Origin of the sequence: Shinella sp. WSC3-e, from assembly GCF_945994535.1 — a bacterium.
Classification (GTDB): Bacteria; Pseudomonadota; Alphaproteobacteria; order Rhizobiales; family Rhizobiaceae; genus Shinella; species Shinella yambaruensis.
This window is the reverse complement of record NZ_OZ000530.1, coordinates 4,437,796-4,660,189: the sequence shown is the minus strand read 5'-3', so window position 1 is coordinate 4,660,189 and position 222,394 is coordinate 4,437,796. Positions and strand designations below refer to the sequence as shown.

The following is a 222,394-nucleotide window of genomic DNA, read 5'->3' as shown; positions in this document are numbered from 1 at the left end:
GGCCGCGGACTTGCCGCCGACGAAATCGACCATGCCGGTCCAGAACGCGCCCGCGCCGATCTTGCCCGGCATCAGGTCAGAGCCGTCGAAGCGGAAGGTCGTCGAATCGAGCAGAATCTCGCCCTGCTTCTTCATCGGCGCATTGGCATAGGCTTCCTTGTTGGCGCTCTTATAGGGCGTCAGGAAGCTGGTCTGCGCCATCCAAACCTCATGGGCGATCGGCGTCTTCAGGAACTCGATGAAGGCGCGCGCGGCCGGCGTGTCCCGGGTGATCATGGCGAGCGTGCCGGCGCCGAGCACGGGATTGCCGAGCTCCGGCTTGCTGGCATAGGGCGGCATGTAGAAGAAGTCCGCGTCCTCGCCGACCACCGTGCCTTCCGGGAAGAAGGACGGGATGAACGAGGCCTGGTGATGCAGGTAGCACTTCGGCGGCGAGGCGAAGAGGCCCTTGGGGCTGTCGCGGAAGTCGGTGGAGGCGACCGCCGCCGCGCCGCCGTCGACGAACTTGTCGTTCTTGGCGAACCAGCCGAATTCATCGAGCGCACCGACCACCGAGGCATCGGTAAAGGGAATCTCGTTCGTCACCCACTTGTCGTAGGTTTCGGGCGAAGCCGTGCGCAGCATCAGGTCTTCCACCCAGTCGGTCGCCGGCCAGCCGGTGGCGCCGCCCGAGCCGAGGCCGATGCACCAGGGCGTGCCGCCGTCGGCGACGATCTGCTCGGTCAGCGCCTTCAGGTCCTCCATGGTCTTCGGCACTTCGTAGTCGGCATCCTCGAAGTTCTCCGGCACGTACCAGACGAGGGACTTCACGTCGATCTTGTAGGGGAAGGCGAAAAGCGCGGCATTGCCGTCCTTGTCCTTGTAGGTCGAAAGGTCGACCCAGGACTGGCCGGCGGCATAGTTGTCGAGCAGCCACTGCTTGGTCTCGTCGCCGAGCGGGGTCAGGTAGCCCTTGGAGGCAAGGTCGGCGATCAGGCCAGGCTGCGGCAGGATGGCGACGTCAGGCGGGCTGCCGGCCTGGGTGTCGATGACGATCTGCTGCTCGTAGTTCTCGGAGGAGGAATATTTGATTTCGACGCCCGTCGCCTCTGTGAAATAGGCATAGACGACCTTGAACAGCGCCTCGTCCTCACCGCGCCAGGGACCGAAGATGGTCAGCGTCTGGCCCTTGAGGTCGTGGCCCTTCTTGAAATCCTCGAAGCTCTGCCAGTTGAACTTGGAATCCTCGCCCGGCTTGAATTTCAAGTCGGCCGCAGCAGCGCCGCCCGCCATCAAAAGAGCGAGCGCGGCCGTCATCAGCAATGTCTTTTTCACGAGATTTGCCTCCCATAGCAAACCCGCCCTCTCCCGGGGCAGGCATCCTCTAAAATACCCCAAAATTCAAAGCGCTTTGGATTTCCTTTCATCCCATTTCCCCCCGAGCCTCGTCAAGTACCCTCCTGGGCTTGCAGACAAAATCGCTGTGTTTAACGCAGTGCAGCGTAGTTTTGCGGCGCAAAAAGGCCAAATCCGCTTTTCCTAAATGATTTGCTGATGTTAGATGCCAAAACGCTTTGGGACGGATCCGGGGAACGAAGAGAAGGGACATCCAAAGCGCTTCGAATGTTTCAAGAAAGCCAAGCATGTGAATCTCAAGCAATTATCGCAGTTGCTGGGCCTCTCCCAGACAACCGTGAGCAGAGCGCTGAACGGCTATCCGGAGGTCAATGCCGAGACGCGCCAGCGCGTGCTCGATGCCGTCCGGGAGACCGGATACCGGCCGAACCGGGCGGCGCAGCGGCTGGCGACGGGCCGGGCGGGCTCGATCGGCCTTGTCATGCCGACGGCCGACGGCATCGAATCCGACGTGCATTTCGGCGAATTCCTCGCGGGCCTCGGCGACGAGGCGGTCAAGCACGACTTTCATTTCGTCATCAATCCGAGCCATCCGGAAGAGGAGGTCGCGACCTGCCGGCGGCTGGTGGCGAGCGGCAATGTGGATGCGCTGTTCCTCGCCTATATGCGCGAGAAGGATCCGCGCATCGCCATGCTGAAGACGCTGAAGACGCCCTTCGTCGTGCACGGCCGGTCGATCGGCGTGCCGACGGACTATCCCTATCTCGACATCGACAATACCGGCGCCTTCTACGATGCCGCGCGGCTGCTCGCGCAGCTCGGCCACCGGCATTTCGCGCTGATCAACGGGCCGGACTACCTCGCCTTCTCGATCCGCCGCAAGAAGGGCACGGTGCGGGCGCTGGCCGAACACGGCCTCACACTGCGCGAGGAGTGCGTGCAGCATTCGCAGATGACGGACGAACACGGGTTTCGCGCCATGGAGCGCTTCCTCCAGCTCGAAACGCCGCCGACCGCGGTCCTGTGCTCCAGCACGGTCCTGGCGCTCGGCGCCGTCCGGGCGATCAACCAGGCAGGGCTGAAACTCGGCACGGACATCTCGCTCATCGCCCATGACGACGTGCTGCCCATGCTGAAGCCGGAGAATTTCATGGTGCCGCTGACGACGACCCGCTCGTCGCTGCGCGCCGCCGGCCAGCGCATCGCCCGCCGCCTCATCGCCGACATCCTGACGCTCGAGACCCTGCCGCAGCAGGAGCTCTGGAAGACGGACCTCATCGTGCGCGCCTCGACCGGACCGGCGCCGGCGGGGAAATAGGCTTGCTCGGGAACGGCATCGCGCCGGGGGGTTGCCCCTCACCCTAACCCTCTCCCCGCAGGCGGGGAGAGGGGACGTGCCCCACGAATGGCTGTTGTTTGAGGAAGACGGCACGGCATATCCCTTCTCCCCGCCTGCGGGGAGAAGGTGGCCGGCAGGCCGGATGAGGGGCCGCCCCCTAAACTGACGACGCTTCCCCTCAGAATTTCGGCGGCACGCGCCCGGCCTTGCGATAGGCGGCGATCACCGTGTTGGCCATCAGCATGGCGATGGTCATCGGGCCGACGCCGCCGGGAACCGGGGTGATGACGCCGGCTACCTTGGCCGCCTCGTCGAAGGCGACGTCGCCGACGAGGCGGGACTTGCCCTCGCCCTTTTCCGGCGCGGCGATGCGGTTGATGCCGACGTCGATGACGGTCGCGCCCGGCTTCACCCAGTCGGCCTTCACCATTTCCGGGCGGCCGACGGCAGCGACGAGGATATCGGCATTGCGGCACACGCCGGCGAGGTCCTTGGTACGCGAATGGGCGGTCGTCACCGTCGCGTTCGCGGCCAGCAGCAGGGCGGACATCGGCTTGCCGAAAAGGTTCGAGCGGCCGATCACCACCGCGTTGAGGCCGGAAAGGTCGTCGCCATGCGTGCGGCGCACGAAGACCATGGCGCCGGCCGGCGTGCAGGAGACGAGGCCGCCGTCGAGGTCGCCCGTCGCCACCTTGCCGGCATTGACGACGTGCAGGCCGTCGACGTCCTTTTCCGGCTTGATCGACTGGATGATCGGTTCGGACTTCAGGTGCTTGGGGAGCGGAAGCTGGACGAGGATGCCATGGATGGTCTCGTCGGCATTCAGCGTCTCAACGAGGCGGGCCAGCTCCTCCTGCGTGGTTTCCTCCGGCAGCGTGTGCTGGATCGAGGTGAAGCCACATTCCTTGGCCATGCGGCTCTTGGAAGAGACATAGGCGTGGCTCGCCGGATCGTCGCCGACGATGATGACAGCCAGGCCGGGCCTTACGCCGGCATCCTTCTCCAGGGCGGCAGTGGCGGACTTCACGGTGTCAATCACGGAAGCGGCAACCTGCTTCCCATCGATAATGGTGGTCACATTTCTCTCCCTGAATGAAGTGCGCCCACTCTAGTGGGACGCTCGCGCGGCGGGATGGCCTCTTAACGCCCTATGCTGTCCAAAACGCATAATTTCAAGCGCATCCTGCGGGAAAGCGCAGGTCCAGCCCGGGAATATGCCTTTCCTGTCAGCGGTGAAAGACACGATGGCGGCAAGACGGCGTCGCTCATCACCCGGCAAGAAGTCCTTTTTTGACGCAGGCTGCGGGATTGTCCTGGCCCGGGAGGCTCGGAAAATTGACAGCAAGCTATTGTTTTTCAAAATTTTTCCCGAAAGGACGGCGCCATGGTTAGCGAGCTGTAAACAGGGTCCGCCGCCTTTTCGGGAAATCCTTAAACGGCCTTTCAGAGGAACTTGCTAAACCGGCAGGCAGCAATAGCAGCCTTGCGGGAGCAGCATGACGCCCTTTCCCCCGGATCCTGTCGAACACGCCACCCGAAAGGCCATGAGGGCCTTTAGGGCCGGCCATTGCCCGCTTTCGGGCGCTTCGAAAGGACCCCTGCCATGAACCTCGTGTCCGGCAACATCACCGCTTCGCAGCGGGACATACTGGGCCTGCCGGTCTGCGATCTCGGCTGGGCGGACGCCTTTGCCTTCGCCGAAGAGGTGGCAACCATGCCGTTCGGCCAGAGCGTCATCGCCTTCATCAATGCCGGCAATGCCAACCTGATGATGCGCGATCCCGAATACCGCGCCGTGCTGGAACGCCAGGTCGTTCTGCCCGATGGCGACGGCGTCGATCTCGCCTCGATGGTGTTCCACGGCCGCAGGTTTCCCGCGAACCTCACGAGCATCGCCTTCGTTCCGGCCCTCCTGACCTATATCGCAAAGCCGATGCGCGTCGCGCTGATCGGCGCCCGGACGGCGACGCTGATGCGGGCCGCCGACACGCTTCGCCGGCATACGCCCTGGCACGCGTTCCTGCCGATTTCCGACGGCCATTTCGATCAGGACCAGTCGGACGCGATCATGGAGCGGGTGCGCGCGGCGGATGCCGACATCCTGCTCGTTTCGATGGGCAGCCCGGCCCAGGAAAAGTGGATCGACAGGCATGTCGGGCCCGGCCATGCCCGGCTGGTGCTCAGCCTCGGCCCGCTGTTCGACACACTCGCCGGCAACACGCCGCCGATGCCCGAAGCCGTTCGCCGGCTCCGGCTCGGCTGGCTCTACCGGCTGATGGCGGAGCCGTCACGGCTACCCCAGCGCAAGGCCCAGATCGCCTTCGCCTACCATGTGCTGCGCTACAAGCTATCCGGCCCGATGATGCCGCGGGGCAGCGGCAACACGGCAAAAGCCGGCTCGCTCTGAGTCGGCCAGCCCGTTGCCACCGGGCATTTTCACGGGGCAAGCCCAGAGCATTTCCAGCCGAAGCAAGACCGCTTCGGCGTCGGACAATGCGGTAAAAGCGAGACTCCAGCGCATTTCCGGTTCCGGAAATGCGCTAGTGACCGCCGCTCTTCTCCGCCGGCTTGACGGCCGGAACCTCGCCCTTGACGAGGGTCTGGCCGCGCTTGGGCGCGGGGTCCTGCACCGATGCGGTGGTGATGTAGTCGATCTGCTCGACATAGACCTCGGCGATGACCTCTGCCCCGAAGCGGCGGTTCAGCCCTTCCTTGACGATGTCGCGGAAGGCATCGACATCGAAACTGCCGACCGTCGCCACGTCGATCATCTTCTTGCCGACCAGCAGCGTATAGAGCTCGTCGGTGATCATCTGCGGCAGGGGAACGATCTGTTTGGCCGCCAGATCCTTGTTCGCCTTGTAGGCGAGCCTGGTGAGCAGGTAGCCGTTGACGCCGCCCTCCCCGATGACGGGCACCGTCGTCGTGTATCCGCTGACGAATTCCAGCGCCGCCTCGCGCTCGGCGGCGGCGGTATCGACCTCGGGCGCCGAGGCCATCGTCAGCGAGACATAGACCGAGGCAAGCGTGATGGCGAGGATCCAGACGCCGGTGCCGATGAGCTTGATCATGTGCCGTAACCCAGGCGGAACTGCTCCTGCGAATAGGTGCCATCGGCCTCGAGGTCCTGGACGGCATTCTTCAGGATGGTGACGACTTCACGCACGGCCTCCAGATGGGCGGAGACGCGCTGGGCGTTGGTGGCGAGCTTCTCGCGCACGCGGCCGAGCTGGCTGGAGAAGGTCTGCGGCATCTCGTCCGGGCGCACGTCGCGCGTCAGCATCGCCAGTTCATAGAGGCAGCGGCTCTTGTGGGCGTTCGAGGTCGGCAGATCGAAATCGGGGTCATGGCCGATATTGTCGTTCTCGTTGTCGATGATCGTTTCGAGCCGGCCGAGGACGGTGCGGATCCGCAATTCGTTGGTCGCCTGTTCCATTTTGTTGTTCTCCGCTTAGATCTTCGTCTCGTGTTCCTTGATGCCCGGCGTCAGGTCGGCAAAGGCTTGCCGCTGCAGGGCGTGCACCATGCCGGTTGCGACACGGTCGGTGTTCTTGTCCTTCTCCGGCGAGGCCGCGCCGATGCCGCTGCTCTTGGCGAGGCTCTCGGCAAGGCCGATGCCGCCGCCCTTGGCGAGCGCTTCGCCGAGCTGGTCGGCCATCATGCCGCGCCACATCTCGCCGGCCGTGCCCTTGCCGTAGATCTCTTCGCTCTCGGTCGGCATCATCGACTTCACGAAGTTCTGCAGCACCATCGATTCGAACTTGCGCAGATGTTCCGGCACGGCCTTGCCGCCGGCGGCGGAAACGCCCTGCGCCGCATGGGCTCCGGCCGAATCGCGGTTGAGAATGCTGCCGACGGTGGCCTGGAAACCGGCGCCGGCCTCGGCAAGGCTCGTCGCCTCGAAGGCGGCCCTGTTCGATTTCAGCCTGGCCTGCGCTTCCTGAACCTGGGCCGGGTCGGCGGCGCGCACGACATCGAGCACCAGGTCGCTGGGGGGAGAAATTGCCACGTCCTTGAGCCTTTCAGGTGATCCTCGTGGCCGAACCCGTCCTCATGGCGGTTCGCCGGCCTCTGACCTTTCAGGACATCGGATCCATCCGCGCCGCGCTTGCGGCTGCTTCGACAAACCTCGTCATCGTCCTGACGCGACTATCGCTGCTCAACCTTACGGGAGGCTGGTGGCGGATGACGAGGGCGCGAGGCGGGCGCATAGGCACTCCACTTTGACGCAAGCTTGATAAGGCCGCGGTAAATCGCCTTTCGTTACAGCGGCTTATTCCATCAGCGCCTATTCTTCAGTGCCCTTGTAGGCAATGTGCTGGTCGATGAGGTCGTAGATCGAATTGTCGGCCGCCTCGCGCTCCTCGGCACTGCGGGCTTCCTTGCGGTGCTCCTCCATGCGGTCGCCCTTGGTGCGCTCGCGCACCACGCGCATCTCGTGCATCTGCTGCACGTTGGCCAGCATCTGGTCCTGCTGCTGCAACTTGCTGTACTGGCCGGAATAGTGCCGCGAAAAACTGCGGTGGATCGGATCGAGCGAGTTGATCGCGCCGGCGACGACCTCCATCGTCTCGGCGATCTCCTCCCGCTGGCGCGTGGTGTTGGCAAGGTCGAGCTCCGCCATCTTCTCCAGATGGCGCTGCACGCTGACGAGGCGCTTCAGCTTGTCGGAACGGTTTTGCGCCATCGCTACTCCCCCCGGAAGACCGGAGTGAAGCCGGCCGCAAAGATCTCAAGCAGCGAGGAGACGCCGAAATAGAGCAGGAGCAGCCCGCCCATGATGATGAAAGGCAGCGAGACGAAGTAGATGGGGATCTGCGGCGCCAGCTTGTTGATGAGGCCGACGGAGACGTTGAAGACCAGGCCGTAGAGGATGAAGGGGCTCGCGAGCCTCAGCATGATCATGAAGGTCTGGCTCAGCGTGTCGGTGAGCGTGATCAGGGCACCCTGCGGGTTGAAGCCCGCGCCGATCGGCATGACATTGTAGGATTCGACCAGCGCCCGCATCACGACATGGTGGAAATCCAGCATGAAGAGCACCAGCAGGCCGGCGAAGGAGAGAAGGTTCGTCAGCTGGTTCTCCGCCGTGTCTTCCAGCACGTCGGGCGTCGGCGGCGCGTTGAAGCCCATCATCATCGTCAGCACCGTGCCGGCGAATTGCAGGCCGAGCACGTAGTAGCGGGCGATGAGGCCGATGACGGCGCCGGTCAGCGTCTCGAAGACGATGAGCGTGAGATAGCTGTCGAGCGTGCCGGAGGTGCGCGGATAGATCGTATCCCACAGGATCGGCAGCACCGCCATGGAGATCGCCACCGCCAGGAACAGACGGATCTGGATCGTCAGGCGCGCGGACGAAAAGCCCGGCAGCAACATGAAGCACCCGCCGACACGGCAGAAGGCGGCGAACAACGCCAGCACCGTGCCCTGCGGGTCCGCGATCATGAAATGGAGCCGAGGATCTTGATCTCGATGCCCTTGGCGAGCTCGACATGCGAGAGAACCGGCAATGTGGCGAAGAGGCGCTCGATGATCATGCGCACATAAGAGCGGGATTCGGGCGAGGTGACCAGCACAAAGGGCGTGCCGCGATCGAGAAACTCGCGGATAACCCGGGTCGCCTGTTCGGAAAACTCCTCGAGCTGGCGCGGATCGATGTCGAATTCGACGATTTCGCCCTTGCTGTCGCGCTTGAGCGCCTGGTGGAAGACCATGTCCCACTTGTTGCCGAGGCGCAGCACCGGCAGCACGCCGTTCTCCGCCAGGTCGCCGCAGATCTGCTGCGACATGCGGATGCGCACATGCTCGACGATCTGCTCGGTCTTGCGCACATGCGGGGCGAGTTCGGCGACCGCTTCGAGGATGAGGTGCAGGTTGCGGATGGAGACGCGCTCGGCAAGCAGCAGCTTCAGCACGGCCTGGAGGCCGGAATAGGACATGTGCGAGGAGCAGATCTCGTCGGCCAGCTTGCGGTATTCCGGATCAAGCCGCTCGATGAGCGCCTTCACGTCCTTGTAGGACAGAAGCTGCGGCAGGTTGTTGCGGATGACCTCGGACAGGTGCGTGAGAACCACCGAGACGTTGTCGATCGGGTGGAAACCCTCGCGGCGCAGGTCGTCCGCAAAGGTTTCGAGGATCGAGACCGCCGGCATGCCGAAGGCCGGTTCGCGGATGTCGTCGCCCGGCACGCTCGGCTTGCGCCCGCCGCCGGTGACGACCAGAACCTCGCCGACACGCACGATGTTGGAGGCGATCGTCGTGCCGTGGATGCGGATCTGGTAGGACTTGTCCGGAATGGAGATGTCGTCCGAAACCTTGATTTCCGGCACGACGAAACCGTATTGCCCGGCGAACTTCTTGCGCATCTTACCGACACGGAAGGCAAGCTCCTGATGCGCGCCGAGAAGGCGGGTGGAGACCTGCTTGCCGAGGAGAAGCTCAATCTCTGCGGTCTTGAGTACCGACTTGACCGAATCCTTCTCCTGGTCGCGGCTCTGCTGGACCTGCTGGGCCTCCAGCTCGCGCTTGACGCGGTTTTCCTCCGCGATGCGCCGCGGGATGATCCAGGCGCTGAAGGCCATGACGCTGCCGAGCACCATGAACGGAAGGAAGGGCAGGCCCGGCATGATGGCGAGCAGGATCATCAGGCCGGCGGCGACGAAGAGCGCACGCGGATAGCCGGAGAGCTGGTTGATGACCGCCTGGTCGGTGGAACCGGCGGTTCCGCCGCGCGAGACGATGAGGCCGGCGGCGAGCGAGACGATGAGGGCCGGGATCTGCGAGACGAGACCGTCGCCGACCGACAGTTTCACGAAGACGTCGGCGGCTTCGCCCAGTTCCATGCCGTGACGGAAGTAGCCGATGATGATGCCGCCGAAGACATTGATGGCGGTGATGATGAGACCCGCAATGGCGTCGCCGCGCACGAATTTCGAGGCACCGTCCATCGAACCGAAGAACGAGCTCTCCTCCTCCAGCTCGCGGCGGCGCAGCTGCGCCTGCTTCTCGTCGATGAGGCCGGCGGAAAGGTCGGCGTCGATCGACATCTGCTTGCCGGGAATGGCATCGAGGGTGAAGCGCGCGCCGACTTCGGCGATACGCGTCGCACCCTTGGTGATGACGATGAAGTTCACCACGATGAGGATCATGAAGACGATGATACCGATGACGAAGTCGCCGGACATGACGAGGCTGGCAAAGCCGGCGATCACGCCGCCCGCCGCGTCGTGCCCCTCATTGCCGTGCGAGAGGATGACGCGCGTCGTCGCGATGTTGAGCGCGAGGCGCACCATGGTCGCGATGAGGAGGACCGTCGGGAAGGACGAGAAGTCGAGCGGGCGCTGGATCCACAGCGCCACCATCAGGATCAGCACCGAGAAGGCGATAGAGAACGCCAGCCCGATGTCGATCATGAAGGCCGGGATCGGCAGGAAGAGGATCGACAGGATCGTCAGGATGCCCACGGCGAATGCGATATCGCGGCCGCTGGGGCTGACCTTCGGAAGGTTTATTGCCGGTACTTGCGCCATCTGGATGCGTCCCATCTCTTCATGAGAGGCGGCGGCGCGTCACACGCGTCGCCCATTTCACCCCATGACCTACCCGGCGAAGCTTGCGCGAGGGTGGCAGCGGGCTCCGGCGGCTTCGGGCGCTTGGGAACTGTGGATCCTCGGGACGAGCCCGAGGATGACGGGGAGGAGAGGCTCCGCACCACGAAATGGTGCGGCATGCGGGACGGCGCCAACGACCGAACCACATCCCTTCTGTCGTCATCCTCGGGCTCGTCCCGAGGAACCACGCCCCAGACGCCGGCCTTAGAAGCCGCTCTCTATTCGGGAGAAGACGATATTGGTGAAGATGGAGATCTGCGCGCCGATGAAGGGGGCCGATATAGCGATCGTCACGAAGATCGCGAGGATTTTCGGCACGAAGGTGAGGGTCATTTCCTGCACCTGGGTCAGCGCCTGCACGAAGGCAATGGCGACGCCGACGATCATTGCGGCAAGCACGGCCGGGCCGGAGGCCACCACCACTGTCCAGATGGCGGCCTGCGCGATGTCGAGGGCGTCTGCCTCATTCACGTTTCGGTTTCACTCGCCTTGGTTTCGCTGACCTTCACGCCGGGGCCGATGACGAGCGTCTTGCCCGAATCAAGCGTCGCGACGATACCGTCATTATATAGCGTGACGTCCGTGACGACGCCAGAAATCTTGCCGTCCTCACTGGTGACGGTGCGGCCGATGACGGAGTTGGCTTCCTGCAGCGAGGTGCGCTGCAACAGGCTTTCCAGGTTCTTGTTCGTCTTGATGGTCTGCTCGACCTGGGAGAAGGTCGCAAGCTGCGCCATCTGCTGGGTCGCGTCCATCGGCTCGGTCGGATCCTGGTTCTTCATCTGCGCCACGAGCAGCTTCAGGAAGCTCTCGTAGTTGATCGTCGCCGACTTCTCGTCGGTGGTGGATTCGGCGCCGGTGACGGTCGGCACATAGGACTGGGAGGCGCCCGCGGCGCCGACGGGCGTTACCATGGGGCGATCTCCCTGCGGATCTGTTCGACCGTGGCCGGTGCCATTTCCTGGTTGTTGAGGATGCGATCCTCGATCGGATAGAGCGCGCGGATCGCCTTCAGCGCTTCGAAGGCACGGCCCTGGGTGACGAGGGCGTCGACGCGCTTCAGCTCGGCGAGCACCTCCTCGTTCTTGAAGCAGGAGAGCAGCATGATGACCGACTTGCGGAACATGGCGACCGACTGCTCGGCGCCCTCCGGATTGATCAGCGACATCTGCGCGATGAAATAGAGCTGGCGAAGCGGCGTCGTGGCCTGTTCGGGCTGCAGGACGTGGTTTTCCAGAAGGAACGTGACATCGTTCAGGAACTCGATCGCAACCTTGCGGTCGACCCTCAGGACTGCGCCGTTGACGAAGATGCGCTCACCGGACTTCAGCGATATACGCAGTGTACTTTTCATTTGATGCCATCCTTGATGATGGTGGTGATGTCGATGATGCCCTGGAAATTCGAGGATTCGCGTTTGCGGATCTTCTCGATTTCCTTGAGAATCCAAATGGCGATCGAGATGAGGTTGGCCCGAAGCTCGGCCTCGAGCTGGTTTTCCGGATCTCCGAGATCTTCGATGAAGCGGATCCAGACGCGGCGGGTGAAGTAGATCGCCTCCACCGCCTCCCGGCTCTGGTTGCCGCCGTCGCTGGCCATTGCCGCTTTCAGGAGCGCAATCGACCGATCGAGGACCTGCCGTTCCCGATCCTTCGAGACGGCGACGCCTTCCTCCATGATCTCGGCATATGAAAACTGGTACATTCAGACATCCTTCATGTGTGTCCGTACCCTCTGGTTCATCAGAGGTAGTTCAATAGGCTCAGGTTCTGGATCCTCGACGTGAGCGTGTAGGCGAGCGAAAGCTGCGATTCGAGCGTGGTGACGCGGGTCGCCGCCTCGTAGGTATCGATGCTTTCCATGTCCTTGATGCTGGTGCTCAGGATGGCGACCTGGGCATTGAGCGAGGTGTTCGCCTGGCTGACGCGGGCCTCGGAAATGCCGAGCTTGGAACGTTCGCCGTCGATGCCGGAGATCGCCCGGCCCATATAGTCGATCGCTGCGTCGCTGACCGTCTTGCGGGTCTGCTCGCTGATGCCGAGAGCCATCAGCTCCTGCCCCAGGACGAGACCAAGCGCCATGTAGCGCATGCCGTCCACATTGGTGTTGGTCGAGCTCTGGACGGTCTCCGCGGCGCTGATGCGGCTCTGCATGTTCTCGTCCGACGCATTCGACCAGTTCGTCTGCCAGCTCGAGGTCGGGCCGACAAATTCAGCTTCGAGCTTCTCGACGAAGGCCTGCATGTCCGACGCCGTGATGTCGGAGACCGCGGCGTCCGTCTTCTGAAAACCGAAATGCGCAAAGAACGTATCGTCGAACACGTCCTTCGGATTCTGTTCAGGCGGCGGCAGGTCCTGGGAATATTCCTTGAGCGGCATTACGTCCGTGTTGATGCCGGCAAAGAGGTATTCGCCGCTGAACGAGGTGTTGGCGGCCGAGGTGAAGGCCGAGAACGCGTTGCCGAGATTTTCCTTCGCGAGGTCCAGCTGGTCCTGCGAGGTGATGCCGGAAAGCGCGATCAGCACGCCCATCGCATCGTTCGCCGCCGTCGACATCTGGCCGAGCGCCTCCTGCGAGGCGGCGAGGCGCTGCGTCGTCAGCGCGTTTGTGCTCTTCAGCGATTCCATGCGCTGGAGATCGCGGTGCAGGTTCAGCGTGCGCGCCGTCTTGGCGCCGAGCACGGCGCCGACATCCGCATGGCGGCCGGTGACCGTTTCCTCCTGAAGCTGCAACATCTCCTTCTGCGCGCTGGCCACGGTGAGCCGCATCGCATTTTGAAGGGACATGTTGGAAACGAAAGAAGTCTTCATAACTTACCCCGCCGCCTGAAGGAGGGCCGCGATCATTTCATCGACCGCCGCCACGAGCTTGGCCGACGCCTTGTAGGACTGCTCGAGGTCGAGCAGCAGGGCGAGTTCCTCGTCAAGGCTGACGGCCGTCACGTTGAGAAGGGCCTCCTGGGTACGCCCGAGCAGGGCGGCCTTGTCGTCGCCCGCCGTCGTCGCGGCCCTGCGGATCTCCTCCAGCCAGCCGACCGAGCTGGTCGAGAAGGAAAGGAGCGTCGTCGTCGTTTCGATGGATGCGTCCGGGTCGAAGGACATCGGCGCCTCGAAGGCGGACGTATAGCCGTTCAGAAGATCCGAGAAGCTGGCATTGTTGCCCGTGTTGTAGACGGCGTTGATCCCGTCCCGCAGCTTCGTCGGGCTGCCGCCTTCGCTCGATATGACGTCGGGGTTGACCCTGATGACCGCGGCAAGGCCCGGATCCGTGACGGCGGGCAGGCCGTTGCTGATAAAGAGGCCTTCGACCCCGCCTTCGGAGAACACCTCGATGACGCCGCGGGCGACCTCGTCGAGCTGCTTCTGGAAGGTCGGCGCGACGTAGTCGCGGATCTGCAGGAGGGCCGCGATCGTGCCTTGCGCGCTGGTGTTGCCGCCGGCCCCTGCCTGGACGGGCACGCCGTCGATGAGCACCTGGTTGCCGTCGACGGCAGCGGTGAAGGTGGTCGTGGGCTGGAAGCTGACGGTGCGCGGCACGGTCTCGAACAGCACCGTGCCGTCGCTGGTGTAGAGCGCCAGGTCGTTGTGTGTGCGGTTGACCGCGGTGACGCCGACGATCCCCGAAATCTCGGTCAGCAGCTTGTCGCGCTGGTCGAGCGCGTCGTTGACGTCGGTTCCGGCGGCCGTGCCCAGGCGGACCTTGTCGTTGTAGGTCTTGAATTCGCTGAGCAGGCGGTTGAGTTCCGTCACCGCCGTGTCGATGTCGGCGTCCGCCTCGGCCCTCAGCTTCTGCAGGGCATTCGACGTGCTGTTCAGCGAATTGGCGACGTCGATCGCGTCCGACACCACCGTTTCGGCGAGCGAGATCTCGCTCGGCTTGTCGGCGAAAGTCTGGAGATTGTCGCGCAGCTTCGCCAGATAGGTGGAGGGGGCGATCTCATAGTCCTCGCCGCCCATCATCATCTTCATCTGCGTCAGGCCGGCCAGGAGCGTGTCCTGGCCGCTCGACTTGGAGATCGAGAGCAGGTTCTGCTTCAGCAGGGCCTCGTTCTGGGCACGCTGCGTTTCCACCACCGTGGCACCGGAGGTAGCCGTCGCGAGGATCGCGGCGCGGCGCGCGTAGTTCGGGTTGCTTGCATTGGCAATGTTCTTCGACGTGACGGCCGATTGAAGGCCGACGTTGGAGAAACTGGACTGAGCAGTCTTCATTGCTGCTGAAAGCGACATCGGATCTACCTAATTCTCGAATGCACGCGCGGCGTCATGCCGGCTTATCTCTTCAGATTGACGAGGACTTCCATCAGCTCGGAACCGGTCTGAAAGACCTTCGAGTTGGCCGTGTAGTTGCGCTGCGACTCGATCATGCTCGTCAGTTCTTCCGCGATGTCGACGTTGGAGTCCTCCAGCGCGCCGGAAACGATCGCTCCATAACCGTTGGTGCCGGCGTAGCCCATGACGACGACGCCCGAGTCGTTGCTCTGCGCATAGATGTTGCCCGGCAGCGGCTTCAGGTTGTCCGGGCTCTGCACGGACGCCATCGCGATCCGGAATTTCGGCGTCAGCTGCCCGTTGTCATATTTCAGCGAAACGACACCATCCTCGCTGATCTCGTAGCCGGTGACCTTGCTGGCGCCATTGCCGTTGATCTTGCCGTTGGACACGTCAAACGGGGAGGCGAGCTGGCTGGAACCGCCGATGCTGATCTCAAGCGCGCTGAGTTCGGCGCCGTTGATGGGCTGGGCCGCCGTGGTAATGCTTGCCGGCGAGGGCGTGAGCAGCTTGCCTTCCGCATCGAATGTCATGGGCTCTGGGCCGGCGATTGTGGTGCCTTCGTAGGTCGCCTCGACCGTCCAGGCATTGTCGCCCGTCTTCACGTAATTGAATTCGATCAGCCGGGTGTTGCCCTGGCTGTCATAGGCGACGAGAGAGGTCGACTTCGAATAGCCCGCCACTTCGTTGGACGGCAGGTTGACGTCGAGCGCACCTGCCGTCGAGCCGGTCGCATTGAGCGCGCCGGAGGCAAGGTTGATCTCCTGGAGACCATCGAAGCCGTTGACGACGATCGTCGGGTCCTCGGTGGAGGAATATTCGTATCCCATCAGCTTGAAGCCGGAGGAATTCTGCAACGAGCCGTCGTCCATGACGGTGAAGGCGCCGGCGCGGGTCATGTATTCCTGGCCGTCCGTGCCCGAGACGATGAAGAAACCCTTGCCGTTGATGGCAAGGTCCGTCGCCGATGTCGTGTAGGTGAAGGTGCCCTGTGCGGAGATGGAATAGCGCACATCCGTGTTCACGCCGCCGGAATTGTAGGAACCGCCGGTGGTGGGCAGGATCAGCGAGGAGAACTGGGTGGAGGCCTTCTTGTAGCCCGTCGTGTTCGCGTTGGCGATGTTGTCGGCAACGGTGCTCAGGCGATTCGCCTGCGCATTCATGCCGGAAACACCCGTTCTCATCGTACCGTAGAGGCTCATGTCATTTCCCCGTTCGTCTCATACTCAGGACCCTATGGGACGGGCCTTGCGTGAAGCTGGCTGCCGAGCCGCCTGGCAGGGTCCGCCTCCCCGCCAGCCGGCACCATCGGCTCAGCCCTGCCAGTCGATGCAGTAGCCAAGGAAGCGCTTGGAATCGATCGGGTCGAAACCGAGCTTCTTGCGCAGCTTCTTGCGCAGCTTGCTGATGTGGCTTTCGACGACGTTCTCCTCGACGTCCTCGTCGAAGATGCCGTAGATCGCGTTGAAGATCTGGGTCTTGGAAAGCCGGCGGCCGCGGTTGGCGACCAAATATTCGAGAATGCGGCGCTCGCGGCGCGGCAGGGGGAAGACGTCACCGGCGATTTCCGGGTCGCGACCATCGGAGAAGACACGGATCGGGCCGATATCGGTGTAGTTGGACAGCGCCTTCAGGCGGCGCCGGATGGCCGCCGCACGGGCCAGGATCTCACGGGGATGCACCGGCTTGCGCACGACGTCGTCGACGCCGCTGTCGAAGAGGGCGAGGGTGGTTTCCAGGGAGGGCGTGTCGCTGACCGCGATCACGGGGGCCTGCGAGCGATCACGGATCGCCCGTGGCAGCTCCATGGAGAGCTGGCCCTGGCCGATCAGGAAAGCCTCGACCGCATCGATGTCCGAATCGGCCGCGGTGTTCACCCACTCGCCGAATTCACGGGGATCGAACCCCGTCGAGGGCACGCCCTCGCGACCAAAAAGAGAAGTATAGCCGTCTTTAACGAGCTCGCGCTCATCAACCACTACGATCATTCGTCCGCCTCCGAATCAGTGTGGTGCCTCGTTCAGGCAGTGGTACGAATCGGGCGAATCACCGGCAACTAGAGAAAGTGACTGGGTGGAATTAACAGTTGATTAAGAATTGCGTGCCGATTTGATCTACATATAGTGGCTTTCGGCGAATTTCGCCACAATTTTACGGTGGAAAAGTTAACAAAGGTTAACGTCATGCCTTGCCGTCCCAAAACTGGGCGTATTCCTGCCACATTGCGGCACAGGCCGCCATCGGGTCGATGTTTAAACTTTTAGTTGAATTACCGGCAGAACTGTTTCGCGTTCGCCGTCCAGCTTCCATAGCCCGTCGCGACCAGGTTCGCGATCACCCGGCATACGTAGCGCTTCTGCGCCGGGTCGTTGTTGGGGCCGGCGTGATAACGTGCGACGGCCATCGTCCAGGTCTCGTGCCGGGCGTGCAGGCGCGCCAGGAAGGATGCCGCATATTCGACATTCTTGCGCGGGTCGAACATTTCCGCGGGCGAGGCGAACTGGTCGCCGTGGAAGTGATGATTGATCTGCATGCAGCCGAGGTCGATCAGCTTGGCGCCCTGGGCCCTCGCCGTCTCGAATGCCCGCAGGGCGTCCTTCCTGTCACGGCCGAAGAAGGCCTTGCCCTCGATGTTCATGGCATAGGGCTGGAGCGATCCCTTCCGGCCGGTCTCGGTGAGACCGACGGAATAGAGGATGCCCGCCGGGATGTCGTATTTCGCAGCGGCGGCGAGGATTTCCCGCTCGCAGGCGCCAACGGAGGCTCCGGCGTCAGAGATAGACGCCGCCAGAGCGCTGAGGCTGGCCGCCAGCAAAGCCAGGAGCGGTGTCCGACGTGTTGCCCTCATGAGAGGCTCCCTCGCGTATAAAATTGCCCGTGCCCTCTCCGCCGCCCTGACGGCCATTGCCGCCCTCGCGGGCCTGCGGCTGGTTCGAGAACTGCTGCTGTTGCTGCTGGCTCTGGCTGTCGCCCTGCTGCGCATTCGCGCTCCTGTCGGCCGGCGCGAGCTGGACGCTGACCTGGTCGACGGCAAAGCCCTGACCGCGCAGCGCGCGCACGATCGCGTCCTGATCATCGGTGAGCTGGCGATAGGCCTCGCCCGTCTCCACCTGCAGCGAGACGACGAGGTCGTCGCCGTGCAGGCGCAGCGTCGCCGTCACGAGACCGAGCTCGATCGGGTGCATCTGGATCTTCAGCGTGTTGACGACCTTGCCGGTGGCCGCGGCTTCCGAATGGCTGAGCCCGCCGGTGGCGCTGAGCGAGGCCGCCCATTGCGGATCCTGCGTGATCGCCGTCGTCACGGCCCCCGCATTGCCGGCCTGCGCAAGGCCGATGTAGCGGCGTGCATCGACCACGGTCACCGTCTCGCCCTTCGGCCCGGTCGGGTTGGCATCGCGGAACGTCGCCCGCTCGCCCTTGTCCGAAAGGCTCATGTCGAGATCCCGCCCCTTGCCGTCGGCGCGGATCAGCCGGAAGAGCTGGTCGGCATCCGACTGGGGCACGTCGCCGGCATCCGCGGTGTCGGCCATATGGGTTCCATCGGCCCTGGCCGCGGCATCGGCGCGCGCATCGACCTTGGTCGATGCCTTGGCTCCGACCTGCGGCTTTGCGTCGGGCACGCCGGCCTTCGCAGCCGCATCGAGCGGCACGGCATTCGGCGTCGCCAGCATCTCAAGGAGATTGCCGACATCCGTCCCCGCTTTCGGCGCGGCTTCCTGCGTTCTGTCCGCCGCCGTGGCGCCGTCGTCCGCGGCCGCCTCGTCGGCATCACGCGCGACGGTCCTGCCCTCGTGCGTCTCGCCCTGTGTCTTGCGGCCTTGGCGGCCTGCGGCCTCCAGCAGGGCCGCCGCCTTTTCGTCAAAGGGCCGGTTGTCCCCTTCGGGCGTAGCGACGCCGGCCTTGCCGGCGGCACCGGCCAGCGCCGCGGCCTCGCGGCGCGCAAGCTTCACCCGCCCCTCTTCAGCCTCGCCGCCTTCCCGCTGGCCGCGGCCGGCCGTCCCGGAGACGGACAGCCGTCCGCCCTTGCGCCCGCCATCGCCCTCCCGTCCGGAAAGGCTGGCAATCGCATTGGCAAAACCGCCCTCTTCCGAAGCGCCTGCGGCATGGCCGTGGCCGGCCTTGCCCTTGCCCGGCGCCTGCCCCTGCACGATGCCCAAAACCCCGCTACCGATGGTGCTCAACTGCCTTCTCCCTTCAACAGCGCGTCGATTTCGTCGAGCTTGGACCTGCCGCTCGAAACGAATGTATCGAAGGCCGGATCGATGTCCGCCTTTTCTGGCTGCTCTTTCTTTTCCTGTTCCGGCTCGATTGCGGCGACCGGCGTCTCCTCGCCGCCCGCCCGCGGATCCATCGCCCGGTCGGCCAGCCCGGCTTCGCTCAACCCTTCGCGGGCAGCGTCCTCGGCCTCTATGGGCGTGGCGACGTCCGCCTCCGCCTTCGCCGCCGGTTCGCGCAGCACCTCCTCGGCCACGGCGCGGGCCGCGGCCTTCAGCGCGCGATCCTTCGCCGAGAGCTTGTCATCGGGGATGGCGATGATCGATTCCATTGCCGCCGCCACATCGCCGGAGGGAACGGAGGCGAGGCCCGAATAAAGGTCCGCCAATACCTTCGGCACGCTCTCCCCGTCGCCGGACAGCACCTGGGCGCGCTCGGCGGCGAGCGAGGCGAGCTTGTTCTTTCCAGAGATCGCGGCCAGGCGCGCCATGCGCAGATAGACCTCGCGCCGGCGCGGCACATCCATGAAGGAGAGGAGTTCAAGGATATCATCTTCCTTGATGGCCCCGTAGTGGTCGACCGCCAGCTTGACGAAGAGATCGGCGAACTGGCTGGCATAGGGCGAGCGCAGGTAGCGGCGCGCATAGCGGTTGGCATAGACCATGCTCTTGTCGATCCAGCCCGCCTCGCTGGCGATGTAGATCGAGCGGCGCAGCGCGGCCTCCTCGACGATCGTGCCGGGGGCGACGAGCCGCGCCCAGTCGAAATAGGTGAGCGCCAGCGCCGGGTCCTTGCGCATGACCGAGTTGGCCGAGACGAGGGCCAGATAGGGGCCGACACGCGAGTGCTTGTATTCCGGGAAGATCTCCGCGAGCGACTTGACGCTCTGCGTGCCGCGACCGCTGAGGTAACTGCGCAGAGCGTCGGTCAGGCGGGAATCGAAATGCCCGTCGACATCCTTCCTGATGAGCACTTCCAGCGTCTCGGGATTGCCGCCGCTCATCGCATAGACGAGCGCAGCATCCACATTGCGCGGGTCGTCGAAGAGCGCGGCTTCTCCCGTGCGCAGCCGCTCGTCGATGGTGCTCAGCAGGAAGCGCTGCATCTCCATCGCCGAATGGTCGCCGAGCGCCACCGTGTCCTGCACATATTGCAGCGAGCGGATCATCTTGTAGGGCGCAAGGTCGTCGAGGTTCTCGCCACGCGCGGGCGCCACGGCAGAAAGCGCCGTGCACAAGACCGTGCCTGTCAGGAAAACGCGCCGCAAGAAGCCCATGGCGTCAGCTGCCCTCGGCCTGGATGAGGATTTCGATGCGGCGGTTGGCATCGGCCATCGGATCGGCCGGGACCTTCAGGCGGCGATCGGCAAAGCCGGTCACCTGGCTCACGCGCTTCTCCTCCAGGCCGCCGCGCACCAGCATGTAGTAGGCGCTCTGCGCGCGGTCCATGGAAAGGCGCCAGTTGTCGTTCTTGCCGCCGGCGAAGGGACGGGCGTCGGTATGGCCGCGGATGGCGATGGCGCCCGGGCGGCCTTCCAACACCTTGCCGATCTTCTCCATCGCCAGAACCATCTCGCGCTTGGGCACCGCCGAGCCGATGTTGAACATCGGCGTGTCAAGCTGGTCGGTGAGGCTGACGAGCAGGCCCCCCTCGGCGGGCGTCACGCTGAGACCCTCGGCCAGCTTGCCGAGCTTGCCGATCTCGGCGGTCAGCTGCTTCTTCAATTCGTCCGCCTTCTTCTCCTCGGCGGATTTCTTCTCGTCTTCCCTGGCCTTGGCGGCCTCCGCGGCGGCCTTTTCCGCCTCGGCCTTCGCGGCCGTGGCCTTCTCCGCCTCTTCCTTGGCGAGCGCCTGCTTCACGGTGTCGTCGCTGGCAGCCGCCATCTGCTGGCCCGGCGTGCCCTCGCTGCCGGCATCCGTCGCCTCGGAGATCTGCACCTGCTGCGTCCAGAAATCAGGATCGAACGGGTCACGGTAGGCTTCGCCGCCATTGGCGCCGGTCGCCGGCCCCGAAGTGGCGGCACCGCCCTCGCCCTTGGCGCTGACATTCGCCTGCTGGCCGACTTCCTGCGCGATCTCCGAGAGCACGGAATAGGGATTCTCGAAGAAATTGGCCTCGGAATACTGCACTTCCTCGCCGGCCGTCGTCTTCTCGTCCTTGCCGCTTTCCGCGCCGTTGCCACTCGCCTGCTGCTGACCCTGTTCCTTGGATTTGTCCTGCGTCGCCTCACCTTCGGCGCTGTTGGCCGGCTTCTTCACCGATCTGTCGGCCGGCTTGTCGTCGGTCAGCTTGATCGGATTGAAATAGGAGGCGACCGAGGCCTGGGTCTTCTCGTTGGCGGCATTGACCAGCCACATCACGAGGAAGAAGGCCATCATCGCGGTCATGAAGTCGGCATAGGCGATCTTCCAGGCAGCCGAATGATGGTCGCCCTCGTGATCGCCATGACGCTTGACGATGATGATCTCGTTCTTGCCGTGGTGGTGATTTTCGCCTTCGCTCATGCAAGCACCTTGCGTACGGTGTCAGCCCAGGCCGCCATCCGCGTTACGAGGACGGTGTCGCCGAACTCCACCGTCAAATCGACATCCTGCATCTCGACATGCCGGAAGACCGGCGCGGGTTCGTCGAAATGCGATTCCAGTTGCTGGAAGAGGTTTGCCGGCCCCTTCACCGTTATCGCCATGCCTTCATCACCCTGCAGGCCCTCGGCGATCATGCGGGCAAGGTCGGCGATCGCGCCCCTCGCCAGCACGTCGTTCATCACCGGCGCCAATACCTCGGCGGTATCGGCGGCGACGCGCTCGGCCACCTCGCCCGTGAGCGTGGAAAACCGCTCGGCGAGGTCACGGGCGTAGTCCTTCTCGTAGCGCGCCTTCAGGTTGTCGAGCTCGGCCTGGTGCGCCTCCTTCAGGGCCGCGATCTCGGCCTCGTGCTTGGCACGAAGCTCCGTCTCGGCTTCCGCCCTGCCATCCGCGAAGGCCTCGGCACGCTCGGCGGCAAGATCCACCGGCGGCTCGGCCGATGGCATGACGAAGGCCTGGGCCGCAGAGCCACCCCCGTCATCGCCGAAGGACGGCGGCTGGAAGGCGGGGGCCCTAGGGCGCGGCGGAGCGCCGAAATCCTTGAGGTAGCGGGCAAGCTGCACGCTCATCGCGCGCCCTCCTGCCCTGCCGCGTGCCGGACGAACGCGAGAAAGGCCCGACGGGAACCCCGCGGACCGCTTCGACGCTCGCTCTCGAAAACACTGGAACCTGACACCACCGCTGACCTGTCTCCTTAGACACCGCGCCTTCCGCGAGGCGAAAGGCACACAATCTTCCTGATCGTGCCATCGAGCCTAGGGTTTCAAACTTGTGCGAGGATGAAGATAAAAGGTGTTGGGCCGCGCCAGGGCAAATAACGCGGCCCAACCGCCCGCCTCGGCCGATGACCAACGGCCGGGGCGGAAGAGAACCTGCCGCCCTTACTGGCGGAAGAGCTGCAGGATGTTCTCGGCGCTCGAATTGGCGATCGACAGCGACTGGATGCCGAGCTGCTGCTGGGTCTGAAGCGCCTTCAGGCGGGTCGATTCCTCGTTCATGTCCGCATCGACCAGGCGGCCGATGCCCTTGTCGATCACGTCGTTGAGGCTGGCCACGAAACTCTCCTGCATCTCGATGCGGGTCGAAATCGCCCCGAGGTCGGCCGCAGCGCTGGTCATCGCCTCCAAGGCCGTATCCACCATCTTCAGCAGGCCATCGATCTGGCCGGTCGTCGTCGAATTGTCGATGACCATCGTGTCGACCGAGGATGTCGTCGCGGCCACGACATTCGCCGTATCGACGGCCCAGAGGCGGCCGAGCGAGTCCTGGTAGGCAGCCTCCTGGTTGGGGACGGTGGTCTGGTTCACGGCGATCACCCAGGTGTCGTCGGCGACCTTCACGTAGTTGTTCACGCCGTCGGTGGCATAGCGGCCGTCGAAGGTGGAGGAACCGGCGCCGGCGGCGATGACCTCGTCCGTGGTAAATGCCTCGACGGTATGTTGGGTAACTGTGCCGCCCACATTGATATTGAGCGCAACGGCCGGTCCTTCGATCACGGCCGCCTTGTCGAGAATGCCGAGATTGCCGCCTTCGTCGAAGAGGACGGTTCTGTCATCGAGCATGTAATCGACCGTCTTGACGGAGACGGCGCCCGTCGCATTGCGGACGAAGGAGGCGACGACGCTCTTTTTCACGGAACCGCCGGCCGTCGTCAGGTCGGCCTGCAGCCAGTTCTCGCCGGAGAAGGAGGCGCCTTCCGCGATGCTGACGAGCTGTGCCTGAAGCTGGGTGATCTCTTCCTGGATCTTCGCCTTGTCGACACCCTCTTCCGTCGCGGCGACAAGCTTCGCGCGGATTTCCGTCACGACCTCGATGGCCGATTCCAGACCGGCATAGGCCGTATCGACCTTGGCGGCGCCGAGGCCGAGGGCATCCTGGACCGTGGCGAGGGCGCGGTTGTCGGAGCGCATGGTGGTCGCGATCGACCAGTAGGCGGCGTTGTCGGCGGCGGTTTCGACGCGCATGCCGGAGGAGACGCGGCTCTGCGCGGTTTCAAGCCCGTTGTCGATGGAACGGAGGGTCTGCAGCGCCGCCATGGCGGCGGAGTTGGTCAATATGCTGGTCATTGGCATTTGCCCTGGGAAAGGAATTGTCGGGGAGCATGCCGGAGTGAGGCGGGACCGGTAACGACGAAGGGGCTTCATGCATCCGGCGCCGCTCGTTTGCCCTGGGCGCCGGTTCATCGCTCTTAAGAAAGGGTTAACAGCGAGTGGTTAACAAATGGTTAACGGCCTGGCGCACGATCAAAGAAAGATGAAGATTGCGTTTATCGTCCGGAGCCAGATTTCACGGTTCGCGGCAAAGGCGACGAAAGGCGACATCTGCTTCATGGGCGCCGCCGGCGCCGCCCGGCATTCTGGCCTGTCCTGGCACAACCTGCGCACCTCTGCGGCGAGGCCGCGCTTGCCGGGAGACAGCGCGGGACAGGATACAACCGGAGCTGCGCGCCTGTTAACCCAAAATTAAACGCTACCGATTTAGAACTTAGCATGGTCGAAAAGGGCCGCTGGGGCAATTTTGCTGCCTTGTTCAGTCGGCCCCGGAACAGCATAGCCAATGCACGGCGTTTGCGACCAAATGGCGTAGGGATCGGAGCTGGTGTCAGTTCCGCGCATGATGCCCTTCCGATGCGCTGGCTCGTTCGAGCCATGTTTCAAGTGACATTGTTTTCGTCCAACCGGACGTCCGGACCGTTAGCGCCGTGGATGGCGCTCGACCGAGCGGTACACGGCGGGTGCCTTGCGCGCCTGGGACCCGAGGAGAAGATCGAATCTCTTCCCGCACGGTCGGTGGAACGAAAACGACGTTTGTCATCCGCTAACACAAGGGCGCGCGTCCATGACTTCAATCATTACCAATCTGACTCCCAGCCAGATCCGGAACCTTTCCACGAGTGCGATCCAGCTTCTCAACAGCGCGGACGTCGCGGCACTGACCTCGGAAAAGGTCGCGGCGCTCAGCGCCGCCCAGCTCAACGCCTTCACGTCGAGCAGCCTGCTCTCCTTCACCTCGGAGCAGATCGGCTCGATCGCCGTCAAGTCCATCGCCGGCCTCAGCGCCAGCCAGATCTCGTCGCTCACCTCCGGCCACATCGCGGGCCTCAAGGCCACCCAGGCAGCGGCCCTGACCAGCGCCCAGGTCGCCACCTTCACCACGGATGAAATCGCCGTGCTGAACTCCGCGCAGATCGCGGCCCTCGGCTACCAGGTCCTCACCACCATCGATTCCGCCGAACTTGCGCTGTTCACCACCGACGAGCTCGGCGCCATCAACGCCAAGGCCATCGCCGGCATCAGCACGGCAGCCCTCGCCGGCATCGCAACCGCCAGCATCGCCGCCCTCGGCACCGGCCAGATCGCCGCCCTCTCCAGCGCCCAGCTCAACGCGCTTTCCACCGGCCAGCTCGGCGCCCTCGGCACCGGCCAGCTCGCCGGTCTGACGGCAAAGCAGGTCGGCACGCTCAGCTCCACGCAGGTCGCCGCCCTCAGCACCGCCCAGATCGCGTCGCTGTCCAGCGCGCAGATCGGCGCACTCACCAGCGGCCAGGCTGCAGCCCTGTCCACGGACCAGATCGCGGCCCTCACCTCCACGCAGGTCGCCGGCCTCAGCGCTGCCGCCCTCAAGACCATCGATTCGGCGGAACTTGCCCTGTTCAGCACGGGCGAACTGGCTGCCATCAACGCCAAGGCCTTCGCCAGCCTCGATGCGGCCGCCCTCGCCGGCATCGCATCGGCCAGCATCGCCAGCCTCAACAGCGCCCATATCGCGGCCCTGACCAGCGGCCAGGCTGCTGCCCTGTCGACGGATCAGATCGCGGCGCTCACCAGCTCGCAGGTCGCAGCCCTCAGCGCCGCGGCCCTCAAGACCATCGATTCGGCGGAACTCGCCCTCTTCAGCACCGACGAACTGGCCGCCATCAACGCCAAGGCCATCGCCGGCCTCAGCACCGGAGCCCTTGCCGGCATCACGACGGCGGCCATCGGCGCCCTCGGCACCGGCCAGATCGCCGCTCTCTCCAGCACCCAGCTCAATGCCCTGTCCACCGGCCAGGTCGCAGCGCTCGGCACCGGCCAGCTTGCCGGCCTGAGCGCCAAGCAGGTTACAACGCTCAGCTCGACCCAGGTTGGCGCTCTCGGCACCGGCCAGATCGCCGGCCTGTCGAGCGCCCAGATCGGTGCCCTGACCAGCGGCCAGGCAGCGGCCCTGTCGACGGCGCAGGTCGCCGCCCTGACGAGCTCGCAGGTCGCAGCGCTCAGCGCCGCCGCCCTGAAGACCATCGATTCGGCGGAACTGGCCCTCTTCAGCACCGACGAACTGGCTGCCATCAACGCCAAGGCCCTCGCCGGTCTCAGCACCGGGGCTCTTGCCGGCATCACGACGGCGGCCATCGGCGCCCTCGGCACCGGCCAGATCGCCGCCCTCTCCAGCGGCCAGCTCAACGCCCTGTCCACCGACCAGCTCGCAGCCCTCACGACCGGCCAGATCGCCGGCCTGAGCGCCAAGCAGGTCGCCACGATTAGCTCGACCCAGATCGCAGCTCTCAGCACCGGCCAGATCGCCTCGCTGGGCAGCGCCCAGATCGGTGCGCTGACCAGCGGCCAGGCAGCGGCCCTGTCGACGGCGCAGATTGCCGCGCTCACCAGCTCGCAGGCCGCAGCGCTCAGCGCCGCCGCCCTCAAGACCATCGATTCGGCGGAACTCGCCCTCTTCAGCACGGATGAGCTCGCGGCCATCAACGTCAAGGCCCTTGCCGGTCTCGAAGCCTCGGCACTCGCCGGCATCACGACGGCAGCCATCGGCGCCCTCGACAGCAAGCAGATCGGTGCCCTCACCAGCGCCCAGTTCAATGCCCTGTCCACCGGCCAGCTCGCGGCCCTCAGCACCGGTCAGCTTGCCGGCCTGAGCGCCAAGCAGGTCGCAACGATCAGCTCGACCCAGATCGCAGCCCTCAGCACCAGCCAGATCGCCTCGCTGGGCAGCGCCCAGATCGGCGCCCTGACCAGCAGCCAGGCAGCAGCCCTGTCGACGGCACAGGTCGCAGCCCTGACGAGCTCGCAGGTCGCGGCCCTCAGCGCCGCCGCCCTCAAGACGGTCGATTCGGCGGAACTGGCCCTCTTCAGCACGGATGAACTGGCGGCCATCAACGTCAAGGCCCTCGCCGGCCTCGAGGCCTCGGCGCTTGCCGGCATCACGACGGCGGCCATCGCCGCCCTCGGCAGCAAGCAGGTCGGTGCCCTCACCAGCATCCAGCTGAATGCCCTGTCGACCGACCAGCTCGCGGCCCTCACGACCGGCCAGATCGCCGGCCTGAGTGCAAAGCAGGTCGCCACGATCGGCTCGACGCAGATCGCAGCCCTCAGCACCGGCCAGATCGCCGGCCTGTCGAGCGCCCAGGTCGGCGCCCTGACCAGCAGTCAGGCGGCAGCCCTGTCGACGGCGCAGGTCGCCGCCCTGACGAGCTCGCAGGTCGCTGCCCTCAGCGCGGCAACGCTCAAGACCATCGATGCCGCGGAGCTCGGCCTGTTCAGCACGGATGAGCTGGCGGCCATCAACGTCAAGGCCCTTGCCGGTCTCGAAGCCTCGGCACTCGCCGGCATCACGACGGCGGCCATCGGCGCCCTTGGCAGCAAGCAGGTCGGTGCCCTCACCAGCACCCAGCTGAATGCCCTGTCCACCGACCAGCTCGCGGCCCTCGCGACCGGCCAGATCGCCGGCCTGAGCGCCAAGCAGATCGCTTCGATCAACAGCACGCAGATCGCAGCCCTCAGCACCGGCCAGATTGCCGGCCTGTCGAGCGCCCAGGTCGGTGCCCTGACCAGCGGCCAGGCAGCAGCCCTGTCGACGGCGCAGGTCGCCGCCCTGACGAGCTCGCAGGTCGCAGCCCTCAGCGCCGCCGCCCTGAAGACTATCGACTCGGCGGAACTGGCTCTCTTCAGCACGGATGAACTGGCGGCCATCAACGTCAAGGCGCTGGCCGGCCTCGAAACCGCGGCGCTCGCCGGCATCACGACGGCGGCCATCGCGGCCCTCGACAGCAAGCAGATCGGTGCCCTCTCGAGCGCCCAGTTCAATGCCCTGTCCACCGGCCAGCTCGCGGCCCTCACGACCGGCCAGCTCGGCGGCCTGAGCGCCAAGCAGATCGCTTCGGTCAGCAGCACGCAGATCGCGGCCCTCAGCACCGGCCAGATCACAGCTCTCGACTCCAAGCAGATCGCGGCCCTGACGAGCAGCCAGGCAGCAGCCCTGTCGACGGCACAGGTCGCCGCCCTGACGAGCTCGCAGGTCGCAGCCCTCAGCGCCGCCGCCCTGAAGACCATCGACTCGGCGGAACTGGCCCTGTTCAGCACGGATGAGCTCGCGGCCATCAACGTCAAGGCGCTGGCCGGCCTTGAAACCGCGGCGCTCGCCGGCATCACGACGGCGGCCATCGCGGCCCTCGACAGCAAACAGGTCGGTGCCCTCACCAGCACCCAGCTGAATGCCCTGTCCACCGGCCAGCTTGCAGCCCTCAGCACCGGCCAGATCGCCGGCCTGAGCGCCAAGCAGATCGCTTCGGTCAACAGCACGCAGATCGCGGCCCTCAGCACCGGCCAGATCGCAGCTCTCGACACCAAGCAGATCGCAGCCCTGACCAGCGGCCAGATCGAGGCCCTGTCGACGACGCAGGTTGCCGCCCTCACCAGCACGCAGATCGCCGGCCTCAGCGCCGCCGCCCTGCAGGCGATGAGCTCGGACGACATCAAGACGTTCACGACCGAAGAGATCGCTGCAATCGGCCTGAAGGCCCTGCAGGGTCTGGCCACCGAGGACATCGCAGCCCTCGACTCCGCCCAGATCATGGCCCTCAAGGCCGAGCAGATCGCCGCCATGAACTCGGCGCAGGTCGAAGCCGTGATCCAGGCTTACGCCGCGATCTAATATTGACATCCGGCGGCGCGGCCGAAACCGCGCCGCCGCCATCTTCCGCCCGCCCGGCGCTGCAATCCGCGGGACATGGCGGCCTTCCCTTCGCGCAAAACGACCAGCCCGACGCAAGTCAACTCCGATAGCAAGGCAGACGAGCTCCTTCCGAGCCGTTCAACAGCCCGGCCAGCAGGCCCCCTTGCCGCAGGATGTCATGACCGTCAGCACTCCCATTCTTGCCGATCCCGCCACGGCGTTCCTCAATCTGCTCGGGCGGGCCCGCAACCAGCAGCTCTCGCTGGCCGACCTGTTCCAGACGACGGAAAGCCTGACGGCGGCCGGAGCGACGGCACAGGCAGGCGAACTCTACAAGATCTGGATCGCCTTCAACGACAATAACCCGCTGCTGCATCTTGCCTATTTCAACTATGCGGTCTCGCTGTCGAAGGCCGGCGATGCTGCCGGCGCGCTGCACGCCCTTCGCGCCGCCGTGCGCATCAACCCGCAGTTCGGCCAGGCCCATATCAATCTCGGCAGGACGCTGGAGGATTGCGGCCTGACAGGCCAGGCCGTCCAGCAATGGCGCGTCTATGCCGATGCGACCGCCGACGTCACGCCGGACAGGATCAGCAACCGCCTGCTCAGCCTCCAGCATATCGGCCGCGTGCTGGAAGGCACCGGGCACCTGGAGGAGGCCGAAGCCGCCCTCTGGCAGGCCATGGAGCTGCAGCCGTCGCGCACCGAGGCGGCGCAGCACTGGATCTCGCTGCGCATGCGCCAGTGCAAATGGCCGGTCTTCACACCCTCCCTTCACGTCACGCCGCGCCATTTCATGGACGCGACCTCGTCCATGACGATCGCCTGCTATGCGGACGATCCCCTGTTCCACCTGGCCAAGGCCCATCGCTACTGCCGCACGAATGTCGGCCGACCGGCCGATCTTCAGGACTTCACGCGCAGTCCGGTGCGGCAGAAATCGGGGACCGGGCAGCGGCTGCGCGTCGGTTACGTCTCCTCGGACCTGCGCCAGCACGCCGTGGGCTTCGCGCTCAGCGAAGTGCTCGAACTGCATGACAAGACGAGCGTCGAGATCTTCGCCTATTATTGCGGCGATCCCGCACCGCTCGACCAGACGCAGGCCCGCATCAAGCTGGCGGTCGACCATTGGCGCGACATCGCCGCGCTCAGCGACATCGACGCCGCCCGCCAGATCGCCGCCGACGAGATCGACGTGCTCGTCGACGTCAACGGCTACACCAAGCATGCCCGCACCAAGATCTTCGCCTACCGGCCGGCGCCCGTGATCGTGAACTTCTGCGGCTATCCGGGCACCATGGCGAGCCCTTACCACCAGTACATGATCGCCGACGAACACATCGTGCCGGCGGAAAACGAGATCTACTACACCGAGAAGGTCCTGCGCATCGCCTGCAACCAGCCGGTGGACCGCAAGCGCGCGGTCTCGCCGCGCCCGACGCGCGCCAGCGTCGGCCTGCCGGAAAACGCCTTCGTCTTCGCAAGCTTCAACGGCATGCAGAAGATCACCGCCGCCTGCTTCGGCCGCTGGATGGCGATCCTGCTAGCAACGCCCGGCAGCGTGCTGTGGCTGCTCGCCGGCGACGACAGCGTCAACGAGCGCCTGAAGCAGATCGCGGAGCAGAACGGCGTTGCGCCGGAGCGCATCATCTTCGCCGGGAAGACGCAGAACCCCGACCATCTCGCCCGCATCGGCCTTGCCGATCTCTTCCTCGACACCTTCCCCTACGGCGCCCATTCCACCGCGGCCGATGCCATCACGCAGGGCCTGCCGGTATTGACCATCGCGGGCAAGAGCTTCGCCTCGCGCTTCTGCGCCAGCATCGTCGCGGCGGCCGGCATTCCCGAGATGATCTGCTCGGGCCCGGACGACTACGTGCAGAAGGCCGTCGCCTTCGCCCGGAACCCGGCAAGCCTTGCGGCGGTAAAGGATTCGCTCCAGCACCAGCGCGAGACCTGTGCACTGCGCGACATGCCCGGCCTCGCCCGCCGCCTTGAGGAGCTCTACTGGCAGATGCAGGGCGATGCCGAACGCGGCGAAACGCCTGTGCCCGACCTGCGCAACCTCGACGTCTATTACGAAATCGGCGCCGAGCTTGCCGCTACCGGCATCGAATTCGAGGAGGAAGAGGCCTACCGGCAGCGCTATCGCGCGGCGCTTGCCAGCCTCGACGAACACGCCCCGCTCTCGCCCGACGCCCGCCTCTGGCCGGCGCCGGCCGCCTGACCGCCCAGCTCGACCCGCAACCCGAAGTTCTGAATGACGAGGACAGCATGACCCCCGTAATCCTGGTGACCTTTGCCGGACGGCAGAAGCGGATGGAAATCCTCACCCAATATGTCCGCCGGGCGATGGACCTCGGGATCATCGACGAGTGGCACATCTGGGACTTCACCCGCTCGGCCGAGGACCACGCCTGGGTGAGCCGGGAGTTCGGCCCGGTGCGCTACATGGGTGCGAAGGTGCCCTACCAGCCGGTCGGCAGCGTCTCGCGCCAGGCCTCGTTCCGTACCAGCGCCCGCATAAGGCACGACCTGCACATCACCCTCACCCCGCGCGACCGCCCGAACGAGCACTATGAATTCGTGGTCGGCGGCTGGAAGAACACCCATTCGGCGATGCGCAAGATCCCGCGCGAAAAGCTGCACAACCCCGAGCGCGGCGACGACACCAACCTGTGGAGCGCGCCGACGCCCGGCGTGCTCTCGCCCGGCCGAGCGAACGATGTCGTGCTGTCGCTCGACGCGGCCGGCGCGCCGACGCTGCGCGTCAACAACGTCACCATCGGCAGTTGGCCGGAACTCGACTTTTCCGCCGGCGCAAGCGTGCAGATGCGCGGCGGCTGGGGCGCGGATCTCGAGCTTTGCGACGCCGGTGCGGCCACGCGGCGCTATATCGGCAATCCGAACGAGCAGATGCCCTACTGGCAGGCCTACGACTACTACGCCACGCAGCTCGCGGCCTTTTCCGACGCGGTGTTCCTGAAATGCGACGACGACATCGTCTATCTCGACATCGACGAGCTGGACGGCTTCATCCGGTTCCGCCGGAACAATCCGCATTACTTCGTCGTCTCGGCCAATGTGGTGAACAACGGCGTCTGCGCCTATTTCCAGCAGGCGGCCGGTTCCATCCCGCCGGGCGTCGGCCATTTCGAGCTGCCGCCGGGCGGTTTCGGCGGCAGCCTCTGGGAGAGCGCCGAGCGGGCCGTGAAGCTGCACGACTTCTTCCTCGGCCAGGGCGGCAGGACCCTCGCCCTTCCCGCCAGGGTCGTCGACTGGACGGAGCGGCAGTCGATCAACTTCATCGCCTGGCTCGGCCGCGACCTCGTGCACATGGCCCTGCCCCAGGGCGACGACGAACACGCGCTGACCATCGGCGTTCCGACGCTCCTGCAACGGCCGACGGCGATCTATTCGGACTTCACCGTCAGCCACCTGAGCTTCGGCCCGCAGGAGCGCGGCTGGGATCCGAGCCCGCTTGTCGCCGCCTATGAGGCGCTCATGCGCGAGCGTCTCTTCCCGGCCGACGAGAAGCCGCAGCTCGCCCTGCGCGCAGCAGGCTGAGGACCGGTCTTCATGCGGGCAAAGGAAAAAATCCTCATCGTCGGCGCCGGCCTTTCCGGCGCTGTCATCGGCCGTGCGCTTGCCGAGGCGGGCCATGCGATCGAGATCGTCGACACGCGGAACCATATCGGCGGCAACTGCCATACGGAGCGGGACGAGGCGACCGGCGTGATGGTGCATGTCTACGGGCCGCATATCTTCCACACCGACGACAAGGAAGTGTGGGACTATGTGAACGGCTTCATGACCTTCATGCCCTACAAGAACCGCGTGAAGGCGACCAGCGGCGGGCAGGTCTATTCGCTGCCGATCAACCTGCACACGATCAACCAGTTCTTCGGCAAGAGCTTTCGCCCGGACGAGGCGCGCGCCTTCCTGGACGCGCAGGCGGACAAGACGATCACCGATCCGCAGACCTTCGAGGAACAGGCGCTGCGCTTCGTCGGTCGCGACCTCTACGAGGCCTTCTTCAAGGGCTATACGCAAAAGCAATGGGGCTGCTCGCCGACCGAGCTGCCGGCCTCGATCCTGAAGCGCCTGCCAGTGCGCTTCAACTACGAGGACAATTACTTCTTCCACAAATACCAGGGCATGCCGGAGACCGGCTATACCGAGATGATCGCGCGCATCCTCGATCATCCGAACATCACGGTCCGACTGGAAACCAGCTTCCGGCGCGGCGAGAAGGCGGGCTACAGCCATCTCTTCTATTCCGGCCCGCTCGACGGCTATTTCGATTACGAACTCGGCCGGCTCGGCTACCGCACGCTCGATTTCGAGCGCTTCACCTATGAGGGCGACTATCAGGGCTGCGCGGTGATGAACTACGGCGACGTCGCCGTCCCCTATACCCGCATCACCGAGCACAAGCATTTTTCGCCCTGGGAGGAGCCCGCGGGCTCGGTCTGCTACCGCGAATTCTCGCGCGCCTGCGGGCCGGACGACATCCCCTACTACCCGATCCGCCTCGTGGAGGAAAAGGCACAGCTCGCCGACTATGTCTCCCGCGCGGAGCAGGAAGCCGGCGTCACCTTCGTCGGCCGGCTCGGCACCTACCGCTACCTCGACATGGACGTGACGATCCGCGAGGCGCTCGACACCGCCCGGCTCTACCTTTCCCGCCGGGCAGAGAATGCGGCGATGGCCACCTTCCTGCACCCGCCGCTCTGAGGCGCCCGGACGAAACGAAAGAAGGCCCCGGTAAACCGGGGCCTTCCGAGAACCTTGAAAGATCCGGCCGTCTTCCGATCAACGGAAGAGCGTGAGGATGCTTTCCGAAGCCGAGTTGGCGATCGACAGCGACTGGATGGCGAGCTGCTGCTGGGTCTGCAATGCCTTCAGGCGGGTCGATTCTTCGTTCATGTCGGCATCGACCAGGCGGCCGACGCCCTTGTCGATGGATTCCGTCAGCTTCTTGACGAAGTCTCCCTGCAGGTCGATGCGCATGGTGATCGAACCAAGGTCGGCAGCCGCGCTGGTCATCATCGTCAAGGCATCGTCGACCATCTGGATGAGATTGCCGAGCTGTTCGGCCGTCGTGATTGCCGTGATGTCGAGATTGTCGACAGACTGTTCGACCGCAGTCGCCGCCAGAGCGGCCTGACCGCCGGGGATGTCGACCGCCCACAGGCCGGCGCTCGAGTCCGTGTAGACAACTTCCTGATCGGGGACCGTCGACTGGTCGACCGCCAGAACCCAGGTATTGTCCGCAACCTTGACGTAGTTGTCCGTACCGTCGTTGGCATAGCTGCCATCGAAGGTGGATGCGCCGAGACCCGACGCGATGATGTCATCGGTCGTGAACGACTTGACGGTTACCGGAGAGGTGACACCGCCAACATTGATGTTCAAGGTGGCGGAAGGACCGCTGATGTCCCTGACCTGATCGAGGATGCCCGTATCGCCGCCGGTGTCGAACAGAACCGTGGAGGTGCTGAGCTCGTAGTCGACCTTCTTGACCGAAACGTTGCCCGCTTCGTCGCGCACGAAGGAACCCACGATGCTCTTCATTTCGGAACCGGAAGCGGCCGTCAGGTCTGTCTGAAGCCAGTTTTCGCCCGAGAAGGAAGCCGCCTGGGAAATGCTGACAAGCTGGTCCTGGAGCTGGTCGATTTCTTCCTGGATCTTCGCCTTGTCGACGCCGTCTTCAGTCGCGGCAACGAGCTTGGCCTTGATTTCCTTGACGACTTCGATGGCGGACTCCATGCCGGCATAGGCGGTGTCGACCTTGGCGGCGCCGAGGCCGAGGGCGTCCTGAACGGCGGAAAGCGCCATGTTGTCGGAGCGCATCGTGGTGGCGATCGACCAGTAGGCAGCGTTGTCAGAGGCAGTGCCGACGCGCATGCCGGAGGAGACGCGTCCCTGCGTTTCTTCCATATTGGAGCCGATGGAGCGCAGGGTCTGGAGCGCGGACATGGCCGCGACGTTGGTGAGAATGCTCGTCATTAATTGGGTGCCCCTTGATTGGCTGAAAGAGAAGGGACATTCCGGTCACACCGGGGAAACAACGGTCGGCGTCATGCCTGCCAAGCTCCATCTTCCCCAGGAAGTCAGCCCGCCGCTTCGATGGCTTTAGCTAACGTGATCATGGTTAACGAACTGCTAAGCGGCGGAAAAATCGCTGCACCGGCCGCGCAATATCACAACCCTCGCGCGTGCGCGCGTAACACAGCAAGGTTAAGAAAAAACTAAAGCCGCGCCCCTTTCGGAAGCGCGGCTCAGTTGGGTCAGGCGTGCGGTCAGCCACCGCCCGCCCTTGTTCCCGGGATCGCGTATTAGCGGAACAGCGACAGGACGTTCTGCGAAGCCGAGTTGGCGATCGACAGCGACTGGATGGCGAGCTGCTGCTGGGTCTGCAGTGCCTTCAGGCGGGTCGATTCCTCGTTCATGTCCGCATCGACCAGGCGACCGACGCCCTTGTCGATCGATTCGGTGAGCTTGGAGACGAACTCGGACTGCAGGTCGATGCGCGAAGAGATCGAACCGAGCGAGGCGGCAGCACTGGTCATGGTCGTCAGTGCATCGTCGACCATCTGGATGAGATTGCTGAGCTGTGCATCCGTCGTGATCGTCGTGATGTCGAGATTGTCGACCGACTGCTGGACCGCGGTGGCCGCCAGAGCGGCAGCGCCGCCAGCGATATCGACCGCCCAAAGGGCGCTGCTCGAGTCCGTGTAGGCAACTTCCTGATCGGGAACCGTCGACTGGTCGACGGCCAGAACCCAGGTGTTGTCCGCGACCTTAACATAGCTCGCTGCACCGTCGTTGGCATAGTTGCCATCGAAGGCGGAGGCGCCAGCACCCGACGTGATGATGTCATCCGTCGTGAACGCCTTTACGGTTTCCGCGGTGGTGACGCCGCCAACGTTGATGTTCAGCGTGACGGAGGGGCCGCTGATGTCCCGGGTCTGATCGAGAATGCCCGTGTCGCCGCCGGTGTCGAACAGAACCGTGTTGGTGTCGAGGGTGTAGTCGATCTTCTTGACAGAGACATTGCCGCTGTCGTCGCGCACGAAGGAGCCGACGACGTTCTTGACCTGGGCGGTGGTGATGTCGGCCTTCAGCCAGTTTTCACCCGAGAAGGAGGCCGCGTCGCCGATCCCTCTCAGCTGATCCTGAAGCTGCTTGATTTCTTCCTGGACCTTCGCCTTGTCGACGCCGTCTTCGGTTGCGGTGACCAGCTTGGCCTTGATCTCCTTGACGACTTCGATGGCGGAGTCCATGCCGGAATAGGCCGTGTCGACCTTGGCGGCGCCGAGGCCGAGAGCGTCCTGGACGGCGGAGAGCGCCATGTTGTCGGAACGCATCGTGGTCGCGATCGACCAGTAGGCGGCGTTGTCAGACGCGTTGCCGACGCGCAGACCCGAGGAAACGCGCGCCTGCGTATCTTCCATGCCGTTGTTGATGGAGCGCAGCGTCTGGAGAGCAGACATGGCGGCTGCGTTGGTGAGAATGCTCGTCATTATCGTTGTCCCTTTGAACATAATACTGGTGGGGGACATACCGGACTGGGAACTTACCGGTTACGGCGGTTCGGCATCATGCCAACTCGGTTTCTCCAGGGATCTGAAGGGATACCAAACCCGTCGTGTCTGAGCAAAACTCGCAGCCAATCCTTGCCAACTCCTTAAATGGGCAAAGTGCCTTCGAGCGATCGCGAAGTATGGTTAACCGCCGGTAAAATTTCACGGTTGAGAAAATCCGGAGCTCTTGAGCAATGCCGGAATGGCCGCGTCGCGCTGCTGCCGCAATACCCGGAGCGTTTCCGCTTTTCCTCAATCGCGAAAACGCTCCAGGTATTTGTTTTTACGCAATTCCGGACGCAAGACCGCTGCGCACTTTTGCTGGAATTGCTCTAGCTGAACGAGCGCACCAGGCTGCCGACGAGCAGGTTCCAGCCGTCGATGAGCACGAAGAACAGGATCTTGAAGGGCAGCGAGATCGAGGTCGGCGGCAGCATCATCATGCCCATGGCCATGGTGATGGTGGCGACGATCATGTCGATGACGAGGAAGGGAAGGACGACGAGGAAGCCAATCTCGAAGCCGCGGCGGATTTCCGAGATCATGAAGGCCGGGATGACGACGCGCAGGTCCGCGACGTTGTTCTGCACGACCGTCTGGCCGCGCTCTTCCGCCAGCGAGATGAAGAGTTCGAGGTCCTTGTCGCGCGTATTGGCCACCATGAACTCGCGGAACGGCTCGGCGATGCGCCTGGCCGCTTCCGTCTCGTCGATCTGGTTGGCGATCAGCGGCTCGACGCCGTTCTGCCAGGCCCGGTCGAAGGTGGGCGCCATGACGTAGAAGGTCATGAAGAGGGCGAGCGAGACGAGGATCATGTTCGACGGCGTCGTGGCGAGGCCCATGCCGGAACGAAGGATCGAGAAGGCGATGACGAAGCGCGGAAAGCTCGTCACCATGATGAGGATGCCGGGCGCCACCGACAGCACGGTGAGCAGCCCGAAGGTGCGGATGATCCAGGAGGCGACCGACCCGTCGACCTGCGCATTGAGCAAATCCCCCGGCAGCTGCAACTGCTGCTGGGCATAGGCCATGCCGGTCATCGCCATCATGGCGATGAAGGTCAGAAAGGCTCGAATCATTCGATCACAAAGGTCCGGAACATGACGTTGGTTACGCGCCCTTCGGACCTGAGGTCAACCCGCTCCTGCAGGTCTTCCCGGAGATATTGGAACCCGCGCGGGCCTTGCACCTGCTGGAGCGAGACCGTGCGCATATAGGCGAGGATGTCCTGGTGGATCTCCTCGGCGAGCTTGACGTCCGGCACGCCCTTGAACATCAGCGCGACTTCGAGACGGACACGGTTGTCCGAAGGATAGGCAAGGTTGCTGGTGATCGGATCGAGCAGCACGACGCCGTTCGCCTCGGTGGAGATATGCGGCACGACCTCGGTCGCCTCGCCTTCCGCGCCGCCCTCCGCCTTCACCACCTCTTCCGCCGGCTTTTCGGCGGGCGGCGGGGCGAGCATGTTGCCCAGGAACCAGCCGCCGCCGGCCGCCAGCAGCGTCAGCCCGGCAATGGCCGCGATGGTGATGACCAGCGTGGGCTTCTTCTTCTCGACGACCTCTTCTTCGTCCGCCATGTTCGTCTTCCCGTATTGTCAGGGCTGCGTCAGATCGGCGAGAGCAGGTCCACCGCCTGCTGGCCCCATGGCGGCTGCTGCACCTCGGTCAGGCGGCCGCGGCCGCCATAGGAGATGCGCGCCTCCGCGATCCGCTCGTAGGCGATCTGGTTGTCGGCGTCGACATCCTGAGGGCGCACGATGCCGGCGACGTTGAGGATGCGAAGCTCGTGGTTGACGCGCACTTCCTGCGAACCGCTGATCAGGAGGTTGCCGTTCTCGATGACGCCCGTCACCACGGCGGCGACGAGCAGGTTCAGCCGCTCGGAACGCTCCGTCGAGCCATCGCCCTTGGTGCTGGTCGAGGAGCCGTAGTTGAGGTCGGCTTCCGTATCGACCTTGAAGTTGTTGCCCGAGCCGCCGAAGCCGAAATTCATGCCGCTCTTGTTGGTGCGCGAGCGGTCGGTCTTGTTGTCGAAACTCGCCCGGTCGTTGACGCGGATGTTGACGGTCAGGATATCGCCGACCTTGAAGGCGCGCGAATCCTTGAAGAGCGCCGACTGCTGGTCGCTCCAGATCGAATAGCCGGCAACCGCCGTGCGCGGCTGCTTGGGATACATCGCCATCTGCGGCGTTTCCGCATAGTTGAGGCCGCTGCCGATCGGGCTCATCGCAGGCGCGCGGCCGATCTCGTTGATGGCCTGGCTCGTGCAGCCCGAAAGCGCCAGCGCGACGGCGAGTGCGGAGGCGGTCTTCTTCATGACGGGTCCTTTGACTTTGACGTATTCGGATCGCCCACGATGGCGATGAGCCGCGTGAGCAGCGCGGCCTTGTCGGCCGGCATTTCCGCCAGGATCGTGCTCGACTGGCGCGGCGGCAGCTTCATGACGATCGCCGAGGCGATCTCCGGGTTGATCTCGGCAAGCTGCGCGGCCGCCGCATCGGGCTTCATCTTGCGATAGATCTCGACGAGCCCCGCCTCGGCCGTCTTGAGGAAGTTGTTGCGGCGGTTGAGCCAGTCCTCGTATTCGGCGCGGCGGGTCTCCAGCGTCTTGATGCGTGCGTCGATATCCTTCTGGAGGCTTTCCAGTTCCTGTTTCTGGAGGAGATAGCGCTGGTCGCGTGCCGCGTCCGCGATATTGGTGCAGAATTCGCGGATCTCGTCGGCGGTCGCCTTGGTCGTCATGATGACCGGGCGTTCCTCGGCGAAGGCACCGGGAATGGCCATCAGCACGAAGCCGGCGATCGGCAGCGCGAGCTTGCGCGCCAGCGTCCTGACGGCGATGAGGGTCGTAACTGTCGTCATTGCAGCACCAGTTCTGCCTGGAGGGCGCCTGCGGTCTTGATGCTCTGCAGGATGGAGATGATGCCATCCGGCTTGACGCCGATGCTGTTGAGACCGGTGACCAGCGAGCGCAGGCTCGATCCATCGAGCAGGGCGACCGTGCCGCCATCCTGCTGGACGAGGATGTCCGTGTTCGGCTCGACCGCCGTCACGCCCTTGGAGAACGGTTCGGGCTGTATGACCTTGGGCATTTCGTTGATCTGCACGGTGAGCGTTCCGTAGCTGACGGCGACGGGCGAGATGCGCACGTCCTGGCCGATGACGATCGTCCCCGTGCGCTCGTTGACGACGACGCGCGCGGGCGCATCGGTCTCGATGACGAGGTTCTCGATATCGGCCATCAGGCGGGCGAGGTCGGCCGTCTTCGGCTTGGCGATGTAGACCGACTGCGAATCGCGCGATTCGGCGATCGCCCCGCCGTACTGCGCGGACGCGTAGCGGTTGATCGCGTCCGCCATGCCGACGGAGGTGGAAAAGTCGGGATTGCGCAGTTGCAGCACCAGGTCGGAGGAATCCTTGAAGCGCGAGGGCAATTCCCGCTCGATGATGGCGCCGTTCGGCACACGGCCGGCAGTGGTGATGCCCTGCTGCACGGTCGCCGCCTCGCCGCCGGCGCTGACGCCGGTGACGACGATCGAGCCCTGCGCGACCGCGTAGATCTGGCCGTCGGCGCCCGAGAGCGAGGTCATGACGAGCGTGCCGCCGCGCAGCGACGAGGCATCGCCGAGCGAACCGACGGTCACGTCGATGCGGCTGCCGGGGCTGGCGAAGGGCGGCAGGTTGGCGGTGACGAGCACGGCCGCGATGTTCTTGGCGCGCGTCTGCGTGCCCACCATGGAGATGCCGAGATTCTGCAGCATCGCCCGCATGGACTGCTCGGTGAAGGGCGAGGAACGCATGCTGTCGCCCGTGCCCTGGAGGCCGACGACGAGGCCGTAGCCGATCAGCTGGTTGTCGCGGCCGGCCTGCAGCGAGGCGACGTCCTTGATGCGGGCCGCCGGCAGCGCCGGTCCGGCCGCCAGCACGAGGCAGGCGAGAACGGCAAGGGCGCGGGAGAGGAAATCACGCATCATTTCGCCACCACATGCACGGTTCCGTCGGCCATGACCGTGCCGGAGACGATCACGCCCGTGTCCTTGTTGCGGATCCGGATGAGTTCGCCGACGGCGGCATCCTGCAGAGGCGTGCCGCTGGCGCGGATGACGAGCGAACCGTTGTCGAAGACCATCTGCACGGTGGAACCGCGGTTCACGAGGAAGGGCTCGCGCAGGGCCGAGACGAGGATGACGCGGCCGGGCAGCAGGGTGCGCTTGGTGACGAGCCCGCTGACGTCGGAAATGCTTTCGGCAAATCCCTTGACGATGTTCGGGTTGGTCACCTCGACCACTTCGAGCTGCCCCGCCTGGATCTCCTCGCCGGGATAGATGATGCGCTTGGGCACGACGGCGGTGCGCATATCGGCCAGAGCCGCGTCGGCCACGAGAAGACCGGCAAGCGCGGCAGGCGCGACGAGGGCCGCGCGCCACCGGGCTGACAGGGTCTTTCCATTCCGAAGTGCTGCTTTCAGGCGAAACATCATGTTCCCCGCATGTTGGTTTCTATCTCAGGTTCTTGCTGACCACGGCCGCCATTTCGTCCGCCGCCTGGATGATCTTGGAGTTCATCTCATAGGCGCGCTGGGCGGAGATCAGGTCGGTGATTTCCTTGACCGGATCGACGTTCGACGCCTCGAGGTAGTTCTGCTGGATATAGGCGAAGCCCGCCTCGTCCGGCGCGCCGACATTGGCCGGGCCCGAGGCCGCGGTCTCGCGGAAGAGGTTTTCGCCGAGCGGCTCCAGGCCGGCCTCGTTGACGAAGTTCGCCAGCGTGATCTGGCCGAGCTCCTGCTGCTGGCCGCCGACGGTCGCATAGACCTGGCCGGACTTGCTGACCGTGATCTCCGTCGCATCCTGCGGCACGTTGATGCCCGGCACGACGGTGTAGCCGTCGAGGGTCACAAGCTGGCCTTCGGCATTCGTGTTGAAGGCGCCGGCTCGGGTGTAGAGCGTGGAGCCGTCCGCCGCCTCGATCTGGAACCAGCCGCGGCCGATGAGCGCGAGGTCGAAGGAGTTGCCGGTGCTCGTCAGGCCGCCCTGGAGATGCAGGTTGCGGATGGCGGCCGTCTTCACGCCGAGGCCGATGATGGCCCCCTCCGGCACGACCGCCTGGTTGGCGCGGTTCGGCACGCCGGCGGCGCGCTCGGTCTGGTAGAGCAGGTCCGAGAATTCGGCGCGGGCGCGCTTGAAGCCGGTCGTGTTGATGTTCGCGATGTTGTTCGCGATGACTTCAAGGTTGGTCTGCTGCGCGTTCATGCCGGTGGCGGCGATGGCAAGGGCTTTCATGTCCGGTCCTCAGATCTGCATTCTTGCGACTTCGAGATAGGCGGTGACGATCTTGTCGCGGATGGCGATGGCGGTCTGCAGCGTCTGCTCGGCGCTCATGACGGCGTCGACCACTTCGCGGGTCGTCGCCTTGCCCTGGATGGCTTCGAAGGATTTGGTCTCGCTGAGCTTCAGCCTGTCCACCATGTCCGTCGCCACGTCGCCCATCACCTGGGCAAAGCTCATCTGGGTTCCCGTGCCCTGCACGGCCGCAGCGGAGGCGGAAACCGAATTGGACGTCTCGGTGGTGACGCCCGAGAGGGCGTTGGTGGAGAAGAGCGAATTGACGCCCTTTACGCTTTCGATCATTGCGAGGCCCTCAGGAGATCGATGGTCGCGCTGATCAGGTCGCGCGACTGCTTGATGCTCTGCAGGTTGGCTTCATAGGAGCGGTTGGCTTCCCGCATGTCGGCCATTTCCACCAGCATGTTGACGTTCGGCATCTTGACGATGCCTTCGGCATTCGCCGCCGGGTTGCCGGGGTCGTATTCCGTCGCGAACTCGCCTTCGTCGAAGCCGAGGCGCTCGACCTCGACGAGCGACGCGCCGCTCACCCGGTCAAGCTCGGCCGCGAAGGTCACGGTCTTGCGGCGAAAAGGATCGGCGCCGGGGGTGTCGCCTGTCGAGCGGGCGTTCGCCAGGTTTTCCGAAACGATGCGGATACGGGTGGACTGTGCTTCCAGACCCGAAGCCGCGACTTTCATTGAAGCAATGAGCGGATCCATTTCTTACCTTCTGACTGTCATCAGCATCATGCGATGAAAGGCCTTGACGAGGCCGGCATTCAACTCGAACTCACGCTTGACCTGGCCCTCCTTCATGAGTTCCTCGGCAAGGCCGACCGTGTTGCCGGACTCCTGCACGCCGATCCCGTCGGTGGGTTTGGTCTCGACGACGCGGCTCGCCATTTCGCCGCCATCGGTGAGATGGCCCGGCTGCGTCGTCGCCATGCGGATGCCCGTCGTTTCGAGCACCGCCTGAAAGGGGGTGACGTCCTTCGCCCTGAATCCGGGGGTGTTTGCGTTTGCGATGTTGCCTGCAACCACACTCTGGCGGACGGATAGCCATTCGGCTTGTTTCGAGGCCAGTTCAAACAGTTGTATCGGTTGCATGACAAGCTCCATCCTTGTTCACGGCGAACCTACGGAGCCAATCTTGCGTCAGACTTGCTGCGCGGCGGTTTGTTTGCAACCGGCTGGATTTGCAGGGGAATAAGTGTCAGCGTCTTTGGCAGGGCGCGGGGACTGGCCCCTCATCCGGCCTGTCGGCCACCTTCTCTCCGCAAGCGGGGAGAAGGGATATGCCGCGCCGGCTGCCCCGGCCAATACGGTTTCGTGAGGCAGGTCCCCTCTCCCCGCCTGCGGGGAGAGGGTTAGGGTGAGGGGCCTGCCACAAGCGAACGCCATGCCCTTGGGGTCTTGCCCGATCAGTTGCGCTTGATGATATCGCCGTTCGAGGTGACGATGACCCAGGCGCCGTCGCGCTGCTCGAGGGTCGCAAGGCGGCTGTTGTCCGGCAGGATCGAGCCGACGCGCACGATATACATGCCGGTGGCGTCCTCGATCAGCGCCCGGCCGTTGGCCACATGCATCAGCCGGAAGCCGGACGAGGCCGGCAGCGGCTGGTCGAGGCCGGTTTCGACCGGCGCGCCGAGCGACTTCTCCTTCTCGCCGACGCTGGGCGCGGTGGCGGTCGAAACGGGGTCGAGGCTTTCAAGCCCCGGATCGTTGTCGTCGTCCACCATCGCGGCGGGCGAAACGCTCATCACGTCCTTGGCCGCCGTTTCCGGCAGGTCGCGGGTCGTGCCTTCCCACAGCGCCGGCACGGAGAACTTTTCCGGGTTCAGGAAGACATACCACGGGAAGAAGGCGGCCATGGCGGCGAGCAGCACGCCCGTGCCCACCAGCAGCTTGTCGCCCGTCGAATAACGCCCGCTGTTCGAGCGCTTCATCGGCTGAATGGCCTGGTCCGCATCGAAATCCGTCACTGTCATCCCCTTCTCGTTGCCGGCGCACCGCCCTGCCCGGCCGCGTTCTTCAGCGCCATGGCAAGATCGGAGAATGCATCGCCGGCGGGCGGTTCGCCCGGCGTCTGTTTCAGAACCTCATAGATGATCGGCACCTGCTTGATCGCCATGTCGAGGTCGGGATCGGCACCCGGGCGATAGCCGCCGATGAGGCGCAGGTCCCGTGTTTCCTCGAAGCGGTGGATGAGGGCCTTCAGCCGCGCCACCAGCCGCTCCTGATCCGGCGTCCAGGCCTTGCGGGCAAGGCGCGAGATGGAGGCAAGCGGGTTGATCGGCGGATACCGCCCCTCTTCGGCGAGGCTGCGCTCCAGCACGATATGACCGTCGAGGATGCCGCGGGTCGAGTCGGCGATCGGGTCGTTGTGGTTGTCGCCGTCGACGAGGATCGAGATGATCGCCGTGATCGTGCCTGCCCCTTCGGCGCCCGGCCCCGCGCGCTCCAGAAGGCGTGGCAGCTCGGTGAAGACGGAGGCCGGATAGCCGCGGGCGATCGGCGGCTCGCCGGAGGCGGTCGCCACCTCGCGGATGGCATGGGCAAAACGCGTCACGCTGTCGATGATCAGCAGCACGTTGTCGCCCTGGTCGCGGTAGTGCTCGGCGATCGTCACCGCGGTCAGCGGCGCCATCTTGCGCAGCATCGGGCTTTCGTCGCTGGTCGCGACGACGGCGACCGACTTTACGAGGTTGTCGCCGAGCGTATCCTCGATGAATTCACGCACTTCACGGCCGCGCTCGCCGACGAGTGCGATCACCACCTTGTCGAACGCATCGGCCCGCGCCAGCATGGAAAGCAGCGTCGACTTGCCGACGCCCGAACCGGCGAAGATGCCGAGGCGCTGGCCAAGGCAGAGCGGCGCGAAGATATCGACCGCGCGCACGCCGGTGGAAAAGCCCGTCTCGACACGCTTGCGCGTCATCGAGGGCGGGGCGGAATTGGAGATCGAGCGGCGCACGCCGCCCTGCACGAGCGGGCCGCGCCCGTCGATCGGTTCGCCGAGCGCGTTGATCGTGCGGCCGCACCAGGCCGATGTCGGCGCCACGCGGAAGGCGCCCTTGCGGATGACCACGTCGTGGATGCCGATCGGCTCGCCCGGCTCGATCGGGCAGACGACGACGGTGTCCGGCTCGACGCGGACGACCTCGCCGAGGTGGATGCCGGTCGGGCTGCGGTGCGCGACGAACTCGCCGAGCCGCACATGGCGCGACAGGCCGCTCACCGTATAGTTCCCGGCCGCGATGGTCTGGACATGGCCGCCATGCGCCACGGAGAACTCCGGCGAGGAATAGCGTTTGACGAGGCCTGCCATCGCGCGCAGCTTGCCGCCGGCCCTGCCCGTTTCGTTGCCCATGCCGCCCTGTGCCGAGGTCATGGGCGCTTACCGGTTTCCGCCGAAGGTGCGGATGGCTTCCTTCAGCGACTCCTCGCTGTCGCGCATCAGCGAAGCGACGCTCTCGAAGGCGCGCGTGACCTGGATCAGCTGCGTCATCTCGCTGATGGCGTTGACGTTGGATTCCTCGATGTAGCCCTGCACCACGCCCGCATCGACGCGGTCGACGACCGGCTCCGGCGGGACATTGGTGATGATGCCGCTGTTGCCGGCGCGCATGAAGCCGCCGGACAGATCGGCCTGGAACAGGCCGAGCGCGGCGACGGGCTGGCCGTTCTGGTTGAGCTGGCCGTCGGCGCTGAGCAGGATCGGACCGTTGGCGAGATCGAGCTGGATCGGCCCGCCGCCGGCGTCGAGCACGGGATAGCCGTTGAGGGAGACCAGCTCGCCGGCATCGGTCACCGTGAAGCGGCCGTCACGCGTCAGCGTCGGGCCGGACGGCGTCTCCACCTGGAACCAGGCGTCGCCCTTGATGGCGAAATCGAGCGTGCCGCCGGTCTCGGTCATGCCGCCGCTACGGGTGGACAGGAACTCGTTGCCCGGCGACACGAAGGCGACGTCGGCGACCTTCTGGTCGCTGACCACCTGGTTGAACTTCACCTCCGCGGCGCGGAAGCCGACGGTCGTCGAATTCGCGACGTTGTCGGCCAGCGTCGTCAGGCGGCGGTCGAGCGCAAGCTGGGACGAAAGCGATACATAAAGCCCGGTCTGCATGTCAGCGACCTCCGAGTTTCAGATTGTTGATGGAAATGAGCAGGTCCGTCGAAATGCCGGTGAGGCTCGACGGCTGGAAGACGGTCATCGGATCGTAGCTGCCGGACGGGTTCTCCAGCTCCCACATGGCGGTGAAGCGCTCGAGGAACTTGCCGACCTTCGAGGTATCCTTGAAGTCGTCGAGGTTGAGCACGTCCGCGTAGAATTCCGCCTGCCGGTCGATATCGGTGGCGGCAAATTCCGCGGGAAGCTGCAGCGCGGTGCGCACGACCTGCGCCAGCGCATCGTCGGCAATGATCGAATAGCCCGAGGTGATGGAGGGCGCCATGCGCTCGAAATAGAGCGCGAGGCGCACGCCGGTATTGTCCTCGCCGGCACTGACCTCCAGCGTCTGGCGGGTATATTTGTCGACGACGCCCTTCTGGGCGCGCTCGAAGGTGGTGGCGACCTCGCCGTGCCTGGCGAAGTTCAGCGATTCCGCCAGCTCCTTGTAGCGCGTATCGGAAAGCTGGTTGGCGAAGGCCGCCTTGTCATCCACGCCCTCGGTCAGCACCTTGCGCATGAAGGCCTTGGCATAGGCCATGTCCTCCAGGCCGTGCGCCTTCATCGCGTAGTTGTAGAGCCTGCTGTCGGCGAAGAAGTCGTCGATCGATTTCACGCTGCCGATCCTGGCGAGGTAGTATTCCGTCTCGCGCTTGACGTCCGGCTGCTCCGAAACGCGCTTCAGCGACGTCTGGAGGTCCGCGGTAATCAGCTTGTAGCTCGTATAGGTGGTCGTCACGATGGGCCGCCGATCAAGATTCGGGAGGGCATGAATGCCCGTTTTGAACCATAATCCTCGCGGCTTTTGCTTGCGCGAACCTGATCGATGAACCTGCCGTTAGGTACAGCTTCACGCAAGGCTGGAACCGTATTCCCGGAGCGGTCAGAATTGTGTCGGGACACCTGCGCTCATGAACATCGTTATCGGTCTAATCGTTACCTTCGGCTGCGTCCTTGGCGGCTACATGGCCATGGGCGGGCATCTGGAGGTGCTGAACCAGCCCTTCGAGCTGCTGATCATCGGCGGCGCCGGCATCGGCGGCTTCATCGTCGCCAACACGATGAAGGTGATCAAGGAGACCGGCAAGGCGCTGGGCGAGGCCTTCAAGCACAAGGTTCCGAAGGAGCGCCACTATCTCGATACGCTGGGCGTGCTCTACAGCCTGATGCGGGACCTGCGCACGAAATCGCGCAACGAGATCGAAGCGCATATCGACAATCCGGCCGAATCCGCGATCTTCCAGTCCGCCCCGACGGTGCTCGCCAACAAGGAGCTGACCGCCTTCATCTGCGACTATGTCCGTCTCATCATCATCGGCAATGCCCGCAGCCACGAGATCGAGGCGCTGATGGACGAGGAGATCCAGACGATCACGCGCGACAAGATGAAGCCCTACAACGCGCTCAACACCATGGGCGACGCCTTCCCGGCCATCGGCATCGTCGCGGCCGTTCTCGGGGTTATCAAGGCCATGGGCGCGATCAACGAGAGCCCGGAAATCCTCGGCGGCAAGATCGCCGCCGCCCTCGTCGGCACGCTCCTCGGCGTGTTCCTGTCCTATTCGATCGTCACGCCCATCACCACCAACATCAAGGTCGTGCGCGAGAAGCAGAACCGCCTCTACATCATCGTCAAGCAGACGCTGCTCGCCTACATGAACGGCTCCGTGCCGCAGGTGGCGCTGGAATACGGCCGCAAGACCATCTCCTCCTACGAACGCCCCTCCATCGACGCGGTGGAGCAGGAGATGATGAATCCCGGCGGCGGTTCGAAGGCGGCCTAAGAGATGAAGGAAGCCCGCGTGACCGAAGCCCCTTCCGCCATGGACCCGATCGTGCTCGCCCGCCTCACCGGCCGGCTCGGCGACCAGGCGACGATCTCCAGGCTCTGTGCCAGCCTTGGCGACGTCTTCGCCGAATTCCTGCCGGACATGCTGGAAAGCGAACTCGGCTTCGAGGTCGCGGTCTCCTATGCAGGCTTCTCGACCGGCAGATACGGCCCGCTGGTCGAAGGCCTCGGCGGCGCCATGGCCTGCTGCGATGCGTCGCTGCGCGACTGGTGCGACCGCTTCACGCTGATCTGCGACAGCCCGATGATCATCACGCTCGTCGAGAACATGCTCGGCGCCGTCAGCGATGCGATCGACGATCCGGAACCGCGCCCGCTCTCCAAGATCGAGCTCGACCTTGCCGCCATGATGTTCGACCGGATTTCCGGCGTGCTGAAGACCGCCGTCATGGGCGCCAACGGCTTCGAGCCGCTGCTTGGCCCGGCGCACAATGCGGAAACCCGCAAGGCGACCGAGGACGGCTCGGACGAGACCTTCGTCGCCATGGTCAACATGGCCGTCGGCATAGGCCCGGTGCTCTCCACTTTCCACGTCATCGTGCCGCAGGCCGTTCTCCTGAAATCGACCATCACCACGCCGAAACCCGCCAACGCGCCGAAGACCCGCGTCGAGTGGAGCGAGCAGCTCGGCGAGCAGGTCCGCCGCTCCAAGGTCTCCCTCGAGGCGCGCATCCGCCTGGAGGCGCAGACGCTCGACACGATCAGCCGCCTGCAGGCCGGCGACATCATTCCCTTCAACGAAGCGGGGGACGTGCGCGTGGAGGTGAACGCGAACGGCCGCAACCTCTATGTCTGCGAGTTCGGCCGCTCGGGTGCCCGCTACACGGTTCGCGTCAAGGATACGTACGGTTCGGAGGAGGACATCCTCCAGCACCTCATAGGATAGTTTAGGCATGATGCCTGCCTGGCGGCACGCCTCGGGCAAGTTTCGAATGGAATAGTGGTCTTATGGCACCGAAGAAAACACCCATCGCTGACGACATGACGTCTTCCCTCAATGCGGGCGACCAGGAACTGGAGCAGGCGATCGATGACCTGCGCGGCGTTCTTCAGAAGGATTCCTCCGGCAGCTTCGGCGCCGACCTGCCGGCGACCGTCGACAATGACCCGCTTGCCGCCTTCGGCGGCTCGGATTTCGGCGGCGGCGCGGCCACGACGGATTTCGGCGCCGGCGCCGGCTTCGGCGGGTCCGATTTCGGCGGCGGCGACTTCAGCGGCGGCAGCGACTTCAGCGCCGAACTCGGCGAAGCCCCGCGGCCCGGCAGCGCGCTCCAGTCCAACCTCGACCTCATCATGGACATCCCGATCGATCTGCAGATCGTCCTGGGCTCCTCGCAGATGCAGGTCTCCAGCCTCATGAACCTTTCCGAGGGCGCAACGATCGCGCTCGACCGCCGCATCGGCGAGCCCGTCGAGGTCATGGTCAACGGCCGCGTCATCGGCCGCGGCGAAATCACCGTCCTTGAAAACGACGACACCCGCTTCGGGGTCAAGCTCATCGAAGTGAAGAGTACACGCAAAGTCTGATACCGGTTGAGGTCTCAGGGGGATGATCCATGATGGATTTCGAAAATTTCGGTACCTCCACGGCGGTCGGCGCGCCGCTGACGCAGGTCGAGAAGGCGGCAGCCGTGCTCCTTGCCATGGGCAAGGGCGTTGCCGGCAAGCTCTTGAAGTATTTCACCCAGAGCGAGCTCCAGGCGATCATCGCCGCCGCGCAGAACCTCCGCGCCATCCCGCCGCATGAACTGATCGAGCTCGTCAACGAGTTCGAGGACCTCTTCACCGAGGGCGCGGGCCTGATGGACAACGCCAAGATGATGGAAGGCATTCTCGAAGAGGGCCTGACGCCGGACGAGGTGGACGGCCTGCTCGGCCGCCGCGCCGCCTTCCAGGCCTACGAGACGACGATCTGGGACCGTCTGCAGGACGCCGACCCGGTCTTCGTGGCAAGGTTCCTGCTCAACGAGCACCCGCAGACCATCGCCTATATCCTCTCCATGATGCCGTCGGCCTTCGGCGCCAAGGTGCTGCTGGAGATCCCGGACGACCACCGCGCCGACATCATCAACCGTACCGTCAACCTGAAGGATGCGAGCCCGAAGGCGACCGCGATCGTCGAGGCACGCGTCATCGAGATGATCAACGCGCTGGATGCCGAGCGCAATTCGCTCGGCTCCAACAAGGTCGCCGACCTCATGAACGAACTGGAGAAGTCGCAGGTCGACGAGATGCTCGCCTCGCTCGAAACGGTCTCCACCGAATCGGCCAAGAAGGTCCGCCCGAAGATCTTCCTCTTCGAGGACGTGCTCTACATGCCGCAGAGAAGCCGCGTGTCGCTGTTCAACGATGTCTCGGGCGACATCATCACGGCGGCGCTGCGCGGCGCCTCGATGGAGCTGCGCGAATCGGTTCTCTCGTCGATCGGCGCACGCCAGCGCCGCATGATCGAATCCGACCTTGCGGCCGGTGACCAGGGCGTCAATCCGCGCGAAGTGGCGATCGCCCGCCGCTCGATCACGCAGGAGGCCATCCGCCTGGCCGCGGCCGGGCAAATCCAGTTGAAGGAGAAGGCCGAGGAACGCGCGGCGGCCTGATCCAGCTTGACACGGTAACGCCACAGGCGGAGCGTATCTGCGGCCCGAATCTCCGGAATGGGGGTTCGGGCCGTTTGTTTTTGGCTGGCGCTGGCCGCCGGGGAGCGCGACGTGTCGGACGACGACAAGGACAGCAAGACAGAACTTCCGACCGAGAAGAAGATCCACGATGCGATGGAGAAGGGCAACACCCCCTTCTCGCGCGAAATCACCATCTTCGCCTCGACGCTCGCGATCTATCTCTTCCTCGTCTTCTTCATGCCGGGGGGCGTTTCCCGCATGAACGAGACGCTGCGCGATTTCTTCGAGCAGCCGGAGGCCTGGAACCTCAAGTCCGGCACCGACGTCATCGCCATCTTCCGCCATCTCGGCTGGGAGGCCGGCGCGCTGCTCCTGCCGATCCTCGCCATGATGATGCTCTTCGGCGTCGCCTCCTCGGTCCTGCAGAACCTGCCGAGCCCGGTGATGGAGCGGGTGCGCCCGCAGATCTCCCGCCTCAACCCGATGAAGGGCCTCGGGCGCCTCTTCGGCAAGCAGGGCCTCGTCGAGTTCGGCAAGTCGCTGATCAAGATCCTCATCGTGTCGCTGGTCGTGGCATTCGCCATGCGCGGCGACTACTTCGCCTCGCTCGACACGATGTTCTCCGAGCCGGCGGCGCTCATCTACATGATGAGCTCGGACGTCAACAAGGTCCTCCTGATCATCCTCTTCGCCACGGCGCTGATCGCCGGCATCGACTTTGCCTGGACGCGACATCACTGGTTCTCCGAGCTGATGATGACGAAGCAGGAGGTGAAGGAGGAGATGAAGCAGGCGCAGGGCGACCCGATCGTGAAGGCCCGCATGCGCTCGATCCAGCGCGACCGCGCCCGCCGCCGCATGATGACGGCCGTTCCGCGCGCAACGCTGGTCATCGCCAACCCGACCCACTTCGCCGTCGCGCTGCGCTATGTGCGCGAGGAGGGCGATGCGCCGGTCGTCGTCGCCAAGGGGCAGGACCTCGTCGCGCTGAAAATCCGCGAGATCGCCGAGGACAATGGCATACCCGTTTTCGAGGACCCGCCGCTCGCCCGCTCAATGTTTGCGCAAGTCTCGGTGGATAGTGTCATCCCGCCGGTGTTCTACAAAGCCGTGGCGGAGCTGATTCACCGGGTTTACGCAGCCTCGCCCCAGACCAGACGGGTAAACTAGATCCGATGAGAAAATGCACCTACTCCGCCGAGCGCGAGAAGATTGTTGCAGAAGCAATCTGCCCGGTCGCCACTGAGCTTCGTCTGCTCGATGCCGCCGATCTCGTCTCGTTGTTGCGTTTCGAGTGCTACGGCAACCTCGCCGACCTGGTCTCCTCGGCGGCCGAACTCTACTTCCTGCCCGGCACGGTCAATTTCGGCGCCGGCGGCGACTACCGTCTCGACTGGGACACGGAACCGGAAGTGACGCTCGACATGGAGTTGCGCCCGCAGGGCGTGACGGTCTATGCGAAGCTCCTGCTGCAGAAGGACAAGGCGGGTGTCGAAGTCACGCACGTCGCCTTCAACAATCCGTCCGCCGATCCCGACGACAACACGGATTTCCTGCGCAGGAGCCTTGCGGAAGCGAAGTATGTGAAGTCCGGACCGGAATCGCAGCACGCGCATTGAGCGTTCAGAATATTTCCGCTTTTCCTCGAATTGCGAAAACGCGCTTACCCCACCTTCTGCGTCATCCTCGGCCTTGAGCCGAGGATGACGCAGAAGGTGGGGTGAGTGGAAATTCATTGGCGGCTCCGGCCGCCTCATCTTACGCCCTTGTCAGGTAATATACCCGAGCCGGATGGCCTTGGCGATCGCCTGGATGCGGTTGACAGCGTCGAGCTTCGTCGTGGCCGTGCCGAGATAGGCGTTCACGGTGTGGACGGAAAGCCCCATCTGCTCGGCGATCACCTCGGAGATGCAACCGTCGCCGGCCATCTGGAGGCAGGCGATCTCACGCTCGCTGAGCGCTTCGGAGGGCGCCAGCTTGCGTTCCTCGCCGGCCAGCATGTCGATGAGCACCTGGCAGCCCTTCATGTGCATGTCGACGATGAGATCACTGGACGGGGCGATGAAGCTGCCGGTGAAGACGACATACCCATTGCCGTGCGCGCCGAGGCGGATGGGAAAGGCGATGCCCGACCAGGGCAGCAGCCGCGCGGGAAGGCGCATCGTGAAGGGTTCGGCCCCCGATTCGGCGAACTGGTTGTCACCCGCCCCCTCCCAGATCAGCGGCAGCATGGACGCCTCGAGGTGGGCCAGCATGGCGGCGCCGTAGGCTTCGAGCAGGGCGCGGGCATTGCCGTCGACGTCCTGCGCCCAGTTGTGCAGCGAAAGCGTCAGCTTGCGGGCTGCCGGCAGGCCGTGCCCGCTGAGGCGCAGCACCGCGAAATGCTCGGCGCCGATGACCGTCTGCATCACCTGCAGGCGGGACACGAAATCGGACGCCCGTGCTGCTTTCGGCGGCCGCGCGAGCCGGATTTCCGTCTCCAGGGCGGCAGGGGCTGAGAGCTGGATGTCCATGGCAGTTCTCCTGTCTGTTCGTCTTGCGCCGTTCCGGACGCTCGACCGCTCAAGCACTTTGCTGCAATTGCTCCGGCATGGTGTTTCTGCCGCATTGTCCGATGCCGAAGCAGCGCCGCTTCGACGGGCAATGCTCTATCTGTTTGTTTTTACGCAAAACCGCTCCGCACCTTTACTGGGATTGCTCTAGACGAGGCTGTTGCGCACGGCCCAGGCGATCGCCTCCGACCGCGTCTTCGTCGCGGTCTTGCGCATCACGCTGGTGATGTAGTTGTTGATCGTGTTGCGCGAGATGCCGAGGATGACGGCGATCTCGTCGCTCGTCTTTCCTTCGGCGATCCAGTAGAGGCACTCGATCTCGCGCTCTGTCAGGTCCATTTCCCGGTCCTGCCGCAGGATCGCGCCCTGGCAGCAGACGCTGGCGAAATAGCCGGTCATGACGCCCACGTCCCGCAGCTTGCTCTGCGAGAGGATGAAGTGCTCCGGAAAGAGCAACAGCAGCGACATGCGCACCCGGCCGACATGGAAGGCAATGACGCAATATTCGCGGCTGACGCCCTTCGGCATGGGGATGCCGTCATCGAGATGATTGAAGCAGGGCTTCAGCAGGCCAAGGCACTTGTCGATCTCGCTCATCCGGGACTGGCTGGCAACGACGGCGCCGGCGATGCTGCGCACCATGTCGAAGGGCCAGTCCGAGGCGACGACGGTTTCCATCCCCGCTTCGGGCGAGACGTCGTGGCGGACGAGGAGATAATGGGAGGCGCTGACATAATCGGTCAGCGCCCTCAGGCCGCTGGAGAGGCCGGCGCGATCCGCACAGCGTCCCAGGTGTTGAACCAGAAGTTCACGCGCACTCTTACGCTCACCCGCCTCGGCGGAGAATCCATAGGATTCCCAGGCCGCGACATCCGACCGGATCGTTTCCATGATAGCCCCCTGTTCCGATTCCGAACGGCGGTCCATGCCTCCTTCCCGCCAAGCGTTCGGAACCGTCCGAACCCTTCCCGGTCAGGCCGCATCGGCAAGAATCACCAAGCGAATCAGTAACTAAAGTGTACATCGGCTATCGCTAAAAACCACCGCCATCTTCTCGGGATTTACTTTTGCCGGCTTCTGTGAGTCGGCCTGTGCAGGGTGATTTGCTTGCCGGCCGCCGACGCGAAACGACAGGTTAAGTCATTGTTAACCATGAGTTATTGCCGCCTTGGGGTCGGTGCGGCCGCAAAAGACACTGCTAATTCGTGGAAAAATTGTGAACCTTGGCCGCCTCACTCAACCGCAGCGGCGATAAAATTTTTTCACCGATCACGGGCCCGTGAACGCGCGCACCGGCAGCCGGGATGCGAATACGACGAAATTGCTTCAAACGGGCCGAACGAGCGTTGCCGAAAAGCGACAGGCAGAAGTCAAAAACGGACATCGCATTTTTTCCGCGCAAACGAAAACGCGGCCGGTTCCGGCCGCGTCGCTGACTTTCTTCGGGTGTTGCGCGGTCAGGCGGCTTCCTTTTCGGCCGACCATTTGCGCAGGATCTTCGCAGCGCGTTCCTCGCTGATCTCGACCATGCGGCCAAGGCGACGTTCCGGGCCTTCCTTGACGCGGCGGTTGAAGCCACCCTCGCCATCGTCGCCCGCATTGAGCAGGTCGTCCGTGCTGTCGAAGCCGAAATCCGCGCCGAAGCCGTCCATGAGGGTGGCACCGGGGCCGCCGACGCCGGCGGCAGGCGAGAAGTCGGGCAGTTCGAGACCTGCCATGTCGCTTTCGAGTGCGTTGGCGGAGGCTCCGCCGCCGGTGACCGAGCGAACCGCCGGGCGAAGGCCGAACCAGACCACCACGAAGGCGACGCCGAGGAAGGCGAGGGCATTGATGATGCCGCCGAGATTGCGCGTCAGCACCTCCATCACGCCCGGACCTGCCACCGCCTCGTCGAGAAGCTGGTGGTCGAGGAATTCCATCGCGGTGATGGTGGCGACGTCGCCACGCTCGCTGTTGAGGCCGGCGGCGGACGAGACGATCTTCTGCATCTCGGCGATATAGGCGTCGACCTTTGCCTGGTCCGCCGGTTCGCCGACCATGGCCGCCACACGGGCGCGGTTGACCACGACGGCGACCGACAGCTTCTCCACCGTGTAGCTGTTGCGCATGGTGGCGACGGTCTTGCTGTTGATCTCGTAGTTGGTCTGCTCTTCCTTCTTGTCGGCCTCGTCGCTCGACTGCGGCCCGTTGGCCTGGCCTTCCGGGCCGCCCTGCGGAATGTTCTGCTCGACGGTCGCCGCCTTGTTGTCGGCCTGCTGCTGCGACTTCTGGCTTTCACGCGTCACGCGGATCGAGCGCTCGACGCGCGATTCCGGATCGTAGACCGTCTCCTGGATCTGCTGGGTATCCATGTTGAGCGCGGCGGTGACACTGGCGCGGAAATTCTCCATGCCGAGAAAGGGCGCGAGCGCCTTTTCGATATTGCGCTCCACTTCGCCCTGGACGGTCTGCACCGCCGTCAGCGAGCGGTTGATCGCGCCGTTCTCGGCATCATCGCCGGAAGCAAGCAGCTGGCCGGCGGAATCGAGGATCGTGACGCCATCGACCTCGAGGCCGGGAACGGAGGCGGCGACGAGGTGGCGGATCGCGGCGGCCGATTCACGGCCGGCCTGCGCGCTCGCGCGAATCATGACGGAAGCGGTCGGCACCTGTTCGGCTTTGCGGAAATTGCCGCGTTCCGGCATGACGATATGCACGCGGGCGGCAGCGATGCCGCTGATCTGCTGGATGGTGCGGGCGATCTCGCCCTCGAGCGCCCGGACGCGCGTCACCTCCTGCATGAAGGAGGTAAGGCCGAGCGAGCCGACCTTGTCGAAAAGTTCGTAGCCCGAATTCGCACTGCTCGGCAGGCCGCGCTCGGCGAGATAGAGCCGCGCCTTGCCGGTCTGGCCGACCGGGACCTCGATGCTCGATCCGTCCGTGCCGGTGTTGAAATCGATGCTGGCCTCGGCCAGCGCCAGGCTGATCTGGTTCACGTCGGTCTTCTCCAGACCGACATAGAGCGTCTCGTAAGCGGGTTTGTTGACCATGATCCCTGCGGCAAGCACGAGACCGATCGAAACGACGGCGGCGCCGGCCAGCATCGCGAGTTTCGCCTGCCCCAGCGAAGCCAGGTTCTTGTAGACTTTCGTCAACTGTTCCAACAGATTCATTCTGTTCCCGTACGGACTAGTCGCCTGGACTCCGGCCTACCATGCCGGCGCGATCAGACGCATTTTCAATCTCGTGGAACGGGACCGGCACATTTCCGCACGCGCCGACCTGCCCCATGGAATACGCGGATCTGACTGATCCGGGCTGGAGACTAGACCGTGAAACTTGCGCGAGCATTTCGTTGCCGCGCGCGCGGCAAAAGCGGCAACGAAAGACGGCGCCGGGAAGGCGCCGCCGAACAGGTTGATTACACTTGGAATTTCCTAAAAGGCCTCGAAATCGCCGGCTGCCTTGCCGAGCGGCTGGGAGTGGCCATGGCGCATCCCGTTGCCCAGCGCCTTCTGCATGTCCGCGAGTTTCACCAGATTGAGCGCCGTCGTGACATCGACGATCCAGTTGTCGGGAATGCTTGCGGTGATGGTGTCGATGAACTCGGCGAGCCCTCGCGTCTTCTGCACGGCAAGATCGATGCCCTGGAGCACCATCATGCGTTCGGCGGCATCCAGCACGGCATCGCCGTGAACGCCGGCAAGCTGCGGTTCGATGCGCTCGATCAGATAGGCGACATCGTGCAGTTCGGACACGATCCGCATCAGGACATCCGGAAGGGCTTCCTCCATGGCAGTGGCTGCACTCAGATACTCGGCTTGCATGGGTTACCCTCTTCCCCGTACGGGGCCGGCGGACCCGATGTCGCAACCGGCAACGTACATACGCTTTTACTTCTGCTTCCTTGCGGCGCAACGCCCGCTCAGAAGAATTCGATCGAGCTTTCGACGGGCTTGGCGGCGGGTGCGGGCCGCTGTTCCAGCGCCACCGTCTTCTGCGTCTCGACGCCCGTCAGCGCATATTGCCGGGCCCGCCCGCTCGACGGCCAGTATTCCAGCTTGCGGCCATGCTCGCCGCCGGTGCTCTCGCCGACGACCTTGATGCCTTCGTCCATCAGGAACTGCCGCGCGAAGCGCGCGTTCTGCTCGCCGACATTGGAGAAGCGCGCGATCGTCCTGGCACCGCCGAAGATCTTCGCCTCCAGCCGGTCGCGCCGCGCGCCCTGCTTCAGGAGGCCGTTGATCAGAAGCTCCATCAGATGCACGCCGTAGCGCGTGGCGTCGCCGCCCGAGGCCATGGCCTCGGCCGAGCCCGGCAGCAGGAAGTGGTTCATGCCGCCGACGCCAATGACCGGGTCGCGCATGCAGGCGGCCACGCACGAGCCGAGAATGGTGGTGAGCACCACGCTCGGATCGTTGAAGACCTTGTATTCGCCCTGAATGACATGGACGCGGCGCGCCCCGGCGTCTGAGATCATTTCAATGCCCCGAACACGGCTTCGATGGCCGCCTTCATCTTCTCGATGGTGAACGGCTTGGCGAGAACGTTGTTCGCGCCCAGCGCCGCCGCCTTCTGCACCAGCGCGCGGTCGCCCTGCGCCGTCAGGATGATGAAGGCCGCCTTCTTGGTGGTGGGGTTGGACCGCACCGCCTGGAGGAACTCGATGCCGTCCATCTTCGGCATGTTGAAGTCGGAGATGACGAGGTGGTGCGGCTGCTGGGACATGATGGCCATGCCCTGCGCGCCGTCGCCGGCCGCCGTGATCTGCTTGAAGCCGAGCTGCTGCAGGGCATCGCCCAGCAAGAGGCGGCTCGTCACCTGATCGTCGACGATGAGGACTTTGATTTTTTCAGCGATAGACATTATTCGCTCCCTTCTCTACGGGCCGCAGTGATTTTCAAGATTTCCTCCCCGATGGAGGAGAGCGGAAACTGGTGTTCTACGGCGCCAAGCTCGAAAGCCACTCTCGGCATTCCATATACGACGCAGGTTTTCTCGTTCTGACCGATGGTCCGCGCCCCTGCGTGACGCATTTTCAACAGGCCGCTCGCCCCGTCCCGCCCCATGCCGGTGAGGATGACGCCGACGGCGTTCCGGCCGGCAAGCTCGGCCACCGAATCGAACAGCACATCCACCGACGGGCGATGGCCGTTGACCGGATCCCGCTCGACCAGCCGGCAGCAGGGTGCATGCGGGTTGGATATCTGAAGATGGCGTTCGCCGCCGGGGGCCAGGTAGATCTTGCCGATCTCGAGCCGCGCGCCGTCCGTCGCCTCCTGCACCACAGGGGCGCAGAGCCGGTTCAGCCGGTCGGCGAAGCTCTTGGTGAAGGTTGGCGGCATGTGCTGCGTGATGACCGTCGGCGGGCAGTTGACCGGGAATTTCTGCAGGACCGCGATCAGCGCCTCCACGCCCCCCGTCGAGGCGCCGATGGCGATAACCCGGCGGCCGGGCCTGTAGGTGGCGGCCGGGTTGACGTTGGCCGCGGTCGGCGCCAGCGGCGGCACGTCCGTGCGGACCTGGCGGCGCTGCGATCTGGCGGCGGCCTTCACTTTTTCCGCGAGGTCGCCAAACGGGCGGGCGTCGCCCGGCTGCGGTTTTCCGACGCAATCGAAGGCGCCGATCTCCAGCGCCATCAGCGAGGCTTCCGCGCCGCGATGCGTCAGCGTCGAGACCATGATGACCGGCATCGGCCTCAGCTTCATGATCTTGTCGAGGAATTCGAGCCCGTTCATGTTCGGCATCTCGATATCCAGCGTCACGACGTCGGGATTGAGCTGCTTGATCGCATTGCGGGCTTCCATGGCGTCGCCGGCCTGCCCGATGACATTGACGTCCGGGTCGGCGTTGAGCACGGCCGTGATCAGGCCGCGCATGGTCGGCGAATCATCGACGACGAGTACGCGCGCGGGTGCCATCATGCGCTCCTCCTGTGCTTGCCGGTGTAGCGGTAGGTTGTGATGCCGATATTGTCGAACTGGTTCTTCGCCTCGCCCGAGACGCGCTCGGAATGGCCGATATAGAGGTGGCCGTTGTCGCCCAGCATGCCGGCGAAGCGCGACCAGATCTTCATCTGCGTCGGCTCGTCGAAATAGATGACGACGTTGCGGCAGAAGATGACGTCGAACGGCCCCTTGAACGGCCATTGCGCCATCAGGTTCAGTTCGTTGAAGGTGATGAGCCGTTTCACCCGGTCGTCGATCTGCCATTTCTGCCGCCCGCCCGCATCCGTCTCCCGGAAGAACTGCTTGCGCATGGCGGGGCTGACCGTTTCGAGCGCATTGGCGTCGTAGGCGCCGGCGCGGGCGACGGCGAGGATCTTCGGGTCGATGTCGGTCGCGAGAATCCGGAAGTCGTAGTCGGCGACGTTCGGCATCAGCGAGAGCACGGTAAGCGCGATCGAATAGGGCTCCTGGCCATCCGAACAGGCGGCCGACCAGATGCGCACGCGGCCGCCGTTGCGGGCGCGGGCGAGAAGCTCCGGCAGGACCTCGTTCTTCAGGTGCTCGAAATGATGGTTCTCGCGGAAGAAACGCGTGAAGTTCGTCGTCAGGTGCGACAGCATTTCCTTGCGCGCCGACGCGCCGGCCGGCGAGGAGACCAGCGCGCAATATTCCTTGAAGCCCTTCAGGCCGAGCTGGCGAATGTGCTTCGACAGGCGCGAATAGACCAGCGAGGCCTTGGTCTCGTTGAGGTAGATGCCGGCATCCGCATAGATCATCGCCGCAATCTCGGAGAGATCCTTGCGCGTCAGCGGATATTCGCCGCTCGCCAGGCACTCGTCGGGCGGCTGCCGCGTGTCGATGGCCGAAGAATAGGTCATGCGGCTTCGCTTTCGGTATGCGGGAACAGGGAATCGAGCTCGATGAGGCAGATCATGCGCCCCTCGATGGCGAGGATGCCGCGGGCATAGGCTTTCTCGGTCTCGTTGGCGATGTCCGGGGTCGGCTGGATGTTTTCATTCGTCACGGTCAGGATGTCGGAGACCGCATCCACCAGCAGGCCCACCACCTTCGGCCCGACCTGGGCGACGATGATGACATGGCGCACGGTCGGTTCGGCCGGTTTCATGCCGAGGCGCAGCGACAGGTCGACGATCGGCAGCACGGCGCCGCGCAGGTTGATGACGCCAAGCACATAGGGCGGCGCGTGCGGCATCGACGTCGCCGGGGTCCATCCACGGATCTCCCGGACCGACATGATGTTCACACAGAACTCCTGCTCGCCGATCCTGAAGGCGATCAGTTCGCGTCCGTGCGTGAGATTCTTTACCGCATACGTCGTCATGGCTTCTCAACCGGTGGCAGCAAGCGAGATGTCTTGTTTCAGGGACTGGCCGCGCGAAGCGGCGACCACCGCATCGACGTCCAGGATGAGGGCGACGCGGCCATCGCCGAGAATGGTCGCGGCGGCGATGCCGGGCACGTGGGTATAGTTCGCTTCCAGGCTCTTGATGACGACCTGGCGCTGGCCCTGGATGGCATCGACCATGAGGGCGCGCTGGCCGCCGCCTTCCGATTCGACGAGCAGCGCGACGCCCTCGATCGGATTGGCCTGGGTGGCGCGGAAGTTGAGGATCCGGCCGACATCCACCAGCGGGCAGAAGGAGTTGCGGATCGAGATGAGCCGCTGCGAGGCGCCGAAGGAATGGATGGCCGAGGCTTCCGGCTGCAGCGTCTCGACGATGGCCGTCAGCGGCACGACGAGCGTCTGGCCGGCGACCGTGACCACCATGCCATCGAGCACGGCTAGTGTGAGCGGCAGGCTCATGGTGAAGACGGAGCCCTGCCCCGGCTTCGAGGAGATCGAGATGCGGCCGCCGAGCGCCTGGATGGAGCGCTTGACGACGTCCATGCCGACGCCGCGGCCGGACAGGTCCGACACCTTGTCGGCGGTGGAGAAGCCGGCGTGGAAGATCAGGTTGTCGATTTCCTCGTCCGACAGGTTCGCGTCCGCCGCGATGAGGTCGTTGTCGATCGCCTTCTGGCGCACCTTCTCGCGGTTGATGCCGGCGCCGTCGTCGGCCAGCTCGATGACGATGCGGCCCGAGCGGTGCTTCGCCGTGAGGCGGACCGTGCCTTCCGGGTTCTTGCCGAGGGCTTCGCGCTTCTCCGGCATTTCCAGGCCGTGGTCGACCGCGTTGCGGATCATGTGCGTCAGCGGCTCGGCGAGCTTGTCGATGACGGTCTTGTCGACTTCGGTGTTCTCGCCTTCCGTGATGAGGCGGACCGACTTGCCGGTGATGTCGGCGATTTCGCGGACGGTGCGGGCCATGCGCTGGAAGACCGGCTTCACCGGCTGCGCACGGATCGCCATCACCGAATCCTGGATCTCGCGGGTGAGCTGCTGCAACTCCTCCAGGCCCATATTGATGGAGGACGTGCCGTTATTGTCGTTCTCGACGACGCTCTGCGAAAGCATCGCCTGGTTGATGACGAGCTCGCCGACGAGGTTGATCAGGCGATCGACGCGATCGAGATCGACGCGGATCGTCTGGCCGGCGGCGGCGGCCTGGTTGGCCTGGGCGGCATTGGCGGCGGCCTTGGCGTTCTCGGCGGCGCGGCTGGCGACTTGGGAAACCTTGGCGGCGGTTTCGGCGGCAGCGACGGCAGCGGCGGCATCGCTTTCAACGACTGCCGGCTCGTCTTCCCCACCGGCGGCGGAACCGCTTTCGTCGAGCATCGACAGGTCGAACGGCACGGGCTGCATCGGCAGTTCCTCGTCGTCCGTCACTTCGCCGACGACGTCCTCCTCGATGGTGCGGATGTCGAGATCGCAATCCCACTCGGCGAATTCGAAGACGGAGCGTACGCCGTCCTCGCCCTTGTCGGTGGTGACCGAGATCTTCCAGGAGAAATATGCTTCCTCCGGGTCCATCTTGTCCAGCGGCGGCAGGCTGTCCATGTCGCAATAGACGCTCATCTCGCCGAGACGCGAGACGTCGCGCAGGAGGAGCACCGCCTCGTTGCCCTTGGCGTAGAGATCCTTCTTCGGCTTGAAGTCGACCTGGACGGTAGGCACGTAGTGGCCGGCCGGCTCCTCGTCGAAATCGCCGAAGGAGAAGGGGATCGGCTGGAAGCCTTCATCGTTGACCGGCGGCTTTTCGATCACCGGCGCCGGCGCGGCCGCCTTGGGGGCGGGCTTTGGCGCGGGCGCCTCGGCGGCGGCCGGCACCTCGCCGTGGGCGAGTGCTTCCAGCTCGCGGATGAGGGTGCGGCTGCGGGCCTCGTCGACGCTGCCGCCGTCGCGCGCCGCATTGGTCAGGTCCGCCAGAACGTCAGCGGATTTCAGCATGACCTTGAGGACGTCCTGGGTGGGCTCCAGCTTGTTGGATCGAACGCAATCCAGTGTCGTCTCGAACACATGGGCGAAGGAGACGAGATCGTCGAGGCCGAAGGCACCGGCACCGCCCTTGATCGAGTGCACGGCGCGGAACACGGCATTGACCGTTTCCGGGTCGCGATCACCGTCGTTCAGCTTCAAGAGACCGGATTCCAGTTCGGCGAGCTGCTCCTCGCACTCCTGGAAGAAGATCTCCTTGATTTCGTTCATATCCATCGGGAGTAATCCTGGACTAGTGATTTTAGGCGGTTACGCGCTCGATTGCATCGATCAGCTTGGTCGGATCGAAAGGCTTGACGATCCAGCCCGTCGCGCCGGCCTGGCGGGCGCGGTTCTTCTTCTCCGCGTCGCTTTCGGTCGTCAGCACGAGGATCGGGATCGCCCGGTACTTCTCGTTGCGGCGCACGCCCTCGATGAAGCCGAAACCGTCGAGGCGCGGCATGTTGATGTCGGTGACGATGACGTCCGGGTTGGCGTTTTCGAGGACTTCCAGCCCTTCCACGCCGTCTTCGGCCTGGATGGTCTCGAAACCCGCATTGTTGAGCGTGACCAGAAGCATGTTCCGGATGGTCCGGGAATCATCCACGGTCAGGACCTTTTTCTTCATTGCCTAGCCTCCTGTGCCAGCAAGTGATCAATATTCACACCGATAAGTTGCATTGTCTTCATGAAAGGATCGGAAACCTTGCCGAAGGTGAAGGGCTGCTTGTCCTCTTCCCAGCTCCTGGCACCGGCCATCAGCACCTGGGCGCAGAGCGCGCCGACCCGTTCGACCGCCGAGGCGTCGATGACAAGCGGGTTGCCCTTGAGACCCATGAGCTGCTTGTGCAGGACCGTCGCCTCGTTGAGATCGAGAACGGGGGCAAGGCTTAAATTTTTCTGAGCGGCTTTCTTGCTCGCCATTACCGTGTTCCTTGTTTGAAACCGTGTCTGCGTCTGTCCAAAATCGCCGTCCCGCCCGTCGGAGCGGCAGGCGGATGGCTTCCTTCCGAAAGCCGGCTGCGGGCCGTCGAAAACCAGTGCCGTGGCCGTCTTGCCGCCATCTCAGCCTCCAAAGCCGGCGGCGCGGGCCGTCAGGAAATCGAGGGGAGAAGCCTGGGGTTCGGTGCGTTCGGGGGCCGCACGTGCTTCCGCCGGCGCGGGCCGTGCCGGGCGGCGCAGGTCGCGCTGCGCGGAAACATGGAATTCCCGGATCGTGCGGCCGAGTTCGAGGATGACGGTATGGAGGTCGCCGCCCGCCTCGCCGACACGAGCGGCATCCGCCGCGTCCGCTTCGAGCGCACGGCCGGTGCGGCCGATATCGGCCGTCACGCCGTCGAGCCCTTCCGCGTCGACCGCGCTTTCATGCGCAATGCCGGTGATCGCCTCGTTGATGCCCTCGACCTGGCGCACGATGTTGCCGATCGCGTCCTGGGTGCGGTGGACGTGCTCGACACCGGCCTCGACCTGCGCCTTGGTGCTCGTCACGAGCTGCTTGATCTCACGTGCCGCATCCGCCGAACGCTGGGCGAGCGCGCGCACTTCCTGCGCGACGACCGCAAAGCCGCGGCCGCTGTCGCCGGCGCGGGCGGCCTCGATGCCGGCGTTGAGGGCCAGCAGATTGGTCTGGAAGGCGATCTCGTCGATCACTCCGATGATCTGGCCGATCTTTTCCGCCGAAGCCTCGATATCCGCCATGGCCGACATCGCTTCGCCGACGATGTTGCCCGAGAGCGCGACCGAGGCCTGCGTGGAGGCGGCGGCGGACTGCGCCTTGCGCGTCTCGCCGAGCGTCTGGCGTACGCGCTCGACGATCGCGCCGAGCGCATTGGCCGTCTCGATCAGGTTCGCCGACTGCTCGGCCGAGCGGGCCGACAGCGCGCCGGCGCCGGAGGCGAGCGTGCCGACGAGGCGGTCGCCTTCGCGCGCGCGGTCCGCGGCCGCGGTGAGGCGGGACTGGATCTCGTCGAGCGCGCTGTTCAGCGTCTCGGCCATGTCACGCCAGGCCTCCGGCATCTCGCCGGAAACGCGGGCAGAGAAATCGAGCTGTGCCAGGCTGCGGATCGTCTCGCCGAAGACGCGGTCGAGCTCGGCGCGGTCTTCCCGCCGCTGCTCGCCGAGCGCCCGGTGGTGGGCGTGGCGCAATTCGTTGAAGCGCAGCGAAACGCCGATCTCGGCGTCCACCATCGCCGTGCGCAGGAAGGCGGAGATGAGGTCGGTCAGTTCCTGCCGGCGAGCCTTGCCCGCGCCGGGCAGGAGGGATTTCGGCCAATATTCCTCGATGAGGCCGCTGACGACCGTCTCGACGACGACCGAATGGCCGGCGATGCGCCAGCGCGGGTCGAGGCCCATCTGGCTTTCGCTGTCGGCGAGCACCTTCACCCGCTCCGCATAGAGCCCGTCGAACCGCGCGTCGGTCAGGACGCTCCAATGGGAGCTCTGGAGGTCGTGCAGGCGGTCGATCTGGCGCTCGCTCTGGAAATGGCGGGCGGCATCCGGAAAGGTCTGGAAACGCTGGAAAAGATCGCGCAGCGCCGTCTCGACATGCCGTTCGAGCGTCTGGCGGTGGCGGCGGAGCACCTCGCCCTGGGCAGCGTCCATGCCGGCAAAGCGCAAACGGTCGCGCAGGCTGGCCGCCTGTCCCGTTCGAGCCTGTTCTGCCGGCATTTCCTGCACCCGTATGCTCCCAAACCATGATGCCCGGCCGCCTTTCGGGCGGCCGCCGAATTCTCGCATGGAGAGAAGCTGGCGGCCCAAGCCGCGCTCGCGAGGCGGCGCGCGGCGCCACCCGTCGATCCATGATCAAATTCTGTGAAACTCGAATACCGGCTCGGATCCGGTACGGCGGTTCGGCATCATGCCTGGGTGAGAAACGGCGAATTTCCCATTCCGACGTGTAGTCCAATGTTTATGGTTAATTCCTTGCCTGAAGGTTAATGGTTCACGGCTTGCTTGTGGTATCGCTAAAATTAAAGCGATCCGACGTGGCGTCAGCCTCGCGCAAGCTCGCGCGCGCAGGATGCGACCGTTGACTGACAATGATGTCAGGAGGAACAGGCAATGATTGTTCTGGCACTGGGCGCGACGATGATCGCAGCAGCGACGCTCGCCGCCATCTACCTACTTCTCGACATCGATGCGGAGCGCACCCCGGCCAAGGCCCGGGTGTTCTGAGCGACCTTCAGCCATCGGCCGCAAGCCTTCGCCAGCGCGCCGCGTAATCCGCCGCGCCCTCGGGAAGGTCGCCGTCCACCGAAACCAGCGCCGGCTCCGGTGCCCTTCCGGCAGCAAGGCAGGCGGCGCCGATGCTCGTGCCGGTCGCGCTGCCGCCGGCGAGCACCGCACGTCCCGTCGCGACCTTAAGCATCATCAGGAAGGCCCGGTTGGCGGCGAACGGGCCCTCGACGATGACGGGTCCGTCCGCGCCGATCAGGTCGAGGCAGGTCGCCGTCATCAGGGCGAGGTGGAAGGCGATGACGGCCTGCGCCGCCTCTTCGCTCAGTTCCTCGCGCGGCACGGTCCAGGTCGCCCTGCGGCCGGGGAACGGACCGGACTCCTGCGGCAGCGACGGCAACAGCATGGCGCCGCGCCGAAACACTTCCCCGACGGCAGAGGCCGGCAGGTCGCCGGACCGGCCGCCGAGCGTGGAAAAGGCACGGCCGCCCATGAAGCGTGCAGACGGCACCGGCTCGCCGAGCGCGTTGACGTTGACCAGCGTGTCCCGTGCCTCGTCCAGCAGGATGGGCCGTGCGCCCATCGCCATCACCACGACCCAGGTGCCGGTAGACACGACGGCATAGGGCGCGGCGCGCGTCAACACATAGGGGAGCAGCGACGCGTTGGAATCGTGAATGCCGCAATGGACCGGCACATCCGGCCGCAGGCCCGTCGCCGCCGCGATGTCCGGCCGGACCGGGCCGAGCACGTCGCCGGCCTTGCGCACCGGAGGCATCAGCCTCGTCCAGCCCTCTTTTTCGACCAGGCTGGAGAAGCGGCCGTTGCGCGGTTCCCAGAGATCGGCATGACAGCCGAGCGACGTCACCTCGCTGGCGGCGACGCCGGTGAGGCGGAAGGACCAGTATTGCGCGTACATCAGCAGCCAGCGAACCTTGCCGAACGCATCCGGAAACGTCTTCGACTGCCAGTAGACTTGCAGGCCCGCATTGAGCCCGACGGGCAGGACGGGCGTGCCGCTGCCTTCGAAACGCGGCCGGATGGTCCCGTACGCCTCCGCCAGCGCCTGCGGGCCGTCATGCTCATAGTCGAGCACCGGCAGGACGAGATCGCCGTCTTCGCCGACCAGGGCAGCCGTGGCCCCGTGCGTGGTGACGGAGATGGCGTCGACCGGGCGCTCCCGGCTGAGCGCGGCGAGGCTTTCCAGAATGAAGGACCAGAGTTTCTCCGTGTCGAAATGCGGATAGGGCGCGGCGTTCGCCACGCCGTTCGGCATGGTGCGGGCGGCGACCTCGCGAAAATCCCCGCCATCGACGAGCACGACCTTGGCGTTCGTCTTGCCGATATCGATGACGGCGATGGTTTTCATCGGCTCATTCCATATGGAAGACGGTGAGGAGCGGCACGGCAACGGGCTCGTTGTCCGGCTTCGTCTCCATGATATCGGCCATATGGGCCCACCAGCGCTGCATGACGGGATGGTTCGGCAGGTCCGCCATCGTGTGGTCCTCCCGCCGCCGGAGCACGCCGAAGAGCAGGTTCGTCTCCTCGTCGAGGTGGATGGAATAGTCCGAGACGCCGGCCTCCCTCAGAAGCGCCGAGAGTTCCGGCCAGATCGCATCGTGCCGCGCCTCGTATTCGGCCGCCATGCCGGGGTTCAGCCGCATGCGGAAGGCGTATTTCTCCATGGCTCAACGGCTCCCGCGGAAGCGCCGGTAGAGGATCGGCAGGGCGATGACGCAGATCAAGAGCAGGCCGATGAAGATCGACATGACGATGCCAGGCACGTTCAGGAGGCCGAAGCCGAAGGTGACCATGCCCATGATGAGCGCGGCGAGCACCACGCCGGGGATGGTGCCCGAGCCGCCGAGGATGTTGACGCCGCCGAGCACGACCATCGTCACCACCTCCAGCTCCCAGCCGAGCGCGATGGAGGGGCGTGTCGAGCCGAGGCGTGCGGTGAGGCAGATCGAGGCGACCGCCGCCATCAGGCCGGTCAGGAGGAAGAGCACGAACTTCACCCGGCCGACGCGGACACCGGAGAAGAGCGCGGCGGTCTGGTTGTTGCCGATGGCATAGACGGCGCGGCCGAAATTCGTCTTGTGGAGGACGACGCCGTAGATGATGGCCAACGCCAGGAACAGGCAGAATTCAAAGGAGAACACCCACCAGACATAGCCCTGCCCGAACCAGGAGAAACTGGCCGGATAGCCGGTAAACGCCTGGTCGCCGAGGATGACGAAGGAGAGGCCGCGGAAAAGGCTCATCGTGCCGATGGTGACGACGATGGACGGCAGGCCGAGGCCGGTGACGAGCAGGCCGTTGAAGGCGCCGCAGAGAAGGCCCGTCGCAAGGCCGATCGCCACAAGCGCTGGCGTATCGAGGCCGAGTTGCACCGCATAGCCCATCACCGTGGAGGTGAGCGCGATGACCGAGGCGACGGAAAGGTCGATCTCGCCGGAGATGATGACCAGCGCCATGGCGAAGGCGATCATCGCCTTTTCGGTGAAATTGAAGGTGGCGTCGGACAGGTTCCACGGATCGAGGAAATAGGGCGAGGCGAAGGAATTGACGAGGAAGATCGCCAGCGCCACGGCGACGAGCAGCGTCTCCCAGCTCTTCACCAAGCGCGCGCCGCGCCCTTCCAGCCGGTCGGGAATATGGCGCGCAACCATCTGGGTCTCAGCCATGGGCCGCCTCCGCTTTCCTGAGGATCACCCGGCCCTTGCGCTTTTCGGCTCTGGCATTCACGGCGACGGCGATGATGATGACCGTGCCGGAAATCGCCATCTGGGCGAAGGGCGAGATGTTGACGACCGGCAGCGCATTCTTGATGACGCCCAGGAACAGCGCGCCGAGCACTGCCCCGCCGACCGAGCCGATGCCGCCGGCGATCGACACGCCGCCGATGACGCAGGCCGCGATGATGTCGAGCTCGAAGCCGGCCGCGATATCGACATAGGCGACCGCATAGCGCGAGACCCAGAGATAGCCGGAAAGGCCGGCGAGCGTGCCGGACAGGCAATAGGCGAGGAAACGCGTGCGGCCGACATCGATGCCCGTATAGACGGCGGCGTGCGGATTGCCGCCGACAGCGAAGAAGGCGCGGCCGGGCGGCGTCAGGCGCATCACCACCACCATCAGTGCGATGATGACCAGCGACAGCCAGGAGAGCAGCGGGAAGCCGAGGAACGCGGTGCGCGGCAGCGCCTTGAAAGCATCGCTCATCTGGTGCGCATTGATCCACGCGCCGCCGGAGAGAAGGAAGATCAGGCCGCGATAGATAGTGAGCGTGCCGAGCGTGACGACGATCGGCGGGATGTCGAGCTTCCAGACGAGGAGGCCGTTGATCGAGCCGAGCACGGCTCCGAGCGTCATCGCGACGAGGATGATCAGCGGGATCGGCAGGCCGGGCATGGCGGCGTTCAGCATAGCCGCGACCATGCCGGAAAGCGCGAGGTTCGCGGCCATGGAGAGGTCGATGCAGCGCGTCAGGATGACGGCCATCTGGCCGAGCGCCAGGATGATCAGGATCGACGTGTCATTATAGACATTGGCGAGGTTGCGCGGCGTCACGAAAGGCGGGAAGCGCAGGGCGATCAGTGCCACCAGCAGGGCGATCGCCACGACCAGCAGCATTTCGCGGTTCTTCAGCAGGACCTTCATCAGGCAGCCTCCTCGATGCCGGCGGCGGCGCGCACCAGCTTTTCCGCCGTCAGCTCCGCCCGCTCGAAACGGCCGGCGATGCGGCCTTCGCGCATGACGATGACCCGATCGGCCATGCCCATGATCTCGGGGATTTCCGAAGACACCATGATGACGCTGAGGCCCGAGGCGGCAAGCTCGCTCATGAAGGCGTGCACCGCGGCCTTGGAGCCGATGTCGATACCCTTGGTCGGCTCGTCGAGGATGATGACCTTCGGCCGTGTGGCCAGCCACTTGGCGATCACCACCTTCTGCTGGTTACCGCCCGAAAGCGTGCCGACATCCTGGTCGAGCGAGGCGGCGCGCAGATCGAGGCGCGACGTATAGTCCCGCGCAAGCGCGAATTCCTCCGCCATGCGCAGGAAACCGGCGCGCGAGGTGCGCGAGAGCGAGGGCAGCGTGACGTTCTGGAAGATCGGCAGGCCGATGATCGCGCCCTGCCTACCGCGCTCCTCCGGCACATAGACGATGCCGGCCGTAATCGCCTCGGCCGGCGAGCGGATGACCTTGATCTCGCCATGCAGCTTTATCGCGCCGGCCGATGGTTTCGTGATGCCGATCAGCGATTGCATGAATTCCGAGCGCCCCGCGCCGACGAGGCCGTAGAAGCCGAGAATCTCGCCGCGGCGTAGCTCGAAATGGATGTCCTCGAATTCCGTCGGGTGGCGATAGCCGGAGACGGTGAGAACAGGCTCGCCGATGGCGACATCCTGCTTCGGGAAAACCTGGCCGACATCGCGGCCGACCATGAGGCGCACGAGATCGTCCTGCGTCGTCTCAGAAATCAGCCCCTCGCCTACCATGCGCCCGTCGCGGAAGACGGTGTAGCGGTCGGCGATGCGGAAAATCTCGTCGAACTTGTGGGAGATGAAGAGGATCGCCTTGCCGTCCGCCTTCAGCCGGTCGACCAGCTCGTAAAGCTCGTGGATTTCCTTGTGCGACAAAGCCGCCGTCGGCTCGTCCATGATGACGACGCGGGCGTCGATGGAAAGGGCGCGGGCGATGGCGACGAGGTGCTTGCTGGCGATGCCGAGGTCGCGCAGGCGGATCGACGGGTCGAGATCGGCCCCGACGCGGGCGAGCAGCGCTCGGGCGTCGGCGTTCATTCGTCGCCAGTCGATGAGGCCGAGACGGGTGCGCGGGGCGTGGCCGAGAAAGATGTTCTCGGCAACGGACAGTTCGTCGAAGAGCACGGTTTCCTGATGGATCGCGGTGACGCCGGCTTTCGCCGCCGCGTTGGCGGTGGGGAAATGGGTCTCCGCACCGTCGACGCGGATGCTGCCCTCGTCCGGCTGGTAGATGCCGGTGAGGATCTTCACCAGCGTCGACTTGCCGGCCCCGTTCTCGCCGACCAGCGCCGTCACAGAGCCCGGATAGAGCGCGAGCGAAACCTCGCTGAGCGCGCGCACGCCGGGGAAGGTTTTCGAGATCCCTTCGAGTGCGATGGCGGGCTTCATCCGCGATGTGGTCGTGTCCTGCAGCAAGTCGTCGTCCACCGGTTGGGTTTCATGCTCGATAGCGGGCAATGCGGGCGGAGCTGCCCCTCACCCTGGCCCTCTCCCCGCAAGCGGGGAGAGGGGATAGAGGCGCCGCAGCACGTTTCCTTCTCCCCGCTTGCGGGGAGAAGGTGGCCGGCGGGCCGGATGAGGGGCTTCGTTCCGCTCAGCAACGCCAGATCAGAAGATCTTGGCGAATTCCTCGACGTTCGAGGCATCGTAGACGAACGGGTCGGCCATCGCGCCCTCATTGTTGTCGTCGAGCTTGACCGTGCCCATGCGGCCCATCTTCAGCTCCGCGCCGGGCTTGGCTTCCGCACCGCCGATCAGGTCATAGGCGATCATCGTCGCCGAATAGCCAAGATCGATCGGGTTCCAGATCGCGAAGGATTTGGACGCGCCCGACTTCACATGGCCGGCCATCTCCGAGGGAAGGCCGAGGCCCGTCACATTGATCTGGCCGATCTTGCCGGCATCGGTGACGGCCTGCGCGGCGGCGACGATGCCGACGGAGGTCGGCGCGATGATCGCCTTCAGGTTCGGATGCGACTGGATGAGGCCCTGCGTCTCGCGATAGGACTTGTCGGCAAGGTCGTCGCCATAGACGGTAGCGACCACGTTGATGCCCTTGTAGTTGGGCAGCACCTTGTTCATCTCCGCGATCCAGGTGTTCTGGTTCGTCGAGGTGGCGGTCGCCGAGAGCACGGCGACGTCCCCGCCTTCGGGCAGGTTATCGGCGGCGAGCTTGATGATCATGTTGCCGATCAGCGGGTTCGACGACGGGTTGAGATGCATCGAACGGCCCTCGGGCGCGACGCCCGAATCCCACGAGATCACCTTGATGCCGCGGTCCATCGCCTTCTTCAGGGCCGGCACCAGTGCATTGGTGTCGTTCGCCGAGACGGCGATGGCATCGACCTTCTGGGCGATCAGCGAGTTGATCACCTCGATCTGGCCTTCGGCGGTCGTCGTCGTCGGGCCGGTATAGATGACCTCGACGTCGCCGAGTTCCTTGGCGGCCTCCTGCGCGCCCTTGTTGGCGGCCTCGAAGAAGCCGATGCCGAGCGCCTTGACGACGAGGGCGATCTTCTTGGTTTCCGCCTGCGCGGTGTTGGCGATCAGCGCGACCGAAACGGCCGCCGTCACAAGCAATGTCTTCAGGATTTTCACGACGTCTCCTCCCAGTGAAATCCATCGGCCTCACGCCGATGAGGGTGCATTCCCAGTCTTGGCGTCCGCCTGAACGTTCGCGACGATCAGGTTGACGCCGGCCTCCTCCAGCATCGCGGCGTCCCTGTCCTCGATGCCCGAATCCGTGATGATGGTGGCGATGCGCTTCAGCCCGCACAGGATGAGGCTGGAGCGCTTCTTGAATTTCGTGGAATCGACCAGCACGACGAGTTCGTCCGCCTGGTCGATCAGCTTCTGCTCGGCCTGGATCAGCAGCGGATCGGCCTCCATCAGGCCGAGCGGCCCGAGGCCCTGCGCGCCCATGAACATGCGGCGCGCATAGAAATTGCGCGTCACGTCATTGTCGAAGGGGCTGAGCACGATGTTTTGCTCACGGTAGATCGTGCCGCCGGAGAGCATGATCGTGTTCTTCGAGTGCTTCAGCAGGTGCTCGGCGATGTTGAACGAGTTGGTGAAGACCTGCATGCGGCGGTTGGTCAGGAAGTGCACCATCTGGAACGTGGTGGTACCGCCGTTGATGATGATCGGGTCGCCATCCTCGCAGAGCGCGACCGCCTCCTTGGCGATCGCCTGCTTCTGGCGGGTGTTGAGGGTTTCGTTGACCGTGAAGGGCCGGCCGGCGAGGCCCACGAATTGCGGCGGATGCAGTGCCTCCGCCCCGCCGCGCACCCGGCGCAGCTTCTTCTGCACATGCAGCGCCGCGATGTCGCGCCGGATCGTCGCTTCCGAACTGTCGGTCAGGTCCACCAGCTCGGGCACGGTGACGACCGGCTTTTCCTGAACCGCGGACAGAATGATCCGATGTCTTTCCTTCTCGTGCATGGCTCCTCCAGTGCTGGCAATGCTTCCATCAGGAACGCGCAATGTCAATCACGATCAATCATATTTTTTCATTGTGCGGCGCAATATGATTGTTTTTGATCGTTTATGATTGACATCGGCGATGCTCTCATGTGATCTGAAAGCATGCCTTCAAGCGCGGCGATAGCCATGCGCACGAGAAACACCGGGAGGAAATGCCGATGCTGGAGACGAACCGGGGCGCACGCCTTGCCAACCTGTGGGACGACGCCAAGGCGTCGACCATGCGCGAATCCGAGCGGCTGCTCTATCGCTCCAACCTGCTCGGTTCCGACAAGCGCATCACCAATTACGGCGGCGGCAACACGTCCGCGAAGGTGATGGAGACGGACCCGCTCGGCGCGGGCGAGGTCGAGGTGCTCTGGGTCAAGGGGTCGGGCGGCGATGTCGGCACCATCAGGATGGATGGATTCGCCACGCTCTACATGGACAAGCTCAATGCGCTGAAGGGGCTTTACCGCGGCATCGCGCATGAGGACGAGATGGTGGGCTACTTGCCGCACTGCACCTTCAACCTCAACCCGCGCGCCGCCTCCATCGATACGCCGCTGCACGCCTATGTGCCGAAGAAGCATGTCGACCACATGCACCCCGACGCGATCATCGCCATCGCCGCGGCGAAGAACTCCCGGGAGCTGACGCAGAGGATTTTCGGCGACGACATCGGCTGGCTGCCCTGGAAGCGGCCGGGCTATGAACTTGGCCTGTGGCTGGAAAAGTTCTGCCTGGAAAATCCCGGCGCGCGCGGCGTGGTGCTGGAAAGCCATGGCCTCTTCACCTGGGGCGATACGGCCAGGGAATGCTACGAGACGACGATCGAGATCATCAACAAGGCGATTGCCTGGTTCGAAGAGAACAATACCGCACCTGCCTTCGGCGGCGCGGTGAAGCCGGTGCTTTCCGCCAATGAACGCCGGGCCATCGCGGAAAAGCTGATGCCGGTCATCCGCGGCATGATCGGCCGGGATGAGAAGAAGATCGGCCATTTCGACGACGGGGAAGCGGTGCTCGATTTCGTGACCTCGAAGAACCTTGCGCCGCTTGCCGCGCTCGGCACGAGTTGCCCGGACCATTTCCTGCGCACGAAGATCCGGCCGCTGGTCGTCGATTTCGATCCGGCCGCGCCGGATATCGAAAAGACGCTGGCCGGCCTTTCCGACGCCATCACCGCCTACCGCGCCGACTACGCGGTCTATTACGAGCGCTGCAAGCGGGACAACAGCCCGGCCATGCGCGATCCGAACGCGGTCGTCTATCTCGTGCCCGGCGTCGGCATGATCACCTTCGCCAAGGACAAGGCGACGGCGCGTATTTCGGGCGAATTCTATGTCAACGCCATCAACGTCATGCGCGGCGCCTCCGGCGTCTCCGACTATGTCGGCCTGCCGGAGCAGGAAGCCTTCGACATCGAATACTGGCTGCTGGAGGAGGCGAAGCTCCAGCGCATGCCGAAGCCCAAGAGCCTCGCGGGCCGCATCGCGCTCGTCACGGGCGGGGCCGGCGGCATCGGCAAGGCAACGGCGGACCGGCTGATGGCGGAGGGCGCCTGCGTGGTGCTCGCCGACATCGACGAGGCGGCGCTCGCCGCGGCGGAAAACGAGCTCGCCGGCCGCTACGGCAGGGATGTCGTGCGCTCCGTCTCCATGAACGTCACCGACGAGCCGCTGGTGGCGAGGAGCTTTGCCGATACGCTGGTGGAATTCGGCGGCCTCGACATCCTCGTCTCCAATGCCGGCCTCGCCTCCTCGGCTGTGATCGAGGAGACGACGCTGGACCTGTGGAACAAGAATATCGGCATTCTCGCGACCGGCTATTTCCTCGTCTCGCGCGAAGCCTTCCGCATCTTCCGCAAGCAGAAGGCGGGCGGGAACGTGGTCTTCGTCGCCTCCAAGAACGGCCTTGCCGCCTCCCCCGGCGCTTCGGCCTATTGCACGGCGAAGGCCGCCGAAATCCATCTCGCCCGGTGCCTGGCGCTAGAGGGCGCCTCGGAACAGATCCGCGTCAACGTGGTGAACCCGGACGCCGTGCTGCGCGGCTCGAAGATCTGGACCGGCGAATGGAAGGAGCAGCGCGCCGCGACCTACAAGACGGACGATCTGGAGGCGCATTACCGCGAGCGCTCCATGCTGAAGCTGTCCGTCTTCCCGGAGGATATCGCGGAAGCCATCTACTTCCTCGCCTCCGACATGTCGGCGAAATCGACCGGCAACATCATCAATGTCGACGCGGGCAATGCCCAGTCCTTCACGCGCTGAGGAAATCCCGATGACGATGATTTCCGAAGACTTGGTCGCGCGCGAGAACCAGAAACGTCTCGCCGACCTCAAAAGCGACTACGACCATCTCGGCGCGCAGCTTTCCCGCCGCGGCGTCGATATCGATGCGGTGAAGCGGAAGGTCGCGGCCTATGCGGTGGCCGTGCCCTCCTGGGGCGTCGGCACCGGCGGCACGCGCTTTGCCCGCTTTCCCGGCGAGGGCGAGCCGCGCAACATCTTCGACAAGCTGGAGGACTGCGCGGTCATCCAGGAGCTGACGCGCGCCACGCCGACCGTTTCCCTGCATATTCCCTGGGACAAAGTGACGGACCTGAAGGAACTGAAGGAAAGGGGCAACGCGCTCGGCCTCGGCTTCGACGCGATGAATTCCAACACCTTCTCCGATGCGCCGCAGCAGGAACATTCCTACAAATACGGCTCGCTCTCCCATGCGAATGCCGCAACGCGCCAGCAGGCTGTCGAGCACAATCTCGAATGCATCGCCATCGGCAATGCGCTCGGCTCCAAGGCGCTGACGGTGTGGATCGGCGACGGCACGAATTTTCCGGGGCAGGCGAATTTCACCAAGAGCTTCGAGCGGTATCTCGACGCGATGAAGGCCATCTACAAGGCGTTGCCCGAGGACTGGCGACTCTTCACCGAGCACAAGATGTACGAGCCGGCCTTCTATTCCACCGTCGTGCAGGACTGGGGCACCAACTACCTGATCGCGCAGGAACTCGGCCCGAAAGCCTGGTGCCTCGTCGATCTCGGCCACCATGCGCCGAACGTCAATATCGAGATGATCGTCGCCCGGCTCATCCAGTTCAGGAAACTCGGCGGCTTCCATTTCAACGATTCGAAATATGGCGACGACGACCTCGATACCGGCTCGATCGATCCCTACCGGCTCTTCCTCGTCTTCAACGAACTGGTGGATGCGGAGATGCGCAAGGCCGAAGGTTTTGCGCCGGCGCATATGCTCGACCAGAGCCACAATGTCACCGATCCGATCGAGAGCCTGATGCGCAGCGCCATGGAGGTGTGCCGGGCCTATGCGCAGGGGCTGATCGTCGACCGCGCGGCGCTTGCCGGCTACCAGGAGACGAATGACGCGCTGATGGCATCCGAGACGCTGAAGGCCGGCTTCCGCACGGATGTCGAGCCGATCCTCGCCATGGCGCGGCTGGAGACGGGCGGGGCGATCGATCCGGTCGCGACCTACCGCGCGGCGGGCTACCGGGCAAAGGTGGCGGGGGAACGGCCGGCGGTGGCGAGCGGAGGCGGCGGCATCGTCTGACGCCGCCGAAGAGAAGTTCTCAGACCCTCTTGCTTTCCGGCAAACGGCTGCCAGATTGGACAGGGACAGAACAAGACTGTCTAAGGGAGCATCGTATGGGCATTGAAAGCATTCTCGTTTTCCTCATCGTCGGCGCCATTGCGGGCTGGCTGGCCGGCCTGATCGTTTCGGGCTTCGGCTTCGGCCTGATCGGCAATATCGTCGTCGGCATCGTCGGCGCCTTCATCGCCGGTTTCCTCTTTCCGGCCATCGGCATCAGCCTCGGCAGCGGCATCATCGCCGCGATCATCCATTCCACGATCGGCGCGGTGATCCTGCTCGTGCTCATCAAGGTCATCAAGCGCGCCTGAACGCGCTTTCCGAAAACCGAAAGGCCGTGGCGATCCCTCGCCACGGCCTTTCGTTTCAGTTGACGCTCACCGGTTTCGAGCGCATGCGCGAGACCGTCTCGCGCTCGGCCCGCTTGCAGCGCATCGGCGGCAGGCCGCGATCCATCAGCGCCATGTCCTCCAGCACCATGTCGCCCATCTTCTTGAAGGCGCTGTCCAGCGCGCCGGCACGGTGGGCCGAGCGGATGAAGCCCTTCAGCCCGCGCACCGGATGGTCTGCCGGCAGCGGCTCCTCCGGATAGACATCGCTCGCCGCGACGATATGGCCGGAAGCGACCGCAGCCATCAGCGCCGGGAAATCGACGACGTCCGCCCGGCTGAGCAGGATGAAGGCCGCGCCCTTGCGCATGGAGGCGAAGGCCTCGGCCCCGAGGAACCCCCTGTTCTCGCTCGTCACCGAGGCGACGACGAAGACGAAGTCGCTCATGGCCAGCACCTCGGAGAGCGAGGCCGGCTCGACACCTGCTTCACGCAGCATCGATGGCGGCAGCCAGGGGTCGAAGACGCGGATTTTCGCGCGGAAGCCCGAGAGGACGCGGTTCAGTGCCCGGCCGAGATCGCCGAAGCCGACGATGCCGACCTCGGAACCGGAGAGGAGGCGCGCGGACCGGTTGCCCTCCCCGCCCCACAATTCCATGCCTTCGCGGAAGGCGACATCGGCATCGATCACGCCGCGGGCAAGGTTCAGCGCCATGGCGAGGCCGAGTTCGGCCACCGGCTCGGCAAAGACCTGGCCGGTCGTCACGACATGGATTCCGCGTTCGAACAGGACCTCATAGGGCATGTTGTTGAGGAGGTTGCTCTCGACATTGAGGATCGCGCGCAGGTTCGGCATGCGCGCCAGCGTTTCGGCGGAGAGCGGCGGCTGGCCGATGATGTAGCGCGCTTCTGCAAGCACCGCGTCGCCGAGCCCGGCAATGACTTCCGGATCGGCCTCGACGATGCGATAGGTTCGGCGCAGCTCGGCTTCCGCCGCGGGGGTGAAGATGAGGTCCAGCGTGCGCGGTTCGGGCGCGCTGATCACCAGCGGCAGGCTTTCGTCGGTCATGGCTCCTCCGGATGAATGGCTCCGGCCGGACCGGCCGGGAATGAAAGGGCAGCTACCAGTCGTAGCCGCGCAGGCTCCGCTCGCGCGACAGCGGCAGGTAGCTGCCGCTCGACGTGACGCCGCCGCGCGTACAATTATAGACGGTGCGGCCCCAGTGGCGCTTCGTGCTGTTTTCCGGCGCGGGAATGTATTGCGGCTCGCAGAAGACCTGGTCCTCGGCTTCGTGCTCCTCGGTCGTCACGACGCCGGGCAGGTCATGAAACACCTGTGCGCCGGCAACAGGGGCGAAGAGCAGCGCGGTGAGGGCGGCAAGGATCAATCGTTTCGTCATATCGTCTTTCGGCCGCAGGCCGGTCCTTCGCAATCCATAAAGAAGTACCGCAGGCCGGAAACATGCGCTATAGGCCTGCGGACACAGAGACAGCTTAGATGGGGTTTTTCATGGCAAGTGCAATCCGGTATCACGAAGGTGACATCTCGGCGGCGGATGCCGCCCGCTATACCGGCGCGATCGCCATCGACACCGAAACGCTGGGACTCATCCCGCGCCGCGACCGGCTGTGCGTCGTGCAGCTTTCGCCCGGTGACGGCACGGCGGACGTCATCCGCATCGCCGCCGGCCAGAAGGAAGCGCCGAACCTCACCGCCATGCTGGAAGATCCGGCCCGCCAGAAGATCTTCCACTACGGCCGCTTCGACATCGCCGTGCTGTTCCACACCTTCGGCGTCACCACGGCGCCGGTCTTCTGCACCAAGATCGCCTCGCGCCTGACGCGCACCTATACGGACCGGCACGGCCTGAAGGACAATCTGAAGGAAATGCTCGAAGTCGACATTTCCAAGCAGCAGCAGTCCTCCGACTGGGCGGCCGAGACGCTGTCGCCCGCGCAGCTCGAATATGCCGCCTCCGACGTGCTGCATCTCCATGCCCTGCGCGACAAATTGATGGCGCGCCTCGTGCGCGACGGCCGGCTGGCGCATGCGGAAGCCTGCTTCGCCTTCCTGCCGACCCGCGCCAAGCTCGATCTGCTCGGCTGGGAAGAGACCGACATCTTCGCCCACAGCTGAGCCCGCCGTGCAGAACGGATGGCAGCACCAGACCGGGCCGACGCTGGAGCCGCTGCGCCGGCTGATCCGCGGCCGGCTCGAAACGCTCCCGCCCGGCCTTGCCGAGTTCATCCTGTTCGGGCTGAAGCAGGCCTGGGCCTGCCTCTTCGGCGGGCTCATGCTGGGGCTGATCATCGCCACGAAACTCGTCTGGCAGCCGGGCTGGCCGATCCACCGGTATGACGCGCTGTTCCTGATGGCGCTCGCCATCCAGGTGACGTTCCTCAAGCTGAAGATGGAGACCTTCGAGGAAGCGAAGGTCATCCTCATCTATCACCTCGTCGGCACGGCCATGGAGATCTTCAAGGTCCATATGGGCTCCTGGGTCTATCCGGAGGAGGCCGTGATCCGCATCGGCGGCGTACCGCTTTTTTCCGGCTTCATGTATGCCTCGGTCGGCAGCTACATGGCGCGCGCCATCCGCATCTTCGATATGCGCTTCACCCATTATCCGCCCTTCTGGACGACGGCGGTGCTGGCGATCGCCATCTACGCCAACTTCTACCTGCACCACTTTTTCGTCGATATCCGCCTGGTGCTCTTCGCCGCGACGGTGCTCCTCTTTTGGCGCGTGCGCATCTATTACACGGTGGAGGAGAAGCCGCGCTGGATGCCGCTCGTCGTCGCCGCCTTCCTCACCTCCATCTTCCTCTGGATCGCCGAGAACATCGGCACGGCGACGGGCGTGTGGCTCTATCCGGGCCAGACGACCTGGCACATGGTGCCCCTCACCAAGCTCGGCTCGTGGTATCTCCTGCTCTATGTCAGCTTCGTGCTCGTGACGATCGTCTGCCGGCCGCAGCCGCCCGATCCCCCTGAAAACCCGCGGGCGCAGGCTTAACGCACGGTTAATCCACTCCGACCTATTCTTCCGGCGAGACCGGAGGTTGCCATGTTGACACCCCTGCAGAGCGCGCAGTCCACCGCCGCCGTCTCGGCGATGCAGTCGATCGTCGAAACGCTCGAGGAGCGCCGCCGCGAGGAGGCCGAGAAGGCCAGCGGACGGCCGAAGGACGACGCGCAGAAACAGGCACCGCTGCGCTCCGACGACACGGCGCGGCAGGCCAATGCCCGCATCAACGAACATTTCTTCGGCAGCAATGCCCGCGGCGGGGAAACGCTCGCCAAGCTGATATCCCGCTTCAGCGACACGCTCGGTATCACCCAGCAGGATGGCGAGGGCGCCCGTGCCTTTGCCCAGCGCCTTGCCGACCGGCTGGCGCTCGTCGACCAGGTCTCGCTTCCCGCCAAGGGCAGCACGCTCGACGTCACGCTCCGCGGCCTCGGCACCACGCTCACTGCCGTCAGGCAGGCCATGGCGGGCCCGTCGGACGATGCAGCGGCCAATCTCGTCGCCCGCCTTGCGCTGACCGCCGGCGTGACGCAGGGCGAGGGCGAGGCGGATGCCGATTTCGAGCAGCGCCTTTCCGGCATGCTGACGCGCCTCCGCGGCGAACTGCCGGAAGACGTGGCGACGCTCGAGAAGAAATCCGGCCTCACCGATCTCGGCCTCAAGGCGACCGATCTCATCGCGGCGATCCGCAATCCCTATGGCACGGAAGCCGGGCGGGTGAAGGATGCGCTTGCGCAGAAGGCCGAGGACGAGAAGGCGCTGACGCCCGAAATGCGCAAGGTGCTCGCGCGCCTGGAGGACGCGGCGAACCCGAAGACCATCGAGGAGCTGAAGCTCGACCGGACCCGGCGCGACCCGACCCGCATCGAGGATGCGGAAACGCGCAAGGAACGCGAGGAGACGATCCGCTCGCTGGAAGCCGGCGAGAAGCTGGAGGACGTGCAGGACCTCCAGGACGCGGTGGGCCGCGCCCATGCCGATGTGGCCAAGGGCGTGCGAGAGGACAAGCGGCGGGACGATCCGGCCGCCGCGCTCGACACGATCCAGCTGCTCGCCGCCGGTGCCGAGACGACCCAGCTTGCCGACAAGGTCCCCGCCAAGACGGAAAAAGCCGGCGACGGCGAGGATATCCCGGCGGAAACGACGGGCGAGGCCGTTCGCAAGCTCGACGCAGCCGGCGTGCAGGAACAGGAAGAGCGCGAAGCGGCGCGCAAGGAAATCTTCGCACTGCGCGTCGACGACAACGGCATCTACGATCTCATCACGCGCCAGATCGTCGCCCTGTAGTTTCAGGCCTTGCGCCGCACGATGCCGAGCCGGGCGATGACCTCCGGCGGAATGGCGTAGCGGCGGATCGCGTCCTTCTGGCTGCGCAGGCCGCATATTTCCCGCTGGATGAAGAAGGCCCAGACCTTGTCGGCCGCGTCGTTGAGAAGGTCTTCCCGCTCCGCCTCGCCGCAACCCGCAGCAAGGCGCCCGGCCAGCAGTTCCAGCGCCTTCTCCACCTTCAGCCCGTGCCGGCCGAGCGCGTCCGCCCGCTCCGACATCAGTTCGTATTCGAGGATATTCAGCCCCGTGTCCTTGCTGAAGGAGGGGGCGAGCGCCTGCGGCGGGCGAACCGTCATCTTTCGTCTCCAGTCATCGGACTCAAAGATGGCGCTCCGGGAGCCCTGCCGCAAGGCCCTTAGGCGGCGCGGGCGCGCACGGCGTCGAAGGTCCAGTCGACAAGGAGCCTGCCGTCGCGCCAGACGGGCTGCAGAAGGTTCTCGCGGCCGGCGAGCTGGTCGATGCGCGCGGCCTCAAGCCCGCCGACGCCCATCACTACGGCCTGGCGCCCGGCCTTGGAGGCCTTGAGGTTCATCGTCGCAGGACGCTTGTAGACGTCGTGCCAGGTGCCGTCGGTGTCCTGCCTGGCATTGGCCTTCATGGCGAAGGAATAGATGTCGCGGTTGACCTTCTGCAGGAGCCCTGCCCCCATGCCGAAGGCGATGTTTTCCGCCGAGAAGCCGAAGGCTTCCAGCCGGCCGAGGATGAGGCCGATATCGGCGGGCGAGATGCCGTCGCCCTGGATGACGCGCACGCTGTTGTCCAGCACCTTGTAGCCCTTGGCGTTGAGATGCGTGCCGAAGGCATAGGCGAGCTGGCGCACGACCTGAACCGGCGTTTCCACCGGATCGCCGCTGTCTGGCCGCACGACGAGCGTGCCGCCGGCGGCCTTCACCCGGTCCTTCAACTGCTTGCCCCAGATCTCCGTGACGGCATTGTTGATGTCGTAGCTGTCGGACACGACCGCATAGAGGCCCTTCTCGCCGAACCGGTCGATCATGTTGCCATAGGCCTCCGCCTCGCGCTCCTGGCCCCACGACGTCATGGTCGAATGCTCGGAGGCGGGGATGGAGAAGCCGGCCATCTCGGCACCGTAATAACGGCGCGCGAACAGCACGCCGCTTACCGTATCCGTGCCCATGAAGTTGACGAGATGCGCCGCCCCGCCGATGCCCGCCTGCTCGAAACTCGTCGTGCCACGCGCGCCAAAATCGTGCAGGCGGAAGGGGAGCACGGCGGCCGGGTCCTCGCAGGTCTTTTCCAGGATCGGCCGGATGATCTCTCTCACCTTGCGCGAATTGGAGGCGACGGTGCTCGGATACCAGATGGCGCGCAGCAGCGCCGTCTCGACATAGGAGGTCAGCCAGTAGCATTCGGGATCGGTGTTCACCACCTGCGCGACCGGCACGCCGCGGCGCACCAGCGTGCCCTCCGGCAGCGCCTCGATGAGCAGCGGCAGGAAACCGCCGTGTTTCGCGACGATATGCGTCCAGCCCGCGCGGTTGAACGGCAGGCCATGCGCCGTGACGATCCCCTCGGCCTCGTCCACGTCCGCCATCGTCACCGGTTTCGACAGGTATTCCTTGAGGAACATCTGGAGGCCGAAGAACAGCACTTCCGCCTGCTCGGAATGGCCGCGCGCCTCGACATAGGAGGAGATGGCGCGGGTTTCCGGAGGGTATTGCAGGTAGTGGCTGAACTTGTAGCTGTCGGTGTTGAGGATGAGGTTGGTGAGGTTCATCGAGGGTCTCCGCCGCATCCGCGGCCGGCGAACGAGCGGCGGCGCAACAGTGCCGCGAAGATTTACGCGAGCCGAGCATAAGGGGCAAGAGCCGCCGCGCGGGACAATTCGAGGCGGCAATGCTGCATATGCGAAGCGCCGGCCGCCGCATTAGCAATTCGTTAACCATAAAATGTCAATTGTAACCTATGGAAAGTTGTTCGGAGTTCCGGGTTCGCCCGTCCGGCACAATCGAGTGGCTCCGTGCCTGCCGGGTTGCCCGCCGCCTCCCTCGTACCTGCCCGGTTCGCCCGGGCTGAAAGCTCACCAGCTCGCAGCGTCGCGCATGATGCGCCATCCGACGACCGATGGACCATTGGCAGGCCTTGTGATGCGGACGGCATCGGCAGGGAGAACAGGAGGCAGGCATGCTGCCGCGTTTGGCAATGACGACCGATACCATGCAGCCTTCCCTCGCCGTTCCGGCGGGCGCATCGGTCGAGGCCGCCGCCAGGCCGCAGCTTTCCCCCGCCGCCCTTGCAAACCTGAGGGCCGAGGTACTGCTGCGCCTCATCGAGACCATGCTGAAGCACATGCCGCGCGCCGGGGAGACCAATCCGGGCCGCGACCTGATGGAAACGTTGCTCGCCGTGCTGAAGACCCTGCCCGGCCGCGAGGGCGGCGGCGGCCGCAAGCTCGCCGACCTTCTTGCCAGGCTGCCGCCGGAGCTTCGCCCGAGTGTCGAAAAGCTGATCGGCACGGTCCTCTCCTCCATGCCGACGCGCAGCCTCGTCGAGGTGGTGCGTCATCCGAACGGGCCGCAGGCGCGCAAACTCGCCGCCTTTCTTTCCGCAAGCCTCAAGGCCGATACGCCCGCCACCCTGCGCGCGGAAGACAAGCCACGGCCGCTCGGGCTGAATGCCCAGCAGCTTGCCGCGGTCGGCCGCCACAATCCGCAGCAGGCAGGCCAGCCGGCGCAGCTTCTCGGCGATGTTCGTGCCCTGCAGACGATGCTGAAGCGCATCTTCGATTTCGACGGCGGCGGCAAATCGCGCCCGGCAACCACGCGGACGCTGGAAACGACCGTCAACCGGCCGGAGCTTGCCACGCCCAACCGGCTACCGGCCGGGGAAAACGCCGCGCAGCGCAGCGGGCAGCCCGTATCGACGCCCACGACCAGGGCCGACAATCCGCTGCCGGTCGAGATCGCGGAACCGGCGATCCGCCACGATGGAGGCGGCGAGAAGACCGAAACCACAACGCCGGTCGTGAGGCGGGACGACATGCCGGCCAGGACCCAGGTCGCCAATGCGGCAGGACAGGCACTTGCCCGCAGCGTGCTGCAGGCCGTCACCCGCGACATGGCGCCGGCCCTGCTAATGCCGGCCGTCGCCCAGCTTCTGGAAAACCTGTCGCTGGAAGAGGCAAATTTCATCCGTTCCCTGCTGGAGCGCCCGATCGAGCCGATGAGCGAGGCAGAACTCGCCCTCTTCGCGACCGAGGGCAGCGAACAGGCCGAGATGGCACCGGAGAGCGGCAAGGTCCGCACCGTGACGGCACAGGCGACGCCCGCCCTGCAGGAGGCGCACGCCGAGGCGGACGAGCCGCTGCCGCTGCCGACACCGACGCTGCAGGCCCGCGAGGCGCTCCAGGCGGCCCTTGCGGATGCGACGCCGGAAAGGCTGCTTGCGGTAGCCATCCTGCGCGAGGGCATACCGCTCGCCTTCGTGCCCTATCTGCCGGCCGAAGAAGACCTCGACTGGTCCGAGGGCCGCGAAAGCGGCGAGGAAGACGAGACCGCGAACGAGGAGCATGGCGACGACGCGGAAGCCGGCAACGAGGCGAGCGAGGACACCGCCTTCGAAGCCTCCGGCGAGGAGCCCGAGGCGGACGACATGGCAAAACGCCGCGAAAAGATTGCCGACATGGTCGGCGTCATCGAACCCGGCCTGGTCTTCTACCAGAAGCTCGGCGACTACTGGACCTGACCGGACCCCAAAGAAAAACCCGCGGAGATCGCTCTCCGCGGGTCCTTCATGTCGAGATAAGCGAACGCTTATTCAGCGTTGTTGCGGTTCTTCAGAGCCGCGCCGAGGATGTCGCCGAGCGAGGCGCCCGAGTCGGACGAACCGAACTGTGCGACGGCTTCCTTCTCTTCGGCGATTTCCAGCGCCTTGATCGAAAGCTGGATCTTGCGATCCTTCTTCGAGAAGTTCAGGACGCGGGCGTCGACGGTCTGGCCGACCGAGAAACGCTCCGGACGCTGTTCGTCGCGGTCGCGCGACAGATCGCCGCGGCGGATGAACGACGTGATGTCCTCGTGGTTGACGAGCTTCACTTCGATGCCGCCATCGTTGATCGCGATGACTTCGGCCGAAACGACGGCGTTCTTGCGCAGGTCGCCGGAAGCCGCAGCTTCGCCGACCGAATCACGGCCGAGCTGCTTGATGCCGAGCGAGATGCGCTCCTTGTCGACGTCCACATCCAGAACGACAGCCTTGACGACGTCGCCCTTGTTGTATTCCTCGATGACCTGCTCGCCCGGACGGTTCCAGTCGAGGTCGGACAGGTGCACCATGCCGTCCACGTCGCCGTCGAGGCCGATGAACAGGCCGAATTCGGTCTTGTTCTTGACTTCGCCTTCGACTTCCGTGCCGGCCGGGTGGCTGTGCGCGAAGGCCTGCCACGGGTTCTCGAGGGTCTGCTTGAGACCCAGCGAGATGCGGCGCTTCGTCGGGTCGACTTCGAGGACGACCACGTCGACTTCCTGGCTGGTGGACAGGATCTTGCCGGGGTGAACGTTCTTCTTCGTCCAGGACATTTCGGAGATGTGGATCAGGCCCTCGATGCCCGGCTCCAGCTCGACGAACGCACCGTAGTCGGTGATGTTCGTGACCGTACCGGAGATCTTCTTGCCGGTCGGGTACTTGGTGCCGATGCCATCCCACGGATCGGACTCGAGCTGCTTCATGCCGAGCGAGATGCGGTGGGTTTCCTGGTTGATGCGGATGATCTGGACCTTGACCTGCTGGCCGATGGACAGGATCTCCGACGGATGGTTGACGCGGCGCCAGGCCATGTCGGTGACGTGCAGCAGGCCGTCGATGCCGCCGAGGTCGACGAACGCACCGTAATCGGTGATGTTCTTGACGACGCCGTCGACAACCTGGCCTTCTTCGAGGTTCTGGACGATTTCAGAACGCTGCTCGGCGCGCGACTCTTCGAGGACCGTGCGGCGCGAGACGACGATGTTGCCGCGACGCTTGTCCATCTTGAGGATTTCGAAGGGCTGCGGGTTGTGCATGAGCGGGGTGACGTCGCGGATCGGACGGATGTCGACCTGCGAACGCGGCAGGAAGGCGACGGCGCCGTCGAGATCGACGGTGAAACCACCCTTGACCTGGTTGAAGATGACGCCTTCGACGCGCTCGCCGGCTTCGAACTTGACTTCGAGCTTGGCCCAGCTCTCTTCGCGGCGAGCCTTTTCGCGCGAAAGGACAGCTTCGCCGAGCGCGTTCTCGATACGCTCGACATAGACTTCGACTTCGTCGCCGACCTTCAGCGTGCCGTCCTTCGACTTCGCGCCGAATTCCTTCAGCGGGACGCGGCCTTCAACCTTGAGGCCGACGTCGACGATGGCGACGTCCTTTTCGATCGCGGTAACGATGCCCTTGGCGACATAGCCTTCGGCGAGATCGTTAGCGGCGAAGGATTCCTGCAGAAGGGCTGCGAAATCTTCGCGCGTGGGGTTTGCTTGAGACATTGAAACTCCTGGTGTGCCAAAAGGCACGGGCGCCGGGGGTTAGCGTTGATGAGGAACGAGGCTGTGTCCGCTGCTCTTGGGCAGCAAATCCGGCGCGGGGACAGGCCTTGTTCTATGCTGGCGCAATTCCGGATGGAAAAGCTAGTGCTTCAATGCGGCGTCGATGATCGACTTGGCCGCCGAAAACGCCGCCTCTATACCCATTTCCGAGGTATCAAGCAAGTGCGCATCGTCGGCCGGTTTCAGCGGGCTGTCCGCCCGGCCCATGTCGCGCTCGTCGCGCCGGCGAATGTCGTCGAGGACCGTCTCGAAATCGGCCACGCCGCCATTGCCGACGATTTCGTCGTAACGCCGCCTGGCGCGCACCTCCGGCGAGGCCGTCACATAGAGCTTTACCGCCGCATCCGGGCAGACGACCGTGCCGATATCGCGCCCATCGAGCACCGTGCCCGGCTCGCGCGCCGCAAAGCCGCGCTGCGCCTCGACCAGCGCGCGGCGCACGGACGGCATGACGGCGATCTTCGAGGCCGCCTCCCCGATATCATGGGCGGACAGCACCGCGCGGTCGAGCCCGCCAAGATCGAGCGTGCGCGCCACCTCGGCCGCGACGGCCTCGTCATCAAGCGGCAGGCCACGGTCAATGAGCGCCTTCGCCGTCGCCCGGTAGGTCAGGCCCGTATCGAGATGATGAAAGCCATAATCCTCCGCAATGCGGCGCGACAGCGTTCCCTTGCCCGCAGCCGCGGGGCCATCGATGGCGATTGTGAAAGTCATTCCGTCACCTGAAAATGGATGTGATCGTCATGGCGTGCAGCCCGGCATCCCTGGAACCGCACGTTCGGATGGACAACACCGAGGCGCTGGGCCAGATGCGGCTCAATGAAAATCCGTTCCACACCGAATTCCGGTCCCTCCAAGGCAAGCCAGCGCAAGGCTGCACCCGTTCTCGCTTCGTCCAGCATCCACGCAGGAAAAAACCCTTGCAGAAACCCCATGTTCCACCGAAGTGTCAAGAGATCGTCACGTTCGGCGCAGGGCAACTGTGTGCCGGGCGCAGGCTCTTCGAAAGCGAAGTAGCCGATTGGTGAGCGTACGGCCCTGTTCAGCGGCGTCCCCTTCTCGTCGCGATAGTAAAACGCGATGTCGAGCTTCCGTCCGTCGTCGTGTGATAGATGGGGCAGAAGCGGGAAGCCGTCCAGGAACGGAAAATTGGCATCGAGAACAAGCGTGATAGTCCCGGGGAATTCCAGGTCTATGGCCACCGAGAGCGCTTCTGCAGCGCGTTTGGCTTCCGTGGTGACGAAGTTCCGATTCAGGGCGCAATAAAGCGGAGACTGAATCTGCAAACTGCCGTCGCCAAAACAGGACAACGGCACACGCCCGAAAAGCGGTGCTGTAAACGACGCCGCGATCGTAGCCGAAGCATACAACAGCAGGAAAACCGCAAGACGGGTCGAGCGCCGGGTGATCTCGCCCCGATGGGCCAGCCAGCGCCCGGCGAGGTATGACACTCCGCCAATCTGCGTGAGCGCGGTCAAAAGAGAAAAGACAAGCGCGATGCGCAATGCCCTCGCGCCTGTTCTTCTCAAGCCCGAAGCCCCTTTATTCGATATGCGCACCCAATCCGGTCATGAGGTTCATGAACTCCGGAAAGCTCGTGGCGATCATCGTCGCGTCGTCCACCGTGACCGGGTTTTCCGAGACGAGGCCCATGACGAGGAAGCTCATGGCGATGCGGTGGTCGAGATGGGTGGCGACGGCGGCGCCAGAGGCATTGCCGAGGCCCTTGCCGTCCGGGCGGCCGCGCACGACGAGCGATGCTTCGCCCTCGTCGCAATCGACGCCGTTGAGCTTCAGGCCGACCGCGACGGCCGAGAGGCGGTCGCTTTCCTTGACGCGCAGCTCTTCCAGGCCGTTCATGACGGTCGTGCCCTCCGCGAAGGCCGCCGCGACGGCGAGAACCGGATATTCGTCGATCATCGACGGCGCGCGGTCTTCCGGCACCGTGACGCCCTTCAGCACCGAGGAGCGCACGCGAAGATCCGCCACGTCCTCGCCGCCGGCAAGGCGCGGGTTCAGCACCTCGATATTGGCGCCCATTTCCTGCAGCGTCAGGATGAGGCCCGTGCGGGTCGGGTTCATCAGCACGTTGAGGATCGTCACATCCGAATCCGGCACGAGCAGCGCCGCGACCAGCGGGAAGGCCGTCGAGGACGGGTCGCCCGGCACGTCGATCACCTGGCCGGTGAGCTTTCCCTGGCCTTCGAGGCGGATCGTGCGCACGCCGTCCGCATCCGTCTCGACGGTAAGGTTGGCACCGAAACCCTGCAGCATCTTTTCGGTATGGTCACGTGTCATGACCGGCTCTATGACGGTGGTGATGCCGGGCGTGTTGAGGCCGGCGAGCAGCACAGCGGACTTCACCTGCGCGGAGGCCATCGGCACGCGATAGGTGATCGGCGTCGGCGTCTTCGGCCCGCGCAGCGTGACCGGCAGGCGGTCGCCATCGGCGGACGTCACCTGCACGCCCATTTCGCGCAGCGGATTGAGGACGCGGCCCATCGGGCGCTTGGTGAGCGAGGCGTCGCCGATGAACGTCGAATCGAAATCATAGACGCCGACGAGGCCCATGGTGAGGCGGCAGCCGGTGCCGGCATTGCCGAAATCGAGCGGCGCTTCGGGCGCGAGCAGCGCGCCGTTGCCGAGGCCATTGATGATCCAGGTGTCGCCGTCCTTGCGGATCTTCGCGCCCATGGCCTGCATGGCCTTGCCCGTATTGATCACGTCCTCGCCTTCGAGCAGGCCCGTGATGCGCGTCTCGCCGCTGGCAAGGCCGCCGAACATGAAGGAGCGGTGGGAAATCGACTTGTCGCCGGGGATGCGGACGGTCCCGGACAGGCCGGAGGATTTGCGGGCGGTTGCGGGCCGTGCACTGGCGCCATGCGACATGGTCGTCTTCCTTATATACATCCACGGCTCCCCGGAGGGGATCACCCGGGGAGAACGCGGGCTTGCTACCACAAACGATTTAAAGCGTCATCATCCCGTCTGAGAAACTATCATCATGAGGTCTGCACGGCGCCTGCCCCAAGTTAGGCTTTGACAGGATTGCCCAAGACGATTATGGGGACCGGCTAATCATTTTACCGTTCAACGCGCCGGCCTCCCCCGGCCCCGCCGGAAACATACGGCACAGAGAAGGCTTTGACTGTGGCAAAAGCGGAACTCGGAACCAAACGCATCGATCCGGAAACCGGCAGGAAATTCTACGACCTGAACCGCGACCCGATCGTTTCCCCCTACACGGGCAAGTCCTATCCGCTCTCCTTCTTCGAGGAAACGTCGGCGGCGGCTGTCCTCGAAAAGGATGAGGACGAGGACGTCAACGAAGTCGATACGGAGAACACGGAAGTCGAGCTCGTTTCGCTCGAGGACGCCGACGAGGATGCAGCAGGCGGCGACGACCTGCCGGATCTCGGCGACGACGACGTTGAGATCGACGGCGACGAGGACGACACGTTCCTCGAGCAGGACGAAGACGACGACGATGAGGACATGACCGGTCTCATCGGCGTGACCGGCGACGAAGACGAAGCTTAAGATTTTGATTTTCCGGCCGGTTTCAAAAAAATCGGCCGGATTTCATTTTTCGGCTTGCCATCTCCGGAGACCGGAAGTAATAAGCCGCCACACCGAACGGCAACGCCGCTTCGGTTCCCGGAAACCGGCTTCGCCGGACCCGTTATGGGGCTATAGCTCAGCTGGGAGAGCGCTTGCATGGCATGCAAGAGGTCAGCGGTTCGATCCCGCTTAGCTCCACCAAACACCACCGGTATTTTTTTATATCATTTTGAGCGACGCCTACCTGCTTGAAGCGCGGGCGAACGCTTATTCCGCAGAACCGGTACCGTGGCGGGTCATGTCCATGAGCCGGCGCAGGAACGTCTTCCGGTCTTCCGGCGCGAACTGGGGCAGGCCGATGGCCTCGTTGAAATAGAGGCCGTCCACGGCGAGGCGGATCACTTCGGCATAAAAGTAGTCGAGGCCATCATCCTTCAGGCGGTCGGCCCACTTCGTGTTCTCCACGGCATAGTCGGCCAGAAGGTCGCGATCGGTCGCGATCCCGGCGATCATGGCGGCAGCGATATCGTCGGCGCCCTCGGCGGGAAAGCTCGTCGTGATATAGGCCCGCAGATAGGAGCCCGGCGCGGGATCGGCCGCCACCATCGCCATGGTCTTCTCCTCGAAGGAATCGAGGCCGGCGGTGATCATGGCGCGGATCAGCGCATCCTTCGAAGAAAAATAATGCAGCAGGCCGCCCTTGCTGATCCCCGCCGCGGTGGCGACGTCGGCCAGCGTCATGCGGGTGACGCCCCGTTCCATCACGATGCGGGTCGCGGCGTTGACGATCGCGGCCCTGATCTCGTCCCCGGTCTTGCGGGTCTTTCGTGCCGGTTTTCCGTCCTTCATCGCCTGCTCACGCTCCATCATCCGCACCCTCTACACGAGACATAACAAAAAGCCCGGGCAGGAAAAGCCCATAAGGGAAAAATTCCGACCGGCTGGACGGATTTTTTTATAGACCGGCTGGACGGTTTGAAATATGGTCCGCCCCGGAGTGAGACATCAAAGGGAGAAATGACGTGCTCGAAGCTCGATCCATCCTGCTGGCGGCGGCCGCGGGTTTTGCATCTCTTGTCCTGGGTCCTGCGGCCAGCACGGCTGCCCCGCTCGGCGATGCCGAGGCCCCGATCCGCATCGCGCTCAACGAATGGACGGGCCAGAACATCACCGCGCATGTCGCCGGCCAGCTGCTGGAGAAGCTCGGCTACAAGGTGCAATACGTCACCGCCGGCAGCTTTCCGCAATGGATCGGCATGCAGGACGGTTCGATCGACATGACACCCGAGCTGTGGACCAACAATCTCGGCGACATCTATCCGAAAATGCTGGAGGCCAAGCAGGTCGAGCCCATCGGTGACCTCGGCCTCAATGCCCGCGACGGCTGGGCCTATACGGATGCGACGCTTGCGATCTGCCCCGGCTTGCCGGACTGGAAGGCCCTGCTGGAGCCGTCCTGCGCGGCGGGGCTCGCCACCGCCGAGACGCTGCCGAACGGGCGCCTCGTCGACTATCCGGCCGACTGGGGCACGGCGTCGGCAAACGAAATCGAGGATTTCAAGCTGCCGCTGACCGCCGTGCCCGCCGGCTCGGAAGGCGCGCTCGTCGCCGAGTTGCAGGCGGCGGCCGCAGCCGACAAGCCGCTGCTGATGCGGTTCTGGGCACCGCACTGGCTGCTGACGCAGGTCAAGCTGAACTGGCTCGACATGCCGCCCTGCGATCCCAATGACGGCGCGCGCTGCATCCTTCCCTCGCCCGTCATCAAGGTGGTGCGCGCCGGCTTCGGCGAGAAATGGCCAGCCGCCCATGCCTTCATGAAACAGTATCAGCTCGGCGCGGAAGACCAGCAGCAGATGATGTTGGAGATCGACCAGAACAAGAAGGAGATCGGCGCGGTCGTCGGTGCCTGGGTCGAAGCCAATTCCGCCCGCTGGTCGCCCTGGATCGACGAAGCCAAGAAGTAAGCGCCAGCATCCGCGGAGAACGGCCATGACATCCCTGTCCCTGCATCCGGGCGAGAGGCGCATCAAACTCGCCTGCCGGGATCTCTGGAAAATCTACGGCGTGCCGCCGCGGGAGGCGGCACAGATCGCCCGCACGGGCGACAGGGCGGCCCTTCAGCGCGAAAGGGACGGGCGAAAGCCGCTCGCCGCCGTTGCCGGCGCGAGCTTCGACATCCACGAGGCGGAAATCTTCGTGCTGATGGGGCTTTCCGGCTCGGGCAAGTCCACCTTGCTGCGGTGCCTTACCCGGCTCATCGATCCCTCCGGCGGCAGCGTCACCCTGGACGGCGAGGACCTGCTGGCAGCGGACCGCCGGCGCATGACCGAGCTGCGCCGCAAGGCGATGGGCATGGTCTTCCAGAATTTCGGCCTGCTGCCGCACCTGACCGTCCTCGACAACGTCGCCTTTCCGTTGCGCGTGCAGGGCATCGACCGGCCCACCCGCGAGGCGCGGGCGCGCGACATGACCGGGCTCGTCGGCCTCCGGGGGCGCGAGGACCAGTTCCCCGCCCAGCTCTCCGGCGGCCAGCAGCAGCGCGTCGGCATTGCCCGCTCGCTTGCCGCAGAGCCGGAGATCTGGTTCCTCGACGAGCCGTTCTCCGCTCTGGACCCGCTGATCCGGCGGCAGATGCAGGACGAATTCATCCGCCTGCAAAAAATGCTGCGCAAGACCATCGTCTTCGTGACCCATGACGTGCAGGAGGCTTTTCGACTGGCCGACCGCATTGCCATCATGCGCGACGGCGCGATCGTGCAGATCGGCACGCCCGCCGAGATCGCCCTGGCTCCGGCCAACGACTATATCGCCGAATTCCTGCGTGACGTGCCGCTGCTGCGGGTGATCCGCGCGGCGGACGTGATGCGTCCGGCAACGGACGGGAGGCCGGCCCTGCCGCGGTTTTCCACCGAAGACGTCCTGGAAGACATCCTGCCTGTCCTTCTTGGCGGCGCGGCCGCCGTCGGCATCTGCGACGCCGCCGGAACGCTTGTCGGCGAGATCGCCGCGGCGAACATATCCGGCCTTTTCGGCACCCAGCGGGCGATGCCAGCATGAAGCCTGCAAGCCTGTCCTTCTCGGCGTCCGCCATCCTGGGAATGGTGGCGATGCCCGCCCTCATGCTGGCGTGCCTTGCCGCCGCCAGGGTCGTGCCCGCCATCGCCGCCTTTCCCGCCGGCTGGGTCATCCCGGTGCCGGCGGCGATCAACACGGTCCTTGGCTGGCTCGTGCCGGCTTTGCAGCCCGTAACGGGTCTTGCCAGCAAGGTTTTTGGCACACTCCTGGACGCGCTCATCGTCACACTGCAGTTCCTGCCCTGGCCAGCGGTTGTCCTTGCGGTCGCGCTTGTCGGTTTCAAGGCGGGCGGCGCCAGGCTCGCCGCTCTCGTCCTTGCCGCGGGCGCCTATATCGTGCTCGCCGGCTTCTGGCGGCAGAGCATGGTGACCCTCTCGCTGGTCCTCCTGTCCGTTCCGCCTTCGGCCCTGCTTGGTTTCCTGCTCGGGCTCGGCGCGTTTTTCCTGCCGCGCCTGCGCCGCGGGCTGGAGCTGGTCTTCGATTTCATGCAGACTTTTCCGGCCTTCGCCTATCTGCTGCCGCTCCTCCTGCTTTTCGGCTTCGGTCCGATCGCCGGGCTCGTGGCCACCGCGATCTACGCGATACCGCCCATGGCGCGCTGCACGCTCAGCGGCCTCGTCGAGGTCCCGCGCGAACGCATCGAGGTTGCCGAAATGAGCGGATGCTCGACCTGGCAACGGCTGGTCTGGGTCGAGCTTCCCTCTGCCCGCCCGATGCTGGCGCTCGGCCTCAACCAGACGACGATGGCCGCTCTCAGCATGGTCATCACCGCCTCGATCGTCGGCGGCGTCGACGATATCGGCTGGGCGGTCCTCAGCGGCCTGCGCCAGGCGGATCTCGGCAAGAGCCTGCTGGCCGGGCTCGTCATTGTGCTCGTCTCCGTCGTGATCGACCGCATCACCGCCGGCCTCTTCCGGCCCCGCTCCGCGGTCGGCACGGGAAAAAACAGGCCCCGCTGGCGACCGATCCTCCTTGCGGCGGCGGCCGTGATCTCGCTCGGGCTCGCCGCGCGCCTTGCCGCTCCCGACCTCCTGCAGGGCTGGAACGAGACACGCGGCATCGTCGATCTCGGCATGCTCAACAGGGCGCTGCTCGGTTTCGTGGCGCGCTACAGCGACCTGCTGGATGCGATCAAGAATGCGGTTCTCTTCTATCTCGTGCTGCCGCTGCGCGTCGGCCTTGCCGGGGCGGTGCTGCCGATGACCTGGGGGTTCTCCATGACGCCGGCCGTTACCGCCGTCTATGCCGCATTGGCCCTGCTTCTCGCGCTCCGGCAGATGGCGAAGGGCCGGCCGTCGGGCGCCGCGGCAATCCTCTGCCTCGCCGCGCTCCTTCATACCGGGTTCGTCGCCTTTCCCTGGCCTGCGGCGCTCGCGCTTGCCGTCTGGGCGGCATGGCGGGCAGCCGGGCCACGGCTTGCGCTCTTCACCGGCCTCAGCCTTGCCTTCGTTCTGATGACGGGCCTGTGGATCCCCTTCGTGAAGTCGCTCTATCTGGTGATCGTCGCCGTGGCGCTCTGCGCGCTGCTCGGCGGGTTCTTCGGGGTGCTTGCCGCGCGCAGCGATCGCTTCTCGGCCGTGCTGCGGCCGATCAACGACGCCCTGCAGACCATGCCGCAATTTGTCTTCCTCATTCCCGCCCTGATGTTCTTCAAGGTCGGCGAGTTCGCCGGGCTGATCGCCATCGCGCTCTATGCCGTCGTGCCGGCGATCCGCTATACCGAAACGGGCTTGCGCAATGTGCCGCCGACGCTGCTGGAGACGGCCCGGCAACTGGGCTGCACCCCTGTCCAGAGCACGCTTCTGGTTCAGGTGCCGACGGCCCGCCCGGCCCTGCTTCTCGGCCTCAACCAGGTGGTGATGGCGGCCATCACCATGCTGCCGATCGCCGCCACCGTCGGCACGTCCGAGCTCGGCCAGCAGATCTACATCGCGCTCGGCAAGGCCGATGCGGGCCTCGGCATCACCGCCGGCCTCGTCTTCTGCCTCCTTGCCATCAATCTCGATCGCATCCTGCGCGGCGTCGCCGGACGCCTGCACAGCGCGCAGTAACACAAAGGAAATCCCGATGCCCCTGTCCGAAAGCCATCGACTGGCTATGCTTGCACCGACGGCCGGCAAGCGCCGCATCGTCATCGATACGGACACCTTCAACGAGATCGACGACCAGTTCGCCATCGTCCATGCGCTGCTGTCGCCCGAGAGCGTCACCGTGGAGGCGATCTATGCCGCCCCCTTCATCAACGAGACGACGGGCGATCCGGGCCATGGCATGGAGCTCAGCTACCAGGAGATCCTGGCGCTGCTCGAGCGCCTCTCCATTCCCCATGAGGGCCTCGTGCATCGCGGCGTCACCCGTTATGTCGGCCCGCAGAAGAAACCCGTGGACGCGCCCGCCGTCGACGACCTGATCGCCCGCGCAAGACGCTCGTCGCCCGACGATCCGCTGCACGTCGTGGCGATCGGCGCGATCAGCAATGTCGCGTCCGCCCTGCTTGCTGCACCCGACATCATCGACCGGATCGTCGTCGTCTGGCTGGGCGGCCATGCCATCGACTGGCAGCACCAGGCCGAGTTCAATCTCGAGCAGGATGTCGGCGGCGTGCAGGTCCTGTTCGATTCCGGCGTGCCGCTCGTCCTCGTCCCCTGCGAGGGCGTGACGTCGATCCTGCACAGCACCGTGCCGGAAATCGAGCGCTATGTCGAACCGCAAGGGGAGATCGGCCGCTTCCTCGCCATGCGCTTCAAGAGCTACAGCGACGATCATGTCGGATGGGCCAAGGAAATCTGGGATATGGGCGCGACCGCCTGGGCGCTCGATCCCGCCTGGGCTCCAAGCGTCCTCATGCCCACCCCGGTGCTGACCGACGACATGCACTATGCCCTCGATCGCTCGCGCCATCTGATGCGCTACGTCTATACCGTGAACCGCAACCCGATCATGCAGGACTTCATCGGAAAACTCGCCGCGTCCACGGCGGGATAAGGCGGATCGATGCAACCAGCCGAATAGTCGGGGACCTGACCCAGCGATGCCCGGCACCACCCCTGGCAGGCCACGCCCTTAGGGCCGGAGCCTGCCGGTGAAGTGCGCCCCGGATCGATGGCGCACCCCTGCACCCGCCGTCAGATCAGGCATTTCAGGTCGAAGCCGGCATCCGCCACCTGCTCGGGCAGCGGCGAGCGGCCAGCCTCGATCAGGCGCTTGCCGACCATATAGCTGCGCGGCTCGCTCATGGCATCGACGGCAAGCAGCGCACCTTCCCGGAAATACCAGTGGGAACGTGTCTTCTCGCTGGCTCCCGGACGGACAACGACCCGGTCGAACTCACTGTTCAGCCCCGCGATCTGCAGCTTGACATCGTACTGGTCGGACCAGAACCACGGCTTCGGCACGTAGTCCGCCTCCGCGCCCAGCATGTTGGCGGCGACGGCCTCTGCCTGGTCGATGGCATTCTGCACGCTTTCGAGCCGGATCATCTGGCCGCGGTACGGCAGGCGCGCGCAATCGCCGGCCGCCCATATCGCCGGATCGCTGGTCCTTCCCCGCGCATCGACGAGGATACCCCCGTCGCAGGCAAGGTCCGCCGCCGCTGCCAGCCCGTCATTGGCCGTCACGCCGATGCCGACGATGACGAAATCCACCTCCCGGCGCGATCCGTCCGACAGCGCCACCGAGATCGCCCCCTCGCGCTCCAGCCCGGCAAGGCCCGCCCCTTCGAGGATTTCGACGCCGTTGCCGGCATGGAGGTTGCGGAAATAATCCGAGGTCTCCGGCGCGGCGACGCGCTGGAGGATCCGCTCGGCGGCCTCGATCAGCGTCACCTTGAGGCCGAGCTTGGCCGCGACCGCCGCCGCCTCCAGCCCGATATAGCCGCCGCCGACGACCAGCACCCGCCGTCCCTCGCGGAATTCCGGGGCCATGCGGTCGACATCGGCAAGGTTGCGCACGACATAGACGCCGGGCAGGCCACCGCCGAGCGCCGCCGGCAGCGGGCGCGGCGTCGCGCCCATCGTCAGCGCCAGCTGGTCGTAGGAAAGCACGTCCTCGCCGCAGCGGATCTGCCGTGCGGCGCGGTCGATGGCATCGACCTTCCGGCCGAGATGCAGGGCAATGTCGTTGTCGGCATAGAAACGTTCGGGCCGCAGGTGCAACTGCTCCAGCGTCATTTCCTTCATCAGGTATTTCTTGGAAAGCGGCGGGCGCTGGTAGGGGAGCGTGTTCTCCTCGCCGATGAGCGTGATCCGACCGCCAAAGCCGAGGCTCCGCAGCTTGGCCGCCAGCGACGAGCCGGCCTGCCCGGCTCCCAGGATCGCAACATGGTTCATGCCTTCTCCCTCCCGTTGGAACGTTTGCGCAAAACCGCTTCGCACTTTTGCTGGAATTGCTCTAGGCGACCCTGTCCTGCGGCACCTCACCGCGGAAAAAGGCCTCCAGATTGTCGAGCGCCGTCATGCCCATCGCCTCGCGGGCCGCGCGCGTCGCCGAGCCGAGATGCGGCAGCAGCACGACGTCGTCGCGCTCACGCAGCGCCGCCGGCACGGCGGGTTCGAATTCATAGACATCGAGCGCCGCCCCGGCGATCCGCCGGTCGCCGAGCGCCCGGACCAGCGCGGCCTCGTCCACCACCTCGCCGCGCGAGACATTGATGAGATGCGTTTCAGGCCGCATCAGCGCGAAGGCGCGCTCGTCGATCAGATGGCGCGTTTCGCTGCCGCCCGGCACCGTCAGCACCACGAAATCCGCGCGTTTCAACAATTCGCCGAGCGGCACCTGCGTCACCTCCACGCCCGGCACCGTCTTCGGCGAGCGATTGTGGAACAGCACGCGCATGCCGAAGCCGGCAGCAGACCGGCGGGCCACCTCCTGCCCGATGCGGCCCATGCCGACGATGCCGATCGTGCTGCCGGACACGTCGTGGCCGAGAAGCTGCACGGGATGCCAGCCCTGCCAATCCCCCGAGCGCACCAGCCGCTCGCCCTCGCCCGCGCGGCGGGCGCTCATGAGCAGCAGCAGCATGGCGAGATCGGCGGTCGGCCCCGTGACGGCGCCTGGCGTATTGGTGACGGCGATGCCGGCGCACGCGGCAGCCGCAAGGTCGATATGGCTCACTCCGGCCCCGAAATTGGCAAGGATGCGGCAGCGCGGTTCGGCAGTAGCCGCAAAGACCTCCCGCGAGAACGCATCGCCCAGCGACGGCAGAATCGCATCATATTCCGCAAGCGCGGCGGAAAGGTCCGCACCCTGGGTCGGGCCGGCATCCTTGCGGATCGTCAGGTCGAAGAGCACGCCTGCCCGCTCATGCACGCGGGCCGGCAGCGGCCGGGCGATCAGCAGGCGCGGTCGTTTCATGAGCTCCTCCAAGACCTGTTCAGGCCGCCCTCCCGGCAGCGTCGGCGTAGCGAATAAACATGATTAAAATCAAAAGTTTACCGCAACTCTCGAAAAGAACATACCAAATAGTTTGACCATTTGCTATGAGTTTGTTTATCTAAACCCGGAGGAAGAGGAGGAGCAAGATGGCGTTTCTGTCACCAACGGGCATCCCTGACGGCATGGAGGCTTTTCGATGAAACGCTTCTGGGCCGACTATTCCAGCCGCGATTTCGCCGCGCTCGACCGTGGGCGCCTCATCGCCGTCCTGCCCATCGGCGCCATCGAGCAGCACGGGCCGCACCTGCCCATGTCCGTCGACAGCTGTACCGTCGACGGGGTGGCACGCCGCCTCGCAAAAGCCCTGCCGGAGGACAGCCCGGTGCTGTTCCTGCCCACCCAGGCCGTCTGCAAGAGCGACGAGCACATCGACTATCCCGGCACGCTCACCCTTTCGGCCGAAACGCTGATCCGCGTGCTGACCGAGATCGGCGCCAGCGTGGCGCGCTCGGGCGTGCGCAAGTTCGTCCTCCTCAACGGCCATGGCGGCAACATCCCGGTCATGGACATCGTGACCCGCCAGCTGCGCATCGCGCACGACATGCTGGCCTTCTCCGTCAACTGGTTCGGCTTCGGCATGCCCGAGGGCATCTATTCCGATGTCGAGCGCACCCACGGCATCCATGCCGGCGACATGGAGACCTCGGTCATGCTGGCGCTCGACCCCGGCAACGTGACCATGGCAGCCGCCCGCGACTTCCGCTCGCGCGGCCAGGACCTCTTCGAGAATTTCCGCCATCTCGGCCTCGGCCGCGGCGCGAAGCCCGGCTGGAAGACGCAGGATTTCAGCACTGCAGGGGCCTGCGGCGAGGCGCATCTCGCCACCACCGCAAAGGGCGAGGCGACTCTCGACCACGCCGTCGCGCGCCTCGTCGAGGCGATGGCGGACATCGACAGCCTGCCGGCCGACTGGCTGGACAGAAAACCGGAGTGGTAGGATGAACGCGGCAAGCCCCCTCTCCAACGCCGCCGGCCTGACCGACGCCCCCGTCCTCATCGACATGAAGGACGTCTCCAAGCGCTTCGCCAACGGCACCGTGGCGCTGCGCGGCATGTCGCTACAGATCCGCAACGGCGAGTTCGTCTCCTTCCTCGGCCCCTCCGGCTGCGGCAAGAGCACGGCGCTGAAGATGATCTCGGGCCTCCTGTCCTTCTCGTCGGGCTCGATCACCGTCAACGGCCATCCGGCCGGCGAAAGCCCCCATGGCAGCGATATCGGCTATGTCTTCCAGGAGGCAACGCTGATGCCCTGGGCGAGCGTCTTCGACAACGTCTTCCTTCCGCTGAAATTGCAGGGGCTCGGCAAGGGCGAGGCGAAGGCCCGCGTGGAAGAGGCCCTTTCCATGGTGGGCCTCGCCAATTTCGCCCGTTCCTATCCGCGCGAGCTCTCGGGCGGCATGAAGATGCGCGTCTCCATCGCCCGCGCCATGGTGACGAAGCCGAAGCTGCTTTTGATGGACGAGCCCTTCGCGGCGCTCGACGAGATGACGCGCTCCAAGCTCAACGACGAGGTGCTGGGCCTCTGGCGCTCGCACGGGCTGACGGTGATCTTCGTGACCCATTCGGTCTTCGAGTCCGTCTATCTCTCCAGCCGCGTCGTGGTCATGGCCGCGCGCCCCGGCCGCGTGGTGCACGACATCGCGCTGCCCGGCGCCGATACGCGCACGAGCGCCTACCGCATGACACCCGAATATACCGAGAATTGCCGTCTGGTCAGCAACGCGCTCGAAGGGACCATGGACCATGTCGATCTCAACCATTGATCCGGCCGTTGCCGAAGGCGAAATCGTCGATCCGCGCATCCTCCTGGAGCAGCGGGAACGCCGCCTGCGCGTCATCATGCCCGTCGTCTCGATCCTTGCGGTGCTGGGCCTGTGGGAATTCCTCGTCCGGTACAACGAGGTGCCGCATTACCTGATCCCCGCGCCGAGCCTGATCGCGAAAACGCTGGTGCAGGACTGGTCGTCGCTGATGCAGAGCGCGGCGTTCACGGTCAAGCTGACGCTGCTCTCGCTCAGCCTCGCCATCGTCGGCGGCGTGTTGCTCGGCATGCTCTTCGCCCTGTCGCGCACGGTGGAGATGTGCCTCTTCCCCTTCGCCGTCATATTGCAGGTGACGCCGATCATCGCCATTGCACCGCTGATCCTCATCTATGTCAGCAACACTTTCTTCGCGCTGCTCATCTGCGCCTGGATCGTCGCCTTCTTCCCGATCCTGTCGAACACGGCGATCGGCCTGCGCAGCGCCGACCATAACCTGCGCGACCTGTTCCGGCTCTACCAGGCGACGCCCTGGCAGCGTCTGCGCCACCTCCTGATCCCCTCGGCGCTGCCCTATTTCATGGCGGCGCTGAAGATCGCCGGCGGCCTGTCGCTGATCGGCGCCGTCGTCGCCGAGTTCGTCGCGGGCACGGCGGGGCAGAACACCGGCCTTGCCTCGCGCATCCTCGAATCGAGCTTCCGCAACGAGATCCCGCGCATGTTCGCCGCGCTGTTCCTCGTCTCGGTGCTGGGCGTCGGGATCTTCCTCGTCACGTCCTGGCTGTCGAACCTCGTGCTCGGCCATTGGCACGAAAGCGAAATCAAGCGCGAGACGTGAATCCCATGCGGACCATCGAGAACACCAGCCCCGCCGATGCCGGCGCCGGCGGCCAGCGCCTTGCGGGCGTCAGCCTCGCCGGCCGGGAGGGGCACTGGGACCTCGCCGTCAGCGGCGGCCGCATCGCGGCCATCGCCCCCTCGGCCGGCTGGGGCGGCGGCCTCGTCCTGCCGCTGATGGCCGATATCCACACCCATCTCGACAAGACCTTCACTGCGCCCCGCATGCCGGCCCGCGCCACCTCGCTGTTCCACGCCATCGAGATGATGCAGGCCGACGCCGCGCTCTGGGATCATGCCGATCTCCGGCAGCGGGCGAGCCGAGCCCTCGACCGCGCCTATCGCCACGGCACGGCGCTGATGCGCAGCCATGTCGACTGGTACGGCGCGACGCCGCCGCCGGCATGGGCCGTGCTTCGTGAGCTTTCCGGCGAATGGCAGGGCCGCATCCACCTGGAGCTTGCCTCGCTGACCCCGCTCGACCTCTTCGCCGAGCTTGGCGAGGCCATCGCCCGCGAGGTCAAGGCGGCCGGCGGGGTGCTCGGGGCCTTCGTCTATCGCAACGACAATCTCGACGCCCGGCTTGCGCAGGTCTTCGACCTCGCTGAAAAGCACGGCCTTCTCCTCGATTTCCACGTGGACGAAGGGCTGGAGGTCGAGGCGCGCGGCATCGACGCCATCGTGGCGGAGACCGAACGGCGCGGCCTTGCCGGCCGGGTGCTGTGCGGGCATGGCTGCGCGCTTTCGGTGCGCGATCCCGCCGAGGTCGCGGACGTTCTCGCCCGCGCCGGCGCGGCGGGCGTCGGGCTGACGGTGCTGCCCGGCTGCAACGCCTACCTGCAGGATGCGAAGGCCGGCCGCACGCCGCGCCTGCGCGGCCTTGCGCCCGTGCACGAGGCGCGCGCCGCGGGCCTGAAGGTGATGATCGGCTCCGACAATGTGCGCGACGCCTTCTTCCCCTTCGGCGACTACGATCTCTTCGACGCTTTTCGCGGCGCGGCCCTGCTCGGCCACCTCCAGCCCGAGGACTGGCTGGACACGGTGAGCGAGACGCCTGCCCGCTGGATGGGCCGGAGCCTTGCGCTTGCCGAGGGCGGCCCCGCCGATTTCATCCGGCTCGACGCCGAGGACCTTATCGATGCCCTGAGTCGACCGCGTGCCGACCGCACGGTCTGGCGCAATGGCCGCATCCTGACCGACCACCAAGGAGAACAGACATGACCGGACACCGCGACTGGACGTCGATCAAGGCGGCGCTGAATGGGATCCGTGCCCATGACGACGAGAATTACATCGCCGCACGCTCGCGCGACTATTTCTGGTATAGCCCGATCCTCAACGAGCAGCTCAAGGACAAGCTCGGCGAGCTGGTCGTCGTGCCGCAGACCGTCGAGGAGGTTATGCATGTCGCCTCCGTCGTCGCCCGCCACAAGGTTCCCCTCACGCTGCGCGGCGGCGGCACCGGCAATTACGGCCAGTGCGTGCCGCTGGACGGCGGCATCGTCATGGACCTCACCCGCCTCGACAGGGTGATCGAGATCACCGACGGCCATGTGCGCGTGGAGGCGGGCGCCCGCATCTCGCGGCTCGACGACGCCGCGCACGAGACCGGGCAGGAACTGATGATGTATCCCTCGACGCGCCAGATGGCGACCATCGGCGGCTTCGTCGCCGGCGGCTCGGGCGGCATCGGCTCGCTGCGCCACGGCATGCTGCGCGATCCCGGCAACCTCACCTATGCCAAGGTCGTCACCGTCGAGCCGGAGCCGCAGGTCATCGAGCTTTTCGGCGAGGACGTGCAGAAGGTGCAGCACGCCTACGGCACCAACGGCATCGTGGTGGAGCTCGGCGTCGGCCTTACCCGCGCGACAGACTGGATCCACACCGCAGCCCTCTTCGATGGCTACGACGCGGCGCTGCGCTTCGCCTCTCTGGCACAGGAAAAGGGCCTCGACTGCTACCTGCTGACCACCGTCGAGCGCCGCTTCGCCCCCTTCTACAACAAGCTCGGCGATCTCTTTCCGGCCGACCGCGACGCCGTCTTCGCCATGGTTGCGCCGGATGAAATGGCGCGCTTCACCGCCGAGGCCGAGGCGCATGGCGGGCGCATTTCCTTCGCCATGAGCAAGCCGGAGATCCGCGCCGCCGGCCTGCAGCCGGCCTATGAATGCGGCTGGAACCACACCACGCTTCAGGCCCTCAAGGTGGACAAGAGCTGGACCTACCTGCAGGTCGCCTATCCGCGGCCCTTCGATCCCGACCTCGTGCTGCGCCAGATGGCCCGTTACGGCGAGGAGATCTACTGGCACCATGAGATGGCGCGCATGCACGGCGAGATTCAGATCTTCGCCCTGCCGCTGGTGCGCTACCGCGGCGAGGAGGCCATGTACCAGCTCATCGCCGAGCTGGAGGAAAAGGACGGCTGCACGATCTTCGACCCCCATGTCGTGACCATCGAGGACGGCGGCATGAAGGAAATCGACGGAGCGCAGATCGAATTCAAGAAACGCGCCGACCCGTACGGCCTGATGAACCCCGGCAAGACCCGGGGCTGGACCGACGGCATGGCCCGCACCGACACCTGAGACAACCAAAGGGGAAACGCGCATGAAACGCATGACAAGTCTTTTCGCCGCCGTGGGCCTGCTGCTCGCCGCCGGCTCCTCCTGGGCGGCCGACAAGGTCGTCTTCGGCACCAACTGGCTGGCGCAGGGCGGCCATGGCGGCTTCTACCAGGCCGTGGTGGACGGCACCTATGCCAAATACGGCCTGGACGTCGAGATCAAGATGGGCGGCCCGCAGGTCAACACAAGGCCGATGCTGCCGGCCGGCCGGCTCGACTTCCTGATGGGCGGCAACCTGCTGCTCGCCTTCGACAACGTGCGCAACGGCATTCCCACCACCGTCGTCGCGGCGATCTTCCAGAAAGACCCGCAGGCCTTCATGGCGCACAAGGGCCAATATGCCGATTTCGCGGCGCTCACCAAGGCGCCCTCCGTCCTCGTTTCCAAGGACGGCCAGTTCAGCTTCTGGCAGTGGATGGTCACCCGCCTCGGCTTCAAGGACGAGCAGTTGCGTCCCTACGGCTTCAACCTCGCGCAGTTCCTGAGCGACAAGACGATGGTGCAGCAGGCCTATGGCACCGCCGAGCCGCTCTACGCGGCGAAGGAAGGCGCCGAGGTCGACGTCTTCCTGCTCGCCGACCAGGGCTGGAGCACCTACGGCTCGATCATCGAGACGCGCAGCGAGCTGGTCGAGAACAATCCCGACCTCGTGCAGCGCTTCCTCGACGCCTCGATCGAGGGGTGGAACAACTACCTCTACGGCGACCGCGCAGCCGCCTATGCGGCGATCATCGCCGCCAACCCGGAAATGACGGTCGAAAAGCTCGACGCCGAGATGGCGCAGTTCGACAAGCTTGAGATCATCGATTCCGGCGAGGCGGTGGAAAAGGGCATCGGCGCGATGAGCCCCGAGCGCATCGAGGCCTTCCATGACCTTGCCGTCGAAAGCAAGATCATCGAGGCTGGCGCCGTCGATCTCTCGAAGGTCGCCGACACACGCTTCGTCAACAAGGGCAAGGGTCTCGACATCAAGGCCAAGCTGACGGCCAAGTAAGACCGAGCCGCAGGCCGGCGCTCCGGCGCCGGCCCGCTTCCACCGTATCGCCACCCGCATGGAACGCCCATGAGCACTCTTCAGAAAAAGCGGAAGGAAATCCACGCCGCGATCCGCAGCGCCGCCATCCAGGAGTTCGCGCGCAACGGTTTGTCGGGGACCTCCACCCAGGCGATCGCGCAGACGGCCGGCATCACCAAGGCCCAGCTGCACTATTACATCTCCTCCAAGGAGGAACTGTACCAGCAGGTGCTCAGCGATATCGTCGGAGAGTACAAGGATATCTTCTTCCTCTCCGCCTCGCGCGACGACCCGGCGCTGGCGATCACCCAGTATATCGAGCGCAAGGTGCGCCATACGCTGGAATTCCCCGACCTCTCGCGTTTCTTCGCGAACGAGATCGCCCGCGGAGCACCGGAAATGGCGCCGCACTGGGCCGCGCTCAAGGCCGCGGTCGAGGAGGCGAACGCCGTCATCCGGCAATGGATCGACAGCGGCAAGATCGCCCCGGTCGATCCGCTGCTCTTCCAGATGAACATCTGGGCCGTGACCCAGCACTATGCCGAATACGAGGCGCAGGCCCGCGTGCTGATGGACAAGCCCGAGAACGAGCCACTCGACGCCGAACGCATCATCGCCGAAGCGACCCGGCTCTTCCTGTATCGCTGCGGGCTTTCCGGCAAGAAGGCCGAAACACCATGAAGGCGCTTCAACCTGCCGCCCTGCCCGCGCCCTTCGGCCGTTATTCCCACGGCATCGCCTCGGGCAGGCTCGTCGTGACCTCCGGCCAGCTCGGCCTTGCCGCCAACGGCACGGTCCCGGAGGGCGTCACCGCGCAGGCGGAACTGTGCTTTGCCAATATCCGCGCGATCCTTGCCGAGGCCGGGGCGGACTTTTCCCATGTCCTGCGCTTCAACGCTTTCGTGACGGCGCGCGCGCACATGGCCGAATACATGGCCGTGCGCGACCGCCTCGTCGCCGACCTTCCGGTCAAGCCCGCCTCCACCCTGATGATCGTCTCCGGCTTCACCCGGCCGGAATTCCTGGTCGAGGTCGAGGCAACGGCCCTCCTGCCATAGACGACAAGGAAAGACGACGATGGTTCAGATCACCTTCGTGCAGCACGACGGAAGCCGGCATGTCGTGGAAGCCTCCGCCGGCATGACGCTGATGGAGGCCGCGCGCGACGATGACGTGCGCGGCATCCTCGCCGAATGCGGCGGGGCCTGTTCCTGTTCCACCTGCCATGTCTATGTCGCGCCCGAATGGGTAGACCGGCTGCCGCCGATCTCGGCGCTGGAACAGGACATGCTCGACTTTGCCCACGACCCCGACCCGGCGCGCTCGCGCCTCTCCTGCCAGATCAAGGTGACGGACGCCCTCGACGGGCTGCTCGTAGACCTGCCGGAGCGGCAGGGTTAATTATCGGCGGCCCTACGGCTGCTCGCGCATGCCGGGCGTCGCCTCGCGCTGGTCGGCATCCTCCAGGTCGGTCTTCACCAGGAAGGCGTCCGTGTGCTCGCGGACGGCCTCGCGGATCGCGGCGAGGTTCGGCTCGTCGTCACCCTCGATTTCTCCGTCGCCCTGGTCGATTTCCCGTTCGGCCTGGTACCAGTGGTCATCCGGCTTGCCGTCCGGCCGGCCTTCCTGCTGCCAGAGCTCGTGGGCGCGCTTGCGGATTTTCTCTTCGCGATCGTCGGTCATGGACAGGCTCCCTTCCGTTTCTGCGATAACGGCAGAGGGGAGGAGATGTTCCGGCATCCCGCCCCCGCCTTTCGAGCCATTATGTCCCTGCTTGCGCAGTTCAGGAAGCGCGAATAAGCATGTCCTGCCGCGCGTCTCAGGCATGACGCACGCCGTGTCGGGGGACGATCATGAGCTTTACGGAAACGACGACCACGTCCTGGTTCGCCAGGCTGAAGGGGGCGCTGATCAAGATCGTGGTCGGCTTCATCCTTCTCATCGCCTGCATCTGGCTGCTGTTCTGGAACGAAGGCCGGTCGGTGAAGACCTACCGGGCGCTCGTCGAGGGCGCGGGCCTCGTCGTTTCCGTCGACAACGGCAGCGTGGATCCGGCAAACGACGGCAAGCTGGTGCACATTTCAGGACCGGTGAAGCCGGTCGGCGTGCCGCAGGACGACGTGCTCGGCATTTCGGCCGAAGGGGCGGCCGGGCTCGAACGCATCGTCGAGATGTACCAGTGGGTCGAGACCGCGAAGTCGGAGACGCGCAAGCAGCTCGGCGGCAGCGAGGAGACCGTCACCACCTATTCCTACAACAAGCAATGGAAGCGCGACGAGGTCAATTCCGGCAGCTTCCGCCAGCCGGGCCACGACAACCCGCAAAAGCCGATCGACGACGCGAGCTTCCCGGTGAAGTCCGCGACGATCGGCGCGTTCAGCGTCGATGGCCGCGCGGTCGCGCGCCTCGGCGACGAACGGCCGGTGCCGCTCACGGCCATCGAGGCCAATCGCATGGCGGAAATGGTGACGCTCGGCAAACCGGCCTCGGTCATTGCCGGCCAGGTGATCTTCTCCTTCAACCCGGAAGATCCGCAGGTCGGCGACATCCGCATCCGTTTCGAGCGCTCCGACATTGCCGAGGCGAGCTTCGTCGGCGCCCAGCGCGGCAGCGGCCTGACACCCTACAAGACGACGAACGGGCGCGACCTCTTCCTCAGCGATGCCGGCCTCATCGACGCGGCCGCCATGTTCGATGCGGCGCAGAGCGAGAACACGATCATCACCTGGCTCGTGCGGGTCGGCGGGCTGATCGGCGTCTTCGTCGGCTTCGCCTTCATCCTGTCGATCCTCGGCGTCATCGCCGATGTCGTGCCCTTCGTCGGCTCCATCGTGCGCTTCGGCACGACGGCCATCGCGCTCATCCTGACCCTGCTGATCGGGCCGGCCGTCATCGCCATCGCCTGGATCGCCTATCGCCCGCTGATCGCCATCGCGGTTCTCGCGGCAGGTGTTGCGCTGGCGGCGGGCATCCTCTATCTGCGGCGCGGCAAGGCGGCGGCACCGGCTTTCGGACGAGCCTGAGACCGACGCGGAAACGAACACGAACAGCGGGTAACGCGTGACCTACTACGCCTCGAAGATCTTCTGGCTGGCCGCCCAGCCCCTGTCGCTCGCGCTGCTGCTGCTCGTTCTCGGCCTCCTGGCCGGGCTCTTGAAATGGAACCGCCTGCGGACGGCGGCGAGCGGGCTTGCCGCCGCCGTGCTTTTCGTGACGCTGTTCACCACGACGGGCTCCGTCCTCCTGCAGGCGCTGGAGGACCGCATCGCGCGGGCGGAGCTGCCCGCCGGCGGCCCCGGCTGCATCATCATGCTCGGCGGCGGCGTGGAGGCGGAGGTGATCGCGGCGCGCGGCGGCTTCGAGATGAACCAGGCAGGCGACCGCTTCACCGAGACGCTGCGGCTGGCGCGGGAGTTCCCTGCCGCGCGCATCCTCGTCTCGGGCGGCGACGGCTCGTTCAGCGGCAGCTACGAGGGCGATGCGGCCGTCGCGGCGCACTTCTTCGAGGCCTTCGGCGTGTCCGCCGACCGGCTGATCCGCGAGACGGAATCACGCACCACCTTCGAGAATGTCGAAAACACCAAGACGCTTCTTGCCGAAAACGGCCTGGAGCGCTGCCTGCTGGTGACCTCGGCCTTCCACATGCCGCGCTCGGTCGGCCTCTTCCGCAAGCTCGGCCTCGACGTCCTGCCCTGGCCGACGGATTTCCGCACGACGGGCCGCGCCGGCCTCGCGCTCGATTTCACCCAGCCCTCGACCAACAGCCAGCTGACGACGACGGCGCTCAGGGAATGGACGGGGCTGCTGCTCTACTATGTCGCCGGCCGCACCCACGCGCTCTTTCCGCAATAGGATCTATTTCTTCGAGATCGTATCGAACTGGGCGCCGCGCACGCGAATGGTCATGATGCAATAGTCCGGATCGTCACGCCCGCAGCTTGCGGCATTGGCCTTCAGTTCCAGCACCATGTTGCCGTAGCGCTTCTTCATCTCGTAGCCGTAGAGATCGGCATTGGCGGCCAGGAAATACCCGCCCTCGACGACCTGGATGTAGAATTCATGCGGGCAGCCGACATTGCCGCACAGGCCGCCCGGCGTGCCGTCGCAATTGACGGCGCCGAGATTGAAGATCGCGTCGACGATGCCGTCATTGTTGAAATCGACATTGTCGGCAAAATCCTCGCCATAGGTCGGCGCCTTGCAGCGCTTGGCGACCTCGGCCTCAACTGCCGCACGCGCATCCGGCACGATCTCCGCCGCGCGGACCGGCAGGGCGGTCGAAACGAGCGCGGCGGCGGCGAGTGCGAGGGTTCTGATGCGGGTGGCCATCTCTCAAACCTTTCCATGGCGGGCATTTCGGTCAATATGCGGACGGGCCGGCGTCTTGCCTGATTCTGCCCGGGCGTACGGGCGCGCACTCTAGCGCGGGAAAGCTGTCGCGAGGCTTGGGCGGCGAAGGAGGAATGCGTGTCGATCCTGGAACTGCTCGACTATACGGGCGTCGCCGTCTTTGCCGCCACCGGCGCGCTCTCGGCCTCGCGCAAGCAGCTCGACATCATCGGTTTCCTCTTCCTTGCCGCCGCGACGGGCATCGGCGGCGGCACGTTCCGCGACGTCATCCTTGGCGCGACGCCCGTCTTCTGGGTGGTGAACCCGACCTATCTCATCGTCTGCGTCGCGGTTGCGCTCGTCGTCTTCGTGCTCGCCCACCGGATCGAGTCACGCTATCGCCTGCTGCTCTGGCTCGATGCGATGGGCGTCTCGGCCTATTGCGTGATGGGCGCGGCAAAGGGGCTTGCCGCCACCGGCTCGCCGACGGTGGCGATCACGACCGGCGTCCTCACCGCAAGCTTCGGCGGCATCCTGCGCGATCTCCTGGCGGGAGAGCCCTCCGTGCTGCTGCGGCCGGAAATCTACATCACCGCGGCGCTCATCGGCGCGGCCGGCTTCACCGCGGCCAGCGTGGCGGACGCGCCGCTCTGGCTCGCCTCCGCCATCGGCATCGGCGCAGCCTTCATCGTGCGCGGCGGGGCGTTGCGATTCGGCTGGTGCTTTCCGGTCTACAAGCCGCGGCCGGGACGGCATCCGGACGACGTGATGTGAAAAGCGATCCCGCGATCAACCCTTCTTCGGGCGCAGGCGGATGATCACATCAACGTGAGCGATCTCCATGCCCTCGGGCGGCTCCGGCAGGTTGCCGATGGCGATGTTGCTCACGGGAATGTCGAGCACGTGGTTCTCGCCCTCGACGAAGAAATGGTGGTGGTCAGACACATTGGTGTCGAAATAGGTCTTCGAGCTCTCCACCGCCAGGACCCGGATGAGGCCGGCCTCGGTGAACTGGTGCAGCGTGTTGTAGACGGTCGCCAGCGAGACCGGGACGCCGGCGGCGACGGCTTCCTCGTGCAGTTCCTCCACCGTCAGATGGCGGTCGCCCTTGGCGAAGAGCAGGTCCCCGAGTGCCACGCGCTGGCGCGTCGGACGCAGGCCGCAATGGCGCAGGCGCTCTTCGATGGGCATCTCGTGTGCATGCGTCATGGGCAACGGATCCGCTTGTCTGGCCTTGAACAACAATCTTGAACTTTCGATATAACTTTACGAGCGCCGGGATTCAATAGGATTGCGGCGGATGAAAGACGCGCAACATGCGGAAAACCGGGGCCTTTGCCCGCACCGTGCCACTTTGCACTGGCTGTCACCGCAAGCATCATGTATGCGGACAGCTGAATGAACGTCTCGCCCGGCGCGGGCGAGGCGACAAGGAGGGAACGGTCCGGGTGCTTCAATTCGCACCACACCTTCTCTAAATCTAACGCAAAGCAAGCGTTGTTCAGACCGGGGATGAGACATTCGATGACGACCAGGCAATCCAGCTACAACTATGAGGAAATCCTGCGCTGCGGCCGCGGCGAGCTGTTCGGCCCCGGCAATGCCCAGCTTCCTCTGCCGCCCATGCTGATGGTCCACCGCATCACCGACATCTCCGAGACCGGCGGCGCCTTCGACAAGGGCTACATCCGCGCCGAATACGACGTGAAGCCGGACGACTGGTATTTCCCCTGTCACTTCCAGGGCAATCCGATCATGCCGGGTTGCCTCGGCCTCGACGGCATGTGGCAGCTCACGGGCTTCTTCCTCGGCTGGCTCGGCGAGCCCGGCCGCGGCATGGCGCTTTCGACCGGCGAAGTGAAGTTCAAGGGCATGGTCCGCCCGCACACGAAGCTCCTCGAATACGGCATCGACTTCAAGCGCGTCATGCGCGGCCGCCTCGTGCTCGGCACGGCGGACGGCTGGCTGAAGGCCGACGGCGAGACCATCTACCAGGCGTCCGACCTGCGCGTCGGCCTGTCGAAGGACAAGGAAGCTTAAAGGCCGCGGAGCCACCGGAAGCCTGAAGGCGGCGCCGAGCCGCCTTCACAACGAGACGTTCTAGAAAAGGTCAGGAATATGAGACGGGTAGTTGTCACGGGTCTGGGGATCGTATCCTCCATCGGGAACAACGCGGACGAAGTGACGGCGTCGCTGCGCGATGCACGCTCGGGCATCAGCTTCTCGCAGGATTTCGCCGACCACGGCTTCAAATGCCAGGTCTGGGGCGCGCCGAACATCGACACGAGCGAACTCGTCGATCGCCGCGCCGCCCGCTTCCTCTCGCAGGGCGGCTCCTGGAACCACGTCGCCATGAAACAGGCGATCGCCGATGCCGGCCTGGAAGAGACAGACTACGCCGCCAACGAGCGCGTCGGCATCATCATGGGCTCGGGCGGCCCCTCCACCCGCACGCTGATCGAGGCCGCCGAGATCACGCTAAAGAACAATTCGCCCAAGCGCATCGGCCCGTTCGCCGTGCCGAAGGCCATGTCTTCGACGGCATCCGCGACGCTCGCCACCTGGTTCAAGATCCACGGCGTCAACTACTCGATCTCGTCTGCCTGCTCGACCTCGGCGCACTGCATCGGCAATGCCGCCGAAATGATCCAGTGGGGCAAGCAGGATCTCATGTTCGCCGGCGGCCACGAAGATCTCGACTGGACCATGTCGAACCTCTTCGACGCCATGGGCGCCATGTCTTCAAAGTACAACGACACGCCCGCGACGGCCTCGCGCGCCTATGACGTCAGCCGCGACGGCTTCGTCATCGCCGGCGGCGCCGGCGTGCTGGTTCTGGAAGAGCTGGAACGCGCCAAGGCCCGCGGCGCGAAGATCTATGCGGAGATCGTCGGCTACGGCGCGACCTCGGACGGCTACGACATGGTGGCCCCGTCGGGCGAAGGCGCGGTGCGCTGCATGCGCCAGGCGCTCTCCACCGTGAAGGGCGACGTCGACTACATCAATACGCACGGCACCTCGACGCCCGTCGGGGATTCCAAGGAGATCGGCGCGATCCGCGAAGTCTTCGGCGACAAGATCCCGCACATCCAGTCGACCAAGTCGCTGACCGGCCACTCGCTCGGCGCTGCCGGCGTGCAGGAATCGATCTACAGCCTGCTGATGATGCAGGCCGGCTTCATCGGCGAAAGCGCGCATATCACCGAGCTCGACCCGGAATTCGACGGTGTCCCGATCGTACGCAAGCGCATCGACGGTGCGAAGATCGATATCGCCCTTTCCAACTCCTTCGGCTTCGGCGGCACGAACGCCACGCTGGTCTTCCAGCGCCACAACGGATGACAATCATGACGGGGATCATGAACGGCAAGCGCGGCCTCATCATGGGGGTCGCGAACAACCATTCCATCGCGTGGGGGATCGCGCAGAAGCTGGCCGGCCAGGGCGCGGAGCTCGCCTTCACCTACCAGGGCGAGGCGCTCGGCAAGCGCGTCAAGCCGCTCGCCGCCGAACTCGGCTCGGACTTCGTCATACCCTGCGACGTCGAGGACATCGCCTCGGTCGACGCGGCGATCGCGGCGATCAAGGACAAGTGGGGCAAGCTCGACTTCGTCGTGCACGCCATCGGCTTCTCCGACAAGAACGAGCTGAAGGGCCTCTACGCCGACACCTCGCGCGAGAACTTCTCGCGCACCATGGTGATCTCCTGCTTCTCCTTCACGGAGATTGCCAAGCGGGCCGCCGAGCTGATGAGCGAGGGCGGTTCCATGCTGACGCTGACCTATGGCGGCTCGATGCGCATCATGCCGAACTACAACGTCATGGGCGTCGCCAAGGCCGCGCTGGAGGCCTCTGTGCGTTACCTCGCCGGCGACTACGGCCCGCGCGGCATCCGCGTCAACGCGATCTCGGCCGGACCGATCCGGACCCTCGCCGGCGCCGGCATTTCCGATGCCCGTGCCATGCTCTCCTGGCAGCAGAAGAACGCGCCGCTCCGCCGCACCGTCACCATCGAGGACGTCGGCAACTCGGCGCTGTACCTGCTCTCGGATCTGTCGAGCGGCGTCACCGGCGAAATCCACTATGTGGACGCCGGCTACAACATCACCTCCATGCCGACGCTGGAGCGCCTGGCGAAGGCCGACAGCGAATAAGCAACCCGCCTCTCCCCCTGCCGGGACCTTCTCCGAACGGCGGAGAGAGGCGTATCATGCTGGTTCTCCTTACCGCCGATCGTGCGCGGGGGAACGGCAGGGCCAACTCTCCTCGCCCGTTTGCGGGGGAGGAAAGCCGTCAGGCTGGCGAGAGCCCTTCCGTCTCAAAGCAGCGCCAGCAGGAGCAGCAGCAGAGCCACGGCCGCGGCAACGGCGATGAAGAGCGTGCGCACGCGGCTGTTCATTTCCAGCGGCTTGCCGTCCGCGCCGCGCCGCAGAAAGGCGAGCGGCACCTCGGAGGTCGGCGTATGCCCCTCCCCTTCCTTCACATCCTTGGCGATGACTTCCGCCACATCTTCCATCATGGGCGGCCTTGCAGGTCCAAAAGCCATTGCGGGTCTCCTGAACGAAAGCGATCCGGGAATGGTGGACCTCTTTCGGCAAAATGGCAATCGGCCTGAACGGACTGCTGATTGATCCTACTCCAGCACGACAGGCACGAGCGAAAGCACGAGCAGCAGCGCCATTGCCCGGTTGAAGACCCTGAGGCTGCGTTCGCGCGCGAGGAAGCGGGCCGCGCCGACGCCGATCCCCGTCCAGGCCACCGTGCTGACCAGTGTCGCGCCGCCGAAGATGACGGCGAAGACCGCGGGCACGGTCAGGTCTCCCGCCGCGCCCTTGCCATAGGTGACGACCGCGCCGGCCACCATCACCCAGAGCTTCGGATTGACGAGTTGCAGCAGGGCGCCTTCGAAGAAACCGAACGGACGCTGCGCGCTGCCATCCGGCACCGCTCGCGCGGGCACGGCATTGGCGATGCGCCAGGCGAGCCAGAGCAGATAGGCAATGCCCAGCCATTTCAGCGCCAGATGCACGCGCGGCTCGGCGATGACCGAGCCGCCCACAGCCGCGACGACGAAGATGATGACAGCGACGCCGGCCCCCATGCCGATCGCCACCGGCAGCGTCCGGCGAAAGCCGTAGTTCGCTCCTGAAGCCGTCACCATCGTGTTGTTCGGCCCCGGCGTGCCCGCCATGGCGAATGCGAAGCCCGAAGCTGCCAGAAACCAGGCCCAGTCCATCTTGCTCTCCTCATCGAAACGACGGCAGCCTAGCGGTCCTCGAGCGCAATCGGGTTGCCAAGATGCCAGACTTGGGGGAGATTTTGGCATTGCCTGCCGCAAACCGGCTTGAACGTTCGTGAGGATTCCAGTGCCGCTCGATGAAACGGATCGCGCATTCTTCGCACGCTGCAGCAGGACGGGCGTCTGCAGAATGTCGAACTCGCCAGGCGCGTCGGCCTCTCGCCCTCGCCCTGCCTTCGCCGGGTCAGGTTGCTGGAGGACGCGGGCATCATCAGCCGCTACGTGGCTGTCGTCGATCAGGCGAAGGTGGGGTTGCAGCTTTCCATGTTCGCGCGCGTCTCGCTGACGGCGCAGGATGCGGAGACGATCGACCATTTCATCGCGGCGATGAAGCGGCTGCCGGAGGTGGTGGAATGCTACATCATGCTCGGCGAAAGCGACGCGCTGCTGCGCGTCGTCGTCTCGGATCTTGCAGACTACCGTCGCTTCCAGTCGACGCACCTCACCCGTAAGAACGGCATCCAGACCGTCAAGACGGACGTGCCGAGCGAGACGATCAAGCAGACCTTCGCGCTGCCCCTGTAGGGCTCAGCGCCTGCCCCAGAGCACCTTGAAACGGGCGTTGCGGCAGAGTTCGCCGCTTTCCTTGAACGCTTCCTTCAGCGCCGGCTCGTAGGGCAGGCCGCGGTTGGCGACCATCAGCAGGCGGCCGCCGGCCTTCAGCGATTTCGCCGCCATGCGGATCATTCCCGCGCCGAGCGAATGGTCGGCGGCATGGCCTTCGTGGAAGGGCGGGTTCATGACGATCAGGTCGTAGTGATCGCGCGGCGCCTCGGCCGTCAGGTCGAACCAGAAATAGCGGGCGGGAATGTTCGGGCAGTTCTCCGCCATGTTCTCCTTGGCCGCTTCCAGCGCCTCGTAATGCGCCTCGAAAAGGTCGATGCCCTTTGCCTGCGGCGCGCGGCCGCCGAGCATGACGGAGAGATAGCCCCAGCCCGCGCCGAAATCGGCGGCGTGGCCGTGGAAGTCTTCCGGGATGCGGGTGGCAAGCAGCTCGGAGCCCTCGTCGATGCGGTCATGCGAGAACATGCCCGGCGCGGCCGTGAAGCGGCCGGCGATGCGCACCGGCTTCGCCGCCAGCTTGGAGACGGCCTCGGACGGGTCTTCGGGGCGGGCGAACCAGATGGCGAGGCCGTGATATTTCGGCATGGAATCGCCCGTGAGGCCAAGCTGGTCGAGGCGCTTGCGCATGGACTGCACGCCGTCTTCCTTGCCTCCGGCGACGACGATGAGGCCGCCGGTGCGCACGCGGCGCAGCGCCTCGGCGATACGGTTCTCGTTCTCGCCCTTGTGCTTGGTCATCAGGATGAGCGCGCCATCGAAATCCTCGCCCTCGACGACCGGCTTCACCGGCGCGCGCACCGCTTCCAGCCCACGATAAAGCGAGCGCAGCGGCTGTACGGCGTCCAGCGCCGCGTCAAAACCTTCCGGCGGGCGCTGGCCGGCTTCCGCGCCGAGGAAGAGGTAGCGTTCGCCCTCTCCGGGCAGGCCGAGCGTGCCGGAGGCGAAGGGGTGGAACAGGGTCTTGAGGGCGTCGCGGGTCATGGTGGGCTTTCGGCGGAGATACGGGTCTATAAAAAAGGGGCGCGGAACGTGCCGCTCCGCGCCCCCTTGATCGATAAAAATCCGATTACTCGGCGGCGGCTTCGCCGTCGCCCTTCTTGTCGGCGGTGATTTCCTTGCCGGTCGCCTGGTCGACGACCTTCATGGACAGGCGAACCTTGCCGCGCTCGTCGAAGCCCATCAGCTTGACCCAGACCTTGTCGCCTTCCTTGACGACGTCGGAGGTCTTGGCGACGCGTTCCTGCGCCAGCTGCGAGATGTGCACGAGGCCGTCACGCGGGCCGAAGAAGTTGACGAAGGCGCCGAAATCGGCGGTCTTGACGACCGTGCCCTCGTAGATCTGGCCGACTTCCGGTTCCGCGACGATGGAGTGGATCCACTTGCGGGCGGCTTCGATCTCCTTGGCGGACGAGGAGGCGATCTTGATCGTGCCGTCGTCCTCGATGTTGATCTTGGCGCCGGTCTTCTCGACGATCTCGCGGATGACCTTGCCGCCCGTGCCGATGACTTCACGGATCTTGTCGACCGGGATGTTCATGACTTCGATGCGCGGGGCGAACTCGCCGAGCTGGCTGCGGCCTTCGGAGATTGCATTGGCCATTTCGCCGAGGATGTGCTTGCGGCCGCCCTGCGCCTGGCTGAGCGCGACCTTCATGATCTCTTCGGTGATGCCGGCGATCTTGATGTCCATCTGCAGCGAGGTGATGCCGTCCGCCGTGCCGGCGACCTTGAAGTCCATGTCGCCGAGGTGGTCCTCGTCACCGAGGATGTCGGAGAGGACCGCAAAACGGTCGCCTTCGAGGATCAGGCCCATGGCGATGCCGGCAACCGGCTTTGCCAGCGGAACGCCGGCGTCCATGAGGGCGAGCGAGGTACCGCAGACCGTTGCCATCGAAGACGAGCCGTTCGACTCGGTGATCTCGGAAACGACGCGCAACGTGTAGGGGAACTGTTCCGCCGTCGGCAGCATCGGGCGGATGGCGCGCCAGGCGAGCTTGCCGTGGCCGATTTCGCGGCGGCCCGGGGAGCCCATGCGGCCCGTTTCACCGACCGAATAGGGCGGGAAGTTGTAGTGCAGCAGGAAGCGTTCCTTGTACATGCCGGTCAGGCTGTCGACATACTGCTCGTCTTCGCCGGTGCCGAGGGTCGCAACGACGACCGCCTGAGTTTCGCCGCGGGTGAAGAGAGCCGAGCCGTGCGTGCGCGGCAGGATGCCGACTTCCGAGACGATGGTGCGAACGGTTTCAAGATCGCGGCCGTCGATGCGGCTCTTGGTGTCGAGGATGTTCCAGCGGACAATCTTGGCCTGGAGGTGCTTGAAGACGGCGCCGATGACTTCCGCGCTGTATTTCGGCTCGACGCCTTCGGGCAGGAAGTGCGCCTTCACCTTCGCCTTGACGGCGTCGACGGCGGCGTAGCGATCAGCCTTCTGGGTGATCTTGTAGGCGTCGCGAAGTTCGGCTTCGGCAAGGCCGAGCATTTCGGCTTCAAGCGCGGAATGATCTTCCGGGATGAAATCGCGCGGCTCCTTGGCAGCGACTTCAGCGAGCTTGATGATCGCATCGATGACCGGCTGGAAGCCCTTGTGGCCGAACATGACGGCGCCGAGCATGACGTCTTCGGCAAGTTCCTTGGCTTCGGACTCGACCATGAGGACGGCGTCCTGCGTGCCGGCGACGACGAGGTCGAGAACGGACTCGTCCATCTCGTCGAGATGCGGGTTCAGGACATACTCGCCATTGATGTAGCCGACGCGGGCGGCGCCGACCGGGCCCATGAAGGGAACGCCGGAAATCGTGAGCGCCGCGGAAGCGGCAACCATCGACAGGACGTCCGGATCGTTTTCGAGGTCATGCTGGACGACCGTGACGACGACCTGCGTGTCGTTCTTGTAGCCTTCCGGGAACAGCGGGCGGATCGGACGGTCGATCAGGCGGGAAACCAGCGTTTCCTTTTCCGACGGGCGGCCTTCGCGCTTGAAGTAGCCGCCGGGGATCTTGCCGGCGGCGTAGGTCTTTTCCTGGTAGTTGACGGTGAGCGGGAAGAAATCCTGGCCGGGCTTCGGCGCCTTGGCGGAAACGACGGTGGCGAGAACGACGGTTTCGCCGTAGGTCGCGAGAACCGCGCCGTCAGCCTGGCGGGCGATCTTGCCGGTTTCCAGCTTGAGCGGACGGCCCGCCCATTCGATTTCAACCGTATGGGTATCGAACATGTCTTGTCCTTCTTGACGGATACGCGCACCGCCGCCCAAAGGCGCAGGTGGTCTATCCGCGTTCGTGACGCATCATGGGCAAGACAACGGGAGGCTTCCGGAACATGGCCCGCGAACTCTTCGCCTGAAGGCTTTTCGGCCTGGCCGACGACAGGCGCGCGCCTGAAGCATCCTGCAATCCTGCCCCATGACAGGTCATCGGTTGGTTCCGCAGGACCGGCCCATCCGGCCTGCTGGAAAATCCCCTTTCGCGAGGCGGCCTCAACCGGCACAGGCGAAACGGTCTTGTCTGTCTTGCGCAATCCCAAACGCAAAGGCGCGGCGCGCCTCTGCCGGAACTGCTCTAGCGAAACGTCCGTTCCGCAAAAGAAAGCGGCGGGCGCTCGCAAGGAACGCCCGCCGAAATTGCTTAGCGGCGAATACCGAGGGCAGCAATCAGCTTGCTGTAACGGGATTCGTCCTTCTTCTTGAGGTAGTCAAGAAGCGAGCGGCGGCTGGAAACCAGCGTCAGAAGGCCACGACGGGAGTGGTTGTCCTTCTTGTGGTCCTTGAAGTGGCCGGTCAGGTTGTTGATACGCTCGGTCAGGATCGCGACCTGAACTTCCGGAGAACCGGTGTCGCCTTCCTTGGTGGCGTATTCCTTGATCAGCGCAGCCTTGCGCTCAGCAGTGATCGACATCGTATGTCCTTTCATGAATGGAGAACCAGGGTCGCCAAAAGCCGGGATGCCGTCCAGCGATGGCCGTGAAGGCAAGTGGGGAAAGCCCCGCATTGCTGGCGGTGCCTATAAACCATTCCCTCATGAAAGAAAAGAGCCGTCGTCAACGCCGCTCGGCCGGCTGGCTGGGCGCGGCTTCGCGCGCATCGCCGGGCTGCTTGCACACGACATAGGCGCCGAACACCCAGCCGAGCTGCACGCCCTGCCGCGCGACGAAAAGCCAGTGTTTCGTGCCGACCTTCCTCTCCTCGACGATCTCGACCTGCGTTCCGTTCGCAAGGGTCGTCAGGATCGGGCCGTTCGGCGCCGCGCGCACATTGAGCGGCGTGCCGGTCGGATCGTCGACAGAGCACTGGCCATAGGCGGCAAGGATTTGGGACGCTGAAAGGACAAGGCACGCCGAGACGGCGGCCCCACGCAGGAATGACGTCATGAAACACACCCATGGCCGATGCATCGGAAAAGGAGCGGTTTCCTCATTGCGCCGCTCCCTGCTCGTGGCCGTCCTCGTCGCGCAACCGGGCGAGCGGGATCGTCACGCGCCATTCGATGCCGTCGTCGTGAACGATGAAGTCCAGCTTGGCATCGAGCGCCATGCCGAGCATGCGCTCCAGCACGACGCTGCCGAAGCCCTTGCGGCTGGCGGCGATGGCCTGCCTGTCGATCGTCGCCCGGCTCTCGCGCCAGATGAGGTTCAGATTCGCGCCGGACGTCACCCAGCTGAGGGAGATGATGCCGGTCTCGTTGGCGAGCGCACCGTATTTCGTGGCGTTCGTCGACAGTTCGTGCAGCGCCATGCCGAGCGTCTGCGACGCCTGCGGATCGAGGAGAACGGATGGGCCGGCGATGCGCACGCGCCCCGCATCGTCGGGCGTGAACGGTTTGAGCTGGTTCTTGGCAAGCTCCATGAGGTTCACGCCCTGGGTGGCATTGGCGATCATCAGGTCCGTCGACCGGGCAAGGCCGGCGACGCGCCTGCGAAACGTCTCGGCGAAGTCGCTGGCATTTTCCGCCGCCGCGGCCGACTGGTTCAGCATGGCCTGGATGACGGTGAGCTGGTTCTTCGAGCGGTGCGCCACCTCGCGCATCAGGAAACGCACCTCGTTTTCCGATTTGACGCGGGCATCGGCGGCTTCGGCGAGCGCGCGCGACACCGTTTCCAGCTCGGAAATGGCGTAGGGGCGCGGCGACACCCGTTCGCCAAGGCCAAGACGGCGCGCATCGTGCGCCAGCAGCCGGACATCACGGGAAAGGACACGGGCGATGCCGACGGCGCTGATGGCGGCGAGTGCGGCAAAGACCGCGCCGCCGATCGTCAGCCACAGGAAGGAGGAAACCGCCGGCGCCTGCACGTCCGACGCCTTCGCCCAGGCGATCATGCGCCAGCCGGCAAGCGAGGAGAATTCCGTGACGACCTGATAGTCGACGCCATCCCGCCGCATGGCGCTGACGCCGAGCCGCAACGACGGCACGACGCGCAGGAAGAAGGGCTGGCCGGTTTTCTGCTTCTCGTCGGTCGAGGCAATGACCGTGCCGGCGGAATCGAGCACGGCCGCGTTCCAGCCGGGCGAGAGAATGTCCGGATTGACCGCGCGCCGCAACGCCTCGGCATTCTTCGTCAATGTCAGAAGGACGGGTTCGCCATTGGCAAGCCGCACCGGCATGTAGACATTGAACACCCAATGCTGCGCCGTGCGGCCGAAGAAGAGGTCGGAGACCATGCGTTCGCCGCGCGACAGCGCCAGACGCGCCGAAACCTGCTCGGACGCCGTGTTGAGCGGCGTGCCGAAGGGGACGCGCGTGTTGAGGCGTTGCCTCATCGCCTGATCGATGACGAGAAAATAGGTGTCCGTGCCCTGGAGCGTCTTCGTCGCCTGGGCATGCAGGGTCGCGTAGTCGCCCCTCGGCAGGCTTTCCGACGTCGACAGGAAGTTGAGCGTCGAGAACATGGCCGTGATTTCGCGCTCGACCGCGCGATTGACGGCGCTGGTCGAGGTGCGCAGCAGCGATTCGAAGATGCGCTCCTGCGCCTCGTTGGTGCGCTTCAGCACGACGATGGAGAACAGGAAGGCGGGAATGACGACGACGAGGATGAGGCAGACGAGGTAGAAGGCAACGGGATGATGCATGCGCCGGCGGTTTTCGACAGGGCCAGCACCCTCCTCCGCATCTTCGGCGGATACCGTTCTGTCAGTCGGCGCAATCGTCAACGGCCAGCCCTTTCACCCCTCGCCCGCCGGCGGCCGTGACGGCAATGCACCGCCCGGCCCGCCCTCGAACGAACCTCGCCGGCCCATAAAGCCCATAGCTTGTGGTGAAATCAAGTCGGCAACGATTGGTTCCGCAGCCCTTCTTCAACCGCCGAAGACGCGCTTCGGCCGGAACTCGCCGCCGGCGATCTCGCCGATCGCGACCAGCTTGCCACGGGCCGTCGCATAGGCTTCGTCCGCGGAAACCGGTGCATCCCGACCGCGCAGGATGATCGGATTGCCCATGCGCAGGCGGTGCGCCTGGTCATCGTTGATGACGATCTGCGGCAGGCTGGAAAGGGCTTCGCCGGTATCGATCAGGAACGCGTCGAGGGCGGCCAGCCGCTCGGCCTCGTCCGCGATCTCCTCAAGCGCCGTCAGATCGGCGAGCGGCACCATGTCGTCCTCGCCGAAGGGAGCGACGAAGGTGCGGCGCAGTGCCGAGATATGGCCGAAACAGCCGAGCTGGCGGCCGAAATCGCGGGCGAGCGCACGCACATAGGTGCCCTTGCCGCATTCGACCTCGAATGCCGCGGTGTTCTCGTCCGGACAGCCGATCAGGGTCAGGCGATGGATTTCCACCTCGCGCGAGGGGATCTCGACGGCTTCGCCTTCACGGGCGAGGTCATAGGCGCGTTCGCCGGCGATCTTGATGGCGGAGAACTGCGGCGGGATCTGCTGGATGACGCCGGTATACTCGCCGAGGATCGCCTGGATGGCATCCGCGGCAGGCCGCTTTTCCGAACTCCGCGTCACCTCGCCCTCGAGGTCGTCCGTCGTGCGTTCCTCGCCCCAGGTCACCGTGAATTCGTAGATCTTGCGGCCATCCATGACATAGGGCACGGTCTTGGTGGCATCGCCGAGCGCGATCGGCAGCATGCCGGAGGCGAGCGGATCGAGGGTGCCGGCATGGCCGGCCTTCTGCGCCTTGAACAGCCACTTGATCTTGGCGACGGCTTCGGTGGAGCCGAAATCGAACGGCTTGTCGAGGATCAGCCAGCCGGTAACCGGCCGGCCCTTGGGTTTGCGGGGTCTGGACATCTTATTCCTGGATTACTTGTCGTCGTCGCCGTCTTCGGCGGAAAGATCGCGGGCGACTTCCGGTGAACGCAGGAGATCGTCGATCTTCTTGTAGTTGTCGAAGCTGGTATCGTCGCGGAAGCGCACGTCTGGCATGTACTTCATCTGGCGCAACTGCGGGCCGAGGCGGCCGCGGATGAACTTCGAATTGCGGTTCAGCGCCTCGATCACCGCGTCATGATCCTTCACGCCGAGCGGGGTGACATAGGCCGTCGCGTGCTTGAGATCGGGCGACATGCGCACTTCCGAGATGGAAATCACGGTCTTCTCGAGAAGAGGGTCGCGCACTTCGCCGCGCTGGAGAACCTGGGTGATCGCCGCGCGCACCTGCTCGCCCACGCGCAGCATGCGTTGCGACGGCGCCGAGGATGTTGCTCTGGTCATGGTCGTCACTTTCAAAAAAATGCGAGCGCCGAAAAGGTCCGGCGCTCGCACGATGGTCTATCCGCCGGACGCTTACAGCGTACGGGTGATATGCTCCACGCGGAAGCACTCGATCTGGTCGCCGGCGCGGATGTCTTCGTAGTTCTCGAAGGCCATGCCGCATTCCTGGCCGACATTGACTTCCGAGACCTCGTCCTTGAAGCGCTTGAGCGTCTTGAGCTTGCCTTCGTGGATGACGACGTTGTCGCGAACCAGGCGCACGCCCACGCCGCGCTCGACCTTGCCTTCGGTGACGCGGCAACCCGCGACCTTGCCGACCTTCGTGATGTTGAACACCTCGAGGATCTCGGCGTAACCGAGGAAGGTCTCGCGGCGCTCCGGCGAGAGCAGGCCGGACATGGCCGCCTTCACGTCGTCCACCAGGTCGTAGATGATGTTGTAGTAGCGGATCTCGATGCCCTGGCGCTCGGCGAGCGAGCGGGCCTGTGCGTTCGCACGGACGTTGAAGCCGATGATCGCGGCGTTGGACGCTTCGGCGAGCGAAATGTCCGATTCCGTGATGGCGCCGGCACCGGAATGCACGATGCGCACCCGCACTTCGTCCGTCCCTAGCTTTTCCAGCGCGCCGGCAATGGCTTCGATTGAGCCCTGCACGTCGCCCTTGATGAGCAGCGGGAATTCCTTGAGGCCGGAGCTCTGCAGCTGGCTCATCATCTGCTCGAGCGAGCCGCGCGAACCGGACTGGCGGGCAACGGCCTTCTCGCGGGCGAGACGCTGGCGGTATTCCGAGATCTCGCGGGCACGGCTTTCGTTCTCGACCACGGCGAACTTGTCGCCGGCGGCCGGCGTGCCGGAGAGGCCGAGCACTTCGACCGGCATCGAGGGGCCGGCTTCCTTGACGTGCTCGCCCTTGTCGTTGACGAGGGCACGCACGCGGCCCCACTGGTCGCCGGCGACGACGATCTGGCCCGGCCGCAGCGTACCCGTCTGCACGAGAACGGTGGCGACGGCGCCGCGACCGCGATCGAGCTGGGCTTCGACGACGACACCTTCCGCGGTGCGGTTCGGGTTGGCCTTGAGGTCGAGGATTTCGGCCTGCAGCAGGATCGCTTCCAGGAGCTTGTCGAGGTTCGTGCCGTTCTTGGCCGAGACTTCCACGTCGAGCGTTTCACCGCCCATGGATTCGACGAAGACCTCGTGCTGGAGCAGCTGCGTGCGGACACGCTGGACGTCTGCGGTCGGCTTGTCGATCTTGTTGATCGCCACGATGATCGGGACGCCTGCCGCCTTGGCGTGGTTGATGGACTCGATCGTCTGCGGCATCACGCTGTCGTCGGCCGCGACCACCAGGATCGCGATATCCGTCGCCTGTGCGCCGCGGGCACGCATCGCGGTGAACGCTGCGTGGCCGGGGGTGTCGATGAAGGTGATCTTGTGGCCGTTCTGCTCGACCTGGTAGGCGCCGATATGCTGTGTGATGCCGCCGGCTTCGCCAGCGACAACGTTGGCATGCCGGATGGCGTCGAGCAGCGAGGTCTTGCCGTGGTCGACGTGGCCCATGATGGTCACGATCGGCGGACGCGATTCCAGATCGCCCTCGTCGTCGGCAACGTTGAAGATACCTTCCTCGACGTCGGATTCGGAGACGCGCTTGACGGTATGGCCGAATTCGCCGGCGATGAGTTCGGCCAGGTCGGCGTCGATCAGATCGCCGGGCTTCATCATCTGGCCTTCCTTCATCAGGTACTTGATGACGTCGACGGCGCGTTCGGACATGCGCTGCGACAGTTCCTGAATGGTGATGGTCTCCGGCAGCACGACCTCGCGCGAAATCTTCTCGCGCGTCTCCTGCATCATGGAGCGCTTGAACTTCTCCTGGCGACGGCGCATGGCCGAGAGCGAGCGGCCGCGCTGTGCGCCGTCCTCGTCGGTCGCGGCGGTCGTCAGCGTCAGCTTGCCCTGGCGGCGGCCGTCGTCGGTCTTCGGGCGGGCCGGCACCTTGGCGGGCTCCGGACGGGTGACCTTGCCGCGGTTGACGGGCGCACCGCCGCGCGGGCGCTTGTCGCCGTCGTCATCGGCTTCGTGGCGGCCACGGCCGGCAACCGGCGCTACCGCCGGCGTACGGGTCGGCTGCGGGCGGGTTTCGGCAGCGGGGGCGGCAACGGCCGGCTTTGCCACCGGCTGCGCGACGGCCTCTTCCACGGCGGGAGCGGGCGCGGCGGCCTCGGCGGCGCGGCGCTCGGCCTCTTCCTTCTCGCGGACGAGGCGTGCCTCTTCCTCGGCCTTGCGGCGGGCTTCCTCTTCCACCTTGCGGCGGGCCTCGTCCTCGGCGCGCTGGCGCGCTTCGGCGGCGTCGCGGATCTGTGCTTCGGCAAGCGCGCGGCGACGGGCCTCGACCTCATCGGGGGAAAGCTGGTTCAGCACCACGCCGACACGCGGGCGGCTCTGCTCATGCTGCTGCGGCGCCGGGCGCGAGTGTTGCTGCACGGGGCGCGTCTGCTGCGGTTCGGGCTGGCGCTGCTGCACGGGCGTGACGGGCGTCACCGGCCGCTCGTCTTCCGGGCGGTTGATGCGGCGCTTGCGGGTCTCGACCACGACGGCCTTCGTCCGGCCACGACCCATGTCCTGGCGCACGGTTCCCTGCTGAACCCCCGAGGGCTTCAGGCTCAGGGTCTTCTTGCCAGCCACGCTGATCGTCTTGTCGTCTTTGTTGTCGGTCATTCCGTTCCGTTCCTAAGATCAGGGCCGGATGCGTATCACCAGACCCCGTCGTTCAATTGTGTTCCAATGCGATTTCGGCCGGCGGAATGCCGGTGACCGCGTCATTGGTTTGTCTGGCCAGCGCCACCTTTTGCCATCATTTGGCTGTCGCCCCGGTATTTCTCGAGCATGATTGCGCGCTTCACTACACCCTCACCCGCCTGCCCTGCAAGCGCCGCGGCATGGATAAAAGCATTCTGGCCCAAAAGGCCCTCCAATTCGCCCTCCGAAAAGAGCCTGAAGGAGGGTATTTCCGTTTCGTCTTCGGTGAGGAAGCTTGCCGCCCGCCTCGCCTGGTCGATCTTTCTCACGCCGTCCTCGGCCGCGTCCGTCGCGTGGAACACGGCAAGAGCGGCCAAAGACCGCACCGCCTGGTCCACCTTGGTGGAGCCGGTGATGAACTGGCCGGCCTTACGCGCCATGTTCATCATGCCCCCGAGCTGGGCCGCCAGAAGCCGGTCCACCTCGGCCCCGAGCTCCGGGCCGGCCTTCGCCTCCGCCTTCAGCGCCCGCGGGAAGAGCTTCCTGGCGATCGCCTTGTCGACGATCGCCCGTTCGGCCTTCACCCAGCATCCACGTCCGGGAAGCTGACGCTTCAGGTCCGGCACGACGCTGCCGTCCGGACCGGCGACGAAGCGGATCAGATCGTCCGCCTCGCCCCTTTCGCGCGTCACGATGCACATGCGGTCGTTCACGCCGTCGTCCTTCTTACCCATACCACGGCGTCTCCAGCCGCGGGACGCCGTCAGGCGTCCTGCTCGGCCCCGTCGACAGCCGGCTCTTCAGCCGCGATGTCCTCTTCCGTGATCCAGCCGGCCGCAAGGCGCGCCTGGACGATCATGGCTTCGGCTTCGGCGCGCGAGACCTCGAACTTCGAGAACAGGCCCTCGAACTTCTTCGTCTCGCCGTCCTTGCGCTCCGACCAGCCGACGAGGTCGTCGGCGGCGCAGCCGGCGAAATCTTCCATCGTCTTGATGCCGTCCTCGCCGAGCGCGACGAGCATCTGGCCCGTCATGCCGTCGATCTGGCGCAGGTCGTCGGAAACCCCGAGCTCCTTGCGCTTGGCATCCATCTCGGCCTCGATGCGGTCGAGATATTCGCGGGCGCGGGTCTGGATTTCCTGGGCCGTGTCCTCGTCGAAGCCGTCGATCGAGGCGATTTCGTCGAGATCGACATAGGCCAGTTCCTCGACGGCGGCGAAGCCTTCGGAAGCAAGCACCTGGCCGACCATCTCGTCGACGTCGAGCGAATCCATGAACAGGTTGGTGCGCTCGTTGAATTCCTTCTGGCGGCGCTCGGACTCCTCGGCTTCCGTCAGGATGTCGATGTCCCAGCCGGTCAGCTGCGAGGCGAGGCGCACGTTCTGGCCGCGGCGGCCGATGGCGAGCGAGAGCTGCTCGTCCGGAACGACCACTTCGATGCGCTCGGCATCCTCATCAAGAACCACCTTGGCGACTTCCGCCGGCTGCAGGGCGTTGACGATGAAGGAGGCCGGATCCTGCGACCACGGAATGATGTCGATCTTCTCGCCCTGCAGTTCGCCGACGACGGCCTGGACGCGGGAGCCGCGCATACCGACGCATGCGCCGACCGGATCGATCGACGAATCGTTCGAGATGACGGCGATCTTGGCGCGCGAGCCGGGATCGCGGGCGACCGACTTGATCTGGATGACGCCGTCGTAGATTTCCGGCACTTCCATGGTGAACAGCTTCACCATGAACTGCGGATGGGTGCGCGACAGGAAGATCTGCGGGCCACGCTGCTCGCGGCGCACGTCGTAGACGAAGGCGCGGACGCGGTCGCCGTAGCGCATGTTCTCGCGCGGGATCATCTCGTCGCGGCGGATGATGCCTTCGCCGCGGCCGAGGTCGACGATGACGTTGCCGTATTCGACGCGCTTGACCGTGCCGTTGACGATCTCGCCGATACGATCCTTGTATTCATCGTACTGACGGTCACGCTCGGCCTCGCGCACCTTCTGCACGATGACCTGCTTGGCCGACTGGGCGGCGATGCGGCCGAAATCCATCGGCGGCAGCGGATCGGCGATGAAATCGCCGAGCTTGGCGTCCGGGTTGCGGTCGCGCGCCAGTTCCAGCGGGATCTGGGTCGAATAGTCCTCGGCGTGCTCGACGACTTCCAGCAGGCGCTGGAGGCGGATTTCGCCGGTCTTGGAATTGATGTCGGCGCGGATGTTCGATTCCGTGCCGTAACGCGAGCGGGCCGCCTTCTGGATGGCGTCGGCCATCGCGGCAAGCACGATCTCGCGGTCGATGACCTTTTCACGGGCCACGGCATCCGCGATCTGCAGAAGCTCAAGCCGGTTCGCACTGACTGCCATTGTCTCAGGTCTCCATGGTCAGGCCGGGGCCTTGGCCTCCGGCATCGGGGAGCGGCGCGCCGCTCCGGTTCCGTCCTCTCCGCCCCGCCCGCAAAAGGGGCAAACGCCCCCGGGACGGAACGCACTCACAAACTTATTCGTCGCCGTCTTCGTCGTTCTGGTTCGCGGCCTGCGCAGCCTTGGCCTTCTTGTCGGCGGCCAGCGCATCGCGGATCAGGTCGTCGGTCAGGATCAGCCGGCCCTCGGCAAGCGCCGTGAAGGGGATGACGACCGTCGGCTCGTCGCCGGCGGCGGGCTGGTCCCGCTCCAGGGTGAAGCCGTTTTCGTCCGCCGCCGTGATCGTGCCGCGGAAGCGCTTGCGCCCATCGACGAGGATCGACGTCTCGCATTTCAGCAGATGGCCGAGCCAACGCGAGAAGTCCGACTTGCGGACCATCGGCCGGTCGATGCCGGGCGACGAGACCTCGAGATGATACGCCTTGTCGATCGGATCCTCAACGTCGAGCACCGGCGAGACGGCCATCGAGACCTGCTCGCAGTCCTCGACCGTCATCGTGCCGTCCGGCCGCTCGCACATGATCTGCAGCGTCGCGCCGTTCTGCGCCGAGAGGCGCACGCGCACCAGCTGGTAACCGATCTGCTCGATGGTCGGCTCGATGATGTCGGCCACGCGCCGGTCGAGGCCGGTCTCGACGATCAGCCGCGGCTCGATCGCCGCATTTCCTGTTTCACTCGTGTCGGACATGACATGCCCTCCCGGGATAGTCGTTATCATGCACTCGATCGGGCCAATAAAAAAGAGCGGGTCCTCGCGGGCCCACTCTTCATCTGACGATCAAGAATTTGCGGCTGATATAGACCGTGTCTGTCACAATTGCAAGGTCGGCCCTCCTGCTCACCTGTGGGCGGCGGGATCGCACAGCTTTTGCCGCCACCGGCTTGCCCCTTTCGTCCTATGGACTAGATTGTCGACAACGCTGCGTCGAGAATGAGTGCCTGCCTGTGCCAGACCGGACATCCCCCCTCGCCCCTTTCAGGAACGAAACCTTTCGGGTGATCTGGGCGGCGAGCCTGATCTCCAATTTCGGCGGGCTCATCCAGTCCGTCGGCGCGGCCTGGATGATGGCCTCGATCACCTCCTCGGCCAACATGGTGGCGCTGGTGCAGGCCTCGACCTCGCTGCCGATCATGCTGTTCTCCGTCGCCGCCGGTGCGCTCGCCGACAATTTCGACCGGCGCAAGCTGATGCTGACGGCGCAGTGTTTCATGCTGGCCGTCGCGATCGGCCTGACGCTCTGTACGTGGTACGGCGTCATCACGCCCTGGCTGCTTTTGACCTTCACCTTCCTGCTCGGCTGCGGCACGGCGCTCAACAATCCGGCCTGGCAGGCCTCCGTCGGCGACATGGTGCCGCGCGAGGACCTTCCCGCCGCCGTCTCGCTCAACAGCATGGGCTTCAACCTCACCCGCAGCGTCGGCCCGGCCATCGGCGGCGCGATCGTCGCCGCGGCGGGGGCCGCCGCCGCCTTCGCCGCCAATGCGCTCAGCTATTTCGCCCTCCTCTATGCGCTTTTCCGCTGGAAGCCGAACATCTCGCCGAGCGGCCTGCCGCGCGAGGATTTCGGTCGTGCCATATCGGCGGGCCTGCGTTACGTCTCCATGTCGCCGAACCTCGGCAAGGTGCTCCTGCGCGGCTTCGCCTTCGGCCTTGCGACGAGCTCCATCCTCTCGCTCCTGCCGCTGATCGCCCGCGACCTCGTTTCGGGCGGGCCGCTGACCTACGGCATCCTGCTCGGCTGTTTCGGGCTCGGGGCGATCGGCGGCGCGCTGATGAATGCGCGGGTGCGCGAGCGCTTCGCGACGGAGACCATTGCCCGTCTCGCCTTCACCGGCTTTGCCGTCAGCGCCGGGGTTTCGGCGGTCAGCGCCTCGGCGCTGCTGACCGGGGCCGTGCTGCTGATCGCCGGCGCCTCCTGGGTCATGGCGCTCTCGCTGTTCAACACGACAGTGCAGCTTTCGACGCCGCGCTGGGTCGTCGCCCGCGCGCTCTCGCTCTACCAGACGACCACCTTCGGCGGCATTGCCGCGGGCAGCTGGCTCTGGGGCACCACGGCCGACACGCACGGCGCCGAAGCCGCGCTCCTCGCCTCGGCCGTCGTGATGATCGCCGGTGCGGCGCTCGGCCTGCGCTTCAAGCTTCCCGAGCTGCAGAGCCTCAATGTCGATCCGCTCAACCGCTTCAGCGAGCCGGACCTGCCGCTCGACCTGAAGCCGCGCAGCGGCCCGATCGTCGTTCTGATCGACTACGAGATCGCCGAAGGCGACATACCGGAATTCCTGGAGGCGATGACCGAACGGCGGCGCATCCGCATCCGCGACGGCGCCGGCCAGTGGGCGCTGATGCGCGACCTCGAGAACCCGACGGTCTGGACCGAGACCTACCATGTGCCGACCTGGGTGGAATATGTGCGCCACAACCAGCGCCGCACCCATGCCGATGCCGCCAACGGCGAGAAGCTGCGCCTGCTGCACAGCGGCGCCGAACCACCGCGCGTCCACCGCATGATCGAGCGGCAGACGATCGTGCCGCACGAATACGAGCGCTTTAAGCGGCAGATCGACATCCATTGAGGCGCCGAGGCCCGTCCCGTTCCTGCCAGCCGGATGGGCGGGAACCCTACCGAAGCTTCGCCTTGAGCGAGGCATCCGGATAGCAGGTCGGCGTCAGGCCGCTCTTGGCCTGCCAGTCGCCGAGCGAGCGGCGGGTCTTGTAGCCCGGCAGGCCGTCGACCTTGCCGACATCGTAGCCCTTGGCGACGAGCGCCTTCTGCATGGCGAGCACATCCGAGCGCAGCATCTTGCCGACATCGCCCCATGCGCCGCGGAACGGGCCGCTGCCGTAGGCGATGCGATCGGCAAGGTTGCCGATGAAGAGGGCATAGAGGTCGGAATTGTTGTATTCCTTGAGCACGTAGAAATTCGGCGTGACGATGAATTCCGGCCCGTGCGTGCCGGCCGGGACAAGCATCATGCCGGACGCCTTCGCCTCGCCGGAGGGAAAACCCTTGCCGGAAATGCGCGTGATGCCGCTCGACGCCCATGCGGAGATGGGCTTTGCCAGATCCGGCCCTTCCTGCGCGCAGGAGACGCCCGCCGGGATCGATACCTCGTAGCCCCAACCGCGGCCCGCCTGCCAGCCCTTCTTGGCGAGGTAGTTGGCGATCGAGGCGAGGCTGTCCGGCACCGAACCCCAGATGTCGCGCACGCCGTCACCGTCGAAATCGACGGCATATTGCAGGAAGCTGGTGGGCATGAACTGCGGCTGGCCGAGTGCGCCGGCCCACGAACCCTTCAACTCAGCCACCGTCCGGTCGCCGCCGTCGACGATATGCAGCGCCGCGATCAGCTCCTTGCGGAACATGTCCTTGCGCGTCGACATAAAGGCCTTGGTGGCGAGCACCTCCACGGCCGAATAAGGGATCTTCGCGCTGCCGAAGCCGGATTCCCGGCCCCAGACGGCGACGATGATCTCGCCCGGCACGCCGAAGCGCTGCTCGATCCTGCGCAAGGTCGCGGCGTGGGTCTTGGCGAGCCGGCTTCCCGTTCCCGCCAGCCCCTGCAGGCGCTTCTCAGAGAAATAGGCGCCGGGTGAGGAGAACTCCGCCTGGCTCTGCGCCTGCTCCGTCTTCGGCCTTGAGCCGGGCGGCACGAGGTCGGGCAGGTCCCAGTTGAGCACCACGCCCTGCATCGCCGCGCGAAATGTCTTTTCGCTGACGCCGGTCTTCTGCGCGGCCGGCCAGAGGTCGTTGTCGATCCAGGCGCGGAACATTTTTTCCACCTCGGCCTTGGAGGCGGCCTGGGCGGGAAGGGCCATCGCGATGACTGCAAGCGTGAGGAGCGATGCGAGGCGGGTGGCCATACCCCCCTCTGCCCTGCCGGGCATCTCCCCCACAGGGGGGGAGATCGAATCGTGGCATGGCCTCGCCCCAAGCTGATCTCCCCCCTTGAGGGGGAGATGCCCGGCAGGGCAGAGGGGGGTGAGCCGTAAAAGCCAGCCTAGCATGAACAGATCTCCCTCAAATCGCCGTGCGGGCGCGCAAGGCGGCCGTCAAGGTTCCTTCGTCGAGATAGTCCAGCTCTCCGCCGACCGGCACGCCATGGGCGAGCCGGGTGATCTTCACCTCGAGGCCGGAGAGCTGGTCGGTGATGTAGTGCGCCGTCGTCTGCCCCTCTACGGTGGCGTTGACGGCGATGATCAGTTCGCGCACGCCGCCCTTGACAACGCGATCGACGAGGCCGCGGATGTTGAGATCGTCGGGTCCCACGCCGTCGAGCGGCGAGAGCGTGCCGCCGAGCACATGGTAGGCCGCGTTCATCGCGCCGGCGCGCTCCAGCGCCCAGAGGTCAGACACGTCCTCGACGACGATGATGACCGCATGGTCGCGCCGCACGTCCGTGCAGACGGTGCAGGGATCGCTCGTATCGACATTGCCGCAGCACGAGCAGATGCGCACCTTGCGATGCGCCTCGCCCATCGCATCGGCGAGCGGGCCGAGCAGCTGGTCCTTCTTCTTGACGAGATGCAGCGCGGCGCGGCGCGCCGAGCGCGGGCCGAGGCCCGGCACCTTCGCCAGGAGCTGGATGAGTTTTTCGATTTCGGGGCCGGTGACTCGTTTTGCCATTGCCGGTATCTAGCCCATATCCAAGGGAAACGGAATCCATCTTGCTGGAGGCAGCGCTTGATCAGAATTCTCGCCGTTTGCACGGGCCTTACCCGTCCGCTTCCCGGCAAAAGCTACAAGACGGGCATTTTCAAGACGCCGACCGATGCGGCCGTGGTCGTCGACCGCGAGGGCCTGCTGGGCGACGCGATCTGCAACCGGAAACACCATGGCGGGCCGGAGCAGGCGGTCTACGGCCTCGGCGCGATCGACCTTGCCTGGTGGTCGAAGGAACTCGGCCGTACGCTGGAGCCGGGAACCTTCGGCGAGAACCTCGTCATCGAGGGCCTCGACAGCCGCAGCGTCTCGGTCGGAGACCGGATCGAGACGGAGAGCGTGCTGCTCGAAGTGACCTCGACGCGCATTCCCTGCAACACGCTGACCGCCCGCATGGGCGACCCGGCCTTTGCGAAACGCTTCATGCAGGCGGGCCGGCCGGGTTTTTACTGCCGCGTGCTGCGGGACGGGGTGATCCAGGCCGGTGACCCGGCAACCTATACGCCCTTCGACGGCGCGCCGGTGACCATGCCGGAGCTGCTGCGCACCTATGGCAAGAACGTTTCGGAGGAAGACCGGCTGCGCTATCTCGCCGCCCCGATCAACGACAAGCTGCGCGCGGCCCTCACCGGCTGATCAGCGGGTGGCGATGGCCGCCGCGGCACCGGCCATGGTGCCGGCGCTGAGGCGGTTGGCGATGCGCACGGCGCGCGGGCTTTTCAGGAACAGCCGGGCGCGCGAGGCGAGGAAGACCCAGGCAAGGTCGATCGCGACCAGCACGACGAACATGGTCGCGACCAGTTCGGCCCAGCCGACGAGGGTAACGGCGCCGAGATCGATGATCGCCGGCAGGAGCGCGACGTAGAACATCATGATCTTCGGATTGCCGAGCGTCACCGTCAGGCCGGCGAAGAACAGCTTTGCGCCCGAGCGCGCCTCCGGCAGGGCGCCGTCGCCGGTCTCCACCGGCGCGAACCACATCTTCCAGGCGAGATAGAGCAGGTAGGCGACGCCCAGCCACTTGATGGCGACGAAGGCGGCATGGAAGGTCTCGGCGATGGCCGCAAGGCCGAGCACGGCGCAGGTGAGCCAGATGCCCTCGCCGATCCACATGGCGGCGAGGAAGGGCAGCACGTCCCTTGCCCCGCGCGACAGCACGCGGGCGACAAGCGCCGCGATGCTCGGGCCGGGCGAGCCGGCCGCCATCATCAGCGCGCCGGCAAAGACAACGAGGGTCATCAGGCTCATCGAAGGTCCTCCGCGGAAAGCGTGACCCTACAGGATCAGAACGGCAGTTTGAAGCCGGGCGGGATCGGCAGGCCGGCGGTCAGCGCCTTGGTCTTCTCGGCGGCCTCGGCCTCGGCCTTGTCCTTGGCGTCCTTGTGAGCCGCGACGATCAGGTCCTCGAGGATTTCCACGTCGTCTTCCTTGAAGAGCGAGGGGTCGATCTTCAGGCCCTTGAGATTGCCCTTGCCGTCGAGCGTGACCGAGACGAGGCCGCCGCCGGAGGTGCCGTTCACCTGAAGGGCGGCGATCTCCTCCTGCATCTTCTCCATCTTGGCCTGCATTTCCTTGACCTTGCCCATCATGCCCATGATGTCGCGCATCGGCCTCTCCTCTTTCTGACTGGATGTTAGAGCATTTGTTTTCGTGCAATTCCGCCATGCACCTCGGCTGGAACTGCTAGTGTTCGATATCGTCGCCGGGCAGGATGTCGCCCTCGGCGGATTCCGCGACGGCCGCGACCTCGACGGTCTCGGGCTCGTCTTCCGTTTCCTGGACCTTGATGCGCACGTCCATGATCTTGGCGCCCGGGAAGCGCTGCAGGATGGCGGCCACGTCGGGATCCTGGCGCGCATCGGCAACGCGCGCTTCCTGCGCCATCGTCTCGGCCTCGGCCAGCGTCGGCCCGCCCGGTTCGCGCGACAGGATCACCATCCAGCGGATGCCGGTCCATTCCTGCAGCCGGTTCGACAGGTCGTTGACGAGCGACTTCGGCGCATCGTTGGCAAGGCTGATCTCGAGGCGCCCCGCCTCCACGCTGACCGGCCGCACGAAGGCGCGCACGAGGGCGCGCAGGCGGATGTCGCGGTTCTTCGTGCAGAGGTCGGCAATGTCGGCGACCGACTTAACCGGTACCTTCGGCTCGGCGGCCGGCTGCTCGGCCGGGGCGGTCTCGATACGGCCGAGCGGCTGGGATGCGGGCTCGGCCTGCGGCACGGGACGCAGCATGGTCACCGCCGCGCCGCCCGACTGGGCGCGCTGGGCCGGTGCCTCCGGCGAACGGGAAACGGCGGCGACCGAGGCCTGCGCCGTCGGCTGGCCGCCATTGCCGCCATAGCCGCCGGATTGGAGGGCGCGCGCGCCATTGCCGCCGCCCTCGCCGCCCGAGAGCTCGGCGAGGCGACGGGCCGCCTCTTCCGGCGACGGCAGGTTGGCGGCGTGCGCGAGGCGGATGATGACCATCTCGGCAGCGCCCGCCGGGCGGCTGGAAGCCTCCGTCTCCGGAATGCCCTTCAGCAGCATCTGCCACATGCGCGACAGCGCGGTGACGGCGATGGAATTGGCGAACTCGACGCCGCGCACACGCTCGATCTCGCTCAGAGACTGGTCGCCGCTCGCATCGGGCACATATTTCATGCGCGTGACGAGATGGGTGAAGTCTGCAAGGTCCGTCAGCACGACGGGCGGGCTGGCGCCGGCCTCGTATTGCGCGGAAAACTCGGCGAGCGCGGCGGCGGCATCGCCCTTCACGACATGTTCGAAGAGATCGACGATGCGCGCGCGGTCGGCAAGGCCGAGCATGCCGCGCACGGCGTTCACCTCGACGCGGCCGCCGCCATGGGCGATCGCCTGGTCGAGCAGCGACAGGCCGTCGCGGGCCGAGCCCTCGGCGGCGCGGGCGATCATGGCGAGCGCATCCGGCTCGAACTCCACGCCTTCCTTGCCCAGGATGGTGGTGAAGAGGCCGACAAGGTCGGAGGCGCCGATGCGCCGCAGGTCGAAGCGCTGGCAGCGCGACAGGACGGTGATCGGGACCTTGCGGATCTCGGTCGTCGCGAAGATGAACTTGACGTGTTCCGGCGGCTCCTCGAGCGTCTTCAAGAGGCCGTTGAAGGCCTGCGTCGAGAGCATGTGCACTTCGTCGATGATATAGACCTTGTAGCGCGCCGAGACCGGACGGTAGCGCACCTGCTCGATGATCTCGCGGATGTCGTCGATGCCGGTATGGGAGGCGGCGTCCATCTCGATGACGTCGACATGCCGGCCTTCCATGATGGCCTGACAATGCTCGCCGGGCACGCGAAGGTCGATCGTCGGGCGGTCGATCTCGGATGTCTTGTAATTGAGCGCGCGCGCGAGGATGCGGGCGGTCGTCGTCTTGCCGACGCCGCGAACGCCGGTCAGCATATAGGCCTGCGCGATGCGCCCGGTCTCGAACGCATTGGTCAGCGTGCGGACCATCGGCTCCTGGCCGACCATCAGGTCGGAGAAATCCTTGGGGCGGTATTTTCGCGCGAGAACCCGGTAGGCGGCGGGTTTTTCGCTGGACGGATTGGGGGTTACGTCGCTCATAGACCCTGCCGCTAATCGAACTTTCAGTCCCGACAGGACGGCCAGGATCAGGACGGTAAGGTGGGAGGCTGGCACGATGACCCGTGCCGGGGCTCGTTAGGGCTGCTTCCTTCCGGACCTGACCCGGTTGGCGAGTGGCTCGTCCACCACCAACCTCCCGTCCCCCATATCGGCAATATTCCATCCGAATGCAAGCGCGGCCGATAAAAAACTGTTGGAGCGAATTTGGATGCCGTGGCATGACTCTAGAAAACAGGCATGCCGGGAGACCCCCTTGAGCGACTTTCACCTTGACGAACGGATCGTGCGCGACAGCGACCTTCTGACGAAGATCGGCCTTTGCGAGCTGCGCCTGATGAAGGACGGCCGCTGGCCCTGGCTGATGCTGGTGCCGCAGCGGCCGGATGTCAGCGAGATCTTCGACCTGACGCCGCTCGACCAGACCATGCTGACCTTCGAGACGACCCTGGTCGCCGAAGCGCTGAAGAAGGTGACCGGGGCGGAGAAGATCAACGTCGCCGCGCTCGGCAACATCGTCCGCCAGCTGCACGTCCATGTCATCGCGCGCAGCGAGGGCGACCCGAACTGGCCCGGCCCCGTCTGGGGTTTCGGCACCGCCGAGCCGCGCTCGGCCGACGAAACCAAGGCCCTCGCGGCCAAGATCCTGGACGCGCTCACGCCATGAAGCCATCGCTCTTCGACCTCTACCGCCCGCACCCCGAACCCAGCACCATGGTGGCCTTCGCGGAGAACAGCCTCGACCGCCAGTCGGAGCACCGCGCGCCGGACTGCCTGGAACAGGCCTTCAAGGCCGAGACCGTGCATGCCTTCGCGATCGCCGGAGGAAAGCTCGTCGTCAAGCATGACGAGAAGATCATTGACCCGCTGTTTGCGCCCTATGAGCTGGCCGAGCTCGGTCCAGTGCCGGAGGAGGCCATCCTGCTCGGCTACCTGAAGAACGGCGAGCCGCGGCTGGCGATCCCCGTCAGGGCCGATCCCGAGACCCTGCAGGAGCCGCTGAGGGCGGCGGACGGGCGCACGCTCTACCGCCAGCAGATGCTCGACGACGACCTGCTCGGCCAGTTCGCCCAGGCCTCCAGCCTGATGACCTGGAACGGCAACAACCGCTTCTGCGGCAAGTGCGGCGCGCCGACGCGCTCGGAGATCGGCGGCTACCGCCGCGTCTGCGAGGCGTGCAGCCACACGATCTTCCCGCGCACCGATCCGGTCGCCATCATGCTGATCATCGACATCGAGCGGGACCTCTGCCTGCTCGGCCGCTCGCCGCATTTCCCGGAGGGCATGTATTCCTGCCTCGCCGGCTTCCTGGAGCCGGGCGAGACGATCGAGCATACGGTGCGCCGCGAGACGCTGGAGGAATCCGGCATCAAGGTCGGGCGCGTGCGCTACCATGCCTCGCAGCCCTGGCCGATGCCGCATTCGCTGATGATCGGCTGCTACGGCGAGGCGATCTCCTTCGACATCCGCCGTGACGAGCAGGAACTGGAGGATTGCCGCTGGTTCACCCGCGAGGAGACGGCGGCGATGATCGCGCGCAGCGCCATGTCCGGCGTTGCGCCCGGCGCCACGACCCCGCCGCCGAAGGGCGCCATCGCGCATCGCCTGATGCGCGACTGGCTGGACTGGGCGGTCTGAGCCGCTCAGCGCCAGCCGAGATGCGGCCGGTCGCCCGGATGCTCGCGCAGCCGGAGGCGCGGCGCCAGAAGCCGGGCGATGACGGGGCTTATGAGGAAGGTGACGACGATCCAGGCCGGCAGCAGGTATTTGGCCTGCGCGTTGAGCGCCGGCACGGCGAGGATGGCGATGGTGCCGACGCCGAAGACGACGGCGTTGACCATCAGCGAGACGAGGATCGTTATGTGGGTGATCGTGCGCATGGGCATCTCCTTTCCCGGAAGGGGCCGCCGTCTGCGGCCCGCTTCCTTTGGAAATGCCCCTGCGGCGGGCCGGTTCCGGCCCGCCTGACGATCGTCAAGTTTCAGAAGGCGCTGCGCATCGGATGGGCGCGATAGGTGCCGAGGATGCGGACCTTTTCGGAGAAGAAGCGCAGCTCCTCCAGCGCGCGGCGCACCGGCAGGTCATCCGGATGGCCCTCGATATCGGCATAGAACTGCGTGGCGTAGAACTTGCCGCCGATCTGGTAGCTTTCCAGCTTCGTCATGTTGATGCCGTTCGTCGCAAAGCCGCCGAGCGCCTTGTAGAGAGCCGCCGGAATGTTGCGCACGTTGAAGACGAAGGTGGTGACGATGATCTCGTCCCCGTCGCGTTCCGCCGGCGCCGCATCGCGCGACAGCACGACAAAGCGGGTGACGTTGCTTTCCGTGTCCTCGACATTCTCCGCGACGATGGAGAGGCCGTAGAGATCGGCCGCAAGCCGCGGGGCGAGCGCCGCCATGGTGCGGTCGCCGGTCTCCGCGACGAGCTTGGCCGCCCCTGCCGTATCGCCCGCTATCACCGGCTTCCAGCCGTTGAGGCGGACGATCTTGCGGCACTGGCCGAGCGCATGGATATGGCTGTGCACGGTGCGGATCTCGTCCTTCGCCACGCCCGGCAGCACCATGAGCTGGAAGCGGATCGGCATGAAATATTCGCCGACGATATGCAGCCGCGATTCCGGCAGCAGATGATGGATGTCGGCGACGCGGCCGGCGATCGTGTTCTCGATCGGGATCATGCCGAGGTCGGCATCACCATTCTCGACGGCCAGGAACGCATCCTCGAAGGTCTGGCAGGGCAGCGGCTCCATGCTCGGGAACATGTCGCGGCTGGCCATGTCGGAATTGGCGCCAAACTCGCCCTGGAAGGCGATCCTGTTGGTCTTCATGATCATGGCGGGGTCCGTGTCAGATGGGGTTGGCCGCGAGCATCGCGCGGGCCTTTTCGAGGTCGGCCGGAGTATCGACACCCAGCGGAACGGTGTCAACGATCTCCGCATCGATGCGCATGCCCGCCTCGAGGGCGCGCAGCTGCTCCAGCGATTCCCGCTTTTCGAGCGTCGAGGGCTTCAGCGCGACAAAGGCTTCCAGCGCCTTTCGGCGGTAGGCATAGAGGCCGATATGGTGATAGAGCGGGCCCTTGCCGTGCGGCGCCGTCGCGCGCGTGAAATAAAGGGCGCGCAGGCGGTTCTCGCCAAGCGGCGAGCCGACGACCTTCACGACGTTCGGGTTGGTCTTCTCCTCCTCGTCGCGGATCTCGGTGGTCAGCGTGGCGATGTCGGTCGCGGCGTTCTCCAGCGGGCGAAGGGCGGCGCGGATCGTTTCCGGGTCGATCGTCGGCAGGTCGCCCTGCACGTTGATGATGATCTCGGCCCGGCCCTCGGGGTCGCTTCTGGTCAGCGCCTCATGGATGCGGTCGGAACCGGACTGGTGGTCGACGCGGGTCATCACCGCCTCGAAGCCGGCGGCCACCACCGCGTCGAAGATATCCTGGTGATCGACGGCGACGACGATCCGCCCGACATCGGCCTCGGCCGCGCGGCGCGCAACCTGCACGATCATCGGCAGGCCCGCAATATCGGCGAGCGGCTTGCCCGGAAGCCGGGTCGAGGCCATGCGCGCGGGAATGAGGACGAGGGTCCTGTCAAAATTGGCGGAATTCATCTGCAGCCCTTCAAAACCCCCGGGAAAAGTGTCAAAAAGTCTCAGTGCGGGGGCTACAATCACTGTTGCAACGAAGCAGCAAAAGACATAGGTTCCGCGCGATTTCAAGACTGGCCGGCGCCACGTCCGCCGGTTCCTAGGGGAGCGTTTGGATGAACTCTTATGTGAACATGGGCGTGGGTGCCCTGCTCGGCACCGTTTTCGTACTTATGTCCGTGTCGATCGCTTCTGAAGGCATTTTCCATTCGGGCGCCCCCGAGAAGGAAGGCTTCGCGATCGTGGCCGAGGAAACCGGCGGCGAGGCAGCCGGCGGCGGCGAAGCCGCTGCAACCGTTCCGATCGCCACGCTGCTCGCCACCGCCGATGCGGCCGCCGGCGAAACGGCCTTCAAGAAATGTGCGAGCTGTCACACCTCGGAGAAGGGCGGACCGAACAAGGTCGGACCCGGTCTCTGGGACATCGTGAACCGCCCGGTCGCCTCGCATGAGGGCTTCAGCTACTCCGCCGGCATGACCACGTTCTCCGAAGGCCACAAGGTCCTCTGGGACTACGATCACCTCAGCTACTTCCTGGAAGCGCCGAAGAAGCACGTTCCCGGTACCGCCATGGGCTTCGCCGGCCTGAAGAAGAACGACGAGCGCGCCAACCTGATCGCCTATCTGCGCACGCTTTCCGACAATCCGGCGCCGCTGCCGACCGTCTCCAACGAAGGCGCGGATGCAGGCTCCGCCGCGCCGGCCGACGGCGCGACCGCCACCGAGGGCGCGGCTCCCGCTGACGGCGCCGCCACGACGACGGAAGGTGCTGCGCCCGCCGATGGCGCCGCAACGACGACGCAAGATGCCGCACCCGCAGAAGGCGGCGCAACGACGACCGAGGGCGCGGCCCCGGCCGAAGGCGGCACCGCCACCGAGGGCACCACGACGGAGCAGCCGGCTCAGTAAGACGCCAGCGCTTTAGAGACGAAAAAAACCCGGCCATCGCGCCGGGTTTTTTATTGCCGCCGCGGAGAAACAGCTTCACCCCAGAAGCCAGGCCCAGAAAGAGACGGTGAAGACGCCGAGCGCCGTCGTCATGGTGATCGTCGAGGAGGCGAGCGCATGGCCGACGCCGAAATGGTTGGCGAGCAGCCAGGCATTGATGCCCGTCGGCACCGAGGAGCACAGCACCATGGCGGCCGTCCATTCCGGGCTGAGGCCGAGCAGCCGGCAGGCGACGTAGACGGAGCCCGGCAGCAGCACGAGCTTGAGGCTGGTCATCGCAAGCGCGATGCCGGCATTGCCGCCGACCTTGTACTTGTTGAGCGCCATGCCGATCGAGATGAGCGCCGCCGGCGCTGCCGCCCCCGCGAGTTGGTCGACCACCACCTTCACGGGGCCGGCGAGCGGCACGCCACCCGTATGGAACAGCGCCCCGGCGACGAGGCCGATCACCAGCGGATTGCGCACCAGGCTCCTGCCGATGCCGAGGAGGAGCGTGCCGATACGCTGCGGCTCGCGCGTGCCGTCCTTGCGTTCCGCCCGCTCCATCAGGATCGTGCCGGCGATCATCATGACGGGCAGGTGTACGGAGAGCAGCACCGAGATCGCCACCAGCCCTTCCTCGCCGACGATGCGCGAGACCAGCGGCAGGCCGATGAAGACGGTGTTGGCGAAGGCGGAAGAGACGCCGGCAAGCACGCCGATCCGCCGGTCGCGCCTGAAACCGAGCGTGGCGACGAGGTGCGCCACCGTCCAGGTGAAGGCGACGCCGGCGAAATAGCCGACCCAGATGCGCAGCGGCGATTCCCCGGCGAAATCCGCCTCCGCGATGGTGCGGAAGAGCAGGACGGGAACGGCGACCCGGAAGACGAACTCTCCCAGCCCCTCGCCCAGCGCCTCCCGCAGGTAACCGGTGCGTACGAGCAGCCAGCCGATGAAGATCAGCGCGAAGATGGGCAACACATTGAGGGCGACATCGGACATGAAACCGTCCCGGAAAGCAGGGAGAAACCGGCAGGACGGCCGTCCTGCGGGCTTCATGGGTAGGGCAATCCTTCTGGAGGGTCCAGCGCGAAAGGGCGGCGCGCAAATGAAAAAAGCGAGGGTTATCCCCCCGCTTCCTCATCCCGGCCTGGCCGGGGAAGTGTTCCGCGCGGGTGCCAGTACATCCGTGGTCACCGCGCTTGCGAAACACGACTTTCGTGTCTGACGAAGTTTCTACCGGCCCGCTGTTACAGCGATATGACAGAGAACGTTCGCCCGTGATCCGAAGTCTGCGCCGATATGGTTAACAAAAGGTTAACGCGACGCCGCGCCAAAAATTTTTCGGTCCCGGCGATTGAACGGCAAACCTGAAACGTCTTCCCCCTGGTTCCATGCGCCACCCCTTCCGGCCCTCCCGACGCGCTCCGTCTTTCGATTGACAAGCCGCATCCGGGTCTGGACAGTGGCGGCGGCAACGAGATGGGCAGCGTTAGGAGGACTTCATGTCTATGCGCGCATTCTTCGGTTTCTCGGCACTTCTTCTGGCTGCCGTCGCCTCCCCTCCCCTTCCCGCAGGCGCACAGGAAACGCGCACCGTGGTCACCTCTGAAAACAGCGACTATTTCGGTTTCGACCTGCGCACCGTGCAGGACGTGACGCTCGACCAGTGCAAGACCGACTGCATCGACGACCTGTCCTGCCGCGCCTTCACCTATAATCCCAAGGTGAAGTGGTGCTTCCTGAAGAGCGACTTCAACCAGCTCAATCATTTCCAGGGCGCCGTTGCCGGCAAGATCGTGCGCGCGGACGTCGCCGCCGATATCGGCGCGCCGCCGGCCTTGGCCTTCATCAGCGACTACATGATGAACGATGCCCGCTCCTTCCGCGATAACCTGTCGCTTGCCACCCAGCACACCGGCCAGGGCGCCGAAAGCCTCGCCTCGCTCGGCCGCATCGAGACGGCCTCCAGCCGCTTCGACCAGGCGCTGATCGCCTTCAGGGGCGCGCTCAAGCTCGCGCCGGACGACTACTATCTCTGGATCGAGACCGCCGAATCCATGGGCCGCGCCGTCAACAACAGCTATCTTGCCAGCCAGGGCGCGCTTGCAGCGATCAACGCCTACCAGCTTTCGCGCACGACGGAGACCCGCGCCCGCGCACTCGCCGTGCTCGCCGACACGCTCGACAAATCGAGCAACTACCGCGCCGGCATCAACGCCTACAAGGCGAGCCTCGCGCTGAAGGAGGACGTCGCGGTGCGCTCGGCCTATCTCGGCCTTCGCGCCCGGCAGGGCTTCCGCGTCGTCAATCACACAATCGATTCCGACAGCGCGAGCCCACGTGCCTGCGTCGAGTTCTCCGAACCGCTTGTCAAGTCCGGCGCGGACTATGCTTCCTTCGTCACGCTCGACGGCGCGGCGCCGAAGGCCGTGGAGGCCAAGGACCGGCAGATCTGCGTCGAGGGCCTCACCCACGGCCAGCGCTACAAGATCGCGTTCCGCCCCGGCCTGCCCTCCGCCGTGGACGAGCCGCTGGCTTCCGCCGTCGACCTCGACGTCTATGTGCAGGACCGCGCCGCCATGGTGCGCTTCACGGGCGACGGCTTCGTGCTGCCGGGAAGCGTGCGCCGCGGCATCCCGATCGTTTCCGTCAACACCGACAGCGCCGACCTGAAGCTCTACCGCGTCGGTGACCGCGCGATCACCTCGCTGCTCTCCGAAAGCCGCTTCCTCACCCAGCTCGACGGCTATTCCGCCAGCCGCATCGAAAACGAGAACGGCGAACTGGTCTGGGAAGGCAAGATCGACATCTCGCCCGAGCTCAACAAGGACGTCGTCACCAGCTTCCCGGTCGACGAGGCGCTGCCGGAACGCAAGCCCGGCGTCTACGTCCTGACCGCCGCCGCCTCGAACGGCCGCTCGAACGAATGGGATGCCAAGGCGACGCAATGGTTCGTCGTCTCGGATGTCGGCCTCACCACCTATGCCGGCACGGACGGCCTCAACGTCTTCGCCCGCTCGCTCGACAGCGCCGGCCCGCTCGACGGCGTCGAGCTCCAGCTGATCGCCAAGAACAACGAGGTGCTCGGCACCGCGACGACCGATGCGGATGGCCGCGCGACCTTCACCGCCGGCCTGATGCGCGGCACCGCCGCCAACACGCCCGCCGTGATCCTCGCGAAGAAGGGCACGTCGGACTTCGTCTTCCTCGACATGACGCGCGCCGGCTTCGATCTTTCCGACCGCGGCGTCACCGGCCGCCCGGCACCGGGCGCCATCGACGTGCTCGCCTGGACCGAGCGCGGCATCTACCGCGCCGGCGAGACGGTGCACGCGACGGCGCTCGCCCGCGACATCGAAGCCAATGCCGTGGAAAAACTGCCGCTCACCTTCGTCTTCAACCGCCCGGACGGCGTGGAGGACCGCCGCATCGTCAGCGACGGCGCCGCGCTCGGCGGCCATGCCGTCGACCTGCCGCTGCAGGAAAACAGCATGCGCGGCACCTGGACCATGCAGATCTTCACCGATCCCAAGGGCACGGCGATCGGCGAAAAGCAGTTCCTCGTCGATGATTTCGTGCCCGACCGCATCGAATTCGACATGAAGAGCGAAGCGAAGGCCATCGAGGCCGGCGTTCCCGCCGAAGTCTCCGTCGAGGGTCGCTATCTCTATGGCGCACCGGGCGCCGGCCTTGAAATCGAGGGCGACGTCGCGCTGAAGCCGACGCGCCAGGACGCCGCCTTCCCCGGCTACGTCTTCGGCCTTGCCGACGAGGAGGCGCTCGAGGAGAGCACCACCTCGCTCGAAGACCTCGACGTACTCGACGACGACGGCAGGGCGACCTTCGAGGTGAACGTCGCCGACCTTCCCTCGACCACCCAGCGCCTCGAGGCGCTGGTCACGCTGCGCATGATGGAGGAAGGCGGCCGCGCCGTCGAACGCAACCTCACCCTGCCGGTCAGGGCAGCCGGCGCGATGATCGGCGTGAAGCCGGAATTTACCGGCGAGCTTCCGGAGAACAGCGTCGCCAACTTCCATGTCGTCGCCGTGGCGCCGGATGGCTCCAGGCAGGCGATGCAGGGCATGCCCTGGAAGCTGCTCGCCGTCGAGCGGAACTACCAATGGTATCGCGAGGGCAGCTCTTGGCGCTACGAGCCGGTGCTTGCGACCAGGCAGATCGCCAATGGCACGGTCGATGCCGGCGCGGATGGCGGGCGCATCTCGGTGCCGGTCACCTGGGGCCGCTATCGCCTCGAAGTGGAAAGCGCCGAGCCGGACGGCCCGGCGACCAGCATCGAGTTCGACGCCGGCTGGTACGTCGCCGCGACATCGACGGAAACGCCGGACGCGCTGGAAATCTCGCTCGACAAGGAAAACTATGCGGTCGGCGACACGGCCAGGCTGAAGATCTCGCCGCGCCATGCCGGCCAGGTGCTGATCACCGTCGGCGCCGAAAGCCTGATCGCCACGAAGACCGCCGCCATCGGCGCCGAGGGCGGCGAGGTGGAAATCCCGGTCACCAGGGAATGGGGCCCCGGCTCCTATGTCACCGCGACGCTCTTCCGTCCGGGCACCGACCAGGAAAGCCGCATGCCGATGCGCGCCATCGGCATCACCTGGCTGAAGGTCGATCCCGCCGACCGCAAGCTGAACGTCGCGCTCGACGTGCCGGAAAAGACGCTGCCGCGCCAGCCGCTCGACATCGCGCTTGCGATCGACGGTGCGGGCGCGGACGAGGAGGCCTATGTCACGGTCGCCGCCGTCGATGTCGGCATCCTCAACCTCACCCGCTACGAAGCGCCCGATCCGGCCGGCTGGTACTTCGGCCAGCGCCGGCTCGGCATGGAGATCCGCGACCTCTATGGCCGGCTGATCGACGGTTCGCTCGGCACCACGGGGCGGCTGCGCACCGGCGGTGATGGCGGCGAAGGGGCACTGTCGGGCAATCCGCCGACCGAAAAGCTCGTCGCCTTCTTCGCCGGTCCCGTGAAGCTCGATGCCGAAGGCAAGGCCAGGGTCAGCTTCGACATCCCGCAGTTCAACGGCACGGCCCGCATCATGACCGTCGCCTGGACGAAGACCGGCGTCGGCAGCGCGTCGAAGGACGTCGTCATCCGCGATCCGGTCGTCGTGACCGCGAGCCTGCCGAAATTCCTCGCCCCCGGAGACCGCGCCGACCTGAGGCTCGACATCGCCAATACCGATGCCCCGGCCGGCGACTACACGGTCGAGGTCACCCACAACGCCTCCGTGATGGTCGAGCAGACCGGCGCCGGCCGGACGCTGCGGCTCGAGCCCGGCGGCAAGTCGGCGCTCACCCTGCCGCTGATCGGCGGCGAGGCCGGCGACGGCGTCGTGACGGTCAAGCTCTCGAACGGCGACGGCCTGTCGCTGGAACAGGCGCTCAACGTGCCGGTGCGCCCGGCCGCCATGCCGATCACCACGCGCCGGCCGATCGAGATCGCCGCCAATGGCAGCCTGACGATCGACGACCAGCTTCTGGCCGACAGCCAGCTTGCCGGCGCCTCCGTCAGCCTCAGCGTGTCGCGCGCCGCGGCCTTCGACATCCCGGCGCTCCTGATGGCGCTCGACCGCTATCCCTATGGCTGCACGGAGCAGACGACCAGCCGCGCGCTGCCGCTGCTCTATCTCAGCGAGCTTTCCAAGCAGTCCGGCCTTGCCGAGGACACGGAAACGCAAAAGCGCGTGCAGGATGCGATCTACCGGGTGCTCGCCAACCAGTCCTCCTCCGGCAGCTTCGGCCTCTGGGGGCCGAGCTACGGCGACCTGTGGCTCGATGCCTTCGTCACGGACTTCCTGACACGGGCCCGCGAGCAGAAGTTCGACGTGCCGGAACAGGCCATGCTGCAGGCGCTTTCCAACCTGCAGAACGCGCTCTCCTACGACGTCAACGTCTCCAGCCAGGGCAACGAGATCGCCTATGCGCTCTACGTGCTCGCCCGCAACCGCAAGGCCGCCATCAGCGACCTGCGCTACTATGCCGACACAAAGCTCTCGGAGTTCTCCTCGCCGCTCTCCCGCGCGCATCTTGCCGCTGCGCTCGGGCTCTACGGCGATGCCCAGCGCTCGATGACGATCTTCTCCAACGCGCTCGGCCTGTCGCGCGACAGCGTGATGAACGCCAGCCTCTCGCGCACCGACTACGGTTCGTCGCTGCGCGACGGCGCCGCCATCCTGGCGCTGGCCGCCGAGGCCCGTCCGGTTCCGACCATCATCCCGGACCTGACGAAGCTGGTCGCCAAGCAGTGGGAGGACAAGCGCTGGACCAGCACGCAGGAACAGACCTGGATGCTGCTCGCCGCCCGGTCCGTGAAGGATGCCGACAAGGGCCTGGCACTCGAGATCAACGGCACCGCGCATTCCGGCGGCTATGCCGCGCAGATGACGGGCAAGGCGCTGATGGACAACCCGCTGACGGTTGCCAACCGCTCCGGCGAGCCCATCTCGGCCATGCTGACGACGGTCGCGGCGCCGGCCGATCCGCTGCCGGCCGGCGGCGACGGCTTTGCCATCGAGCGCAGCTACTACACGCTCGACGGCGAGGAGGCGAACGTCTCCGAGGCGACGCAGAACGAGCGCTACGTCGTGGTGCTGAAGGTGACGGAGCACAATGACTGGCCGTCGCGCATCATCATCACCGATCTCCTGCCCGCCGGTTTCGAGATCGACAATCCGAGCCTCGTCGACAGCGCGAAGCTGGCGAATTTCGACTGGATCGGCGAGATCGAGCCGGCCCATACGGAGTTCCGCTACGACCGCTTCGTCGCGGCCTTCAACCGCAGCGCGGGCGACAACCGCGAGGTGACGCTCGCCTATGTCGTGCGCGCCGTGACCCCGGGCACCTACGACCACCCGGCCGCGCAGGTGGAGGACATGTACCGTCCGCAATATTCCGCCCGCACGGCGACCGGCCGCATGCAGGTCGTCAAGGCCGAGTAGGGAGCCCGGCCGATGGCGCTCTGGCGCAAGCTCCTGATCGGCTCCCTCGGCGGGGCGGCGTTCATCGCCGCCCTTGCCGCCGGGCTCGACCATGCCGATCGCGCCTATCCGCCGCCGGTCGACGTGGCGGATATCGTCTCGAAGGAAGTGCTCGACCGGGACGGCCGCCTGTTGCGCGCCTTCGCGACGCCGGACGGGCTCTGGCGGCTGAAGACCACGGCCGCCGATGTCGATCCGCAGTTCCTGCGCATGCTCGTCGCCTATGAGGACCGGCGGTTCCACGAGCATGCGGGCGTCGATCCGCTGGCGCTGCTGCGCGCGGCCGGGCAGTTCGTCACGAATGGCCGCATCGTCTCCGGCGCCTCCACGCTCTCCATGCAGGTTGCCCGGCTGATCGAGCCGCGCGAGAACCGCTCGATGCTGGCCAAGCTGCGCCAGATGGCGCGCGCCATCCAGCTCGAACGGCGCCTCTCCAAGGCCGAGATCCTCGATCTCTACCTGACGCTCGCCCCCTATGGCGGCAACCTGGAGGGCGTGCGCGCCGCGAGCCTCGCCTGGTTCGGCAAGGAGCCGAAGCGTCTTTCCGTCGCCGAAGCCGCCCTTCTCGTCGCCCTGCCGCAGCTTCCCGAAAAGCGCCGGCCGGACCGCCACCGTGCCGTCGCGGAAAAGGCGCGCGAGCGCGTGCTCACCCGCATGGCCGTTTCCGAGATCATCGGCGAAGGCGAGGCGGAGCGCGCGAGCGCCGAGGCGGTGCCCGACCGCCGCCGCCAGCTTCCCGCCTATGCGGCGCACCTTTCGGAGCTTGCGCTGCGCAAGGACGCCAGGGCGAGCGAACACAAGACGACGCTCGACCGCACCGTGCAGGACGGGCTGGAGACGGTGGCGCGCGAGGCGGCCGAGCGGCTCGGCCCGAAGGTCTCGATCGCGATGGTGATGGCCGATGCCCGCACCGGCGAAATCCTCGGCGAGGTCGGCTCGGCGGACTATTTCGACGGCAGCCGCGCCGGCTGGATCGACATGACGCGCATCCGCCGCTCGCCCGGATCGGCGCTGAAGCCCTTCATCTATGGCCTCGCCTTCGAGGAAGGCCTCGTCGCGCAGGAGACCATCGTCGAGGACCGGCCGGCCGATTTTTCCGGCTACCGGCCGCGCAATTTCGACATGACCTACCAGGGCGACGTCAGCGTGCGCAAGGCGCTGCAGCTGTCGCTGAACGTGCCCGCCGTGCGCCTCCTGGAGGCGGTCGGCCCGACGCGGCTGATGGTGCGCTTCCGCCGCGCCGAGGTGCACCCCGAATTGCCGCCGGGCGAAACGCCCGGCCTTGCCATCGGCCTTGGCGGCGTCGGCATCACGCTACGCGATCTCACCCAGCTCTACGCGGCGCTTGCCAATCGCGGAATGCCGGTGCGTCTCGGCGACGGCATCGTGCGCGACGCGGCGGTGATGACGGGCGACCCGCTGCTCGATCCCGTCGCCGTCTGGCATGTCTCGGATGCGCTCTCCGGCGTCACGCCGCCGACCGGCAGCCGCCGCCTCGGCATCGCCTACAAGACCGGCACGAGCTACGGTTATCGCGATGCGTGGTCCGTCGGCTATGACGGCCGCCATGTGCTGGGCGTCTGGGTCGGCCGGGCCGACAACGGGGCCGTGCCGGGCCTGACCGGCTATGGCGCCGCCGCGCCCATCCTGTTCGAAGCCTTCGCCCGGTCCGGCCTCGCCATCACCGCGCTGCCGCGAGCACCGGCCGGCGCGGTGCGCATTGCACAATCAGAGCTGCCGGCGAGCCTTCGCCGTTTCTCGACCACCGCAAGCGGCCTCGTCGCCACGACGGCGCGCGAACCGGCGCCAGAGATCGTCTATCCGCCGGAAGGCGCCCATGTGGAGCTCGGCGCGACGACGGGCGCGGCCATCTCACCGCTCGTGCTCAAGCTCCAGGGCGGCCGCGCACCCTTCCGCTGGCTTGCCAACGGCAAGGTCCTGCCCGATGCCTCGCGCCGGCGCACGACGCAGTGGATGCCGGAGGGCGCTGGTTTCTCGACGCTGACCGTCATCGACGCCGCCGGGCGGGCGGCGAGCGTCAGGGTGTTCATCGAGTAGCGGGGCGCTGCCCTCATCCGCCTGCCGGCACCTTCTCCCCGCAAGCGGGGCGAAGGGGATGTGCCGCGCCGGTTTCCTCAAGCAATAACGGCTCGTGGGGCACGTCCCCTCTCCCCGCTTGCGGGGAGAGGGTTAGGGTGAGGGGCCAAGCCAGAGCCGCAACGTCACCGGAACATTACCTCGCCGTATCCGCCAGCACCCACCCCGCCTTGCGCTTCTCCAGAAACGCCGCGATCCCTTCCGCCGCTTCCGGCGTTTCCCAGGTATCGGCCAGCCGCGTCAGCGTCATCTCGATGACCTTCTCGTCGATCGGCGAAGCGAGCGCATGCGCAAGGGCCTTCGTCGCGGCAACCGCCTCGGGAGACGCCGCGAAATAGGGGGCGATCTCCGCCTCAACCGCCTCGTCCAGCGAGTCGGGCGCCACGACGCGGCTCAAGAGCCCGATGCCCCGCGCCATCGCCGCATCGAACAGGCGGGCGGACGTCGCAAGGCGAAGGAAGGCGGCGGGGCCGATGCGGGCGGCGACATAGGGGCTGATCGTCGCCGGGATGAGGCCGAGGCGGGTTTCCGTCAGGCCGAAGCGCGCGCCCTCCACGGCGATCGCCGCATCGCAGACGCTGACGAGGCCGACACCGCCGCCATAGGCCTGGCCATTGACCCGAGCGACGAGCGGCTTCGGCAGGTCGCGCAGCGCCTTCAGCATCAAGGCGAGCCGTCTCGCCTCGACGATGCGCTCCTCGCGCGTGGCGGCGATCTGCTCCTTCATCCAGTTGAGATCGCCGCCGGCGCAGAAGCTTTCCCCTTCTCCCGTCAGCACGACGAGGCGCACTGCGCGGTCCTCGCCGAGAAGACCCGCAACGGCCGTCAGTTCGCGGATCATCAGGCCGGACAGCGCATTGTGCTGCGCATGGCGGCGCAGCGTCAGCGCGGCCACGCCGCGCCGGTCGACGGATACGGAAATCGTCTCGAAATTCATGACGGCATCTCCTCCTGGCTGAACACCGAACATCCGGACTGGAACGGCTCCAGATTCTTGTTTCCACCGCATTAGCCGGCGCCGAAGCGGTGCCACTTCGGCCGGAAATGCTCTCTTTGTCTTAACGCAATTCCGGACGCAAACCGTTGCGCCCTTTTGCTGGAATTGCTCTAGGCCCGCGCGCCGGGGGCCTCCTTGCCGGCGATGCGGCGGGCGAAGGCGGCGGCGGCGAGGAGCCGCGTGCGATCCAGCCCCGTCTCATAGCCTTGCCCTGCCAGCATGTCGGCCACGGCCAGCGTATCCACATTGCCGCGCGCGCCCGGCGCATAGGGGCAGCCGCCGAGCCCGCCGACCGAGGCATCGAAGACGGCGAGCCCATGATCGAGCGCCACGCGGATATTGTCGAGCGCCAGCCCGCCCGTATCGTGGAAATGGCCGGCGAGCTTCTCCGGCGCGGCGGCGGCAGTTACGACGGCCAGCATGGCCGCGACCTCTTCCGGGCGGGCGCGGCCGATCGTGTCGCCGAGGCTCACCTCATGGCAGCCGAGATCCAGCAACTGCCCGGTCACCCGCGCCACGGCGGCGGGCTCCACCGGGCCGTCATAGGGGCACTGCACGACGCAGCTGACATAGCCGCGCAGCGGAATGCCGTCCGCCCTCGCTGCGTCGGCGACGGGCCGGGCACGCTCGATGCTTTCGGCGATCGAGCAGTTGAGGTTGGCCCGCGAAAAGCCTTCGGAGGCGGAGAGGAAGACGGCAACCTCGTCGACACCGGCAGCCTTTGCCGCCTCGTAGCCCTTCATGTTGGGCACCAGCGCCGCATAGGAAACCCCGGGCCGACGCGCGATGCCGGCCATCACCTCGGCCCCGTCGGCAAGCTGCGGCACCCATTTCGGGCTGACGAAGCTCGTCGCCTCGATGCGCCGGAAGCCGCAATCCGACAGGCGATCGATCAGCGCGATCTTGTCGGCGGCGGGGATGATCGCCTTCTCGTTCTGCAGGCCGTCGCGGGCGGCCATCTCGACGATTTCGACGCGCCGGCTCATGCGGCCTCCTCCGGCTCCAGCGCCAGGAGCAGCGCGCCTTCGGCCACCTGGTCGCCAACGGCGACGGGCACCGCAGCCACGACGCCTTCGCGCGGGGCCGCCAGCACCAGCTCCATCTTCATCGCCTCCATGGTCACCAGCGCATCGCCGCGGGCGACGCGCGCGCCCGGCGCGACGGAGACGATGCGCACCAGCCCCGGCATGGGGGCCAGGAGCCGGTCGCCGCCTGCCGCCGCCTCGCCCTGATGTCCGGCCTCCTGCGTGACCGCGAAGGCATGGCCGTGGCCGGCGAAGAAGACGGCGATATCGGCGCCTTCCCGGTGGATCGTCGCGGGCAGGAGATGCCCGTCGAAATCCGCCTGGACGGCACGGCCATCCGCCGATTGCACGCGGATATCCGTTGCCATGCCGTCATGGTCGATGCGGAAGTGATCCTTGCCAAGCGTGGTGACACGCAAGGCATGTTCCGCGCCGCCATGATCGAGAAAGACGGTCTGGGCCGCATTCCCCCACAGGCGGAAACCGCGGACATGACCCCACGGATCCGGATCGGCCGGCGCGTCGAGAAAGCCGAGCGCCGAGAGAGCGGCGAGCGCAAAGACCTCCTCGGAGGCATCCGGATCGGCCAGCAGTCCCTCGCCGGCCCGGCCGATGAGGCCCGTATCGACATCGCCCGCGGCGAAGGCCGGCAGGCGGCAGAGACGAGCGAGAAAACCGGCATTGGTCGTCAGTCCGCCGACGCGGCAGGCGGCGAGTGCCGCTTCGAGCCGCGCCAGCGCCTCCTTGCGGTTGCGGCCATGGGTGATCACCTTGGCGATCATCGGGTCGTAATAGGGGGTGATGATGTCGCCCGCGCGCACACCCGAATCGATGCGGGCTTCGCCCGGCAGATCGAAGACGGTGAGGCGGCCGGTCGCCGGCAGAAAGTCGCGAGCCGGGTTTTCCGCATAGAGCCGGGCCTCGAAGGCCCAGCCGTCGATGACAAGGTCCTCCTGCCGCTTCGGCAGGGGCTCGCCGGCGGCGACACGCAGCTGCCATTCCACGAGATCGAGGCCGGTAATGGCCTCCGTCACCGGATGCTCGACCTGCAGGCGCGTGTTCATCTCCATGAAGTAGAAGCGGTCCTGCCGCAGGCCTTCGGAGACGTCGGCGATGAATTCGACGGTGCCGGCGCCGCTATAGCCGATGGCCGCCGCCGCGCGCACCGCGGCCGCACCCATCACGGCCCGCATCTCCGCCGTCATGCCGGGCGCGGGCGCTTCCTCGATGACCTTCTGGTGCCGGCGCTGGAGCGAGCAGTCGCGTTCGAAGAGATGCACGACATTGCCGTGCCCGTCGCCGAAGACCTGGACTTCGATATGGCGGGGTTTTGCCATGTATTTCTCGACCAGCACGCGGCCGTCGCCGAAAGCGCTTTCCGCCTCGCGCCGGGCGCTTTCGAGAGCGGCGATAAATTCGGCAGGCCGCTCCACCCGCCGCATCCCCTTGCCGCCGCCGCCGGCGCGGGCCTTGATCAGCACCGGATAGCCGATCGCCTCCGCCTCGCCGGCGAGGAAATCGGCCTCCTGCCGTTCGCCGTGATAGCCCGGCACGACCGGCACGCCGGCCTTTTCCATCAGCGCCTTGGCGGCGTCCTTCAGCCCCATGGCACGGATGGCGTTTGCCGAGGGGCCGATGAAGACGAGGCCGGCCGCCTCCACCGCCTCGACGAAATCGGGGTTCTCCGAGAGGAAGCCGTAGCCGGGATGCACCGCCTCCGCGCCGCTCGCCTTGGCAGCCGCGATGATGGCGGGGATGTCCAGATAGCTTTTCGCCGCCTCCGCCGGGCCGATGCGGATCGCCTCGTCGGCCATGGCGACATGCAGGGCCTGCCGGTCGGCGTCGGAATAGACGGCGACCGTCGCAACGCCCATGCGGCGGGCGGTGCGGATGACGCGGCAGGCGATTTCGCCGCGGTTGGCGATGAGGATCTTTCTGAACATCCTGCCTCCGGCAAAACGGATAGGGAAACGCGGGACGGGTCCCACGCGTTACTGTGCCGCGATGGCCTCGACCTCGAGCATCCACTTCTCATCGAAGATCGCGCAGATGACGACGCTCATCGCCGGGGCGATGGCGCCGAGATATTCGCTGCGGATCTCGCGATTGGCGGTCGCGTGGTGCCGGTCGGAGAGAAACGTCGTCACCTTGACGAGATCGGCCTTGGACATGCCCGCCGCCTTCAGCTGCGCATCGATGTTGCGCCAGACGAGCCGAGCCTGTTCCTCGAACGTTTCCGGCACCTTGTCATCGTCCGAAACGGGAATCTGGCCGCTGATGAAAAGCAGCTTCTTGAAATCCTCGATCTTGACGGCCTGCGAATAACCGCCGCGCGGGGTGGGGGCGTTCTTGGCATTGATGGTTTCGCGGTTCATGGCATTCCCTCCTCTACATCCTGAAGACGCCGAAACGAGTGGGCTCGACCGGCGCATTGAGCGCCGCCGAGAGCGAAAGCGCCAGCACGTCGCGCGTCTTGCGCGGATCGACGATGCCGTCGTCCCAGAGCCGTGCCGAGGCATAGAGCGGGTGGCTCTGCCGGGCGAACATGTCGATGGTCGGCTGCTTGAAGGCGGCCTCCTCCTCGGCGCTCCAGCTGCCGCCGGCGCGCTCGATGCCCTCGCGCCTGACGGTCGCCAGCACCCCCGCTGCCTGCTCGCCGCCCATGACGGCGATGCGGCTGTTCGGCCAGGTCCAGAGGAAGCGCGGCGAATAGGCCCGGCCGCACATGCCGTAGTTGCCGGCGCCGTAGGAGCCGCCGATCAGGACGGTGATCTTCGGCACCTTCGCCGTCGCGACGGCGGTAACGAGCTTCGCGCCATGCTTGGCGATGCCCTCGGCCTCGTATTTGCGGCCGACCATGAAACCGGTGATGTTCTGCAGGAAGAGAAGCGGGATACCGCGCTGGGCGCAGAGCTCGATGAAATGCGCGCCCTTGAGGGCGGCCTCGGAGAAGAGCACGCCATTGTTGGCGATGATGCCGACGGGAAGACCGTGCAGCGCGGCAAAGCCGCAGACGAGCATGGTGCCGAAGCGCGCCTTGAACTCGTCGAAGCGCGAGCCATCCACCACGCGGGCGATCACCTCGCGCACGTCGTAGGGCGTGCGGGTATCGGCCGGCACGATGCCGAGCAAATCTTCCGGGTCGTAAAGCGGTGCATCGCCGTCGCCGACCTTCGTAAACTCCGGCTTATGCGTATTGAGATTGGCCGCGATCTGGCGGGCAATCGCGAGCGCATGGCGGTCGTCGCGCGCGAGATGGTCCGCGACGCCGGAAAGGCGGGTATGCACGTCGCCGCCGCCGAGATCCTCGGCCGTCACCACCTCGCCCGTTGCCGCCTTCACCAGCGGCGGGCCGGCAAGGAAGATCGTGCCCTGGTTCTCGACGATGACGGTCTCGTCGCTCATGGCCGGCACATAGGCGCCGCCGGCCGTGCAGCTGCCCATGACGACGGCGACCTGCGGAATGCCGGCGGCGGACATCTGCGCCTGGTTGTAGAAGATTCGGCCGAAATGATCGCGGTCGGGGAAGACCTCGTCCTGGTTCGGCAGGTTGGCGCCGCCGGAATCGACGAGATAGATGCAGGGCAGCCGGTTCTCCGCGGCGATCTCCTGCGCGCGAAGATGTTTCTTCACGGTGATGGGATAATAGGTGCCGCCCTTCACCGTCGCATCGTTGCAGACGATCATGCATTCGCGGCCGGAGACGCGGCCGATGCCGGCGATCATGCCGCCGGAGGGCGAGGCGCCGTCATAGAGGCCGTGGCCGGCGGTGAGGCCGATTTCGAGGAAGGCGGAGCCGGGATCGAGCAATTGCGCGACGCGGTCGCGCGGCAGGAGCTTGCCCCGGGAAACGTGGCGCTCGCGCGCCTTCGCCCCGCCGCCATCCATGGCAAGGCCCGCCGCCGCCTCCACCAGGGCGAGTGCCTCCAGCATGGCCTTGCGGTTCGCCGCAAAGGTCTCGCTGCGGATGTTCACGGCCGAGGGGATGACCGGCATCACAGCGTCTCCTGGAAGATTTCGCGGCCGATGAGCATGCGGCGGATCTCCGAGGTGCCGGCGCCGATCTCGTAGAGTTTCGCATCGCGCAGCAGGCGGCCCGTCGGATAGTCGTTGATATAGCCGTTGCCGCCGAGGGCCTGGATGGCCTCGAGGGCTAGCTTCGTTGCGCTTTCGGCGGAGAGCAGGATGCAGCCGGCGGCGTCCTTGCGCGTGGTCTCGCCCCTGTCGCAGGCGGCGGCCACGGCATAGACATAGGCGCGCGCGGCGTTGAGGGCGACATACATGTCGGCCACCTTGCCCTGCATCAGCTGGAACTCGCCGATCGGCCGGTCGAACTGCTTGCGCTCGTGCAGATAGGGGATGACCACGTCGAGGCAGGCGGCCATGATGCCGAGCGGGCCGCCCGAGAGCACGACGCGCTCATAATCGAGGCCGGACATCAGCACGTTGACGCCGCGCCCGACGGTGCCCATCACGTTTTCCTCCGGCACCTCGCAATCGGCGAAGACGAGTTCGCAGGTATTGGAGCCGCGCATACCGAGCTTGTCCAGCTTCTGCGCCGTCGAGAACCCCTTGAACCCCTTTTCGATGAGGAAGGCGGTGATGCCGCGCGGGCCGGCTTCCGGATCCGTCTTGGCATAGACGACAAGCACATCCGCATCCGGCCCGTTGGTGATCCACATCTTGTTGCCGTTCAGCACATAGCGGTCGCCGCACTTTTCGGCGCGCAGCTTCATCGAGACGACGTCGGAGCCCGCGCCCGGCTCCGACATGGCGAGCGCGCCGACATGCTCGCCGGAGATCAGCTTCGGCAGGTACTTTTCCCGCTGAGCGACGCTGGCATTGCGCACGATCTGGTTGACGCAGAGGTTGGAGTGGGCGCCATAGCTGAGGCCCACCGAGGCGGAGGCGCGGCTGATCTCCTCCATCGCCACGCAATGGGCGAGATAGCCCATGCCGGACCCGCCATGGCTTTCCGGCGCGGTGATGCCGAGCAGGCCGAGATCGCCCAGCTCGCGCCAGAGCGGCATGGGAAAGGTGTTGCTGCGGTCGATTTCCGCCGCCTGCGGGGCGATGCGGTCGCTCGCAAAACGCCGGACGCTCTCCCTGAGCGCGTCGATTTCCTCACCAAGCCCGAAGCTCATTGCAGCATCGTACATGTCCGTCCTCCCCGGTCGGATGCCCCGGCATCCGCCTGCTTCCTCAAATTGCGGAGCCGGATGACCGGCACCATCGCGACCTCAGGCGGCCGCCTTGTGTTGTCCTGCCGTGTCGAAGGCCAGGCGCATTTGCGCCTCGCGCGCCCGCACCCGCTTCACCGCCGCCTCCTTCACCGGGCCGTAACCACGAATTTCGCCGTAAAGCGACAGCAGCGCAACGGCGGCGTCGAGGTTCTCGCGACAGAGGTTTTCGAGCACATGCTCGGTGAGTGCCACGTAGTCGGCGATGAGCTGGCGCTCCATGCGGCGCTCCCCCGTGCGGCCGAACGGGTCGAAGGCGGTGCCGCGCAGGCCCTTCAGGCGGGCGAGCAGGCCGAAGGCCGGCAGCATCCAGCGGCCGAAGCGGCGTTTTCGCGGACGGCCGTTCGCATCCTCGCCCTTCAGGAAGGGCGGTGCGAGGTTGAAGGCGATGCTGTACTTGCCCTCGAACTGCTCGGCCAGCCCCTGCTTGAAGGCCGGATCGGTGAAGAGCCGCGCCACCTCGTATTCGTCCTTGTAGGCAAGGAGCTGGGCATAGACATGCGCGACGGCGCGGATCAGCCGGTCGTCCGGCCCGAGCGCCCGTTCCGCCTGGCGCACGCGCTCGACCAGCGCCTTGTAGCGATCGGCCAGGGCGGCGTTCTGATAGGCCGTCAGGTGTTTCATGCGATGGGCGACCAGCGCGTCCGGCGCCATGGTCTCCAGCGTCGCGGCGGGCTTTCCGGGGGTGAGCAGGCATTCGGCGCGGGCCGGGTCGGCGGCGATCAGGCGGCCCCAGCCGAAGGCGGAGAGCGTGGCGTCGACGGCGACGCCGTTCAGCACGATCGCCTGTTCGATCGACTGGCGCGTCAGCGGGATCAGCCCCTTCTGCCAGGCAAAACCCGTCATCAGGATGTTCGTCGCCATGGCATTGCCGGCCACCTTCTCGGCGATCGTCGTGAAATCGAGAAGATGGGAGGGGTCGCGCAGCGCCGCGCGCACCGTGCCCTCGACATCGCGGCGGCGGAAATCGAAGTCCCGCTTGCGCACGAAATCGGCGACCGGCGTCAGCTTCGTGTTGACGACGCCCGTCGTGCGGTGGTGGTCGCAGAGCGTGACGGCATCCTTCGAGGCGGCCACCACGTCATCGGCGGCCAGGAGGAGATCCGCACCGCCCGTGACGATGCGCGGCGAGGAGACATCCTCATCGCAAAGACCGATGCGCAGGTGGCTCATGACGGCGCCGCCCTTCTGGGCAAGGCCCGCCATGTCGAGGATCATCGGCGCCTTGCCGTCGAGATGGGCGGCCATGCCGAGGATGGCGCTGATCGTCAGGATGCCGGTGCCGCCGATGCCGGCAATCGCGATGTTATAGGCGCGGTCGCCGATCCGCACGATGTCGGGCTCGGCAATGCCGGTCATGTCCGGGTTGGAGCGCGCTGCCTTGCGCAGCCGGCCGCCCTCGACCGTCACGAAGGACGGGCAGAAGCCCTTGAGGCAGGAATAGTCCTTGTTGCAGGTCGACTGGTTGATCTTGCGCTTACGGCCGAATTCCGTGTCGAGCGGTTCGACGGAGACGCAGTTCGACTGGGTGGAACAGTCGCCGCAGCCTTCGCAGACCGCCGGATTGATCACCAGGCGGACCGGCGGGTCCGCCATCAGGCCGCGCGAGCGGCGGCGGCGCTTTTCCGCCGCGCAGGTCTGCACGTAGACGATGGCGGAACAGCCGGGTGCCTCGCGGATATCGCGCATCACCCGGTCCATCTCGTCGCGATGGCGCACGATGACGCCGGGCGCGAGCATCGCCGGCGGATAGGCGTCCGGGTGGTCGGAAACGAGGTAGATCGGCGCCACGCCCTCGTCATGCAGCTGCCGCGTCATCACCTCGGGACTGAGCGGGCCATCGACAGGCTGGCCGCCGGTCATGGCGACCGCGTCGTTGTAGAGCAGCTTGTAAGTGATGTTGACGCCGGCGGCGACGGACTGGCGGATCGCCAGGATGCCGGAATGATAATAGGTGCCGTCGCCGAGATTGACGAAGATGTGCTTCTCGTCGCTGAAGGGCGCGATGCCCGACCACGGCACGCCCTCGGCGCCCATATGGGTGAAGGTCTTGGTGTCACGGTCCATCCACTGCACCATGTAGTGGCAGCCGATGCCGGCCGTGGCGCGGCTTCCCTCGGGCACCTTCGTCGAGGTGTTGTGCGGGCAGCCGGAGCAGAAATAGGGCACGCGCTCGACCGGCGCCGTGTGCGCCTTGCGGATCTTCTCGCGTTGCAGCAGATAGGCGAGCTCGTCGGAAATGACCGTCTTCAGGCCGGCATCGAAATCGAACTGCAGGAGACGGGCGGCGATCGCCCGCGCCACCATGCCGACGGACAAAGCCTCCGACAGCGGCAGGAACGGCTTGTCCTGATGGTCAAACTTGCCGACGATGCGCGGCCGCTCGCCGTGATGCCAGTTGAAGAGCTGCTGCTTGATCTGGTTCTCGATGATCTCGCGGCGTTCCTCGACGACCAGCACCTCCTCCAGCCCCTGCGAGAAGTCGCGAACCCCATCCGGCTCCAGCGGCCAGGGCATGCGGACCTTGTAGATGCGCATGCCGATCTCGGCCATCTCGGCCGGGCCGAGGGAAAGCTCCTTCAGCGCCTGCAGCACATCCTCATAGGCCTTGCCCGAGGCGATGATGCCGAAGCGGGCGCGCGGCACGTCGTACGTCACCTCGTCCACCCGGTTGGCGCGGGCAAAGGCGATGGCCGCATAGCCCTTGTAGGTCTGGAGGCGTTCGTCCTGCGGCAACGGCGGGTCGGGCCAGCGCAGGCTGAGGCCGTCCCGCGGCAGCTCGAAATCCTGCGGAATGACGAACTGCCGGCGCTCGCCCGCAAGATCGACGGAGGCCGTCGTCTCGACCGTGTCGGCGATGAACTTCATGCCGACCCAGCAGCCGGAATAACGCGACATGGCCGTGCCGAGCAGGCCGTATTCGACGAATTCGTGGATCGAGGAGGGATAAAGCACCGGGATCAGCGCCGACATGAAGGCATGGTCGGACTGGTGCGGAATGGAGGACGACTTTGCCGAATGGTCGTCGCCGGCGAAACAGAGCACACCGCCATGTTTCGCGGTGCCGGCGGCGTTGGCATGCTTCAGCACGTCGCCGCAACGGTCGACGCCCGGCCCCTTGCCGTACCAGTAGCCGGCAACGCCGTCATAACGCGCGCCCGGCGAGAGGTGGAGCTGCTGCGTGCCCCAGACGGCGGTGGCCGCCAGGTCCTCGTTGACGCCCGGCCGGAACACGATGTCGTGCGCCGCCAGATGCTTCTTCGCCTTTGCAAGCTGCTGGTCGTAGCCGCCGAGCGGCGATCCGCGATAACCCGAGATGAAAGCGGCGGTGTTCAGCCCCGCGGCCCGGTCGCGCCGCATCTGGACGATGGGCAGGCGCACGAGTGCCTGGGTGCCGGAAAGGAAGATCCTCCCCTCCTCGGCCATATACTTGTCCTCGAGAGAAAAGCTCTGCTTGAGCATGACCTCCTCCTCGATGGCCCTCCTCCGTGAAAGCCATCCTCCATATGTAGGAGCTTACCCATGGAATGGGAGGAGCGGGTCCCTATTTTCGCGACGGCGAATCACAGTTTCGGGATGGCATCCGCAAAAGCGGCCGCTGGGCGCAAAGCCATCCTCATTTCGCGTCAGATCGGAACGCGGTGCGTGTTCTTCAGCTCGTCGAGCGCGAAGCTGGAATTGACGAAGCCGACGCCCGGCAGGCGCAGCAGCGCCTTCTTCAGAATCTCTTCGTACTGGCGCACGCTGCTTGTCAGGACGCGCAGCACATAGTCATGGTCGCCGGTCATGGAATAGCACTGCACGACCTCCGGCATGTGCTTCACCGCCTTCTCGAATTCCAGCAGCGTCGCCTCGTCGTGCTGCTTCAGCCGCACGAAGCAGAAGACCGACACCTCGAAGCCGACGCGCTTCGGATCGACGGCGACGATGCGGCCGCGGATGATGCCCTGCCGCTCCATCTCCTTGATGCGCCGCCAGCAGGGCGTGTGGCTGAGGCCGACGCGCTCGCCGATCTCGGCGACCGTCAGCTCCGGTTCGCTCTGCAGCAGCCGCAGGATCTTGCGGCTCGTCTCATCCATGCCGCCTTCACCCATCTAGAGGAGCCCGCGGGAGGAGAGGTTGCGCATCAGCGCGGTGATGCCGAAGGTCCAGGGCGGGCATTCGGTGGAAAGGCGCACGGTGTTTGTGAGGGCGCCCAGCTCGGCATTGGAGATCGTCACCCGGTCGCCGGCCTTGTGGGTAAAGCCCTGGCCGGGGGTGTCGCGGTCCTCGACGGGCGCGAAGAGCGTGCCCATGAACAGCAGGAAGCCGTCAGGATATTGATGGTGCTTGCCGATCGTCTGGGCGACGAGGTCGAGCGGATCGCGGCTGATCTCGCGCATCGTGCTGCGGCCCTTCAGGACGAAACCGTCCTCGCCCTCGATCAGGAGGTCGAGATCGGCCTTGCGCACGTCGTCGATCGCATAGGTCTCGTCGAAGAGGCGGATGAAGGGACCGATGGCCGCCGAGGCATTGTTGTCCTTGGCCTTGCCGAGCAGCAGCGCCGAGCGGCCCTCGACATCGCGCAGGTTCACGTCGTTGCCAAGCGTCGCGCCCTTGACGCGGCCCTGGCTGTCGACCGCCAGCACGATTTCCGGCTCCGGATTGTTCCACCTGGAGATCGGGTGCAGCCCCACCGAGGCGCCCCAGCCGACGGCGGCCAGCACCGGCGCCTTGGTGAAGACCTCGGCATCCGGCCCGATGCCGACTTCCAGATATTGCGACCAGACGCCTTCCTCGATCAGCGCCGCCTTGACCTTGGCCGCGGCTTCCGAGCCCGCCTTCAGGTCGCGCAGGCTGTCGCCGATGATGGCGGTGACGCGGCCGCGCACCTTGTCCGCCAGCGCCGGATTGCCCGCCGCCTTCTCCTCGATCACGCGCTCGATCATCGAGCGGGCGAAGGTGACGCCGCAGGCCTTGACGGCCTGGAGGTCGCACGGCGCGAGCAGGTGCAGGCGGGAAAAATTGCCGGCGCCCTCGACGGAGGCCTCCAGCACCGTATCGAGCGTGCCGAGCGGATCGCAGGGCGCCGCGCGGGCGACAGCCGCCGGATCGTCCGTTTCCAGAAGGTCCCGCATCGTCGGGATGGCCCGGGACGTGATGTCGCATAGCTTGCCGTCGCGCAGCATCACCACTGCCGGCCCCTGCACATCCGGCCGCCAGACGCGCCCGACAAAAGTTCCCTGCGAAAAATCGCCTGCCGTCATCGTCACGCGCCGCTCCTCCAAGAATCCTCGACTGGAGTTCTAGACCGAAAAGCATGACGGGGAACAGGGTGAAGACAGGCGCACGCAAACGAAATAGCGGGATGGCGGACGGTAACGCCGCCATCCTATGCGATCAGGCCGGCCGGGTGCGCACCGCCGAGACGATGGTGAGCGCGGCCAGCAGCAGCACGGCGCCGCTGGCGACGAAGACGCTCGTCACGCCGCTCGCATCGAACAGGGCCCCGCCGGCGGCGGCACCGGTGGCGATGGCGAAGTTGATGGCGGCGACGAAGAGGCCGCCGGCGCTTTCTGCCTCGTCCGGCACGGCGCGGGTGATCCAGGTCGACCAGGCGACCGGCACCGCGCCGAAGGCGAGGCCCCAGAGCGCGACCATGGCCGCATCGCCGGCAAGGCTGCCGCCGAAGAGGGAGAGCGAGAGGGCGAGCGCGCCCATCACCACCGGCATGATCGTCAGCGTGAAGCGCATGGAGCGCTCCAGCAGCACGGCGCCGAGATAATTGCCGAAGAAGGTGGCGATACCGAAGCCCAGCAAGACGGCCGAGAAGCCCTCGACACCGAGACCCGTCACCGTTTCAAGGAACGGCCGTATATAGGTGAAGAAGGCGAAATGGCCGGTGAAGACGAGCAGGATCGCGAACATCGCGAAACCCACGCCGGGCCGCGTCAGCACCTCGAAGAGCGTGCCGAAGCGCGAATGGCCGCGCGGCGGAAGCGAGGGCAGCGTCGCAAGCTGCACGACGAGCGCCAGCGCACCGAGCACGGCGGCGCCCAGAAAGACGTTCCGCCAGCCGACGATATCGCCGACATAGCTACCGACGGGCGCGGCGAAGACCGTGGCCGCCGACACGCCGAGGAACATGACCGACAGGGCCTTCGGCACATAGGCCTCCGGCACCAGCCGCATCATGGTCGCTGCCGAGAGCGTCCAGAAGCCGCCGAGCGCCATGCCGAGCAGCACGCGCCCAGCCAGAAGCATGGCGAGGTTCGACGCCATCGCCACCAGGAGGTTCGAGAAGATCAGAAGGACCGAAAGGCCGAGCAGCACGAGCCGCCGGTCGATCCTGCGGGTCACCACCGTGACCAGCAGGCTCGTCGCCAGCGCGACCGCCGCCGTCGCCGTCACCGCCTGGCCGGCCATGCCCTCGGAGATCCGAAGGTCCGCCGCCATCGGCGTCAGCAGGCTTGCGGGGAGGAATTCCGCGCCCACCAGCCCGAACACACCGAACGTCATCGATATCACGGCCCCCCAGGCCGGCCGCGCATCCGCTTCGCTCTGCGGCGCCGCGATTGTTGCATCCGTCATCTGCCATCCCTTTCCTGTTGCAGTGCGTGCTCCAAGAGGTGGGTTGAAATGCAAGACGCACAATGTCATTTTATCCGCAATGTTTGATCGATCGTCCGACTCCGCAAAAAACCTGCACGACCCCGTCAGCGAACTGCTGATGGGCATGCGCCTGCGCGGCGCGAGCTACGGCCGGCTCCAGCTCAGCCCGCCCTTCGGCATCCGCTTTCCGGCGGGGCCGGAAGCCCGCTTCCATTTCGTCGCCCGCGGCAAGGTCCTGCTGCGCGCGCCGGGCGAGGCCGGGCGCGAACTTTGCTGCGGCGATGCCGTGCTGCTGCCGCGCGGCGAGGTGCACGAGATCGTCACCGGACCGCATGTCCAGATCCGCGACTACGAGAGCTATACGCGAAAGCCGCTCTGCGCCGATGTGGCGGCGGTGGAGGCCTGCATCAAGACGGCGGACCCGGAAAACGACACGCTGATCTTCACCGGTCGCATGGAGTTCGAGCTCGACACGCTGCATCCGCTCGTCGGCCTCATGCCGCAGATCATGTCGGTCGGCGCGCTGATCGGACGCCAGCCCGAGCTGATGCCGCTGCTCGACGCGATGGAGCGGGAGATGGGAGAGGAGCGCGTCGGCTCGGCCGGCATCCTCGCACGCCTTGCCGACGTGGTCGCCGCCTCCATCGTGCGCGGCTGGGTGGAATGCGGCTGCGGCGATGCGACCGGCTGGATCGAGGCGCTGCGCGACCCGCGCCTCGGCCGCGTCATCGCCGCCCTCCACCGCGAGCCCGGCCGCAACTGGACGCTCGCCGACATGGCTGAGGAAATGGGCAGCTCCCGCTCGGTCTTCGCAAAACGCTTCGTCGAGGTGACGGGCGTGACGCCGCAGCGCTACGTGCTTGCCCTGCGCATGCGCCTTGCCGAACAATGGTTCCGCCGCGACAAGCTGTCGATCGACACCGCCGCCCGCCGCCTCGGCTTCGGCTCCCAGGCCGCCTTCGCCCGCGCCTTCAAACGCGTCGTCGGCGAACCGCCCGGCCAGACGCGCAGGAAGGCGGCGACGGGTGCGGAAAATGGAAAGAAAACGAGGAAGAATGGTGCTGCTAGAGAGATTTGAACTCTCGGCCTCTCCCTTACCAAGACTATTGTCGGTTTTCTGTAGGTTATTGTCCGGCAATATTTTTCTTGGTTTCTCAGGATCTCAACTCGCCTTCTGTCGGTCGATGTAGGTCACTTGTAGGTCGATTTCGATGCCCAATTTGGGCACTTGTGCTCAATGAGCGCGCAAGGACCAGTCCCTTTCGATTACGATGCGGCCCATGGAAATTGCTCTCTGGATCGCCAATTGACTATCTCGACGCGACATGCCGTTACGAACTGCTCGATCGCAGAGGGATGTCGCGGAAGTGTGGCCGCCCATAGCTTTTAGATGCGACACTACTTTCTCTATATCAGTGCGCAACCAGAACCTCCTTGTCACGGGCAAAGGTTTCGTCAAAGACTGAGAGGAGCGTCTGCGGCGGGACGTTTTCTGCGATAGTGCCTTGGTCGGGCGTGAACGCGCGGAGCCGCTCGTAGAAGAGTGCGTTTGCCGTGTGGCCGGCTGCGGTTCGCCTTTCCCTGTCACTGAAACGATCTAGGTCAAGACCGCTGCATTCGCCAAGCGGACGACCGTCGCACAGCCAGCGAGAAAGAATACCAGCCGCTCGCTTATTCGCCTCGTTGTCGATGGCAGCGTTAATATCCGCTTGCTGTTTCTCAAACTTTTCGGCCTGTTCCCGCCACTGCGCGCGCTGAACGTGAATTTCATATTCGCTGCGCGGTATGGAATGCTGTTTGCAGTATGCCGTTTTAACGTGTTCGTCGTATTCGCTGAGTGGTATCGAGTACTTATTGCAATACTCCTTTCGCTCTTTGTCCGCCCTCATCCACTCTCTCGCATACCTGTTTTTCTCGCGTTTCTGCTCAGCGTCGTATTTTTTAATTTTGCGAGCTTTTTCGGCTTTGTACTTAGCGCTGGCCTCGATCTTCAGAAGGCTCCGTTCTCTTCCGCGTGCGGCATTTATTAACGCAACCATGCCTGCGCGCATCAAATACCACTTCAGCTTTTCCGCGTGCTTTTCTTTGGCGACGTCAGCGAGGAAAAATCGCAAATACGTTTCGTACTGCTCCTCGCCTAGAATTGACGAGGGTGTGATTGACACAATATCCAGTATCTTTGCGTCGAACGTTTCTTTGATGCTCATAGCCATGTCTGGTTCCGTCCGTATTGTCGCCCTTTAAAACATACACAATTTTCACCGCAGACTATTTTGCGTGAAACGTTTTCGTGCTCTTGAGGGTCAGCGTTGGTGCCGCGGCGAGCAGCGCCGCGATCTCTGTTTTTCGGATCAGCGTGCGCCCGCCGACCTTGATAGCCGTAAGTTTGCCACGACGAATGAGGTTGTAGACGTGGCCGCGCGAAGAGCGCAGATACTCGGCTGTTTCTTTTATGCTCATGACCGGCGAGAGATCCACGGTCAATTCCTCGGCTCGGGTCGATTGGCTTGGATCCACACGCGAACATCTTCGACACGATAGCGTGGCCGCCCCTCTACCGTTGTAATTTTGGGGCCACGCCCCAGCTTAGCCCACTTCCTGAATGCCATCAGCGAAAAGCCAGAAAGCGCGACGAGTTGGTTTCGTGTCAACAACGCGTCGGGAGGCAATATCCGCAGATCCGGCACGGCGTTTTCACGTCGTATCCACCGACGATAGTCAGCTTCATCCGCATCGACTTTCTTCATTTTGGCACCTCATCGTAGCTGGTTGAGATCGAGTTCACGGCGGCCCGCAGGCGACCAGGGCAGTGTTTCGCGTAGACCTTCTCGACCATCGCCAGCGTGTTTCCGAGGATGCCGGCGATATGATAGAGCGGCACGCCTCGGCGCGCCATGTGGGTCGCTGCGGTGTGCCGGAAGGTGTGCGGCGAGATGCCGGTCCCTTTGATCGTCTCGCCGGTCGCCCGCGGCTGGCGCGGTGCCAGCCCGGCCTTCACGACGATCGCCTGGATGGCCTTCCATACCTGACTGTCGTGATCGAGTACGCGGTCGTTGATCCGTTCCTCGTGCATTCGCTTCAACTGCGGCAGCAGCGCGTCCGAGATCGGAACAGACGGCCGTCTCTTCTTCGTCTGCTTGCGGCTCGGATCCGTGAAATGGATGACGCGGGTTTCGAAGTCGACGCGGTCCCATGTCAGGTCGATGATCGCCTGCTTGCGCGCGCCGGTTTCGAGGGCGATCCACAGGAACCGCTCGCCGCGGTGCATGCGCTTTTCGCCCGGCCGGATCTGGCGCGCGGCGTCGAACAGCTTCTTGATCTCTTCCGTCGTCAGCCAGCGCTCGCGCGGGCCGCTCTCCTCGGGCAAGGCGAAGACCGGCAGGTCTTTCACGTCCAGCAGCCGGGAGCGGCCACGCTCGGCGCTGGCGTGCCAGTTGAGGCAGGCGCGCAGCGCGACGAGCTCCTTGCGCACCGTGGACGCCGAGGACGGCCGTCCGATGTCGCCTTCGACGCGCTTCTCTTCGTAGTCCTCGACGGTTGTCTGATCGATTTCGGATGGCGTCAGAGAGCCGAAATGCTGCTTCAGGTTCTTCCAGCAATAGCCGATCGTCTCGGGCGCGGCGGCGTTCTTCTGGACGTGCTTCTTGTCGTAGATCGTCCAGTATTCGTCGATCGTCAGTTCGGTGACCGATCCGTCTTCTTTCCGCTCCGGCCCATACCTTTCTTTGAGCCACATGCCAAGGCGATAGCGCGCTTCCTCTTCTTCGCGAGTAGCCAAGCTTTCGCGCCGGCTACGTCGACCCTCGCTGAAGTGGACGTAGTAGCGGCCGTTTGCGTGTTTTTTGATTTTCGGTTCTGCCATACGTATGCCTCCAAATCCGACATTTCAATCAAAACTGGCCGGCCGCGCACATAGGGCAGTTCACCGCCCATCCTCAGCCGTTTGATCTTTGAGCGACTGCAACGCAGGATCACGGCCGCCTCTTCTTCGGTCAGGAGCTTCACGGCACGTCCTTTTTCAACGGTCGATCTGCTTCCAGCAACTGCGCCACTTCGAGCGCCGTGCGCAACGTCACTAACCGGTTGACACGCAACCAGGCAGTATCGGGCGACCCCGGACTGACGCGAATATCAAGCTCGGGATGATCAGCATCGATCGCGCTCTCGGTGTGGTTCGGCAGCAACTCTTGCGGGGAGACGCCGACGGCGTCGGCCAAAGCCTGAAGACTTTTCGGCGTGGGCATGGACTGTCCCCGTATATACATCGAAATGCTATCGCGGGGCAGGCCGGCACGTCGGCCAAGCTCACTCTGGTTCCATCCGCGATCGAGCATCAGCCTCTGCAAGCGTCGGCCAAACTGCTGTTTCGTGAGATGTTTGGGCGTCAGACGTGAAGGCGTCGCGGCGTCATCTGGGAGGTGCGTTCGGACATCTCTGGGCATAAGCGGGCCTTCATTAGAACTAGGGATAGGCATGTTGTATGTCGCTAGCTAACGGGTGTCAAGGACAAAATGTCCATATTTTGTAGGTTGACACCGGACAAAATATCCGACATTTTAATCAAAACTGACCTACACCAGCAGGCAACCATGATCACCGCAACATTCGACGCAGGCACTTTTCTCGTTGATCACTTTCGGACGCCGACCGCGGTTCTGGCGGCCGCAAAACAGCGGAATGTGCGCGTTCCCGAGTACGACACCGTTCGGAAATGGTTCAATCGCGCCGCTATTCCGTCGGAATGGCTTCCCGTCCTTCTGATGTTCCGCGAGATGGAAACCGGTGATCCCGTTCGGATTTCGACATACATGCAAGTGGAGGGGCGCGAAATTGACATCTTTTCCTGACAAACATTCACGACATATGACCAATAGCCTTCACATGTATTGGAGGCTGTCGTTCGCAGCACGCCGACAGGTACTCACAGATTGCGAGCGCGAGGAGATTTATGACGAGGCCGAAGTCCTTGCGGACTATAGCGACTGGCCGCGCCTGAAGGCCGTCATCGCGAACAACTCCGCGCTGGTCAAAGCCGCCCCGATCTGTCTGGCCCCGATCGCATGATCGAGATCGTTTTGTTGGGCGCTCCACGCGGAAAGGAGCGCCCGCGCCTGACGAAGTCGGGTGTGGTCTACACGCCGGAAAAGACCCGCGACTACGAGGCCGCGCTGAAATATGCGGCCAAGGAAGCCATGGGAGATCGGCCCCCGCTGGAAGGGCCGTTGGAAATGAGCATGAAGGTCGTCGTGCCGATCGCCACCTCGTGGCCGAAGAAGCGCCAGGCCGCCGCCCTCGCCGGCACGGAATTGCCGACGAAGAAACCGGACCTCGACAACTTCATGAAGACCATCGACGCCTGCAATCTGATCGTGTGGGTGGATGACAGCCAGATCGTCAAGACCGTGATCGAAAAGCGGTACGGCGACAAGCCGGGCATGTGGATCAGCGTTCGGCCTTATTTCGACAAACCGACAGAAGGAATTTTCGGGTGACGCAAGAACAAGATCGCTTCATCGACATCAGTGAGGTGTGCCGACTGGTCGGCCTCCAGCGCAGCAAACTTTATCAGATGATCCGAGCCGACGCGCTGCCGAAGCCTATCAAGCTCGGCGGGGCGTCTCGGTGGTCGCTCATCGAAATCAACGCATGGATGTCCGCGAGGAGAGAAAGCAAATGACAAAACGCCCTACGCCCACCCCCGCGCCGGAACTGCGATCGGCGGCCGTGCCCGACATCAAGGCGACAATCCTTGGCGAGGCCGGCAAGATCGTGAACGGCGCTCGGCGCGGAGCCTACGGCACGCCCGAAAACAATTTCGAGCGGATCGCCCGGTTCTGGAACGCCTATCTGGTGAATGTCGGCATCCTGCCGCCGGACGTTCTCGGCGACCCGGAAGCCAAGAACGGCATCACCGCGGCAGACGTATCGCCCATGATGCGCCTCATGAAAGAGGCTCGCCTGTGCGAGACACCCGATCACTACGACAGCTTCGTCGACATCGTCGGCTACACACTGACCGGCGCGGAAGTGAACGGCGTGAAATCGGCCTGACGGCCCTTGACTTTTCGTCCGGCGTGTATGGAATAACGAACGACACGCCGGACATCACTACCAAACTGACATCGCTTTCATCGCTAACAGGATCGACCCATGCCAGACGACCGGCAAGAACTCTACGACCGCGCCATGGTGCAGATGCACGTCGATGGCATGAAGATCGTAGATGAAATCCCGAAAGGATACGCAAAACTCGACAGCTTCGTCGCTGTGACCGAGAAAGGCGTTAAGGCGAATTGGCGCGGGCGAGAAGTGTGGCTGCCGAAGCGCAGTGTCGCTCAGATACGCAACAGGCGTGAATTCTACGCGCCTTATCCGCTCCTCGCGGCTGTCATGCGAGAGCAGCGTTGATGCGCTATTCTCCGTTCCCTCATCAGATAGAAGGCGCGACGTTCCTCTCTGGAAAAGAGCGTGCTTTGCTCGCGTCAGAGCCAAGAGTTGGAAAAACGGGCAGCGCCATCATGGCGGCCGACTTCAATCTCGAAGGCTCGATCCTCGTCATCACCACCGCATCGGGCCGGCCCGTGTGGCGGCGTGCCTTCGGTGATTGGTCGCCCTTCGGCCGCTCCGTGCAGGTTATCGCCAAGGACAGCGACAAGCTGAAGGCCGACGTGGCGATCGTCGGGTGGGGCAGCATCACGAACCCGAAAATCCGGTCCATGCTGCTATCCCGCAAATGGGACCGGATCATCTCCGACGAAGATCATTTCGCGAAGACATTCGAGGCCGCCAGGACGCGCGCCCTCTACGGCGAGCCGCACGAAGGCGGGTTGATGCTCAACACGAGCACCGCCCTGTCGCACGCCGCGAACGGCCGTGTGTGGTGCCTTTCCGGCACGCCGCAGCCCCATAATCCCGGCGACTGGTATCCGCGCCTGCGGGCGCTGAAGCCGGGCTGCTTGCGGGCGCACGACGGCATGCCCGACGTCACGGCCTACGAAGACTTCATGAAGCGCTACACGATCCGGCGTCCGAAGAAGATCAGCCAGTGGCGCAAGATCATGGTCGTCATGGGCGGGCAGAACCTCGCCGAGCTCCGCCACCGGATCGGCGATTTCATGCTCCGCCGCACGCAGCAGGACGTCGGCATCCGCGCGCCAATCTACGAGACCTTGCCGCTGGCGGTCTCCCCGTCGATGCGCCGGGAAGTCGAGGGCAACCTTGAAGCTGCCGCGGTGCTCGCCGCCGCAGAGGCCGGCGACACCCGTGCGCTCGAAATGCACCTCGGCCCGCTGCGCCGCCTGACGGGCGAGATCAAGGCAAGGGCCGTCGTTCAGGCCGTCAAAGACGAGTTTGACTGCGGGCTCGACAAGATCGTGCTGGCCTACTGGCACCGGGACGTCGGGCAGATCCTGAAAGACGGCCTTTCGACGTATGGCGTTGTCGGCGTTGACGGCTCGACGTCAGCCAGCAAACGCGAAGAACATGTCGCCCGGTTCAGCGCGCCCGACGGGCCGCGCGTCTTCCTGGCGCAGATCGAAGCGGCCGGCGAGGCCATCGATCTCAGCACGTCCGCGAACCTCTGGTTCGTCGAGACGGCCTTTTCACCGAAGTCGATGAAGCAAATGTCGCTTCGGATCACGAACCACATGCAGGCGCGCCAAGCCTTCGTCCGCGTCGCTGTGTTGGAAGGAAGTATCGACGAAGCACTTCAGCAGATCCTCATGAGACTGTGGACTGCCATCCGAGAGGTAATAGCATGACCGTGAAAATCGAAATCTTCGGCGAGAATGCCAGTCAGACGCTTGAGGAGCTTCGCGACCTGTCGCGCGGTCTCGTTTCGAGCGAGACGCCTCCCGCCGAAATCAAACGCGGCGATTTCGTCGAGGCGAACGTGAACCTTTCGACCGGCGACGTTCAGGTCGAAAAGACGACGCCGCAGGCGGTCGAGGCCAAGCGTGAGCGCGGCAAGCCTGCGCCGGGCCGTGCCCGCCGCACCAAGGAGGAGATCGCCGAGGACGAAGCCGCAGACAAGGCCGACGCGGCGGGCTCCAGCGCATTCGGCATCCAGTCCGGCGGCGAGCGCGTCAATCCGGAAGAGGCCGCGCAGGACGCCGCCGACGAAGCGGCCGAGGACGCCGCAAACCGCGACGCCGCGAAGCCGCTCACGCTCGACGACGTGAAGAACGCCGTCGGTCTCTATGTCGAGAAATTCGGCAAGGGCGACTTCGAGAAGGGCCGCCAGATCGCCTCCGAAGACGGTCCCGGTCTCTTCGTCGACGTGCTCGGCCCGCCGCCGGCCGGCGAACCGTTCTGGAAGTTCTCGATCCTGCCGTCCGATCAGGACAAGATCGCCGCCATGGTCAAGGCGTGGACCGACGCCGCGAACTCCGGCACGCGCTACCAGCGCAAGGGGGCGTGATGGCGCACACGACCCGCAAAACCGAAGAGTTCCTGACCGACGAGGAAAACTTCCGCATCGACGTCGAGGGCAATCTGACGACCGAGGATAAAATTCTCGTGTTCAAGGAAGACATGCCGGACTTCCTCGCGTGGGTGTCGCGGGAGTTCCAGAATGCGATGGCTGTAGATGGTTGAGCACTCAGCCCGCGATCACGCCCAATGGTCGGCCAGCGCAACGGAGCGGAACTGGAACTGCCCCGGCGCGCTGGCCCTGACCGACGGCCTGCCCGAGACGACGAACGAGGCCGCCGATTGGGGCACCGCCGCGCACCAGATTGCCGAGAAGTGCCTGCGCCAGGGCGTGCAGGCAGACAGCTTCATCGGCGAGACGGAGAAGGGGAAGAAGCACTCCTTCGAGGTCGACGAGGAGATGGCCGACACTGCGCAGCAGTACGTCAGCTACGTCCGTGAAGTCGTTGTTGCTGCCGCCCCGCCGAAGACGAACCCGGCTGATCTGCTGCATATCGAGCAGAAGTTCAGCCTGGCTTCCCTGAACCCGCCTTTCGAGGCGGGCGGCACAGCCGACGCCGTGATCTACAAGCCCCTGACCGAAGAACTGGAGGTCGTCGACCTCAAGGGCGGGCGCGGGCATGTCGTCGAGGCGATCGGCAACCCGCAGCTTCGCACCTACGCCCTCGGCGCGATGCTGGCGAACAAGGGGCTCAAGGTGAAGACGATCAAGGTCACGATCGTTCAGCCGCGCGCCCCGCACAAGGACGGCCGTATCCGCTCCGAGAGCTTCCATGTGGTCGATCTCATGGAGTGGACGACGGACCTGCTGGCGGCCATGCTCCGTACCGCGGATGCAATGTCCGACTTCGAGAACGTCGACCACCCAGGCTTCGGCCTTTCGCGGGCTCGGTGGAACGCGGAGTACCTGTCAGCTGGTCCACACTGCAAATTCTGCCGTGCCGCCGGGTTCTGCCCGGCACTGGAGCAGAAGGCGCTCGACGCGGCCGGTGTCTGGTTTGACGACCTCGACCAGCCTCGCATCTCCAACGCGCCGGACAGCATGGATCCGGCGGAGTTGGCGAAGCGGCTCGACATGCTGGACATGATCGGGGAGTGGATCAACGCCGTTCGGGCCTATGCGCATGCGCAGGCCGAGATCGGCGTCGAGATCCCCGGCTACCAGCTTGTCGAGAAGATCGGCCACCGCAAATGGAAGGCCGACGTCGATATCCAGAACGTCATCGACGTGCTGGAAAACGCCGGAAAAGACCGCGATCTCGCCTACGCGCCGGCAAAACCCGCTTCGCCCGCGCAGGTCGAAAAGGCACTCGGCGCGAAGCACAAGGCCGACATCGCCGACCTGATCGAGCGGTCCGTCACCGGCACGAACCTCGTCGCCGCAAACAAGACGTCGCGTCCGGCAGCAACGCCGGCCGTGAACAAGCACTTCGACATTCTCGATTAACGCCATCGAAAGGAAAACATCATGGCACGCAGTGAAGACCTGAAGACCCCGGAATGCACGATCGCCTTCGCGCACAACCTGTTCGAACCGCAGGAGCGCGACAACGGCAAGAAGCAGTTCGGCTGCTCCCTGCTGTTCAAGAAGGGCACCGACATCTCCGCCCTCCAGAAGCTCGCGCTGGACGCGGCGGTCGCCGAATGGGGCGACAAGGCCATCCAGTGGATCAAGGACGAGGTCATCAAAAACCCCTTCCTCGACGGCGACGGCAAGCAGGCCGTTTCCAAGAAGACCGGCGAGCGCCACGCCGGGTTTGCCGGCCACACCTTCATCCGCTGCATCTCCGGCGAGGACTACAAGCCGAAGGTGTTCGATCGCAAGCGCAACCCCGTCATGGATAAGTCCGACGTCCCGTCCGGCTCGAAGGGCTTCGCCGTGATCAACGCCTTCACCTGGGAGAACAAGGAAAACGGCAAGGGTATCTCGTTCGGCATCTCCATGGTGCAGATCACGAAGAAGGCTGAAGGCGAGGAGGTGCTCGGCGGTGCCGGCGGTCCGGACCCGGACAAGTTCTTCGAGAAGATCGAAGACGAGGGCGATGCGCCCGCCAGCACGAAGAGCGGCGACGGCGCGGCCGGCCTTTTTGGCTAGGAAACTGTCTGATTTGACGACTGACATGGCCGGACATTCCGGCCATGTCAGAGGGGAGATTTGCTATGGAAGTTTGGAAGACAATACCGGGTTTTGAGCGATACCAAGCCAGTTCACTCGGGCGTGTTCGCAACGGCGAAACCTACCACATTCTGAAGCAGAAGAACTTGAAAGACGGTTATCTCGGCCTTTGTCTTCGCCCGATGCCTGGAATGAAGGTGAGCAAGAAAGTTCACCAGTTGGTAGCATTGGCTTTCTTCGGAAAAGCTCCGTTTCTCGGCGCTATTGTTGCGCACAAAGACGGAAGCCGAACGCTTAATGTACCGGACAATCTCTATTGGACGACGCAAAAGCAAAACCACGCCGACAGAGAGTTTCACGGCAGAACGGCTCGGGGATCAAAGAACGGCGCTACTGAACTGACCGAAACGCATGTCGCGGCTATTAAGCGAATGCTTCGCCGCGGTGCCACGCAAAAGGATATCGCTCGGGTATTTTCAGTGTGCCCGGCAACGATATCGAACATCAACACCGGCAAATATTGGAGACATGTAAATGGCTAATACATCCGACGGCAAAGAGCGCCCGAACGACACGACGCACAAAGTCGCCGCAGACCAGCTGCGCGCCTTCATCGAGCGCATCGAGCGCTTGGAGGAAGAAAAGAAGACCATCGCCGACGACATCAAGGATGTCTACGGCGAGGCCAAGGGAACCGGCTTCGATACGGCCATCCTCCGCAAGGTCATCCAGATCCGCAAGCAGGACCGGGATGCCCGTAAAGAGCAGATGGCGATCCTCGACACCTATCTCGACGCGCTCGGGATGGGCGGGATCTTCGGGTGAAACCATGGAGCGGTTCCACCTGATCGACGAAGCGGCGGCCATTCTGGTCAGCAAGGGCGTCTACCGCCAGGCCAAGGTCTATCAGCGCGGCGGCGCGCTCTATGCGGGCTACGGCTCGGGTTTCATCCGGTTATACCGGAACGGCACCAGCATGCCGAACGTCCGTTGCGAAGACGTGGACACGCCCGGCTGGCATCAGTCGTTCGACGTCCACGGCAAACTGAGCGTGCATCAATGACCCCGCTCGACGACGCGATACTGGAGGCCGCCCGCAGCGGCCTCCAAGGCTTCACGCTCTTTTCGACACAGGACGGCCGATGGCAGGCCAGCACGACGCGAGATCGCCAGTCGTGGTCGGTCCATATCGCCGCCGATCCCGTGTCCGCGATGCGAGCGGCGCTCGGCACGTCGGCCGCGGCTGAAAAGACGACCGACAAAGGAGACATTTTCGCATGAGACTTGTGATTTTAGAAAGTCCCTACGCTGGCGATGTTGAAGCTAACGTCGCCTACGCCCGACGCTGCGTTCGCGACAGTTTAATGCGCGGCGAAGCACCCATTGCTTCTCACCTACTGTACACGCAACCAGGAATTTTGGACGACAGCGTAACTCAAGAGCGCCAACAGGGCATCGATGCTGGTCTTGCCTGGCGGCACGTCGCAGAAGCAAGCGTCGTCTATACCGACAGAGGCGTCAGTCGCGGTATGGAGTATGGCATTGCTGTCGCGGAAGCTGCTGGCCTGCCTGTCGAATACAGGAGCCTCGCAGATGATTGACGTCCGGCTAGGCGACTGTATCAATATTTTACGTACCCTCCCCGCACGGAGCGTCGACCTCATCCTGTGCGATTTACCTTACGGGACGACAGCGTGCGCGTGGGACGCCATCATCCCTTTTGACCAACTGTGGCGAGAATACTGGCGCGTCATAAAGCCCAACGCCCCGGTTGTACTGACGGCAGCGCAACCATTTACCACGGCGTTGATAGCGTCCCAATTGGAGTTCTTCAAATACTGCTGGATCTGGAAGAAATCTCGCCCAAGCGGCTTCGCGCAGGCGCGCAACATGCCTCTAAAAGACTACGAAGACGTGTGCGTCTTCAGTCAAGGAGTGACAGTTCACGCCTCGCAGTCGTCGCGCCGAATGCCATACAATCCGCAAGGTCTCGTGCAGTTCGATCAGCCAAAAGTGTACGAAAAGAAAAGCTACAGCGATAGTTCATTCGCTAAACGCCCTTCACATGGCAGGTAAGAACAGAAGGAAGGTAACTTCCCGCGTCAAGTCCTGGAGTTCGCTTCGGAAAGTGGGACGGTCCACCCTACGCAAAAACCAGTAGGGCTTATGGAGTATATGATCCGCACCTACACGGATGAAGGCGACGTGGTGCTAGATAACACTATGGGATCAGGAACAACAGGCGTCGCGTGCATTAATACAGGCCGTTCTTTCATCGGCATTGAAAGGGACGAGAAGTATTTCGAGATCGCCAAACGCCGCCTTGGCCTGTCTGAAATGACGGCTGACAAAGGAGGGATTTTCGGATGAAGGTATCGGCCGACTTCGAGACCCGCAGCCCCGTCGATCTGAAGAAGCACGGAGCCTATGTCTACTTCGAGCACCCGCAGACCGAAGTGCTCATGTGTGCCTACCGGATCGACGACGGGCCGCTGCAACTGTGGACCTACGACCAGCCCGCGCCGGCCGATCTGTGCCGCGCGATAGAGGCGGGCGCGGCGATCCATGCATGGAACGCCAACTTCGAGGCCCTTGGCTTCGACCTGCTGGCCGACCGTCACGGCTGGCCGCGCCCCAAGATCGAGCAGTACGTAGACACGATGGCCGCAGCTGCGGCCATGTCGCTGCCGCGGGCGCTCGGCGACGCCGCGCAGGCGCTCGGGCTGGAAATCCAGAAGGACAAGGAGGGCACCCGCCTCATTCGCAAGTTCTCCGTCCCGAAGCGCGACGGCACCTTCAACGACCCGAAGGATCACCCGGAGGACTGGCAGAAGTTCTGCGACTACTGCCGGCGCGACGTCGAGGTCGAAGAGGCCATCGCTCGCCGTATCGTGCCGCTCTCCGACGCGGAACAGCGGCTCTGGACGCTGAACCTGAAGATCAACCGGCGCGGTATCCGCATCGACCGTCAGTCCGCACAGTCGGCCCTCGCCATCGCCGAGAAGGCCAAGAAGCTGCTGGACCGCGAAATGCGGGTCGTCACGGGCGGCTATGTGCCGGCGTGCTCGCAGCCCGGCAAGCTCGTCGAGTGGGTTCAGGCGCAGGGCGTTGACCTGTCGTCGGCAGGCAAGGCCGACATCGTCGACCTGCTGGCCTTCGATGACGTGCCGCAACAGGTCCGCAAGGCGCTCGAAATCCGCCAGGAGGCCGCCAAGACGAGCGTTTCCAAGCTGAACGCCATGTTGGCTATGGCGAACGACGATGGCCGTGTGCGCGGGACGTCGAGCTACCACGCCGCCGGCACGGGCCGCTTCCAAAGCCAGGGCGTTAACTTCAACAACATGCCGCGCCCCCGCCGGGAGTTCGAAGAGGCCCATCCGCGCCTGTCCGTCCTATTCGATGCTTTCCGCCGCGAGGATCCGGACTGGCTGAAATTCCTGTATGGCGACCAGCTTGGCCGCCCCCTGCATCTGATATCCGACGCCATCCGTGGCTTCGTGTGGGCAGGGCCGGGCAAGGAATTCATCCAGGCCGACTATTCCGGCATCGAAGGCGCGGTCATCGCCTGGCTCTCCGGCGAGGACTGGAAGCTGAAGGCGATGTTCGACATCATCAACGATCCGTCCATTCCGGACCTCTACCGGCAGACGGCCGCCTCGATCCTGAACCTGCCGCTCGAAGTCGTCACGAAGAAGCATTGGGCGCGCCAGAGCGTCGGCAAGGTCTCGGAACTGGCCTGCGGTTTCCAAGGATCTGTGGCGGCCTTCCTCGCGATGGCGAGGAATTACAACGTCAACCTTGACGCGCTCTACCCGGCCATTTGGGAGAACGCCGACGAGGAAATGCGCGGAAAGGCAGTCAAGCGCTACGAGGCTAGCCTGAAGCGCAAGGAGCAAACGGCATTGATGTTGTCCCGCGAAGCGTGGCTGGCCTGTTGGGTCATCGTTCAGGGCTGGCGCGCTGCCAATCCGAAGATCCGTCAATCTTGGTACGATCTGGAGGACGCCATCCGCTCGGCCATCCAGAACCCCGGCACGGTCGCGCAGGCCGCCCGGACGAAATACCTCGTCGCCAAGGGTTTCCTGTGGGCGCAACTGCCGTCCGGCCGCTGCCTCGCCTATGGCTCGCCGCGCCTGAAGGATCAGGTGTGGGCGAAGCGCAAGATCGACGGGGAATGGGCCGACGCCGAGGTCATGGAGCGCGAAGTTGCCGAGGCGCTGGAGCGCAAGGGCGAATGCCAGATACAGGGCGCCACGAAGCAGAAGGTGACGGCGCTCGGCGTCAATTCGGTGACGAAGAAATGGGAGCGCTTCGCCCTCTATGGCGGCCTTGCGCAGGAGAACAACACGCAGGGCACGGCGCGCGATCTGCTCGTGAACGGTATGTGGAAGGCAGAAGGAGCGGGCTATTCGGTCGTGGCGACCGTCTACGACGAGATCCTGGCCGAGGTCGATCGAGGCTTCGGCGACGTCAGGGAATTCGAGCGACTGATCTGCGAACTGCCGGCATGGGCCGACGGCCTGCCGCTGACGGCCGGCGGCTGGCGCGGGAAGCGCTACCGGAAAGAGTGATAGCTGCGATAAAAAGCGCCGCCTAAGCGGCTAGGTGCCGTCGCGCACGGAGGCGACGGGAGGGAGATGGAGTTTTCGGACGACGCACGGTAAAAGGAGCGGCCGGGCCGGTCGTATCGCTCAAGACTGTCGAACCAGCGAATTGCAGGCGGAAAGGGCGATAGTCGGCTTCTTTTTCGGGTGGATATAGACTCCCAATTAAACAGGCAGCAAGATCACAACCTCAACGGAGGGTTTGTCATGCTGGCATTCAACAAGAAGTTCAAAGACACGACCATCAACTTGGACGGTGGAACGTTCGAAAGCTGTACCTTCGAGAACTGCCTTTTACTTTTTTCCGGGCTCATGCCACCGACACTGAAAAACAATTCCTTCGCCGGCTGCCAATGGGAATTTGCCGGACCGGCAGAGAATACCCTGAGGTTCCTGACCGCACTCCACTCCGGCGGAGGACGAGAGCTTGTTGAAAAAACGCTTGAGAATATCAAGAGCGGAGCGATTGGGCGCCGCCGCGATGATCCGGTTATCCTGAATTAACATTGAAACTCCGATGATCTGATTGAGTTATGAGGTCGTCAAACCGACAGGCGGCCGAGAGACCCGGTTGAGCGATAGGGCGCTCGGCCGGGTCTTTTGGTGCCCTCCTCCAACTAGACGCGAGCGCGGGCGGGAGAGCCTATACAGTTTTAGCCTTTTACCACGTTGCAATGGCTACGCGCTTCCACGCATTTGTGCTGGTAGCTATATATAAATAGCTATCGTTATAAGCTATTTCCCCTCGAATTCCCGCCGCCGTCGCTGACGCCGGAGTAGTCTTGCGTGGGGGTTGGAAGACTTCCGTCAAGCCGCCCACTATAGTATGCGGCGTAGTGACAGCTAGAAATAGGTTAGGTCCATAAAGATTATAGCCTGATCCTGTTCCTTCCTGTATCCCAAAGGCAGCGTTTTTTATGTTGTTTCCGAAGACCTGATTGTATTCAGAGTTGTAGGTCGATCCAGCGTAGATGAACTGCTGTACACGCACTGCCGCCGCGCTCGCGTGCGATGCCGTTGATCGCTGGATCACATTGCCAAAGACCTGACAGTGCTTTGAACCCCGCAGCACGATTGCTCCGGCATTGACTGGTGAACCGGCGATGTCGCCCCACTCCTCGATCCTGTTGCCGTAGATCAAAGTGTAGTCGGATATGCGCGCCTCAATAGGATAGGTGACACGCGTGTAGCGGTTGCCAGAAATTCTGCCGCGCTTGCCAGGAAGCAGGGTGAGATCAGCCTCCCCGCCGATAATCGTTCCATAAAGGCAATCGATAAAATCGTTCCCATCGCATGTCGTGTGCTTGAACTCACGTTTGGCGATGACGCCGACGTTAGCGTACTGGAACCGGCAGCGGGTTACATGCAGGTTTTCCCCGACGCCTGTGAGCGGGTCTCCAGAGACGTAGATCGATGCGTCAACAGCGCCGAAAAAATCGCAGTCGTCAATGTAAATGTTCTTAGCGCCATACGCGATCACGCCGCTATCGCCGGCCGCCCCACCTTCGTCGTTGTTCCGGAAGACCCCGCGTTTTATAATGACGTGTTCCCAGGGGCCGTGAATGCGGAGAAGATCAGGCGCGAAACCGGGAACCAGACCAGGCATCAATCTGCCGTCGATCTCGCCACCACTCCAACTCAGCCTTAGACCCTCATCCATCGCATTGATACGCAACACCATCTCACCAGCGGGGAATTCGGCAGTCGGCGCGATTATGGTGCCGCTAAAATCGACATCGACGATCTCGCCGTCGTAGTGATAGGTCTTTACGGGCGTAACGACCGGTAGAAGGGCGGACTTGGCTCGCAGCTTCGCCTTACCATTTGCCGCAGCAGTGATTGCGGTCGCAAGCAGGTCGCCGTTATCCATAACGGTAACATTGCCGAAGTGTTCAACATACAGTTCTCCAGCGGGAAGCCAACCCGGCATGTCGGGAATGAGGGCCGCCCCGCGCTGCCGCATGTACGGTATGCCATTGGCGGTAGCGATCTGCCCGTCATACAAAATGCCGTTGATACCTGCTTGCGCGCCTAACAATTCGCCTCGCGTGGCAAACGCAAACGGCTTGGTGCCGTCCACCATCCACCATCCACCATTGGCACTGTCATGGTCGCCATCATCAGTCCAACGGTCTGCGGAGCGAAACTTCAGGTCATGCGACGGCTCCTCCGCGGAACGTACGTAGTTTACATCGTCAATGACGGTGCGCCTTACAGCCGCCGGGATCTCTGCCACCTGTGCGTCGGACAGCACCTTAAACGCCATTGTGCCGCCAGGCTCGAAGAGGCGCTTCACAGCAACCTTTTCGTTGTCGGTATCATCCTCCCCCAGCGCCGTCAGCGTCTCATAGGTAACGGCGTCTGCCTTCTCTTCCATCGACGTGATCCGGGTCTTGTCAAGAGAAGGCTTTAACCCGGCCGGCGTCACGTATTTGTCGTTCAGCACGCCGTCGGCGACCTCTTCGGCCGTCGACCGTTCAACCGGCGTGATCGCAGCAAGAGCGTCCTTCACATAGGCGGTTGTTGCGAGACGATCGGACTTGTCGGCCGTGTTCGGCGTCGGCGCCGTGGGCTGTCCCTCCAGCGCGGCGTTCTCCTTGTCGGCTTTCCCGCCGAGAGCTTCCCATGTCAGAAAATCCGCCACGTTCCGGAAGGCGGCGCGCCCCAGGCTGTCGACCCCGAACAGCTTCGTCGCGCCGCTCCGCAGGACGTTCTTGATGTTCTTCTGGTTCTCGATCGGCACGACCATGCTTCAACTCCGTCCGCTTTCGTGGCCGACATCGGCCCGTTTTAACCTACATTCAGGGCACGGCTAGACCGGCTTGACCTCGACGGAGGCACGCCCGTCCGGCTCGACGCCGATGATCACGCCGATCGCGCCGACATACTGGCCGAGCGTGATATCAGCCGGAGCCACGATGTCGGCCGTTACCGAACCATCCCCGGCCCGCGCTGGCACCAGATATTTCCCGATATCCGCCGGCACGGCCTGCACGTTGACCGGCACGAAGCCTGCCTTGGCGATGCGGTCGTAGCGCACGCGCTCCGTCTCCAAGGCCGCCAACAGGGCCGTGCGGCGCGCCTCGTAGGCCGCATTGGCGGTCTCGAACTCGGCCTGCGCGACGAGCGCATCCTGCTCGCCAGTGGCGGCCCGCAACTCCGGCTGCTCGCCGACCGGCTCCACGCCGTACTTCGCGACGATGGCCTCTTCCGTGCCCCATCGGTCAGCACCAACGAGGTTCGGATCGGTCGACTTGATCACGAAGCGGCCGACCACGTCGTCGTAGCGATCCGTCAGCAGGCCGTCGGCATTGAAGCCGAGGATCGCGCCCTTCGGCACGTTACCCCAAAGCTCTTCGATGACCTCATGATACTCGGCGTAGTCGGCGCCGCTGGCGTTGATGGTGCCGCCGGCATTGATCGAGCGCGACAGGCTGCCGCGGCCGACCTTCATGCCAGCGGAGGCCGAATTGACGTTGGCGAGGCCGTAGAACTGCGCCGAACCGTCGGCCTTGATCCGGCTGACGCCCCAATTCGACGTCACTCCGAATGCGATGTCGCCGCTGCCGTATTTGTTCTCCAGCGCCAGGACGCCGGAAGCGGTCATGTAGATGCCGCCCTCGGTGCCGGGCTCGGCGCCGGACTGCCACTGCATGTAATAGCCGGACGAACCGCCGCTGAAGCGCGCTTTGCCCGTGAAGATGAAATTCCCCGCCACTTCCGTGCGGCCGGCCCCGTCGGCCGTATGCCGGAAATAGGTATGCCCTTCCTCGGCGTCGACGGTGATGTATTTGCCGGCCTTGAAGAACGCCTCGGGCGATGAATTCGGCGCAAATTGGCAGCCGGCCAGATGATATTCGCGGTCACGGACACCGCGCCAGAAGCCCGTGCCACTGGCGGTGCATTCGATGTCGAGGTCGTTGCCGTCGCCCTTGAAGCGGCAGCCGGCGAAGATAAGGCCGTAGCCCGTCGTGTCTTCGACCTGCGTGCGCAGTTCCAGCCCGCGGTCGGACGTCCCGAGGATCCAGTGGCAGCCGACGAAATAGTGGTTCCAGTTGTTGATCGCGCCGCCATCGATAATGACGCGCGTGTAGTCGAAATAGCAGTTCGACCACATGAGGTTGTTCGTCGTCGGGCCGATATAGACCTCGCGCGACCAGGGGTGGATGTCGTTGAACTGGATCGCGCCGCAATATTCAATCTGCATGGCGCGCGTGACGCGCGAGCAGATGATCTGATGGTAGCGCGCGTCGTTCGTCTGGATCTTGAAGGCGATCGTGTTCATGGAGACCTGATCTTCCCCCGTCGGGTAGACCTGGCCGCCGAACTTCGGCGCCTCTTCCACATAGCCCTGAATGTTGACGTTCTCGACCAGTAGCGCGCCGTTGACCGTGCGGTATCCGCGCGGATTGTAGCCAGCCAGACCGATGGACGTTTCGAAACCGCAACGATTTTTGCCGATGAAGTCGATGCCGACATCACGGAATGACAGCTGCGTGGTGTTCTGGAGGTAGATGCCGCCGGTCAGGAAGTTGCAGTCGATCGTGACGCGCTCGAAGGCGACCTTGTAGATGCCCGTGTTGCTGTCGTCGGCGTTGAAATTGAACTGGTAGGCGAGAACGAGGACGTTCGACGGGACTTCGCTGCCGATCCCGATGGCGGTCGACCAGTTATAGGCGCCCTGAATGGCCTTCAGGTGCAGGTCTTCGACGTTGCCGTAGTAGAGCATGCCGGCGCCCGTGCCGACATTACCGACGCAGACCGGCTTCGACACGGCATATTTCTTCCCGGCGCCCGTGATCGTCCATGTGCGCCCGGCGGCGTGGTTGTCGGGCATGCTGGAACCGGCCGACAGGAAGTTCAGCATGGCCTGCACGGGGCCGTGATCGTCGGTCGTGTAGTCGCCGGCCGCGCCCCAATGCAGCGGCGTCATCTGCCGATCCGCCGGCCCCCACTTCTGGTCGTCCGCGGTTGTGAGGGCCGGATAGGCGTTGCCGCTGTCGATCTTTTCGTAGAAGAGGACACGCTCGGCATGCAGGACCATCAGCATCTCGGCCGCACCGGGCGACGCGGCGGCCGCTGCATCGCGGGAGGCGAAGTAGAAGGACGCTCCGCCCTCCCCGCCACTGCCGCTTTCGAGCGACAGAAGCCGTGCGTTCACGCCGTTCAGCGTGCTTGTCAGCATCGTGCCGGCGAGCCCGCTCTTGTTCTCGACGGTATCCGTCGTCACGGTGCCGGGGGTCGGGCCGGGCCCACCGCCGCCCGTGCCCGCGTCGATGATCTCGTTAATCGAGCGGGAGATGTTGGCGAGATCGTTGTCGATCTGCGGAGCCGGCAGCGGCTTTGCGGGATTGCTGGCCTGCCATCCACTGTAGGAATAGCCGGGATAGTACTTGGTGGGGGCCATAAATCAGCGCTCCGTCGGAAATCTCGACGGACAATAACCGACAAGCCGGACAAACGCAACGAAGCGACCCGCCCTCAGCGGGCGGGCCTACCTACAATCCGGGATTACCGAACGGATCGGGCAAAGGGCGTCGCCTCCCTTTCATTCTGACAATTGCTCCTCACGAGTGCCCCGCCGGCTGCATGGCGCGCAGCGCCTCGTCTTTCATCGGTCCTGTGAATTCACCGAGCCCGGCGGCTTCAAGATCCATGATTTCAGCCCATGCCTTGGCGGCTACAGGAACATACCCGTAAGCGTCGGGGTCGCCGTTTTCAGACCGCGAAGAGACGCAAGCGCGCGCATCGCACTCATCCTCGAATGTGCAAGCGGCTGTCTGCCCAGCGCAATCGAGAAGGGAGAAGAAGCCGAGACCGAAGCAGCTTCCGAGGTAAATGCCCATTTCCGGGTGCACTATGACGACACGCATCATCTTTTCCTTTTGTCGGTTTAAAATTTTGGTTCGGGATTGCTCGTGGACCGGCCCGCGAACCTGTTCCGGTCAACCTGTCACACTGTCGCCTCCAATGTCTGTTTTGTATGTTGACAACGACATACATCTGACATACATATGTCGACACGTCAAGCGACAAAGGAGCGATGATGAAGAAACGGAAAACGACCTCACCGCCGGCCAAGCCGAAGCGGCGCGTGACCGTCTACAAGCGGGATCGGACGGCTATCTACATGCCGACCGACTTGCAGGACCGCCTGGACGACGTCGCGACATCCTGCGTCGCACCCAGCCGATCACAGCTGATCAACGGCTTGCTGCGCCACTGCCTCGATCACATGACGCTGCGGGCGATCAACAGCGTTCTCCGCCAACAAATGATCGCGAGGTTGTCCGATGACACGCCCTCCGTCTTCGATTGACGAGGCGCGGGCGGCGAACCCGGACTGCGGTTTCGCCCTCTATGCGCTGGAACCGGGCGGCGCGGTGACGCTGGAAATCATGACGCCCGACGGCGGGCTCTTCGCCTTCCATGGCGCGAGCGAGGCCGACGTCCTGGCGATCGCCCTGCCGCCCGACGAACCCAAGCCGGCCGCTCCGACGGCCGATATCTTCGACTGAACCGACGAGACGAAAGGTGTATGAAATGACGAATGACAAAATCTGCATCTACGAGGACGGCCCGTGCCGTTGCGACACGAACCGGCTCTGCATGACGCCGCAGATCGAGGTCGACCTGTCGAAGCCGTCCTGGCTCGAAGTCTTCACGCCGATCTTCATGGCGTGCATCATGATCGCTTGCGTCGGCTCGATGGGCCTGGTCGTCGTGATCTCCGCCAACGAGGCGCTGCGCCAGGAGCGTCAGCTTGCGATGGATGCACGCCGATGAGCCGGGAGCATATTGCTGCACTTGTCGCCCTTCGCGACAAGGTCTCCGAAGAGTGCCTGAATGACGACGGGCGCTATTTTCTGGAGACCTATAACGACCTCACGCAATGCCATCACGGCGAGACCGGGAACTACAACAACCGGTTCGACGGAAAGGCAATCGCGATCCTGTGGAACCTATGGAAAACGGGTGCACTCGATCCGGTACTCGGTTCCGCCACATCATCATCTGGCACCGGGGGTGGCGATGCGTAGCACCCTCGTTACTCCTCGGAAACGGTCGTGCCCGCTGTGCGGCCATCTCGGCTTCGCGCGGACAGGCTCCGACTTCTACGGAAACCCATCCTTCGAATGCAACGCTTGCCGGCACGAGTGGTCGGCCGGGCGCGGGCCGCGACACGGCACATCGTTGGATCGCCCCTCCCATTTCGAGAAAGGCCAGGCCGATGAGTGACAGGCTCACCGAATGCCCTTGCACGACCATCGAGCAGGACGAAGATTGCCCGGTCGGCTACCCGTCGCTCCTCTGCGGAGCCTGCAAAGGCACCGGCTATACCGCCCCGGAAACCGTCGCCGCGCTTGCCGCAGAGATGTTGCGCGTCGCCAGCGACATGGGCGAGCCGGAAGACCCGTTCGCGGCGTGGGAGACGATCGACCTCATCAAGAGCCAGCACGGCCAGCTCCTCAAGGCGCTGACCGACATCCTGTCGAACCACGAAACGGCCGGGGCCGGCGCATCCATCTTCCAGTGCACGACGCAGCAGGTCGTGGCAGCGCGCGCCGCCGTCGCCAGAGCAACAACTGGATCCTACCCCTCCTCGCCCGAAACTCACGGAGACGACGCATGAAGACCTACGGCAAGCTGCACTGGTTCAGCGAGTGGAAGCCCGACAAATCGAACCTGGGGCATGCCCTCGAAGCCGGCCTTGTCTCCGGCGCGCTGACGCCGCTGATCGTCAAGGCGTCGTCCTTCACGCCGCCGGGTGCGTTCCTGCTCGCGTCGGCGCTCATGCTGGCGTGGTATTGGGGCCGCGAGAAGCGCGACTGCGAGACCGGCATGGATCTGCCGGCTGGTTCGCCCAAGGCGTGGCTGTTCATGTGGTGGCGGCCGAAAAACATCCTCGACATGCTCGGCCCGATCGCCGTCCATGTCCTCGCTTGGCTGATCTATCTGGAGGTCTTCGCATGATTTGTCTTGTTTCACGGCTGACAGCGGCCTGTGTTATCCTTCTGGCCGTCGCCGGCTGCACGTCCGACCGCGATGCGTGCGGCGATTGCTGGATCGGCGTGCAGCATATGGACCGCGCACGATGAGCACGCCGCAGCAACGCATCCGCGCGCTGGCGGAAAGCTCGAAGACGAGCGCCCACGCCTTCGTCGAGTTCTGGTGCCTGCAACGCGGCATCGACCGGGCCGCCCTGGTCGCCGCGAAGCGCTCGCGCGCCCGCACCGAGCTCTGCGCCGCGGTGAAGCACCAGTTCCCCTCGATCACCTGCACGCGCGTCGGCATGATGCTCGGCGTGCATTTCTCTTCCGTGCTCAGTGCCTGGCGCAAGGCCGGCATCCATGCCGCCAAGGTTCCGCTGGTCGTGACGCCGGAACTGCGGGTGGAGGTCGCGCGACTGCACGCCGCCGGCCTGACCGCGCGCCAGATCCGCGAAGAGACGGGCCTTTCCCATGTCGCCGTGTGGAAGCTGGTCAATCCGGACTACGAGGAACGCCAGCGGCAGCGCAAGAACGAAGCCAGCCGCAGGAGCGGCGAACGGGCGCGGGCGGCGCAGCAGAAAGCCCGTGAGGAAATCGCACGCCGCGCAAGTCGGATTTGACTTCCAACGTCGGCCGACATTGTCGTATGTTGTCGGCCACCCTGCACCGAAAACGGAAGAGCGGCGGCCCCAAGCAGAACCGCCGCTCCTCGACATGACCCTCGTAAACCGACGAAAGGCAAGGACATGACTACCAGAAATGATATTGGCTCGCAAGGATATTGCGGCTTTGTTGTCGGCCAACATGTCGTTTTCAAATTCGATTTCCCCGGACGGTATAAAGCGAAATGGGAGAAACGCGGCGTTCGGTTTCCGAGCGTCGGGACAGTCTATACGGTTCGCAAAGTCCTTATCGCTCCGAAGACCCGTGAAGTCGCTCTGCTGCTGAACGAAATACACAACCCCAGCATCACTTCGGCTGGCGTGCGCACGGAAGCCTTCTTCAAGGCCCGTCGGTTCCGCCCGCTCCAGAAGCTGAAGGTCGAGGATTTCCTGTCGGCCAAGACGCCCGTCGACGGCGAGCAGGTGCCGGCATGAGCGAGGTTTGGTATCGCTACTACGAGGTGCTTTACTCGCGCGGCTGTGACGAATGGGGCGACCCGCTACCCGGCGTCGGCAGGATCGCCGTCGAGCTCATGGAAATTCCCGTCTTGAAACGTACGCCCTGCGGCGCGTGGGTGGGTTATTCGGAGCACGACAAGAAGTTCGTCAATCTGAACTGGAACAAACGCTACGCGCTGCCGACGATCGCCGAGGCCCGCGCCAGCTACCGGGCGCGTAAGCGCCGCGAGATATCGTTGATGGAAGGCCGCGCCGCCGTTGCTCGCCGGGCGCTCGAAGCCGCAGAAAGCCAGTGGTCAAAAGAATGAACATGGTGACGACGAATTCATTTCTGCGGCTGGCCGCGCTCGGCTACAAGCGCCTGGTCCCGATTATTCCACCGAACGCCGAGATCTCCGAGACCTCGTCGCTGCATCGCCAGATCGGCAAGGCCACGGATCCCCGCGGCAAGGCCGTCGGCGTCAAGGGCCGCAACGGCAAATGGTACGGTTTCGACTGGCTGCCGCACGAGGCCAACGAAGATGATTATCACCGATACCACGGCATGGGTGCCGGCGTAGGCATCAAGACCGGCAACGGCCTCGTGCTGATCGACGCAGACACATCGAACCCGGACCACGCGCAGATCATCTACAACGCCCTGCGTGAGATCGTGCCGACCGTCTTCGTGCGCATCGGCAACAAGCCAAAGGCCGGCTACCTCGTGCGCACCGACGCCGATTTCCGGTATGTCCGGATCGAGTTCGGCGAGCGCGACGACAAGGGCCGGCTGCTCGATCGCGTCGAGATCCTGGCGGAGGGCCGGCAGTTCGTCGCCCTCGGCATCCACCCCAAGACAGGCAAGCCCTACGACTGGCCGATGGGCGTCCCGGCCTATGACGACGTGCCCTATATCTCCGGAGCCGATCTGACGGCCTTGCTGGAGCGCCTGCGCACGCTGCTGCCGGCAGCCTCGCCCATCGTCAAGGAAGGCGCGACGACCGACGTCAACCAGAACGCCCTGCGGGGCGAACTGGAGCGCGTCCGCGCCGCCGTGCGCGCCACGCCCAACACGTCCGATCTCTTCCCGACCCGCGAGGCTTACAGAGACTTCGGCTATGCCATCAAGGCCGCCCTGCCCGATAACCAGCACGAGGCCTTCGAGCTCTTCGAGGAATGGTGCGACCGGTGGACCGGCGGCACCAATGACCCGGACACCGTGCAGTCGGATTGGAAGCGGATGAAGCCGCCTTTCCGGCGCGGCGCGGGCTGGCTCTACGAGCTCGCCGACACGCATAGCCAGGGTGCCTTCACGACGGCCTGTGCTTTCTTCGACGACCTCGGCGAGGTCGAACAGAACCCCTTCGCGCAGCAAATTGAGCTAAATGCCCTTAAGGAAAAATCGAGCAAATTCGTCTTCCTGAATTTCGATGAAGCGGCCGAGGCCGCGAAAGCCGCGTCGAACCGGCCCCTCATCAAGGGCTTCATCGACCAGGGTACGATGAGCGTGGGCTACGGCGACAGCAACGTCGGCAAGACGTTCGTGTTCATGGATGTGGCCTATCACGTCGCCGCCGGCATCGACTATGCGGGCATGCGCACCACTCAGGCCCGCGTGGTCTATGTGGCCGCGGAGGGCGGCAACGGCGCGAAACGGCGCGTCCAAGCCCTGAAGGACAAATACGGTGCGCTGGCCGATCCGTCGGCCTTCCTGCTTCTCCCCTCGCCCGTGGACCTGCGCCGCGCCGATGCTGATCTAAATCCATTTCTGGAGGCGCTGCGCGCCATCGGCGCGCCAATCGGGCTGATCGTCGTCGACACGCTGTCCCGCGCGCTGGCGGGCGGCGACGAGAATTCCAGCGTGGACATGGGCGCGATCGTCAAGCATTTCGACGTCATCCGCAACGCGACGGGTGCGCATCTGATGATCGTGCACCACACGGGCAAGAACAAGGCCAACGGTGCGCGCGGCCATTCCCTGCTGCGGGCCGCGACCGATACCGAAATAGAGGTGGAAGAGGGGCAAATCGCCGTCACGAAGCAACGCGATCTGGAGCGGTCATGGTCGTCGGCCTTTGCCTTGGAAGTGCGCACGCTCGGCATGGACGAGGACGGAGACCGCATAACGTCGTGCACGGTGCGCCTGGTGCCGAAGGCCGAAGCAGAGGCCGAAGCGAAGAAAGGAGAGCCGACCATCGCCGAAGCGCGCGTATTGCGCGGGCTGGCTTATATCCTCGTCGGCTCATCGTTGCGGGGGCAAGGGGCTACCTTGGAACAACTTATGTCTAGCAGCGCGGAAATCCTGTCTGGCATGAACGCCGAACTTGTGCGCGCGCATCTGCGGAACCTGAAAATGAAAGGCCATGTAGCGCAACCGAAGCGCGGTTTTTGGGGATTACCTGACGGTGAGCTATCCAAAGCCATTCTGTCCGATCAGGACATCCTGTCCGAAGAAATGCCTCTCAATTCGGAAGATTTTGCGTCTTCCGAATTGAATTCCGCTCGGTCTTCCGGTCCGAAAAAGGAAGAAAGCGGAAGAAAACGGAAGACAGGCATTTTCGATTAAAAATCATTAGGTTAGCGCAAAGCGGAAGAAAACGGAAGAAACGGAAGATTGCCAAACCCAAATGCGAAATTCCGGAAGACCACCTTTATAGGTCTTCCGGATTGCGCAGGGCGGAATTTTTGAAGGTTCCGAATTGGGGAAAACAAGGCCGACACAAAGAAAAAGGCCGCCCTATTTGCGGGGCGGCCTTTTCAGTCGGTGGATAAGCCAGCGGACAAAATGTCCGAATAGGAGGGCCGGCGCGCTGACGATCAGGACGGTTAGCGCGCATAGGGCAAGGAACCAAATCATAGCTCCGCGTTCACGACCGCGCTGCGAGCGGCCATCTCATCGCGATACAAGAGCCCGGCAAGACTTTTTGCCGTGTTCGCGTCGGGCTGGAGTTCGTTATATGCGTCGCGTCCAAACCGCGTTGCCGTTCGCGTCGCTTCGTCCCAATGAGTGCACCCGGCGCGCCATTGTGTTCCGCGCGATGGTTTTGGCGTGAAAGAGTGACGGGCCAGATGGACTGGAACGGCGAACAGCGTCACGTTGTCGGGCATCTCGCATTTCCACCCGCCAGTGTTCTCGTCTTTGAGCCATGTGCGCGTCATGGTCAGATTTCCTTTCCGTCGCAAACCGCCTGCACGCCCTGCACGGACATGCATTCGTAGGTCTTGCCGTCTTTGTGCAGTTCCACCCAGTTGCCGCGCAGCGTGACGACAAAGCCGAATGCGCGGGCGTAGTCGTCGGCCCATTTCTGGAAGCTGTTCATGTCGGTCACTCCCCGCGCACGTAGAACGCAACGCCCTTGCTGTCGGCATCCGCCGAGGGCACCCACACGTAGCAGCTACCGCGTTCGAGCCCGCCGCCAAACCATGCACCATACCAGCCGAATTTCTTGGCAAGTGCCTCGGCGGCGCGATCATGGTTTGCGTCACAGTTCAGGGCATGGTCCCAATGGACCGTTACAGAACCCGCCTGTGCCGTGGCGCGAACGCGCGAGCCGCGGGTGTTGGTCGGGCCGAGGAATTTCGTTGTGATGGCTTGATACATGGTCGTTGGTTCCTTGTCGGTTTCGTCGGGCGTTAAGCTGGACATTTACGCTGCGCAACGAATACGGGGAGCATTGCAGAGCGTGGCGCGCGCTTCTGCGACTACGGTGCGCACCATGTCGGAAAAATAGCTTCCGTGGCCTTTTGCGTTCATGCCAATGTGGTCGCGGAAGGTTTCAATCTGGTCCGCGTAGTAGACCGATCCGCCGAGATAGTCGGCTGCGATCTCGACGCCGTCGAGCCATACTGACATTTTGCTGTCGAATGCGACCATGTCGCCGCAATCGAGCGCGGCTTGGATTGATCCGTCTTCGTCGTCGCCGTCATAGCGATAGCCGGCATCAATCTCGATTTGCCATTTGACGGTGAAACGTGCGGTCTTAAAGGTCCAGAGAGTTTCCATTCGCCGTTGTTCCTTCGGTGTTTGGTTTGTATGTCTGTTGTATGTCATACACGACATACATTGTCAATAAGGAAAAATTTGCAGAAGGACACTTTGTCCGTTATGCTCATGTCGAGCAAAAGGCAAATAGGCAGGTGGAAGAATGCCCCAAAAAGGCGGTCAAATGACCTACGCAGAGAGACGTATCGCCGAAGTTATGGCTGAGACCGGAAACCGCAAGTTTGCGGCTAGCGAGGCGAAAGTTTCGTATTCGTCGGGAGCCGTGGACAAGGCTATGCAGCGTCCGGCAGTCCTGAACGAGATCGCACGCATCCAGACGGAAAAGCTCTTCAGCGAGCTTCTGCCGCTGGCTGTGCGAGTGCACGCTGAGATCCTGGCCGATCCGAAAGCGCCTGCCGGCGCGCGTGTTCAGGCCGTCAAACTGGCCTATGACCGCACGCTCGGCGCGCAGGACGGCGCACAGGCGAAAGAGCCGCACGAGATGACGGCGGAAGAGATCGCGGAAGCTATCGGCAAGCTTGAAGCTATCGCCATCGGGCGCGCAAAAACCGTCGAAAGTGCGCAACCAGTGCCCAACTATGGCGATATGTTCTCATAATATCAATGACTTGCACTGTATTGATTAGACAGTTACCCGGCTCGGCGACCCATGCGCCGGGCCGCTCGGCGGGTAGGGCCGGACCCCACCCCTGGCGGTAGTCCGATCGTCGAGCCGGAGACTGCACCGGACGCGCACAGAAAAATTCGACCCAAAAATCGAAACGGACGTCTTGTCCTGACAGCCGAAAAGCCCGAACCGGTCCCGAAAGGTCGGTTTGGTCATCACCCCTGACGCCTCGAATATCAGGGCTTGTAGGCCGGAAAGGTCAATTTGGTCACCGCCTGTCGTTCGCATACGGAGCGCTTGACAAGCGACCCGACAACGGCCAACATTCAGGCCGTCCGGTGAGTTTTCCTCCCTGTTCCGCCGGATGTTCGTGCTGAAGGCTTGATCGCTGGAGCCGCTGCGTCCGCAACGCGCAGCGGCTCTTGCCATTTCCGCGCCGTGTCTGTAGGTTGTCGGCAGACATAAGCCAGCAACGCCCGACACGAGGACACGCATGATCGACCGGTTTCAGCAGGCGGATGAGCGGGTCAGCGTTCACGAGGGCGGATACGTCAACCACCCCAAGGACCCCGGCGGCGCGACGAACCGCGGCGTCACGCAGCGCGTCTATGACGACTATCGCCGCCGCAACGGCCTGCCCGTCCGCTCCGTTCGCCAGCTGAACGAGACCGAGCGGCTGGCGATCTACCGCGGCAGCTACTGGCACCCGATCAAAGGCGACCAGTTGCCGCCCGGCGTCGGTTACGTGGTCTATGACGGGGCCGTCAATTCGGGCGTCGCGCAGTCCGTGAAGTGGCTCCAGCGCGCGCTCGGTGTCAAGGTCGACGGGATGATCGGCCCGACGACGCTGGCCGCTGTGTGCGACCATCCCGACCACGACAAGCTCATCGCGGCGATCTGCGAGCGCCGGATGGCGTTTCTGCGGGCGCTGAAGACGTGGCCGACGTTCGGCAAGGGCTGGACGCGCCGCGTGAACGAGGTGCGCGCCACCGGCCAGGCATGGGCGAAGAAGGGCACTGTCGGCCACATTACCGCCGCCTACGTCCCCGGCGGCGAGGCGAAAGCCCGCGTCGAGGACGCCAAGCCCGCGCCGGTCAAGGCAGTGGCCGACGCGGCGACCGGCGGCGGTCTCGCCTCGGGCGGCCTCGCCGAAGCCATCCGCCAGGCGCAGGAACAGATCACGCCGCTCGCCGGCTCCTCCAGCTTCATCAACAGCGCCATCGCCGCCCTGGCGGTATCGGCCGTCGTCCTGACGGTCGGGGGCCTTGGCTGGCGCTGGTACGCGGCGCGCAAGCAGCGCCAGCGTGCCGATGCGCTCGATCTGCCGGCATGATCCCGCTGCCCTACAAGGTCGTCGCCGTTTTCGCCGTGCTCGGCGCGGTGGCGATCGGCAGCTACATGAAGGGCCTGTCGAGCGGACGGATCGAGCAGCTTCAGGACACGGTCGAGGCCTACGAGAAGAGGAAAGGGATCGACGATGAGGTTTCGGGCGTTGATCGGTATCGCGTGTGCGTTGACCTTGGCGGGCTGCCAGACGAATGCCAGCAATTGCGCGGGCTGGACGAAACCGCCGAAGATCAATGATCCCGTGAACTTCGTGCTGAAGGAAGAGCCGATCGCCCGGTGGGTGCTGTCGACCGACCGCTACGGCAAAGCGCAGAAATGCTGGAAATGACGAACGACAACGCGGACAACGCTATGCCCATCGTCTTCGAGAAGGCCCGTCTGAACGTCTTCAATCTCGCCGGTTTCGCCATTGTGGCGATGATCAACGTGGCGGGCGGCGCGATCGTCTGGACGAACCTCAACCGGGACGTTGCCGAGATCCGCGACGCGCAGCAGGACCGGGCGACGGTCTCCGACAGGAATTTCGCCGACATCCGGGCGCAGATCCAGCCCATCCCGCAGCTGCGTTTCCAGCAGGATCAGCAGGCCGTCCAGATTGCCGAACTGAAGGCGCAGATGGCCGCGCTTCTGGAGCGTTTCGGGACCAAGCTCGACACGCTGAACGACAGCGTGAACAGCGTGCGCACTGAGGTCCGCGTCCTGGCGCAGGAGGTGCGCAGCAACGCCGAGAAAAAGGCGCACCCGACGGGTTTCACGCCCTGATGTCCGGCGCAGATCGCATCAATCCGAAAACCGGAAAGCGCGTCTCTTGGGAGCGCGAGCAGGCCGCGCTGAAGGCGGCTGAGACGGCCGACGTCGAGCTTCACAAGCAGATCGGGTTGCTGAAGCGCCAGCAGAAGGCCCTTCAGGCGCGCACCGCCTTCATGCCGTTCATCAAGATCACCTCGCCGGACCCGGCCGATCCGAATGACGTCGAGAAATCGAGCTACAAGGACGCGAAGCATCACCGCGCCGTGGCGAAGGTGCTCGAAGCGATCATCAACGAGGAGGTCGAATACACCTTCGTCATCCTGACGATGCCGCCGCGGCACGGAAAATCGGAGCAAGTTTCCCGCAAGCTGCCCGCCTGGCTGATCGGCCGTTTTCCGCATCAGCACGGCGTCGTGGCGACCTACAACGACGATTTCGCCGCCGATTTCGGCAAGGACGTGCGCACTATCGTCAAGACGCCGCAGTTCCGGCAGGTGTTCCCGAACGTCTCGCTCGTGCGCGGCGGCTCGGCCTCCGACAAGCTGATCACGACGGCCGGCGGCAAGTGGGCTTTCGTCGGCCGCGGCGGTTCGCTGACCGGCCAGGGTGCGCACGTCCTGATCCTCGACGACCTGATCAAGGACGCCAAGGAGGCGTCGAGCCAGGCAATCCGCGACCAGGCATGGGACTGGTTCACGAAGGTCGCCATGACCCGTCGCATGGGTCGCAAGATCGTCATCATGACGTTCACACGCTGGCATTCCGACGATCCGATCGGCCGTCTCACGGATCCGGAAAACCCGCACTACAACGCCAAGCTGGCGAAGAAGATCAAGATCATCAACATCCCGGCGATTGCCGAGGACGACGATCCGCTCGGCCGCAAGCCGGGCGAACCGCTGTGGCCGGACGGCCCGGATCGCTTCGATCTGGAATTTCTGGAGGAGCAGCAGAGCCTCGATCCGCTCGGCTTCGCCGCGCTCTACCAGCAGCGGCCGTCGCTGCTCGACGGCGATCTCTTCAAGCGCGAGAGCATCCGGTTCTACAAGCCGGACGAATTGCCGGAAGACCTGCGCATCTACGGCGCGAGCGACCACGCCGTCGCGACAGGCCAGCGCAACGACTTCACGGTCCTGCTGAAGATCGGCGTCGACAAGCAGTCGAACATCTACCTGCTGGAGTGCGACTGGCGGAAGATGAAATCGGACGTCGCCACGGAAGCCATGCTGGACATGTGCCGCGGCGACCAGCGCCCGCTCCTGTGGTGGGCGGAAAAGGGTCACATCTCGAAGTCGATCGGCCCTTTCCTGCACAAGCGCATGCTGGAGACCGGCATCTTCATGAACATCCGCGAAGTCACGCCGGTCGCCGACAAGGCGCAGCGCGCGCAGTCGATTGTCGCCCGCGTCGCCATGGGCAAGGTCTTCTTCCCGCAGGGCGCGTTCTGGACCGAGAAGGCCATCGCGCAGATGATGGCTTTTCCGAACGGCACGCATGACGACTTCGTCGATGCGCTGGCCTATATCGGCCTCGGCCTGCAAAGCCAGTTCGCAGCGAGCGACAAATCTGGTAGAAAGCGAAAAGAGACGCCCGAATTCGGGACATTGGCCTGGGTGAAACTGGCCGACAGATGGCAAAATGAGCAGCGCGCGATCCAGATGGCTGGGGGCTTTTGATGTTTGTGGGTGAAATGACGGACGACATTGCCGGACAGCCGGACGGCGCGGCCCTCCCCGACGAGAACGTCGACGAGAAGAACCCGACGCCCGCCGAGAGCGAACGCCGCCTTGTCGCCGCGATCATCCAGAGCATCAAGGAGGACAAGCGCCACCACGAGAAGGCGTTCCGCCGCATGAAGCGTGACATGCACGTCGCGATGTGGGGAGCCGAGAAGGAATGGGGCGAAGGGAACTACAAGGCGAATATCATCGGCCGCCACGTCAAGATGAAGACGGCCGCGCTCTACGCCAAGAACCCGAAAGCCGTCGCGCGCCGCCGCGAAACGCTCGACTACCAGATTTTCGACGAGAACCCGGCTTCGCTCGAACTGGCCTTTCAGACGATCCAGATGGGCCAGATGGCGATGCAGCAGGCGCAGGCCATGTCCTCCGTCATGCCGGCCGACCCGCTCACCGGCCAGCAGCCGCTGATGGAGCCGCAACTGCCGCCGGGCTTCATGGAGGCGCAGGCGCTGATCGCCGACTTCCAGCAGGGCTATGCGCGCCGCCAGCAGATCGCCAAGATGGGCAAGACGCTGGAGATCCTGTTCGCGCAGGCGATGCGCGAGCAGAAGCCGCTCGATTTCAAGCGCGGCATGAAGCAGGTCGTCCGGCGCGCCATCACCGCCTGCGTCGGCTATGTGGAAATCGGCTTCCAGCGCGAGACCGGGCCGCGTCCCGGCATGCAGGAGAAGTTGGCCGACGCCCGCGCCCGGCTCGATCATCTGCGCAACCTGGCCGAACAGGTCGGCGAAGGCGAGATCGGGCAAGACGACGCTGAGATGGCCGAGCTTGAAGCATCGATTGCGCAGTTGCAGTCGGAGCCGGAAATCGTGCTGCGCGAAGGCCTGATCTTCGATTTTCCGCAGGCCACCAAGGTCATTCCGGATCGGCTTTGCAAGTATCTCGACGGTTTCGTCGGCGCGGGGCATATCACGCTCGAATACGACTATTCGGTCAGTGAGGTACGTGAGATTTTCGGCGTCGACCTGACGGACAGCGCCACGAAATACGCTGCTGCAAACGGCTCCGGATCGGTCTATGAAGCCAGCAATGTCATGGACGACGAATACGAGTGGGGGCCGTCGGAACGCAAGAAGACAGATATGGTGCGCGTCTGGAAGCGCTACGACAAGCCGTCCGGCCTCGTCTATTACCTCGCCGACGGCCACCAGGGTTTTTTGCGACCGCCTGCCGCACCTGATATCTTCGTTGAAGATTTCTGGCCCGTCTACGCGCTCACCTTCAACGCCGTCGAAAGCGAGGAGGAGCTTTTCCCGCCGTCGGACGTCACGCTGTTGCTGGACATGCAGCGCGAATACAATCGGTCGCGGCAGGGCCTGCGGGAGCATCGCAACGCGGCACGGCCGCGGTGGGTCTACGCGAACGGCGCGTTCGCCGACGAAGACGATCCGATGATGCTTGCGAACCTGCGTCCGCTTCAAATGCTAGGGCTGAACATCGACCCGCAGACGGACATCAAAACGGTGCTCCAGACGATGCCCGTGCCCGGCGTCGACCCGAACCTCTACGAGACCGGGCAGACCTTCACCGACATGCAGCTGGTCGGCGGCAGCCAGGAAGCGAACTACGGCGGTGTCGCCAAGGCGACGGCCACCGAGAGCGCGATCGCGGCCAACGCGACGAACGCTTCCGACGCCTCCTCGATCGACGATCTGGACAGCTTCCTGACGGTCATCGCCCGCGCATCCGGTCAGGTGCTCCAGCGCGAGATGTCGCCGGAAAAGGTCGTTGAGGTCGTCGGCCCCGGCGCGGTGTGGCCGGAGATGACGCTCGCCGAGATCGCGGGCGAAATCTTTCTTGAGGTAGAGGCCGGCTCGACGGGCAAGCCTAATCAGGCTGTCGAGGTGGCGAATATGCAAAAGTTACTGCCTCTTTTGATCCAGATACCTGGCGTAGAGCCGACGTGGCTGGCAAAGGAGGTCATCCGGCGTATGGACGACCGGATCGATATCACGGAAGCGATCGCTGCCGGGATACCTTCGATTGCTGCGATGAACCAACAGCGGCAGACTACTAGCGCGATGCCACAAGACGACCCGAACAATCAGGGTGCGCAGGGCGCAAATAATGCGCCAAAACCGGATCGCGAAGGAGGGTCTGGTCCTGCGTTTGGGTCTAATCAGACGGAGCCCGCGTTAGTGTCATGACGAAAGGTGTCGGCTGTATATACGGCATATATTCGCGTTTGGCGGGACGCATAGTTTACGTTGGGCAAACACGCCAATCGCCAAATGCGAGATGGGCGCAGCATAAACAGCGGCACACGCCGCTTGCGCGGCAACTTCGCGCGACCGGCATCGAGTTTTTCAGCTTTCATGTACTGGAGGAAGCTCCGGTTGGCGAGCTAAACGCGCGTGAGTGCCATTGGATTGACAAGCTTGATACTATGCACCCGCAAGGTTTGAACCATAAACCGGGAGGGCGAGCGAAAGGTACTTCAGCGAGAGTCAAACAAAAACTATCGGCCACGAGTAAAGCAGCGTGGGGCGATCCCGCTCACAGGGAAAAGCAGAGGGTTAGCCGAAAGGAAAAATGGGCCGATCCCGAGCATAAAGCTAAGATGGCTGCGATCAGGAAAGCTACGTGGGCCGCACCGGGGTTCCGCGAAAAGATGAGAGTGGCGCGGCAGGATAGCTATCAAGATCCCGTAAGAAGAGCGTCACAAGCAGCGGCCATGCGAAACAAATGGGCGGATCCGCAATATAAGGCGGATGTCGGCAGTAAGATAGCAGCGGCCATAGGGGCGAGCGAAAAATTCAAACAAGGCCAGTCCCGACGCGCAAAACGGCGACATAGCAGCAATCAAGCGTAGGTTTTGCCGACCTACACTTGCGACAATGATCCGCATGCAGTAAACCTAACCGACCGAAAGGAACGAATATGCCCTCTTTGGACGATCAAATCGACGACACGAACTCGTCCATCGTGTCCGATATCGACGATGCAGTTGCCGGGGGCGATTTTCCCGCTGGCGATACTGCGGCCGCGGCCTCGTCACCCGCTGAAGGCGAACAGGACGCCGATCTGCTTTCCGTTGTCCGCGACGTGGTCAAGGAAAGCCGGGGGCAGACTGACCCGGCCTCGCCAGCCGAAGGTGAACAAGGATCGGAAGCAGCCGCATCCGCCGATGACGACGAGTTTGCCGACGTGCCGTTCAACCGGCACCCGCGCTTCAAACAGGTCGTCAAGGAACGCCGCGAGTTCAAGGAGAAGCTGACCGCCATGGAGCGGGAAGTCGAACCGCTCCGGCAGGATGCAGAGCGCTACCAGAACGTTGTCGGGTTTCTCGACGATGCGGGACTGAGCTCGGAAGAAGCCGCGGACATGCTCACGATTGGCGGTCTCATGAAGACCGACCCCGTCGAAGCGTGGAAGCGGATGAAACCGACCATCCAGAACCTGCTCATCGCGGCCGGCGAGGTTCTGCCCGACGATCTCCAGCAGCGCGTTTCCACCGGGGAGCTCTCCAAGGAAGCTGCGATCGAGATCGCACGGGCCAAGGCGTCCGTAGCTTCCGTGCAGCGCCAGCAGTCGTTCCGCGAGCAGCGCGAGCAGCGCACGTCTCAGCAGAACAGCGTGCGGTCGATGCAGCAGGCCGCCAGCGATTGGGAGACCGATCGCGTGCGCAAGGATCCGAACTTCGCCGCCAAGTTGCCCGACATCCAGCGGGAGGTCGTTTACCTCCAGCGGACGGAAGGCGTGCCGACCACAGCCGAAGGCGTGAAGGATCAGCTGGCAAAGGCATACAAGACGGTCAACGACCGCTTCAAGCCCGCGCAGCCGGCCCCGCAGCCTAAGCAGGCGGTACGCCCCGTGATGGGCGGGCAGGTCGCAGGAAACCAGCAGCCGGCGGAAATGTCGACGCTCGATATCATTCGGGCAAACCGCCGCGCTTCGTGAGCAACAAGGATAGCCTCAGATGGCTTTTACCGCAGACGAAATCGCCAACATCAACAACACGACGCTGAAGCAGTACCTGAACAAGGGCACGCTCTTCAAGCAGAACGTCCAGAACAAGCCGATGCTGGATGCCTTCAACCGCACCGCGGGCAGCTTTGCCGGCGGCAACGGGTTTCAGGTGTCCATCGGCGTGAAGTCCGGCCAGGGCGGCGGCTCGCTTCAGGGTTACTCGGGTGACGACAAGGTCTCCTACTACAACCCGGCAACGGCCAAGCGCGTCGAGTACACGGGCAAGGAGCACCATATCGGCACGGTGATGACCTTCTCCGAGCTCAAGCAGAACGGCATCGAAGTCACCGAGGACGGCACCGACCAGAACACGAACCTCGTCGACGGCCGCGAGGAGATCGCGCTGGCGAATGTGCTGGACGAGAAGAACGACGACCTCGGCGAAGACTACGCCAAGTCGCTCGATCTCCTGCTGCATCAGGACGGCTCCTCGGACGCCAAGGCGCTCGCCGGCATCCAGTCCATCCTGCTCGCGAACCCGCTCTCGGGCCTCACGGGCGGCCTGAACCGCGCGATCTATCCCTGGTGGCGCAACCGCGCTGCAACGGCCGCCTACGCGGGCGTCGGCGGCCAGGGCGCGATCACGGTCAACCCGGCCAACGGCGGCGCGCTCGCCGCGTTCCTCGACACCGAGATCCGCCAGCTGAAGCGCTATTCGCGCGGTGGCGTCTCGTGGAAGTGGTTCGCCGGCTCGGCCTTCATCGACGGCTACAAGATGGAGCTGCGCGCCAACGGCTACTCCGCGGGCGATTGGGCCTTCAACGACAACGTTCCGGACGGCTCCATGAAGGATCCGAAGCACGCCGGCAACCCGATCATCTACGATCCGACGATGGATGATCTCGGTCTGTCCAAGCGTTGCTACGTCATCGCCATGGGCAAGAACGGTATCCAGCTTCTGTACTTCAACGGCAAGCGGATGCAGCGCCACGCCCCGGCACGGCCGTATGACCGCTACACCATGTACAACGGCATCACCACGACCGCCGTCATGGTCGCCCGCGCGCTCAACACGTCCGCCGTGTATGATATCGCGTAAGACGAGACCCGACACGGGGCGCTGACCGCGCCCCGCCTTTTCTCACTGAACACGGAGCTACGCTCATGGGCGCTCTCGCAAATACCTCGGCGGTTCTCGCCTCCGCAGTCACGGACAGCAACACGGTCACTGTCGCCTATCCCGCCGGCAAGACGCAGGGCGATCTGATCGGCAGCACGGGCGGTCGCGTCGTCATCAACAACAACGATGCCTATCCGCAGGCCGGGTCCGGCGCAGCCGTGGCCTTCACCTTCGGATCGTCGAACATCACGATCACCAACAACACGGGCGTGACGTGGGCGGCGGGTTCGACCCTGCTCGCCAGCTTCGGCGACAACACGGAGGACGGCTCGTACAACCCGGATATCCGCGTCGACGCCATCGTCCCGCTGACGGCCGCCACCGGCACGACGGGCGACACGGTCGCCGACGTCGGCGGCGCGTTCGCGCAGGCCACCCTGAACAACAACTTCAAGGTGCTCGCAGACAAGCAGAACGAGGTCATCGCCGCGCTGAAGGCGGCCGGCATCCTCGTCAAGTAAACCGGGCGGGGCTTCGGCCCCGTCGATCTCCACCGGAAGGAACTCGACATGCAGACCGCAAATGTAATGCTCGCGATCGGCGGTGACGCCAAGAACACGGTCCCGAAGTACGGCGTGACGGCCGCCGAGGTCGCCGTGCTTCGCTACATCCACGGCGAGGATGCCGTCTTCGACATCGAGGTGAAGGGCAGCGTCGAGCGCACCCATCGCCAGGAAATCGGCCGGCTGACCGAAGTCTACGGCCGCCAGGAAGGCGAGCGCCGCGTCTCGCCCGCCGTCGCCGATCTCTATCCGGGCGCGGCCGCCCGCGTCTTCGAGACGTTCGACGAGCTTGAACTGCCGGATGAGCTCTACGCAGCCGCCGGCCGCAAGGTCGCCGCGCCGGCCAAGACGAAGAAGGAAACGGCCGCCCCGGTCGCCGATGACGACGGTCTCGACGCCATGAAGGTCAAGGAGCTTCAGGCACTCGCCGGGGCCGAAGGCGTCGATCTGACCGGCGTCACCAAGAAGGACGACATCGTCGAGGCCATCCGCCTGCACCGCGCGCAGCCGGCGCAGCCGGCGCAGCCGGAGGACGAAGGTGCTGACGATGGCGACGCAGAGGATGGCGTCGGCGAAATGAACGACGAGTTCTCCGGCGAGAACAACCTCTTCAAGTAAAGGCATGGCGGCATGGCCCGGAACACGACGCTCGTAAAGCTGCTCGACCTGTACCGGGCCGAATGCCGCCTGTCCTTCAATCCGGCGCACAACGCGCAGGACCGGGACCGCCAGATCATCCATCTCCAGCGCACGCAGGAGTGGCTGTGGGAGGACTACGACTGGCCGTTGCTGCGCGTCGACCGCACGATCTTTCTGGCAGCCGGCCAGCGCTACTACGATCCGCCGGGAGACATGGCGATTGACCGCATCAGCCATATCGAGGTTTACCGCGACCAGGCATATTGCCCGCTGCGCCCCGGCATCGACGCCCGCCACTTCACGACGTTCAACAGCAACCTTGACGAACGGCAGTGGCCGCCGCAGCGCTGGCGGATCACCGAGGATGAACGGATCGAGATCTGGCCGATCCCCGACACCGACGGCGATCCCGACACGCTCGAAGGTACGCTGAAGATCACCGGCATCAAGAACCTTCAGCAGATGGTCGCCGACACCGACCGCGCGACGCTTGACGACAGGCTGATCGTGCTCTACGCCGCGGCGGAATTTCTTGCCAGCAAGGGCGACAAGAGCGCCAGCCACAAGCTTGAACTGGCAAAGGCGCGCTACGGCAAGCTGCGCGGCGCGCAGCAGCCGCGCCGCGTTTTCAACATGTTCGGCTGCGGCCAGCAGAGCGGCGTCAAGCGCGTTCCGTTCGGCGTTTATAACGAGCGGAACGTCACGATCGTCCAGCCGCCGCTGCCGCCGAGCCCCGGCGACGAGTTCATCCTCACCTTCGACGATGGCGACGAAGTCATCGGCACCGGATCGTGATCCATGGGAACGATATGGGTCCGAGAGTTCACGGGCGGGCTTGACACCCGGCGCATGGAGGAGACGACCTCCGGCGGCGCGCTCGTCGTCGCCAAGAACGGCCATATCTCGCGCGGCGGCGAGTTCGAAAAGCGTGCCGCCTTCGTTCCCGAGTACACGCTCCCGGCCGGTACGGTCGGCCTTGCCGCGGCGGTCGACAAGCTCGTCGTGTTCGGCAGCGGGCCGACGCCAGGCGGTCTCCCTGCCGACGTCCGCTATCAGCGCTTGCAGCATCCGAACGGTGTCACGCCGCTAGTCCGCATCCGCTCCTACGACCTCTTTTCGTCGACCCTCTACGTTGTCGGCGAATTCGAGGACGGCTCGATCTTCCATTTCTTCTACGGCATCCGTGTCGACGACTGGTACGACGGCCGCGCCCGCGCTTCGTTCGACGTCACGGGCGGAACGGTCGTCGGCGCGGTCGCCGCGACCGGCTCCTTCACGATCACGGGCGGAACGAGCGATCCTGCGAACACGATCGACGACATCACCGTCGGCGGCATCTCCATTATCGGCGCGCCGATCGAACACACAGGCGACGACGCCGGCACGGCAACGGCCGTCGCCGCGGCGATCAACCTCTTCACGTCCATCCCCGACTACACGGCGGTCGCCGTCGGCGCGACGGTGAATATCACGGCGGCAACGCTCGGCTCGGCGGCGAACGGCCGCGTCGTGTCGGTCCTGCCGACGGGCGACGTCACGGTCGGATCGATCGTGAACATGGCCGGCGGCGCGAACGGCACGACCTCGCAGATGACCAACATCAGGGTCAACGGCGTCCCGATCATGGGCGCGCCGGTTCTGTGGGCGACCTCCAACGAGAACACCGCCGCTCTCCTCGCCGCGGCGATCAACGCCTACGTTTCGACGCCCGACTACACGGCAACGGCCGTCGGCGCGACCGTCAACATCGCCGCCGTCGATGTCGGCACCGCCGCCAATGGCTTTCCGGTCGATTTCACCCTGGCGAACGGCTTCACGGTGTCGCCGTCGTCCGGGCTGGTACTGGCCGAAGGCGCGTCGGGTAAGGCCGTGGCGGCGACCGGCTCCTTGAGCGTTCTCAGCGGCAATCCCGGCTCCGGTAACCAGATCAACATGGTGACGGTCGGCGGTGTGAACATCATGGCCGGACCCGTGCCGTTCACCGGCAACGTCGTCACCACGGCGTGGGCGATTGCGCAGGCCATCAACACGCATGCGTCCACGCCGGACTATACCGCTACCGTGACCGGCGCGACGGTGAACATCACCGCGGCCGTGCCCGGCGTTGCGGCGAACGGGCGTGTCATCGCCGCATCGACCTCGGGCTCGGTCGGCATCGGCTTGATCGAGAACATGTCCGGCGGCGCGGACGGCGCGTTCCAGCCGGGCGCATTCGTCAAGACCGCCGGCAAGAAAATCTACTCGACGTCCGGTTCCGTGCTCCATTTTTCCGGCATCAACGCGCCGACGAAGTGGTCGACCGACAATGTCGGCGCAGGCTTCATCGACATGGCGTCCGAGACGTCCGGCTCCGAAAAGCTGACGGCAATCGCGAAGTATCAGGACAAGTTGGCCGTCTTCGCCGAACGCACGGTTCTGGTCGAGTATGTGGATCCCGATCCGGCGCTGAACCGCCTCGCACAGACGCTCAACAACACGGGCACCTTGTCGCCCAAGAGCGTGACGCAATTCGGCGACAACGACATCTTCTATCTCGACGAAAGCGGCCTGCGATCGCTGAAGGCGCGCGACAGTTCGAACGCGGCCGCCACAACGGATATCGGCGTGCCCGTCGACACGCTCGTGACGAAGAAGCTCACCGAACTGTCACTCGCGGAGCGGGAGGCCGTCATCGGGGCGATCGAGCCGCGCGATGGCCGGTTCTGGCTCGCGATGAAGGATATCATTTTCGTTTTCAGCTTCTTCAATGGGGCGAAGGTCAGCGCGTGGTCCACTTATGAGCCGAGCTACTATTCCGGATCGACCAAGATCAATTTCAACGTCGAAGAACTGGTCGTTTTCAACCGGCGCGTCTTCATTCGTTCCGGCAACCGGATTTTCTCCTACGGGGGCCAGGCTGCCGCACTGGCTTATGATGCGACTGTCGCCGAAGCCTGGCTACCCTATCTGGACGCGAACACCCCGACACAGGACAAGACCTTCACGGGCGTCGACGCTGCACTTGAAGGCGAATGGGAGACGTCGGTGGCGCTGGAGCCCACGAACCGCGCCGCCGAAGACACGGTCAGCCGCGAAACAGAGACGACATTCAACAGTCTAGGCCGGCCCGGTCTCGGTCGCTCCACGCATATCAGCATGCGCTTCCGGACAACCGGAAGCACCTATGCGCGCCTCAGTTCCGTCGTCATCCACTACGAGGGCGAGGACATTGAGGATAAGTGACCCGACCCGCGAAGCGGTGCATTTCGTCGCGCTGAAGATGCGCGAGCGGGACTTTGCCGAATTCAGCGCGGTTTCCTACGCCAGCACGCGCGAGGAACTGGCCGATGTTATGGCCGAGCGCTACGGCAGCTTCGAGGGCTGCATCGTCGGCCATGCCGGCGAGAACCCGGCGTGCGTGGGTGCCACGGTCATGGCACGGCCCAACGTCGTGTCGCTGCTTTTCTTCGCGACGGACCAGTTCCCCGAGATCGCGCTGCCGGCGACGCGCTTCATCAAGCGTGAACTGTTCTCCCGGCTCAAAAAGACCGGCGTCCACAGGATAGAGGCCGTCTCCATGGTCGACCACAACGACGCGCATGCCTGGCTTCAGACGCTCGGGCTGGAGCGCGAAACGGAGCCGATGCGCGGCTACGGAAAGAACGGCGAGGCTTTCGTTCAATTTGCATGGGTGAGCGATGATAGTCCGATTGGCCCTTGAGGAAGACATTGACGAGGTCGTCGAGATGGCGCGCATGAACATCGAAGAGACGCGCCCGGAGAACGGTTTCGACGAGGTCGTATGTCGGGAGACCTACTATGGATATCTTGACCGGGCATCGCCGACGATCTTCGTCGCGGAGAAGGATCGGGCGCTCGTCGGCTTCCTGCTGGCGGAGATGAACAGCTATCGCGCATCCGCTGGACTTTTCACGACGCAGGAGGTACTTTTCGTGAAGCCCGCTCACCGCGGAACTCGGGCGGCCGCCATGCTGATGAAGCATCTTATTGCCTGGAGCCGGGGGCTCGGCGCGAAAGAGATCATCGGCGGAAACGACAACTCCTTCAATTCCGACAGGACAGCACGTTTTCTCGAACATTTCGGCTTCGAGCGTGTCGGAAATGCAATGAGGCGGGGTCTGTAATGGGCGGTGGCGGCAAGGGCGGTGGCGGTGAAGCCAAAAAGGCCCGCGAAGACGAGCAGAAGCGCCAGGAAGAGATCCGCAAGGGCACCGCCCGCATCAACGAGATTTTCGGCGGGCGCTCCTACGGCACGGGTGCCCTTTCGAGCGACATGGCGTTCGATCCGAACGGTACTTACTTCCTCGCCGACGGCACGAAGTGGAAGCCGCAAGCCGTCACCGAAGACACCTACGAACTGGGCAAGCTCAAGGATCTGGTGCCGGGCCGTGACGCGCCGCTGATCGACGACAAGCGCTCCTCGCTCTTCACGCCGAACGCCGACCGTTACGAAAAGGGCAAGCTGATCCCCGGCCAGAAAAAGACGGCCGAGGAACAGTATGCCGAGATGGTCGCCTCCGGAAAGCTGTTCTCCGGAACGAAGAAAAAGGGCGGCTTCACGGACGACTATTTCAAGGGCATCCGCCAGAAATATATCGACTACGCGAACCCGCAGCTTGAAGATCAGTATGGTGACGCGCAGAAGGAACTGACCTTCGCACTGGCGCGCGGCGGGCTGCTCGACAGTTCGGTTCGCGGCGAAAAGGCCGGCGAACTCCAACAGCTTTACGACCTCAACAAGCAGCAGGTCGCCGACCAGGCGCTGGCTTACGAAGGCGAGGCGCGCAATGCCGTCGAGGACGCCCGGTCGAACCTCATCGCCACGCTGAACGCCACGGGCGACGCGCAGGGGGCCGCCAATTCGGCCATCGCTCGCGCCTCGGCGCTGTCCAAGCCGGCGGCCTATAGCCCGCTCGCGCAGCTTTTCACGGACTTCACCGCCGGTCTTGGCACGCAGGCCGCACTGGAGCGCGCGAACTATTACGGCGGCGGGGAGAAGCCGCGATACACGACCGGGCTCTTCACGCCCAAGAACTCGACAGTGGTGAAGTGACATGTGCGACCCGATGACCATTGCAGGCGTAGCGCTCACCGCCGGTTCGACCGTCGCGAACTACGCCGCGCAGCAGAAAATCCAGCGCGCCCGCGACGACGCGATGGCAGCCGAGCGCATTCGGCAGCAGGGTCTCGACAAGGAGGCCGCCGCGCTGAACACGCAGTCGCAGGACCGCTATCAGGACTTCGAGGGCCAGCAGGACCAGAAGGCCGGGCAGCTGGCGGAATACTTCACAGGCCAGGACGTCGCCGAGCCGAGCGCCGAGGCAGCCTTGCCCACGACCTCGTCGAACATCACGGTCGCCGAGGAAGCGAAGCAGCGGGCCGGCGCGAAGGCGTTCACGGATCGCAGCGGTCAGGCGCTCGGCCAGCTGCGCTCCTTCGGCGATCTGATGGGCGGCCTCGGGCGGCTTCAGGCGCGCGATGCATCGCAGATCGGCCAGATCGGCGGCTTCAAGCGGGGATCGTCGGGCGTGCTCTCCTACGAACTGGACGAGGCCAGCCGGGCGGGTGACGGGCTGAAGATGTTCGGCGACATTCTCGGCGGCGTCGGCGGGATCGCCACCAGTTCCGGGCTTTCTGGCGGCGGGCTGTTCGGAGCCGGCGGAGGCGACCCGTGGAACGGGTTGCGTGCGTCCGCGCCGAGGGTGTCGACGTTGACGCCGGGCGGCAGCATGGCCGCCGGCCGCGCCCTCGATCGCGCCAGCGTTCCCGGCTATTCCGGAACCCTGTTCAACCTCTACGGGAGCCGATAATGGCCGGCATCCAGGCGAACCGCTACTACAACAACCCGCAGATCGGGCAGGCGTTCAGCAATCTGGCGCAGCTTTTCGGGCCGCCGAGCGCTTCCGACATGGTCGGCTACGCCACAGCGAAGGCCAAGAAAGAGGAGGCCGCGCGCCTCGCCGATCTGTTCAGCTATACCAACAGAGCAGATTTCGATCAGGCCGTTTTCGACCGGATGGGGCAGGCAACGGGCCAGTGGAACCCGTCGAACGGTTACTATGGCGTCGATACGGCCGCCGCCACGGCGCGCCGCGGGCAGGATATCGACGCGCGCACCGCGCTCGAACGGCAGCGCCTGGTGAACGAAGGCGAGCTTCAGAAGCTCTACGCCACGCCGATTACCGCCGCCGAGAACGCCACGGTCTACGTGCCGGGTGCAACGGCCGACGCTGCGGGCCTGCCGCGCGTGTTGCCGGGTCAGGTCTCCGCCGGTCAGGGCGAAACGATCTATCGCCCGGACGGCTCCGTGCTGAAGGGCGAAGCGAAGCCGCTGTCCGAAACGGAACTGAAGGCCACCATCCTTTCCGGCCTCCCGGCGAATGAGCAGCGTGCAGCCGCGTTGTCCGGCGTCGACGTCGAGAATGTCGTCGGCGCGGACGGCGTGCCGGAAATCGTCTTCCGTTCCGACGCAGCCGGACGGCAGCCGTTCTTCAACAAGGGCGCGGAGGCAAAGCCGTCGAACGCTGTCGCATTGATGCCCGACGGCAAGACGCGCGTGCCCGCCCTTCAGGACCAGAGCGGCGCGTGGGTCCATGCGCAGACCGGGCAGAAGTTGCCGGACGGCATCCAGATCTTCGATCTGCCGAAAGCGACGGGTTCGGCGGCTGATATCGGCCTCGGCCCGACCACCGCAAACCAGACATCGGCCAACAACCAGGAGGCGGAAGTCTCCCGCACGCTGAACCTGCTCGACGTCTATGAAAGCGCGCTCGATGCCAATCCCGGCGCGCTCGGCCTCGCCGGCCTGATCCGCGGCACGGCGCAGAACGCTGTCGCCACGGCGACCGATCTGACGCGCGCCTTCGGCGGCACCGCGCCGCAGGTTCAGGAATTCGCCGACGAGCTTCGCGACGGCTTGCAGGGCGTCGCGCCCGATCTGTTTGATCCGTCCATTCCTGAAATCGCGTTCCTTCAGGGCACGTTGGCCTATTCGCTGGCGCGCACGGAGAACCCGTCCGGCGAGGTCAGCCGGCAGGCTTACGAGCGTGCGCTGGAGCGCGTGAAGGGCGGCGGCATGCTGGCGAACACGCAGTCGGCAAAGGCCGCCGTTGCGGCGCTGCGAAAGGTCGTCAACTCGCAGCTGGAGGGCATTCGCACGCTGCGCGCGCCGGGCACCGGTCGCACCGACACGACCTTCCAAGGCGACGGCGTTTCCACGCCGACGACCGGAACGCGCATGAAGTTCGATGTCAACGGGAACCCCGTGCAATGATGGAAGCCGAGCTCTTCGACGGCACTGTTCTCGAATTTCCCGACGGGACCGACCCGGCGGTGATCCAGCGCGTCGTCAAGGAACAGACGCTGAAGCTGCGCGGCGGCACGCAACCAGAAGACCAGCGCGACCAGTCGGGCGTTCCGGGTGGCGTGGCGGTCGCGACACCGACGGCTGTCCAGCCTGTCGAAGATGACGGCTGGCTGTCGGCCATCATGTCCGGCCTTGACTACGCCGACGACACCGCGGCGATTGGCCTGACCGGTGCGCGCCAGGGCGCGTCCACGGTGCTTGGCCTGCCGGTCGACGCCGTGAACAACCTGCCGCGCATCGCGAACCTGATCCCCGGCGTCGACGGCGTCGGGCCGATCAGCGAAAAGCCGTTCCTCGGCTCGGAGTATATCGACGCCATCATGGGCGCGCCGACCGACCTGGCCGCTTCCGGCTACAACGCGGCGGCAGAGGCCGTCGGATCGGACAGCCGCGTCGCCGGCTCCGAAGGTCCGACCCCGCAGGATGCTTTCCAGCGCGGCGCGCACCGCATCGGACGCGAGGTCGGTGCGGCGGCCGTTCCCGTCGGCGGGGCGATGTTCGCCGCCGGCCGCATGGGCGTTGATGGCGCGCGGGCCATGGGCGGCCCGATCGGCAATTTCATCGAAAGCGCCGCCGTGAACCCGGCGGCATTTGCCGGCAAGGAAGCGACGATCGCGATCGGAGCCGGCACAGGCGCGGCCGCGGCAAACGAACTGGTCGATCCGTCGACCTCCGGCGGGCAATTGGCCGACCTCTTCGGCGCGCTGGCCGGCGCTGGCATCACGGGCGCGGCCGGCATGCTGGCGCGCGGCGGCCGGGACGTCCTGTCCGCGTTCTCGGGCAATCCGCACTATGCATCGCGCGTCGTCGGCGACAACGTGGCCGACACCCTGATCCGGAACTCCGACGTCATGAACCGACAGGTCGACCCGTCGAACCTGACCGCGCCGCTCGACACGCAGGCGCTCATCGATGCGATCCGGCAGCCCTCGCAGGCCGAGAAGCTGGTTCCCGGCTTCCGCGCCTCGACGGCCGACCACGCCGCCGACGCCGGCCTCGCTTCGCTCGAAGCGGCGCGCGCCCGAGCGAACCCCGGCCCGTACCGCCAGCGCGCCGACCAGAACGCCATCGCGGTCGAAGAGACGATTGCCGGCATGCGCCCGGACGAAACGCCGGCCGCGCTGCGCGACGCGCTGGCGATCGAGCGCGACCGCCGGATGAACGAAGCCATCATGGGCCGGCAGGACGCGGAATTGGCCGCCGCCGATGCCGTGCGCCGCGTCACGCCGGAGAGCACCGCCGCGCAGCGCGGCAATGTCGTCCGCACCGAACTGGAGACGGCACGCGACGCCGCCCGCCAGCGCACCGAGGACGCCTATCGCGAAGCGAACGTCGCGGGCTTGCAGGTCGACCCGGCTCCGCTCGCGCAGTCGCTGGACGAGGCCGTCGCGGGGCTGACGGAAGTCGAACGCGGCCTTATTCCGGAAGCGATGATCTCCCGCGTCCAGCGTCTCGGCCGCCCGGTCGAAGACGGTCCGCAGGCGACGGGCATCCTTGACGCATCCGGAAACCCGATCATGCGCGATCCGGCCGGCCCGGAGAACATCGCGCTCAAAGAGGCGACCGATCTGAAATCGGAGCTTCAGCGCCTCCAGCGCGCCGCCCTGGCCGATCCGCGCGCCGAGAAGGGCGGGCGCAACGCCGCTCGCGTGCTTGGCGACATGATCAAGACGGTCGACGACTATATCGGATCGAACCTGACGCCGGAACAGCAGGCCGCGCTCGACACGGCGCGCGGCGCGAAGTTCGACGAGGCGGAAGCCTTCACGCGCCAGGGCGATCCCGTCGCCACCGCGCTTGCCCGAAACGAGGGCGGCATGCCGAAGGTCCGCGACGACCGTGTCGCCGGCCTCTTCGTGGATCCGCAGAGCATGAACCGTCTCTTCGCGCAGGCCGACACGCCGGCAACGCGCCGCGCGATCCGCGACGAGGTGCTGTCGAAGGGCGACACGTCGAGCGCCGAGCGCCTGACCCGCTTCTCGCAGGACTACGCCGAGCAGCTTTCGCGCTTCCCCGGCCTCGCCGACGAGATCGCCGCGGCGGCCCGCGCCCGCACGGCAGAGGCCGGCGCACGGGAGAATGTCACGCGCATGGAACGCGATCTCGGCACGGACACGCAGCCGGGCCGCGGAACGGTCGGCCGCTACCTCCAGTTCAGCGACGCGAATGCCGAGCGCGCGATCAACGAGGTCATGGCCGCCAAGGATCCGGGCAAGGCCGCCGACGAGCTTCTGACCTTCGTCGGCGACGATGCGACGGCCGTGCAGGGCGCGCGGGCGGCGTTCTGGAAGAAGCTGGAGACAGACAGCCGCAGCAGGAACGAGAACGCCACGACGGAGAGCGGGATCGCGCCGTGGGTGCCGCGCAAGATGCTTGCCTTCCTCGACGACCCGGCGAAGCGCGCCGTCGCGGAACGGCTCTACAAGGACGATCCGCAGCACCTGGCCGATATCCGGACGCTCGCCAACGCGCTGCGCAGCGTCAACACGGGCGCGAAGGTCGGCAACGCGACGAACCCGTCCGGCACGGCCCTCATGATGAAGGGCCAGCCGCCGGTCACGCTCGCCGAAGTCGGTTCGAAGGGCTACCAGGCACAGACCGGCCGCGCCTCGTGGGCCTATATCGGCACCTATCTCGCCGGCAAGCTCGCTCGCGGCTACGTCGGCCGGCAGCGGGCCAAGGCGTTCGAACTGCTGCTGGACAAGGCGCTGACGGACAAGGACGTTGCGGCCTCCCTGCTCATGGAGAACAACCCGGCGAACCGGGCGGCGCTGGCGCGCAAGGCCAAGGGCTGGCTTGGCAACGAGGCGGCTACCTTCGTCGATCTCATGAGCGAGGATGACGACGAGACGAACCGCGCGATCATGGAGGACCGCTGATGGCGAACGAATGGCTCCGCTACGCCAATCAAGGTGCGACGCGCAACCAGCCCCTGAACGCCGATCTCGTCGCCGCTCTGAGCCGGTTCGCGCCGCAGATGGGCCTGACCGTGGAAGTCTTCTCCGGCGGCCAGCCGGGCAAGGGCAGCGGCCTGGCGCGCGTCGGCTCGGTGCGCCACGATCACGGCGGCGCAGCGGACGTATTTTTCCACAAGGACGGCCGTCGACTGGATTGGGCCAACGCCGCGGACCTTCCGATCTTTCAGGATATCGTCCGTCAGGGGCGCTCGGCCGGCCTGACTGGCTTCGGAGCCGGCCTCGGCTACATGCAGCCGGGCTCCATGCATATCGGCTTCGGCAGCCCCGGCGTATGGGGCGCAGGCGGCAAGGGCGGCAACGCGCCCGGATGGTTGCAGGAAGCCTTCAATGGCGCGGTGGCCGGCGGCGCGCAGCCCACAATCGCGAACATGCAGAAGGGCGCGTTCGATCCTGTCGGCGAGGTCATGGCGGCCGCTACGAAGCCCGCCTCCGGCACCTCGCTCGCGTCGTTCTACGGTGCGCCTGGCGCGACGACCAGCATGGCGAACCCCGATCCACTGGCGGCCGCCGGCACGCAGCAGCCGGCATTCGGCTCGCTCGCCCTCCTCTTCGCGCAGCAACAGGCTGCGCAACAGCAGCGCCGCGCCGACGAGCGCGCCGCGGAAGAAGCGCGCCGGGCCGCGCTGTTCGCCCCGGACAGTCTCGCAAACCTCTTCGGATAACCACAAAGGAGAATGGAGCATGCCAGTCTATCGCAAAGGACAGCCCTCGCGGCACCTCGGGAACTTCACCGTCGCGGCCCTGCCAACGACGGCGACGCTGAAGACGCTGGAGGTCGGGGATACGGCCTTCGCCACGAATGCGCTCAAGGCGAGCGAGACGGGCGGTAACGGGACGGGCAACCTCGTCTTCTACGACGGCACGAACTGGATCCGCTCGGATACCGGCGCGACGGCCGCTGCCTGATCGAGACCGGGGCGCATAGCCCCGGTTTTTCTTAGAGTGCCCAAAAAAGTGCCCAAATGCGTGTCTGTTGGCTAGTTGGCCGGGTGTCGGCTAAACCGTGAAACGCCCGAGAAACCAAGGAAAAGTGATGGTGCTGCTAGAGAGATTTGAACTCTCGGCCTCTCCCTTACCAAGGGAGTGCTCTACCCCTGAGCTATAGCAGCATCCGGCGAAACGAAGGTCTGTTCCGCGTGAGCGAGGGCCTATTGCCATAGGTCATCCGGCAGTGCAAGCGGCGATTTTGCGATTGTTGCAACAATTCTGGTGATGGCAGTGCTTTTTTGCCGGGATGGATTTCGATAAAAGGACGGGCATGAGCGGCAAGGACGAGACGAAGAGCGGGAAGATCAGGACCGAAGCGGAGATTCGTGCGGAGCGGCTGGCCAAGACGCTGCGCGACAATCTCCAGCGGCGAAAACAGCAGGCGCGCGCCCGCCGGGCCGGCGCGGCGGATGAAACGACCGGACTTCCGGGGGGACGTCCTGCCGCAAAAAAAGACGAATCGGACGGTTAGTCGGGCATGTCTTCACCCGAAGACGACGGGGGTGGTTTTCCAACCGGCGCGCGCAAAAGAGCGGGCGGCCGGCACGGTCTTCATTTTTCGATCGCGATGCTCTAAAGAGGCCGCCATCTCCGAAAGCCGAAATTCTTTGAGAAAGGCGGGCCCGGCCCGTAATCGCACATGGATCGTATCCGAATTGTAGGCGGCAACGAACTTAAGGGCACCATCCCGATTTCCGGCGCCAAGAATGCCGCGCTGCCGCTGATGATTGCCTCGCTCCTCACCGACGACACGCTGACGCTGGAAAACGTGCCGCACCTCGCCGACGTCGAGCAGCTCATCCGCATCCTCGGCAACCACGGCGCCGACATTTCCGTCAACGGCCGCCGCGAGCGCCAGGGCGAGGGCTATTCTCGCACGATCCATTTCACCTCGCGCAACATCGTCGACACGACAGCGCCCTACGAGCTCGTCTCGAAGATGCGCGCCTCCTTCTGGGTTATCGGCCCGCTGCTCGCCCGCGAAGGCAAGGCCCGCGTCTCGCTGCCGGGCGGCTGCGCCATCGGCACGCGCCCGGTCGACCTCTTCATCGAGGCGCTGGCCGCGCTCGGCGCGAAGATCGAGATCGACGGCGGCTATATCGAGGCGACGGCGCCTCAAGGCGGCCTCATCGGTGCACGCTACACCTTCCCGAAGGTCTCCGTCGGCGCGACGCATGTCCTGATGATGGCCGCGACGCTCGCCAAGGGCACGACGGTCATCGGCAACGCCGCCCGCGAGCCGGAGGTGCAGGACCTCGCCAAGTGCCTCAACGCCATGGGTGCGAAGATCTCTGGTGCCGGCACCGCGACGATCACCGTCGAGGGCGTCACCCAGCTTTCCGGCGCGCGCCACCGCGTGTTGCCCGATCGCATCGAGACCGGCACCTATGCCATGGCCGTCGCCATGACGGGCGGCGACGTGACGCTCGAAGGCACCGATGCCGCATTGCTCGACACCGCGCTCGAAGCGATCCGCCGGTCCGGCGCCGAGATCACCGCGACGGAAAGCGGCATCCGCATCGTGCGCAATGGCGGCGGCATCAAGCCGGTCGACGTCGTCACCGACCCCTTCCCGGGCTTCCCGACCGACCTGCAGGCGCAGTTCATGGGTCTGATGACCAAGTCGAGCGGCATTTCGCACATCACCGAGACGATCTTCGAGAACCGCTTCATGCATGTGCAGGAGCTGGCCCGCCTCGGCGCGAAGATCTCGCTCTCCGGCCAGACGGCCAAGATCGAAGGCGTCGAGCGGCTGCGCGGCGCCCCGGTCATGGCGACGGACCTGCGCGCCTCGGTCTCGCTCGTCATCGCCGGCCTTGCCGCCGAAGGCGAGACCATGGTCTCGCGCGTCTACCACCTCGACCGCGGCTTCGAGCGGCTCGAGGAGAAGCTGACCCGCTGCGGCGCCGTCGTCGAACGCGTCAGCGACTGATCTTCCCTGCGCGGCGGGCGTTGCAGTCTGCCGCGCGCCGTCCTATCTCGTGGAAAAGACCGGATGCCGCAAACCGCGGTGTCCCCAAGTATTTTCCCGCAATGCCGCTTGCGAGGGCGCTTCCCGCTCCCTTGCCGGCTTGCCCCCGAAGGACGCACCATGGACAGCCTGAAACTGCTCGCCCTCGACACGGAAGACCTCTCCGTCGTTTCCGCCCACCTGCAGGACGCCGTCTTCAAGACCGACGGCCTTTCCTATGACCCCCGCCACGGTGTCTTTTCCGTCGTCGTCAACCGCTTCGTCTGGGAAAAGGCGGTCGGCCGCGGCAAGGCCTTCGAGCGCCGCCGCGCCGTCGTCGCCTTCAAGCGCGTCAATGCCGTCCGCTCGCTCGGCATCGACCGCAAGGACCAGGACGCCGTCTTCTCCCTGCTCGCCGTGAATTTCTCCCGGAAGGGCGAAGGCCCGGACGGCACGCTGGAACTCGTGCTCTCCGGCAGCGCCTCCATCGCGCTCGATGTGGAATGCGTCGAAGTTCAGCTTGCAGATACCGGCGGGGCATGGGAAACCAGCTTGAAGCCCCGCCATCCGGCGGTTTGAAGGATTTTGCCGGCGCTTTGGCCGGAAGACGACAGGACGGACGACTTGGCGATCAGACTTGACTACCAGAGCAGTGATTTCGAAAGCCGGTTCGCTGCCTTCCTGACCACCAAGCGCGAGGTCTCCGAAGACGTCAATGCCGTCGTACGCGCGATCATCGACGATGTGCGCGCCCGCGGCGACGCGGCGCTGGCCGACTATTCGAGGAAATTCGACGGCCTCGATTTTGCCATCACCTCCATGCGCGTCTCGCTGGAGGAGATCGAGGCGGCCTATGACGCGGTCGATCCGAAGATCATCGCCGCACTAGAACTGGCCGCCCAGCGCATCGAAAAGCACCATGCCCGCCAGCGGCCGAAAGATGACATCTACGAGGACGACATCGGCGTCGGCCTCGGCTCGCGCTGGACGGCGATCGACGCCGTCGGCCTCTACGTGCCGGGCGGCACCGCGAGCTATCCGAGCTCCGTGCTGATGAACGCCGTGCCGGCCAAGGTCGCCGGCGTGCCGCGCCTCGTCATGGTCGTGCCGGCGAAGGACGGCGAGATCAACCCGGCCGTGCTGGCCGCCGCGCGCATCGCCGGCGTCGACGAGATCTACCGCATCGGCGGCGCGCAGGCCGTCGCGGCCCTCGCCTACGGTACGCAGACGATCGCGCCCGTGGCCAAGATCACCGGCCCCGGCAATGCCTTCGTCGCCGCCGCCAAGCGCCAAGTCTTCGGCACGGTCGGCATCGACATGATCGCCGGTCCCTCCGAAGTGCTCGTCATCGCCGACGCCGACAACGACCCGGACTGGCTCGCCGCCGACCTTCTCGCCCAGGCCGAGCACGATGTCGGCGCCCAGTCTATCCTCGTCACCGACAGCTTGGTGCTCGCCGATGCCGTCGAGGCCGCCGTCGAACGGCAGCTGAAGACGCTGGAGCGCGCGGAGACCGCCGCCGCCAGCTGGCGCGATTTCGGCGCCATCATCCTCGTGCCCGACCTTGCGAAGGCCGTGCCGCTCGCCAACCGCATCGCCGCCGAGCACCTGGAGATCGCCACCGCCGATCCCGACGCGCTGATGCCGAAGATCCGCAATGCCGGCGCCATCTTCGTCGGCCGCCACACGCCCGAGGTCATCGGCGACTATGTCGGCGGCTCGAACCATGTGCTGCCGACCGCGCGCTCCGCCCGCTTCTCCTCCGGCCTTTCGGTGCTCGACTACATGAAGCGCACCTCGATCCTCCGGCTCGGCGCCGGCCAGCTCCGCGCCCTCGGCCCCGCGGCCATCACGCTTGCCGAGGCCGAAGGGCTCGGCGCGCATGCCCGTTCCGTCGCCATCCGGCTCAACCTGGAGACATAGGGCATGGGCAAGAAGGGCAGCTTCCGCCTCTGCGACGTGGTGCTGGACGACACGATCGGCCGCGCCACGCCGGATGTGGAGCACGAGCGTGCCGTTGCCATCTTCGACCTCATCGAGGAGAACTCGTTCGAGCCGATCGGCCATGCCGGCGGCCCCTACCGCCTCAACCTCTCGCTGCTCGATAGCAAGCTCGTCTTCGCCATCCGCACCGAGGCGGGCGAGGAAGTGGCCACCCATATCCTCTCGCTGACGCCCTTCCGGCGTATCGTGAAGGACTATTTCATGATCTGCGAGAGCTACTACCAGGCGATCCGCTCGGCAACGCCCAGCCAGATCGAGGCGATCGACATGGGCCGGCGCGGCATCCACAACGAGGGCTCGCAGACGCTGATGGACCGGCTCTCGGGGAAGATCCGCTTCGACTTCGACACGGCCCGCCGGCTTTTCACGCTCGTCTGCGTTCTCTACTGGCGCGGGTGAGCGGATGGAGGGCGTCTTCCCGGCACCACAGGAAGCCCGGTCGCGAACGCCCCGTTCGATTCTCTTCATGTGCCGCATGAATGCGGTGCGCTCGCCGATGGCCGAGACGATCGCCCGCAGCGTGCTGCCCGGCACCTATGTCGCCTCCGCCGGCGTGCGCCCCGGCGAGCGCGACCCCTTCGTCGATGCCGTGCTCGGCGAAGTGGGCCTGTCGCTCGGCCGCCATGCGCCCCATTCGCTCGACGAGCTGGAGGACGATTACTTCGACCTCATCGTGACGCTCGCTCCGGAAGCGCATCATGCCGCGCTTGAGCTCACCCGTTCGATGGCCGTAGACGTCATGTACTGGCCGACGCCCGATCCGACGGTGGCGACCGGCACGCGCGAGCAGATTCTCAGCTCCTACCGCGAGGTTCGCGAATTCCTGAAGATGCTGATAGAGAAGCGTTTGAAGGCCCCCGGCTAGGCGCATGGCAGCCCTGTTTCCGGCAAATGCAGAAAGCCGGCGCTTCGGTGTTCACAAAGCACCGGGGATTGTGTAGTTTCCGGCAACTTTTTCGAGGCGGGCATCCGGCCTCCCCGAATCCACCCTACAGGAATATCGCTCAAAGATGGCAAAAGAAGAAGTCCTCGAATTTCCCGGCGTCGTGACGGAACTGCTCCCGAACGCAACCTTCCGCGTCAAGCTCGAAAACGAGCACGAGATCATCGCGCACACCGCAGGCCGCATGCGCAAGAACCGCATCCGCGTTCTCGCCGGCGACAAGGTGCTGGTCGAGATGACGCCCTACGACCTCACCAAGGGTCGCATCACCTACCGTTTCAAGTAAGCTCCTCCCAGCGGGACCTGCGGCCGCGCCCTTGTCCGGCCCGCGGCCCGAGAGCTGAAACCGGCGCACCCCGGAGACCTCATGGCGCAGACCGACACGCTCATCCTGGCATCCGGCTCGCCGCGCCGCGTCGAACTGCTCGCGCAGGCGGGCATTACGCCCGCGCGCCTGATGCCCATGGATATCGACGAGACGCCGAAGCGTTCCGAGCATCCCCGCTCGCTGGCGCGCCGGCTCTCCACGGGAAAGGCACAGGCGGCGCTCGCCGCCATCAAGGGGGACCCGGCCTTTGCCGGAAGCTATATCCTGGCCGCCGACACGGTCGTCTCGGTCGGCCGGCGCATCCTGCCGAAGACGGAGATGATCGACGAGGCCTCCAGCGCCCTGCACCTGCTCTCCGGCCGCAGCCACCGCGTCTTCACCGGCGTCTGCCTCATCACGCCGGACCGCACGGCGCGCCAGAAGGTCATCGACACGAAGGTCCGCTTCAAGCGGCTCTCGACCACCGACATCGAAGCCTATCTCTCCTCCGGCCAGTGGCGCGGCAAGGCGGGCGGCTATGCCATCCAGGGCATTGCCGGCAGCTTCGTCGTCAAGCTGGTCGGCTCCTACACCAATGTGGTCGGCCTGCCGCTCTATGAAACCCTCGCCCTGCTTTCCGGCGAAGGCTTCGACGTGCATGCCGGCTGGACGGATGCCTGACATGACGAACGAAAGCGAAAAGCCGGCGGCCACCGTCGCCCCGCTGCGCAAGGCCGTGCCCTGCCCGATCTGCAAGCGCCCTTCGGCGCGCGAGCACTATCCCTTCTGCTCGAACCGCTGCCGCGACGTCGATCTCAACCGCTGGCTCTCCGGCTCCTATGCCATCCCCGTCGCCGACGACGAGGCGAAAGCCGACGAGGACGATATGTGACGCCCCCTGTCACGTGGCGAAAACACAATCTTTTCCGCCACTTGCAAAGTCAGCCAATTTTCCCGCAAAAAACGCCCGGGAGGGCTGGACACATTTTCGCAAGATGCTATAACCCCGCTCGCTTCCGGGGCGAAACCAAGCGCCCCACGGATTTCCAGGCGAAATCCAACCGGATGCCCGGATAGCTCAGTTGGTAGAGCAGCGGATTGAAAATCCGCGTGTCGGTGGTTCAAATCCGCCTCCGGGCACCATTAATCTCCTGAAATGATTAGGGTATCGAGAAGAGTACGCGGTTTACGTGTGCTTAGACACACGCTCTATCCGGCTGAGCGCGCCGCTTCTTCCAGCTCCTCCCAGCTTTCATCCATGGCGTAGGTCGGGGAGAGGAAGGGGATGCCGATGTGGCCGTAGCGGATGGAGAGCTGGCGTTCGGCGGTTTCCTCGTCGACGCGGGCGATGCGGGCGAGGTAGATGACGGAGGCGAGGCCCGTGCGGTCGGCGCCGGACCGGCAGTGGATGAGGATCGGGCGGGGCGCGTCCCTGAGGAGGGCGGCGAGCTCGTCCGCCGCCTTGGGGTCGAGCCGCTGGTCGGCCTGCATGGGGAAATCGATGAGGGTGAGGCCGAGGCTCCTGGCCGCGGCGACCTCGTTCCTGTACCAGGCCGCCTGCTCGTTCCGCCCCCTCAGATTGACGATTGTGCGGATCCGGTAGCGTGCGGCATAGGCTGCGATCTCGCTCGGCGTGGGCTGGTTCGAGCGATAGACCTCGCCGGGTACCACGGCGGCGAAGTTGCCGGTCAGCTGGATCGCCACAAGATAGATGCCGAGCGCCATGCCCGCCGCGCCACAGGCGAGCGCAACCCATTTCAAGAACCGCTTCATGCTTGCCTTCCCTGCCAGTCGTGGCGGCAGGATCGGGCGTGCGCCTGACAGGAGCCTGAACGCCAGCGGCAAGGACAACATCCCGCGCTTCCATCACCGATTTCGATGGGTCTGTCAGCGAAACTGGCGTGAATGACGGGACGAAACCGGTTAGGTCTTGGGCCGCGTCATCATCGATGCGCGGTCCAATCCTGCCGGAGTGATGTTCCATGTCCTTCATCGAAAGCCTCAGCCCGCGCTCGCTCCGCGCCCCGGAAAGCGGGATCGTCGAAGTGGTCAACTATGCGCGCGGGCGCGAAGGGCTGATCCCGCTCTGGGTCGGCGAAGGGGACCTGCCGACGCCGGATTTCATTGCCCGGCCCGCGGCCGACGCGCTGCTGCGCGGCGAGACCTTCTATACCTGGCAGCGCGGCATTCCCGAGTTGCGCGCCGCCCTTTCGCGCTACTATGCCCGCCGTTTCGGCGCGGCGCTTCCCGACGAGCATTTCTATGTCGTCGGCTCCGGCATGCAGGCGATCAAGCTGGCGATCGAGGCGCTCATCTCGCCGGGCGACGACATGGTCTATCTGACGCCGGCCTGGCCGAACTTCGCGGCGGCAGCCGAGCTTTCGGGCGCCAACCCCGTCGCCATGCCGCTCGTCTTTGCCGGCGGGCGCTGGCAGGTCGACCTTGACCGCGTGGAAGCGGCGATTACGCCGAAGACCCGCGTGCTCTTCGTCAACACGCCCTCCAACCCGACGGGCTGGACGGCGACGCGTAAGGACCTTGCCAATCTGCTCGCCATCGCACGGCGCCATGGCCTCTGGATCATGGCCGACGAGATCTATGCGCTCTACCACTATGCCGGCGGGCGGGCGTCCTCGTTCCTCGACGTGATGGAGGAAGGCGACAAGGTCGTCTTCGTCAATTCCTTCTCGAAGAACTGGTCGATGACCGGCTGGCGCGTCGGCTGGATCGTCGCGCCGCCGGAAATCGGCCAGGTGCTGGAGAACCTCATCCAGTATTCTACCTCGGGCGTGCCACAGTTCCTGCAGCAGGGCGCCATCGTGGCGCTCGACGAGGGCGATGCCTTCGTGCAGGCGAATATCGACAAGGCCACGACGAACCGTGATGTCTTCTGCGACGCGCTGATCGCCACCAACCGCGTCGAGACGCTGAAGCCGGACGGGGCGCTTTACGCCTTCCTGAAGATCGACGGCGTGACGGATTCGCGCCTCGCCGCGCTCGACATCGTCGACCGCACCAATGTCGGCCTTGCGCCGGGAACGGCCTTCGGGCCGGGCGGCGAGCTCTTCATGCGCGCCTGTTTCCTGCGCGACCCCGGGCAGGTCGCGGAGGCGGCCGACCGGCTTGCCCGCTACATCGCGGCGCGCTGAGGGCGATCAAAGGCGGCCGAGCACGAAATCGGCACGCGCGGCAACCGGCATTTTCGGCACGACCACCACCTCGTAACCGAGCGCGGGATAGGTCTCTTCCAACCGCTCATATTCGGCGAGCGCGGCCGCAAGATCATGCCGGCGTTCCGGATCTGCGGCATAGATCTCCGGCCAGGGCGGCGTGACGAAGACCTGCCTGTTGTAGCGGTGTGCCGCGGCCAACCCCGGCAGCACCGGCTCCCCGCCCTCGGCATCGAGGGCGGAAGCGGCGTCGATCAGGCCGCGGTCGAAGAAGACGAGGCCGGGATGCTGCTGCATCGCCGCCCGGTCGGCGAGCGCCATCGCGATGGCGCGCCGGGCGAAGGCGGCAAGGTCCAGCCAGGGCAAGGCGGTGCCGCCGCTCGCCAGCTCCGCCTGCACGATACGCCGGCCGGGCTCCTCGACAACGGCGTGGCCGCGCCGCCGGAGCTCTTCCAGCAGGGTGGATTTTCCGCCGCCGGAGCAGCCGGAGAGCACGATGAAACGATCGGACATGACGGTCTTCCTTCTGTTCGGCGGGAGGGGCCCGCAAATGCGCCGCAATTGCGGTTGCGTGTTGCCGGCCGGCAGGGTGATATGCCGGCAATTCAGTCGATTCGGGGAATGACATGGCGGTTCTGGTTACGGGCGGCGCGGGTTACATCGGCAGCCACATGGTCTGGGCGCTCATCGATGCGGGCGAGGAGGTCGTGGTGCTCGACCGGCTCTCGACCGGCTTCCGCTGGGCCGTGGCGCCCGA

Annotated in this window: 228 protein-coding genes, 3 tRNA genes, 1 other RNA gene and 2 pseudogenes (2 of these 234 running past the window's edge); 112 read left to right on the top strand and 122 right to left on the bottom strand. The window is 65.0% G+C overall.

Going from position 1 to position 222,394, the window contains the following annotated elements; genetic code table 11:
* Positions 1-1,296: the 5' portion of an ABC transporter substrate-binding protein gene (locus AABF56_RS22890; protein ID WP_432348232.1), read on the bottom strand. It extends 45 nt beyond the left edge of the window; 1,296 of the gene's 1,341 nt are visible here — the first part of the coding sequence; it begins with the start codon at positions 1,294-1,296; its stop codon lies off the left edge, out of view.
* A 328-nt stretch (positions 1,297-1,624) separates the two neighbouring features.
* Between AABF56_RS22890 and AABF56_RS22885 the strand changes: the two genes are divergently transcribed.
* Entirely contained in the window at positions 1,625-2,653 is a 1,029-nt protein-coding gene (locus AABF56_RS22885; RefSeq protein ID WP_244767563.1) for a substrate-binding domain-containing protein, read from the top strand.
* 199 nt (positions 2,654-2,852) lie between these two features.
* Here the strand turns inward: AABF56_RS22885 and folD are convergent, their stop codons facing one another.
* The gene (folD, locus tag AABF56_RS22880; RefSeq protein WP_272804430.1) at positions 2,853-3,752 is read right to left on the bottom strand and encodes a bifunctional methylenetetrahydrofolate dehydrogenase/methenyltetrahydrofolate cyclohydrolase FolD; all 900 of its coding nucleotides are present in this window, start codon (positions 3,750-3,752) and stop codon (positions 2,853-2,855) included.
* Positions 3,753-4,277: 525 nt separating this feature from the next.
* Here folD and AABF56_RS22875 point away from each other — a divergent pair.
* Positions 4,278-5,081 carry a WecB/TagA/CpsF family glycosyltransferase gene (locus tag AABF56_RS22875; protein WP_272804429.1) on the top strand — a complete coding sequence of 268 codons (804 nt, stop codon included), beginning with the start codon at positions 4,278-4,280 and terminating at the stop codon, positions 5,079-5,081.
* 133 nt (positions 5,082-5,214) lie between these two features.
* On the opposite strand, the gene AABF56_RS22870 is transcribed toward AABF56_RS22875, so the two are convergent.
* The 20 genes from AABF56_RS22870 to AABF56_RS22775 all read right to left on the bottom strand — a co-directional run bounded on the left by AABF56_RS22870 (position 5,215) and on the right by AABF56_RS22775 (position 23,415).
* On the bottom strand, positions 5,215-5,745 hold the full coding sequence (locus tag AABF56_RS22870) for a hypothetical protein (protein ID WP_272804428.1): 531 nt from the start codon (positions 5,743-5,745) through the stop codon (positions 5,215-5,217).
* Positions 5,742-6,110, bottom strand: coding sequence for a hypothetical protein (locus AABF56_RS22865; protein ID WP_272804427.1), 369 nt, complete (start codon positions 6,108-6,110; stop codon positions 5,742-5,744). The genes AABF56_RS22870 and AABF56_RS22865 overlap by 4 nt, the downstream gene beginning before the upstream one ends.
* Before the next feature lie 15 nt (positions 6,111-6,125).
* Positions 6,126-6,683, bottom strand: coding sequence for a rod-binding protein (locus AABF56_RS22860; protein ID WP_272804426.1), 558 nt, complete (start codon positions 6,681-6,683; stop codon positions 6,126-6,128).
* 279 nt (positions 6,684-6,962) lie between these two features.
* Positions 6,963-7,361: a hypothetical protein gene (locus tag AABF56_RS22855; protein ID WP_272804425.1), complete on the bottom strand. Its 399-nt coding sequence runs from the start codon at positions 7,359-7,361 to the stop codon at positions 6,963-6,965.
* A gap of 2 nt (positions 7,362-7,363) precedes the next feature.
* Entirely contained in the window at positions 7,364-8,116 is a 753-nt protein-coding gene (gene fliR, locus AABF56_RS22850) for a flagellar biosynthetic protein FliR (protein ID WP_244767556.1), read from the bottom strand.
* Positions 8,113-10,200 carry a flagellar biosynthesis protein FlhA gene (gene flhA / locus AABF56_RS22845; protein WP_272804424.1) on the bottom strand — a complete coding sequence of 696 codons (2,088 nt, stop codon included), beginning with the start codon at positions 10,198-10,200 and terminating at the stop codon, positions 8,113-8,115. The genes fliR and flhA overlap by 4 nt, the downstream gene beginning before the upstream one ends.
* 285 nt (positions 10,201-10,485) lie before the next feature.
* Complete coding sequence (gene fliQ, locus AABF56_RS22840) at positions 10,486-10,752, bottom strand: flagellar biosynthesis protein FliQ (RefSeq protein WP_244767554.1); 267 nt, start codon at positions 10,750-10,752, stop codon at positions 10,486-10,488.
* Positions 10,749-11,195, bottom strand: a complete 447-nt coding sequence (gene flgD, locus AABF56_RS22835; RefSeq protein ID WP_244767553.1) for a flagellar hook assembly protein FlgD — start codon at positions 11,193-11,195, stop codon at positions 10,749-10,751. The genes fliQ and flgD overlap by 4 nt, the downstream gene beginning before the upstream one ends.
* On the bottom strand, positions 11,189-11,635 hold the full coding sequence (gene flbT / locus AABF56_RS22830; RefSeq protein WP_272804423.1) for a flagellar biosynthesis repressor FlbT: 447 nt from the start codon (positions 11,633-11,635) through the stop codon (positions 11,189-11,191). The genes flgD and flbT overlap by 7 nt, the downstream gene beginning before the upstream one ends.
* Positions 11,632-11,985: a flagellar biosynthesis regulator FlaF gene (gene flaF, locus AABF56_RS22825; RefSeq protein ID WP_244767551.1), complete on the bottom strand. Its 354-nt coding sequence runs from the start codon at positions 11,983-11,985 to the stop codon at positions 11,632-11,634. The genes flbT and flaF overlap by 4 nt, the downstream gene beginning before the upstream one ends.
* Positions 11,986-12,023: 38 nt before the next feature.
* On the bottom strand, positions 12,024-13,091 hold the full coding sequence (locus AABF56_RS22820) for a flagellar hook-associated family protein (RefSeq protein WP_244767550.1): 1,068 nt from the start codon (positions 13,089-13,091) through the stop codon (positions 12,024-12,026).
* A 3-nt stretch (positions 13,092-13,094) separates the two neighbouring features.
* A complete protein-coding gene (gene flgK / locus AABF56_RS22815; protein WP_244767549.1) occupies positions 13,095-14,507 on the bottom strand; it encodes a flagellar hook-associated protein FlgK in 1,413 nt (470 codons plus the stop codon).
* Positions 14,508-14,551: 44 nt separating this feature from the next.
* Positions 14,552-15,751: a flagellar hook protein FlgE gene (locus tag AABF56_RS22810; protein ID WP_272804422.1), complete on the bottom strand. Its 1,200-nt coding sequence runs from the start codon at positions 15,749-15,751 to the stop codon at positions 14,552-14,554.
* Between the two features lie 111 nt (positions 15,752-15,862).
* Positions 15,863-16,537: a transcriptional activator Rem gene (gene rem / locus AABF56_RS22805; protein WP_244767547.1), complete on the bottom strand. Its 675-nt coding sequence runs from the start codon at positions 16,535-16,537 to the stop codon at positions 15,863-15,865.
* Between the two features lie 281 nt (positions 16,538-16,818).
* Positions 16,819-17,397, bottom strand: coding sequence for a transglycosylase SLT domain-containing protein (locus AABF56_RS22800; RefSeq protein WP_272804421.1), 579 nt, complete (start codon positions 17,395-17,397; stop codon positions 16,819-16,821).
* Positions 17,321-18,730, bottom strand: a complete 1,410-nt coding sequence (gene fliK, locus AABF56_RS22795; protein ID WP_272804420.1) for a flagellar hook-length control protein FliK — start codon at positions 18,728-18,730, stop codon at positions 17,321-17,323. Before fliK ends, AABF56_RS22800 begins: the two co-directional genes overlap by 77 nt.
* The gene (gene motC, locus AABF56_RS22790) at positions 18,727-20,040 is read right to left on the bottom strand and encodes a chemotaxis protein MotC (RefSeq protein ID WP_443021083.1); all 1,314 of its coding nucleotides are present in this window, start codon (positions 20,038-20,040) and stop codon (positions 18,727-18,729) included. Before motC ends, fliK begins: the two co-directional genes overlap by 4 nt.
* A 4-nt stretch (positions 20,041-20,044) precedes the next feature.
* Positions 20,045-21,268, bottom strand: coding sequence for a MotB family protein (locus AABF56_RS22785; RefSeq protein WP_272804418.1), 1,224 nt, complete (start codon positions 21,266-21,268; stop codon positions 20,045-20,047).
* Positions 21,265-21,918: a hypothetical protein gene (locus AABF56_RS22780; RefSeq protein WP_272804417.1), complete on the bottom strand. Its 654-nt coding sequence runs from the start codon at positions 21,916-21,918 to the stop codon at positions 21,265-21,267. The genes AABF56_RS22785 and AABF56_RS22780 overlap by 4 nt, the downstream gene beginning before the upstream one ends.
* A 312-nt stretch (positions 21,919-22,230) precedes the next feature.
* Positions 22,231-23,415, bottom strand: a complete 1,185-nt coding sequence (locus AABF56_RS22775) for a flagellin N-terminal helical domain-containing protein (protein ID WP_244767541.1) — start codon at positions 23,413-23,415, stop codon at positions 22,231-22,233.
* 154 nt (positions 23,416-23,569) lie between these two features.
* Between AABF56_RS22775 and AABF56_RS22770 the strand changes: the two genes are divergently transcribed.
* The 5 genes from AABF56_RS22770 (at position 23,570) to glf (ending at position 33,025) form a co-directional block, all read left to right on the top strand.
* Positions 23,570-23,815 (top strand): hypothetical protein, encoded by a 246-nt coding sequence (locus tag AABF56_RS22770; protein ID WP_272804416.1) that lies wholly within the window; start codon positions 23,570-23,572, stop codon positions 23,813-23,815.
* A gap of 372 nt (positions 23,816-24,187) precedes the next feature.
* The gene (locus AABF56_RS22765; protein WP_272804415.1) at positions 24,188-28,267 is read left to right on the top strand and encodes a beta strand repeat-containing protein; all 4,080 of its coding nucleotides are present in this window, start codon (positions 24,188-24,190) and stop codon (positions 28,265-28,267) included.
* 199 nt (positions 28,268-28,466) lie between these two features.
* The gene (locus AABF56_RS22760) at positions 28,467-30,515 is read left to right on the top strand and encodes an O-linked N-acetylglucosamine transferase, SPINDLY family protein (protein ID WP_272804414.1); all 2,049 of its coding nucleotides are present in this window, start codon (positions 28,467-28,469) and stop codon (positions 30,513-30,515) included.
* Between the two features lie 47 nt (positions 30,516-30,562).
* Positions 30,563-31,855, top strand: coding sequence for a hypothetical protein (locus tag AABF56_RS22755; RefSeq protein ID WP_272804413.1), 1,293 nt, complete (start codon positions 30,563-30,565; stop codon positions 31,853-31,855).
* Between the two features lie 12 nt (positions 31,856-31,867).
* Positions 31,868-33,025, top strand: a complete 1,158-nt coding sequence (gene glf, locus AABF56_RS22750) for a UDP-galactopyranose mutase (RefSeq protein ID WP_272804412.1) — start codon at positions 31,868-31,870, stop codon at positions 33,023-33,025.
* Positions 33,026-33,103: 78 nt separating this feature from the next.
* On the opposite strand, the gene AABF56_RS22745 is transcribed toward glf, so the two are convergent.
* The 16 genes from AABF56_RS22745 to AABF56_RS22670 all read right to left on the bottom strand — a co-directional run bounded on the left by AABF56_RS22745 (position 33,104) and on the right by AABF56_RS22670 (position 46,109).
* Entirely contained in the window at positions 33,104-34,300 is a 1,197-nt protein-coding gene (locus tag AABF56_RS22745; RefSeq protein WP_244767536.1) for a flagellin N-terminal helical domain-containing protein, read from the bottom strand.
* A gap of 329 nt (positions 34,301-34,629) precedes the next feature.
* The gene (locus AABF56_RS22740; RefSeq protein ID WP_272804411.1) at positions 34,630-35,817 is read right to left on the bottom strand and encodes a flagellin N-terminal helical domain-containing protein; all 1,188 of its coding nucleotides are present in this window, start codon (positions 35,815-35,817) and stop codon (positions 34,630-34,632) included.
* A gap of 392 nt (positions 35,818-36,209) precedes the next feature.
* The gene (gene fliP / locus AABF56_RS22735) at positions 36,210-36,956 is read right to left on the bottom strand and encodes a flagellar type III secretion system pore protein FliP (RefSeq protein WP_244767534.1); all 747 of its coding nucleotides are present in this window, start codon (positions 36,954-36,956) and stop codon (positions 36,210-36,212) included.
* Positions 36,953-37,456 (bottom strand): flagellar basal body-associated FliL family protein, encoded by a 504-nt coding sequence (locus AABF56_RS22730; protein ID WP_272804410.1) that lies wholly within the window; start codon positions 37,454-37,456, stop codon positions 36,953-36,955. Before AABF56_RS22730 ends, fliP begins: the two co-directional genes overlap by 4 nt.
* A 29-nt stretch (positions 37,457-37,485) precedes the next feature.
* Positions 37,486-38,196, bottom strand: a complete 711-nt coding sequence (gene flgH, locus AABF56_RS22725) for a flagellar basal body L-ring protein FlgH (RefSeq protein WP_244767532.1) — start codon at positions 38,194-38,196, stop codon at positions 37,486-37,488.
* Positions 38,193-38,741, bottom strand: coding sequence for a MotE family protein (locus tag AABF56_RS22720; RefSeq protein ID WP_244767531.1), 549 nt, complete (start codon positions 38,739-38,741; stop codon positions 38,193-38,195). The genes flgH and AABF56_RS22720 overlap by 4 nt, the downstream gene beginning before the upstream one ends.
* Positions 38,738-39,850, bottom strand: coding sequence for a flagellar basal body P-ring protein FlgI (locus tag AABF56_RS22715; RefSeq protein ID WP_244767633.1), 1,113 nt, complete (start codon positions 39,848-39,850; stop codon positions 38,738-38,740). Before AABF56_RS22715 ends, AABF56_RS22720 begins: the two co-directional genes overlap by 4 nt.
* On the bottom strand, positions 39,850-40,359 hold the full coding sequence (gene flgA, locus AABF56_RS22710; RefSeq protein ID WP_244767530.1) for a flagellar basal body P-ring formation chaperone FlgA: 510 nt from the start codon (positions 40,357-40,359) through the stop codon (positions 39,850-39,852). The genes AABF56_RS22715 and flgA overlap by 1 nt, the downstream gene beginning before the upstream one ends.
* Positions 40,360-40,378: 19 nt before the next feature.
* Entirely contained in the window at positions 40,379-41,161 is a 783-nt protein-coding gene (gene flgG / locus AABF56_RS22705; RefSeq protein ID WP_244767529.1) for a flagellar basal-body rod protein FlgG, read from the bottom strand.
* 9 nt (positions 41,162-41,170) lie between these two features.
* Positions 41,171-41,509, bottom strand: a complete 339-nt coding sequence (locus AABF56_RS22700) for a flagellar hook-basal body complex protein FliE (RefSeq protein ID WP_244767528.1) — start codon at positions 41,507-41,509, stop codon at positions 41,171-41,173.
* A complete protein-coding gene (gene flgC / locus AABF56_RS22695; protein ID WP_272804409.1) occupies positions 41,506-41,925 on the bottom strand; it encodes a flagellar basal body rod protein FlgC in 420 nt (139 codons plus the stop codon). Before flgC ends, AABF56_RS22700 begins: the two co-directional genes overlap by 4 nt.
* A 3-nt stretch (positions 41,926-41,928) precedes the next feature.
* Positions 41,929-42,312, bottom strand: a complete 384-nt coding sequence (gene flgB / locus AABF56_RS22690) for a flagellar basal body rod protein FlgB (protein WP_272804408.1) — start codon at positions 42,310-42,312, stop codon at positions 41,929-41,931.
* Positions 42,313-42,626: 314 nt separating this feature from the next.
* Positions 42,627-43,193, bottom strand: a complete 567-nt coding sequence (locus AABF56_RS22685; RefSeq protein ID WP_244767525.1) for a flagellar protein — start codon at positions 43,191-43,193, stop codon at positions 42,627-42,629.
* On the bottom strand, positions 43,190-44,533 hold the full coding sequence (fliI, locus tag AABF56_RS22680; RefSeq protein ID WP_443021141.1) for a flagellar protein export ATPase FliI: 1,344 nt from the start codon (positions 44,531-44,533) through the stop codon (positions 43,190-43,192). The genes AABF56_RS22685 and fliI overlap by 4 nt, the downstream gene beginning before the upstream one ends.
* A 69-nt stretch (positions 44,534-44,602) precedes the next feature.
* Positions 44,603-45,328: a flagellar basal-body rod protein FlgF gene (flgF, locus tag AABF56_RS22675; protein WP_244767523.1), complete on the bottom strand. Its 726-nt coding sequence runs from the start codon at positions 45,326-45,328 to the stop codon at positions 44,603-44,605.
* 1 nt (position 45,329) lies between these two features.
* Entirely contained in the window at positions 45,330-46,109 is a 780-nt protein-coding gene (locus AABF56_RS22670; RefSeq protein WP_272804406.1) for a DUF1217 domain-containing protein, read from the bottom strand.
* Between the two features lie 172 nt (positions 46,110-46,281).
* On the opposite strand from AABF56_RS22670, the gene motA reads away from it, so the two are divergent.
* The 6 genes from motA to AABF56_RS22640 all read left to right on the top strand — a co-directional run bounded on the left by motA (position 46,282) and on the right by AABF56_RS22640 (position 51,456).
* Positions 46,282-47,154: a flagellar motor stator protein MotA gene (motA, locus tag AABF56_RS22665; RefSeq protein ID WP_244767521.1), complete on the top strand. Its 873-nt coding sequence runs from the start codon at positions 46,282-46,284 to the stop codon at positions 47,152-47,154.
* 3 nt (positions 47,155-47,157) lie between these two features.
* Positions 47,158-48,105: a FliM/FliN family flagellar motor switch protein gene (locus tag AABF56_RS22660; RefSeq protein WP_398430150.1), complete on the top strand. Its 948-nt coding sequence runs from the start codon at positions 47,158-47,160 to the stop codon at positions 48,103-48,105.
* A gap of 62 nt (positions 48,106-48,167) precedes the next feature.
* Positions 48,168-48,746 carry a flagellar motor switch protein FliN gene (fliN, locus tag AABF56_RS22655; protein ID WP_244767520.1) on the top strand — a complete coding sequence of 193 codons (579 nt, stop codon included), beginning with the start codon at positions 48,168-48,170 and terminating at the stop codon, positions 48,744-48,746.
* A 29-nt stretch (positions 48,747-48,775) separates the two neighbouring features.
* The gene (gene fliG, locus AABF56_RS22650) at positions 48,776-49,816 is read left to right on the top strand and encodes a flagellar motor switch protein FliG (protein WP_272804405.1); all 1,041 of its coding nucleotides are present in this window, start codon (positions 48,776-48,778) and stop codon (positions 49,814-49,816) included.
* A gap of 57 nt (positions 49,817-49,873) precedes the next feature.
* Entirely contained in the window at positions 49,874-51,007 is a 1,134-nt protein-coding gene (flhB, locus tag AABF56_RS22645; RefSeq protein WP_272804404.1) for a flagellar biosynthesis protein FlhB, read from the top strand.
* Between the two features lie 5 nt (positions 51,008-51,012).
* Positions 51,013-51,456 carry a hypothetical protein gene (locus tag AABF56_RS22640; RefSeq protein WP_244767517.1) on the top strand — a complete coding sequence of 148 codons (444 nt, stop codon included), beginning with the start codon at positions 51,013-51,015 and terminating at the stop codon, positions 51,454-51,456.
* A 150-nt stretch (positions 51,457-51,606) separates the two neighbouring features.
* On the opposite strand, the gene visR is transcribed toward AABF56_RS22640, so the two are convergent.
* Entirely contained in the window at positions 51,607-52,350 is a 744-nt protein-coding gene (visR, locus tag AABF56_RS22635; RefSeq protein ID WP_272804403.1) for a transcriptional regulator VisR, read from the bottom strand.
* Here visR and AABF56_RS22630 point away from each other — a divergent pair.
* Positions 52,343-52,540, top strand: coding sequence for a hypothetical protein (locus AABF56_RS22630; protein ID WP_272804402.1), 198 nt, complete (start codon positions 52,343-52,345; stop codon positions 52,538-52,540). The genes visR and AABF56_RS22630 overlap by 8 nt on opposite strands.
* Here AABF56_RS22630 and visN read toward each other — a convergent pair.
* From visN to AABF56_RS22530, 20 genes are all read right to left on the bottom strand, one after another.
* Entirely contained in the window at positions 52,537-53,280 is a 744-nt protein-coding gene (gene visN / locus AABF56_RS22625; RefSeq protein ID WP_244767514.1) for a transcriptional regulator VisN, read from the bottom strand. The genes AABF56_RS22630 and visN overlap by 4 nt on opposite strands.
* A gap of 307 nt (positions 53,281-53,587) precedes the next feature.
* On the bottom strand, positions 53,588-53,773 hold the full coding sequence (locus AABF56_RS22620; protein WP_272804401.1) for a hypothetical protein: 186 nt from the start codon (positions 53,771-53,773) through the stop codon (positions 53,588-53,590).
* A gap of 73 nt (positions 53,774-53,846) precedes the next feature.
* A complete protein-coding gene (fliF, locus tag AABF56_RS22615; RefSeq protein ID WP_244767512.1) occupies positions 53,847-55,541 on the bottom strand; it encodes a flagellar basal-body MS-ring/collar protein FliF in 1,695 nt (564 codons plus the stop codon).
* Between the two features lie 264 nt (positions 55,542-55,805).
* A complete protein-coding gene (gene cheT, locus AABF56_RS22610; RefSeq protein ID WP_244767511.1) occupies positions 55,806-56,195 on the bottom strand; it encodes a chemotaxis protein CheT in 390 nt (129 codons plus the stop codon).
* A 98-nt stretch (positions 56,196-56,293) separates the two neighbouring features.
* Positions 56,294-56,848: a chemoreceptor glutamine deamidase CheD gene (cheD, locus tag AABF56_RS22605; protein ID WP_244767510.1), complete on the bottom strand. Its 555-nt coding sequence runs from the start codon at positions 56,846-56,848 to the stop codon at positions 56,294-56,296.
* A complete protein-coding gene (locus tag AABF56_RS22600; RefSeq protein WP_023514236.1) occupies positions 56,845-57,234 on the bottom strand; it encodes a response regulator in 390 nt (129 codons plus the stop codon). The genes cheD and AABF56_RS22600 overlap by 4 nt, the downstream gene beginning before the upstream one ends.
* Positions 57,234-58,292: a protein-glutamate O-methylesterase CheB gene (gene cheB / locus AABF56_RS22595; protein WP_244767509.1), complete on the bottom strand. Its 1,059-nt coding sequence runs from the start codon at positions 58,290-58,292 to the stop codon at positions 57,234-57,236. Before cheB ends, AABF56_RS22600 begins: the two co-directional genes overlap by 1 nt.
* Positions 58,289-59,194 carry a protein-glutamate O-methyltransferase gene (cheR, locus tag AABF56_RS22590; protein WP_244767508.1) on the bottom strand — a complete coding sequence of 302 codons (906 nt, stop codon included), beginning with the start codon at positions 59,192-59,194 and terminating at the stop codon, positions 58,289-58,291. The genes cheB and cheR overlap by 4 nt, the downstream gene beginning before the upstream one ends.
* Positions 59,191-59,658 carry a chemotaxis protein CheW gene (locus AABF56_RS22585; protein ID WP_244767507.1) on the bottom strand — a complete coding sequence of 156 codons (468 nt, stop codon included), beginning with the start codon at positions 59,656-59,658 and terminating at the stop codon, positions 59,191-59,193. Before AABF56_RS22585 ends, cheR begins: the two co-directional genes overlap by 4 nt.
* 6 nt (positions 59,659-59,664) lie before the next feature.
* Positions 59,665-61,929, bottom strand: coding sequence for a chemotaxis protein CheA (locus tag AABF56_RS22580; protein WP_272804400.1), 2,265 nt, complete (start codon positions 61,927-61,929; stop codon positions 59,665-59,667).
* A gap of 25 nt (positions 61,930-61,954) precedes the next feature.
* On the bottom strand, positions 61,955-62,320 hold the full coding sequence (cheY1, locus tag AABF56_RS22575; RefSeq protein ID WP_024270516.1) for a chemotaxis response regulator CheY1: 366 nt from the start codon (positions 62,318-62,320) through the stop codon (positions 61,955-61,957).
* Positions 62,317-62,616 carry an STAS domain-containing protein gene (locus tag AABF56_RS22570; protein ID WP_272804399.1) on the bottom strand — a complete coding sequence of 100 codons (300 nt, stop codon included), beginning with the start codon at positions 62,614-62,616 and terminating at the stop codon, positions 62,317-62,319. Before AABF56_RS22570 ends, cheY1 begins: the two co-directional genes overlap by 4 nt.
* Before the next feature lie 141 nt (positions 62,617-62,757).
* Positions 62,758-64,359, bottom strand: coding sequence for a globin-coupled sensor protein (locus AABF56_RS22565; RefSeq protein ID WP_272804398.1), 1,602 nt, complete (start codon positions 64,357-64,359; stop codon positions 62,758-62,760).
* A gap of 514 nt (positions 64,360-64,873) precedes the next feature.
* Positions 64,874-66,235: an FGGY-family carbohydrate kinase gene (locus tag AABF56_RS22560; RefSeq protein WP_272804397.1), complete on the bottom strand. Its 1,362-nt coding sequence runs from the start codon at positions 66,233-66,235 to the stop codon at positions 64,874-64,876.
* Between the two features lie 4 nt (positions 66,236-66,239).
* Positions 66,240-66,554 (bottom strand): L-rhamnose mutarotase, encoded by a 315-nt coding sequence (rhaM, locus tag AABF56_RS22555; RefSeq protein ID WP_272804396.1) that lies wholly within the window; start codon positions 66,552-66,554, stop codon positions 66,240-66,242.
* A gap of 3 nt (positions 66,555-66,557) precedes the next feature.
* Positions 66,558-67,556, bottom strand: a complete 999-nt coding sequence (locus AABF56_RS22550) for an ABC transporter permease (RefSeq protein ID WP_272804395.1) — start codon at positions 67,554-67,556, stop codon at positions 66,558-66,560.
* Positions 67,549-68,535: an ABC transporter permease gene (locus tag AABF56_RS22545; RefSeq protein WP_272807400.1), complete on the bottom strand. Its 987-nt coding sequence runs from the start codon at positions 68,533-68,535 to the stop codon at positions 67,549-67,551. The genes AABF56_RS22550 and AABF56_RS22545 overlap by 8 nt, the downstream gene beginning before the upstream one ends.
* Positions 68,532-70,028, bottom strand: coding sequence for a sugar ABC transporter ATP-binding protein (locus tag AABF56_RS22540; RefSeq protein ID WP_272807399.1), 1,497 nt, complete (start codon positions 70,026-70,028; stop codon positions 68,532-68,534). The genes AABF56_RS22545 and AABF56_RS22540 overlap by 4 nt, the downstream gene beginning before the upstream one ends.
* A gap of 219 nt (positions 70,029-70,247) precedes the next feature.
* Positions 70,248-71,237, bottom strand: coding sequence for a rhamnose ABC transporter substrate-binding protein (gene rhaS, locus AABF56_RS22535; RefSeq protein ID WP_244767500.1), 990 nt, complete (start codon positions 71,235-71,237; stop codon positions 70,248-70,250).
* A 30-nt stretch (positions 71,238-71,267) separates the two neighbouring features.
* Positions 71,268-72,080 (bottom strand): DeoR/GlpR family DNA-binding transcription regulator, encoded by an 813-nt coding sequence (locus AABF56_RS22530; protein WP_244767499.1) that lies wholly within the window; start codon positions 72,078-72,080, stop codon positions 71,268-71,270.
* A gap of 200 nt (positions 72,081-72,280) precedes the next feature.
* On the opposite strand from AABF56_RS22530, the gene AABF56_RS22525 reads away from it, so the two are divergent.
* The 3 genes from AABF56_RS22525 to AABF56_RS22515 all read left to right on the top strand — a co-directional run bounded on the left by AABF56_RS22525 (position 72,281) and on the right by AABF56_RS22515 (position 76,024).
* Positions 72,281-74,374, top strand: a complete 2,094-nt coding sequence (locus AABF56_RS22525; RefSeq protein ID WP_272804394.1) for a bifunctional rhamnulose-1-phosphate aldolase/short-chain dehydrogenase — start codon at positions 72,281-72,283, stop codon at positions 74,372-74,374.
* A 10-nt stretch (positions 74,375-74,384) separates the two neighbouring features.
* Entirely contained in the window at positions 74,385-75,674 is a 1,290-nt protein-coding gene (gene rhaI / locus AABF56_RS22520) for an L-rhamnose catabolism isomerase (protein WP_272804393.1), read from the top strand.
* A 95-nt stretch (positions 75,675-75,769) separates the two neighbouring features.
* On the top strand, positions 75,770-76,024 hold the full coding sequence (locus AABF56_RS22515) for a GlsB/YeaQ/YmgE family stress response membrane protein (RefSeq protein WP_064328845.1): 255 nt from the start codon (positions 75,770-75,772) through the stop codon (positions 76,022-76,024).
* Positions 76,025-76,079: 55 nt separating this feature from the next.
* Here the strand turns inward: AABF56_RS22515 and AABF56_RS22510 are convergent, their stop codons facing one another.
* On the bottom strand, positions 76,080-77,111 hold the full coding sequence (locus tag AABF56_RS22510) for a hydroxyacid dehydrogenase (RefSeq protein WP_272804392.1): 1,032 nt from the start codon (positions 77,109-77,111) through the stop codon (positions 76,080-76,082).
* Between the two features lie 52 nt (positions 77,112-77,163).
* A complete protein-coding gene (locus tag AABF56_RS22505) occupies positions 77,164-77,442 on the bottom strand; it encodes a hypothetical protein (RefSeq protein ID WP_272804391.1) in 279 nt (92 codons plus the stop codon).
* 110 nt (positions 77,443-77,552) lie between these two features.
* Between AABF56_RS22505 and AABF56_RS22500 the strand changes: the two genes are divergently transcribed.
* The 3 genes from AABF56_RS22500 to AABF56_RS22490 are packed head-to-tail and all read left to right on the top strand — an operon-like array spanning position 77,553 to position 80,358.
* Positions 77,553-78,179: a ribonuclease D gene (locus AABF56_RS22500; protein WP_244767494.1), complete on the top strand. Its 627-nt coding sequence runs from the start codon at positions 77,553-77,555 to the stop codon at positions 78,177-78,179.
* 7 nt (positions 78,180-78,186) lie between these two features.
* Entirely contained in the window at positions 78,187-79,059 is an 873-nt protein-coding gene (locus AABF56_RS22495) for a DUF817 domain-containing protein (RefSeq protein ID WP_443021082.1), read from the top strand.
* 51 nt (positions 79,060-79,110) lie between these two features.
* Positions 79,111-80,358: a hypothetical protein gene (locus AABF56_RS22490; protein ID WP_272804390.1), complete on the top strand. Its 1,248-nt coding sequence runs from the start codon at positions 79,111-79,113 to the stop codon at positions 80,356-80,358.
* Positions 80,359-80,360: 2 nt separating this feature from the next.
* Here the strand turns inward: AABF56_RS22490 and AABF56_RS22485 are convergent, their stop codons facing one another.
* Both AABF56_RS22485 and AABF56_RS22480 read right to left on the bottom strand, forming a co-directional pair.
* Positions 80,361-80,696 carry a DUF6665 family protein gene (locus tag AABF56_RS22485; RefSeq protein WP_272804389.1) on the bottom strand — a complete coding sequence of 112 codons (336 nt, stop codon included), beginning with the start codon at positions 80,694-80,696 and terminating at the stop codon, positions 80,361-80,363.
* A 59-nt stretch (positions 80,697-80,755) separates the two neighbouring features.
* Positions 80,756-82,138 (bottom strand): nicotinate phosphoribosyltransferase, encoded by a 1,383-nt coding sequence (locus AABF56_RS22480; protein ID WP_272804388.1) that lies wholly within the window; start codon positions 82,136-82,138, stop codon positions 80,756-80,758.
* Between the two features lie 407 nt (positions 82,139-82,545).
* On the opposite strand from AABF56_RS22480, the gene AABF56_RS22475 reads away from it, so the two are divergent.
* Complete coding sequence (locus AABF56_RS22475) at positions 82,546-84,105, top strand: hypothetical protein (protein WP_272804387.1); 1,560 nt, start codon at positions 82,546-82,548, stop codon at positions 84,103-84,105.
* A 68-nt stretch (positions 84,106-84,173) separates the two neighbouring features.
* Here AABF56_RS22475 and rpsA read toward each other — a convergent pair whose 3' ends face one another.
* The 4 genes from rpsA to aroA form a co-directional block, all read right to left on the bottom strand.
* The gene (rpsA, locus tag AABF56_RS22470; RefSeq protein WP_272804386.1) at positions 84,174-85,880 is read right to left on the bottom strand and encodes a 30S ribosomal protein S1; all 1,707 of its coding nucleotides are present in this window, start codon (positions 85,878-85,880) and stop codon (positions 84,174-84,176) included.
* A gap of 141 nt (positions 85,881-86,021) precedes the next feature.
* A complete protein-coding gene (gene cmk, locus AABF56_RS22465) occupies positions 86,022-86,654 on the bottom strand; it encodes a (d)CMP kinase (protein WP_272804385.1) in 633 nt (210 codons plus the stop codon).
* Entirely contained in the window at positions 86,651-87,445 is a 795-nt protein-coding gene (locus tag AABF56_RS22460; protein ID WP_272804384.1) for a hypothetical protein, read from the bottom strand. The genes cmk and AABF56_RS22460 overlap by 4 nt, the downstream gene beginning before the upstream one ends.
* Positions 87,446-87,482: 37 nt before the next feature.
* Positions 87,483-88,829, bottom strand: coding sequence for a 3-phosphoshikimate 1-carboxyvinyltransferase (gene aroA, locus AABF56_RS22455; RefSeq protein WP_272807397.1), 1,347 nt, complete (start codon positions 88,827-88,829; stop codon positions 87,483-87,485).
* Positions 88,830-89,090: 261 nt separating this feature from the next.
* On the opposite strand from aroA, the gene AABF56_RS22450 reads away from it, so the two are divergent.
* Both AABF56_RS22450 and AABF56_RS22445 read left to right on the top strand, forming a co-directional pair.
* Positions 89,091-89,480: a TIGR02300 family protein gene (locus tag AABF56_RS22450; protein WP_244767486.1), complete on the top strand. Its 390-nt coding sequence runs from the start codon at positions 89,091-89,093 to the stop codon at positions 89,478-89,480.
* A gap of 146 nt (positions 89,481-89,626) precedes the next feature.
* Positions 89,627-89,702 (top strand) — tRNA-Ala (locus tag AABF56_RS22445).
* Between the two features lie 66 nt (positions 89,703-89,768).
* Here AABF56_RS22445 and AABF56_RS22440 read toward each other — a convergent pair.
* Positions 89,769-90,371, bottom strand: coding sequence for a TetR/AcrR family transcriptional regulator (locus tag AABF56_RS22440; RefSeq protein ID WP_244767485.1), 603 nt, complete (start codon positions 90,369-90,371; stop codon positions 89,769-89,771).
* A 152-nt stretch (positions 90,372-90,523) separates the two neighbouring features.
* On the opposite strand from AABF56_RS22440, the gene AABF56_RS22435 reads away from it, so the two are divergent.
* From AABF56_RS22435 to AABF56_RS22420, 4 genes are read left to right on the top strand one after another with little or no spacing between them, the layout of a single operon-like run.
* A complete protein-coding gene (locus AABF56_RS22435) occupies positions 90,524-91,465 on the top strand; it encodes an ABC transporter substrate-binding protein (protein WP_272804383.1) in 942 nt (313 codons plus the stop codon).
* 25 nt (positions 91,466-91,490) lie between these two features.
* Positions 91,491-92,558, top strand: a complete 1,068-nt coding sequence (locus AABF56_RS22430; protein WP_272804382.1) for a quaternary amine ABC transporter ATP-binding protein — start codon at positions 91,491-91,493, stop codon at positions 92,556-92,558.
* Positions 92,555-94,627, top strand: coding sequence for an ABC transporter permease subunit (locus tag AABF56_RS22425; protein ID WP_272804381.1), 2,073 nt, complete (start codon positions 92,555-92,557; stop codon positions 94,625-94,627). The genes AABF56_RS22430 and AABF56_RS22425 overlap by 4 nt, the downstream gene beginning before the upstream one ends.
* 16 nt (positions 94,628-94,643) lie before the next feature.
* The gene (locus AABF56_RS22420; RefSeq protein ID WP_272804380.1) at positions 94,644-95,561 is read left to right on the top strand and encodes a nucleoside hydrolase; all 918 of its coding nucleotides are present in this window, start codon (positions 94,644-94,646) and stop codon (positions 95,559-95,561) included.
* Between the two features lie 140 nt (positions 95,562-95,701).
* Here AABF56_RS22420 and AABF56_RS22415 read toward each other — a convergent pair whose 3' ends face one another.
* Positions 95,702-96,904: an NAD(P)/FAD-dependent oxidoreductase gene (locus AABF56_RS22415; RefSeq protein ID WP_272804379.1), complete on the bottom strand. Its 1,203-nt coding sequence runs from the start codon at positions 96,902-96,904 to the stop codon at positions 95,702-95,704.
* Positions 96,905-96,965: 61 nt separating this feature from the next.
* Complete coding sequence (locus AABF56_RS22410; RefSeq protein ID WP_272804378.1) at positions 96,966-97,928, bottom strand: 2-hydroxyacid dehydrogenase; 963 nt, start codon at positions 97,926-97,928, stop codon at positions 96,966-96,968.
* Positions 97,929-98,145: 217 nt separating this feature from the next.
* On the opposite strand from AABF56_RS22410, the gene AABF56_RS22405 reads away from it, so the two are divergent.
* From AABF56_RS22405 to AABF56_RS22365, 9 genes are all read left to right on the top strand, one after another.
* On the top strand, positions 98,146-98,946 hold the full coding sequence (locus tag AABF56_RS22405; RefSeq protein WP_272804377.1) for a creatininase family protein: 801 nt from the start codon (positions 98,146-98,148) through the stop codon (positions 98,944-98,946).
* A 1-nt stretch (position 98,947) separates the two neighbouring features.
* Positions 98,948-99,772: an ABC transporter ATP-binding protein gene (locus AABF56_RS22400; RefSeq protein ID WP_244767477.1), complete on the top strand. Its 825-nt coding sequence runs from the start codon at positions 98,948-98,950 to the stop codon at positions 99,770-99,772.
* Positions 99,753-100,607, top strand: a complete 855-nt coding sequence (locus AABF56_RS22395; protein WP_272804376.1) for an ABC transporter permease — start codon at positions 99,753-99,755, stop codon at positions 100,605-100,607. Before AABF56_RS22400 ends, AABF56_RS22395 begins: the two co-directional genes overlap by 20 nt.
* Before the next feature lie 5 nt (positions 100,608-100,612).
* The gene (locus tag AABF56_RS22390) at positions 100,613-101,827 is read left to right on the top strand and encodes an amidohydrolase family protein (RefSeq protein ID WP_272804375.1); all 1,215 of its coding nucleotides are present in this window, start codon (positions 100,613-100,615) and stop codon (positions 101,825-101,827) included.
* Positions 101,824-103,191, top strand: a complete 1,368-nt coding sequence (locus AABF56_RS22385; RefSeq protein ID WP_272804374.1) for an FAD-binding oxidoreductase — start codon at positions 101,824-101,826, stop codon at positions 103,189-103,191. Before AABF56_RS22390 ends, AABF56_RS22385 begins: the two co-directional genes overlap by 4 nt.
* A gap of 22 nt (positions 103,192-103,213) precedes the next feature.
* Positions 103,214-104,224, top strand: a complete 1,011-nt coding sequence (locus AABF56_RS22380; protein WP_272804373.1) for an ABC transporter substrate-binding protein — start codon at positions 103,214-103,216, stop codon at positions 104,222-104,224.
* Between the two features lie 69 nt (positions 104,225-104,293).
* Positions 104,294-104,926 (top strand): TetR family transcriptional regulator C-terminal domain-containing protein, encoded by a 633-nt coding sequence (locus tag AABF56_RS22375; RefSeq protein WP_272804372.1) that lies wholly within the window; start codon positions 104,294-104,296, stop codon positions 104,924-104,926.
* Positions 104,923-105,303: a RidA family protein gene (locus AABF56_RS22370; RefSeq protein ID WP_272804371.1), complete on the top strand. Its 381-nt coding sequence runs from the start codon at positions 104,923-104,925 to the stop codon at positions 105,301-105,303. The genes AABF56_RS22375 and AABF56_RS22370 overlap by 4 nt, the downstream gene beginning before the upstream one ends.
* A gap of 19 nt (positions 105,304-105,322) precedes the next feature.
* Positions 105,323-105,646, top strand: coding sequence for a 2Fe-2S iron-sulfur cluster-binding protein (locus tag AABF56_RS22365; RefSeq protein WP_244767470.1), 324 nt, complete (start codon positions 105,323-105,325; stop codon positions 105,644-105,646).
* A 12-nt stretch (positions 105,647-105,658) separates the two neighbouring features.
* Here the strand turns inward: AABF56_RS22365 and AABF56_RS22360 are convergent, their stop codons facing one another.
* Entirely contained in the window at positions 105,659-106,072 is a 414-nt protein-coding gene (locus tag AABF56_RS22360; protein WP_398430170.1) for a DUF2934 domain-containing protein, read from the bottom strand.
* 26 nt (positions 106,073-106,098) lie between these two features.
* Here AABF56_RS22360 and AABF56_RS22355 point away from each other — a divergent pair, with 26 nt between their 5' ends.
* Together AABF56_RS22355 and AABF56_RS22350 are read left to right on the top strand one after the other, a co-directional pair.
* Entirely contained in the window at positions 106,099-107,268 is a 1,170-nt protein-coding gene (locus AABF56_RS22355) for a TMEM43 family protein (RefSeq protein ID WP_272804370.1), read from the top strand.
* 37 nt (positions 107,269-107,305) lie between these two features.
* Complete coding sequence (locus AABF56_RS22350) at positions 107,306-108,097, top strand: YdcF family protein (protein WP_272804369.1); 792 nt, start codon at positions 107,306-107,308, stop codon at positions 108,095-108,097.
* A 3-nt stretch (positions 108,098-108,100) separates the two neighbouring features.
* Here the strand turns inward: AABF56_RS22350 and AABF56_RS22345 are convergent, their stop codons facing one another.
* Positions 108,101-108,574: a hypothetical protein gene (locus tag AABF56_RS22345; protein WP_272804368.1), complete on the bottom strand. Its 474-nt coding sequence runs from the start codon at positions 108,572-108,574 to the stop codon at positions 108,101-108,103.
* Between the two features lie 138 nt (positions 108,575-108,712).
* Between AABF56_RS22345 and AABF56_RS22340 the strand changes: the two genes are divergently transcribed.
* Entirely contained in the window at positions 108,713-109,348 is a 636-nt protein-coding gene (locus tag AABF56_RS22340; RefSeq protein WP_272804367.1) for a trimeric intracellular cation channel family protein, read from the top strand.
* A gap of 15 nt (positions 109,349-109,363) precedes the next feature.
* Here the strand turns inward: AABF56_RS22340 and irrA are convergent, their stop codons facing one another.
* Positions 109,364-109,783: an iron response transcriptional regulator IrrA gene (irrA, locus tag AABF56_RS22335; protein WP_244767464.1), complete on the bottom strand. Its 420-nt coding sequence runs from the start codon at positions 109,781-109,783 to the stop codon at positions 109,364-109,366.
* A gap of 315 nt (positions 109,784-110,098) precedes the next feature.
* On the opposite strand from irrA, the gene fabA reads away from it, so the two are divergent.
* The 3 genes from fabA to fabI all read left to right on the top strand — a co-directional run bounded on the left by fabA (position 110,099) and on the right by fabI (position 112,728).
* A complete protein-coding gene (gene fabA, locus AABF56_RS22330) occupies positions 110,099-110,614 on the top strand; it encodes a 3-hydroxyacyl-[acyl-carrier-protein] dehydratase FabA (RefSeq protein ID WP_272804366.1) in 516 nt (171 codons plus the stop codon).
* A gap of 78 nt (positions 110,615-110,692) precedes the next feature.
* Positions 110,693-111,916, top strand: a complete 1,224-nt coding sequence (gene fabB, locus AABF56_RS22325; RefSeq protein ID WP_244767463.1) for a beta-ketoacyl-ACP synthase I — start codon at positions 110,693-110,695, stop codon at positions 111,914-111,916.
* Positions 111,917-111,921: 5 nt separating this feature from the next.
* Entirely contained in the window at positions 111,922-112,728 is an 807-nt protein-coding gene (fabI, locus tag AABF56_RS22320; protein ID WP_272804365.1) for an enoyl-ACP reductase FabI, read from the top strand.
* A gap of 164 nt (positions 112,729-112,892) precedes the next feature.
* On the opposite strand, the gene AABF56_RS22315 is transcribed toward fabI, so the two are convergent.
* Both AABF56_RS22315 and AABF56_RS22310 read right to left on the bottom strand, forming a co-directional pair.
* On the bottom strand, positions 112,893-113,120 hold the full coding sequence (locus tag AABF56_RS22315; protein ID WP_244767461.1) for a hypothetical protein: 228 nt from the start codon (positions 113,118-113,120) through the stop codon (positions 112,893-112,895).
* 87 nt (positions 113,121-113,207) lie between these two features.
* Positions 113,208-113,810, bottom strand: a complete 603-nt coding sequence (locus AABF56_RS22310) for a LysE family translocator (RefSeq protein ID WP_272804364.1) — start codon at positions 113,808-113,810, stop codon at positions 113,208-113,210.
* 124 nt (positions 113,811-113,934) lie between these two features.
* Here AABF56_RS22310 and AABF56_RS22305 point away from each other — a divergent pair.
* A pseudogene (locus AABF56_RS22305) lies at positions 113,935-114,398 on the top strand (Lrp/AsnC family transcriptional regulator).
* A 3-nt stretch (positions 114,399-114,401) separates the two neighbouring features.
* Here the strand turns inward: AABF56_RS22305 and AABF56_RS22300 are convergent.
* The 11 genes from AABF56_RS22300 to rimP form a co-directional block, all read right to left on the bottom strand.
* Positions 114,402-115,418, bottom strand: a complete 1,017-nt coding sequence (locus AABF56_RS22300) for a class I SAM-dependent methyltransferase (RefSeq protein ID WP_272804363.1) — start codon at positions 115,416-115,418, stop codon at positions 114,402-114,404.
* An 85-nt stretch (positions 115,419-115,503) separates the two neighbouring features.
* Complete coding sequence (gene pnp, locus AABF56_RS22295; RefSeq protein WP_272804362.1) at positions 115,504-117,648, bottom strand: polyribonucleotide nucleotidyltransferase; 2,145 nt, start codon at positions 117,646-117,648, stop codon at positions 115,504-115,506.
* Between the two features lie 409 nt (positions 117,649-118,057).
* Positions 118,058-118,327 carry a 30S ribosomal protein S15 gene (rpsO, locus tag AABF56_RS22290; protein WP_064328820.1) on the bottom strand — a complete coding sequence of 90 codons (270 nt, stop codon included), beginning with the start codon at positions 118,325-118,327 and terminating at the stop codon, positions 118,058-118,060.
* Positions 118,328-118,469: 142 nt separating this feature from the next.
* The gene (locus AABF56_RS22285) at positions 118,470-118,799 is read right to left on the bottom strand and encodes an SH3 domain-containing protein (RefSeq protein ID WP_272804361.1); all 330 of its coding nucleotides are present in this window, start codon (positions 118,797-118,799) and stop codon (positions 118,470-118,472) included.
* Between the two features lie 43 nt (positions 118,800-118,842).
* Positions 118,843-120,495: a sensor histidine kinase gene (locus tag AABF56_RS22280; RefSeq protein WP_272804360.1), complete on the bottom strand. Its 1,653-nt coding sequence runs from the start codon at positions 120,493-120,495 to the stop codon at positions 118,843-118,845.
* Between the two features lie 225 nt (positions 120,496-120,720).
* Entirely contained in the window at positions 120,721-121,656 is a 936-nt protein-coding gene (truB, locus tag AABF56_RS22275) for a tRNA pseudouridine(55) synthase TruB (protein ID WP_272804359.1), read from the bottom strand.
* Between the two features lie 12 nt (positions 121,657-121,668).
* Positions 121,669-122,079, bottom strand: a complete 411-nt coding sequence (gene rbfA / locus AABF56_RS22270) for a 30S ribosome-binding factor RbfA (RefSeq protein ID WP_272804358.1) — start codon at positions 122,077-122,079, stop codon at positions 121,669-121,671.
* 72 nt (positions 122,080-122,151) lie between these two features.
* Positions 122,152-124,800 (bottom strand): translation initiation factor IF-2, encoded by a 2,649-nt coding sequence (infB, locus tag AABF56_RS22265; RefSeq protein WP_244767453.1) that lies wholly within the window; start codon positions 124,798-124,800, stop codon positions 122,152-122,154.
* A 101-nt stretch (positions 124,801-124,901) separates the two neighbouring features.
* Positions 124,902-125,555: an RNA-binding protein gene (locus AABF56_RS22260; protein WP_244767452.1), complete on the bottom strand. Its 654-nt coding sequence runs from the start codon at positions 125,553-125,555 to the stop codon at positions 124,902-124,904.
* Positions 125,556-125,584: 29 nt separating this feature from the next.
* Positions 125,585-127,183 (bottom strand): transcription termination factor NusA, encoded by a 1,599-nt coding sequence (gene nusA, locus AABF56_RS22255; RefSeq protein WP_064328814.1) that lies wholly within the window; start codon positions 127,181-127,183, stop codon positions 125,585-125,587.
* A gap of 133 nt (positions 127,184-127,316) precedes the next feature.
* Complete coding sequence (gene rimP / locus AABF56_RS22250) at positions 127,317-127,928, bottom strand: ribosome maturation factor RimP (protein WP_272804357.1); 612 nt, start codon at positions 127,926-127,928, stop codon at positions 127,317-127,319.
* Positions 127,929-128,185: 257 nt separating this feature from the next.
* Here rimP and AABF56_RS22245 point away from each other — a divergent pair, with 257 nt between their 5' ends.
* Entirely contained in the window at positions 128,186-129,814 is a 1,629-nt protein-coding gene (locus AABF56_RS22245; RefSeq protein WP_244767450.1) for an MFS transporter, read from the top strand.
* A 46-nt stretch (positions 129,815-129,860) separates the two neighbouring features.
* Here the strand turns inward: AABF56_RS22245 and AABF56_RS22240 are convergent, their stop codons facing one another.
* Together AABF56_RS22240 and recR are read right to left on the bottom strand one after the other, a co-directional pair.
* Positions 129,861-131,102, bottom strand: a complete 1,242-nt coding sequence (locus AABF56_RS22240; RefSeq protein WP_272804356.1) for a lytic murein transglycosylase — start codon at positions 131,100-131,102, stop codon at positions 129,861-129,863.
* A 157-nt stretch (positions 131,103-131,259) separates the two neighbouring features.
* The gene (gene recR, locus AABF56_RS22235) at positions 131,260-131,865 is read right to left on the bottom strand and encodes a recombination mediator RecR (protein ID WP_244767449.1); all 606 of its coding nucleotides are present in this window, start codon (positions 131,863-131,865) and stop codon (positions 131,260-131,262) included.
* A 60-nt stretch (positions 131,866-131,925) separates the two neighbouring features.
* Between recR and AABF56_RS22230 the strand changes: the two genes are divergently transcribed.
* Positions 131,926-132,537, top strand: coding sequence for an MOSC domain-containing protein (locus AABF56_RS22230; protein ID WP_272807396.1), 612 nt, complete (start codon positions 131,926-131,928; stop codon positions 132,535-132,537).
* Here the strand turns inward: AABF56_RS22230 and AABF56_RS22225 are convergent, their stop codons facing one another.
* The 4 genes from AABF56_RS22225 to ffs all read right to left on the bottom strand — a co-directional run bounded on the left by AABF56_RS22225 (position 132,538) and on the right by ffs (position 135,635).
* Positions 132,538-133,149 (bottom strand): LysE family translocator, encoded by a 612-nt coding sequence (locus AABF56_RS22225; protein WP_272804355.1) that lies wholly within the window; start codon positions 133,147-133,149, stop codon positions 132,538-132,540.
* A gap of 35 nt (positions 133,150-133,184) precedes the next feature.
* Positions 133,185-133,508: a YbaB/EbfC family nucleoid-associated protein gene (locus tag AABF56_RS22220; RefSeq protein WP_064328809.1), complete on the bottom strand. Its 324-nt coding sequence runs from the start codon at positions 133,506-133,508 to the stop codon at positions 133,185-133,187.
* A 76-nt stretch (positions 133,509-133,584) separates the two neighbouring features.
* Entirely contained in the window at positions 133,585-135,477 is a 1,893-nt protein-coding gene (locus tag AABF56_RS22215; RefSeq protein ID WP_272804354.1) for a DNA polymerase III subunit gamma/tau, read from the bottom strand.
* 60 nt (positions 135,478-135,537) lie between these two features.
* Positions 135,538-135,635: signal recognition particle sRNA small type (gene ffs, locus AABF56_RS22210), an RNA gene on the bottom strand.
* Positions 135,636-135,706: 71 nt separating this feature from the next.
* Here ffs and AABF56_RS22205 point away from each other — a divergent pair.
* Complete coding sequence (locus AABF56_RS22205) at positions 135,707-136,162, top strand: HIT domain-containing protein (RefSeq protein WP_443021081.1); 456 nt, start codon at positions 135,707-135,709, stop codon at positions 136,160-136,162.
* Positions 136,159-137,133 (top strand): NAD(+) diphosphatase, encoded by a 975-nt coding sequence (gene nudC / locus AABF56_RS22200; protein ID WP_272804352.1) that lies wholly within the window; start codon positions 136,159-136,161, stop codon positions 137,131-137,133. The genes AABF56_RS22205 and nudC overlap by 4 nt, the downstream gene beginning before the upstream one ends.
* Before the next feature lie 5 nt (positions 137,134-137,138).
* Here nudC and AABF56_RS22195 read toward each other — a convergent pair whose 3' ends face one another.
* From AABF56_RS22195 to AABF56_RS22185, 3 genes are all read right to left on the bottom strand, one after another.
* The gene (locus tag AABF56_RS22195; protein WP_244767444.1) at positions 137,139-137,375 is read right to left on the bottom strand and encodes a hypothetical protein; all 237 of its coding nucleotides are present in this window, start codon (positions 137,373-137,375) and stop codon (positions 137,139-137,141) included.
* 101 nt (positions 137,376-137,476) lie between these two features.
* Entirely contained in the window at positions 137,477-138,328 is an 852-nt protein-coding gene (locus AABF56_RS22190) for a prephenate dehydratase (RefSeq protein WP_244767443.1), read from the bottom strand.
* A 13-nt stretch (positions 138,329-138,341) separates the two neighbouring features.
* On the bottom strand, positions 138,342-139,097 hold the full coding sequence (locus AABF56_RS22185; protein ID WP_272804351.1) for a 3-deoxy-manno-octulosonate cytidylyltransferase: 756 nt from the start codon (positions 139,095-139,097) through the stop codon (positions 138,342-138,344).
* Positions 139,098-139,249: 152 nt separating this feature from the next.
* On the opposite strand from AABF56_RS22185, the gene AABF56_RS22180 reads away from it, so the two are divergent.
* Positions 139,250-140,041 carry a c-type cytochrome gene (locus AABF56_RS22180; protein WP_272804350.1) on the top strand — a complete coding sequence of 264 codons (792 nt, stop codon included), beginning with the start codon at positions 139,250-139,252 and terminating at the stop codon, positions 140,039-140,041.
* A gap of 75 nt (positions 140,042-140,116) precedes the next feature.
* Here the strand turns inward: AABF56_RS22180 and AABF56_RS22175 are convergent, their stop codons facing one another.
* Positions 140,117-141,061: an AEC family transporter gene (locus AABF56_RS22175; protein WP_244767440.1), complete on the bottom strand. Its 945-nt coding sequence runs from the start codon at positions 141,059-141,061 to the stop codon at positions 140,117-140,119.
* A gap of 509 nt (positions 141,062-141,570) precedes the next feature.
* Between AABF56_RS22175 and AABF56_RS22170 the strand changes: the two genes are divergently transcribed.
* Both AABF56_RS22170 and pbpC read left to right on the top strand, forming a co-directional pair.
* Entirely contained in the window at positions 141,571-147,021 is a 5,451-nt protein-coding gene (locus AABF56_RS22170; RefSeq protein WP_272807395.1) for an alpha-2-macroglobulin family protein, read from the top strand.
* A 12-nt stretch (positions 147,022-147,033) separates the two neighbouring features.
* On the top strand, positions 147,034-149,118 hold the full coding sequence (pbpC, locus tag AABF56_RS22165) for a penicillin-binding protein 1C (RefSeq protein WP_272804349.1): 2,085 nt from the start codon (positions 147,034-147,036) through the stop codon (positions 149,116-149,118).
* Positions 149,119-149,293: 175 nt separating this feature from the next.
* On the opposite strand, the gene AABF56_RS22160 is transcribed toward pbpC, so the two are convergent.
* The 10 genes from AABF56_RS22160 to AABF56_RS22115 all read right to left on the bottom strand — a co-directional run bounded on the left by AABF56_RS22160 (position 149,294) and on the right by AABF56_RS22115 (position 162,989).
* Positions 149,294-150,094 (bottom strand): crotonase/enoyl-CoA hydratase family protein, encoded by an 801-nt coding sequence (locus AABF56_RS22160; RefSeq protein ID WP_272804348.1) that lies wholly within the window; start codon positions 150,092-150,094, stop codon positions 149,294-149,296.
* A gap of 170 nt (positions 150,095-150,264) precedes the next feature.
* A complete protein-coding gene (locus AABF56_RS22155; RefSeq protein ID WP_272804347.1) occupies positions 150,265-151,140 on the bottom strand; it encodes a hydroxymethylglutaryl-CoA lyase in 876 nt (291 codons plus the stop codon).
* Positions 151,137-153,122 carry an acetyl/propionyl/methylcrotonyl-CoA carboxylase subunit alpha gene (locus AABF56_RS22150; protein WP_272804346.1) on the bottom strand — a complete coding sequence of 662 codons (1,986 nt, stop codon included), beginning with the start codon at positions 153,120-153,122 and terminating at the stop codon, positions 151,137-151,139. Before AABF56_RS22150 ends, AABF56_RS22155 begins: the two co-directional genes overlap by 4 nt.
* Before the next feature lie 48 nt (positions 153,123-153,170).
* Positions 153,171-153,554 (bottom strand): RidA family protein, encoded by a 384-nt coding sequence (locus AABF56_RS22145; protein ID WP_244767435.1) that lies wholly within the window; start codon positions 153,552-153,554, stop codon positions 153,171-153,173.
* A 13-nt stretch (positions 153,555-153,567) separates the two neighbouring features.
* Positions 153,568-155,175, bottom strand: coding sequence for a carboxyl transferase domain-containing protein (locus AABF56_RS22140; RefSeq protein WP_272804345.1), 1,608 nt, complete (start codon positions 155,173-155,175; stop codon positions 153,568-153,570).
* On the bottom strand, positions 155,175-156,323 hold the full coding sequence (locus tag AABF56_RS22135; RefSeq protein ID WP_272807394.1) for an isovaleryl-CoA dehydrogenase: 1,149 nt from the start codon (positions 156,321-156,323) through the stop codon (positions 155,175-155,177). Before AABF56_RS22135 ends, AABF56_RS22140 begins: the two co-directional genes overlap by 1 nt.
* 96 nt (positions 156,324-156,419) lie before the next feature.
* Positions 156,420-159,881, bottom strand: a complete 3,462-nt coding sequence (locus AABF56_RS22130) for an indolepyruvate ferredoxin oxidoreductase family protein (protein ID WP_272804344.1) — start codon at positions 159,879-159,881, stop codon at positions 156,420-156,422.
* 164 nt (positions 159,882-160,045) lie between these two features.
* Complete coding sequence (locus AABF56_RS22125; RefSeq protein ID WP_024270192.1) at positions 160,046-160,498, bottom strand: Lrp/AsnC family transcriptional regulator; 453 nt, start codon at positions 160,496-160,498, stop codon at positions 160,046-160,048.
* Between the two features lie 15 nt (positions 160,499-160,513).
* Entirely contained in the window at positions 160,514-161,665 is a 1,152-nt protein-coding gene (locus AABF56_RS22120) for a fumarylacetoacetate hydrolase family protein (RefSeq protein ID WP_272807393.1), read from the bottom strand.
* A 133-nt stretch (positions 161,666-161,798) separates the two neighbouring features.
* On the bottom strand, positions 161,799-162,989 hold the full coding sequence (locus AABF56_RS22115; RefSeq protein ID WP_272804343.1) for an MFS transporter: 1,191 nt from the start codon (positions 162,987-162,989) through the stop codon (positions 161,799-161,801).
* A 79-nt stretch (positions 162,990-163,068) separates the two neighbouring features.
* Here AABF56_RS22115 and AABF56_RS22110 point away from each other — a divergent pair, with 79 nt between their 5' ends.
* Positions 163,069-164,088, top strand: a complete 1,020-nt coding sequence (locus tag AABF56_RS22110) for an AraC family transcriptional regulator (protein WP_263193561.1) — start codon at positions 163,069-163,071, stop codon at positions 164,086-164,088.
* 334 nt (positions 164,089-164,422) lie between these two features.
* Here AABF56_RS22110 and AABF56_RS22105 read toward each other — a convergent pair whose 3' ends face one another.
* The 6 genes and pseudogenes from AABF56_RS22105 to AABF56_RS22080 all read right to left on the bottom strand — a co-directional run bounded on the left by AABF56_RS22105 (position 164,423) and on the right by AABF56_RS22080 (position 167,452).
* Positions 164,423-165,223, bottom strand: a complete 801-nt coding sequence (locus AABF56_RS22105; RefSeq protein WP_338341900.1) for a hypothetical protein — start codon at positions 165,221-165,223, stop codon at positions 164,423-164,425.
* Between the two features lie 55 nt (positions 165,224-165,278).
* Positions 165,279-165,488, bottom strand: coding sequence for a helix-turn-helix domain-containing protein (locus AABF56_RS22100; RefSeq protein ID WP_338341899.1), 210 nt, complete (start codon positions 165,486-165,488; stop codon positions 165,279-165,281).
* Between the two features lie 2 nt (positions 165,489-165,490).
* On the bottom strand, positions 165,491-165,757 hold the full coding sequence (locus AABF56_RS22095) for a helix-turn-helix transcriptional regulator (RefSeq protein WP_338341898.1): 267 nt from the start codon (positions 165,755-165,757) through the stop codon (positions 165,491-165,493).
* Entirely contained in the window at positions 165,754-166,872 is a 1,119-nt protein-coding gene (locus AABF56_RS22090) for a tyrosine-type recombinase/integrase (protein ID WP_338341897.1), read from the bottom strand. The genes AABF56_RS22095 and AABF56_RS22090 overlap by 4 nt, the downstream gene beginning before the upstream one ends.
* 47 nt (positions 166,873-166,919) lie before the next feature.
* Positions 166,920-166,985: pseudogene (locus tag AABF56_RS22085) on the bottom strand (helix-turn-helix domain-containing protein); the annotation flags it as partial.
* Between the two features lie 26 nt (positions 166,986-167,011).
* Positions 167,012-167,452, bottom strand: a complete 441-nt coding sequence (locus AABF56_RS22080) for a helix-turn-helix domain-containing protein (RefSeq protein ID WP_338341896.1) — start codon at positions 167,450-167,452, stop codon at positions 167,012-167,014.
* A 147-nt stretch (positions 167,453-167,599) separates the two neighbouring features.
* Between AABF56_RS22080 and AABF56_RS22075 the strand changes: the two genes are divergently transcribed.
* The 19 genes from AABF56_RS22075 to AABF56_RS21985 all read left to right on the top strand — a co-directional run bounded on the left by AABF56_RS22075 (position 167,600) and on the right by AABF56_RS21985 (position 178,664).
* Positions 167,600-167,857 carry a hypothetical protein gene (locus tag AABF56_RS22075; protein ID WP_338341895.1) on the top strand — a complete coding sequence of 86 codons (258 nt, stop codon included), beginning with the start codon at positions 167,600-167,602 and terminating at the stop codon, positions 167,855-167,857.
* Positions 167,858-168,070: 213 nt separating this feature from the next.
* The gene (locus AABF56_RS22070; RefSeq protein WP_338341894.1) at positions 168,071-168,502 is read left to right on the top strand and encodes a RusA family crossover junction endodeoxyribonuclease; all 432 of its coding nucleotides are present in this window, start codon (positions 168,071-168,073) and stop codon (positions 168,500-168,502) included.
* Positions 168,499-168,687 carry a helix-turn-helix transcriptional regulator gene (locus AABF56_RS22065; protein WP_338341893.1) on the top strand — a complete coding sequence of 63 codons (189 nt, stop codon included), beginning with the start codon at positions 168,499-168,501 and terminating at the stop codon, positions 168,685-168,687. The genes AABF56_RS22070 and AABF56_RS22065 overlap by 4 nt, the downstream gene beginning before the upstream one ends.
* Complete coding sequence (locus AABF56_RS22060; protein WP_338341892.1) at positions 168,684-169,061, top strand: DUF6378 domain-containing protein; 378 nt, start codon at positions 168,684-168,686, stop codon at positions 169,059-169,061. The genes AABF56_RS22065 and AABF56_RS22060 overlap by 4 nt, the downstream gene beginning before the upstream one ends.
* Positions 169,062-169,160: 99 nt before the next feature.
* Entirely contained in the window at positions 169,161-169,418 is a 258-nt protein-coding gene (locus AABF56_RS22055) for a hypothetical protein (RefSeq protein WP_338341891.1), read from the top strand.
* The gene (locus AABF56_RS22050) at positions 169,418-170,770 is read left to right on the top strand and encodes an SNF2-related protein (protein ID WP_338341890.1); all 1,353 of its coding nucleotides are present in this window, start codon (positions 169,418-169,420) and stop codon (positions 170,768-170,770) included. Before AABF56_RS22055 ends, AABF56_RS22050 begins: the two co-directional genes overlap by 1 nt.
* Positions 170,767-171,429, top strand: a complete 663-nt coding sequence (locus AABF56_RS22045) for a hypothetical protein (protein ID WP_338341889.1) — start codon at positions 170,767-170,769, stop codon at positions 171,427-171,429. The genes AABF56_RS22050 and AABF56_RS22045 overlap by 4 nt, the downstream gene beginning before the upstream one ends.
* Entirely contained in the window at positions 171,429-171,605 is a 177-nt protein-coding gene (locus tag AABF56_RS22040) for a hypothetical protein (RefSeq protein ID WP_338341888.1), read from the top strand. Before AABF56_RS22045 ends, AABF56_RS22040 begins: the two co-directional genes overlap by 1 nt.
* Positions 171,598-172,887, top strand: a complete 1,290-nt coding sequence (locus tag AABF56_RS22035) for a DUF2800 domain-containing protein (protein WP_338341887.1) — start codon at positions 171,598-171,600, stop codon at positions 172,885-172,887. The genes AABF56_RS22040 and AABF56_RS22035 overlap by 8 nt, the downstream gene beginning before the upstream one ends.
* 21 nt (positions 172,888-172,908) lie before the next feature.
* Positions 172,909-173,535: an ssDNA-binding protein gene (locus AABF56_RS22030; RefSeq protein WP_338341886.1), complete on the top strand. Its 627-nt coding sequence runs from the start codon at positions 172,909-172,911 to the stop codon at positions 173,533-173,535.
* A 65-nt stretch (positions 173,536-173,600) separates the two neighbouring features.
* A complete protein-coding gene (locus AABF56_RS22025) occupies positions 173,601-174,098 on the top strand; it encodes an NUMOD4 domain-containing protein (RefSeq protein WP_338341885.1) in 498 nt (165 codons plus the stop codon).
* Positions 174,091-174,381 (top strand): DUF2312 domain-containing protein, encoded by a 291-nt coding sequence (locus AABF56_RS22020; RefSeq protein WP_338341884.1) that lies wholly within the window; start codon positions 174,091-174,093, stop codon positions 174,379-174,381. Before AABF56_RS22025 ends, AABF56_RS22020 begins: the two co-directional genes overlap by 8 nt.
* Before the next feature lie 4 nt (positions 174,382-174,385).
* Positions 174,386-174,619 carry a hypothetical protein gene (locus AABF56_RS22015; protein WP_338341883.1) on the top strand — a complete coding sequence of 78 codons (234 nt, stop codon included), beginning with the start codon at positions 174,386-174,388 and terminating at the stop codon, positions 174,617-174,619.
* On the top strand, positions 174,616-174,837 hold the full coding sequence (locus AABF56_RS22010) for a hypothetical protein (RefSeq protein ID WP_338341882.1): 222 nt from the start codon (positions 174,616-174,618) through the stop codon (positions 174,835-174,837). Before AABF56_RS22015 ends, AABF56_RS22010 begins: the two co-directional genes overlap by 4 nt.
* On the top strand, positions 174,834-175,157 hold the full coding sequence (locus AABF56_RS22005) for a DUF7768 domain-containing protein (protein ID WP_338341881.1): 324 nt from the start codon (positions 174,834-174,836) through the stop codon (positions 175,155-175,157). Before AABF56_RS22010 ends, AABF56_RS22005 begins: the two co-directional genes overlap by 4 nt.
* On the top strand, positions 175,150-175,632 hold the full coding sequence (locus tag AABF56_RS22000) for a hypothetical protein (RefSeq protein WP_338341880.1): 483 nt from the start codon (positions 175,150-175,152) through the stop codon (positions 175,630-175,632). Before AABF56_RS22005 ends, AABF56_RS22000 begins: the two co-directional genes overlap by 8 nt.
* A gap of 33 nt (positions 175,633-175,665) precedes the next feature.
* Positions 175,666-175,926 carry a DNA-methyltransferase gene (locus AABF56_RS21995; protein ID WP_338341910.1) on the top strand — a complete coding sequence of 87 codons (261 nt, stop codon included), beginning with the start codon at positions 175,666-175,668 and terminating at the stop codon, positions 175,924-175,926.
* Entirely contained in the window at positions 175,923-178,127 is a 2,205-nt protein-coding gene (locus AABF56_RS21990) for a DNA polymerase (protein ID WP_338341879.1), read from the top strand. The genes AABF56_RS21995 and AABF56_RS21990 overlap by 4 nt, the downstream gene beginning before the upstream one ends.
* Before the next feature lie 240 nt (positions 178,128-178,367).
* Positions 178,368-178,664 carry a hypothetical protein gene (locus AABF56_RS21985; RefSeq protein ID WP_338341878.1) on the top strand — a complete coding sequence of 99 codons (297 nt, stop codon included), beginning with the start codon at positions 178,368-178,370 and terminating at the stop codon, positions 178,662-178,664.
* Between the two features lie 157 nt (positions 178,665-178,821).
* On the opposite strand, the gene AABF56_RS21980 is transcribed toward AABF56_RS21985, so the two are convergent.
* The 3 genes from AABF56_RS21980 to AABF56_RS21970 all read right to left on the bottom strand — a co-directional run bounded on the left by AABF56_RS21980 (position 178,822) and on the right by AABF56_RS21970 (position 184,036).
* Positions 178,822-180,909, bottom strand: coding sequence for a right-handed parallel beta-helix repeat-containing protein (locus tag AABF56_RS21980; RefSeq protein WP_338341877.1), 2,088 nt, complete (start codon positions 180,907-180,909; stop codon positions 178,822-178,824).
* A gap of 63 nt (positions 180,910-180,972) precedes the next feature.
* Positions 180,973-183,567, bottom strand: a complete 2,595-nt coding sequence (locus tag AABF56_RS21975; RefSeq protein ID WP_338341876.1) for a hypothetical protein — start codon at positions 183,565-183,567, stop codon at positions 180,973-180,975.
* Positions 183,568-183,727: 160 nt separating this feature from the next.
* Complete coding sequence (locus AABF56_RS21970) at positions 183,728-184,036, bottom strand: hypothetical protein (protein WP_338341875.1); 309 nt, start codon at positions 184,034-184,036, stop codon at positions 183,728-183,730.
* Between the two features lie 170 nt (positions 184,037-184,206).
* On the opposite strand from AABF56_RS21970, the gene AABF56_RS21965 reads away from it, so the two are divergent.
* The 10 genes from AABF56_RS21965 to AABF56_RS21920 all read left to right on the top strand — a co-directional run bounded on the left by AABF56_RS21965 (position 184,207) and on the right by AABF56_RS21920 (position 189,817).
* Positions 184,207-184,479, top strand: a complete 273-nt coding sequence (locus AABF56_RS21965; protein ID WP_338341874.1) for a hypothetical protein — start codon at positions 184,207-184,209, stop codon at positions 184,477-184,479.
* Positions 184,454-184,678 carry a hypothetical protein gene (locus tag AABF56_RS21960; protein WP_338341873.1) on the top strand — a complete coding sequence of 75 codons (225 nt, stop codon included), beginning with the start codon at positions 184,454-184,456 and terminating at the stop codon, positions 184,676-184,678. Before AABF56_RS21965 ends, AABF56_RS21960 begins: the two co-directional genes overlap by 26 nt.
* 25 nt (positions 184,679-184,703) lie before the next feature.
* On the top strand, positions 184,704-184,946 hold the full coding sequence (locus AABF56_RS21955; RefSeq protein WP_338341872.1) for a hypothetical protein: 243 nt from the start codon (positions 184,704-184,706) through the stop codon (positions 184,944-184,946).
* Entirely contained in the window at positions 184,943-185,200 is a 258-nt protein-coding gene (locus AABF56_RS21950; protein ID WP_338341871.1) for a hypothetical protein, read from the top strand. The genes AABF56_RS21955 and AABF56_RS21950 overlap by 4 nt, the downstream gene beginning before the upstream one ends.
* Before the next feature lie 191 nt (positions 185,201-185,391).
* The gene (locus tag AABF56_RS21945; protein ID WP_338341870.1) at positions 185,392-185,793 is read left to right on the top strand and encodes a hypothetical protein; all 402 of its coding nucleotides are present in this window, start codon (positions 185,392-185,394) and stop codon (positions 185,791-185,793) included.
* Complete coding sequence (locus AABF56_RS21940; protein ID WP_338341869.1) at positions 185,790-186,134, top strand: hypothetical protein; 345 nt, start codon at positions 185,790-185,792, stop codon at positions 186,132-186,134. Before AABF56_RS21945 ends, AABF56_RS21940 begins: the two co-directional genes overlap by 4 nt.
* Positions 186,135-186,255: 121 nt before the next feature.
* Positions 186,256-186,771, top strand: coding sequence for a hypothetical protein (locus tag AABF56_RS21935; protein ID WP_338341868.1), 516 nt, complete (start codon positions 186,256-186,258; stop codon positions 186,769-186,771).
* 126 nt (positions 186,772-186,897) lie between these two features.
* Positions 186,898-187,248, top strand: coding sequence for a hypothetical protein (locus tag AABF56_RS21930; protein ID WP_338341867.1), 351 nt, complete (start codon positions 186,898-186,900; stop codon positions 187,246-187,248).
* Positions 187,245-187,580 carry a hypothetical protein gene (locus AABF56_RS21925; RefSeq protein ID WP_338341866.1) on the top strand — a complete coding sequence of 112 codons (336 nt, stop codon included), beginning with the start codon at positions 187,245-187,247 and terminating at the stop codon, positions 187,578-187,580. Before AABF56_RS21930 ends, AABF56_RS21925 begins: the two co-directional genes overlap by 4 nt.
* Positions 187,581-187,582: 2 nt before the next feature.
* Positions 187,583-189,817 (top strand): AAA family ATPase, encoded by a 2,235-nt coding sequence (locus tag AABF56_RS21920; RefSeq protein WP_338341865.1) that lies wholly within the window; start codon positions 187,583-187,585, stop codon positions 189,815-189,817.
* A gap of 287 nt (positions 189,818-190,104) precedes the next feature.
* Here AABF56_RS21920 and AABF56_RS21915 read toward each other — a convergent pair whose 3' ends face one another.
* From AABF56_RS21915 to AABF56_RS21900, 4 genes are read right to left on the bottom strand one after another with little or no spacing between them, the layout of a single operon-like run.
* The gene (locus tag AABF56_RS21915) at positions 190,105-190,410 is read right to left on the bottom strand and encodes a hypothetical protein (RefSeq protein ID WP_338341864.1); all 306 of its coding nucleotides are present in this window, start codon (positions 190,408-190,410) and stop codon (positions 190,105-190,107) included.
* A gap of 2 nt (positions 190,411-190,412) precedes the next feature.
* Positions 190,413-190,571 carry a hypothetical protein gene (locus AABF56_RS21910; protein WP_338341863.1) on the bottom strand — a complete coding sequence of 53 codons (159 nt, stop codon included), beginning with the start codon at positions 190,569-190,571 and terminating at the stop codon, positions 190,413-190,415.
* Positions 190,572-190,576: 5 nt separating this feature from the next.
* Positions 190,577-190,852 carry a hypothetical protein gene (locus AABF56_RS21905; protein WP_338341862.1) on the bottom strand — a complete coding sequence of 92 codons (276 nt, stop codon included), beginning with the start codon at positions 190,850-190,852 and terminating at the stop codon, positions 190,577-190,579.
* A gap of 45 nt (positions 190,853-190,897) precedes the next feature.
* On the bottom strand, positions 190,898-191,254 hold the full coding sequence (locus tag AABF56_RS21900) for a hypothetical protein (protein ID WP_338341861.1): 357 nt from the start codon (positions 191,252-191,254) through the stop codon (positions 190,898-190,900).
* Between the two features lie 163 nt (positions 191,255-191,417).
* Between AABF56_RS21900 and AABF56_RS21895 the strand changes: the two genes are divergently transcribed.
* From AABF56_RS21895 to AABF56_RS21800, 20 genes are all read left to right on the top strand, one after another.
* Positions 191,418-191,852, top strand: a complete 435-nt coding sequence (locus tag AABF56_RS21895; protein WP_338341860.1) for a hypothetical protein — start codon at positions 191,418-191,420, stop codon at positions 191,850-191,852.
* Positions 191,853-192,354: 502 nt separating this feature from the next.
* Positions 192,355-193,194: a glycoside hydrolase family 108 protein gene (locus AABF56_RS21890; protein WP_338341859.1), complete on the top strand. Its 840-nt coding sequence runs from the start codon at positions 192,355-192,357 to the stop codon at positions 193,192-193,194.
* A complete protein-coding gene (locus AABF56_RS21885) occupies positions 193,191-193,445 on the top strand; it encodes a hypothetical protein (RefSeq protein WP_338341858.1) in 255 nt (84 codons plus the stop codon). Before AABF56_RS21890 ends, AABF56_RS21885 begins: the two co-directional genes overlap by 4 nt.
* Positions 193,446-193,532: 87 nt before the next feature.
* A complete protein-coding gene (locus tag AABF56_RS21880; protein ID WP_338341857.1) occupies positions 193,533-193,970 on the top strand; it encodes a hypothetical protein in 438 nt (145 codons plus the stop codon).
* The gene (terL, locus tag AABF56_RS21875) at positions 193,970-195,634 is read left to right on the top strand and encodes a phage terminase large subunit (RefSeq protein WP_338341856.1); all 1,665 of its coding nucleotides are present in this window, start codon (positions 193,970-193,972) and stop codon (positions 195,632-195,634) included. The genes AABF56_RS21880 and terL overlap by 1 nt, the downstream gene beginning before the upstream one ends.
* Positions 195,634-197,847, top strand: coding sequence for a hypothetical protein (locus AABF56_RS21870; protein ID WP_338341855.1), 2,214 nt, complete (start codon positions 195,634-195,636; stop codon positions 197,845-197,847). The genes terL and AABF56_RS21870 overlap by 1 nt, the downstream gene beginning before the upstream one ends.
* A 733-nt stretch (positions 197,848-198,580) precedes the next feature.
* Complete coding sequence (locus tag AABF56_RS21865; protein ID WP_338341854.1) at positions 198,581-199,600, top strand: hypothetical protein; 1,020 nt, start codon at positions 198,581-198,583, stop codon at positions 199,598-199,600.
* A 19-nt stretch (positions 199,601-199,619) separates the two neighbouring features.
* Positions 199,620-200,708 (top strand): phage major capsid protein, encoded by a 1,089-nt coding sequence (locus AABF56_RS21860; RefSeq protein ID WP_338341853.1) that lies wholly within the window; start codon positions 199,620-199,622, stop codon positions 200,706-200,708.
* Between the two features lie 65 nt (positions 200,709-200,773).
* Positions 200,774-201,250, top strand: coding sequence for a hypothetical protein (locus AABF56_RS21855; protein WP_338341852.1), 477 nt, complete (start codon positions 200,774-200,776; stop codon positions 201,248-201,250).
* 48 nt (positions 201,251-201,298) lie between these two features.
* Entirely contained in the window at positions 201,299-201,910 is a 612-nt protein-coding gene (locus AABF56_RS21850; RefSeq protein WP_338341851.1) for a hypothetical protein, read from the top strand.
* A gap of 12 nt (positions 201,911-201,922) precedes the next feature.
* Positions 201,923-202,726 (top strand): phage adaptor protein, encoded by an 804-nt coding sequence (locus AABF56_RS21845; RefSeq protein WP_338341850.1) that lies wholly within the window; start codon positions 201,923-201,925, stop codon positions 202,724-202,726.
* A 3-nt stretch (positions 202,727-202,729) separates the two neighbouring features.
* Positions 202,730-205,153: a hypothetical protein gene (locus AABF56_RS21840; RefSeq protein WP_338341849.1), complete on the top strand. Its 2,424-nt coding sequence runs from the start codon at positions 202,730-202,732 to the stop codon at positions 205,151-205,153.
* Positions 205,154-205,169: 16 nt separating this feature from the next.
* A complete protein-coding gene (locus tag AABF56_RS21835; RefSeq protein ID WP_338341848.1) occupies positions 205,170-205,631 on the top strand; it encodes a hypothetical protein in 462 nt (153 codons plus the stop codon).
* A 34-nt stretch (positions 205,632-205,665) separates the two neighbouring features.
* Positions 205,666-206,055, top strand: coding sequence for a GNAT family N-acetyltransferase (locus AABF56_RS21830; protein ID WP_338341847.1), 390 nt, complete (start codon positions 205,666-205,668; stop codon positions 206,053-206,055).
* Positions 206,055-206,984 (top strand): hypothetical protein, encoded by a 930-nt coding sequence (locus AABF56_RS21825; RefSeq protein WP_338341846.1) that lies wholly within the window; start codon positions 206,055-206,057, stop codon positions 206,982-206,984. Before AABF56_RS21830 ends, AABF56_RS21825 begins: the two co-directional genes overlap by 1 nt.
* A 1-nt stretch (position 206,985) precedes the next feature.
* A complete protein-coding gene (locus AABF56_RS21820; protein WP_338341845.1) occupies positions 206,986-207,741 on the top strand; it encodes a hypothetical protein in 756 nt (251 codons plus the stop codon).
* The gene (locus tag AABF56_RS21815; RefSeq protein WP_338341844.1) at positions 207,741-209,204 is read left to right on the top strand and encodes a hypothetical protein; all 1,464 of its coding nucleotides are present in this window, start codon (positions 207,741-207,743) and stop codon (positions 209,202-209,204) included. Before AABF56_RS21820 ends, AABF56_RS21815 begins: the two co-directional genes overlap by 1 nt.
* The gene (locus AABF56_RS21810) at positions 209,201-212,176 is read left to right on the top strand and encodes a hypothetical protein (RefSeq protein WP_338341843.1); all 2,976 of its coding nucleotides are present in this window, start codon (positions 209,201-209,203) and stop codon (positions 212,174-212,176) included. Before AABF56_RS21815 ends, AABF56_RS21810 begins: the two co-directional genes overlap by 4 nt.
* Entirely contained in the window at positions 212,176-212,937 is a 762-nt protein-coding gene (locus tag AABF56_RS21805) for a hypothetical protein (protein ID WP_338341842.1), read from the top strand. Before AABF56_RS21810 ends, AABF56_RS21805 begins: the two co-directional genes overlap by 1 nt.
* 19 nt (positions 212,938-212,956) lie before the next feature.
* Positions 212,957-213,181, top strand: a complete 225-nt coding sequence (locus tag AABF56_RS21800) for a hypothetical protein (RefSeq protein ID WP_338341841.1) — start codon at positions 212,957-212,959, stop codon at positions 213,179-213,181.
* Positions 213,182-213,309: 128 nt separating this feature from the next.
* On the opposite strand, the gene AABF56_RS21795 is transcribed toward AABF56_RS21800, so the two are convergent.
* Positions 213,310-213,384 (bottom strand) — tRNA-Thr (locus AABF56_RS21795).
* A gap of 149 nt (positions 213,385-213,533) precedes the next feature.
* Here AABF56_RS21795 and AABF56_RS21790 point away from each other — a divergent pair.
* From AABF56_RS21790 to AABF56_RS21745, 10 genes are all read left to right on the top strand, one after another.
* Positions 213,534-213,734, top strand: coding sequence for a hypothetical protein (locus AABF56_RS21790; RefSeq protein WP_244767429.1), 201 nt, complete (start codon positions 213,534-213,536; stop codon positions 213,732-213,734).
* A gap of 168 nt (positions 213,735-213,902) precedes the next feature.
* Positions 213,903-215,195, top strand: coding sequence for a UDP-N-acetylglucosamine 1-carboxyvinyltransferase (gene murA / locus AABF56_RS21785; RefSeq protein ID WP_272804342.1), 1,293 nt, complete (start codon positions 213,903-213,905; stop codon positions 215,193-215,195).
* 159 nt (positions 215,196-215,354) lie between these two features.
* Positions 215,355-215,792, top strand: coding sequence for a DUF2948 family protein (locus tag AABF56_RS21780; protein ID WP_272804341.1), 438 nt, complete (start codon positions 215,355-215,357; stop codon positions 215,790-215,792).
* Between the two features lie 45 nt (positions 215,793-215,837).
* Positions 215,838-217,136: a histidinol dehydrogenase gene (hisD, locus tag AABF56_RS21775; RefSeq protein WP_272804340.1), complete on the top strand. Its 1,299-nt coding sequence runs from the start codon at positions 215,838-215,840 to the stop codon at positions 217,134-217,136.
* Between the two features lie 3 nt (positions 217,137-217,139).
* Positions 217,140-217,616: a UPF0262 family protein gene (locus AABF56_RS21770; protein ID WP_133036693.1), complete on the top strand. Its 477-nt coding sequence runs from the start codon at positions 217,140-217,142 to the stop codon at positions 217,614-217,616.
* Positions 217,617-217,620: 4 nt separating this feature from the next.
* Positions 217,621-218,082: an arsenate-mycothiol transferase ArsC gene (locus tag AABF56_RS21765; RefSeq protein ID WP_037405840.1), complete on the top strand. Its 462-nt coding sequence runs from the start codon at positions 217,621-217,623 to the stop codon at positions 218,080-218,082.
* 145 nt (positions 218,083-218,227) lie between these two features.
* Positions 218,228-218,446, top strand: a complete 219-nt coding sequence (infA, locus tag AABF56_RS21760) for a translation initiation factor IF-1 (RefSeq protein WP_004435948.1) — start codon at positions 218,228-218,230, stop codon at positions 218,444-218,446.
* An 81-nt stretch (positions 218,447-218,527) separates the two neighbouring features.
* Positions 218,528-219,148, top strand: coding sequence for a Maf-like protein (locus tag AABF56_RS21755; protein ID WP_272804339.1), 621 nt, complete (start codon positions 218,528-218,530; stop codon positions 219,146-219,148).
* Position 219,149: 1 nt separating this feature from the next.
* Positions 219,150-219,359: a DNA gyrase inhibitor YacG gene (gene yacG / locus AABF56_RS21750; RefSeq protein ID WP_244767424.1), complete on the top strand. Its 210-nt coding sequence runs from the start codon at positions 219,150-219,152 to the stop codon at positions 219,357-219,359.
* 175 nt (positions 219,360-219,534) lie between these two features.
* Positions 219,535-219,610, top strand: a tRNA-Phe gene (locus AABF56_RS21745).
* Between the two features lie 66 nt (positions 219,611-219,676).
* Here the strand turns inward: AABF56_RS21745 and AABF56_RS21740 are convergent.
* Positions 219,677-220,240 (bottom strand): dual specificity protein phosphatase family protein, encoded by a 564-nt coding sequence (locus tag AABF56_RS21740; RefSeq protein ID WP_272804338.1) that lies wholly within the window; start codon positions 220,238-220,240, stop codon positions 219,677-219,679.
* A gap of 209 nt (positions 220,241-220,449) precedes the next feature.
* On the opposite strand from AABF56_RS21740, the gene AABF56_RS21735 reads away from it, so the two are divergent.
* A complete protein-coding gene (locus AABF56_RS21735) occupies positions 220,450-221,616 on the top strand; it encodes a pyridoxal phosphate-dependent aminotransferase (protein WP_272804337.1) in 1,167 nt (388 codons plus the stop codon).
* A 6-nt stretch (positions 221,617-221,622) separates the two neighbouring features.
* Here AABF56_RS21735 and AABF56_RS21730 read toward each other — a convergent pair whose 3' ends face one another.
* Positions 221,623-222,150, bottom strand: coding sequence for an AAA family ATPase (locus AABF56_RS21730; RefSeq protein ID WP_272804336.1), 528 nt, complete (start codon positions 222,148-222,150; stop codon positions 221,623-221,625).
* Positions 222,151-222,263: 113 nt separating this feature from the next.
* Here AABF56_RS21730 and galE point away from each other — a divergent pair, with 113 nt between their 5' ends.
* Positions 222,264-222,394: the 5' end (the start) of a UDP-glucose 4-epimerase GalE gene (gene galE / locus AABF56_RS21725; protein WP_272804335.1), read on the top strand. Its footprint extends 862 nt past the window's final position; the window shows 131 of its 993 coding nt (coding positions 1-131); the start codon lies at positions 222,264-222,266; the stop codon falls past the right edge of the window.

Excerpts from the sequence above, each read along its gene's own strand:
- AABF56_RS22030 (WP_338341886.1), top strand. The coding sequence starts at position 172,909 with ATGGCACGCAGTGAAGACCTGAAGACCCCGGAATGCACGATCGCCTTC.
- rimP (WP_272804357.1), bottom strand. The coding sequence starts at position 127,928 with ATGTCCGACACGAGTGAAACAGGAAATGCGGCGATCGAGCCGCGGCTG.
- murA (WP_272804342.1), top strand. The coding sequence starts at position 213,903 with ATGGATCGTATCCGAATTGTAGGCGGCAACGAACTTAAGGGCACCATC.
- AABF56_RS22740 (WP_272804411.1), bottom strand. The coding sequence starts at position 35,817 with ATGACGAGCATTCTCACCAACGCAGCCGCCATGTCTGCTCTCCAGACG.
- AABF56_RS22120 (WP_272807393.1), bottom strand. The coding sequence starts at position 161,665 with ATGACGGCAGGCGATTTTTCGCAGGGAACTTTTGTCGGGCGCGTCTGG.
- fliR (WP_244767556.1), bottom strand. The coding sequence starts at position 8,116 with ATGATCGCGGACCCGCAGGGCACGGTGCTGGCGTTGTTCGCCGCCTTC.
- AABF56_RS21820 (WP_338341845.1), top strand. The coding sequence starts at position 206,986 with ATGTGCGACCCGATGACCATTGCAGGCGTAGCGCTCACCGCCGGTTCG.
- AABF56_RS22560 (WP_272804397.1), bottom strand. The coding sequence starts at position 66,235 with ATGAAAACCATCGCCGTCATCGATATCGGCAAGACGAACGCCAAGGTC.
- AABF56_RS21910 (WP_338341863.1), bottom strand. The coding sequence starts at position 190,571 with ATGAACAGCTTCCAGAAATGGGCCGACGACTACGCCCGCGCATTCGGC.
- infB (WP_244767453.1), bottom strand. The coding sequence starts at position 124,800 with ATGACCGACAACAAAGACGACAAGACGATCAGCGTGGCTGGCAAGAAG.
- AABF56_RS21870 (WP_338341855.1), top strand. The coding sequence starts at position 195,634 with ATGTTTGTGGGTGAAATGACGGACGACATTGCCGGACAGCCGGACGGC.
- AABF56_RS22125 (WP_024270192.1), bottom strand. The coding sequence starts at position 160,498 with ATGGATGAGACGAGCCGCAAGATCCTGCGGCTGCTGCAGAGCGAACCG.
- AABF56_RS22715 (WP_244767633.1), bottom strand. The coding sequence starts at position 39,850 with ATGCGTGATTTCCTCTCCCGCGCCCTTGCCGTTCTCGCCTGCCTCGTG.
- AABF56_RS21950 (WP_338341871.1), top strand. The coding sequence starts at position 184,943 with ATGAGCCGGGAGCATATTGCTGCACTTGTCGCCCTTCGCGACAAGGTC.
- AABF56_RS21815 (WP_338341844.1), top strand. The coding sequence starts at position 207,741 with ATGGCCGGCATCCAGGCGAACCGCTACTACAACAACCCGCAGATCGGG.
- AABF56_RS22600 (WP_023514236.1), bottom strand. The coding sequence starts at position 57,234 with ATGTCTATCGCTGAAAAAATCAAAGTCCTCATCGTCGACGATCAGGTG.
- AABF56_RS21925 (WP_338341866.1), top strand. The coding sequence starts at position 187,245 with ATGAGCGAGGTTTGGTATCGCTACTACGAGGTGCTTTACTCGCGCGGC.
- AABF56_RS22140 (WP_272804345.1), bottom strand. The coding sequence starts at position 155,175 with ATGCCGGTCATCCCCTCGGCCGTGAACATCCGCAGCGAGACCTTTGCG.
- AABF56_RS22040 (WP_338341888.1), top strand. The coding sequence starts at position 171,429 with ATGGCGCACACGACCCGCAAAACCGAAGAGTTCCTGACCGACGAGGAA.
- AABF56_RS21970 (WP_338341875.1), bottom strand. The coding sequence starts at position 184,036 with ATGATGCGTGTCGTCATAGTGCACCCGGAAATGGGCATTTACCTCGGA.
- AABF56_RS22300 (WP_272804363.1), bottom strand. The coding sequence starts at position 115,418 with ATGACCCGCGACGCCCTCAAGACCCTGTTCCACCCCTTCGCCTCCGGC.
- AABF56_RS21915 (WP_338341864.1), bottom strand. The coding sequence starts at position 190,410 with ATGACGCGCACATGGCTCAAAGACGAGAACACTGGCGGGTGGAAATGC.
- flgB (WP_272804408.1), bottom strand. The coding sequence starts at position 42,312 with ATGCAACCGATACAACTGTTTGAACTGGCCTCGAAACAAGCCGAATGG.
- AABF56_RS21885 (WP_338341858.1), top strand. The coding sequence starts at position 193,191 with ATGATCCCGCTGCCCTACAAGGTCGTCGCCGTTTTCGCCGTGCTCGGC.
- AABF56_RS22090 (WP_338341897.1), bottom strand. The coding sequence starts at position 166,872 with ATGGCAGAACCGAAAATCAAAAAACACGCAAACGGCCGCTACTACGTC.
- fabA (WP_272804366.1), top strand. The coding sequence starts at position 110,099 with ATGACGACCAGGCAATCCAGCTACAACTATGAGGAAATCCTGCGCTGC.
- AABF56_RS22385 (WP_272804374.1), top strand. The coding sequence starts at position 101,824 with ATGACCGGACACCGCGACTGGACGTCGATCAAGGCGGCGCTGAATGGG.
- AABF56_RS22660 (WP_398430150.1), top strand. The coding sequence starts at position 47,158 with ATGAAGGAAGCCCGCGTGACCGAAGCCCCTTCCGCCATGGACCCGATC.
- AABF56_RS22505 (WP_272804391.1), bottom strand. The coding sequence starts at position 77,442 with ATGACGAAACGATTGATCCTTGCCGCCCTCACCGCGCTGCTCTTCGCC.
- AABF56_RS22415 (WP_272804379.1), bottom strand. The coding sequence starts at position 96,904 with ATGAACCATGTTGCGATCCTGGGAGCCGGGCAGGCCGGCTCGTCGCTG.
- fabI (WP_272804365.1), top strand. The coding sequence starts at position 111,922 with ATGACGGGGATCATGAACGGCAAGCGCGGCCTCATCATGGGGGTCGCG.
- AABF56_RS22375 (WP_272804372.1), top strand. The coding sequence starts at position 104,294 with ATGAGCACTCTTCAGAAAAAGCGGAAGGAAATCCACGCCGCGATCCGC.
- rhaM (WP_272804396.1), bottom strand. The coding sequence starts at position 66,554 with ATGGAGAAATACGCCTTCCGCATGCGGCTGAACCCCGGCATGGCGGCC.
- AABF56_RS21800 (WP_338341841.1), top strand. The coding sequence starts at position 212,957 with ATGCCAGTCTATCGCAAAGGACAGCCCTCGCGGCACCTCGGGAACTTC.
- flgC (WP_272804409.1), bottom strand. The coding sequence starts at position 41,925 with ATGGATCCGCTCATTGCTTCAATGAAAGTCGCGGCTTCGGGTCTGGAA.
- AABF56_RS22010 (WP_338341882.1), top strand. The coding sequence starts at position 174,616 with ATGACCCCGCTCGACGACGCGATACTGGAGGCCGCCCGCAGCGGCCTC.
- AABF56_RS22570 (WP_272804399.1), bottom strand. The coding sequence starts at position 62,616 with ATGGCGAGCAAGAAAGCCGCTCAGAAAAATTTAAGCCTTGCCCCCGTT.
- yacG (WP_244767424.1), top strand. The coding sequence starts at position 219,150 with ATGACGAACGAAAGCGAAAAGCCGGCGGCCACCGTCGCCCCGCTGCGC.
- AABF56_RS21940 (WP_338341869.1), top strand. The coding sequence starts at position 185,790 with ATGAAGACCTACGGCAAGCTGCACTGGTTCAGCGAGTGGAAGCCCGAC.
- AABF56_RS22070 (WP_338341894.1), top strand. The coding sequence starts at position 168,071 with ATGATCGAGATCGTTTTGTTGGGCGCTCCACGCGGAAAGGAGCGCCCG.
- AABF56_RS22035 (WP_338341887.1), top strand. The coding sequence starts at position 171,598 with ATGGTTGAGCACTCAGCCCGCGATCACGCCCAATGGTCGGCCAGCGCA.
- AABF56_RS22755 (WP_272804413.1), top strand. The coding sequence starts at position 30,563 with ATGACCCCCGTAATCCTGGTGACCTTTGCCGGACGGCAGAAGCGGATG.
- AABF56_RS22345 (WP_272804368.1), bottom strand. The coding sequence starts at position 108,574 with ATGGCCACCCGCATCAGAACCCTCGCACTCGCCGCCGCCGCGCTCGTT.
- AABF56_RS22175 (WP_244767440.1), bottom strand. The coding sequence starts at position 141,061 with ATGTCCGATGTCGCCCTCAATGTGTTGCCCATCTTCGCGCTGATCTTC.
- AABF56_RS21735 (WP_272804337.1), top strand. The coding sequence starts at position 220,450 with ATGTCCTTCATCGAAAGCCTCAGCCCGCGCTCGCTCCGCGCCCCGGAA.
- AABF56_RS22640 (WP_244767517.1), top strand. The coding sequence starts at position 51,013 with ATGAGAAAATGCACCTACTCCGCCGAGCGCGAGAAGATTGTTGCAGAA.
- AABF56_RS22020 (WP_338341884.1), top strand. The coding sequence starts at position 174,091 with ATGGCTAATACATCCGACGGCAAAGAGCGCCCGAACGACACGACGCAC.
- AABF56_RS21850 (WP_338341851.1), top strand. The coding sequence starts at position 201,299 with ATGCAGACCGCAAATGTAATGCTCGCGATCGGCGGTGACGCCAAGAAC.
- AABF56_RS21895 (WP_338341860.1), top strand. The coding sequence starts at position 191,418 with ATGACCTACGCAGAGAGACGTATCGCCGAAGTTATGGCTGAGACCGGA.
- flaF (WP_244767551.1), bottom strand. The coding sequence starts at position 11,985 with ATGTACCAGTTTTCATATGCCGAGATCATGGAGGAAGGCGTCGCCGTC.
- AABF56_RS21880 (WP_338341857.1), top strand. The coding sequence starts at position 193,533 with ATGACGAACGACAACGCGGACAACGCTATGCCCATCGTCTTCGAGAAG.
- AABF56_RS22475 (WP_272804387.1), top strand. The coding sequence starts at position 82,546 with ATGCTGCCGCGTTTGGCAATGACGACCGATACCATGCAGCCTTCCCTC.
- flgH (WP_244767532.1), bottom strand. The coding sequence starts at position 38,196 with ATGAAGAAGACCGCCTCCGCACTCGCCGTCGCGCTGGCGCTTTCGGGC.
- flbT (WP_272804423.1), bottom strand. The coding sequence starts at position 11,635 with ATGAAAAGTACACTGCGTATATCGCTGAAGTCCGGTGAGCGCATCTTC.
- AABF56_RS22185 (WP_272804351.1), bottom strand. The coding sequence starts at position 139,097 with ATGAATTCCGCCAATTTTGACAGGACCCTCGTCCTCATTCCCGCGCGC.
- AABF56_RS22760 (WP_272804414.1), top strand. The coding sequence starts at position 28,467 with ATGACCGTCAGCACTCCCATTCTTGCCGATCCCGCCACGGCGTTCCTC.
- AABF56_RS21860 (WP_338341853.1), top strand. The coding sequence starts at position 199,620 with ATGGCTTTTACCGCAGACGAAATCGCCAACATCAACAACACGACGCTG.
- AABF56_RS21960 (WP_338341873.1), top strand. The coding sequence starts at position 184,454 with ATGACACGCCCTCCGTCTTCGATTGACGAGGCGCGGGCGGCGAACCCG.
- AABF56_RS22530 (WP_244767499.1), bottom strand. The coding sequence starts at position 72,080 with ATGCACGAGAAGGAAAGACATCGGATCATTCTGTCCGCGGTTCAGGAA.
- nudC (WP_272804352.1), top strand. The coding sequence starts at position 136,159 with ATGAAGCCATCGCTCTTCGACCTCTACCGCCCGCACCCCGAACCCAGC.
- AABF56_RS21935 (WP_338341868.1), top strand. The coding sequence starts at position 186,256 with ATGAGCACGCCGCAGCAACGCATCCGCGCGCTGGCGGAAAGCTCGAAG.
- fliP (WP_244767534.1), bottom strand. The coding sequence starts at position 36,956 with ATGATTCGAGCCTTTCTGACCTTCATCGCCATGATGGCGATGACCGGC.
- flgG (WP_244767529.1), bottom strand. The coding sequence starts at position 41,161 with ATGAAAGCCCTTGCCATCGCCGCCACCGGCATGAACGCGCAGCAGACC.
- AABF56_RS21830 (WP_338341847.1), top strand. The coding sequence starts at position 205,666 with ATGAACATCGAAGAGACGCGCCCGGAGAACGGTTTCGACGAGGTCGTA.
- AABF56_RS22875 (WP_272804429.1), top strand. The coding sequence starts at position 4,278 with ATGAACCTCGTGTCCGGCAACATCACCGCTTCGCAGCGGGACATACTG.
- rpsA (WP_272804386.1), bottom strand. The coding sequence starts at position 85,880 with ATGTCTCAAGCAAACCCCACGCGCGAAGATTTCGCAGCCCTTCTGCAG.
- AABF56_RS22105 (WP_338341900.1), bottom strand. The coding sequence starts at position 165,223 with ATGGCTATGAGCATCAAAGAAACGTTCGACGCAAAGATACTGGATATT.
- AABF56_RS22190 (WP_244767443.1), bottom strand. The coding sequence starts at position 138,328 with ATGATCATGAAGACCAACAGGATCGCCTTCCAGGGCGAGTTTGGCGCC.
- AABF56_RS22410 (WP_272804378.1), bottom strand. The coding sequence starts at position 97,928 with ATGAAACGACCGCGCCTGCTGATCGCCCGGCCGCTGCCGGCCCGCGTG.
- AABF56_RS22700 (WP_244767528.1), bottom strand. The coding sequence starts at position 41,509 with ATGATCGAAAGCGTAAAGGGCGTCAATTCGCTCTTCTCCACCAACGCC.
- AABF56_RS22145 (WP_244767435.1), bottom strand. The coding sequence starts at position 153,554 with ATGAACCGCGAAACCATCAATGCCAAGAACGCCCCCACCCCGCGCGGC.
- AABF56_RS22820 (WP_244767550.1), bottom strand. The coding sequence starts at position 13,091 with ATGAAGACTTCTTTCGTTTCCAACATGTCCCTTCAAAATGCGATGCGG.
- AABF56_RS21955 (WP_338341872.1), top strand. The coding sequence starts at position 184,704 with ATGACGAATGACAAAATCTGCATCTACGAGGACGGCCCGTGCCGTTGC.
- terL (WP_338341856.1), top strand. The coding sequence starts at position 193,970 with ATGTCCGGCGCAGATCGCATCAATCCGAAAACCGGAAAGCGCGTCTCT.
- cheY1 (WP_024270516.1), bottom strand. The coding sequence starts at position 62,320 with ATGAAGAAAAAGGTCCTGACCGTGGATGATTCCCGGACCATCCGGAAC.
- AABF56_RS22060 (WP_338341892.1), top strand. The coding sequence starts at position 168,684 with ATGACAAAACGCCCTACGCCCACCCCCGCGCCGGAACTGCGATCGGCG.
- AABF56_RS21825 (WP_338341846.1), top strand. The coding sequence starts at position 206,055 with ATGGGCGGTGGCGGCAAGGGCGGTGGCGGTGAAGCCAAAAAGGCCCGC.
- AABF56_RS22440 (WP_244767485.1), bottom strand. The coding sequence starts at position 90,371 with ATGATGGAGCGTGAGCAGGCGATGAAGGACGGAAAACCGGCACGAAAG.
- AABF56_RS22395 (WP_272804376.1), top strand. The coding sequence starts at position 99,753 with ATGTCGATCTCAACCATTGATCCGGCCGTTGCCGAAGGCGAAATCGTC.
- visN (WP_244767514.1), bottom strand. The coding sequence starts at position 53,280 with ATGGAAACGATCCGGTCGGATGTCGCGGCCTGGGAATCCTATGGATTC.
- AABF56_RS22240 (WP_272804356.1), bottom strand. The coding sequence starts at position 131,102 with ATGGCCACCCGCCTCGCATCGCTCCTCACGCTTGCAGTCATCGCGATG.
- AABF56_RS22075 (WP_338341895.1), top strand. The coding sequence starts at position 167,600 with ATGATCACCGCAACATTCGACGCAGGCACTTTTCTCGTTGATCACTTT.
- AABF56_RS22280 (WP_272804360.1), bottom strand. The coding sequence starts at position 120,495 with ATGCATCATCCCGTTGCCTTCTACCTCGTCTGCCTCATCCTCGTCGTC.
- AABF56_RS22865 (WP_272804427.1), bottom strand. The coding sequence starts at position 6,110 with ATGGAACAGGCGACCAACGAATTGCGGATCCGCACCGTCCTCGGCCGG.
- fliG (WP_272804405.1), top strand. The coding sequence starts at position 48,776 with ATGATGGATTTCGAAAATTTCGGTACCTCCACGGCGGTCGGCGCGCCG.
- AABF56_RS22095 (WP_338341898.1), bottom strand. The coding sequence starts at position 165,757 with ATGAAGAAAGTCGATGCGGATGAAGCTGACTATCGTCGGTGGATACGA.
- motC (WP_443021083.1), bottom strand. The coding sequence starts at position 20,040 with ATGGGCTTCTTGCGGCGCGTTTTCCTGACAGGCACGGTCTTGTGCACG.
- AABF56_RS21865 (WP_338341854.1), top strand. The coding sequence starts at position 198,581 with ATGCCCTCTTTGGACGATCAAATCGACGACACGAACTCGTCCATCGTG.
- AABF56_RS22180 (WP_272804350.1), top strand. The coding sequence starts at position 139,250 with ATGAACTCTTATGTGAACATGGGCGTGGGTGCCCTGCTCGGCACCGTT.
- glf (WP_272804412.1), top strand. The coding sequence starts at position 31,868 with ATGCGGGCAAAGGAAAAAATCCTCATCGTCGGCGCCGGCCTTTCCGGC.
- AABF56_RS21900 (WP_338341861.1), bottom strand. The coding sequence starts at position 191,254 with ATGGAAACTCTCTGGACCTTTAAGACCGCACGTTTCACCGTCAAATGG.
- AABF56_RS22110 (WP_263193561.1), top strand. The coding sequence starts at position 163,069 with ATGTTTGATCGATCGTCCGACTCCGCAAAAAACCTGCACGACCCCGTC.
- rpsO (WP_064328820.1), bottom strand. The coding sequence starts at position 118,327 with ATGTCGATCACTGCTGAGCGCAAGGCTGCGCTGATCAAGGAATACGCC.
- flgF (WP_244767523.1), bottom strand. The coding sequence starts at position 45,328 with ATGCAGACCGGGCTTTATGTATCGCTTTCGTCCCAGCTTGCGCTCGAC.
- AABF56_RS21805 (WP_338341842.1), top strand. The coding sequence starts at position 212,176 with ATGGCGAACGAATGGCTCCGCTACGCCAATCAAGGTGCGACGCGCAAC.
- AABF56_RS22800 (WP_272804421.1), bottom strand. The coding sequence starts at position 17,397 with ATGAGGGCAACACGTCGGACACCGCTCCTGGCTTTGCTGGCGGCCAGC.
- flhA (WP_272804424.1), bottom strand. The coding sequence starts at position 10,200 with ATGGCGCAAGTACCGGCAATAAACCTTCCGAAGGTCAGCCCCAGCGGC.
- AABF56_RS22195 (WP_244767444.1), bottom strand. The coding sequence starts at position 137,375 with ATGCGCACGATCACCCACATAACGATCCTCGTCTCGCTGATGGTCAAC.
- AABF56_RS22810 (WP_272804422.1), bottom strand. The coding sequence starts at position 15,751 with ATGAGCCTCTACGGTACGATGAGAACGGGTGTTTCCGGCATGAATGCG.
- AABF56_RS22490 (WP_272804390.1), top strand. The coding sequence starts at position 79,111 with ATGTTGACACCCCTGCAGAGCGCGCAGTCCACCGCCGCCGTCTCGGCG.
- AABF56_RS22115 (WP_272804343.1), bottom strand. The coding sequence starts at position 162,989 with ATGACGGATGCAACAATCGCGGCGCCGCAGAGCGAAGCGGATGCGCGG.
- AABF56_RS22855 (WP_272804425.1), bottom strand. The coding sequence starts at position 7,361 with ATGGCGCAAAACCGTTCCGACAAGCTGAAGCGCCTCGTCAGCGTGCAG.
- AABF56_RS21890 (WP_338341859.1), top strand. The coding sequence starts at position 192,355 with ATGATCGACCGGTTTCAGCAGGCGGATGAGCGGGTCAGCGTTCACGAG.
- AABF56_RS22685 (WP_244767525.1), bottom strand. The coding sequence starts at position 43,193 with ATGACAGTGACGGATTTCGATGCGGACCAGGCCATTCAGCCGATGAAG.
- AABF56_RS21810 (WP_338341843.1), top strand. The coding sequence starts at position 209,201 with ATGATGGAAGCCGAGCTCTTCGACGGCACTGTTCTCGAATTTCCCGAC.
- AABF56_RS21980 (WP_338341877.1), bottom strand. The coding sequence starts at position 180,909 with ATGGTCGTGCCGATCGAGAACCAGAAGAACATCAAGAACGTCCTGCGG.
- AABF56_RS22485 (WP_272804389.1), bottom strand. The coding sequence starts at position 80,696 with ATGACGGTTCGCCCGCCGCAGGCGCTCGCCCCCTCCTTCAGCAAGGAC.
- rhaI (WP_272804393.1), top strand. The coding sequence starts at position 74,385 with ATGACGATGATTTCCGAAGACTTGGTCGCGCGCGAGAACCAGAAACGT.
- fliN (WP_244767520.1), top strand. The coding sequence starts at position 48,168 with ATGGCACCGAAGAAAACACCCATCGCTGACGACATGACGTCTTCCCTC.
- AABF56_RS21740 (WP_272804338.1), bottom strand. The coding sequence starts at position 220,240 with ATGAAGCGGTTCTTGAAATGGGTTGCGCTCGCCTGTGGCGCGGCGGGC.
- AABF56_RS21965 (WP_338341874.1), top strand. The coding sequence starts at position 184,207 with ATGAAGAAACGGAAAACGACCTCACCGCCGGCCAAGCCGAAGCGGCGC.
- AABF56_RS21985 (WP_338341878.1), top strand. The coding sequence starts at position 178,368 with ATGCTGGCATTCAACAAGAAGTTCAAAGACACGACCATCAACTTGGAC.
- AABF56_RS22510 (WP_272804392.1), bottom strand. The coding sequence starts at position 77,111 with ATGACCGACGAAAGCCTGCCGCTGGTGATCAGCGCGCCCGAACCGCGC.
- flgD (WP_244767553.1), bottom strand. The coding sequence starts at position 11,195 with ATGGTAACGCCCGTCGGCGCCGCGGGCGCCTCCCAGTCCTATGTGCCG.
- AABF56_RS22005 (WP_338341881.1), top strand. The coding sequence starts at position 174,834 with ATGAGACTTGTGATTTTAGAAAGTCCCTACGCTGGCGATGTTGAAGCT.
- rbfA (WP_272804358.1), bottom strand. The coding sequence starts at position 122,079 with ATGACCAGAGCAACATCCTCGGCGCCGTCGCAACGCATGCTGCGCGTG.
- AABF56_RS22785 (WP_272804418.1), bottom strand. The coding sequence starts at position 21,268 with ATGAGCGAAGGCGAAAATCACCACCACGGCAAGAACGAGATCATCATC.
- AABF56_RS22400 (WP_244767477.1), top strand. The coding sequence starts at position 98,948 with ATGAACGCGGCAAGCCCCCTCTCCAACGCCGCCGGCCTGACCGACGCC.
- motA (WP_244767521.1), top strand. The coding sequence starts at position 46,282 with ATGAACATCGTTATCGGTCTAATCGTTACCTTCGGCTGCGTCCTTGGC.
- rem (WP_244767547.1), bottom strand. The coding sequence starts at position 16,537 with ATGATCGTAGTGGTTGATGAGCGCGAGCTCGTTAAAGACGGCTATACT.
- AABF56_RS22405 (WP_272804377.1), top strand. The coding sequence starts at position 98,146 with ATGAAACGCTTCTGGGCCGACTATTCCAGCCGCGATTTCGCCGCGCTC.
- AABF56_RS22420 (WP_272804380.1), top strand. The coding sequence starts at position 94,644 with ATGCCCCTGTCCGAAAGCCATCGACTGGCTATGCTTGCACCGACGGCC.
- AABF56_RS22000 (WP_338341880.1), top strand. The coding sequence starts at position 175,150 with ATGATTGACGTCCGGCTAGGCGACTGTATCAATATTTTACGTACCCTC.
- AABF56_RS22540 (WP_272807399.1), bottom strand. The coding sequence starts at position 70,028 with ATGAAGCCCGCCATCGCACTCGAAGGGATCTCGAAAACCTTCCCCGGC.
- AABF56_RS22135 (WP_272807394.1), bottom strand. The coding sequence starts at position 156,323 with ATGAGCTTCGGGCTTGGTGAGGAAATCGACGCGCTCAGGGAGAGCGTC.
- AABF56_RS21990 (WP_338341879.1), top strand. The coding sequence starts at position 175,923 with ATGAAGGTATCGGCCGACTTCGAGACCCGCAGCCCCGTCGATCTGAAG.
- AABF56_RS21920 (WP_338341865.1), top strand. The coding sequence starts at position 187,583 with ATGGTGACGACGAATTCATTTCTGCGGCTGGCCGCGCTCGGCTACAAG.
- cheT (WP_244767511.1), bottom strand. The coding sequence starts at position 56,195 with ATGCAAGCCGAGTATCTGAGTGCAGCCACTGCCATGGAGGAAGCCCTT.
- nusA (WP_064328814.1), bottom strand. The coding sequence starts at position 127,183 with ATGGCAGTCAGTGCGAACCGGCTTGAGCTTCTGCAGATCGCGGATGCC.
- AABF56_RS22770 (WP_272804416.1), top strand. The coding sequence starts at position 23,570 with ATGGTTAACGGCCTGGCGCACGATCAAAGAAAGATGAAGATTGCGTTT.
- cmk (WP_272804385.1), bottom strand. The coding sequence starts at position 86,654 with ATGACTTTCACAATCGCCATCGATGGCCCCGCGGCTGCGGGCAAGGGA.
- AABF56_RS22565 (WP_272804398.1), bottom strand. The coding sequence starts at position 64,359 with ATGCCGGCAGAACAGGCTCGAACGGGACAGGCGGCCAGCCTGCGCGAC.
- AABF56_RS22500 (WP_244767494.1), top strand. The coding sequence starts at position 77,553 with ATGGCAAGTGCAATCCGGTATCACGAAGGTGACATCTCGGCGGCGGAT.
- AABF56_RS22730 (WP_272804410.1), bottom strand. The coding sequence starts at position 37,456 with ATGGCGGACGAAGAAGAGGTCGTCGAGAAGAAGAAGCCCACGCTGGTC.
- AABF56_RS22425 (WP_272804381.1), top strand. The coding sequence starts at position 92,555 with ATGAAGCCTGCAAGCCTGTCCTTCTCGGCGTCCGCCATCCTGGGAATG.
- AABF56_RS22315 (WP_244767461.1), bottom strand. The coding sequence starts at position 113,120 with ATGGCTTTTGGACCTGCAAGGCCGCCCATGATGGAAGATGTGGCGGAA.
- AABF56_RS22515 (WP_064328845.1), top strand. The coding sequence starts at position 75,770 with ATGGGCATTGAAAGCATTCTCGTTTTCCTCATCGTCGGCGCCATTGCG.
- AABF56_RS22310 (WP_272804364.1), bottom strand. The coding sequence starts at position 113,810 with ATGGACTGGGCCTGGTTTCTGGCAGCTTCGGGCTTCGCATTCGCCATG.
- AABF56_RS22720 (WP_244767531.1), bottom strand. The coding sequence starts at position 38,741 with ATGACGACAGTTACGACCCTCATCGCCGTCAGGACGCTGGCGCGCAAG.
- cheR (WP_244767508.1), bottom strand. The coding sequence starts at position 59,194 with ATGACCTATTCTTCGGCCATCGACACGCGGCAGCCGCCCGACGAGTGC.
- irrA (WP_244767464.1), bottom strand. The coding sequence starts at position 109,783 with ATGACGCATGCACACGAGATGCCCATCGAAGAGCGCCTGCGCCATTGC.
- pnp (WP_272804362.1), bottom strand. The coding sequence starts at position 117,648 with ATGTTCGATACCCATACGGTTGAAATCGAATGGGCGGGCCGTCCGCTC.
- AABF56_RS22260 (WP_244767452.1), bottom strand. The coding sequence starts at position 125,555 with ATGGGTAAGAAGGACGACGGCGTGAACGACCGCATGTGCATCGTGACG.
- AABF56_RS21780 (WP_272804341.1), top strand. The coding sequence starts at position 215,355 with ATGGACAGCCTGAAACTGCTCGCCCTCGACACGGAAGACCTCTCCGTC.
- AABF56_RS22780 (WP_272804417.1), bottom strand. The coding sequence starts at position 21,918 with ATGAGCGTGCAGCTTGCCCGCTACCTCAAGGATTTCGGCGCTCCGCCG.
- aroA (WP_272807397.1), bottom strand. The coding sequence starts at position 88,829 with ATGTCGCATGGCGCCAGTGCACGGCCCGCAACCGCCCGCAAATCCTCC.
- cheB (WP_244767509.1), bottom strand. The coding sequence starts at position 58,292 with ATGATGGCACCCGCGCGCGTACTCGTCGTCGATGATTCGCCGACCATG.
- AABF56_RS22430 (WP_272804382.1), top strand. The coding sequence starts at position 91,491 with ATGACATCCCTGTCCCTGCATCCGGGCGAGAGGCGCATCAAACTCGCC.
- AABF56_RS22380 (WP_272804373.1), top strand. The coding sequence starts at position 103,214 with ATGAAACGCATGACAAGTCTTTTCGCCGCCGTGGGCCTGCTGCTCGCC.
- AABF56_RS22130 (WP_272804344.1), bottom strand. The coding sequence starts at position 159,881 with ATGCTCAAGCAGAGCTTTTCTCTCGAGGACAAGTATATGGCCGAGGAG.
- AABF56_RS22220 (WP_064328809.1), bottom strand. The coding sequence starts at position 133,508 with ATGCGCGACATCATGGGCATGATGGGCAAGGTCAAGGAAATGCAGGCC.
- AABF56_RS22080 (WP_338341896.1), bottom strand. The coding sequence starts at position 167,452 with ATGCCCAGAGATGTCCGAACGCACCTCCCAGATGACGCCGCGACGCCT.
- AABF56_RS21765 (WP_037405840.1), top strand. The coding sequence starts at position 217,621 with ATGGAGGGCGTCTTCCCGGCACCACAGGAAGCCCGGTCGCGAACGCCC.
- AABF56_RS22390 (WP_272804375.1), top strand. The coding sequence starts at position 100,613 with ATGCGGACCATCGAGAACACCAGCCCCGCCGATGCCGGCGCCGGCGGC.
- AABF56_RS21770 (WP_133036693.1), top strand. The coding sequence starts at position 217,140 with ATGGGCAAGAAGGGCAGCTTCCGCCTCTGCGACGTGGTGCTGGACGAC.
- AABF56_RS22205 (WP_443021081.1), top strand. The coding sequence starts at position 135,707 with ATGCCGTGGCATGACTCTAGAAAACAGGCATGCCGGGAGACCCCCTTG.
- visR (WP_272804403.1), bottom strand. The coding sequence starts at position 52,350 with ATGGACATCCAGCTCTCAGCCCCTGCCGCCCTGGAGACGGAAATCCGG.
- AABF56_RS22360 (WP_398430170.1), bottom strand. The coding sequence starts at position 106,072 with ATGCCTGAGACGCGCGGCAGGACATGCTTATTCGCGCTTCCTGAACTG.
- infA (WP_004435948.1), top strand. The coding sequence starts at position 218,228 with ATGGCAAAAGAAGAAGTCCTCGAATTTCCCGGCGTCGTGACGGAACTG.
- AABF56_RS21755 (WP_272804339.1), top strand. The coding sequence starts at position 218,528 with ATGGCGCAGACCGACACGCTCATCCTGGCATCCGGCTCGCCGCGCCGC.
- AABF56_RS22870 (WP_272804428.1), bottom strand. The coding sequence starts at position 5,745 with ATGATCAAGCTCATCGGCACCGGCGTCTGGATCCTCGCCATCACGCTT.
- fliI (WP_443021141.1), bottom strand. The coding sequence starts at position 44,533 with ATGGCAGGCCTCGTCAAACGCTATTCCTCGCCGGAGTTCTCCGTGGCG.
- AABF56_RS22525 (WP_272804394.1), top strand. The coding sequence starts at position 72,281 with ATGCTGGAGACGAACCGGGGCGCACGCCTTGCCAACCTGTGGGACGAC.
- AABF56_RS21855 (WP_338341852.1), top strand. The coding sequence starts at position 200,774 with ATGGGCGCTCTCGCAAATACCTCGGCGGTTCTCGCCTCCGCAGTCACG.
- AABF56_RS22370 (WP_272804371.1), top strand. The coding sequence starts at position 104,923 with ATGAAGGCGCTTCAACCTGCCGCCCTGCCCGCGCCCTTCGGCCGTTAT.
- fabB (WP_244767463.1), top strand. The coding sequence starts at position 110,693 with ATGAGACGGGTAGTTGTCACGGGTCTGGGGATCGTATCCTCCATCGGG.
- AABF56_RS21975 (WP_338341876.1), bottom strand. The coding sequence starts at position 183,567 with ATGGCCCCCACCAAGTACTATCCCGGCTATTCCTACAGTGGATGGCAG.
- AABF56_RS22045 (WP_338341889.1), top strand. The coding sequence starts at position 170,767 with ATGACCGTGAAAATCGAAATCTTCGGCGAGAATGCCAGTCAGACGCTT.
- AABF56_RS22765 (WP_272804415.1), top strand. The coding sequence starts at position 24,188 with ATGACTTCAATCATTACCAATCTGACTCCCAGCCAGATCCGGAACCTT.
- AABF56_RS22365 (WP_244767470.1), top strand. The coding sequence starts at position 105,323 with ATGGTTCAGATCACCTTCGTGCAGCACGACGGAAGCCGGCATGTCGTG.
- flhB (WP_272804404.1), top strand. The coding sequence starts at position 49,874 with ATGGGGGTTCGGGCCGTTTGTTTTTGGCTGGCGCTGGCCGCCGGGGAG.
- AABF56_RS22155 (WP_272804347.1), bottom strand. The coding sequence starts at position 151,140 with ATGAGCCGGCGCGTCGAAATCGTCGAGATGGCCGCCCGCGACGGCCTG.
- flgA (WP_244767530.1), bottom strand. The coding sequence starts at position 40,359 with ATGATGTTTCGCCTGAAAGCAGCACTTCGGAATGGAAAGACCCTGTCA.
- AABF56_RS22630 (WP_272804402.1), top strand. The coding sequence starts at position 52,343 with ATGTCCATGGCAGTTCTCCTGTCTGTTCGTCTTGCGCCGTTCCGGACG.
- AABF56_RS22775 (WP_244767541.1), bottom strand. The coding sequence starts at position 23,415 with ATGACCAGCATATTGACCAACTCCGCCGCCATGGCGGCGCTGCAGACC.
- AABF56_RS22585 (WP_244767507.1), bottom strand. The coding sequence starts at position 59,658 with ATGACGACGTATGCGGTAAAGAATCTCACGCACGGACGCGAACTGATC.
- AABF56_RS22285 (WP_272804361.1), bottom strand. The coding sequence starts at position 118,799 with ATGACGTCATTCCTGCGTGGGGCCGCCGTCTCGGCGTGCCTTGTCCTT.
- AABF56_RS22025 (WP_338341885.1), top strand. The coding sequence starts at position 173,601 with ATGGAAGTTTGGAAGACAATACCGGGTTTTGAGCGATACCAAGCCAGT.
- AABF56_RS22480 (WP_272804388.1), bottom strand. The coding sequence starts at position 82,138 with ATGAACCTCACCAACCTCATCCTCAACACCGACAGCTACAAGTTCAGC.
- AABF56_RS21930 (WP_338341867.1), top strand. The coding sequence starts at position 186,898 with ATGACTACCAGAAATGATATTGGCTCGCAAGGATATTGCGGCTTTGTT.
- AABF56_RS21790 (WP_244767429.1), top strand. The coding sequence starts at position 213,534 with ATGAGCGGCAAGGACGAGACGAAGAGCGGGAAGATCAGGACCGAAGCG.
- truB (WP_272804359.1), bottom strand. The coding sequence starts at position 121,656 with ATGTCCAGACCCCGCAAACCCAAGGGCCGGCCGGTTACCGGCTGGCTG.
- pbpC (WP_272804349.1), top strand. The coding sequence starts at position 147,034 with ATGGCGCTCTGGCGCAAGCTCCTGATCGGCTCCCTCGGCGGGGCGGCG.
- AABF56_RS22055 (WP_338341891.1), top strand. The coding sequence starts at position 169,161 with ATGCCAGACGACCGGCAAGAACTCTACGACCGCGCCATGGTGCAGATG.
- AABF56_RS22550 (WP_272804395.1), bottom strand. The coding sequence starts at position 67,556 with ATGGCTGAGACCCAGATGGTTGCGCGCCATATTCCCGACCGGCTGGAA.
- recR (WP_244767449.1), bottom strand. The coding sequence starts at position 131,865 with ATGGCAAAACGAGTCACCGGCCCCGAAATCGAAAAACTCATCCAGCTC.
- AABF56_RS21905 (WP_338341862.1), bottom strand. The coding sequence starts at position 190,852 with ATGTATCAAGCCATCACAACGAAATTCCTCGGCCCGACCAACACCCGC.
- AABF56_RS22355 (WP_272804370.1), top strand. The coding sequence starts at position 106,099 with ATGAGCTTTACGGAAACGACGACCACGTCCTGGTTCGCCAGGCTGAAG.
- AABF56_RS22015 (WP_338341883.1), top strand. The coding sequence starts at position 174,386 with ATGGAGCGGTTCCACCTGATCGACGAAGCGGCGGCCATTCTGGTCAGC.
- cheD (WP_244767510.1), bottom strand. The coding sequence starts at position 56,848 with ATGATCTCAGACGCCGGGGCGCGCCGCGTCCATGTCATTCAGGGCGAA.
- AABF56_RS22160 (WP_272804348.1), bottom strand. The coding sequence starts at position 150,094 with ATGAATTTCGAGACGATTTCCGTATCCGTCGACCGGCGCGGCGTGGCC.
- flgK (WP_244767549.1), bottom strand. The coding sequence starts at position 14,507 with ATGTCGCTTTCAGCAGCAATGAAGACTGCTCAGTCCAGTTTCTCCAAC.
- AABF56_RS22580 (WP_272804400.1), bottom strand. The coding sequence starts at position 61,929 with ATGGATATGAACGAAATCAAGGAGATCTTCTTCCAGGAGTGCGAGGAG.
- AABF56_RS21840 (WP_338341849.1), top strand. The coding sequence starts at position 202,730 with ATGGGAACGATATGGGTCCGAGAGTTCACGGGCGGGCTTGACACCCGG.
- AABF56_RS22745 (WP_244767536.1), bottom strand. The coding sequence starts at position 34,300 with ATGACGAGCATTCTCACCAACGTCGCGGCCATGTCCGCGCTCCAGACC.
- AABF56_RS21845 (WP_338341850.1), top strand. The coding sequence starts at position 201,923 with ATGGCCCGGAACACGACGCTCGTAAAGCTGCTCGACCTGTACCGGGCC.
- fliF (WP_244767512.1), bottom strand. The coding sequence starts at position 55,541 with ATGAATCTGTTGGAACAGTTGACGAAAGTCTACAAGAACCTGGCTTCG.
- AABF56_RS22170 (WP_272807395.1), top strand. The coding sequence starts at position 141,571 with ATGCGCGCATTCTTCGGTTTCTCGGCACTTCTTCTGGCTGCCGTCGCC.
- AABF56_RS21945 (WP_338341870.1), top strand. The coding sequence starts at position 185,392 with ATGAGTGACAGGCTCACCGAATGCCCTTGCACGACCATCGAGCAGGAC.
- AABF56_RS22150 (WP_272804346.1), bottom strand. The coding sequence starts at position 153,122 with ATGTTCAGAAAGATCCTCATCGCCAACCGCGGCGAAATCGCCTGCCGC.
- AABF56_RS22050 (WP_338341890.1), top strand. The coding sequence starts at position 169,418 with ATGCGCTATTCTCCGTTCCCTCATCAGATAGAAGGCGCGACGTTCCTC.
- AABF56_RS22620 (WP_272804401.1), bottom strand. The coding sequence starts at position 53,773 with ATGTCCGTTTTTGACTTCTGCCTGTCGCTTTTCGGCAACGCTCGTTCG.
- AABF56_RS21730 (WP_272804336.1), bottom strand. The coding sequence starts at position 222,150 with ATGTCCGATCGTTTCATCGTGCTCTCCGGCTGCTCCGGCGGCGGAAAA.
- AABF56_RS22225 (WP_272804355.1), bottom strand. The coding sequence starts at position 133,149 with ATGAGCCTGATGACCCTCGTTGTCTTTGCCGGCGCGCTGATGATGGCG.
- AABF56_RS22215 (WP_272804354.1), bottom strand. The coding sequence starts at position 135,477 with ATGAGCGACGTAACCCCCAATCCGTCCAGCGAAAAACCCGCCGCCTAC.